Below are 230,686 nucleotides of genomic sequence, written 5' to 3'. Positions count from 1 at the left end.
AATTTTATTTAGCCAGATATTGCTATTTTTTCCGCTACTAGTTAATACTAGACTTCGTTTAGTTGAATCCCAAGTATCATCAATTCGTGCGATATTAATTTTTAAATAATCAGCTGGTAAATTATCCATCACAAACTCCGGCCATTCAATCACAATTACTCCATTTTGTTCAAAATAATCATTCAAATCAATACTCGAGAGATCACCATCTTTTAAGCGATACATATCCATATGAAACAATGGTAATTTTCCTTCCTTATATTCACGAACTATTGTATAAGTAGGACTTTTTACGGGTCTTTTAATGCCTAGAGCTTTGGCAATTCCTTTAGTTAAAGTGGTTTTACCAGCCCCTAGATCACCAGTTAGTAGCAATATATTTCCTGCTACTGCATGCGTTCCTAAAATCTGCCCGAGCTCTTGCATTTCATGATCAGAAGTAATTAATAATTTCATTTTTTAGCCTCAATTGCTTGTACAGCTGTTAAAATTCCTGCTAAATAAACGTCATTTGCCGAGCAACCACGTGACAAATCATTGATTGGAGCTGCTAGTCCTTGCAAAACTGGACCAACTGCCGTAAAATTACCCAACCTTTGTGCAATTTTGTAACCAATATTTCCTGATTGTAACTCAGGAAATACAAAAACATTAGCTTTACCAGCAACTTCAGAATTAGGAGCTTTTTTGGCAGCAACATTAGCTACAAAAGCCGCATCAAATTGTAACTCACCATCAATTTTTACTTCTGGATGATTTTCATGCACGAGTTTAGTTGCTTGAATCACTTTGTCTATCATAGGTCCCTTAGCAGATCCTTTGGTAGAAAAACTTAGCATAGCAACTTTAGGATCTAATCCAATCATTTTAGCTGTTAAGTATGATTGATATGCGATTTCAGCTAGAGTTTGTGCATCTGGATCAATATTAATAGCACAATCAGAAAATATATATTTCTCCGTTTCTCTTTCCATAATCATTGCACCCGACACACGAGACATACCTGGTAAAGTTTTAATAATTTGCAATGCTGGTCTAACTGTATCGGCAGTAGAATGAGCTGCTCCCGATACCATTCCAGCAGCTTTATGTAAATATACCAACATCGTTCCAAAATAAGAACCATGTTTGAGCATTTCTGCAGCTTCTTGTGCAGTATTCTTGCCATTACGACGTTTGACCAAGGCATCAATCATCTCATCGATTTGATTATAAGTTAAAGGATTAATAATTCGAATATCCGTCAAATTTAAATTGTTTTGCTGAGCCAATTTAGTTATTTCGTCAACATCCCCTAATAAAATAGGATTAACCATTCTTTCTGATTTAAGTCGACAAACTGCCTCCAAAACTCTTAAATCATTACCTTCTGGAAAAACAATACTTTGTTCACAAGATAATGCCTTTTGTTTTAAGATATCAAATACTTTCATCTGATTTAATTTTCCTCCCTCATCATAACTATGCTATATATCATATCATATTATAATTAAACAACATCATTAGGTGCAACCGATTCTGGTAATTGCCAATCTATAGGGCTTTCCCCTAATTTTTTTAATAATTCATTACATTTAGAAAAAGGATGCGAGCCAAAAAATCCATAACTAGCAGATAGTGGACTAGGGTGTGCTGATTTTAAAATGAAATTTTTATTGACATCAATCAGTGGTATTTTATTTTGAGCAAATTTACCCCATAAAATAAATACAACTCCTCCTCGATCACTTAAAGACTTAATCGCTTGATCAGTAACAAATTCCCAGCCTTTTCCTTGATGTCCATTCGCCTTACCATATGGGACCGTCAGGACTGCGTTTAACAATAACACCCCTTGATCGGCCCACTTTTTTAAGTAGCCATGATTAACTATCTTAGCTCCAACATCATTATGCAATTCTTTATAGATATTACGTAACGAAGGGGGTAATGCAACTCCTGGATTAACACTAAAACTCATACCCGTTGCCTGTTGAGGATTATGATATGGATCCTGTCCCAAAATCACCACCTTAGTTTTATAAAAAGGTGTCAGCTTAAATGCTGTATAAATGTGATACATATCTGGATAAATTACCTTAGTACTATATTCATGCTTGATAAATTCATGTAATTGGCGATACTTATCACTCTCAAATATAGGATCTAATATTTGATCCCAATCATTCCCAATAAATTTTTTCATCTTAATAATTAAAATCAATCTTTCTATTCTAAAAAATAACCTAATTTCATGATATCATAATGATTGAGAAATATATGGAGGAATATTATGATTAAATTGATTGCTAGCGACATGGATGGTACCTTACTTAATGAAAAAATGCAAATTTCTGCTGAAAATATCAAAGCTATAAAATATGCTCAAAAAAAGGGCGTTGAATTTTTAATTGCAACTGGTCGGAGCAAATTGGAATCTGCTAAATTATTAGCCAATGCAGGAATCAAAGTTGGCTATATTAATTTAAATGGGGCTATGCTTTACAACACTGAAGGACATTTAGTTTTTGAACAAGATATTCCTACAGAAAAAAGCAAAGAAATCATAAAGATTTTAAATGAAAGTGGCTATTATTTTGAAATTGTATCTGCTGACAATGTTTATTCAAATTCAAAATTGGAACGTATTACTAATGTTTCTAATCTTTTAGTAGACTTAAACCAAAATCTAGATTTCAAACATGCTGTTCCCCTCTCCAGCGGCTCAGAACAAATTATGGGCATATCATTCGTTGATAATTATTCAAACTTGCTTAATTTACCTAATTTCAAAGTCATGAAATTTTTAGCATTTAAACCAGATGGTGCAACCTTTGATCAAGTAAGTAAAAAATTATTGCAACTAGGAGATCTGGTTATTACTTCCAGTTCCAATACTAATATTGAAATCAATCATAAAAATGCACAAAAAGGAATTGCATTAATGCACTATGCAAAAATGAAAGGGATATCAACAAACCAAGTTATGGCTATTGGAGATAATCTGAATGATAAGTCTATGATTGAACGAGCAGGCGTTAGCGTAGCTATGGGCAATGCAGTTGATGAAATAAAAGCACTTGCTAAACATATCACACTAAAAAACACCGAAGATGGAGTGGCTCATGCAATCTATGAATTTCTAGGTGATAATTAATGTTATATCAAATACATTTGGTTAATAATATTTTTCAAAATCAATTCGAAGTAACTAATCAATATCATGAAATTTCTTACTTTATTTGTGGTTGTTTAAATACTCTCAGCCAAATGATAATACTTAAAACAAAAAATAATGAGGAGATAGGTCGTTTATACCATGATAAAAAATGCCCCAATTCAAAATATTACATTAAAATCAAAGACAATGCCCCTATTAATATAACTACTGTTAATCTAGGATACAAAGAGGTCTTATTTGCTGCTCATTTATGTTATTGGGCATATGGTAATGTTAAAAATCAACAATTTTATTGCTACAAAGGTATAAAAAAAATAGCAACAATTTTTATTGCTATTAAGTCTAATGATATAACTATTAGTTGCGATATTAAAGATAACATAGATCCTACGTACATTTTGCTAACAGCTATCTTGATTACAAAATTACACGTATCTACCCTGCATTTACCAAACTTAAAAATATTAACAAATCCACAACTGCAAGCATAATCAAAGTTATTTTTTTGGTTGTAATGACTTTAACCACAGCGGTTTAACATCTACCACACTAGACATAAATTCAAAATAGTCCGCTATATTTTGAATATCATCAATAAAGTTATCAACACCTCTTAAACAACCATGATCCAGCCATTTATATATTGAATCATATAATTGCTTGACACTCTTCCTCAAAGAATGCTCAGATATCTCACACTTATCTCCTAGTTCTTTTTTCATTATATTATACAAATATTCTTCCAAAGTTAAGCATAAGCATTTTTTCTTACACAATCTAATAACATTGGCGAAGAATATTTTTTCATCTTTAACAAAACGTAGTCCCAAAGCTATCTTTTTATCTAAATCAAGATGTTGCTTATCTGCATAGAAGCTTTTAATTTTGGCTTGTACACAAATGGCAGCAAAATTACTTAACGTTTTATACTTATTATAAAATGTTTGTCTAGAAATATTACTACGCTGACATAAATGCTTTATGGAGCAATTATAATTTGCCCTACTGGATAATTCCTTATAAAAGATTTCGACTTGTTTAATAAAACAGGTTTCTATAAAAATCTACCTCCCAAATTAATATTACCAACGCTATTATAGTAGCAATATAAGCAAACTATATCAATATCTTATTGACACTAATTTAGTTTTGTCAAAAAAAGAGTATTTATTTATTAAATTTGTCAAAAAATAAAAAAGGGATGCATAACATCCCTTTTTATAATAATTATTGTTTCCAAGCACTATCAATCTTATGTTGACCCTTTTTAATATTTTCGGACCAATCTTTGTGCTTTTTAGCTTGGGCAAACACAGCCTGTAATTCAGTGTTTACAGCAGCATATGCAGCGTTACTATTCTTAACAACAGGAACACTATATAAGTTGGCCATTGCCTTAGTCAAAATTGGTGGCATCTTGGTCTTCTTTGATTCCTTATATGCTTCTGAAGAAATCACTGTATTTGTTACAGGAATATATCCAGTCTTATCAGCCCATGCAAGTTGATTTTCTTTTGTTAACAAGAACTTAATAAACATAAATGCAGCAGCCTTTTGATCGGCACTTGCACTATCAAACATGTAAATATCTGTACCTTGTGCGATATTGTATTCTGATGGACGAGGTGCAACACCGTATTCAAACTTTTTGCCTACACCCATTTTAACGAAACATTCACCTGCAGAAGAACCTACATACATCGCAAGTTTTTGGTTAGAGAAATCTCCTGAGAGATAGCCAGCTGAACCTGCAGTTTGGAAGTAACCATCCTTAATACCATTAGCGTAGAAATCAATAATGCTCTTGGAATCAGAACTAGTAAAGTCAATCTTATTATTGAAATCATGACCTTTTTCTTTCATACCTAAAGCATAATAGTTAGAAAGTGAGTCAAAACCTGCACCTACAACCTTGTGATCACTCTTCTTGTAAATAACTTTAGCTGCTTTTTTCAATTCAGCCATATTCTTAGGAACTTTTACGCCATATTTCTTTAATAAATCTTTGTTGTAAAGTAATACTTCAATTGACTTATTAAATGGTATACCATATTGTACTCCCTTAATTTGAGCACCTTTTAACAAGTCAGCTCTAATGTCACTCTTAGTAACAGATCCCCATCCAATCTTTGAATTGGTAATATATGGTTTCATATCAACTAATTTCTTAGCTTGTGCTGCTACTAACAACCAACCTGGATATGCCTGACTAATTGTTGGTAAATTTTTAGGTGATTGTAGAGTTGAATTAATCTTAGCTTGTAAATCAGAATACTTTCCTTGATTTTCAAGCTTAATATGAATCTTAGGATTCTTAGCTTCAAACTCCTTAGCCATGCTCTTTAAAGCCTTTTCTTGGCCACCAACCATACCATGCCAGAAAACAACAGTAGTCTTTTTACTAATCTTAGTTGGTATCTTAGCACTAGAATTGCTCCTCTTATTTGAACATGCTGTCAATGATACTACAGCTAAAGCAGTTACTGCCAAAGTAGCTAACTTTTTGGTAAATTTCATATGTCCTCCCAATAAACAAAACGAAAACAACAACAATTTTACTCAAATGTAAATACTTGATTACGTTCGGGTAAAAGACGACTTCCACATGGATTCTCCAAAAGTTCTGGATGCATTGAATGAACGGGTACCAAAACATTTGGTTCAAACCCACGTATTATTTTTTCTAATGCTGATGCACTGGCATGACCAGAACAGCGCAGCATCACAACTTCTACCTGATGTTGTTCTAATGTATCAACAAATGGCTGATAAGCAGGATCAAAGCTACCTAATGGTTCTGCATTACTATGGATATACAAACTACCACTCTTTAACTTATCAAAATCAGCTACAGCTTGCCATAAGAATTCACTTTCATCAGCTAATAAAGTATTATAATTAACTTCTAAATCTGAACGCAAAATTGGAATTATCTCTTCACCAGGCAAGTAATAGTATGCTACATCAACACCAATTGACAATTTCAAAAATTCGGCTCTTTTGGCAGAAAGGACAACTTTTCTAGGCGAATCTTTAATAATTCGAAGAATTCTTTCTACATTAGAAATATAAGTATTAAAGGTGATTTGTCGCTTTGGATTATCTATCTGATATTGAACAATCCTATCAATCAATTCATCTTCATTTTTAGGTCCAGTAAATTCTTCGCTATGGTTCTCATTAGGCCAAGACAAGGCAGTAGATTCAATAATCAACATATCACAGCCGTGTCCTTTATGCATAAAAGCTTCTACCCATTCTGGGTGATAACCATGCAATCTAATATCACCAGTATAAGCAATTTTTTTATCAGGAGTTTTAATAATTAGCCCTGTTGCACCATACGCATCATGATCACTAGGAACAATTTCTAATGTAATATCACCTACTTTAATTGGCACATTCAAATCAGCAGCTATTATCGGGCGAGTGTAATTTTTAGGTTTTCCAGCTGCAGGTAATAAATAATTGCCATCTTTATTTAAAACTGGCAACATACTAGCAGTAATTGGACCTGTATATAATTTAACAGACTCATCTAATAAATTAAGGGCTTTACTATGATCTAAATGTACATGTGATATATAGGCTGCACTAGCTTTCCAATGACTATCGGACAATTTCTTGCCTGTTAAATGATAATCGTAAAAATCAGGCACATCACCGATTAATTGATTATCGATTAAGGTTTGAAAACTTTCATCCGCCAATTCTAAGTCTGGTTTAAACACTTCTCCTAAGTCAAATAAAACATGAGAATCATTATAAGCCACTTCAATCATTGGTCCACCAATAGTGGTTAAGCCATTGTAAAATGTAACTTTTGTTTTATGCTTTAAATTCATGATTTACAACTCCACGTATAATTTGCTTTCTAAATACAAAGTAAACAATTAAGATTGGTAACACGATTAAAGTCGCAGCTGCTAATTGCAATTGCGTTTGTGAACCAGCTTCTGTAGCAAATGCTGCTAATCCATTATTTAACAAACGCATATCTGACTCGTTAGTAACTAATAATGGCCACAAGAAAGCATTCCAACCTGAGATAAAACTCAATAATGCAACAGTAATTAAGCCACTTTTAGACATTGGCACTAAAATTCGCCAAATATACTCCCAATCACTAGCTCCATCAATCATTGCAGCTTTATACACGGTTGGCGTAATTGATTTGAAATAACTTTGCAAATAGTACATATAAAATATAGATGTTAAAAAAGGTATAACTAAACCTATGTATGTATTAATCAATCCCATACTCATAATAGTAGTATAGTTAGTAAAAATAATTGCCTCACCTGGTACCATTAATAATGATATCAATATAATTTTAATTAAACCTTTCCCTTTAAATTTTAGGTTTGCCATCGCAAATGCTCCCAAAATCGAAGTGAATAAACTTACAACTGTAGTCGTAGTTGCAGTCACGAAGGTATTAAAAAAGTATCTCGCAAAAGGAGCTTGATTAAATACTGCTAGGTAATTACTAATCTTAAAACTACCCGGTACAAAAGTAGGCGGTATACGTGTAGTTTCTTCATATGTCATCAGTCCACCAAAAATCATATAAATGAAGGGGAAGACTGTAATAATAGCAAAAAATGTTACAAAAATATAAATAAATACTGTTTTAATTTTTTTCATGCTAACTGTTCACTCTCTTCATTAACTTACGTTGCAGACATGTTATAAATAAAATAAACAAGAATAAACATACAGTCGCTGCCATCGCAACTCCTGGTGTATTAGCAACTTGAAATTTATTATAAATATAGAAAACGGACGTAATCGCCGAATTACCTTGTCCAGCTGAACCATTAAATAAGGCAAACACTTGTGTATAAACTTTAAAGGCACCTATTAAGTTAACTGTTAACAAAAATGCTAAAGTTGGAAATAGTTGTGGAATGGTAATACGCCAAAACTTTTCACTTTCATTAGCACCATACATATCAGCTAAGACATAATAATTAGGGTCAATATTACGCAAAGCACCTATTAATATAACAATATTAAATGCTAGCGAAGACCATATACCAAAAATAATTAATGAAATAAGGCTCATGCTTGGATCATCTAACCAATCTGGTGCTGGTAAATGTAACATTTTTAAAACAAAATCCAACAACCCATATTTACCATTAAAGATGTATCTAAAAACAATACCAGTAGCAATTGTACTAGTAACATAAGGCATAAAAAACATTGCTTCAAAAAAGCTCTGATGTTTTATTTTAGAAAATACAAACCAAGCTAACGCTAATGCAATCGCTAATGCAATCGGCACAGTCATAAATGCATAGATAGCAGTATTGATCAATGAATTCCAAAAGTCGGTATCAGCAAATATATATTTATAGTTTTCTATCCCATTGAAATTTAAACAAATTAACGGGCCACCCTGAAAACTGATAATAAATGCTCTAATAATTGGCCAAATACTAAAGATTGTTACAGATATAATCGCTGGTAGCAAAAATAACCAAGCCTTTTTTTGATTATTTTCCATTAATATATTCGCTCCCCATTATTATCAAATATAAACGCACGATCGAGGTTTAATCCAAAACAGATTTCATCACCAGGCTCCACATTTGCTTCAACTTTAACCAAAGACCGTTGTCCTAAGCCATTAATTGTAAATTTGAGGATGCGTTCTCGCCCTATCAATTCAATATCATCAATTTTGCAAGTGAAAAATCCATCTGCTTGATTGTCAACCGGAAAAACATTTTCAGGTCTCAAGCTCAAAGTATAAACGCCATCAGTAATATTTTTCTTAAATCTATCAGAATCAAAAGCAGAAAGTGGTATCTCAAAACCATCTCCTATAACTTTTCCATCCGATACTTCTACATTAAAATTATCAACAACAGGATTACCAATAAAATTAGCAACAAACTGATTAGCAGGATTTAAATATATCTCATAACTTGCAGCATCCTGCTGAATAACTCCCTCATTAAATAAAATAATCTTATCGCCAATGGACAATGCTTCTTCTTGATCATGAGTAACAAATAAAGTAGTGATTCCAACTTTCTTTACAAGTGCACGAATTTCTTCTCTAATTTTCAATCTTAAGCGTGCATCCAAATTACTCAAAGGTTCATCCATCAACAAGATCTTAGGCTGTTGAACTAAAGCTCTAGCTATAGAAACACGTTGTTGTTGCCCACCTGATAATTTACCTGGCTTTTGATTAGCATATTCTTCAATATGAGTTAATCGCATAAAACGTTCAGCAATCTGTTTAGCTTCTTCTTTGCTCTTCTTATTCTTACCTACAGTCATAGGAAACATAACATTTTGTAAAACTGTCATATGTGGATATAAGGCATAATTTTGAAACACGTAGCCTATATTTCTATCTTTAGGTGCTACATTCAAAACTGACTTACCATCTACTAGAATATCACCACCAGTAGGATTCAATAAGCCGGCAACCATATTCAAAGTTGTCGTTTTACCACAACCACTAGGTCCTAATAAGCAAACTAACTCGCCTTTTTTAACCGTGAAACTTATATCTGATATTGCTTGATATCCGTTTTCGTATACCATTTTCAGGTTTTTTATCTGTATAAAATTATCTTCGTTCATTGTTCTCTCGCTGTATATTAAATTATCTTCTAAAGGAATTGTAAGATATTTTAGCAAAAAAAACAATTTAATTTGTAATAAAAATCTTTTAATAATCCACTATTTTAAATTTTGATATAATATGTTACAATCCGATTCATAGTAAGAAAGAGGGTATTTTATATGAACATATTAGTTATTGGTGGAGCTGGATACATAGGTTCACATGCTGTTCGTAAATTACTTGATTCAGATTATCATGTAGTCGTTCTCGATAATCTAATTACAGGTCATCGCAAGGCAATTGATCCCCGAGCTAAGTTTTATCAAGTTGATTTATTAAATACTTTTTTAGTTTCAAAGATTTTAAGAAATGAAAAAATTGACGCTGTTATGCATTTTGCAGCTTATTCATTAGTATCAGAGTCAGTTCAAAAGCCACTATTATATTATCAAAATAATATTACTGGTATGATTTCGCTACTAAATGCTATGAATGATGCTAAAGTTAAATATCTTATCTTTTCATCGTCAGCTGCAACTTATGGAATACCTGAAAAACTACCAATTACTGAAGAGGCACCATTAAAACCGATTAATCCTTATGGTGAAACCAAAATGATGATGGAAAAGATGATGTTATGGGCAGATAAAGCTAATAATATTAAATCCATCGCTTTGCGTTATTTTAATGTTGCTGGAGCTGCCAATGATGGCACGATCGGTGAAGACCATAGAACAGAATCTCATCTCATTCCAAATATTTTAAAATGTGCTGATAGTCATGACAAAATATTTACAATTTATGGTAATGATTACCAAACTCTCGATGGTACCAATGTCCGTGATTATGTTGAGATTGAAGATTTAATCGATGCACATATTCTAGCTTTACAACATCTGATAAAAACTAATCTATCAGATGTATTTAATTTAGGAACAGCACATGGATATTCAAATTTGGAAATTCTGGAATGTGCAAAACGGATTACTGCGACAGATATTCCCTACAAATTTGGACCACGTAGAGGCGGCGACCCTGATTCGCTAGTAGCTGATTCTACTAAAGCTAGAACCATTTTAGGCTGGCAACCTAAACATGAAAATATCGATAATATTATTGCTTCTGCATGGAAATGGCATCAAAAACATCCTAATGGATTTGAAGACTAAAAAAGGAACAATCACATCAATGTGATTGTTCCTTTTATTTACGAAAAAATATCTCTTATTTATTAATCTTAGCTAAACGAACTACATCCCTAGCAATAACTAATTCTTCATTTGTAGGAATAATAAGTATCTTGGCTTTTGAATCGACAGCCGATATAACTTTTTCACCATTGACTGAATTTGCTTTTTCATCAATCTTCAATCCTAAAACTGACAATTTGTCAACAATAGCTTGGCGATATAATGATTCATTTTCACCTATTCCAGCAGTAAACACTAAAGCGTCTAAACCGCCCATATCCACGTAATAAGAACCAATATATTTAATAATTCGATTAACGAAAATATCTTTAGCCAACTTTGCTTTGACATCACCTGCAGCAGCTCTTTTTCGAATATCTCGCATATCTGGAGAATAATCAGATATACCTAAAATACCTGATTTATTATTTAATATATTAATCATCTTATTAAAATCACTAATATTTTCTTTTTTCATCACATATTGTAAAACTGAAGGATCAATATCTCCACTACGTGTTGACATCGTAATTCCTGCTACAGGGCTAAAGCCCATAGACGTATCATATGATTTACCATCTTTAATTGCAGTTATGGAAGCACCATTGCCTAAATGGCAAACAATCATCTTTAACGTATTAAGCGGCTTATTTAAAAGTTCAGCTGCTCGATGTGAGACATATCGGACTGATGTTCCATGAGCTCCATATTTTCTAGCACGGTATTTTTCATAATACTTATAAGGCAATGAATATAAATAGTGTACTGGATCCAATGTATGATGAAATGAAGTATCAAATACAGCTACTTGTGGTACTCCTGGTAATAATTGCATAAAGTCCCTAATGCCATCAGCTTCATAAGGATTATGTAAAGGTGCGTAGTCAGATAAATCATAAATTTGTTGCAACTTTTCTTTATCAATCAAAGCACTTTCAGAAAAGATTTCTCCACCTGCCACTACTCGGTGACCTATACCCGCAATTTCTTTTAAATCATTAATAACATTATACTTAGGCAACCACGTTAATAATAATTGAATCGCAGTTTTATGATCAGGAATCTTAATTTCAGATTCATACTTACTACCATCGGCTAATTTCAACGAAAAGGTAGAACCAGCTAATCCTATCCTTTGTGCTTGACCTTGAGCAACAACTTCTTCAGATGGATAATTAAACAACTTGTATTTAAATGACGAACTACCAGAATTAATTGCAAGTATTTTTTTCATATTATATCTCTATCTCTCCTCATAATTTCACACATTATATTATCAAGTAAAAAGTTAATGTTTTTCTTAAGCATTGGTTAAGTTTTTTATATAAATTAAGATACCAACAAAAAAGCCACCAATTGCCTTACACAATGGTAGCTCCTTTATATTTACTGAAAAAAATTAACCGACATAGATTTTTTTCATTAACTGTTCAATTTGCTTAATTAAAGGTGCGGATGGATTGGTAACTATATTTTGATCACCGTAAGCTTCAACAGCTAATTGTTCAACTTTATTATTAAAGTCGGCCTCTGAAACGCCATTGTCTTTTAAATTAAGCGTCATATTAATTGATTTTGCCAATTCAACAAATTTATTAATTAAACCATCAACTAATTCTTGATCATTTTTTCCTTGAATACCTAAGCTACGTGCAATTTCAGCATAATCTTTATCAGCTCTAAAGACTGAATAATGTGGTCTAATAGGTAATTTACGTGGACGTTGTGCATTAAATTTGATTACATATGGCATCGTAATCGCATCACTCAATCCTGAAGGAATATTAAAAGTAGATCCTAAAGTATGAGCAATTGCATGTCCTACTCCTAAGAAGGCATTGGCATAAGCCATACCAGCTAAGGTAGATGCATTATGCATTTTACTACGTGCTGCTTGATCACCTTTATATGATTTTTCTAAATTAGCAAAAATTAACTTAATTGCTTCCATAGACCAACCACGTGTAAAGTCAGTAGCCATCGTTGATACATAACTCTCCATTGCATGTGCTAATGCTTCCATACCTGAATTAGCAACTAATTTTGCAGGAAGGGTTTCGACAAAATTGTCATCAACAATTGCAACATCAGGATTTAATGAATAATCACATAAAGTATGTTTAATACCAGTTTGTGTATCTTTAATAATAGCAAATGGTGATACTTCTGAACCAGTACCTGAAGTGGTTGGTATACATACTAATTGCACCATATTTGTTTTAGGAAAGCGAACAACTCTCTTACGAATATCAATAAATTTTTGATATGAGTCTTCTAAAGTCATGTCAGGATTTTCGTAAAATAATCGCATAATCTTAGCAGCATCCATAACAGATCCGCCACCCAAGGCTACAATAGCGTCAGGCTTAAAAATATTCATTCGATGAACACCATCTAAAATAACATCAGTTGTTGGATGTTCTTTAACAGCCTGGAAAACTTCATAACTTTTTTTACCTAATCTTTGACTGATAATATCAGTTATTTGGTTTGCGTATTTTCCTGCCACCGTTTCATCTGTTACGATAAAAAATTTTTCTACATCGGGCATATGTTTTAAATAATTAGCAGCATTATGTTCAAAATAAGTCTTCTTTGGAACCTTTATCCACTGCATATTGTCTCTTCTCATCGCAACAGTCTTAATATTCAATAAATCTGCGGCAGAAATATTATGTGACATAGAATTTGCACCATATGAGCCAGTACCTAAAGTCATGGACGGCAACATGTTATTGTACAAATCACCAATACCACCTAAAGCAGCTGGTGTATTGACTAAAATACGACATGCAGACATTGCTAAAGCAAACTTCTTAATTAATTCCTTATCTTCAGTATGAATACCAACAGTATGACCACGTCCGCCATAACTCAATAGATCTTTACAAATCTTAAATGCTTCATCTGCTCCTGATACCTTATACATAGTAAATACAGGGGATAATTTTTCAGCAGACAATGGATATTCTTTACCTACGCCACTATATTCAGCAATGATTACCTTGGTATCTTCAGGAACATCGACACCACAAAGTTTACCTATTTCGTAGGCTGACTTACCAGCAATAGGTCCAGCTACTGTTCCACGACGAGGATCAATAAAAGTAGTTTCAAACTTTTTAATTTCTTCCTTGTTTAAGAAGTAACAATTCCATGCTTCAAATTCTTTTTTGACTTTATCATAAATGTCTTTATCAATAACTACAGAATTTTCTGAAGCACACACCATCCCATTATCAAACGTCTTGGACAAAATAATGTCATAAGCAGCACGTTGATAATTAGCTGTCTTTTCAATATATGCAGGGCCATTACCAGGGCCTACACCTAATGCCGGCTTACCAGAAGAATATGCAGCCTTTACCATGCCAGGACCACCAGTAGCTAAAATAGTTTGAATATTAGGATGTGTCATTAAAGCATTAGTAGCTTCAATACTTGGATATTCGATCCATTGAATACAGTTATCAGGAGCTCCTGCCTTAATTGCTGCTTCACGAATTAATTCTGCAGTTTTGACGCAGCATTTTTGAGCTTGCGGATGAAAACCAAAAATAATTGTATTACGTGTTTTTAACGCAATCATCGACTTAAAAATAACAGTAGATGTTGGATTAGTTACAGGCGTTACACCAGCAATAACACCAACTGGTTCAGCTATTTTAATTAATTGTCTTTCAGGATCCTCAGAAATGATACCTACTGTCTTTTCATGACGCAAGCTATTCCAGATATTTTCACTGGCAAACATATTTTTAATTGTTTTATCTTCAACAATACCGCGTCCTGTTTCTTCAACAGCCATCTTAGCCAATAAATAACTATTTTGTTCTCCGACTTTAGCTATCGCTTCACAAATTTTATCTACTTGTTCTTGTGAAAAATTAGCCATCTTATCTAATGCAACATGAGCTTGTACTACGTAGCTATCAATCATAGCTTGTACATCTATTTGTTCCTTTTTAGTTGTTGATGCAATTTCTTTAGCCATATAAAAATCCCTTCATTTGCTACACTGTATAATTTATTCAACTAAATTGAGTATACTACCAATGTAGCTAAGATACAATAACATTGTTAATTAATTAACAATGTATATTTGACTTGAACAGTGCAATTACTACTATAATTGCTTTTTTTAGCGTATATATTGTTTTTGTTTTCACAATCTTTTATTAGTTAAGATGGTTGCTAGAAATCATATATTATTTATATTACAATAATTAGGCGAGCAGATTTATATCCACTAACATATGCTCCATAAAGGAAATTATTTACATTATATGGTAAAATTTTCTAATACATGAAAGGAGTTAGTGAATGAAGCAGAAAAAATCTCATTCTTCAAAAGACATATCAATGAAAAGAAGCCTTACTAACACGCATATTCAGTTAATAGCTCTAGGTGGGACAATTGGCACTGGCCTTTTCTTAGGTGTTGGTAATAGTATTGAATTGGCAGGACCAGCAGTAATTTTAATTTATACACTAGTTGGATTCTTTCTTTTCCTCTTGATGCGAGCGTTAGGGGAATTAATTCTTTCAGATTTGAGTAAAAATACATATATTGATTTTATTACCCAATATTTAGGCAAAGTTATCGGAACAGTTACTGGCTATCTATACTGGTTTAGTTGGCTATCGTTAGGTATGGCAGAACTAACTGCATTAGGACTATATTTTAGATATTGGTGGCACGATTTGCCACTATGGCTACCTGGATCAATCACGTTAATAATTTTGTTAATGATTAATTTAATTTCAGCTAAAGTTTTCGGTAATATGGAATTTAGTTTTGCAATTATTAAAATATTGACTATTGTTGCCTTTGTTTTATTAGTTTTTTACCTATTAATCACTAATGGATCAACAAAATTGTATGGGGCAATCAGCTTTAGTAACCTCTTCAAAGATGGTGGATTTTTTGCTAAAGGTGCTAATGGTTTCTTTAGTGGCTTTCAGATGGTTATCTTTAGTTTCATCGGTGTAGAATTAATTGGATTGACTGCAGCGGAAGCACAAGATCCTAAAAAAACAATCGTCAAAGCTATTAATGAATTACCAGTTAGAATTATTTTATTTTATGTTCTCGCTATTTTAGCTATTTTATTGGTCATACCATGGAAACAAGTTGCTATTAATGATTCACCATTTGTCCAAGCATTAGGTGCAACTGGTATTAAAAATGCTGCTTGTATCATCAACTTTGTAGTAATCAGTGCTGCTATTTCTTCTACGAATACATTTATTTATAGTGGCGGACGTTTACTATTTTCTCTAAATTACCATGGACAGAGTAATTTTGCTAAATGTATGGGGCAATTAAATAAACGACAATTACCGGAAAATGCATTGCTCTTTTCAACCTTGTTAATAGGGATTGCACCAATAATGAACTTATTTTTAGAAAATGCATTTCACTTCATAGCGGCTACTTCAACGAGTATGTTTTTAATAATCTGGTCCATCATGATCTGGGCACATATCCGTTATAGAAAGCAAACCCCTGAACAGCAATTACATAATTTCAGAATACCGCTATATCCATATACAGACTACCTTGTATTAGGATTTTTCATTACTATGATTGGACTATTACTATGGGTACCAAAAGATCGTATTCCGATGATTAGTGCCTTAGTTATCTTCAGCATTTTGATATTGTCCATCAAATTTATTAAGAAAATTAAATAATATCATAAAAAAATATAGCCTTAAAATGTGATATCGCATTCTAAGGCTTTTTCAATAGGCTGAAATAAAATTTATATATAAACATTTAGCGTAAGTATAGCTTCATATTTAGCGGTGTACTAGCCCAAAAATATTATCCATAAAGAATACTGCACGAGATAATATTCATCAGCTACAATTTAATCAGCTATTTTAACTATCATAAATTTATGCTATTAAAAAGTTATATATCATTACAGAACAAAAAAAGAGGAGATATCTCTCCTCTTTTCGTTAGCTCCGGCTGTCAGGCTCGAACTGACGACAACCTGATTAACAGTCAGGTGCTCTACCAACTGAGCTAAGCCGGAATGACCGCACGGCAACGTCCTACCCTCGCAGGCAGTTTCCCACCAACTACTCTCGGCGTTAAGAACCTTAACTTCTGTGTTCGACATGGGAACAGGTGTTTCCTTCTTGCTTTCGCCACCGTACTCTTCCTTGAGCTTTTACACTCAAAACTGAATATAATCTCTGCTTCTTCCGAGCTCTCTTTGGTCAAGTTCTCGACTTATTAGTACCGGTCCGCTCCAAGCATCACTGCTCTTCCACTCCCGGCCTATCTACCTCATCGTCTCTAAGGTGTCTTACTGCTTTCGCTTCGGAAATCTCATCTTGAGGGGGGCTTCGCACTTAGATGCTTTCAGCGCTTATCCCTTCCATACATAGCTACCCAGCGGTGCCTTTGGCAAGACAACTGGTACACCAGCGGTATGTCCATCCCGGTCCTCTCGTACTAAGGACAGCTCCTCTCAAATTTCCTACGCCCACGACGGATAGGGACCGAACTGTCTCACGACGTTCTGAACCCAGCTCGCGTGCCGCTTTAATGGGCGAACAGCCCAACCCTTGGGACCGACTTCAGCCCCAGGATGCGACGAGCCGACATCGAGGTGCCAAACCTCCCCGTCGATGTGAACTCTTGGGGGAGATAAGCCTGTTATCCCCAGGGTAGCTTTTATCCGTTGAGTGATGGCCTTTCCATGCAGTACCACCAGATCACTAAGCCCTACTTTCGTACCTGCTCGAGTTGTCTCTCTCGCAGTCAAGCTCCCTTCTACCTTTACACTCTGCGAATGATTTCCAACCATTCTGAGGGAACCTTTGGGCGCCTCCGTTACTCTTTAGGAGGCGACCGCCCCAGTCAAACTGCCCACCTGACACTGTCCTCTCACACGCTTAGTGTGACGAGTTAGAGGATCCATCAAACAAGGGTAGTATCCCAACATTGCCTCTGATAAAACTGGCGTCCTATCTTCTCTGGCTCCTACCTATCCTGTACATGTTTAACAAATACTCAATATCAAGCTACAGTAAAGCTCCATGGGGTCTTTCCGTCCTGTCGCGGGTAACCCGCATCTTCACGGGTATTATAATTTCACCGAGTCTCTCGTTGAGACAGTGCCCAAATCATTACACCTTTCGTGCAGGTCGGAACTTACCCGACAAGGAATTTCGCTACCTTAGGACCGTTATAGTTACGGCCGCCGTTTACTGGGGCTTCAATTCTAACCTTCGCTTTCGCTAAGCTATCCTCTTAACCTTCCAGCACCGGGCAGGTGTCAGTACCTATACGTCATCTTACGATTTTGCAGATACCTGTGTTTTTGATAAACAGTTGTTTGGGCCTCTTCACTGCGGCTGATTTCTCTTCAGCACCCCTTCTCCCTAAGTTACGGGGTTATTTTGCCGAGTTCCTTAACGAGAGTTCTCTCGCTCACCTGAGGATTCTCTCCTCGACTACCTGTGTCGGTTTGCGGTACGGGTACTCACTCTCTGGCTAGAAGCTTTTCTTGGCAGTGTGACTTCATGACCTTCGCTACTTTGATTTCACTCCGCATCACGTCTCAAAATTGGCTACAAGCATTTGACTCGTATCCTCCCTTAACGCTTACACATGATTCCATCTCCATGCGTCATTAGCCTCCTGCGTCCCTCCTTCGCTCTTATCGATTGCGAATAGTACAGGAATATCTACCTGTTGTCCATCGGCTACGCCTCTCGGCCTTACCTTAGGTCCCGACTTACCCTGGGCGGACGAGCCTGCCCCAGGAAACCTTAGTCTTTCGGCGGACAGGATTCTCACCTGTCTTTCGCTACTTATACCGGCATTCTCACTTCTAAACGCTCCAACAGTCCTCTCGATCTGCCTTCTCCGCCTTTAGAACGCTCTCCTACCACGCAGCTAACTGCATCCACGGTTTCGGTACTATGCTTAGCCCCGATAAATTTTCGGCGCAGCGTCACTCGACTAGTGAGCTATTACGCACTCTTTAAATGGTGGCTGCTTCTGAGCCAACATCCTAGTTGTCTGTGCAACTCCACATCCTTTTCCACTTAGCATAGATTTTGGGACCTTAACCGGTGATCTGGGCTGTTTCCCTTTCGACTACGGATCTTATCACTCGCAGTCTGACTCCCGTGCATTGATATCTGGCATTCGGAGTTTATCTGGATTCAGTAACCCCTGACGGGCCCCTAGTCCAAACAGTGCTCTACCTCCATTATCATTCACACGAGGCTAGCCCTAAAGCTATTTCGGAGAGAACCAGCTATCTCCAAGTTCGTTTGGAATTTCACCGCTACCCACAACTCATCCCCGCAATTTTCAACTTGCGTGGGTTCGGTCCTCCAGCGTGTTTTACCACGCCTTCAACCTGGTCATGGGTAGGTCACTTGGTTTCGGGTCTGCGTCATGATACTATCTCGCCCTCTTCAGACTCGCTTTCGCTTCGGCTCCGTCTTTTCTGACTTAACCTTGCACCACAACGCAACTCGCCGGTTCATTCTACAAAAGGCACGCCATCACACTTTAACGTGCTCTGACTACTTGTAGGCACACGGTTTCAGGTTCTCTTTCACTCCCCTCCCGGGGTTCTTTTCACCTTTCCCTCACGGTACTGGTTCACTATCGGTCACTGGTTAGTATTTAGCCTTGCGAGATGGTCCTCGCGGATTCAATCGGGATTCCTCGTGTCCCGACCTACTCAGGATCCTGCTCACCTACTTTCCGGATTTCGCTTACGGGGCTCTCACCCTCTTTGGCTTATCTTCCCAGATAATTCTGCTATCCTTCCATTCGGCTTTTTACAGTCCTTCTACCCCTAATGGCAAGCCATTAGGTTTGGGCTCTTTCCTGTTCGCTCGCCGCTACTTGGGAAATCGATCTTTCTTTCTCTTCCTGCAGCTACTTAGATGTTTCAGTTCACTGCGTCTTCCTCCTTAATGCTATCTATTCACATTCAAGGTGACACCTCGCGGTGCCGGGTTCCCCCATTCGGATATCTCCGGATCTCTGCGTACTTACCGCTCCCCGAAGCATTTCGTCGTTTGTCACGTCCTTCATCGGCTTCCAGTGCCTAGGCATTCACCGTGCGCCCTTCTCTACTTGACCTATTCAAGTTGAGCTTCTCTCTTCTCGGTCGCTCTTTTTTCAATCTGTTCTTTGATTGTCTCGGTTTTTGCTTTGATTATATTCAGTTTTCAATGTCCTAACTCTTGAGTGCTTATTGCCCTCAAAACTAAACAAAGTTTCTTTGTGTGCTTTCCGCTTGGCTTCTCATATCCTTCTCTTAGCATCTCTGCTCTCCAGATACTTTCGCCTTCCTTAGAAAGGAGGTGATCCAGCCGCAGGTTCTCCTACGGCTACCTTGTTACGACTTCACCCTAATCATCTGTCCCGCCTTAGACGGCTGACTCCTTTCGGTTATCCCGCCGGCTTCGGGCGTTACAGACTCTCATGGTGTGACGGGCGGTGTGTACAAGGCCCGGGAACGTATTCACCGCAACGTGCTGATTTGCGATTACTAGCGATTCCAGCTTCATGCAGGCGAGTTGCAGCCTGCAATCCGAACTGAGAACGGCTTTCAGAGATCCGCTTGCCTTCACAGGGTCGCTTCTCGTTGTACCGTCCATTGTAGCACGTGTGTAGCCCAGGTCATAAGGGGCATGATGACTTGACGTCATCCCCACCTTCCTCCGGTTTGTCACCGGCAGTCTCATTAGAGTGCCCAACTTAATGCTGGCAACTAATGACAAGGGTTGCGCTCGTTGCGGGACTTAACCCAACATCTCACGACACGAGCTGACGACAGCCATGCACCACCTGTCTCATAGTCCCCGAAGGGAACATCTAATCTCTTAGACTGGCTATGGATGTCAAGACCTGGTAAGGTTCTTCGCGTTGCTTCGAATTAAACCACATGCTCCACCGCTTGTGCGGGCCCCCGTCAATTCCTTTGAGTTTCAACCTTGCGGTCGTACTCCCCAGGCGGAGTGCTTAATGCGTTAGCTGCAGCACTGAGAGGCGGAAACCTCCCAACACTTAGCACTCATCGTTTACGGCATGGACTACCAGGGTATCTAATCCTGTTCGCTACCCATGCTTTCGAGCCTCAGCGTCAGTAACAGACCAGAGAGCCGCCTTCGCCACCGGTGTTCTTCCATATATCTACGCATTTCACCGCTACACATGGAGTTCCACTCTCCTCTTCTGTACTCAAGCTCGACAGTTTCTGATGCAATTCTCCGGTTGAGCCGAAGGCTTTCACATCAGACTTATCGAGCCGCCTGCACTCGCTTTACGCCCAATAAATCCGGACAACGCTTGCCACCTACGTATTACCGCGGCTGCTGGCACGTAGTTAGCCGTGACTTTCTAATTGATTACCGTCAAACAAAGGTCAGTTACTACCCCTGTCCTTCTTCACCAACAACAGAGCTTTACGAGCCGAAACCCTTCTTCACTCACGCGGCGTTGCTCCATCAGACTTGCGTCCATTGTGGAAGATTCCCTACTGCTGCCTCCCGTAGGAGTTTGGGCCGTGTCTCAGTCCCAATGTGGCCGATCAGTCTCTCAACTCGGCTATGCATCATCGCCTTGGTAGGCCGTTACCCTACCAACTAGCTAATGCACCGCAGGTCCATCCAAGAGTGATAGCAGAACCATCTTTTAAACAGTTGATAGGCATCATCTGTTATTATCCGGTATTAGCATCTGTTTCCAGGTGTTATCCCGATCTCTTGGGCAGGTTACCCACGTGTTACTCACCCGTCCGCCGCTAGCCTGTATCTTGTTTCACAGAGTGCAAGCACTCCGATCTTCAAGGCAGACTCGCTCGACTTGCATGTATTAGGCACGCCGCCAGCGTTCGTCCTGAGCCAGGATCAAACTCTCAATTTATTTTTAAATTGAACTGTTCTAGCTCATTTTCGATTTGTTTGATTTGTTATCTCAAATTTATTGCTTGCGAAATTGACTTCGCTTTTGTTTGGGGTCTTACCCCCGCACACAATTAGCGAAACTTTGTTCAGTTTTCAAGGTACTACGCACATCTAGTGCTTGTTTAGTTTATCATACTTAGTTCTGTTTGTAAAGAACTTTTTTCTCATAAACCTGCCGCTCACGTCTTATCCGTGACGACATTTAAAAATTATACATGATTGAAAAGTGTTTTTCAACTACTTTTTTCAATTTTTATGTCATCTGAAATGTAATTATTCAGACAACTTCTTTATGTTACTCTTTTAATTATGAATTAGCAAGCTTTTTTTGAAAAAAATTATTAGCAAAATACACTAATATCATGTTAAAGTTGATATTATAGTAATAACAAAGAAAGGAAAATGATAATGGAATACTATGATTTAGCGATTGTTGGTGCTGGACCTGTAGGACTTTTTGCTACCAAATTTGCTAATTTACACGGATTGAAAACGATAACTTTTGAAGCACTGGCTGATTGTGGAGGTCAAATCAACAGACTTTTTCCTAATAAAAAAATCAAAGATATTCCTGGTTATAATTCTATAATCGGCCATCAATTAGTAGATAAATTAAAAGAAGGCATCAATTCAAAAATAATCACCAATTATAAGGTTCAAGAAATAATCCAAAAAGACAGTAAAATTATTATCGATAACAATTATCAAGTAAAAACGCTATTGATTACTTCAGGAATGGGGGCTTTTACTCCAAAAAAATTGCCGCTACCTATTGATAGCTCTTGCGAAAAACATATACATTACTTTGTTAAAAACGCTGATCATTTTCAAGACAAGAATGTAGCTATTTTCGGTGGAGGTGACTCCGCACTGGATTGGGCAATGCAAATGGCTGATAAATGCAAAATTGTCATCATTCATCGGCGTGATCAATTTCGTGGTATGGAATCAACCTTAAAATTCTTACATCAACACAATAATGTACGTTTTTTGACACCTTATCTGCCTCAAAAAATAATATGGCAAAATAATCAACTGAATATTTTACTTAAAAAATTGGGTACCGAGGAAATGGAAGAAATCAAATGTGATGAAGCAGTGATAGCATTTGGTTTCAAATCTGACAATCTCTTATTAAAAAAATGGGGATTAAATCTCGAAGCAGGACATGTAAAAGTCAATAGTCAAATGCAAAGCAATATCGAAAATATATATGCTGCTGGTGATGCCTGTATTTACGATGGTAGAGTACCTATGATGGCATTGGGGTTTGGTGAAGCACAAATTGCTATCATGAGCATAATGAATCATCTATTTCCTGAAAAAAAATTAACTATCCATTTATCAAGTCATTAATAAATGATTTAGAAGAAAGGAAACAAAATGAATTTACTAGATTTTATTTTAAATATAGACAAACATTTAATAACTATTGTTAATAGTTGCGGAGATTGGACATACTTAATCTTATTTTTAATCGTATTCGTGGAAACCGGATTAGTAGTTTTCCCTTTTTTACCAGGAGACTCATTAATTTTTGCAACTATTGCTATGGCCGCTTCTCCTAAATATCATCTAGACCTTATCATATGCTATATTATCTTTATCATAGCAGCAATTTGTGGTGATAGTATCAACTACGAATTAGGTAAATGGTCGGAACTACAGAGTAACAAATTTAAGTGGTTCAATAAATTAATTAATCCACAGAAGAAAAAAGCAGCTGAGGATTTTTTTGAAAAACATGGCGGTATTACCATTGTAATTGGGCGTTTTATTCCAATTATCAGAACATTCGTTCCCTTTGTATCAGGAGCCAGCAAAATGCACTATCGAACTTTCGTTATATACAACATTGTTGGAGCCTTTTTGTGGGTATCATTATTTTCAATCTGTGGCTTTTTATTCGGTAATATTCCTGCTGTACAGCATCATTTTTCCTTGCTGATCATTGCTATCATTGCTATTTCTATTTTGCCTATCATCATATTATCTATCAAAAATAAATTAACTAAAAATTCTAAATAAAAAATTTCAAATCACAAAAAAGCACTTATTTCGATATGTATTCTATAACACGCATACATATTAAAATTAGTGCTTTTATTTTTCATGATAGCAATACTCGATAAAAATAGAGAGTACTTGGCAAAAATTATTTTACCCCATAAAATTTTTTCTCTTCTTCTGTCAAAGGGGCTTGACTATGTTCCTTCAAACTATCATTAATTTTTTCAACTGTAACTTGATCGTTAAAATATTTGGCAGCTACTATAGTAAAATTGATAATTGCTTTGCGATCATCATCACAACTAGCCAACCCCATAAGTTCTCTTCCCATTATATATGTTACCTTTCTTCTTTTAATTATAAAAAATAACTTTATTATCCACAGCATGTACGGAAAGTACAATATTAAGAAAAAAGCAAGCCAAAACTAAAAATAACATGCTTACTCCTAAGTTACACATATTATGATATATTGCCTAAATTTTGTAAATAAAAATTTGGAAGTGTTTTTAAATCGTCACCCGCATGTGCGGGAAATACGAAGACAGCTTATTTATTCTATACTACCTACCCTTCTTAATTAACAATCTCACAAAATATAATTCATAGATAAGCAAAAACGTAGCAGAACATGCAGCAAAGAATTCTTCAGTCAATATCAAAATAATTGGATCAGTATCAGGATTAAATAGCCAATTGTTATTGGTAAAAATTGCTCTATGAAATAGAATAAATAAATTAGTAAAATTGCCCATCGAAAACGGTACTACTATCAATGGTAAAAGTAATAAGCAAATAGTATAGCTATGTGGTAATGATACTATTTTTTTCTTTTTCCAAATTTCAAAATACAAAAAAATGAACAGCCAGATGCAGCCCAACATCAAAGCTATACTAAAAAGATTTTTACAATCTTTAAAATGGATCAATCCATTTAATGATGATTGTAAATCAGACATCTGTAATTTATCAGACACTGGATTAATCAGATATGACATCAATTGACTGTAATTCTTTAAAGCACCAAAGAGGCTTAAATGGATTAATTTATTCGTTCTTTGAGCAATCATCATTACTAGCAAAATAGGCCAGCTCAGCAATATCGTCCCCCACAGGCTAAGTAAAATTGCAGCTCCAAAGTTATAAATTACAATACTAAGTTTATTTTTCATTATAGCTGCCACTCATCTAAGTTATTTAAAACATATGTAGGTTGTATCTTTTCTTCTGCTAATTGCTTTTTGGTAGTTACACCAGTTAGTGTTAATAGCGAATCCATCCGACAATTGATGCCAGCCATAATATCAGTTTCATAATTGTCACCGACAATCAAGCTCTCTTCGATGTTCTTTTTTATTTTTTTCAAAGCATAATTAACAATTACAGCTGAAGGTTTGCCAATGAAAAAGGGCTTTTGATCACTAGCTACTGCAATCATTGCACATTGAGAACCATTACCAGGTAATAACTTATCACCTGAAGGCAGAACATGATCAGAATTAGTACCAATAAATTCTGCTCCTTTTCTAATGGCATTAGTAGCTATACAAATTTTTTTATAAGTTAAATCAGTATCCATACCAACAATGACATATTTTGGATTGTTATTATCTAAAACAATGCGGTCCTCAGCTAGCAAGCCTTTCCACAAACCAATTTGACCAATAATATAAACAGGAATTGCGTCCGTTCCTGGATTGTGCTCTAGTAAATATGATACTGTTGCCATAATCGGCGTATAAACATGATCTACATCAGTTATAACTCCGTGACTAGCTAGCTTAGCTACAATCATTTCTGGCGTTCTAGTAGTATTATTAGTTAAAAATAAATATGGTATTTTTTTCTCATTAAGGCGGTTAACAAAATCCACCCCACTTTGAATTGTTTTTTCTCCACGATAGATTGTTCCATCTAAATCTATTAAGTAGCAACCGTACTGTTTATTCACAATTAGCCCTTCCTTTTTCTAATAACAAATTTCTTTTGGCGATTATGCTTATAACTGATTTTGACACTATAGTTTTTATGTGACTTAAACTTAATTTTTTTGACTTTTTTCTCTTTAAAGTAATTATTTTGATTACCAAAATATTTATAATAGTGCTTATATTTACGACCCAGTACAATTTCCTTGATAGTATTATCACCCATTAATTGAATAATAAAATATGGGCTGTTGGGATTACAATATTCTTCGAGATAATCTACTATGGTAGATGCTCTTTTATCAATAGACACTCTTTCATCATCACTATAAAAGCCTTTTAGTCTTAAATGTTCGCTGGAAATATCACCAACGATAAAGTCATATTGATCTAAAAAAGGATCATATTTTTTTTGCATTAAATCGAGATCTAAGGCATTTTTTTCATTAGCAATAATCTGATAAGTTCGTCCATTAATCAATAATTGTTTATCTTTAAAACGTACATCTGCTTTTGCATGATAAGTTTTTGCAGGTACATTATTACAACTATTTGTATAGTCCATCATCATCTAACCTACTTTGTTTGCTTTTAAAATTGCTAAATATGCATCTTTTATTTTACCATCTGGCTTTTCCCATTCAATCCACTTCGGATTACGCCAATCTGATTCCAGTAGTAAAGTTTGTAAATCATATGTTTCATTGATATATTTTTCGTAAATTTGTAACTGTTTAGTTCTTGCAATATTTAATTTTAAAATTCTAACTTCTTTTATCTTACCATTATCAGCAGCCATTTCTGCAATACCATTTTGATTGATATTGGAAATTTCATAATATTTGCTACCATCATTTCTAGTAACTTCTTCAATTAAATTCAATTGTTGGTATTTAGCTGACATATCATTTTCCTTGCCTTTATTTTTTTATCCATAATACTTATAATATACTAAACTTAGAGTAAATATTGTAAATTAATCTCATAGAAAGAACCGGAGGTATCTAGTTAATGAGCAAATGCAAACATCTATATTTTACCATTGTCTTTTTGGGTATCTTTTTGCTCGAATCCGGGTTTTTAGTCATAGGCCACCGCGGAAACCCTAACAAATTTCCCGAAGAAACCATCCAAAGCGACAATTCTGCCTTTAATGACGGGGCTGATTTTGTCGAATTAGATTTGCATCTATCAAAAGATAATATTTTAGTTATCTCGCATGATAGAAATTTGTCACGGATAACTGGTTCCTCGGTTATTGTATCACAAAATAATTTTTCTTATTTGCACACCTTAAAATGCAAAAATGGCGAGCCTATAATGTCACTCAACGAATTGTTTGAATATTATCAGCATAAACCTCGTACCAAATTTTTGATTGAAACTAAAAAAACTAGTCATAATACGCCTAAGAACATGGAACAAATTTTAGCTAATGTTATTAAAAAATATCATATGGAAAATAGAGTTATGTTCCATTCATTTTCTGCTCCAAGTCTAGAAACTCTAAGCAAATTGTTACCAAAAATTCCACGTATTTTTATTGTCGGTTCACTTAAAAGAATTAATTTTGAAGTGCTCAGCTATGTCAATGGGATAAATATCTCTGCTGATTTAATTACACAAAATCCTGATTTAATTCAACAATTGCACAAGCTCCATAAAAAAGTCTATGTTTGGGCCGAAATGGATGAATCTCCTAAACTTTGGAATTGGTTAATTAATAACGATATTGACGCTGTAGTAACTAATTTCCCAGCAACGGCTTATCGCTATAATATGGCTAAAAAAAAGACTCATAAATTTAGTATTAACAAAGATGCCATTTTTTATAGTCGGGCTTCAGAAAGAGTTTTTGAAAATCCATATTTTAAGACTAAAACTAATAAAAAAATACATTTTTCACAAAATATTCACGTCAGCAATGCCGTTGAAACCAGTTCGGGAACTTATTATCAAATCGGAGCAAAACAATTTATTGATGCCGACTTTGTTAATTTTAATTTACCAGTAAATTGTATATATCCTTATTGGAATTTGCCAATAATTACCAAATACAATCAAATGACTACTACATATGTACATCCCAAATACACAGCCAATGTGGTAAAATTTTTAAAACCAAATACCAAATATAAAATTTATGGTATCAGCCAAAATCAAAAGTGGCTATTAACCACCTCAGGCTGGGTACCTGCTAAAGAAATCCTCTATTATGGTATTTTTCCTAATACTGCAGAATTTAATTATTACCGAAAACTACCACACAATTATCAACAAATCAATCTTGCTTTAGTTCCTGATGTAGCGTTCAATAGGCAATATGTGGTAAACTTTTGGAAACAATGTAAAATATTAAATAATATTAAAGATTTTTAAAGGAGACAGTAATTATGGATTTAGATTATAAAAAACTGGCTTTAGAAAAGAAAGATGCAATTTTAGCTGATTTAAAAGAATTAATAGCAATTGATTCATCCGAAGATTTAACCAATACATCTGAAGAATATCCTGTAGGACCTGGTCCTGTAACTGCATTGAAAAAGTTTTTATCATTTGCACAAAGAGATGGCTTTGATACACAAAATTTTGCCAACTATGCAGGTCGTATTAATTATGGAAATGGTGATAGCCGTGTAGGCATCATTGGTCATATGGATGTTGTTCCTGCCGGCGATGGTTGGAAAACTAATCCTTTCGAAATGGTTATCAAAGATGGAAAAATCTTTGGCCGTGGTAGTGCTGATGATAAGGGACCTTCTTTAGCATGTTATTATGGTTTACTAATTTTAAAAGAACATGGATTTGTGCCATCAAAAAAAATTGATTTTGTTTTAGGTACTAATGAAGAAACAAACTGGGTAGGTATTGACTACTATTTAAAGCATGAACCCAAGCCAGATATGGTATTTTCACCTGATGCTGAATTTCCAATTATCAATGGCGAACAAGGAATTGTTACTTTAAAATTAACTTTCAAAGAAGAAAATAGAAAAGGTACCAACTTCTTAATTAGTTTCGAATCAGGTATTGCTGCTAATGTTATTCCTCAAACTGCAAAAGCTACAATTAAAGATAATAGTTCTATTGATTTTGAGACTGAGTATCAGCAATTCTTAACAGAAAACGAATTAACTGGTGAAATTGAACATCAAAATGGTGTGATTAATTTCACATTAACTGGTCACGGAGCTCATGCTTCAGCTCCTGAAACTGGACGTAATGCTGCAACCTACTTAGCTAAATTTTTAGTAAAATATGATTTTGCTGGTAAAGCAGATAACTATTTAAGTTTCTTAGCTTCTGTCGAACATAATGATTTTCATGGAGAAAAATTAGGTATCTATCACCAAGACGATTTGATGGGTGAATTAGCAAGCTCTCCAAGTATTTTCAAATATAATGAAAATGAAGCATACTTATTAAACAATGTTCGATACCCACAAGGTACCAATCCAGAGATAATGGTTAATAATATTAATGAACGTTATGGCAACTTTATCTCTACTACAGTAGAGGGCAAGGCTGAAGAACCACATTATGTTCCAGGAGACGATCCAATTGTTCAAACTTTATTGAAAGTCTATGAAAAGCAAACTGGCTTAAAGGGACATGAAGTTGTAATTGGTGGCGGAACGTACGGCCGTTTATTTGAGCATGGTGTAGCCTTTGGAGCACAACCTGAAGGAGCTCCATTAGTTATGCACCAACCAAATGAATATATGAAAGTTGAAGATTTAATCAACTCAATTGCTATCTACGCTGAAGCTATTTATGAACTATGTAAATAATTAAGTTATCACCCACATATGACTTAATATTGAATATAATCAAGAAACAAAAGGTCTGAGAAATTTCTCAGACCTTTTGTCATTTATTCAAAGTAGTATTATGTTTCAAAATCTGATATGGTAATACGATATTTTTTTCAGCCACATCTTCATTTTTCATCAACTTAGTTAACATTCTCATAGCAACTGCACCTATGTCATATAGTGGCTGCTGAATTGATGTTAACTGAGGCCGAACAATTTTTGCAATATTAGTTGAAGTAGCAGATATAATCTCAAATTGTTCTGGAATAGATACTTGACTATCTAATGCTGCATTAACAATTCCTGCCGCTGTAATATCTTTGGTAGTAACTACTGCATCTATGCCATCACTATGCAACTTAGCAAATAAATTATATCCATCTTCAAAAGTCAAAATATTATCATAAATATATTCCGACTTAATTCCATGATCAGCTAAAAATTGACGATATGATTTAATTCTACATCCTCTATTTATATAAGCTTCTTTATCATCAACTATTAAGGCAATATTTTCTTTGCCATCTTTCCATAATAATTCTAAGGCTTTGCGATCCGCTTCTTTATAATCAATTGCTACACTGCCAAAATGGTCATTATCAATGATTGTACCTGCTAAAACAACTGGAATATTAGCTCGGCTAAAAGCCTCAGTTGCTTTAGGTGACATAGTATTACACATATAAATAACACCATCTACTTGTTTATTTAAGATGCTCTGGATAACATTACCATTATCAATTACATTGTTTTCAATGCTAGTTAAAATAATATTGTATTTATACATTGTCGCAATATCATCAATTCCTTTAGCTAATTCTGCAAAATGAAGATTAGTTAACCCAGGAACAACTACACCAACAGTAGTAGTTTTTTTCGAGGCCAATCCTTGTGCTACAGCATTAGGCTGATAATGTAAACGATCTATTACTGCTAAAACCTTATCTCTGGTTTCTTTACGAACATTAGTATTGCCATTAACAACTCTAGAAACTGTTGCCATCGAAACATTCGCTTCTCTAGCAACATCATATATAGTTACATCTTGTTTCTGCATTTTTAAAACCTCAATTCCTAAATTAAAGTTAGCAAGAAAACAATATATTTGCAAGTGATTATTAATATTTTGCATTAAATCAAGTAAAAATATGCTATACTCACATTATCTATGTTTAAATACAAATTTAAAACTAAGGAGATTTAAAATGAATTTAGATAAATTAAATGAATGGTTAATTAAAAATAATTGTGATGTAGCATACATTTCTGATCCTTTGAGCATTAACTACTTTACTGGATTTAATATGGATCCTAACGAAAGAATATTTGCCTTAGTTGCATTCAAAGACAAGCCTGCTTTCATTTTTGCACCAGAATTAAATGTAGAAGAAGCAAAACACTCAGCTTGGAATGGTGATGTTTATGGCTATCTTGATGAACAAAATCCATGGCAAAAGATTGCCAATTTAGTATCAGAAAGAATTGGACGTCCTCAAAAGATAGCTATTGAAAAGAGTTTTGTATCAATCGCTCGTTTGGAAGCACTCAAGTCTGTATTTACTGATGCAGATTTTAGTACTGATGTGTCAAAATTAATTGGTGAGTTAAGAATTATTAAAACAGAAGAAGAAGTTAAGCAATTGCAAGCTGCAGGAGCTGAAGCTGATTACGCATTCGAAGTTGGATTTAATGCCTTAAGAAATGGTGTCACAGAACGTTATGTTGCAGGTCAAATTGAATATCGCCTTAAATTAGACAAAGGCGTAATGCACACGAGTTTTGAAACTATTTGTCAAGCTGGAACCAATGCAGCAAATCCTCACCTAGGTCCAACTTTGAATACAATCAAACCAAATCAACTAGTTCTCTTTGATTTAGGTACTATGCACAATGGATATGCTTCAGATTCAAGTAGAACTGTCGCATATGGTGAACCTTCTGCCAAAGAAAAAGAAATTTACGAAATTGATCGTGAAGCACAACAAGCAGCAATCGACGCAGCTCGTCCTGGAATGACAGCTGGTGAATTAGATGCTGTTGCTAGAGACATTATTACCAAAGCTGGCTATGGTGAATACTTCATCCACCGTTTAGGTCATGGTATTGGTATGAGTGTACATGAATTACCACAAATAATGTCAGGTAATGACTTTATTTTACAAGAAGGTATGTGTTTCTCTATTGAACCAGGTATCTATATTCCTAACGTTGGTGGTGTACGTATTGAAGACTGCGGTGTTTTGACTAATGAAGGTTTCAAGACATTCACTAAGACCGATAAACAATTAAGATATATTCCAGTTAAAGAATAAGTAATTTTAAACTAAAAAGAACAGTTACAGCAACACTGCAACCGTTCTTTTTTATTTTATTCTTCATTTTTTAAATCTAAAATATCGTCTGATATATGTTGATTATCATCAACTTTTTCAGAAGAAGACTGTGTATTATCAATAATAATATCATCAAAATCTTTTAATTCAGAATCGTCATTAATATTACTAGGAATCTCCGTCATCTGCTCTTTCAAATCTTCAGTACGTTGATCATATTTTTCTTTCAATGTCTTAAACATATCATTATCAGTAATTTTGCCCTTGATATTAGAACTAACATCATCAGGTAAAAAGGCACTAGCCAAAATTCCTAAGCCAAATCCTAAAATACCACCAACTAAAAAACTACCTTTCTTTCCCATTTTACAGCCCCCCTTTAAAAATGTTTCTTATTATTCTTCTCATGCTTTTTTACAATTATATGACTTAAGATTGATGATACAATACCTAAGCCGACTTTTTTAGCACTGAATTTAGAAATATTACTCATCGCTTTTTTGGATGAATTATTAATATCAGATATACTTTCACTAACATCATCAATTGCTTGAACCAATGGATCAAGTCGCTTAACTTTATCATTGATATCTGCCATTAATTCATTGCTTGTTTTTAACAAATCTTCTGTTTGATTTAATAACAGGGATGTTTTACTATTTAAATCTGAAATAGTGGTATTGAGATTGTCACTAACTTGTATTAGACTTTTCATAAGCTTATACAACTTAACTAAGCATGGAATCATAAATACAACCAGAACTATAATCGCTACCGCAATAAGCAAAATAGCAATTTCGCTATAAGACATAACCATAATATATCCTCCGTCTTTCTTTACCGCTTATAAAAAGTCTAGCATTAAATTAATAGTCAATCAATGAATGAAAGTATGGTTTTTGTTATACTACAATTGGAATAATAAATAGGAGCATACTACTATGTACATACTTAACAACTTATTAACACCTTTTAAAATTCAACCAACACAAGCACATTTACTAGATTGGTCCCAACTAGCACACGAAAGTGTGGGCAAATTTCTAACAATTGCTTTTACTTCTCTTATCTACCTTGCTATTTGGACCATAGGTAAAAAATTTATCAATAAATATTTAATTCAAAATCCTCATTTTCAACAAAAAGTTTCTAGCCGAAAAAAAACTTTTTCACAACTACTTGTGAATATTTTCCAATATACGCTATTATTTTTCTACATTTATGGCATCCTCAATATCCTTGGCCTACCTGTAGGTACTTTGATTGCCAGTGCTGGTGTAGTTTCCCTAGCTTTAGGTATGGGAGCTCAGGGCTTTGTCAGTGATTTAGTAAATGGAATCACTATCCTTAGTGAATCACAATATGACGTAGGTGATTTAGTAAAAATAAGCGGTTTTACAGGAACTGTTATTTCACTTGGAATCAGAATTACTAAATTAAGAGCGTCAGACGGAACCATTATCTACATCCCCAACCGCAGTATTTCTATTGTGGAAAATTTAACCCGAGGTGGTATCGGAGTTGATATATCCTTGCATCTGGATGCTAATAATGACTTTGCAATTATAACTAAATCTATTAATGATGCCAATGAGATATTACGTCCAAAATTTTCTCGCAAATTAAAAAAAGATCCTTCGATTTTGGGTATTGTAAGTCAATATAAAAATGGTTTTACATACAATATCCACTTTCAAGTTGTACCAGGATATCAAATAGAAATTAAAAATGCCTATTTTTCAGAATATATTAAGCAATTACAAGCTAACAAGGTCATCTTCAATTAAAAACTTGGCTTTAAGTCTAGCTATATTACTTAGACATTTTTTTCCACCACATTGGCAATTCAGCTAATAATTTGCGTAATGCGATTCCTCGATGGGATATTGTATTTTTTTCCTCAACTGTCATTTCTGCGAAAGTTTTGCCTTTTTCTGCTACATAAAATAGAGGGTCGTAACCAAAATTGCCTTCACCTTTAGGCATCGTTAAAATGCGACCCAAAATTTCGCCTTGACTTACTAAATCACAGTCATATCTGTCAGGCCATGACAACACCATGGTAGTATGAAAAACGGCTGTTCGTTGTTGCTCAGGTACGCCACCTAGTTCAGCCAATAATTTAGCATTATTGCGGGCATCATTGTGATCTTCTCCTGAATACCTAGCTGAATAAACACCAGGAGCTCCATTTAATTTATCAACCATCAACCCTGAATCATCCGCTAAAGTAGGCAATTGACTAAACTGAGCTAACTTATGAGCCTTTAAAGTAGCATTTTGTAAAAAAGTAGTACCTGTTTCTATAACTTCAGGAACATTTTCTAAATCCCGATTAGTTATAACTTTTAGTGGAAAATTAGCTAATTTTAGAGCTTTTTCTACCTCTTTGGCCTTATTTAAATTAGTAGTTGCAAATAATAATGTATCCAAAATTTATACTTCCTTTTTTATTCTACATGCTGTGCTTTTAATGTTGGATCATGCATCCATTTTTTAGCAATTTTCATAAATTTAATTGGATCGCCTGTCGTATAATATTCATGCTTTCCACCTTTTTCTGCTAATAAATTATCTCGTTTAAGGACATTAAAAGTGTATTGTGCGACTTGATCAGCGGGATCAACAATTTTTTTGTCTTTGCCAATAAATTCAGCTATTTCTTTAATTAATAAGGGATAATGTGTACATCCTAAAATCAATGTATCATATTGCACATGCTTTAATGGTGCTAGACACTGGGCAACAACGGTCTTTTTTATTTTGTCAGAAGGATTAGCCTCTACTAGTGGTGCTAATTTAGGTTCACCTAATTCGGTAACTTGTATTTGTGAATTTCTAAAAGCTATTTCTTTAACATAAGAATGGCTATTTACAGTAGCATTAGTAGCAATAACAGCTACTTGATTGGTTTGCGTAATTTTGGACGCAGCTAAAGCACCAGATTGAATCACACCAATAATTTGCATTGGAATCTCCTGCTGAATAACCGACATAGCTGCCGCTGTGGCCGTATTACAACCAAAAATAATTACTTTGACATTTTTGGTTAGTAAAAATTTTACACTAGCCCTTGTTAAATTAATAATATCTTCTACTGTGCGATCACCATATGGCATATGAGCTTGATCGCCAATAAAAATAGTAGATTCATTAGGTAATCTTTGAATAACTTTTTTTAAAACGGTTAGACCACCTAATCCTGAATCCAATATTCCAATAGGACGATTATCCATTAAATAATTTTCCTCCAATTTTTTAAAAATTACTTTTTACATTCTACCCCTTTTTAGTTTACAATAATTTAAGATAAAAAAGGAAATGAAAAAATATGCAAGATAATTCAGAACAACTTTATTTTATAAATAGTTTATATAGAGATTGTATTCTAAGTGAAATTTTAGGCAAAGATGCCAGCGATATCCTTTATTGGGCAGGTAAACGAGTATCTCGTCGATATGACCTTTCTGATATCGATGATCTACCAGAATTTTTTAGAATAGCTCAATTTGGTCAATTAAAATTAATCAGTAATCGTAGAAAAACAGTAGTTTTTGAGTTATCTGGTCAAAATGTGACTGATCGAATAGAAAGTAGCATCACTGAATTTACCATTGAAAGTGGCATTATCGCTGAATGCATTGCTCGAGAAAATAAAACTAACGCAGAAGCAGTCGCCAATATTGATGCAAAAAGAAAAGTAGTGGAAATCGTTGTTCAATACGACTAATTCAAAATTATTCCACACTATAATTATTAGCTTAGGCTTGTTCATATAAAAATAAGAGGCAACCTCTAGATTTTAGAAGTAACCTCTTATTTTTTTGCTCAGAGCATCAAATTTTATATTGGTACTTTAATCAATATATTCTTCAATAGCAGCTTTTAACTTTTCTTTCGGGGTAAAGCCTGTAAAGCGGTTAACTAATTTTCCATCTTTTTTAATTAAAATAGTTGGAATAGCCATTATTCCTAATGCTTTAGGTGTATCAGGATTTTGATCAATATCAACTTTAGCAAATTTAACATCTTGCATTTCTTCCGACAATTCATCAATTACAGGCGATTGCATCCTACATGGTCCACACCAAGGAGCCCAAAAATCAATTACAACTAAACCTTCACTAGTTTCTACTTCATACGTCTTATCCGTTAGTTCTTCAAACATCGCTTTTCCTCTTTCTCTATCAAGCTTTGATCTATGATTTAATTAGCTAGTTTTCAATATATACAATCATGTATCTTTTTGCAAATATTTAATTTATTATTTCAAATGAACAATCGTAGCACCAGTTCCACCTTCATTAGCGGGAGCATAGGCAAATGACTGCACATGTTTACTTTGACGAAGATACTTTCCTACACCTAATCTAATAGCACCAGTTCCTACTCCATGAATTATTGTCACTACTGTCAACCCATTTAAGAGAGCTGTATCAATATATCTATCCAATTCAACCATTGCATCTTCGTATCTTTTGCCTCGCAAATCCAACTCTGCTTTGGCTTGAGTAGTTCTGATACCTCGACCAGATCTAACTACCATTTCTTTGGTTTTTGCCTTTTTGCTAACTATTTTATCTAAATCAGTTCCACTTACTTTTACTTTGATAATTCCAATTTGTACTTCAAATTGATTATCGGAGATTTTTTTGGTTACTACACCTGTTTGACCATAAGAACTAACCTTAACTGCATCGCCAGGTTGGATATCATGTTTTTTCTTAGCCTTTTTTAAAATCTTGTTATGAGCTAGTTGCTGAGTTTCATTTTCAATCGCATTAAAGGCATTTTTAGCTTCAATAACCTTATTTATTTTAAATTGACCATTATCATGTTGTTGCTGCTTCAACTGTTTAATTATTTTTTCAGCCTCATTGCGTTTATCACTAACAATTTTATCGACTTTTGCCATCGTTAATTGCATTTGATGATCAACTTGCTGATTATACCAGTCTAACCCAGCCTGTAATTTATTTTTCAAAGCTATACATAATTTTAATTTTTTATGCACCTGATTAGTTAGTTCTTCTGCGTCTTTAGTTTGCTGAGTAAGCCTTAAAATCATCTTATTAATATCGTTATTTTGCTCTGACATTAATGAACGTCCAGCTATAATGACTGTATTATCCATCCCTAACTGTTCAGCAATAGCAAATGCATTACTTTGCCCAGGTATACCTATTCTTAATTTATAAGTTGGATGCATCTTTTTAACATCAAACTCCATTGAAGCATTACTAGTTCTAAGGCGATTATAGCCATATAATTTCAATTCAGGGTAATGGGTAGTAATCATTATTTTAGGCAATCTAGCTTGCATATAATCCAAAATTGCAATAGCTAAGCACGCACCTTCTTCTGGATCAGTTCCAGCTCCCAGCTCATCAAGTAAAACTAAATCATCTTGATTAACATTAGCCATAATTTTGATAATTTGATCCATGTGTGATGAAAAAGTACTCAACGATTGATCGATTGATTGTTCATCACCAATATCGGCATAAATCTCACGGAATATTCCAACTTTGCTACCTTCATGAGCTGTAATATATAAACCTGACTGAGCCATTAATTGTAAAATTCCAACTGTTTTTAATATGATTGTCTTACCACCAGTATTAGGCCCAGTAATAAGCATCGTATCAAAATTTTTTCCTAATTCAATATCGTTAGTCACCACTTTGTTAGGATCTAGCAATGGATGACGAGCACCATGTAAATCCACTTCATTATTTTCAGTAAAAATTGGTTCAGTAGCTTTTAACTTCTTAGCTAATAAACTTTTAGCACTCAAAAAATCAAGCGAAATTAACGTACGAGCATCTGCTGCAATTTCATCAATATATTCTTGAGCCATAAGCGACAATTGCTTCAAAATTTTATGTATTTCACGTTTTTCTTCATAAACAAGCTGTTGTTGGCGATTATTAATTGATAAAACTGCTTCAGGCTCAACAAACATCGTTTGCCCACTAGCACTTTGGTCATGAACAACACCACCAAATTTATTTTTATAAGTTTGCTTTACTGGAATAACATAACGTCCATCTCGAATCGTAATAATCGATTCCGTAAGATATTCAGATGAATTCTTAAGATATGCTTCCATTTTGGTTTTTATATCGAGCTCATTAGCCTTTAAATTGTGTCTGATGCGATTTAATTCGGCAGATGCTGTATCTAAAACAGTTCCATCACTCTCCAATGAGCGATTTAAAGCATTAAATAAATCATCTAATGGCAATAATGAATCGATTAAATCATCGATAGCATGCAAATCGAGTTCACGATCTTGTATTGCTGACAAAAAAAATTTACAATCTCGCACTATAGATAAAATCAATAAAATATTACCTAATTCTTGTGCATTTAAATCTGCATTAATATGTAAGCGTTTAATGCTAGCATTAACATCAACAAAATCCGTCAAAGGTAAGGGACCCTTAACTCGCTGTATATTTACTAAGGCTGTAGTTTGAGCCATATTATTAAGTACAGTTTTGTAATCTGAAACTGGTAATAATTCTTGAGCTAATTTTTTAGCAGGTTCAGTTACAGCTAAATCACTCAGCATTTGAGTAATTCGTTTAAATTCCAATTTTTCAATAATTTTTGAGTTCATAAATAATTAATTCTCCATAAAAATAATCCCTAAATAGGGACTATCTTAAAATGAAAGCCATGCTATCACCAATGAAAAAAGACCAGCATTACTGATCCTTTTCCAGTTTATTCACCACTTAATCGTTCATCTGAAAGAAAGGTGTTTAAAACTCCTTGTACCATATCCCATTCTTCATCGCTAGTAATTTCATGCAAGTTAGAACCAAGAACAGCACCGTCCTCATCAGCATCATATGAAAATGCCTGAACTTCTACTTCTTCATCTTCACCTACAGCAGCAGGATAAAGTAATACATATGATTTATTATAATCATCAGAAGTAAATGTAAATAAAATCTCGAATAATTCTTCATTACCCTTATCATCAATTAATGTTATTTGATTTTCAGTATTTTTGTTACTAATCTTTTCGCCCATGGTTATCTAGTTATCCTTTCGCTTAGCTTCAAGAAAATTCTGTAAAATTAAAACTGCTGCCATCTGATCAATAATCTTTTTACGAGCAACACGATCACTAATTCCAGCTTCTTCAACTAAAATCCTTTTAGCCTGAATGGTAGTAAGTCGCTCATCACTATAATAAACGGGTATTTTAAATTTGGCTTTTAAACGTTCTCCATAGTCAAGGCACCTTTGAGCTGACTCACCACAAGTTCCATCCATATTCTTAGGTAAGCCCACCACAAAACCTGATACTTCGTACTCACGCACTAATTGCTTGACACGTCTCATACCAAAATTATATTTACTCTCATCAATCGGTATTGTTTCAACCTCTTGTGCAGTAATTCCCAAAGCATCGCTAACTGCAACACCTACAGTTTTACTACCTACATCCAATCCTAATAGCCGCATTATTTATCCTTGCCTAAATATGACTTGACTAATTCTTCAATTATCTCATCACGTTCATGTTTTAAAATAAGATTACGTGCATCATTATGTCGAGGAATATATGCCGGATCGCCTGAAAGAAGATAACCAACTATTTGATTAATCGGACTATATCCCTTTTCCTCTAAAGCAACATAAACATCTTGTAATGTATCATAAACATTTTTTCCTTTATTTTGATTAAAGTCAAAATGCATAGTTTTATCTAGCGAACTCATATTAATTCCTCCCATCAATTTAATTTTACTTAAAAATAACCTATAACTCAATCATATTATCAAAAATATTAACACAAAATTAAAGTTCATTCAAAACAGTTTCTAATGCTTTGGCTAATCCAGCTGGGTTCTTTCCACCTGCTTGTGCCATATTAGGGCGACCACCACCGCCACCACCAAAAATAGGTGCAGCAATTTTAATCAAATCTCCAGCCTTATGTCCGGCTTTAATAGCTTTATCATTTAAACTAATTAGCATGTTAGCTTTGCCGGCAACAGTAGTACCTAAAATTAAGACATCTGATAGATTTTGATTTTTCCAATTATCAGACAATTCACGTAAATCATTCATACCATCTACATCAACAATTTTGGCAATAACTTTTAAGCCATTAATATCTTTAATATCATCAGTTAAATCACTAGCTTTTGCTTGATTAATTTGTGATTTTAATTGTTCTACAGTCTTTTGTTCTTCACGTAAAGCATCTTCTAAAGCAACAACTTTATTTTGAATATCATCAACTTTTGTAGCCTTAACTTCATCTTGAATTTCTTTTAGAATCTCATCGTGCTTAACTGCATATTCATATGCCTGTTGACCAGTTACAGCCACAATTCTACGCATTCCAGCACCAATAGCTGATTCAGAAACAATCTTTAACATACCTATTTGATCTGTATTCTCACAGTGTGTACCACCACAAAATTCAATAGAAAAATCGTTAATTTGAACCACACGAACTTTTTCGTGATATTTTTCGCCAAATAATGCTAAAGCACCCATCTTAAGTCCTGTTTCTTGATCAGTAATGGTTGTTTTTACAGGAATTTCAGCCCAAATTTTTTCATTAACTAATCTTTCTACAGTAGCAATTTCTCGCTTAGTCATTGGCTCTAAACTAGTAAAGTCAAATCTCAAATAATCAGGCTCGACCAATGATCCAGCTTGATGAGTATGCGTACCTAAAACTTGACGTAAAGCAGCATGTAACAAATGAGTAGCAGTATGATTATGTTTTAAGCCACGGCGGCGTTGTTCATCAACTTTTAGAACGTATTCTTCACCCTTTTGCATTGGCAAAACCAACTCAACAAAGTGCAAATTCTGATCATTAGGTGCATGTTGTACATCAATCACATGAGCTACTAATTCTCCAGCTTGGTTAAAAATTTCTCCATGGTCTGCTACTTGACCACCACGTTCAGCATAAAATGGTGTCTTATCAAAAATTAATGTTGCTTGTTCACCATTAACTTGATCAACTAATTTATCGTCAACTACAATATCAAGTAATTTTGCATGATCTTCTTGTAATTGGTGATACTCAAAGACACTTTCATCCTTAATGTTCATCAAAGTTATATCTTGTGAACCCATTGATTGTAAATTACCACGTGCTTTTCTTGCACGTTCTTTTTGAGCCTTCATTTCAGCATCAAATTCTTCTTTATCAACAGCTAGGCCAGCATCTTGAGCAGCTTCAAAAGTTAATTCATATGGAAAACCATATGTATCAAACAATTTGAAAGCATCTTTACCTGATAATTTTGTAGCTTTAGCACTTTTAGCGTCAGAAATTAAACTATCTAATAAATTTAATCCTGATGATAAGGTCTCTTGGAAACGGTCTTCCTCATTCTTAATAACTTTTTCAACAAAAGCTTGCTGATCAACTACTTCAGGGTAATGAGACTTCATAATCTCACCAACAACACCTACTAATTTATACAGGAAAGCACCTTTTATTCCTAAACGCTTACCATTTAAGTCAGCACGTCTAATCAAACGACGCAAAACATAACCACGACCTGAATTAGATGGCAATGCACCATCAGCAATAGCAAAAGAAACAGCACGAACATGATCAGCAATAATCTTAAATGCCACATCATCTTCAGCAACCTTATTATATTGTTTACCATCACTTAATTTTTCAGTTTGCTTAATAATTGGCATGAACAAGTCAGTTTCAAAGTTAGTTGGAGCATCCTGAATAACCGAAACCACACGTTCCAAACCCATACCAGTATCGATATTTTTATGCGGTTGATCAACATATTTACCATTTGCTAAATGATTATATTGTGAAAATACGATATTCCAAATCTCCAAATAACGAGCATTTTCACCACCAGGGAAATTCTCAGGATCATCTTCAGCTACATCGTTATTTTCTTGACCACGATCATAGAATATTTCTGAGTCAGGACCACATGGACCTTCACCGATATCCCAAAAGTTATCTTCCAATTGAACAATATGGCTTTCAGGCAATCCTACGACTTCATGCCATAATCTATAAGCATCAGTATCTTTAGGATAAACAGTTACATATAATTTGTCAGGATCTAAGCCTAACCATTTATCACTAGTTAAAAATTCCCATGCCCATGGAATAACTTCTTCTTTGAAATAATCACCAACTGAGAAATTACCAAGCATTTCAAAAAAAGTTTGGTGTCTAGCAGTTTTTCCGACATTTTCAATATCATTAGTTCTGATTGATTTTTGTGATGAAGTAATACGATGATTTTTTGGAACTACAGAACCATCAAAATATTTCTTCATAGTTGCTACACCAGAGTTAATCCATAATAATGTAGGATCATCTTGTGGTATTAATGATGCACTTTTAAGCACCATATGACCATGCTCTTTAAAAAAGTCTAAGAACATTTGACGAACTTGTGAACTGGTCAATTTTTTCATACTTTTTCCTCCAAAAAAAATACTATTGCAGATATGAGGACGCTCAGTGCGCGGTACCACCTCGATTGCAACAGTATTTGTTACCACTTTATTTGCTTATAAAAAATAATACTAGGGAGCATTAATAGCCAAATATTAGATCTTTCTCACCATTTGATCTTCTCTGTGAAATATCAAACTAAAAACATATCCTAAACCTACTATATCTTACTACAATTTTTTTACTTTTCCAAGTCTTCACGTAATCTATCTCGCTCGCGTTTACGCTGACGTTTTTGCTTTCTGGCTTTGATTCGTTCTTCGATTTTTTTCTTTTGCTGTCTATCAGCTTGAATTGCTACTTTTATTTTTTTCTTATAACCTGGTTTTTTCTTGACTTTGGCTTTTTTAACCATACCAACTAGTCGATTATCTAATTTTTGTGCTCTAGTCCGGCGATTATCTCTTCGATGATAATGAGTTCTTTCAACTAATTCATTATTCTTGAGATCCTTAAATTCAAAATGAATACCTAATTTTTCCAATTGTGCTATCTGCTGCATTTCTTCCTCGTGGATAAGTGTAATTGCATGCCCATATAGGTTATTACGTCCTGTACGCCCAATACGATGAATTACAAACTCCAAATCAGTCGGTATTTCATAATTAATGACTAAACTAATTCCTGGTATATCTATCCCACGGGCTGCCAAATCACTAGCGATCACATATTGATATTGACCTTCTCTAACCTGCCTGATAGTTCTTTTACGTTCACGTTCAGTTATCCCACCATGAATTTTGGCCACTTTCAATCCCTTTTGATCTAAATATGTTGCTAATTCATCAACTGTTTTTTTAGTATTAGCAAAAACAAAAGCAAGGTAAGGTTGTCCCATAGTTAAAAGCGTATAAAGAATATCTTTTTTATTCTTAGAACCTACATCAATTAAATCATTAGCAACAGTTGGGGAAATAACACTTGGATTATCGATGACTACGAATTCTGGATGCTCCATATATTTATTTAAAAATTGCTCTAATTTAACAGGAATCGTTGCAGAAAAAGCACCTATCGTGACATTAGTTCCCAATCGCACCATAATGTCATCCATTTGATTTAAAAAGCCCATATCCAAAGTCATATCAGCTTCATCAATAATAAAAGTACTTACCTGATCCAATTTGATGATTTTTTTGATAGCAAAATCATGCAATCTTCCTGGCGTAGCAATAATCAATTGAGGAGCATTATTTGATGCTTTTTCTAATTGACGAGTACGATCATTACCTCCGCCTAAATATTCAATTGATATATTTAATTCTGCAGCATCCCTCAATTGACGAGCAACTTTATAAAGTTGACTAGCTAATTCTCGACTAGGAGCAGTAATGACCGCTTGAGTACATAAAAGTTCAGGATCTAAATCATTAATAATTGGAATTAAATATGCATGTGTTTTGCCAGACCCTGTCACCGCCTGCACTACGACATTTTGATGAGCCAACAATAATGGCAATACCTGTTGTTGCACAGGTGTTGGCTTTAAAAAATTAATTTTTTCCAAGCCTTTTTTGATATTTGGTTTTAACTGATCAGTTTGAAAAATATTATTCATTTGCATTTTCATTATATTTCTTTGTTACTTCAACAACTTCCGCAAAAATTTGCTCAACTTCTTTCATATCAACTGCATTAGCTCCACTAGCAAGTGCATGTCCACCACCATTGTGTTGTTCTGCTAATTGATTAATAATTGGACCTTTAGAACGATAATGAACACGATACGTTCCATCAGATTTTTCGACAAAAATATTCCAAGCAATAATCCCCTTAATACGACCAGGGGTACCAATAGTAGCTGAAGCTTGATCTTCATTAATCCCCAACTTATGCAATTGTTGTTGAGTAACTACAGCATAAGCAGCTCCACAAGGATCGACATGCAATAAATCTATTACTGAATTTTGCAATTTTGCTTGTTCTAATGTAACTGTTGAAATATTCATAGCAATTTCGGTAATGTCAATTCCTGTAGCAGCTAATTCATAAGCGGCTTTTAATGTTGCAGGAGTAGTTTCTGCATACATAAAACGACCAGTATCTCCTACCATACCAGCGTAAATTGGATAGGCAACTTCCTTAGTTAAAGGTAATTTTTCTGCTTTAATAAAATCAAAGATGATTTCAGCAGCCGCAGGCTTTTCTGGTTCTACATAACGTAAATCACCATAAGGATCAACATCAGGGTGATGATCCATTTTGATTAAAAAGTCGCCCATCCTAAAACGATCATCTGAGATCCTCGGAGTATTAGCCGTATCGACAGTAATAACTAATGCACCTTGATAATCTTCATCTTTAACCTCATCCATTTTATTAATCCAGGCCAAATCACCTTCTGGCCCACCAGCACAGAGAATCTTTTTTTCAGGAAAAGCCAACTTAAGACTACGTGCTAATCCAGCTTGTGATCCTAAAGCATCTGGATCTGGATGCTGATGCCGATGAATTATTATAGTTGAATAATCATTTATTGTTTTGAAAATTTCATCAAATGTATTCATAAAAAAACTCCTTCATTAATATCTTATATTGTACATTAATCTCTTATACATTGGTGTTAAAACAAATCTAAACTCAATGTTTCATAACTTTTCTGTTCAAAATCTGTAGCCGATAAGCCTAATAAGTGCACACCACCACTAACACAATCAATTTCATCTTCTAAAGAAGATTTAGCGTGTTGATAAATGGTCATCGCATCATTAGTTGCTACAGCTAACGCTGAGCGTCTGGTTATCGTTATAAAATCAGCAGTACGTAATTTAATAACGACTGTCCTAGTCTGTAAATTAAAAGTACGTAATTTTTGAGCTAATTCACAGCTATAATTACGTAGCCATGTAAGTAACTTGTCATAATCATATATATTAACATCAAATGTATGTTCTAACCCCAATGATTTTCGGGGTCTTTTGCTAATAACTGGTCGCAAATCAATTCCTTTTGCTTGCTGAGCAATGATGTACCCAGCTTTATTAAAACGATCCAGCAAGAACTTAATATTTTGTTTCTGCAAATCAGCTCCAGTATAAATCTGTAATTCATGCAATTGCTCTTGCATCTTAACACCGATCCCCGGGAACTTCTCAATTTTTTGACTAGCAATAAATTCTAGAGCATCATCTGGTAAAATGACTGTTCTGCCAAAGGGTTTAGCATATTCTGAACCCATTTTAGCTAAATATTTATTATATGAAACGCCAAAAGAAGAAGTCAGACCCGTTTCCCGATATATATTTTTTTGCAAATTAGTCGCCAACTCCAATGCAGAAAAATTCCCCATTTTATTGGTAGTTACATCCATATAAGCCTCATCTAGTGCTACCGACTCTATAGCATCTGTAATTTCATACATCAATTGATGAATTTTATCAGATACACGTCGATATTTTTCAAAATTAGGCTTAATAAAAACTAATTTTTCAGCTGGAACTAATCTTAATGCTTGCATCGTTGTCATAGCAGAATGAACTCCATATTTGCGAGCTAGATAATTAGCTGTTGCAACCACTCCATGTCCATTACTTTGTCGAGGATCTTGTCCAATAATCACAGCTTTATTTGCTATAGTTGGGTCATCATGGATTTCTACTGAAGCATAAAAGGCATCCATATCTAAATGAATTATTTTACGACTAAAATTATTGCAAGGTAATAACTCGTCCATTTAACGATATATCCAATATGAATCTGCATTTTCAAAAATATTATCCGCTGCATTTGGACCAAAGGCATTAGGTAAATATTGATCTGGTTTAATTGCCATTGAATTTTGTTTACGCCAAGCTGACTCAATTGCATCAATATACCGCCAATATTGGGCTAATTCCATCCAATGAGTAAAATTAGTTCGATCAGCCATAAATACATCATTCAAAAGTCTTTCATAGCCATCAGGAACTTGATGCATTTCTTCAGCATTAAATGCATATGATAAATCTTCAATACGTAATCCTGTACCCACAATTTCCTTGCCATTTAAGCGTAAAACAATTTTGCTTACTGGATCAATCTCAATAGTTATTACATTTTCATTGGCTTTTTCATATAAATCACTGCCTGCTTTTAACACAATATCTATCCGTGATTTCTTTTCTAGCATCTTTTTACCTGTTCTAAAGTAAATAGGAACGCCAGCCAATGGTCCAGTGGTAAATTTAACTTTACCAGCAACATAGGTTTCAGTGCATGAATCGGGAGCAACTTGATCAACATTAATATAAGCAGGTTCATGTTCAGAAGCTAAATATTGACCTCTAACTACACTTTTACTTACTTCATCGTAAGAAGGAATTTGCAAACCTTGCAACAATCTTTGTTTAGCTTCATGGATAGCGTCTGAAGTTAAATTTTTAGGTGCTGGCATAGCTAAGAGCGTAATAATTTGGAAAATATGATTTTGTACCATATCCCGTAACGCACCAGAATTATCATAATATCCGCCACGCGTACCTACACCAATTTTTTCTGCTAAGGTAACTTGAATATTTTTAATATATTCAGCATTCCAGATATTTTTTAATAATGGATTAGCAAAACGTAAAGGGAGAATATTCTGAATCATTTCTTTACCCAAATAATGATCAATCCGATAAACGGATTTTTCGTCAAAACTTGCTCCAATTTCTTGGTTCAACTTTTCAGCAGTCTCATAATCACGTCCAAAAGGCTTTTCGACAATAAGACGATTAAAGCCAGTACCCAGCAATTTTTGATCATTAATATGCGTAGCAATTGTACCAAAAAAGCTGGGAGCCATTGCCATATAAAAAATTCTATTGCCATGACAGTCATATTTTTCATCTAGCTTCTGAGCTAATTGCTTCAAGGCAATATAATGATCAACATGTGTTACATCATGTGATTGATAATAAAAATGAGTAGCGAATCGATCTAAATCAGCTGCATCGACTTGTTCACATGTTTCATTAACTGCATTTTTTACTTGACCACGCAAAAAATCATGCGACCATGGCCTACGAGCTGTAGCAATAACTGCAAAATTATCTGCAATTAGACCTTTACGATATAAATTAAACAAGGCAGGATAAAGCTTACGATGAGCCAAATCACCTGAACCACCAAAAATTATCATTACATTAGGGATATTTTTCATCCACGTAGCTCCCTTTCATCAACTTCAATCTCTATTTTATAATATATTCAAAGCAAACCAAAATAAAAAACGCCGTCCTGGCGTTTTTTTAGTAAAAACAGATGTTATTTTTCTTCATCCTTAGTTTCTACATTTTCATTTGTAGTGACTGGCTTATTAGCTTCTACATCATCTGGCAAAATTTGACGAATAGCACTACGACTAAAAGTCAAAAAGATTCCGTCAGCATCAACTACAATTGTGTCATCACCATTAATAGTATCAATCTTACAATGCATCCCATCAAGCAATATAACTTTATCGCCTTTTTTTAATTCAGAAAGCATCTTCATTCGCACTTGTTGTTGTTTTTTTTGTGGACGAATCATAGCAAAATACATAAATCCGAACATAATAACAACCATAAAGATAGTAACCAACATACTATTGCTTGAATTAGCAGCTAAAAAGAATGTATTCAAAGTATTCACCTCATAAACTCAATTTATTTATACACTTAATTATACAGAAAATATGTTAATTCATCTAGTATCTAACGATATTCCTAATTGCACATATGCTTTAGCATTCGCTACACGACCACGGGGAGTTCTAGAAATAAAGCCTTTTTGTAACAAATAAGGTTCATAAACTTCACTAATAGTCTCTACGTCTTCACCTATATTAGCAGCCAAAGTTTTGATTCCAACAGGTCCTCCATGATAACAATTAATCATTATCTTTAAAATTTTTCGATCTATTTGATCTAATCCTTCATCATCAACTTCAAGTTTAGCTAAGGCATGCTTAGTCGTTAATAAAGATATTGATGTCTCACCATTAACTTCAGCAAAATCACGAATTCTTTTTAATAATCTATTGGCAACACGAGGTGTACCTCTAGATCGCCGTGCTAATTCATGAGCAGCTTCAATATTAATTCCTGTCTCTAATACTCGACTAGAACGTTCTATAATTTGTTGTAATTCATCTTCAGAATAATATTGCATATGTTCAACAATACCAAAACGATCCCGCAACGGAGCAGACAACTGCCCTGCTCGTGTAGTAGCACCAATTAAGGTAAATGGCGATAATGGAACATGAACGGCATGAGCAGCAGAACCTTCTCCAACCATAATATCAACATAAAAATCTTCCATAGCCGAGTATAAGATTTCTTCCACAGTTTTGGCTAAGCGATGAATTTCGTCAATAAATAACACATCGCCTGGCTTTAATTCAGATAATAAGGCCACCAAATCGCCAGCTTTATCAATTGCTGGTCCTGAGGTACTTTTTAAAGTGACCCCCAATTCGTTAGCAATTACAAAGGCCATAGTGGTTTTTCCTAATCCTGGTGGTCCATATAAGAGCACATGATCTAATGATTCGTCTCTTTGTTTAGCAGCTTTAATATAAATTGCCATTTCCGATTTTACTTTTTCTTGACCAATATATTGACTTAAATTGCTAGGTCTTAATGATAATTCAGTTGCTTGCTCCATAGGCGTAGATTCACTGCTAAACAAGTTATCTTTCGTCAAATTGATATCCTCCTCACTATTGCTTTAAAAGTAATTTCAGTGCTTCTTTAATATAAAGATCAGCACTCTGATTTGGAAGTTTTTCCAATTTAGGTTTTATTTTTTCGACTTCTTTATTGCTATATCCTAATGCTGATAAAGCTAGAATTGCATCTTTTAACGCTGGGTTATCCTGATCTAATATTAATTCTAGCTGTGGTTGATCACTAACATCTAATTTACCTTTTAAATCGAGAATAATTTGTGATGCAACTTTTTTACCAACGCCAGGAAATTTAGTCAAATATTTAATTTCACCTTGCTCAATTGCTGCCATCAAAGACTGACTATTTTCAGCAGCCATAATAGCTAAAGCTGATTTAGGTCCAATCCCTGAAACAGAAATCAACTTCAAAAATAACTGCTTATCTTCATTGGTAGCAAAGCCATACAGAGTAATAGCATTTTCACGTACTACCTGTTCTACAAAAATACAATATTGTTTATTTTCAATAAATTGGTATGGATTAGGAGTATATAATTTATATCCTACACCTACAACATCTAAAACTATATAAGCTGGATTGATAATAGTCACTTTACCTTGTAAATATTCAAACATAGATTTTTTCCTTACATTGAGTTATTTTTGAAATAATTTCCGTAAATCATTTTCACTGATTTTAGCAATAATAATTTTACCAAATGGATCATGATAAGGATTAGAACTATTGGATAAACTAGTTAACATTTCTACCATTTCTAGCGAATTAAGCGACTTACGTCTAATATGTTTAGTAGCTACAATTTTTTTAGCAAGTTCTATTCTGATTTTATCAAGTGGTGCATTAATATGAGCCAAAATCAAATCTATCACTGCTTTTATTTGTATTTGATCACAATTTTCTAACCAAAGAGGATATTCCTGCAATACAAAACTTCGGCCACCAAATTCTTCTAAATTAAGTCCTAACTTTTTAAAATCAGCTAATTTATCTTGCACTTTCAAAAAATCAATCATTGAAAAGTCCAAAATAATATTATCTAATAAAGTTTGCTCATAATTATTTTCGGCTTGCATTTGCAATAGCAACTTATCAAAAGCAAGACGATTATCGGCCGCCACTTGATCAACAATATATAAATCATTATCGGCTGTTGCTAATAAATATTCATGCATCTGCCCTAAACATTGCAGCTGTGGCAATCTATTGACTAAAATCTGCTCACTACTTGTTGTAACTTCACTAGACAATTGCGAGGCACTAAATGGTGACAAGGCTGTTTGGGCTTGCACATTTTCATCCCATGTTGTTGTTACTAAATAATGTTCATCTTGTCGGGGATGTTTCAGGCTAACAAAAGTTGTGTCATCTTCTTTAATTTTTGAACTATCATCTGTTAAATCATTTGGTATCGAAAATTCGACTGGAATTCGGCTTGTATCTACAACTGCCTCATTTAAATTGAATTCTAACTGATCTAACTTAGTTTGCTTACTTTCAGTTGCATTATCCAAACTAGCTATTTCATGTTCAGTTGCACCTAACACCTGATCAATTGTTCTGACAATTAAGCGAGCTAATTCTGATTCTTTAGATAAGCGAACTTCTTGCTTAGTAGGATGTACATTAACATCAACTAATAATGGATCCAAATCTATTTTAACAATTGCAAATGGATAACGTCCTTTTATAAGTCTAGTACCATATCCATCAACAATTGCTTGTACCAAACGATAATTTTTAACATAACGAGTATTCAATAACAATGTAATAAAATTGCGAGTGGAACGAGTCTCATCTGCACGTGATATTAAACCAGCAATTTTGAAATCTGGACTTTGAGCATAGATAGCAAGCATCTGTTCGGCAACCTTAATTCCATATATATTAGCAGCAGTTTGTCGCAAGTCATCATGTCCTGTAGTTTTCAATAATTGCTTCTGTCGATTAGTTAATTCAAAAGACACTTGGGGATATCCTAATGCCAATCGATTGACAATATCAACAATTTTCATAATTTCTGTCCGTTCAGATTTTAAATATTTTAATCTTGCTGGTGTATTATAAAATAAATCCTTCACCACAATTTTGGTACCTTGAGGACTAGCTATTGCTTCTTGCTTAACCTTATTACTATCTTCAAAAATTGCATGAATTCCATTAACGTCGCCTGTATTAGTTACAATATCGACTTTAGCAACTGCTGCAATCGAAGCCAAGGCCTCGCCTCTAAATCCTAAAGTTGCTATGTTAAACAAATCATGATTAGTATTGATTTTACTAGTTGCATGACGCATAAATGCTAAATCAATCTCATCAGCTGCAATACCACTACCATTATCTTGTACTACTATTTGCTTTAATCCAGCATCAATAAAGTCAATCTTAATTCTAGTACTACCAGCATCCAATGCATTTTCACACAATTCTTTAATCACACTTGCTGGACGTTCAATAACCTCTCCAGCAGCGATTTGATTAGTTAATTTGGAAGATAGTTTATGTATTTTGGTCATAATTATTATTCCTTATTTTTCAACTCATCCTGCCAATTAGCTACTAATTGCATAACTTGTAACGGTGTTATTTCATTTAAATAAAGATTCTTTATTTGTGTTAAAACATCTTGTTCTTCATCCGACATTTTGTGCTGATCAGAGCTGCCAAATAAATCTAATTGTTCATCACTAAAAGCTGCCTGATTGTCAGAATGTTTTTCTAACTGTTTTAACATATGCGTAGCTTCTCTTAAAACTTTAGTTGGCAACCCTGCTAATTGAGCAACATGAATTCCATATGATTGGTCTGCTGCACCAGGTAAAATTTTGTGTAAAAAAATTAAATGTCCATTCTCCTGTGTTGCACCAACATGTATATTTTTTAAATGTGCCAATTCTTGATCCAAATCAGTTAATTCATGGTAATGCGTAGCAAATAATGTTTTGGCTCCCACTTTATCGTGTAAATACTTAATAATAGCACCAGCTAGTGCCATTCCATCATACGTAGCAGTCCCTCGACCTATCTCATCAAACAAAATCAATGATCTCTTAGTAGCATTATTTAAAGCAATATTAGCTTCACTCATTTCCACCATAAAGGTACTTTTGCCAGAAATCAAGTCATCCCCAGCACCAATTCTCGTAAAAATCTTATCAAAAATAGGTAAAACAGCACTATCTGCAGGAATAAAGCAACCAATTTGAGCCATAATGATAATCAAAGCCAACTGCCGCATATATGTAGATTTACCAGACATATTCGGACCAGTAATCAAAAAAATGTTAGTTTGCTCATCCATTTTTACATCATTAGGAATATATTCTTCATCAGACATGACTTTTTCTACTACCGGATGACGTCCATTAACTATATTAATTGCTGATGAATCTTGACTAAATTGCGGGCAAACATAATTATTCTGCTCACTAAGTAAACTAAAAGTAGACAAAACATCTAATGAAGACAATTGCTTAGCTAATTTTTGCAAAGCTGGAATATACTTTTTAATATCTTCTCGCAAATTAGTAAACAATTCATATTCCAAATCAGTTGAATAATCCTGGGCTTCTAAAATTAATGCCTCATGTTCCTTTAGTTCGACTGTAATATATCGTTCTGCATTAGTTAATGTTTGCTTTCTCATATAACGATCTAATGGAACTTTATTTTTATAAGAATTGGTGACTTCAATATAATATCCAAAAACTTTATTATAACCAACTCGTAAATTGCTGATTCCAGTTTTTTCTCGCTCACTATTAGCCATATCTGCTAGCCATTTTTTACCATTAATCATCGCATCTCGATAACGATCTAATTGACTAGAAACACCCGATTTAATAATGCCACCTTCCTTAGTTGATAAAGGAGGATTTTCTACAATGGTTTTGACAATTAAATCATGAATACCCTTCAGCGGATCTATTTTTTGAGCAAAATTATTTAAAACTTCATTTTTACTATTGGCTAGAATATTGATAATTTCCGGAACAACAGCTAGTGAATCAGCCAATTGCAAAAGTTCTCGTGCATTAGCGGATCCCAAAGCAACTCTTCCTGTCAATCGTTCCAAATCATAAACACCTTGTAGCTGCTTAATTATTTTTTCACGACTAAAATAATCATCAAAAAGTGCTGTGACAACTAATTGTCGTGACTTGATTTCTGATAAAGAAATTAAAGGGCGTTCAATCCATGATTTAAGTAATCGACCACCCATTGCCGTAGATGTCTTATCTAATAGCCAAAATAACGATCCCATTTTCTTGCCAGTTTTGGCAGATTTAATCAACTCCAAATTAGTTTGCACAATATGAGACATTTGCAAATATTGATTAGGCTCATAACTTTGTGTTACTTGCAAATGTGCTAAACTTCTTTTTTGTGTAGCTAACAAATATGCCAATAATTGCTTGGTTGCCGCAATTTCCAACTGATTATGCAATTGCTGAGTTACATAAGATACTTCGGCATGTTCTTTGGAAAGCTTAACTGGCTGAGATAAAGTAATTCCAGCTTTTTTGAGAAAAATTTGTTTATCAGAAGTTAATGTTTCGCCATAAACTAATTCTCTGGTTTGTAAAGACAACAACTCGTTAACAATCATTTCCCAACTAGTTAAATGAGTTGCATAAGATTCACCAGTAGATAAGTCGCAATAAGTTAATCCCCAACCCTGACTGTTTGAGCAAAGCGATGTTAAATAATTACTTTCTTTAGCCTGATCAGGATTATCATTAATTACCGTACCTGGAGTTACTAGCTGAATAATACCTCGTTTAACCATTCCTTGGGCTTTTTTAGGATCTTCTAGTTGCTCACAAATAGCTACCTTATATCCTTTATCAACTAAAGTATTAATATAACTATCAACTGCTAGATGTGGTACACCGGCCATGGGGATCGGTTTAGCTGATTTATTGGATCTATGTGTTAGCGTTAATTCAAGTAACTTAGCTCCTTTTATTGCATCGTCTTCGAACAATTCATAAAAATCGCCAACACGATAAAATAAAAAAGCATCTGGATATTGTTGCTTTATTTTATAATATTGTTCCATCATCGGTGTTATCTTCTCAGCCATCTAATTACTTCCTTTATCACTATCATAACTGCTAAATATTATACACTAAAGCAAAAAGAGTGATTCTGAATTAATATCAAAATCACTCTTATTTTTACTTCAATAATAATTTAATCGGGGGGTTAACTTATTAATTGATTAATTACATTCCCATTCCGGGAACACCTGGATTTGTAGGGCAAGGGCATTGTGCTTTGCTTTCTTCAGGCTCATCAGCAACTACAGCTTCTGTTGTTAATAATAATGCAGCAATAGAAGCAGCATTTTGCAATGCAGAACGAGTAACCTTAGTTGGGTCAATAATTCCAGCAGTAACCATATTCTCCCACTTATCTGTAGCTGCATTGTAACCAATTTCAAGATCTGCATGAAGCAAGTGATCTAAAATAACTGAACCATCTTTACCAGCATTTTCTGCAATTTGGCGAACTGGTGCCGATAATGCTGCTAAAACAATCTTAACACCGGTCTTAGCATCATCAGTATCAGCTTTTACATTGTTATCAATTGCTTTCATAACGTCAACTAAAGCAGTACCACCACCAGCAACATAACCTTCCTCAACAGCAGCACGAGTTGAGTTCAAAGCATCTTCAATACGATATTTCTTTTCTTTTAATTCTGTTTCTGTAGCAGCACCAACTTTAATGACAGCAACACCACCAGAAAGCTTAGCTAGACGTTCTTGTAATTTTTCACGATCAAAGTCAGAACTAGTATCAGCAATTTGTTTCTTAATTTGTTCAGTACGTTCACTGATTGCATCTTTAGAACCCGCACCTTCTACAATTGTAGTGGAGTCTTTAGTAATTGTAATTCTGCCAGCAGTACCTAATTGCTCAATCTTGGTATCCTTTAGTTCTAACCCTAAATCAGATGAAATTACAGTACCACCTGTTAAAATAGCAATATCTTCAAGCATTGCTTTTCGACGATCACCAAAACCTGGAGCTTTAACAGCTACAACATTGAATGTGCCACGAATCTTGTTCAAAACAAGAGTTGGTAAAGCTTCACCATCAACATCATCAGCAATGATTAATAAAGACTTACCTTGCTGTACAATTTCTTGTAATAATGGCAAAATATCTTGAATATTGGAAATCTTCTTATCAGTAATTAAGATATATGGATTTTCTAAATCTGCTTCCATCTTGTCATTATCAGTAACCATGTATTGAGATAAGTAACCACGGTCAAATTGCATACCTTCTACAACTGATAATTCGGTATCGATACCTTTAGATTCTTCAATTGTAATTACACCATCGTGTCCTACTCGTTCCATTGCATCAGCAATCAATTCACCGACTTCGGTTGATGCTGAAGAAACAGAAGCTACTTGTGCTATTTCAGCTTTAGAACTTACTTCATGACTAATTTTATGCAATTCTGCTACTGCAGCCTTAGTAGCTATTTCAATACCACGACGAATACCAACTGGGTTAGCTCCAGCAGTAACATTCTTCATACCTTCACGAACAATTGCTTGTGCTAAAACAGTTGCAGTAGTCGTTCCGTCACCAGCAATATCATTGGTCTTTTGTGCCACTTCAGCTACTAATTTAGCACCTAAATTTTCGAAATGATCTTTCAATTCAATATTTTTAGCGATAGTCACACCATCATTAGTAATATCAGGAGCACCATAGCTTTTCTCTAAAACTACATTTCTACCTTTAGGTCCCAATGTTGTTTTAACAGTATTAGCTAATTTATCTACACCCCTCAACAAGGAGCTTCTTGCATCTTCAGAGAACTTTATATCTTTTGCCATTTAATCTAACCACCTTTTTACTAAATTATTTTATATATGCTAAAATATCTTTTTCATGCAAAACAAGATATTCTTGACCTTCGTATTTTAAATTAGTGCCTGAATATTTATCAAAAAATACTTCTGTACCTTTGGCTACAGTCATCGGTATTAAATTGCCATTTGCATCACGAGCTCCTTGGCCAACAGCAACAACTTCACCTGTTTGAGGCTTTTCCTTTGCGTTAGAAGCTAAGACAATGCCTCCAACATTTTTTTCTTCTTCATCCTTAACTTTAACGATCACGCGATCACCCATTGGTTGTAACACGTTATATACCTCCCATAATGATTTTTAGCACTCTTAAATATTAAGTGCTAACTTACATCTATGATGATACATTGATTTTGAAATTTATGCAAGTTTTTAACACAAAAAAATGAGATTATTACATCTCATTTTCGTGAATTCAAAAAATAATTCAAAGTTTGCAACTCTGTAGCCAAATCAACATTCTGCACACGAACACCGTGAGGCACGATTAATCTAATCGGAGTAAAATTCATAATGCCTTTAATACCTGCTGTTATCATTTCATCAGCCGTTTTTTGAGCTACATCTTGTGGCACACATAAAATAGCGATATTAATCTGTTGATCTTGCAATTGTTGATGCATTTCATTAATATCGTAAACTGGAACACCACAAAGGATGCGACCCGTAATTTTCTTATTGATATCAAAAGCCGCAGAAATCCTAATATTATTTGTTCTTTTAAAATTATAATTTAATAAAGCGTGTCCCATATGACCTACACCAACTAAGGCTACATTAGTTAGAATATCTTGATTCAAAATCTTTTTCAAAAAAGATAACAATCCTTTTACTTCATAGCCATAGCCAGGTTTACCTAAAGCACCAAAATATGAAAAATCTCTTCTAATAGAGACACTATCAACTTGTACTGCTTCGGCTAATTCCGCCGATGATACACGTTTTTTACCTGCATCATCCAAAAAAATCAAATAACGGTAATATAAAGGTAGCCTTTTAGCTGTAGCTCCAGGAATATTACTTTCATCCATTAAAAAAATGCCTCTTTCTTTTAAAATTCGCAGCTAAACGAGCAAATTTTAATATAACTACAACTATCATAATTATAATTGCTAGATAAAATCAAGCAATATTACATATTAATTTATTTTGATATCATAGATTTTATAATTATAGATAATAATTAGCTATGTTACAATAACCTAAGGTGAAAAGATATGATAATAGCACAAGCAAAAAATTTAGAACAACATTTTGGGATAAATCAAATCTTTAACGATGTTGATTTTTCTATCTCAGACAATGCCAGAATTGGATTAGTTGGCCCTAATGGTGCTGGGAAAACTACACTATTAAAGATCATGACAGGACAACAAGAACCATCTGGCGGCAATTTTACAATCAACAAAGATATAATAGTAGGATACATTGCTCAGGAAAATGGATTGAATGAAAACAATAGCATTTGGGAAGAAATGTTAACTGTTTTTGCATCCTTAGTTGACAAAAGTCATAAAATTGAGCAATTGCAAATTGATATTTCAAATGACCCCGAAAATCAAGATTTACTAAAACAATATGATCAATTATCCTATTCCTTTGAACAAGCAGGTGGTTTTACTTATCCTGCAGAAATAAAATCTGTTTTAAATGGCTTTAAATTTTTCCAGGATAGCTGGCATAAAAAAATCAGCACTTTATCTGGTGGTGAAAAAACAAGACTAGCTTTCGTTAAGTTACTACTCAAAAAGCCACCCCTCCTCTTGTTGGATGAACCAACTAACCACTTGGACCTTGACACACTAGAATGGTTAGAAGGCTTTTTAAAAAATTACAAAGGAGCAATTTTAACAGTATCTCACGACCAATATTTTTTAGACAATCTAACAAATGAGATCTTTGAATTGAATTTTGGTAAATTAACGACATTTAAAGGAAATTATACTCAATATGTTCAAGAACGTGAACTAATCAATCGTCAGCAAGAAGCAGCTTTTGAAAAGCAACAAGAACAAATTAAACGTGATGAAGAATTTATCCAAAAGAATATTGTTAGAGCAAGTACTACTAAGCGAGCTCAAAGTCGCCAAAAGCGTTTAGACAAAATCGAAAGGATTACACTACCACAACACAAGCAAAAAGTTCGTATTAACTTTAATGCCGAACGTCAATCAGGTAAAGAAGTATTGATTCTAAAAGATGTCACAATTGGTTATCCTGATAAAATAATGGTTAAAAATATCAATTTTCAAGTAAATAAAGGTGACCGGATAGCAATTATCGGGCCAAATGGAATTGGTAAATCGACCTTATTGAAAACCTTAATGCATAAATTAGAACCAAAAGCAGGTACCATCAAGTATGGTGCTGGCTTAGACATTGGTTACTATGATCAGGAATTACAATCGCTTGATTTTAAACAGACTGTGTTAGATACCATCTGGAATAGGCACAAAACAATGCCTGAAAGTGAAGTTCGATCAATCCTTGCAAGTTTCTTATTCAATGCAAAAGACATTGAAAAAACTGTTGCTCAATTATCTGGTGGTCAGCGTGCTCGTTTAACGCTAACAGTTTTATCCATGGAAAAAGATAACTTCCTTTTGATGGACGAACCAACCAACCACTTAGATATTGAAGCAAAGGAAGTATTAGAACAAGCTCTTGATCATTACGATGGAACTTTACTTTTTGTTTCCCACGACCGTTACTTTATCAACGAATTAGCTAACAAAATTATTGTTATTAACAATGGTACAGCTAAGTTATACAACGGTAACTACCACTATTATTTAGATGAATTAACTAAGCAAAATGCAATAGAAGCATCCAAGCAAGAAGAAATTATTGCTAATGAAGATAACAGTGGCAAGCTATCATATGCTGAACAAAAAGAACGCAACTCTCAAAAAAGAAAACTTGAGAGGGATGTGCAAAATGCCGAAAAGAAAATTGCTGAATTAGAAGAAAAGGAAAAAGATATTCAATTAAAAATGGCAGATCCTATTATTTCAGCTTCTTTTGAAAAATTAGGGCCATTGCAAGAAGAGTTATCACAAATTCAAAGTGAATTAGAAAAAGCCAATGAGACATGGGAAGAAGCTATGTTGAATTTGGATGAATTCGAATAGAAAAAGAAGGTTTAAATCGTAATGATTCAGACCTTCTTTTTATCTGGCAATATTTTTACAAATCATGTTTTATAGCTTTTGCTAAAAATAAATAACTAAAATATGTATTTCCATACTTCCATGTTGGATATATATCATCAGAAATCGTATTTCGTAGTGGATTTATGATTCCCACAGACCCATCAAAATCAGTATTCAATATTAAAAACTGGATAAATTGTGTTAATAATTTAGATATTCCATATTTTTCCAATAAAACATAAGCTACAATCGTTGCCAATTTTATTTCATAACGTTTTCCTAAAAAAAGCAAATATCCTTCTAATACAAACTGGTTGATACCTTCTACATTATCTTTAAGAGCAACTATATAACTAACTTTATCTTCATCTGATAAACTATTATCAATAATAATATCTTCTAACTTTCGGTGATTTAACTTATATCTTAAATTATCTTGAAATTCACTAAAGCTTGGCTTATTCAAAATATTTAGTATTTGTAAATCGTCCTTATCAAGTACATTTTCATGTTTATTAAGCCAATTTTCTATATGTACTAATTCCACAGTTACATCTTTATTTTTGTTCATTTAATAACCAAACTCCTAAAATTTGTTCTATATTACAATCTTCTACATTAATGTTTTGTTTTAACTTACACTTTAAAGATAAGGACAAATATAACACATTGGACCAATCTGATATACAGTAATAGTAATACAATAAAATTTTTTTATCACTATCACTGAGACTTAAATTATGAATATTCAAATTACCTTCATACAATAAAGGTCCAAAATTTATCAACGATATATCTTTTTGGGGAATAGTTATTCTATTTTCATCATTTGTACTTATACAATTTTCCTTAACTTTTTCAAAAAAATCATCTGATAATTCAAATTCAGATATAAAATTCTGCTTTTTTAATGCCTGTACCTCATTATAAAAAATCTGACTAAAATCTTGATCATTAAAAAAAGTAATTAAAAAATTAGCCCACATAATAAATTTGTCTAATTTAAACGGATTAGTATTTATTACAGCCCTGATATTATCCTGCCCTCCGACTATTGAATAAATGATATTAAATATCAATTTTTCAATACTAGAATTTGCGACCTTACTTACAAAATAAAAATCAATCATATTAGTAATAGAATTGAGTAAATCTTCATCTATTTCAGATTCATTTAACTTCTTAATTATTATATGTTCATACCTATTCATATAAATACAACGCTCCTAAAGACACCATTGTAGTATGATAATTTAATCTAAATATTCGTTCTCTAGTATCTCTTTTCGATAAACTAACTCCTGGCCCCAACATAAGACCATCTTGTCTTTGATGTTTTTTCAAAACAGCAACTGCTTCATCGAGTATAAATTTTATATTTTCTTTTGATAGATCATAGTGTAAAAACTTTATACAAATTAGCAATTCCGATAATATATCCATATTGTCTTCTAATATATACAATTGAATTAATCGAAGTAAAAGATATAAATTATCTAAAGTAGAGATTTCAGGCGTAGCTTTTCTGCCCATATCTGTCATATAAAAAATAGTATGAGTAATAGAGTACACATCTATATCCGCATAATAAAAATTATTACCATTCTTGCCTAACGTAGTTAATGGATAAATGGCGTTTAATGAATCAAATTTATTCTTTAACCCTGCTTTTTTAAAGGAATATGCTAAATCTAATCTTCTAAATGCAGTTTTTTTAATTGATAAGCCATGACTATATTCAATTAATTGTTCAATTTTTTCAATATTATAAACCTGTTGGTTTTGATTAAGTAAAAATTCAATTATCGTAGGTAACACCGATATCATGTCTGGATCTCTAACAGCATAATTATAAAAAGATATATTATTTATTAGATTAATAATAAAATTATTAATAATATGTTGCTCGCTACTAGAAAATAGTTTTTGTGGATAAAACATATTTTGTACAAATAAAAGTTCCATAAAAGCTTTGATCTTATACTTATTATCAGCTATTTTGCTCTCATTTCTGGGGTCAAAATATTCTAGATTATCAAATAACCATTTTGCACTTTTTTTATATAACTTTATACTTTCCATTTTTTCTTTCCCGTAGTATTATACAAAGTATGAAAACATTCATATTGATGGTATTTTATTTTTTATTATAACACGGAGGATTATTATGAATGATATTTTAAAGAACAACATTAATGTTTTATCATGTCTTGATGATTCTAAATACATATTCATCTGGGAAAACTTCATTTTTACACAACCTATAGATCCTATAGATAATGGGCATAGCCTAAAAAAGAAAAAGTTTTCTTTTAAACAGATTATTTAACATTTTTTATTATTAATGAATTTGAATAGAAAAAGAAGGTTTAAATCGTAATGATTAAGACCTTCTTTTTATCTGGCAATATTTTTACAAATCATGTTTTATAGCTTTTGAGCTACATAAATTATGCCAAAGGTTTTGTTGTCAAAGTATCGTTAGAGATAGCTATCAAAATGGCATCGACTGTATCTAAAGCTGTTATCAAACTAATATTTTGTGAAATAGCCATTTGTCTTAACTTAAAGCCGAAGGATTCTGGTTCACTATCCCGTGACATGTTATTGATTACTAAGTTAAACTTCTTCTCCTTTAACATTTGCATCAAGGTTGCTTCAGATTCGACTAAATTGAAACGTACACCCATGTCTTGCAATATCTCAGCTACTTCTGGTAAGACAAACACTCTGGCTCCAGTTTGATTAAATTTCTTAGCAATCGCTACTATCCGATCTTTTTCTTTTAAATCAGTAGCTAGCAAAATGCTCATATTAGCAGTCAAATTAATTTTTGCACCAGCAAATGCTTTATATAATGCTTTAGCATAAGTATAATCGCTACCCATAACTTCACCAGTAGATTTCATTTCTGGTCCTAAGTATGGGTCAACACCCGGTAGTTTGTTGAAAGAGAAGACTGGTGCTTTAACATTAATCATTTGACTAGCAGGAGCTAAGCCTGGCTTGTATCCTTGTTCTGCTAAACTTTTGCCCATAATAATCTTAGTAGCTACTTGCACCATTTCAATACCAGTGATCTTACTTAAAAATGGTACTGTCCTGCTAGCACGAGGATTAACTTCAATGACATAAACATCATTATCTCTGACAATAAATTGAATATTCATAATTCCTTGACATTTTAAGGCGATGGCTAATTTGCGAGTAACTTCGCAAATCTTTTGTTGAATATCATCTGAAAAACTTTGTGGTGGGTAAACAGCCATTGAGTCTCCAGAATGTACGCCAGCATGCTCTACATGCTCCATAATACCCGGAATCAAAATATCAACGCCATCACTAATGGCATCCACATCACATTCTTTACCATCCAGATAATCATCTATTAAAATTGGATGATCATTAGTAATGTAGGCATTATTATCCAAGTATTCTTCTAATTCTGCTTCATTATAGACAATTTCCATGGCTTTACCACCTAAAACATAAGATGGTCGTACTAATACTGGATAACCAATCTTAATTGCAGCATCAATTACTCCTTGTCTGGTGGTTGCAGTCAAACCTTGGGGTTGTTTTAAGCCTAAGTTCTTAATAACTTGATCAAATTCTTCTCTATCTTCTGCCCGGTCGATATCTTCAACATCAGTTCCTAAAATTTTGACACCATGTTCTTTCAAACCAGCTGCTAAATTGATAGCAGTTTGAGCACCAAATTGAATGATTACGCCTTCTGGTTTTTCAATATCTACAATATTTAATACATCTTCTAAAGTAATTGGTTCAAAATATAACTTGTCTGAAATTGAGAAGTCGGTTGAAACCGTTTCAGGATTAGAATTAATTACTATTGCCTTATATCCTAGTTTTTGTAACGCTTTAACACAATGAACAGTAGCGTAGTCAAATTCGACACCCTGACCTATTCTAATTGGACCAGACCCCAAAACAATTACTGATTTACTATCAAAGTCAGTGCTCTCATTTTCTTCATCATAAGTACTATAAAAATATGGTGTTTGCGACTCAAATTCAGCAGCACATGTATCCACCATTTTATAAACAGGGATGATATGATTTTGTTTTCTAAATTGGCGAACTTCATTTTCAGTTATATTCCACAAATGAGCAATCGTCAGGTCACTAAAACCATACTTTTTAGCTTCACGCAAAGTAGCAATATCCTGAGGATGGTCTTGAATTGTTTTTTCCATTTCCACCAGATGAGCCACAATATCCAAAAAGTAATAATTAATTTTGGTTAATTCGTGAATATCTTTCATGCTATAGTTACGACGAATAGCTTCTGCTAGATAGAATAAACGATCATCTTGTGCATAAGCCAATTTCTTTTCTAGCAAATTATCATCTGCATTATGAGCCTCTGGCGAAAACAAATCTAATTCGTCAATATCTAAAGAACGAATTGCTTTATGCAAAGCCTCTTCTGCAGTTCTACCTATGGCCATCACTTCACCAGTAGCTTTCATTTGCGTACCTAATTTACGATCTGCTTGGGCAAACTTGTCAAAAGGCCAGCGAGGTATCTTGCAAACGACATAATCTAGTGCTGGTTCAAATTCTGCATAAGTCGTACCAGTAACAGGATTGATAATTTCATCTAAAGTCATCCCTACAGCAATTTTGGCAGCCATTTTAGCAATTGGATAGCCAGTAGCTTTGGAGGCAAGAGCTGATGAACGTGAGACACGCGGATTAACTTCAATCACATCATAATCAAAGCTATTTGGATTCAAAGCTAATTGCACATTACATCCACCTTCTATCTTTAAAGCTCGAATTAAATTCAATGAGCAATCACGTAACATCTGATATTCTTTATCAGATAAAGTTTGTGAAGGCGAAAATACAATCGAATCACCTGTATGAATACCTACAGGATCAAAATTTTCCATGCAACAAACAATCATACAATTATCTGTACAATCACGCATAACTTCAAATTCAATTTCTTTGTAACCAGCGATTGATTTTTCAATTAAACATTCAGTTACTGGTGATAAATCTAATCCTCTAGCCACAACTGTTGCTAATTCTTTACGATTGTTGCAAATACCACCACCAGTACCACCCATTGTAAAAGCAGGACGAACAATAATTGGATATCCAATTTTTTCAGCAAAAGCCAAAGCATCTTCAGCATTATGTACAGTTAATGATGGCGGCACTGGTTCTCCTAATTGCTTACATAATTTCTTAAATTCTTCACGGTCTTCAGCTTGTTCAATAGATTTTAATTTTGTGCCTAAAAGTTCAATATTTAATTTATCCAAAATTCCAGTTTTAGATAACGCTAACGCCATATTCAAACCATTTTGACCACCTAAAGTTGGCAAAATAGCATCAGGATATTCTTGATAAATGATTCTAGTTAATGCTTCTACAGTTAATGGTTCCAAATAGACCTTATCCGCTATTTCTGTATCAGTCATAATCGTTGCTGGATTGGAATTAACTAAAATAACTTCATAACCTTCTTCTCGCAGTGCTAAACATGCCTGAGTTCCTGAATAATCAAATTCTGCAGCCTGACCAATAATAATTGGACCAGATCCGATTACCATTATCTTGTGAATATCTTTTCTTTTAGGCATTATTTCTTTCCTTTCTTTGATCAATTAATTGAATAAAATCATCAAATAGACTAACTGCATCATGTGGACCAGGTGTTGCATCTGGATGAAATTGTACAGAAAAGGCATCATATTTTTTATGTCTTAATCCTTCAACTGTACCGTCATTAATTTCAACATGAGTAACAAACAAATTTTCTTTATCCACTGACTCAGGATCTACTGCATAACCATGATTTTGCGAAGTAAAAGCAATATTGCCTGTGGCAATTTCTTTAACTGGATGGTTAAATCCACGATGTCCGAATTTCATTTTATATGTTTTAGCACCATTAGCTAAAGCAAAAATCTGATGTCCCATACAAATTCCCATCAATGGATAGTGTTTTTCAATTTCTCTAACCATCTTAGCTGCATCTGTCATCTCTTCTGGATCACCAGGGCCATTAGATAATAAAACACCGTCCGGATTAAGGTTCATAATTTCTGCTGCACTAACGTTATAAGGTTTAACAATACAGTTGCATCCCCTTTTAGTTAGTTCTTTCAAAATACTATGCTTAATACCAAAATCAACAACAACGATATTTCGTTTGGAACCAGGAATTGGGTAAGAATTTTTAGTAGAAACTTGGCTAATAATGTTAGCAGTAACATTGCTATTCTTTAATTTTTCCACAACTTCATCTAAATGATCGATGCTATCACAGATTGCTCCCCTTAAAGTACCATGCATTCTAATCTTCTTAACTAATTGCCTAGTGTCAATACCGCTAATAGCAGGTACATTAATATGTTTTAAGAAATTAGGTAACGTATCTTGCATGCGCCAATTATCTGGCTTTCTTGCTAGCTGATGACAAATAACGCCCTTAATTTGCGGTGCTAAAGATTCATAATCTGATAAAGTAATACCATAATTGCCAATTAATGGATTAGTAAAAACTAATATTTGATTAGCATAAGATTGATCGCTGATTGCTTCTTGATAACCAGTCATACCAGTAGTAAAAACAACCTCACCAATTGTTTCAATGTTTGCACCAAAGCCTTCTCCTGCATAAAATGTTCCATCTTCTAAGATTAAATAACGCATCAAGCTACCTCTTTTCTTTGATACACAATATTTCCATCAACAATTGTATAAGCAGTAGTGCCATATACTATATTGCCTGTAAATGGTGTATTTTTACCTTTAGATTGATATTCTGATATTTGCAATTGGTGGGGCTGATTTAAATCAAATATTGCAATATCAGCCGGTTCTCCTACTACTAAACGTCCACAGTGTTTTAAATTAAATAAATCAGCTGGTCTAACTGTCAACCAGGTCAATAATTGTTCCAAGCGAACGATTCCTGTTTTAACTAATTTGGTATAAAGCATACTAAAACATGTTTCACTACCTGTGATACCAAAAGCTGCATTTAACATACTGCCCTCTTTTTCATAAGCTGCGTGAGGTGCATGGTCAGTTGCAATAAAATCAACTGTGCCATCTAATAATCCTTCAATTAATGCCATTTGATCATCCTTAGAACGTAGAGGTGGATTCATTTTGTAATATGGATCATCCGTTAAAATATCATCTTGCGATAAAAGAATATGATGTGGTGCAGCCTCACAAGTTACATTAATTCCTCTTTTCTTTGCTATGCGAATTAAATCTAAACTTGTTTTTGTAGACACATGACACACATGATAATGAACACCTGTTTTGGCAGCTAAGAGTAAGTCACGAGCTATTTGCGTCGTTTCAGCCAATTCACTGATTGCTGGCAAATTAAATTTCTCTGCTTTATCCCCTTCATTAATGACGCCTTTATTAAATAAGCTATCATCTTGTGCGTGGGCAGCAACGATTAAGTTATTCACTGCAGCTTTTTGCATAGCTTTATACATTGTTTCAGCACTTTGAACACCAAAGCCATCATTACTTAAAGCAAATGCTCCAGCTTCTTTTAATGCTTGATAGTCTAAAATTTCATCACTATTTTCATCTTTGGTTAAAGGTGCATACTGTAGAATATGAACTATACCTTTTTTCTGATTTTCCACAACCATCTTGCTTAACAATGCTGCAGTATTAGGAACTGGCTTGACATTAGGCATCGCTCCTACAGTTGTAAAACCACCGTGAGCTGCAGCTTTAGAACCAGTAGTAATAGTTTCTTTATAAGTTAAACCGGGGTCTCGATAATGAACATGTAAATCAACTAATCCTGGTGTAACCAATAAACCGGTAGCATCAATTTCATGATCAGCAGTTAAGTTATGCCCAATTGCAGCAATTTTTCCTTCTGATATTAAAATATCTGTTAGAGATAAAATATCATTATAGAATACTAAACCTCCCTTGATTAACCAGGACATTATGCTAATCCTCCTAATTTACGACCATACATTACAGCTTCAATCATTGCCATCCGCATAAATACACCATTTTGCATTTGTCTAAAGAAATAACATTTCGTCGCTTCAACCAAACTGCCTGCTAATTCCACATCATGATTAATGGGGCCGGGATGCATAATCATCGCATTTTCTTTCAAGCACTCATATCTTTTTTGATCAATACCATATTTTTGATGATAATCTGTAGCACTAAAATTTTTATCTTCTTCCATATGTCGTTCATGTTGAACACGTAGTAACATAACAACATCCATTTTTTCAAGCAAACTATCTAAAGGTAGATACTTACCATATTGATCAAATTGATGATCATACCAGCAACTTGGACCAGAAAAGTAAATTTCCGCTCCCAATTTTTTCAAAATTTCCATATCACTACGTGCAACACGAGAATTAACAATATCACCTACAATGACTACTTTTAAATTATCAAAGTGCCTAAAATGTTCATAAATAGTCATCATATCTAACATACATTGTGAGGGATGTTGACCACTGCCATCACCCGCATTAATAATGCCCATATCCAAATGCTGATGCTCGGATAAATTAATTAATGAATCATAATATCGATTTTTAGAATGACGAATCACTTCTAAATCAATCCCAATAGCATTCATAATTAGTGAAGTATCATATAAAGTTTCGCCTTTTTTTACTGAACTATGTGCTGGATCAAATGGAATAACTGTTAAGCCTAATTTTCTTTCTGCCATTTCAAAACTAGTATGTGTTCTAGATGAATTTTCAAAAAACATATTAGTAACATAGACAGGTTTTGTTAATGGAGTCGGTTTTGCTCCATTTTTAAATTCTTCGGCACGCTTAATTAAATTAAAAACCTGTTCAGTTGTTAAATCTTCTACAGTAGTAAAATGTGATAATTTGACTGGTTGCATGAAAATAATCTCCTTTAACAAAACAAAAACCTGAAGCCATCGCTCCAGGTTCAGTAAAAAGTTCTAAGATCACCTTATGAAAAAGGTGGTCAACCTTTTCGACCCTCACCGGAGCCAATTAAATGGTTGATACTTATATTATGATTCTAATTTTTCTAATTCTATACTATCTTTGTTATCGATTTCTTCAACATTAACCGAAACTTTTTCATTTAATGCAGTAGGAATATTTTTACCAACATAGTCTGCACGAATAGGTAATTCTCGATGTCCTCGATCCACTAATACCGCTAATGAGATACTATTTGGACGTCCCATATGAATCAATGCATCCATCGCAGCTCTAATAGTTCTACCAGTATATAAAACATCATCAATTAAAATGACATTTTTTTTATTAACATCTGTATTACATTCTGTTGAATTAACTACAGCTTCATTAGATAGTGAAACATCTTGACGATCATCTCGGTATAAAGTAATATCAAGCACACCAACAGGAATTTTGACACCTTCTAATTCTTCTATTCGCTTGGCAATTCGCTTAGCTAAATAAACACCACGGGTCTTAATCCCAAATAACACTAAATTTTCAGTTCCCTTATTTTTTTCAATAATTTCATATGAAATTCGCGTCAAAGCTCGCTTAATTGCAATCTTATCGAATAATTCCTTAATCATCTAATATCCCCTTACAATCTATAATGTACCTAATATATTATAAAATTAAAATTTATATTGTCCAATCAATTCATTTATATCGTCTACTTTAAGCTCATTTAACAAAGTTTCCAAATCAGCCACTAAATGAGGAATAGCTAATCCATCTTTAAAATGTGCTGTTCCCACTGCAACAGCACTGGCACCAGCTAACATAAACTCAACGATATCTTCTGCAGTTTCGATCCCGCCCATACCAATGATTGGTAATTTAACTGCTTGATGCACTTGAGCTACCATTCTCACAGCCACTGGTTTAATTGCCGATCCAGACCAGCCACCAAAGCCATTACCTAAAGTTGCCTTATGAGTTTTAATATCAATACCCAATCCTAATAAAGTATTAATCATCGAAAGACCATCGGCTCCTCCACGTTCAGCAGCTTGAGCTATTTCAACAATATTGGTAACATTTGGCGTTAACTTAATATAAACTGGAATATTAACTACTTTTTTTATTTCTGAAGTTAGTTTTTCAACAACAACAGGATCAGTTCCCAAATGCATGCCTCCAGCAGCAACATTTGGACAAGAAACATTAATTTCCAATGCATTTAGCAAACCAGAATCACTTAATTTTTTAGAAATAGTTATATAATCACTAATCTGTGATCCACCTACACTAGCAATCAATGGCAATTGTGGATATTGTTCTTTAAAAGGAGCAATTTTATCACTAATAACTTTATCGACACCTGGATTGGTTAATCCTACTGAATTAAGAACTCCATTTTTCATGACCGCAATTTGCGGCTGTGGATTACCAATTCTAGCATGCAAAGTTGTGGTTTTAAAAACCATAGCTCCCATTTCATTTAAATCATACTTTTTTGCTTGAGGTACATCCCCAAAACCAAAAGTTCCACTAGCTGGCATAATTGGATTTTTCAAATTCAAACCTGGTAATTTAACATTTAGCTTACTCATATCTCTTACGCCTTCTTTACTTTCTTCAAACCTAACTCTTTTAAACCTGGCAAGCTAATCATAATGATAAAGCTTAAAAGATATAATGCTGATAAAAAGCCCATCACAACCATTAAATTATAATAGTCCATTAAAATTCCAATCACCACTGATGAAAAGCCACCAATTGCACGACCAACATTAACAATAATATTATTAGCGGTAGAACGAATTTCTGTTGGATACAAGCAACTAATTACGGCTCCATATCCACCAAACATACCATTAGAAAAGAATCCCACTATCGCTCCAATAATAATCAAGGCAAACATATTATGTGCCAGAATAAGCATATAGACCATCACACCTGAACCTAATAAGAAGATCGTAAATGCACGACGTGGTCCAAAATAATCAAAGATAGTACCAAAAGTCATCATTCCAATACTCATCCCAATGATCGTTGAAACCATCCACAAGCTAGAACCTGATACACTCAAATGCATTTGTTTCTGCACAATTGTCGGCAACCAATTCATTAATCCAAAATATCCTGAAATTTGCACAATCATCATGATAGTAAGACCAATCGATTGCCACATTAACCTTGGTGTCGAAAACATTTTCTTGATTACTTCAAAAAAGAAAGAACCCTTAGCATGCTTTTTGGCTTCGATGAATTGCTTGCTTTCATGTAAATGTTTTCTAATAAAATAAGTTAAAACTACAGGAAGTACACCGACTAAAAATAATTTGTGCCAGCCCAAAGTTGGAATAATCACTGCTGCCACTACTGCTGCCATCACTGCCCCAATTTGACCACCAATAGCAGCAATAGAAGTCATTTTTCCAATACGATCATGACTAAAGTTTTCTGCAATTAAGGCAATACCTACACCATATTCCCCGCCAGCTCCAATCCCAGCTAAAAATCTCAGCATATAAATGTGATTAATATCATTAGTAAAAGCCATTAGTCCAGTAGCAATAGCAAAAATAACTACTGTATGACTAAATGTCTTAACACGCCCGATCTTATCACCTAAAATTCCAAAAATGATACCACCTAATAGCATACCCAAAGTAGTAATCGATGAAATTAACCCAGCAGCTCCACCAGAAAGATGTAAATCTTTAATCATAGAACTCATTGCAAATGATAAAAAAAGTACATCCATGTTTTCCAATGCAAAACCTGAAGCTGTTGATGATATTACAAGCTTCTGATCCCTACTTAGTTCCTGGGTGTACTTCGATATATTATTCATATTTAACCTCCAAAAATGAATGCTCACAGTCATCCTTTTATTTTCGAGTTTATTGTTACATTTTTTTAGCAAAAAAACAAGTATTTTTTTATTTGCTTTTTTAGCTAGATCATGTTAAACTCACATCGATGACTTTAAACGGTACAGAGAGACCGCAAGTTTCCTCATTGATGTAAACTAAATCTGGAGTCTATATCTGGTTGCTCTCTGCACGGATATAGACCCTTTTTGTTTAAGGAGATAATTATGAATAAACCTGTAATTGTAGCTCTAGATGTAGAAGATAAGACCAGTTTGGACCGACTATTGAATAAACTAGGTGATCCAAAAGATATTACCGTAAAAATTGGCATGGAGCTTTTTTATCAATTCGGTACAGAACCAGTAAAAGAATTAGTGGCTAAAGGATACAGTATTTTTTTAGATTTAAAATTACACGACATTCCTAACACTGTATACAATGGTATGAAGCAAATTGCCAAATTAGGAATTCAATACACAACTATCCATGCATTAGGTGGTAGTGAAATGATTAAAAAAGCCCATGAAGGATTAATTGCAGGTACTCCTACAGGAAAAAGTCTTCCTAAATTACTAGCAGTTACAGAACTAACTTCTATTTCTGATGATTCTTTAGCTAATGAACAAAATTGCAAGTTAACAATGAAAGATCAAGTCATTAGCTTAGCAAAAATGGCTAAAAAATATGGAGCTGACGGTGTAATTTGCTCCCCTTTAGAAGTAGAAAAACTAAGAACTGAAGTAGGCGAAGACTTTTTATATGTCACACCAGGTATAAGACCAGCAACAGATCAAAAATTTGATCAATCTCGCATTGCTACACCAGCTCAAGCTAAAGCATTTGGTTCAAGTGCAATTGTAGTCGGTCGACCAATTACTCTAGCTAAAGATCCCAAAGCAGCATATCAAAAAATTGTAAAGGAGTTCAATTAATATGTATACTAAAGAAATTATTCAAAGTTTAATTCAAAATAAAATTGTTACTATTTCACCTGATAAGCCTTTCACTTATGCTAGTGGGATGCTTTCTCCAATCTATACGGATTTTCGTTTAACTATTTCCTATCCAAAATTATGGAATATGATTTGTGATGATTTAGCAACATTAATTAAAGAAAAATATCCTCAAGTTACAGTAATTGGTGGTGTAGCTACAGCGGGTATTCCTCATGCTGCTATTGTTGCCCAAAAATTAGGTTTACCAATGATTTATGTAAGACCAAAGCCAAAAGATCACGGAAAAGGGCGTCAAATTGAAGGTTTATTTACAGCTCAAGATAAAATTGTTTTAATTGATGATTTAATTACAACTGGTGGTTCAGTAATTAATGCAGTCAAAGCAGCTCAAAAGAGTGGAGCTGACGTTATTGGTGTCAGTTCAATTTTTACATACTATCTACCAGACGCAAAAGATAATTTTGCTAAAATAAATATTCCATTTGCCCCACTACTGTCTTATCCAGAATTATTAAAACAAGAAAAAGAAACAGGTCATGTCACCGATAAAGAATATATGCTATTAAAAAACTGGCACGATGATCCATGGGCTTGGGGTAAACAATTCAATTAAAAACATATATTTCACCAGTTGCATAATTGCGTATGTTTTTTTATCTAATATTTGGTATAAAATTAACATAGTAACTATTTTTAGGAGGCAATTATGAAAAAAATTTATCTTGTTCGCCATGGTCAAACTTTTATTAACCGATATGATAAAATGCAAGGTTGGTGTGACACACCTCTAACTAATCAAGGAATTAAAGAAGCTGAAAATACTGGTGTAGTTTTAAAAGATATCCCCTTTGATATAGCATTCTCCAGCGACTTAAAACGTGCTTGTGACACTTGTGATTATATCATCAGCGAAAATTGTAATCGTCATGAATTACAACATATCTCATCTCCATTCTTTAGAGAACAGTTTTATGGCTATTTCGAAGGAATGAATTCTGATGAAGCCTACCGAATGATTGGTGGTCCACATGGTTACCCAACTCGCGAAAAACTATTATCCGCAATAGATTTAGATACTGTCAAGGATTATATGAAAGAAGCTGATCCATATCACGATGCAGAAAGTGCTAGTGAATATTGGCAACGTCTAAATCAAGGATTCTCTTTGTTAAATCAACTAGACGATGTTAAAAACATATTATTAGTTACTCACGGCTTCACCATTAGAAGTATCGTCAATCGATTTGCAAAAGGAAAATACAATTTGCTACATGGACCTCAAAACGGTTCAATCACTATTATGAAAATTAATGACAAAGAGATAAAAATTACTGATTATAACAAATTAGAATTATAATTGCTAACTATAACACATAAAGCAGGTGATGATTTGATAAATACTATTCCATCAAAAAGAAAGGTTTTCCTAGCCGGCGTCAATCTCAATAATAGCAACTTTAATTATTATATGGATGAATTAGCAAAATTAGCTGAAGCCAACCAAATGGAAGTAGTAGGTAGATCTTGGCAAAATTTAGAAACAATTGTTACTGGTACCTACTTTGGTCTAGGAAAAATTAATGAAATTAAACATCTAGCCAAGGAATTGCATGCTACCGTCATTATAATTAATGACGAATTAACACCAACACAAATACGCAATTTAGAAAAAATGACAAAATTATCTATTCTGGATCGGACGGAGTTGATTCTGGAAATATTTTCTAATCGTGTACGAACCAAACAAGCAAAATTACAGGTACAACTAGCAAGGTTGCAATATGAGCTACCTCGATTACATCCATCAGAAAATCGGCTAGATCAGCAGCGAGGTTCTGGAGGTGGCTTTAACAATCGTGGAGCAGGTGAAACTAAGCTAGAATTAAATAGAAGAACCATCCAACAACAAATAAGCAATATCAAAAAAGATTTGAAAAAGATTAATCAACAAGAAAAAATTAAAGCTACTCAGCGAAACAATTCTTTCTTACCACAAGTTGCCTTAGTAGGATATACAAACTCTGGTAAATCTACTACTTTGAATAACCTTTTAAATGAATATTCTAAGAGTGCTGATAAAAAACAAGTTTTTACTAAAGACATGCTTTTTGCTACTCTAGACACACATGTTAGAAGAATCGATCTCGATAACAAACTAAGTTTTATTATATCGGATACTGTTGGTTTTGTTTCTAATCTACCCCATAATTTAATTGAATCATTCAAAGCTACTTTACAAGAAGTAAGAGATGCAGATTTAATTATTAATGTGGTTGATGCTAGTGATCCTAATATCTTGCAAATGATCCAAACCACTACCAAGGTATTAGATGAATTGCAAATTGGTGATGTACCTATTATTACAGCATTTAATAAAGTAGATAAAACTGACCGGTCATATCCTCAAATAGAAGGTAATGGCAACATTCTATATAGTGCTAAAGATCCCGAATCAATTAGATTGTTAGCTAAATTAATTCAAAAGAAAATTTTCTCCAATTTACAAGTTGTAGAATTATTCTTACCGCTCCAAATGGGAGATAAGCTTAACTATTTACATACACACGGGCAAGTAATTGAAGAAAAATATCAAGATAATGGTATTTATATCAAAACAAAAATCTGTAAAAAGATTGCTGACAAATTTGCTAAATATAACTATAAAAGTAAATAATTACATAAAAAATGCTACCCTATAAAAATTAGGATAGCATTTTTTTATACGCTTTAATCATTGGTACAGCTTTTTATTAAATTTATTTAGATTCATCAATAGAATCAATCATTATTTTTAACCTACCAAATCTATATAATTCATCCTTCTGAATTTTATAGATATTAAAATAAAAAGCAAACACAAAATTATAAGACAACCATTTAATAAATAACTAGTATTAATTAATGTGGCAATTTGACGTTTTGTAACACCAAAAAACACGTAAGGCAAAGTATTGATATATATTAAATGCTTTGTTTCGCAAGCATCAGACACTCCCAGAAGAAAATGATTAACTACTTTTTGATTTAATTTCCAAAATATAGAAATTTGACTAATGATGATAATTAGACTACTTATAATAATGCAACCTTCTCCTATCTTAGGACATTGTACATTTTTGAATAATACACACATCGCCATAATCAAAAGATAGAAAGCTATTAAAGATACCAATTTTTCAGGAATATACATACTGATATAAAACTTTTGATTAGATGCCGTAGCTTGGGCATATTGGTAAGTACAGCCATAAATAATAGTACCCAATATGTAAAAGAAGATGTCAATAAACTCTAGTCCTTCTTTGGAATATGGAAAAATTTGCCAAAGCGAATCATGACCCAGATAATAATTTTTAATGATTTGATAAACTGTAACAAATACTATGATGGCTACAGTAGCGACATACCATAGTCCATTATACATTGATATGTTAGCTTTTTCTTTCTTTACCACATTTTCATAAATCAAAATGCCCAATTCAACTACAATTGGAAATAAAAACATCAAACTGATTTTTTTTAATCTAATTAGTAAATATCTGCTCATTGTCCTATCCTTCTAATATATGCATCTTCAAGAGTTTTATCAACTGCTAATATTTCAGCCCTTGAATTATGTGAGAGTATATGTCCATCTTTAATAAAAATCACGTCCTCAAGCATATCACCTAAATCTCGTATTAAATGAGTAACCATTAAAACAGTACTATTCTTTCTACGATAATTTTGAATTATATCCATAAAATATCGTCTTTTAATGGGATCAGTTGCTGACAAAGGTTCATCTAATACATAAAAGTCGGTATTTCTTGAAAAAACCAGTGCCAAATGCACTTGCTCATGCATTCCCTTAGAGCAATCATGAAGCTTTAACTGTGGAGATATAGAAAACTTTTGTAAAATTTTATACATTCTTTGTTCATCAAAATCTGAATATACAGACTTAAATAAGTCAATAGACTCTTTAATAGTCATACTTTCATATAAGAAATATCTATCAGGCATATATGAAAAGCTACCCTCAATTTCACGTTGGCCTTTGAATTTATTTATATTTTTTAAAATAAGATTTACTAATGTTGTCTTACCAGAACCATTATCTCCTAAAATTCCAACTATCTTACCATCATTGCGTAACGTAAGAGAGATATTATCTAAGGCTACTTTTCTCCCATATTTTACAGTTATATTTTTTAATAACATATATACCTCCTTTTAAAACGACTATCAGTCAATAGAAAAATAATATAAAAAGGCTAATATCAACTGATCCTAGCCTTTTAAATTTCATTAAAAATATCCATATCATCAAATAACTACAGTATGCCTAATTTTTTAAAAATATCATCAACATGCTTTAAATGATAATGATAATCAAAAGCATCATCAATATCTGATTTAGAAAGATATTTAGTTATTTCACTTTCATCAACTAATTGTCTAAATTGAATTTGCTCATTCCATGATCTAGCTGTTAACTTTTGAACCATATCATATGCCTTTTCACGTGATAGTCCTGCTTCATCAATCAGCTTTAATAGTAGTCGCTGAGAATAGATTAATCCATATGTTCTATCCATATTTTTCAACATGGTTTCGGGGAAAACATCCAAATTCTCCAAAATTTTATCAAATCTATTCAACATATAATCAATTGCAATAGTTGTATCAGGTAAAATTATTCTTTCAGCTGAAGAATGTGAAATATCACGTTCATGCCATAAAGAAACATTTTCGTATGCTGTTAGCATGTGTCCTCTAATTACACGTGCCATACCACATAAATTTTCTGATCCAATCGGATTACGCTTATGAGGCATTGCTGAGGAACCCTTTTGTCCTGCTCTAAAATGCTCTTCTACTTCATGTATTTCAGATCTCTGTAAAGATCTAATTTCCGTAGCCCAATTTTCAATACTAGTAGCAATTAAAGCCAACATTGCCAAATATTCTGCATGTAAGTCTCGTGGTAAAACTTGACTAGTAATCGGTTGTTGGTTAAGACTTAATTGATGTAAAACACTTGTTTCTACCTCGGGTGGCACATTAGCAAAAGTACCAACTGCTCCAGAAATTTTACCTGATTCTACTCCAGCTGCTGCATGTTCAAAACGATCAATATCACGTATAATTTCTGCATACCAGCGTCCTAATTTTAAGCCAAAAGTGGTTGGCTCTGCATGGACACCATGAGTTCTTCCCATCATGACAGTATCTTTATATTTAAGTGCTTTTTTGGCAATTGTATTTTTAAGATGAGCTAAATCAGAACGCAAAATATCATTTGCTTCTTTAAGTAACACGCCTTGTGCTGTATCTACAACATCTGTGGAAGTAAGTCCAAAATGCACCCATTTTCTCTCTTCGCCTAAGCTTTCTGAAACAGCTCTAGTAAAGGCAACTACATCATGATGCGTAATTGCCTCAATTTCAGCTACACGTTCAGCGGTAAAACTAGCTTTTTTAGCAATCTTTTGTGCATCTGCAACTGGAACCTCGCCTAGTTCACTCCATGCATTAGTTGCAGCAATTTCAACTTTTAGCCAAGCAGCATAACGATTTTCATCTGTCCAAATTTTGCCCATTTCTGGGCGAGTGTATCTATCCAGCATTATTTACATTTCCCATGGATTCTTTAAAACAATAGTTTGTTCACGATCAGGACCTACAGAAACAGTCACTAAAGGTACACCAACTAATTCACTGACGCGTGACAAGAAATGACGAGCATTTTCTGGCAAATCTTCTAATTTAGTTACCTTAGTAATATCTTCATTCCAACCAGGTAATTCTTCATAAATTGGTTTACATCTTTCGAGTTCTTTCAAACTAGCAGGATAATAATCTATTTTTTGACCATCTAATTCATAAGCTACTGCTATTTTTACAGTCTTTAAACCAGAAAAGACATCCAATAAGTTTAAACTTAATGCATCAATACCTGCTACACGTTTAGAATGACGCAACGCAACAGAATCGAACCAACCTACACGACGAGGACGTCCAGTAACTGTACCATATTCATGACCAGTTTCACGAATATAATTACCAGTCTCATCTAACAATTCTGTAGGGAAAGGACCTGCACCAACACGAGTAGTGTATGCCTTACAAATACCAATAACAGTATCAACTTTAGAAGGTCCAATACCAATACCAGTAGCTATTCCACCTGTAACTGTACTTGATGATGTAACAAATGGATATGTTCCTTGATCAATATCAAGCATAACACCTTGTGCACCTTCAAATAGCACTTTATCATCATTGTCGATAGCATCATTAACAATAACAGAAGTATCAGTCACATACTTTTTAAGTTCTTGTCCAAATTTCCAATATTTTTCAAAAATATCTTCAAATTTTAGAGCTTCTTTACCATATACATTGACAAATAATGCATTTTTTTCATTCAAATTAAAGCGTAATTTTTCTTCGAATGTATCCTTTTCGAGTAAGTCACACATTCTAATTCCAATTCTGGAAGCTTTGTCCATATATGTAGGTCCAATACCATTTTTAGTAGTACCAACTTTGTTAGCTCCTTTAGCTTCTTCTTGGTAAACATCTTGTAAAATATCATATGGCATAACAATATGTGCACGATTGGAAATTGCTAATTTATCCGTGTTGATACCATTATCTTCAAGATATTTTATTTCATCCAATAAAACTTCTGGATTAATTACTACTCCATTACCAATAACCGTTTCTTTTTTTGCTTCAAAAATACCAGAAGGTATTAAACGCATCTTAAAAGTTTTACCGCCAAAAGCAATGGTGTGTCCTGCATTGTTACCACCGTTAGAACGAACTGTCATATCAGCTGATTGACTTAAATAGTCAGTCATCTTACCTTTACCTTCGTCTCCCCATTGACTGCCTACAACTGCAACTACTGTCATTTAATTTCACCTCATAAAATATATTAAATCACAAACCAGAATCAAGTGTAACAGTATATATACCATTAGTCAATCTACTTTGCCGAACGTTTATTAATATATTTTTCAATATTGTTCATATAATTGTTGACTTTTTGAGTAAATATACGTATATTAGCTCTTGTGATAAAAAATATAGCGAGGTAATCAGATTGAGTAATTATTTTAGTATGGAAGCTTTTGATTATGATGATATCCAATTAGTTCCTAATAAATGTATCATCAAAAGTAGAAAAGAGGCAGATACCTCTATAAAATTCGGAAAGCGAACTTTTAAACTACCAGTGGTACCAGCCAATATGGAGAGTGTTATTAATGAACCTTTAGCTGTGTGGCTTGCTGAAAATGACTATTACTATGTAATGCATCGTTTCCAACCAGAAAAAAGAGCTGATTTTATCAAAATGATGCATGATAAGGGTCTCTTTGCTTCAATTTCTGTTGGTATTAAAGATGAAGAATATAAATTTATTGATCAACTAGCTAATGAAAAATTAGTTCCAGAATATATCACAATAGACGTAGCACACGGACACTCTGACTATGTGATCAAGATGATTAAATATATCAAAGAAAAATTACCTGAATCTTTCCTAACTGCAGGTAATATTGCTACTCCTGAAGCAGTTCGAGAATTAGAAAATGCAGGTGCTGATGCAACTAAAGTTGGTATTGGACCAGGTCGTGCATGCATTACGAAATTAAAAACCGGCTTTGGCACAGGAGGATGGCAATTAGCAGCCTTAAGAATGTGTTCAAAAGCTGCCAGAAAGCCATTAATTGCTGACGGTGGAATTAGACACAATGGTGATATTGCTAAGTCAGTTCGTTTTGGAGCATCAATGGTAATGATTGGTTCCTTATTTGCAGGTCATCTCGAATCACCTGGTAATATTATTACTATTGATAATAAAACATATAAACAATATTGGGGTTCAGCATCTGCAGTACAAAAAGGTGCCTATAACAATGTTGAAGGAAAACAATTACTTGTTCCATATCGTGGTTCAATTAAAGACACTCTTAAAGAAATGCAAGAAGATTTGCAATCTGCTATTTCCTACGCTGGAGGTAAGGATCTCCATTCCATCCGTGTAGTTGATTATGTAATTGTGAAGTCATCAATTATGAATGGTGACAAATAAAAAAGAGATCACAACTCAATAAAAGATTTACAATCTTGTAAAAATTCGGCATCGTCGTAACCATCGGCTATGCCGTTTTTACGTTACTTAAAATTATATACTTCCTAAATGATTTTCCATCACAGATTTGTTTTATAATATCCTCGTTAATAATTGCTTCGTATGTATCTTTGAAAAGCTGCCTCTATGACTGGATGGTAGAAAAATTTATCAATTTATGCTATATTTTTGCTATATTTTGGAAATCTATAAAGGAAATGCAATGATATTTTCAGAAGAAATAAAGCAAATAAGAACACACTGTTTTTTTTATACAGGAAGATTTTCAAAGAACATTATATCGATTATAGCAATATAGAAGATAAATATCTGAATGATAAAGTTGGAGGAAGAAGAATGGTTGATACAAAGGATGAAGATATAGATGACGAGATGGTCTGGGATATCAATCGTGAAAAGGCAATGATGGCTCCGCAAAGAATCAAGCTTGTAACAAAATATATCCTTGAACATTTTGACCAGAAGACCTATCGTGGTGATAAGGCTTATATCTATAACACCCTTACAAACATTTCGCAAGTTGCTTCCGGCAAGAATGGTGCGGTAGAAGAAATCAAGCAGAAACAACGAGTAAGTGGATTTAACTCTATCTTTGCCGTTGCCTCTGTTCCGATGGCAAAATTGTATTATCAGGAATTCAAGAAACAGATGGAGACTGACCCTACCAAAAAACTCCGTATTGCTACTATCTATAGCTATGGTGCAAACGAAGCTGAATATGATGAAGGCTCAAGCGGTATTCTTGATGAGGAAAATTCAGAAGATACATCTGCACTTGACCAGTCTTCAAGGGATTTCCTTGAGGCTGCTATCAAAGATTACAATGAAATGTTCCATACTAACTACTCTACAGATAGCGACAAATTCCAGAACTATTATAAAGACGTTTCCCTTCGTATGAAGAACAAGGAACTTGATTTACTAATAGTTGTAAATATGTTCCTTACAGGCTTTGATGCTACCACGCTAAACACACTGTGGGTAGATAAAAATCTTAAGATGCACGGACTCATTCAAGCATTTTCAAGAACAAACCGAATCCTTAACTCGATTAAGACATTTGGTAACATTGTCTGCTTTAGAAATCTTCAGAAACGTGTTGATACTGCTATTTCACTTTTTGGTGATAAAAATGCAGGTGGTATTGTCCTGATGAAGGGCTTTAAAGATTACTACTATGGCTATGAAGGTATTGATGGAAAGCAGATGCCTGGTTATGCAGATATGATGGAAGAACTCGAAGAAAAGTTTCCACTGTCAGAACCACAGATTGTTGGAGAACAGAATCAGAAAGACTTTATTTCTCTGTTTGGTGCAATTCTTAGGATGCGTAATCTGTTATCTTCATTTGATGAATTTGTAGGAAAAGAACTTATTACAGAGTATGATATGCGAGATTATCTTAGCAGATACCAAGATCTTCATGACGAATGGAAACGCAAACGTGAGCAAGGTGAAAGCACAGACATCATCGATGATATCGTCTTTGAGGTAGAACTCATCAAGCAGATAGAAATCAATATTGACTATATCCTTATGCTCGTTAAGAAATATCACGATACACATTGCGAGGATAATGAAATGCTTATTACCATCACTAAGGCTATTGATGCCAGTCCAGAGCTTCGTAGTAAGAAAGAACTCATTGAAAACTTTATTGCAGGAATAAATGATGTCGAAGATGTTATGAAAGAATGGCATGATTATGTAGCTGAAAAGCGTGAAGAGGAACTTGTTCAGATTATCAAAGAAGAAAAGCTGAAAGAACCTGAAACAAGAAAATTCCTTGAGAATGCATTCCGTGACGGTGAAATTAAGACTGCCGGAACGGATATTGATAAGCTTATGCCTCCTGTATCTCGTTTCGGTGGCAGAAACAGAGCCGTTAAGAAACAAGGTGTCATCGACAAACTGAAATTATTCTTTGAGAAGTTCTTCGGGGTTGGAGGTTCATTCACTACTGAAAAGCCAAAGTTTTTTAATTATGCCAATGCGATGGCTCAACAGTCTGTTCTTATGGTTGCAGAAGATTCAGCAACTCATGTGACAAAGAAAGATGCTGAGTAAATGATAAGAAAACGACCATATAGGAGCATTTATACTCTTGTATGGTCGTTATTTCTTACGTTCCCGCTTAAAGGCTTTCAGCCAGTTTTCTTTTACCCCCCTTACTGAAAACTCCTTTTTATGCAGTTTTTGTTTTTACTATCCTTTACATTAAAAAAGGGCGAAGTTTTTTCTTCGCCCTTTTCCTTCAGACTTTCTACATAACTAAAGCCTGATATGCTCACTATTCTCATTTATTTATATAACCTGTAAATGTTTCATTGATAAATCTAAACATCTCCAGAATGAGTAATTTCCCCACTAGAAATATAATCAAACGGTAAATCTTTATGTTCACTAATATTATCTAACGTAAAATTGCCCGATGCTTCAACAATCGCCCGTCCATCAATCCATTTTAAAGCTTCTGCCATAGCCTCATGCGACATATTATCCAACATAATAATATCTGCTTGGCCATGTATAGCTTCTTTAACCATTTCAAGAGTCTCTACCTCTACTTCATATTTTTTATTTTATAGTAAGTCATCGACGAAATTAAGTAACAATCTAAAAAAGTAGAAACATTCAGCAAAATTTTCTGAAAACAGGAAAGTCAGATAGGCTAGTCTTTTTGAGTGATTTCAATTTTCTTATTTGACCGTTTTGCGGGCTCAATTATTTTTAACTGGTGGTTCATTCGCTCTGTTTACAACAAAAAGCCAAGCCCCGCTGAATATACTCAGCGGGGCTTTGGTTTTCATTTTGTCATTAAACAAGATCTGATAAATCTATTCATCTTCCTTCTTGCGTTTTTTGCCAGCGAGTAAGGTGATGAGTCCACCAAGCGTGAGAATCCATCCTCCCCATGTCTGGCTCGAATGACTCCCAGTATTTGGTAGGACTTTCTTCCTTGAAGCAGCTTTTACCCTCTGGTTAGCTTCTAATTGAGATAGATTGTCAGTGGTTTGTTTTTGTTGACTTGTTTGGTGAATACCGAGTGGGTCTTCTCCATTTGGTACTGTATAGTCAGGATTTTCCGTTTGATAATTAAACATTGGTTTTTCATTGACTAATGGATCACCATGTCGATAGATAACACCAACAACTTTAACCGTCTTGCTCGTCGGTTTCTTGTTCGTTTCCGTTTGCGTCACTGTGATCTCTTGATCTTTCGTTAGGCTCACGCCTGTTGGGACGCCGACCTTAAACTTGCCATGTTCATCGACTTGGCCAGTGGCCGTCTTACCGCCTGGGAAGGCTACGCTGATCTTTGCACCTTTCTCTCCTGTACCAGTAATTTCCTTACTTTGCGTATGTGGAGCGACTGGCGTTGGTTCCGCACTTTGCCCTTTTTCTTGAACCAGTTCATTCCCTGGAATCGTTGCTTGACTGCCATCTGGGAAGACCACTGTGGTTTCACCGTTGTCTCCTACGGTTACGGTTGGTTTCTGATTGTCTTTCTTGTTGAGTTCTTCAACTTTATCTTTGACACTCTTCTGCTCTGATGGGCTCAACTTTTTATCGTTGTCTACCCATACCTTTTCGGTTGGCTTCTTCAACCCATCCGCTTGACTTGGCACAACTTTAACCGTCTTGCTCGTCGGTTTCTTGTTCGTTTCCGTTTGCGTCACTGTGATCTCTTGATCTTTCGTTAGGCTCACGCCTGTTGGGACGCCGACCTTAAACTTGCCATGTTCATCGACTTGGCCAGTGGCCGTCTTACCGCCTGGGAAGGCTACGCTGATCTTTGCACCTTTCTCTCCTGTACCAGTAATTTCCTTACTTTGCGTATGTGGAGCGACTGGCGTTGGTTCCGCACTTTGCCCTTTTTCTTGAACCAGTTCATTCCCTGGAATCGTTGCTTGACTGCCATCTGGGAAGACCACTGTGGTTTCACCGTTGTCTCCTACGGTTACGGTTGGTTTCTGATTGTCTTTCTTGTTGAGTTCTTCAACTTTATCTTTGACACTCTTCTGCTCTGATGGGCTCAACTTTTTATCGTTGTCTACCCATACCTTTTCGGTTGGCTTCTTCAACCCATCCGCTTGACTTGGCACAACTTTAACCGTCTTGCTCGTCGGTTTCTTGTTCGTTTCCGTTTGCGTCACTGTGATCTCTTGATCTTTCGTTAGGCTCACGCCTGTTGGGACGCCGACCTTAAACTTGCCATGTTCATCGACTTGGCCAGTGGCCGTCTTACCGCCTGGGAAGGCTACGCTGATCTTTGCACCTTTCTCTCCTGTACCAGTAATTTCCTTACTTTGCGTATGTGGAGCGACTGGCGTTGGTTCCGCACTTTGCCCTTTTTCTTGAACCAGTTCATTCCCTGGAATCGTTGCTTGACTGCCATCTGGGAAGACCACTGTGGTTTCACCGTTGTCTCCTACGGTTACGGTTGGTTTCTGATTGTCTTTCTTGTTGAGTTCTTCAACTTTATCTTTGACACTCTTCTGCTCTGATGGGCTCAACTTTTTATCGTTGTCTACCCATACCTTTTCGGTTGGCTTCTTCAACCCATCCGCTTGACTTGGCACAACTTTAACCGTCTTGCTCGTCGGTTTCTTGTTCGTTTCCGTTTGCGTCACTGTGATCTCTTGATCTTTCGTTAGGCTCACGCCTGTTGGGACGCCGACCTTAAACTTGCCATGTTCATCGACTTGGCCAGTGGCCGTCTTACCGCCTGGGAAGGCTACGCTGATCTTTGCACCTTTCTCTCCTGTACCAGTAATTTCCTTACTTTGCGTATGTGGAGCGACTGGCGTTGGTTCCGCACTTTGCCCTTTTTCTTGAACCAGTTCATTCCCTGGAATCGTTGCTTGACTGCCATCTGGGAAGACCACTGTGGTTTCACCGTTGTCTCCTACGGTTACGGTTGGTTTCTGATTGTCTTTCTTGTTGAGTTCTTCAACTTTATCTTTGACACTCTTCTGCTCTGATGGGCTCAACTTTTTATCGTTGTCTACCCATACCTTTTCGGTTGGCTTCTTCAACCCATCCGCTTGACTTGGCACAACTTTAACCGTCTTGCTCGTCGGTTTCTTGTTCGTTTCCGTTTGCGTCACTGTGATCTCTTGATCTTTCGTTAGGCTCACGCCTGTTGGGACGCCGACCTTAAACTTGCCATGTTCATCGACTTGGCCAGTGGCCGTCTTACCGCCTGGGAAGGCTACGCTGATCTTTGCACCTTTCTCTCCTGTACCAGTAATTTCCTTACTTTGCGTATGTGGAGCGACTGGCGTTGGTTCCGCACTTTGCCCTTTTTCTTGAACCAGTTCATTCCCTGGAATCGTTGCTTGACTGCCATCTGGGAAGACCACTGTGGTTTCACCGTTGTCTCCTACGGTTACGGTTGGTTTCTGATTGTCTTTCTTGTTGAGTTCTTCAACTTTATCTTTGACACTCTTCTGCTCTGATGGGCTCAACTTTTTATCGTTGTCTACCCATACCTTTTCGGTTGGCTTCTTCAACCCATCCGCTTGACTTGGCACAACTTTAACCGTCTTGCTCGTCGGTTTCTTGTTCGTTTCCGTTTGCGTCACTGTGATCTCTTGATCTTTCGTTAGGCTCACGCCTGTTGGGACGCCGACCTTAAACTTGCCATGTTCATCGACTTGGCCAGTGGCCGTCTTACCGCCTGGGAAGGCTACGCTGATCTTTGCACCTTTCTCTCCTGTACCAGTAATTTCCTTACTTTGCGTATGTGGAGCGACTGGCGTTGGTTCCGCACTTTGCCCTTTTTCTTGAACCAGTTCATTCCCTGGAATCGTTGCTTGACTGCCATCTGGGAAGACCACTGTGGTTTCACCGTTGTCTCCTACGGTTACGGTTGGTTTCTGATTGTCTTTCTTGTTGAGTTCTTCAACTTTATCTTTGACACTCTTCTGCTCTGATGGGCTCAACTTTTTATCGTTGTCTACCCATACCTTTTCGGTTGGCTTCTTCAACCCATCCGCTTGACTTGGCACAACTTTAACCGTCTTGCTCGTCGGTTTCTTGTTCGTTTCCGTTTGCGTCACTGTGATCTCTTGATCTTTCGTTAGGCTCACGCCTGTTGGGACGCCGACCTTAAACTTGCCATGTTCATCGACTTGGCCAGTGGCCGTCTTACCGCCTGGGAAGGCTACGCTGATCTTTGCACCTTTCTCTCCTGTACCAGTAATTTCCTTACTTTGCGTATGTGGAGCGACTGGCGTTGGTTCCGCACTTTGCCCTTTTTCTTGAACCAGTTCATTCCCTGGAATCGTTGCTTGACTGCCATCTGGGAAGACCACTGTGGTTTCACCGTTGTCTCCTACGGTTACGGTTGGTTTCTGATTGTCTTTCTTGTTGAGTTCTTCAACTTTATCTTTGACACTCTTCTGCTCTGATGGGCTCAACTTTTTATCGTTGTCTACCCATACCTTTTCGGTTGGCTTCTTCAACCCATCCGCTTGACTTGGCACAACTTTAACCGTCTTGCTCGTCGGTTTCTTGTTCGTTTCCGTTTGCGTCACTGTGATCTCTTGATCTTTCGTTAGGCTCACGCCTGTTGGGACGCCGACCTTAAACTTGCCATGTTCATCGACTTGGCCAGTGGCCGTCTTACCGCCTGGGAAGGCTACGCTGATCTTTGCACCTTTCTCTCCTGTACCAGTAATTTCCTTACTTTGCGTATGTGGAGCGACTGGCGTTGGTTCCGCACTTTGCCCTTTTTCTTGAACCAGTTCATTCCCTGGAATCGTTGCTTGACTGCCATCTGGGAAGACCACTGTGGTTTCACCGTTGTCTCCTACGGTTACGGTTGGTTTCTGATTGTCTTTCTTGTTGAGTTCTTCAACTTTATCTTTGACACTCTTCTGCTCTGATGGGCTCAACTTTTTATCGTTGTCTACCCATACCTTTTCGGTTGGCTTCTTCAACCCATCCGCTTGACTTGGCACAACTTTAACCGTCTTGCTCGTCGGTTTCTTGTTCGTTTCCGTTTGCGTCACTGTGATCTCTTGATCTTTCGTTAGGCTCACGCCTGTTGGGACGCCGACCTTAAACTTGCCATGTTCATCGACTTGGCCAGTGGCCGTCTTACCGCCTGGGAAGGCTACGCTGATCTTTGCACCTTTCTCTCCTGTACCAGTAATTTCCTTACTTTGCGTATGTGGAGCGACTGGCGTTGGTTCCGCACTTTGCCCTTTTTCTTGAACCAGTTCATTCCCTGGAATCGTTGCTTGACTGCCATCTGGGAAGACCACTGTGGTTTCACCGTTGTCTCCTACGGTTACGGTTGGTTTCTGATTGTCTTTCTTGTTGAGTTCTTCAACTTTATCTTTGACACTCTTCTGCTCTGATGGGCTCAACTTTTTATCGTTGTCTACCCATACCTTTTCGGTTGGCTTCTTCAACCCATCCGCTTGACTTGGCACAACTTTAACCGTCTTGCTCGTCGGTTTCTTGTTCGTTTCCGTTTGCGTCACTGTGATCTCTTGATCTTTCGTTAGGCTCACGCCTGTTGGGACGCCGACCTTAAACTTGCCATGTTCATCGACTTGGCCAGTGGCCGTCTTACCGCCTGGGAAGGCTACGCTGATCTTTGCACCTTTCTCTCCTGTACCAGTAATTTCCTTACTTTGCGTATGTGGAGCGACTGGCGTTGGTTCCGCACTTTGCCCTTTTTCTTGAACCAGTTCATTCCCTGGAATCGTTGCTTGACTGCCATCTGGGAAGACCACTGTGGTTTCACCGTTGTCTCCTACGGTTACGGTTGGTTTCTGATTGTCTTTCTTGTTGAGTTCTTCAACTTTATCTTTGACACTCTTCTGCTCTGATGGGCTCAACTTTTTATCGTTGTCTACCCATACCTTTTCGGTTGGCTTCTTCAACCCATCCGCTTGACTTGGCACAACTTTAACCGTCTTGCTCGTCGGTTTCTTGTTCGTTTCCGTTTGCGTCACTGTGATCTCTTGATCTTTCGTTAGGCTCACGCCTGTTGGGACGCCGACCTTAAACTTGCCATGTTCATCGACTTGGCCAGTGGCCGTCTTACCGCCTGGGAAGGCTACGCTGATCTTTGCACCTTTCTCTCCTGTACCAGTAATTTCCTTACTTTGCGTATGTGGAGCGACTGGCGTTGGTTCCGCACTTTGCCCTTTTTCTTGAACCAGTTCATTCCCTGGAATCGTTGCTTGACTGCCATCTGGGAAGACCACTGTGGTTTCACCGTTGTCTCCTACGGTTACGGTTGGTTTCTGATTGTCTTTCTTGTTGAGTTCTTCAACTTTATCTTTGACACTCTTCTGCTCTGATGGGCTCAACTTTTTATCGTTGTCTACCCATACCTTTTCGGTTGGCTTCTTCAACCCATCCGCTTGACTTGGCACAACTTTAACCGTCTTGCTCGTCGGTTTCTTGTTCGTTTCCGTTTGCGTCACTGTGATCTCTTGATCTTTCGTTAGGCTCACGCCTGTTGGGACGCCGACCTTAAACTTGCCATGTTCATCGACTTGGCCAGTGGCCGTCTTACCGCCTGGGAAGGCTACGCTGATCTTTGCACCTTTCTCTCCTGTACCAGTAATTTCCTTACTTTGCGTATGTGGAGCGACTGGCGTTGGTTCCGCACTCGTTGCACGTTTGATCGTCACAGTCACGTTAACCTTATCTATAGAACGATCATCATATGTGACTGTCACTGGTATTGTCACTGTTTCTTCATCTTTTCCGTTCAACTCGCTTGCTATTGGCGTATAGTGGATTACCCCTGTCGATGCATCTATTGTGACATGGTCATTGGCTTTATCCAATGTATACTGCATACGTCGATCTAAACCTTGAGCTACATCTGTCGTAACTTGTCCATTGTTCTCTTTATAGAAGGTTGGAGAGCCTATTATTATCGTTTCTCCAATTGTTCCTTTTTCTGTTCCATATCTTGGCTCAATTGTTACTGCTGTCTTCAGTGTTGCTTTAGATTCAATCGTTACTTGATTATTTTTATCTGGATCCATTGTTTCCGTAATCACTGTGCCTGCGGCAACACTCCATTGATATGGTCGGTAATTATCTTGTGACTTTACCTGAGGATAATCTGCGGATTCTAGTGCTGTATTGACTTTCACATCATATGTTTTTGCTTGTGCGTCCCCTTGATAGATAGTTCCTTCTCCGGCTTGTAGCGTAACTCTTAGATACCCACTTGGAATAGGTGCATTCTTATCATTCGTTCGATCAATCTTATTTGGTGACGTTACACTTACTTGAGCAATCGTTTTTTCTGTTGTGCCATCATGATAGGTAACTTGTACAGCAATAGCCAGCTTTTGTCCCACTTTAGTTGCACTTTCACTCGCTGGAATTGTTAATCGTCCTTCATTCGTTACTGAATATCCTTTTGTTTTGAGATCTTCTGCAATTGAATAGCTTGTTACAATTCCTGTCTTACTTACAATTGTTTCATTTCCTTTTTTCAATGTTGGCACTTGCGTTGTCAATGACTTCCCTGGTTCCACTTGTTCGGGAGCATAGGTCAGTTCATAAGCATCTTTTTGAGGTTGTGCTTTTATGCTTACTGGTACTTGTACGATATCAGTTGACCCATCTGGATAAGTAACTTTTACATCAACTTGATGATTACCAGCGGAAGTGGTGCTTGGTAGCTTACCAGCAAGACTAACTTGATAGGCTGGCTTTCCTTGAGAATATTGAGGCACTGATACCTTAGCCTTAATTTCCTCTTCCGTTAAAGTTGCACCATAATCTTTTTCGATAGCACCTGCAGCAACTGTAGCTTCATATTTAGTTGTTTGTTGATGCACTACTATCTTAAATTGTTGTTCAACTGAGTTTCCAGCTGCATCAGTTACTTTAAAGGTACGATTACTGTAGCCATCTTTATCTTTAATATTTGGTCCAGTTGCTCCGATCATAGTCAGTTGTTTAGGATTTGCCGTAGTTCCCGTACCAGTTAACGTATCCTTAGTGGTAAATCCTAATGTTACTGCTTTTCCATTATGCACAACATCAATTGATTGGACAATACCCGAATTATCTGTCGCTCTAACTGTTAACGTGAATTTTTCAGTCCCATAAACATGAATTTCCTTAACACCATTTTTGTCCTCAATTTTTGGTTGGTCGCCTTTCCAATCAGAACTAATACTCCACCCAGTGATTACAGGTTTTACAGTGTCTTTTACATTTACTTTTGCATTAGAAATGTCTAAAGTTGATCCATCTTTAAAAGTAACTACTACAATTCCAGTTTTTTCTCCCACTGTTCGCGTATCTGGTACATGGTTAGTTTTCCAACTGTAAGTTACGCCCTTATCTTTCAACATTTCTTTAGTAGTTTGTGATACTGACTGCTCTGCATTAGGTTGCACAGGATGTTCGTTGTTAACTTCAACATCTTGGCTAGTGCCTTGTAATTTTGACTTGAGATCACTATGATCTGTATAATTTTCACTTTGTGATTTAACAACTAAAGTAAATCCTGATTCTGCACCAGAATTAGCATCTTGATAGTCCCAAGTTCTTATTTTTCCTTGATGCGTTGTGTTTTTAACATTTGGTGCTGTACCTGTAAAAGTTAACACATAGGGATGTTCTTTAGAACCTAACGTATTTCGCTTTCCACCTGTATCTTGTTTGTACTTAGCTTGATAAGTTTGTTTATCATTGTTTAGCCAAGATAAATTATCTCCATTATATTCAGCATCATAAACAATTCCTGTGTTATCTGTCACATTAGCCTTAAATTCAAAAGCTTCATTTGCATAAACAGTCACTGTTGTACCATTCACTTGACTACCTTTACCTGCTTCATATTGTACATCTGCAGGAATATCATCTCGTATCTTCATTGACACATCAACAATATCAAACGACTTATCAGAATAGGTTACCTTCACCTTAATCGGAATCGTTTGACCCACTTGTTTGGCTTGCCCTTGTAAAGTCAACTTACCAGTCTTTGAGTCAATTTGAACTCCATCTACAGGATTCATTAAAGTAAACGTTGTACCATTTGGTTTGTCGACTGTTTTTTCAACTGCTTTATATGAAGAATTCGCAACTTCCCCTGCAAACAAACGTCCTTTGCTAATATCTTTGAACTCAATGGAGGACTGACTAGCTGACTTGGTGCCTACTGTAATTGGCAATTGCCCGTAGCTAGCTTTATATTTTTCAGCCCGTTCATGAACAATATACATAAACTTGGTACTGTTATCAATTACTGACTGATTGCCATTTTGATCTTCCGCATTAAATAAACGCGTGAATTTCTTAGCTCCAACTGCTTGATTATTGCCTACTGTATAGCGGTCAGCAAAATCAGTTGGGACTGTTCCTGTAATGTGATAGCTGGCATTTTTGCCATTCAATTGAGATTGAACATTCAATCCCTTGATATCTTCTCCAATCTGTCGTTCAGTCCGATGCATATCTCCATTACTTAGCCACAGTTTTTTCATATTGCTGTCTGCATCTGTGGCATGAATCGTAATATCAACTGGCTCCCCACGATAGAAATGAGTGACTGCAACGCCCTCATAAGTATGCGAGGTAGGAAAAGTAATAGTTGGTGCGACATCATCTTGATAAGTAACGGTAACATCAACCGTATCGCTTGATCCATCTGGATAAGTCACCTTCACTTGCCGTTTACCAGACTGGGTCACAGGCGATTCGTTCATCCATGTATACTGTGTTCCATTTGGCAATGACTTCACATTACTGATGGCACTCTTCGCTTCTGGCAAGGCCTTAGTAGATGCTTTCACAGTGACAGCTTGTTCTTGTGGGTCATACTTAGTAGTCTGCTGATGATTGATCACCCGCAAATTAATAATTGTAGTATGATTGGATCCATCCTTTACTTGAATAGCCCGATTATTCCACTGTGCTCCTTCACTTAATTGTGTGGAATCTGATTGATTATTCGTATTCTTACCTGTTGCACCTGTTAAAGTGAGCACTTTAGGCTGTGCACTTGATCCCACTCCACTAGTCTGTGAAGTCAGAGGGAACGGATAGCTTCCAGGTTTTCCATTTTGAACAAGAGCAATCTCTGCTACTTTACCAGAGTTATCATGTGCTTGAACCTTAATCGTAAAGTCCTCAGTTCCATACACATGGACTTCTTTAACGCCATTTTTATCTTCAATGCGTGGTGCTTGTCCTGGAGCAGTTGAAGACACTGTAATGTCAGCAGTTGGATTAGTTTGGTCAAATACCACTAATTTTCCCGTAATCGTTCGCGTAGAATGATCACTAAAGGTTGCGGTAATCGACACATCTTGTCCCTGTCCACTCGTCACCGTATTATTTGTTAGCTTTCCTTGCGTAAAGGTATAAGTGACCCCACCTGTTGCTTTTTTATACAGAGCTTTTGTAGCAGCTGACACAAAGTTTTCAGGTTTAAGATCAGCAGTAGAGGCATTCACTTCTACCCGTTGGGTGTCCCCACTCACTGCTTGACCATCGAATTGTGCAGCTTGTTCTTTTGTAACAATATTAAGAGGAACCCAGCCCTGCGTATTAGCCCCATCCCAAGTATCTATTCGAGTATTCTTCGTTCCCTTGGTGGTTGGAGTTCCTGTAAATGTAATCGTATACGGATCCTTAGCACTTCCCTTTTTTGCTCGATTATTTTTTTGATACTCACGATCATCAGATTGCACAAAACTGCTATTTCCATTTAATTTAGCATCCGTAATTTTATTAGAATTATCCTTAACTTTAACGTGAACAATCATTGGTTCATTCACATAGGTTGTCAAAGTAGGGGGATTCCCTGGGAAATTTTGTACATTAGTAGCGACTGTCTGAACAGCTGTCCCATGCTCCACCTTGGCTCCTTTTTCCGCAACCACATCGAGTTGAGCGAGTTTTGTATCTTGAACGATCAATTTACCTTGAATAGTAGTAGAAGGACTATGATCTGCAAAAGTAGCCTGGATTTCTACTGTCTGTCCTGTTGTATTGATGGTAGCGTTGGTAGGTGCTTTTCCATTATTCCAAGTGTAGGTGACCCCATTTCCCAAACCAGTCTTCACATTTTGAGGCACAAAGGATTCAGGCGTCAGTTTGCTTAATGCATTAGTGTCATTAACTTCTACGGTTTGCGTTGCTCCTGTTAAAGGACGTGCCTCTACCTTTAACGTTACCTGCTGACTGCCACTGTTTTCTGGATTTGCACCATCCCATGTCTTCACAGTAAATACATGCGTACCAGGCTTCATCGGAGCTGTTCCTGACAAGGTTACCACGTAAGGCACTTTATCTGAACCCTTCGTATTACGTTTTTTATTGGTTGCTTTATTATAGTCGCTTTGAACAGTTCCTTCATTACTATTCAACCAACTAGGGCGGTTTTCTATTCGTACGTCGTGAACAATATGACTATGTTCATCCACTGCACTTGCTTGAAAACTGAAAGCTTGGTTTGCTTGAACAGTAATGACTTGATTTTGAACAGTCACCTTGTTATCGGTTGCCTTCATTGTCACCTTAGCAGGCACATCATCAGTGAGAATTAATTGCACAGAACGAGAGTCTTTATTGCCATCTGGATAGGTAGCATTTACAGAAATAAAATGAGTATCTCCAAGAGATATTAATTGGTCGTTTATAGTGACTTTAACATCTCCATTAAGTCCTGTAATCTTTTGTTCAAGGTCTGCGATAACTTTCTTTTTTGCCGCATCGGTTAATTTCTGGGTATCTTTATTCCATTGGCTAACTCCAGCTGTCACTTGTGTAGGATAAATTGCTTTATCTGTTCTAGCCACGACTGTTGCTTGTTTCACTTCTGAACGGAAAGGTTTTTTATCATCGTTGCCATCTGTCACTTGAGTAGTGATCATTGTACCTTGGTCTAGCGATTCATTAAAAGTTACGGTTAATGTTCCATCCGCATTTTTATCAACAGATTGAATACCCGCATTATTATTAGCTGGATCAATGGTCCACTTTCCATTTTTTAATTTCAGCTGACTTTGTTTAAAGTCTTTTCCAAATAAGGTAATGCCTTCAGCTCCTGTGGCAAAATTGGCCAATTTAATTTTTGTTGCACCAGCTTGCACACTATTTCCTTCTAAAGGTTTCACTTCTGCTGGTTTCATGCGTATGGTTAAATCACGTGTAATTTTAACCACACCGCCGTCTCTATACCAAATGAAAGCATCTCCTGCTTCTGCAGTATCTTGATTCCCTAAGAGCTTATTAGCATCATAAGCTTCTGGAAACGCATTTTTATTACGTTCCACTTTTTTAGTAATAACTTGAACATTTTCAACTTCTTTATCGTAATCTTTACCAAATTTACCTTTTAAATTTTTTATAATCTTAGATTTTATCTCATTAGCTTCTTCTGGTGTTAATAAGTTATCTGTATCATTCTTTTGTACATTAACAGCATCATTGACTGCTGTCTTTTCAGTTTCTGCTAGCGTAGGAGTATAGATTTTAGCTAAATGTTCATTAGAAAGATCTGATTCGACCTTTTGCTTAGTTGATCCATCTTGATCAATATATTCCTGCTTTTCATAAACAACGGTTTTAACAGCATAAGTCGCCCCATCTTCAATCAAAATGTTTTTAAAAACTGCTTCCCCTTTGTCATTTGCCAAAACTTGAAGATCACGTTTCTTAGTTACTTGTTTCTTTATAGTAGTCGGTTTTCCCTGATCATTATAAGTCGTTTCTGTTACGGTTTCTTTATACTCTTCTTGCATCGGCTCAAAACGTCCATTAACATTCTTATAAAGAACCATTGGCACCCCTTTAGTTCCATTACTTGCTACTAAGTTTTTATAAGTTCCTGCTGCATTTGTCAATTTTAAAGGCAACCGTTTGCCTACACGTTCTTCTTGTGATAAACTTGGCGTTTTAGGCTTGATCACAAACATAATGTTATATAATTCTGTCTCTGTTTTGCCATTAACCGTTTGCATCCGTTTAAATTGAAAGTGATTAACACCTGGTGTATTAGCATCTGATAATAAATGTTCATGTCCTTTATTATCATAAACTGTCCATGTTAAATCTCCTTCTCCCCACTTCGCTTTACCAGAAGGGTCTTTCCAAGAATCTGAATGTTCTCCAGCTAGATAGCGATTTAAATCCAGTTTACCAATATCACTATGTGCATCTTGTCCATTTTTTCCGCCATTAAGAACCATGTAGCCACTATCAATTAAGTCTTCACCCTTGGCATCTGAAAACTTACCAAAGTCTCCTGGTTTATATTTACCTTCTCTTTTAGCTTTATCAATATCACCCCAAAAAGAAAAATCAACCTTTTGTCCATTTTCTTTTAGACGATACACATTATCACAGTTTATAGCTTTCCCTTGATTGATATAAAAGCGTCCATTACGTCGCACATGAAGTGGGTACTTCTCAATTACTGAAATATCAGAATCCAAGCGTCCGTACATTTGTAGAGTAAGATTATAGGTGTTGTACTCTTGTGACCTAAATCCTGCCAAATAATACTTTCTTGTATTCTTATCTCTTTCCAGTGGTCCTTTGGTCTCAAATCGAATTGAATAACCGTTTTTACCATTATGTGGTTGAATAAAATATACGGTTTGAGAATTATCTTTGATTTTATTAATTAATTGATCTCGCCTTTTAGCATCTTGATCTAATCGGTCTTTCCACTCAGGATGCATTTTAGGGTCAGTAATTTCATATTGATCAACCCATTTTCCGTTATTAGCAGGATAGACTAAACTAGCAAAATTACCATCATCACCTGGGGTCTTATTCAAGTTATCTGAAAATTCTGCTTGAGTATCTTCAATGCGTTTAATATCATCTCGAAAAATAGTTTTCAGTGCATTTTCCCCATTAGCGGCAAACGTTTTATACTTATCATCATTTTCACGATAAACCACTGTGGCTTTAGTAATTTTTTGATTTTTAGGCACAGTGAAAAAATACTTTGGATGTTGATGTTCATTTCTTCCTAAATTGAAATTAATCTCCCAAAAATAACCTGATCCATCTTCTAAAGGGGTTACTCTCGCCCAAACATCTTTTTCGGCATTTGCAATATTCATACCGTCAAAGTTAGGGTCTTGTCCAAACAAACCATTACGCTTATTTCTAAAGATTTGCGTATATAAGTCGTATCCAGATCCTCCACCGCCCAATTCAGTATAAGAACCTAATAATTTTTCATTATATTCTCTGTTTCCTCGCGTTTGTCCAATAGAGCGTTCTTGTCGCAAATGTTCACTTGCTCGATTCAAGATGTCACTCACATCATATTTGTCACCAGTCTGTGCTGATCGCGATTGAAAGTGCGAGAGAGTAACGAGTTGTTTCGCTAGACTTTGCGTGCGTTTAAGTGATTCAAGTGCTGCATGTCCCACTGTTTGATTCACATTCACATCACTTAAAACAGCCTGTGCCCCTATATAGGCCGCAACAATCTCTTCCACAGCTTTTTTATCTTCTGTTTTCAAACCTTCAATTTGCTGTTTGAGAGATTGTACTGCTTGGGTTAAGTCTTTTCGTTGTGCCTCAGTCATCCTTTTTGAGGTGCTACCTTTTTCATCCTTTTCAGATTGATTAGCCTTCGTTTTATCGGCAAGACTATCTGTTTGCTCCTTTGCTGATTGCGTTTTATCTGAATGCTTTTCCGCAACAGGTGCAGCTTTTTTGACTTGTGCTCCAGATGAAATTTTATCTGTTTGTCCAGTGACCAGTTGTGTATTAGTTGCTTGCTTGCTAACGCTTTGCGTGTTATTCGCTTTGGAATTCACCCCATCATCTGCATGCTCTTGCTTAGAAACAACAAGCTGCTTGTTATTTCTTGACTCTATAGCTGGTTGTTCATCCGCTAACACATATCTAGTTTGTCCGCTCAACAAAAAGGCAGCAGAAATCGCTACTGATACAACACCTACTGTAAACTTTCTAATGCCATAATAAGTGACCTTTTCACGCTGTTCCAGATCACGCATTTTCTTATTGTTTTTTCCAAACATTTATCAAACCTCCTGGGTGATTAATAGGTTTGTCAATGAACAAAAAATGGGCAGAGCAACATATTTATTTTTAGTAACTCTGTCTAATATACACCTTGTTATAAATCATTATTGTTCACGACTTATTTATCTATTATTTATTACATCAGATCTTCTTCTTTTTCACCAGTATTATCTATACTTTATATGCTCTAAATTCTCTCAAAAAAAAAAAAAAAAGGACAAATTTGTTGCTATCCCCTTCGTTTTCTTTTTATATCACTATCCCTGTCTTATTCCAGATTCTCTTAGATTGTCAAAAATGACACATGTTAACATTGACTTCTATTTAATTTATGTAAATAATAGTGAAGTCAAACCCCTTCAACTTTGAAAGGAGCTCTTTTGAATGTTTGAGCTATTGCCGAAATCTATACAAAGAAAATTGAACTTAATTGCCTACTTATTGGATCATCCTACTTCCCCACCTTCTATTCATTTCTTGATGGATTATCTTAATATTACCTATCCCACTTTGAAACATGATATTAGCGAGTTGAATGAACTGTTTGACCAATATTTTAATATCACTATCACTAAGACTCAAATTTCTCTTAAAGCATTTGTCCCACTTAGTATGGCTTTTTTCACCTATATGCTCAAACAAGATTTAACCATCATGTCACTCATTAATGAATGCTTTTTACAGCATATCAATACATTTAAAGCATTGGCTCAAAAAATATACATTAGTCGTTCAGTCATGTACCATGACTTAACACAACTCAAAGATTTTATCACTAACCATTATTCTGCCTTATCTATTACCACGCATCCTGTCCAAATAACTGGTCCTGAACGTATCGTTCGTCAATTTTTTACGGACTATTACTTCCTTGGCTATAACTTATCTAACTGGCCGTTTGATCAAGTTAGTCAATCCGCAATAGAAGATTTAATGCTTTTAATTGCTGAAAAAATCCCACTCATTGCCTTCTTCAGCGATCATCCCATCCTTCCCATTATTCTTGCCATTAATGTGATACGCTATCGTCAGGGGCACTTAGTGGAAGATATTCGCCCAGCTTACGACTATGATGCCTGCCGCCGTTATCTCAGTGATCCAATTAATCACGATCATCTGCATAACTTAGAAGATAGACTGGGCATCACCTTTTCTAACGAAGCTGTTGAACAACTCCTAGTTAATATTATCAGTCATCAGACCAGTTATGATACTCACTACATGTGGCAATGTGCTCAAACCGATCCCACTTTGCATCAGGCACTTATCACCTTAAAATCAGATATGCTTTCCTTAATGCACGCATTTCATATTCAATCAATAGACGAGGAGGCACTTGATCTTTTCTTGCTAACCGCTTATAATCTCTGCACCTTTCACAGTACAGATTCTAACTCTTTTGAAGAAGAAATTTACCAACATGAGCAGGACTGTTTAGCTGTCGGTACTGAACTAGAACGCATTGATCCCCATTTCTTAACCCAAATGCAAAGGATTTTAACTGCATTTCAAGAACAAATGCACATTCCTTGCAACGATACACGTACCTTACAAGCAACTTGGTATTATTGTCACATCTTCCCTCAAACCTTACGTCAACTCAAAACACCTACCCAACCCATTCGTTTAGGACTTTATACCATTAACCAATTGCAACGTAAACATTGGGCATATGAAATTAATCTCTTATTTGACGATAAGATACAGCTAGTATCTATCCATTCGCCTAATAGCCTTTTGCATTTGGAAGCTAACCAAGTGGACGCACTACTGACTGCTTTACCTATAGAATTAAAGCAAATCAAAACCCGCTATATTAGTGGCTATCCTTCTGGTCAAGATGTTGAATGGATCTATCAATTGCTCTTTCCGTCTTCCGATTCATGACCTCTCAAACTGTTCCTTACTAAGAGGGACATTTTTTCCAAAAAGGGCTCCTCTTATTTCTGTATACCAACCTGTCATTTCTCTCTGTTTTGGGTTTACATTGTCCATTATTTTATATTAGCGACGCTTAGTCTTTGACTTTTCATATCACTGTATTCCAACTAAAAAAAGTTGGCCCTTTAAGGGGTGTTCAGTAAGGGATTAAGAGAAAACCACTGAAAGCCCCTCATTAGCTTGTAAAAATTTCTTCATTGGTTGCGAATATCCAGCAAGAATAATAACGATATCATTTCTTAATTCATCTGACAAAGTAATTAATCGATCAATAGCTTCTTGCTTAAAAGAATTTTGTCCGTCAGGAGTTAATGCGTAGGCTTCATCAATAATATGATATAATGAAAGAAAAAGTATAAACCTTTAAAGCATGAAAGATCCCATTCTTCCATGCTTTTCTACATTTTATATAGCAGGTAAAGAGTAATGAGTTTAGATGATATAAAATCATTTTCCAAAGAAAATATGGCCTTTGATCCAACTGGGCATGACTTTCTTCATGCCCAAAGAGTAGCTAAGCTAGCTCAAAAAATATATACAGAAGATTTTAAAAAAGATGCAACTGATATTGGTCTGTATGTTGTGAAAGCAGCTAGCTATTTGCATGACACCATAGACGAAAAAGTCACTACAGATAAAAAGAATAGACTGATAGAAATACGAATTTTACTTAGCCATGAGAATATTACAACTCAGGCTAGAGAAGACATTTTAGATATTATTCAACATATGTCATATGCTGACAACATTGAACACCATTATCAGCTTTCTAACGAAGGTAAATGTGTTCAGGACGCTGATAGACTTGATGCACTAGGTGCAATCGGCATAGCACGTGCATTTGCTTACGGCGGGCACGCTGGACAGGAAATATATGATCCCCAAATATCAGTGAAGGAAATCAAAACACACGATGATTATCGCCATCACAAAAGTACAACCATCAATCACTTTTATGAAAAGCTGCTGAAATTAGCAAGTTTAATGAATACCAGAACGGGAAAGCTTGAAGCCATTCGTCGAACAAAGTATATGCGTGATTTCTTATCTGAATTCCAAATGGAAACAGGTGTAAAAGATGAGACATAATGAGTATCTATTAGATAAATCGTATTTCGAAAAAGTCGCTACACTTTTTAATAAAGGACAGTCTAATCCAAAAAAAATCCTTGTCGTAGAGCACGCCGTGATTAACAGTTTGGATTTTATAGACTATTTATGTGAACACTACGAAGTGTACTTTATACCCAAGCCTAAAAGTATCGATCGTAAAGTCCTTAAACATTTATCAAAGACTTGTACAATATTAGATGTTTCTAGGAAAGAATTAGCAGACGTTGATACACCTAACTGGATAAAGAAAATTGTCGGAAAGGACACGTTTGCAATTATTGATATTGGTGGGTATTTTGTACCCAGATTAAGTGACATTCAGAAACAGTTTAAAGGTCAATTGGTTAAAATAATCGAGGATACGGAAAATGGCTACCAAAAGTATGAAGATAAGCTGTCCAATAATTCAATATCAGTCCCAATACTATCAGTGGCAAGAAGTTCTTTAAAAATTGAGGAAGATTTTTTGGTTGGACATGAGATTGTAGTCAAATCCGAAATCTTTTTAGCAGATTATGGAACGACGCTTTTAGGCAAGAAAGCACTAGTTATTGGCTATGGTAAAGTTGGCTCCAGTATAGCGGATAATTTAAGAAAACGTGGTGCAATAGTCATAGTTGCTGATAAAAGAGCAATACGATTAGCTAATGCATTAGCCCATGGGTACCAAATAACTAATGATATATATACTGAGCTAATTGACGTTGATATTGTGTATATAGCTAATGGGGAGAAGTCTATTGATGCTCTTCAACTAAAAAAATTGGATTTGAAACATACTTTATATAGCTTTTCTGTAACTTCAGCGGACGATACTTTTAAAAATAGTCAAATAATCAACGAATTACCCCACTATGGACACAATGGTGGGTATAGAATTTTAAAAACCAAAAGCAATAAGACTGTTATTCTAGCAAATTCAGGGAACGCAATTAATTTCACATACTCTATATCAACATTAGCTTCCTATGTCCAATTAACACAGGCTGAAATGGCAGTTATACTACAAAAAGACATTTCAGGTGAAGAAAATCAAGGAATTGTTGAATTAAATGAAAACGACAGAGAAAAAATTGCTAAAGAATGGTTGGTAGAGATATTCAAATTTGTTAAAAGTTGAATTAAATGAAAAAAACTTAAAGAATTATACAAATAAGCTCTGGTTGCTACCGACAAAGAGATTCTAAGCTGCTTTTAGTTGCTGCTAAACTTTGATCGTAGTATTAAAAATACCTTATTAAGTGCAACTTTCATTGGAACAGTTGATAACAATATTAAGATGAAATTTGGTTTCCTTGTCAAAGTTTCTGTATAAATAGATTAAGCAAGAAGTTTTAATGGCTGTCTTTTCCCTTGCGAGGTGAGGACCATGGGAACATGTAATAATCTTCAGGAAGGTGTCACAGTAAATGAGTGTCTTCCAAATACTCTAGTTGATATTGCTGTTTAACACGTTTTTAATCGTGCTACTCAGCTATATCGACAAGCACCATAAATAAAAAGCCGCCCTGCGTAACTTTGGCCAGTTCAGGGTAGCTTAATGCTGTCTTATTAACTTCGCCACCGCCTTTGAAGCGACTTGCGTGGGAAGTCCTGTTTTCAACGGGGCTTCCTTTTTTCAGTCTACATTATAGCATGGCTATAACGGACTTGCGACTATTTTAAGTGTAGTTTCTCAAAGGCTAGAGGAACTATTGTTCGTTCTTGAAAATATAGGAGCACGGCTTAAATACCATATACAGTGATATAATATATGTAAAAAATCTATATGTGATGTTCGGGAGGTGTCATTCTTGTTTCAAGAGAAACACAGCAAATTATTGAGTGCAATAATTTCGATTGGTCTTTTAAGCTTTTTAGGAATAGTTGTTGAAACATCGTTAAACATAACCTTCCCACAATTAACAAAGTATTTTTCTATACCCATCAATCAAGTTCAATGGTTGACTACTGGATACATGTTAGTCTCAACTAGTTTAATTCCATTGGGCTCATTCTTTTTAAAACGGTTTCGTGTGGTAACCTTATTTAGAGTTTCGTGCTTAAGCTTTTTAGTAGGTACATTGATTGCCAGCTTTTCCAACAGCTTTAATTTAGTTTTGCTAGGCCGTCTATGTCAGGGCATTGCCGATGGAATCGCATTACCCTTGATGTTTGCTGTCATACTACATAAAGTACCAAAGGAGAAAGTTGGCACTTTTATGGGGATAGGTAGCTTAGTTATTGCCTTGGCACCAGCAGTGGGACCCATATATGGCGGTATAATTCAGGACACATTAAACTGGCATTTTCTATTTATAATTTTAATACCAATGATTATTGTTACTTGGCTGCTTGGTGAGCTTAGTATTGAACAAAGTTCACCGATTCATTACGTTCCCTTTGATGTCCGTGGGGGCATTTGCTTGACCATTTTTTTGTCAACGGCGTTGATGTTTATTGTTAACTTGACTGCTAATAGTAGCTCTTTGAAATTTAATTTGATTTTACTAGGAACCGTTTTCTTTAGCGGCTTGCTTTTCCTTCTTAATGAAAAAAATAAGAGCCACAAATTGTTGGAATTAGCTCTTTTTAAAAACAAACGCTTTTTGCAGTTGTTAAGTGCCTTTTTTCTATTGCAATTCAGTTCTTTGAGTATGTCATACTTAATCCCTAATGTGCTACAAATACTTTTTGACCAGTCACCTGGCTTGGTAGGATTCCTAGTTGCACCTGCTGCTGTGATTGATGCAGTACTATCGGTGGTTGCTGGTATTATTTACGATAAAACTACACCCAGCTTACCCATTATAAGTGGCTGTACAATCATTGGACTGACCTTTTTGGGTGCCAACCTATTTACACCAAGTATTGGCGGGCTGGTTTTAATATATATGCTTTTTATGGTGGGATTGAGCTTTAGCTACAGTAACATCATGACCTATAGTTTGTCTCAATTACCTGCTGGGTTAGTAAATGATGGTAATTCGATTTATATGACGGTTCAAGCTTATTCAGGAGCAGTTGGAATTGCAATATCGTCATCTGTTATTTCTCTATTGCAGAAACAACAAGGGAGTATAATTTCAGGGACAAAATTGGGGTTATCAATCAATTTCTTGATTTTGTTTTTTGTTGCCGTATTCACAATTTCTCTATGCTTGGTAGCTTTACGAAATAAAGTAATTAAAGGAGGTAAAGAGTAATGAGTTTAGATGATATAAAATCATTTTCTAAAGAAAATATGGCCTTTGATCCATCTGGGCATGACTTTCTTCATGCTCAAAGAGTGGCTAAGCTAGCTCAAAAAATATATACAGAAGATTTTAAAAAAGATGAAACTGATATTGGTCTGTATGTTGTGAAAGCAGCTAGCTATTTGCATGACACCATAGATGAAAAAGTCACTACAGATAAAAAGAATAGACTGAGAGAAATACGAATTATACTTAGCCATGAGAATATTACAACTCCTGCTAGAGAAGACATTTTAGATATTATCCAACATATGTCATATGCTGACAACATTGAACACCATTATCAGCTTTCTAACGAAGGTAAATGTGTTCAGGACGCTGATAGACTTGATGCACTAGGTGCTATCGGCATAGCACGTGCATTTGCTTACGGCGGGCACACTGGGCAGGAAATATATGATCCCCAAATATCAGTGAAGGAAATCAAAACACACGATGATTATCGCCATCACAAAAGTACAACCATCAATCACTTTTATGAAAAGCTGCTGAAATTAGCAAGTTCAATGAATACCAGAACGGGAAAACAGGAAGCCATTCGTCGAACAAAGTATATGCGTGATTTCTTATCTGAATTCCAAATGGAAACAGATGTAAAAGATGAGTGCTGAATTTCATCCGTTCTTACACAACAGATTTAAGAAAATGACCACACTGGAGCATCTTATACTCTAGTGTGGTCATTTGTTTTGATTAATACATATATTTTTTTAGAGCCTGTTGCGGTTCAATACCCTGTCTAATTTTTAATGCAACATCAATGGTGACATCTGCAATAATTGATTGTGGATCAATAACATTATATGGATGATCTGATGCTTTTTCTTGTGCTAAAGATAATTCTGTACATCCTAGCAAAATAACATGACAACCATATTTATCATGCATCAATTGCAAGATTTTATAAAAAAGTTGTGCATCAACTATGCCCTTTTCTTTAATATTCTTGTATATCAATTCATTAACTAAAGGTTGAATTTCAGGTCCACCAAATTCAACCTGACGACCTACTTTGCTTAACTCATCAGCATATAAGTGATCATAAATAGATCCTTCAGTTGCAATCAATCCAATCTTTTTTTCGTTAGGATAATTATCAATAAAATTGTGTATTGCAATTCGCATCATATGTAAAAATGGAACATCTGTCAAAGAAGCTAACTCATTATAATAATAATGAGCAGTATTGCATGGCATAACGAAAAAATCTGGTTTTAATTGAGCCTGTGACAAAACATCACTACGCAATGCTGGGAAAAAATCAGGCTGTGTATGATCTTTAATATAAGCAGTACGATCTGGGATTTGTGCATCATTAACCAAAATATAGTTTAAATAATCTTGATCACATTTGATTTTAACCCTACTATTAATCAACCGTACATAACTTTCTGTTGCAATAGTACCCATACCGCCAATTATCGAAAAAAAATGTTCCATATACTTATACCTTTTTCAGTACTTTAATTTTCTAATTTATTAATTACTTCTTGAGCTACCTTAATATCTGTTGGGTAAGGAGTATCTACACCTCTTATTTTTTGATATGGATCAGCACCCTTACCACATATCAATACAACATCATCATCTTTAGCCCCTTTGATAGCTTCAGCAATGGCCTTTTGCCGATCTAATTCAATCATTACTTGACAGCGATCATGATCAATACCGGCTGCAATTTCATCAGCAATAACTTGGGCATCTTCAAAACCTGGATCATCAGTAGTTAAAAATACTTGGTTAGCATACAAACTCAAGCTCTCACTAAAGCCTGCCCTACGAGAAATACCTTTATCACCAGGAGCTCCCACTACAACAATGATCTTAGGACTATCAAACTCTTTTTGCATAAAACTCATCAAAGCAATCATCGATGCCTTATTATGTGCATAATCAACGATAACTGTTCCATGATTGGCAGTCGTTAAGGTTTCCATTCTTCCAGGAATAGTAACATTCTTAATACCATCATAGCAATCTTGATAATTAACTCCAGCTAAACCTGCTCCAATAATTGCAGCAGTAGCATTAATTTCGTTGAAATCGCCTATCATCTTCAAACTATAATTTCCTTCAACAGGTATATTACGTGCAGCATCGGTTTCACTATATAGTTTGAATTTAGTCTCACACATATCGGTTTCCACAGAAGCAAATCTAAAATCAATTGGACGTTTTAAATCTGGATTATCATAATCATTACGTGCAAACAAATAGATACTATCCGGATTAGTCGTAGTTGTTGCAGCAGCATAGATTTCATCGAAATGATCAGTCATTGCATTAATAATACATTTTCTGGAATTAACCATTAATTGCAATTTACAATGTAAATAATCTTCAAAATTAGGATGCTCATTAACTCCGATATGATCTGGCGTAATATTTAAGAAAAAGCCCAAATCATAAGTTAATCCAAAAACTCGATTTTTCTTATAAGCCTGAGATGATACTTCCATAACTAAATGCGTCATACCATTATCTACAGCACGTCGCATATCTCTAAATAAATCTAGAGATTCTGGCGTTGTAAGACTCGATTTAAAACGATCTTCAGGTTTAGGCCCTACTACATCATCAACAGATGAAAACAAAGCTGTTCTACCACCATTTAACTTATCTAAGATTCCTTTTAAGAAATAAGCAGATGTTGTTTTTCCTTTGGTTCCAGTAAAAGCTATTAAGAATAAATCATCTTGTGGGAAACGATAAAAAGCAGCTGATAACAATGACATGGCCTTTGTTACATTGCTTACAATCAAAGCGTGCATCCCTTTTCCTTCAGGATATGGTTGCTCTGCTACATAACAAATTGCACCATTTTCTTTAGCATAAGATAAATAGGTAGGACGAAATCCTTTTCCCTTACAGAAAAATAACGTATTTGTTTTAATATCACGTGAATCATATGATATATAATCCATCTTTGTTGAAACAACATCTTGCGTTGCACATGATTTTAATAAATGATGTTCTTTCAATATCAATATACACGTATTTAATGAAATGCTTGACTCGCTCATGCTCTCTCTCCCAATTAAATCAATTCAGTGTAAATTATAGCACATCCAAATTATTTTTTTGTATGTTTATAGGTAAGTCGATAATAAAAGAAGTCAATTTCTGATTAGATGTGCAAAAAATAGTTCCATGATGCATCTCGACGATTGTTTTAGTAATAGCTAGTCCTAATCCTGAACCACCAGTTTTTGGTGAACGTGATTCTTCAACGCGATAAAATCGATCAAACAACTTACCCAACGCATCTTGTGGAATAGCTTGTCCATCATTAGAAACGATAATTTGCACCATATCATTACTGATTTTTTTGACAGAAACATAAATATTTTTAGCACCAACACCATATTTAACCGCATTGGAAATTAAATTGTTAAACATTCTGACAATCTTTTTAACATCGACAGCTATCTCTAGATCTTGCGGTTCACAAGAAGTTTTAATATCAATCTGTTTCTTTTCAGCTTCTAAGGCAAAACCTGCAGCAATTTGTTCTATTAGTGATGATATTTTTATTTGCTCGAGTTCTAATTTTTTATCATGTGAAAAATTTAGAGTCGCATATTCAAATAAATCATTAGTCATCGATTTCATTTGCAAAGATTTATCAAAAACAATATTAAGATATTCTTGCCGTTGAGCTGGTAACATACTATTTTGATGCATCTTTAGCAAACTCATATAACCAATGATAGAAGTCAAAGGTGTTCTCAAATCATGTGATAAATTAGCAATTAATTCATCCTTGGACTTTTCAACAGCTTTTTCTTCAGAAATAGCCATACATGTACTATCAACTAAAGCATTAATTGAATCTACTACATCTTGCAATGGTCCCTTAAATTTAAATGGTATTCGATAATTAAAATGTCCATCCGCAATATAATGCAATTCTTTAATGATATGATACATTTGAAATTGATGATACCGACGCATCATTCGCAGATATACGACAAATAATTCTAAAACAAAAATCACATTTATTATTACTTTTTGCCACGCAAAGAAAGGTAGATGATTCCAATTATTTAACGTGTTATTAAATAATAATATGCCATCCACAAATTTTGAACTACCTAAAATCAGTAAATTTAACAACACTAATAGCGACAAATTTAACAAACATAACAATACAAATGTAACAACTGCTTCTAATATTAATCGTATTTTTTCTTTTTTACTTAGAAAAGTTACTTCTTCATCACAACTATTATATTTCAATTTTATATCCTACGCCCCACACTGTCTGAACTACTTCAGAACCTGCAGTAGCTTCTTGAATCTTATCGCGAAGATGTGAAACATGAACCATTACTGTCTTAGTTGAAACTATCGATTCTTGTTTCCAAACTCGTTCAAATATTTCATTAGCGGAAAATACACGCCCTGGATGACTAGCTAACAAATATAAAATGCCAAATTCTAAGACTGTCAAATTAATTTTCACGCCCGTTAAAGTTTTTACAACATGCGAATCTTTATTAATAACTAGTGGACCAACTTCTATTAAATCTGGCATATCACTGACAATATTTTTTTCACTACGTCTAATCAATGAACGAATACGAGCCATAACTTCTAATGGATTAAAAGGTTTAGTCACATAATCATCAGCACCTGTTAGTAATCCCTGAATTTTATCAAGGTCTTTAGTTCGTGCAGAGACAACTAGAATAGGAACTTCAGAATCTTTACGCACTTCTTTAATCAAATCAAGACCCGACATTTCTGGCATCATAATATCCAATATGATACATGTAATACTTGGATCCATTCTAAATTTAGTTAAAGCTTCTCTACCGTCACATGCAACTACAGGATCATAATTTTCATTTTTTAAATATATACTTAAAAGTTCAACAATTTCTTTATCATCATCTACAACTAATACTTTTACCATTTTTTTCCCTTTCAATCTCTCATAAAAATTATTATTTGTACAATTCATCTGAATAAGGTAATTCCAATGATGGATCTGCATTTAAATTTAAGTCACTAAATTGACCAGCAACATACAGATTATAAGCTGCAGCACCAATCATTGCAGCATTATCACCACATAATTTCAAATCAGGCATGATCACTTTCAATTGATGATCTTGATTAATCGCAGCAATTTCTCGGTTTAATCGCTCTCTCAATCCAAGATTAGCTGCTACGCCACCACCCAAAATAAACGTCTTCGGCTTAAATTCTTTAATAGCACGCATAGTTTTGTAAGCTAATACGTCAACGACAGCCGCCTGAAAACTAGCAGCTAAATCATATTTATCCAATTTTTGGTTAATTTGATCTGCATGATGACAAGTATTAATAAAGGCACTCTTTAAGCCAGAAAAAGAAAAGTCATAATCATAATCTTCTAGCATAGCACGAGGGAATTTAAAAGTATCTTGACCTTGATGTGCCCATGTATCAATAGTTTTTCCGGCCGGATAATTAACGCCCAAGACTCTGCCTATTTTATCATATGCTTCACCGGCAGCATCATCTCTAGTATCGCCAATAATTTCAAAATCAATCGGGCTTTTTAGCAAAACAAGTTCAGTATGTCCGCCAGATACCTGTAAAGCTAATGCTGGATATTCAATAGTATCTTTTAATTGAGCAGCCATAATATGTCCCATAATATGATCAACACCAATCAAAGGAATATTAGTCGCCATCGAAGCGGCTTTAGCAGCACTAACTCCAATCAACAACGCACCAACTAATCCAGGACCATATGTGACGGCAATCGCATCAATATCTTTCCATGTACAATTAGCTTGAGCTAAGGCTTCTTTAGTTATCTGCGTAATGACTTCAATATGGTGTCTACTTGCTACTTCAGGAACCACACCTCCGAAACGTTGATGACTTTTGATTTGAGTTGCTATAATTAAACTTTCTATTTCCGTACCATTTTTCACAATGGAAGTCGATGTTTCATCACATGAACTTTCATATGCTAAAATGCGAATATTTTTTTGTGTCACAATCTTTCTTCCTTCTATTTCAAAGTTTCAAAACCATATTTATGGCATCTTCTTGCAATGTTGCATAATAATTTTTACGAATACTATCTGGTATAAAACCCATTTTTCGATATATCCGCTGAGCATGCACATTTTTAACATTAACTTCCAGAGTAATCTTATCAATGTAATTATTTTGAACTAATGTGATAGCTTGCTGAAGCAACAAAGTACCAATTCCTTGAAATTGATATTCTAATTTAACACCAATAAATGCAATATGACCTTCATCAGAACTCATCTTTAAACCTAACACAGCTGCTAATTGTTGTCGACAATAAAGCACCAAATAAATATTTTCTGGGTTAGTTATTTCTGTTGTTAAATACTTAATATTCCAACACAAAGGTCGCGGACACAATTGATATTGCAAGTCCAAAATATTAACTAGATCAGATGAATCAGCTTTACGAAGGTAATATTGCAAACCATTTATTTTTACTTTAATCGGATTAAAAGTCATATCAATGTCTGACTTACAAAAAAGACTTTTAAACTTCCTCAACATATTCACTATCTGATGCAAAGTCCTTTCCGGTCTTACGATGCCAATCCATTTCTGCTTGCGTTCTTCTTAAATATCTAGGTAAAAATAGATCGGGATCTTGGGCAATTTCATCTACAGCTAACTTACCAATATTTGTAGCATGTAAGATATTTTCTTCAGCTGCTGCTTGTCTATATTGGGATGGACTGAAAAAAGCTTCAATTTCAGACTTATAATTGGCTATATCACTTCCAACAAAAACAATTGGATAGTCAAGCTCTAATTGAGCAACTTTATCTAATAATTTAGATAAATTATAATGTCCATCTGCAAGCAATTGCTTTAATTGACCATCTTCTTTTAAATACACACCTGCAAAGAAGTTTAAATTGCGAGCATCTAGCTCACTAATTAAAATTTCCCGATTACTAGTTACTCCCTGAGCTAAAGCCTTTAGTGTCGAAACACCAACCAATGGCTTATTCAAAATAGAAGCAAACATTTTGGCAGTCGTAATTGAAATTCTTAATCCAGTATATGAACCTGGACCTTGTGCGACTGCAAAGCGATCAATTTCTTGCAACGTTAACTGATTTTCCTTAAGTAACTCATCAATTAATGGATCTAATCGCTCAGCATGATTGTGCATCCCTAATTCATTTTTTTCTGCAATAATCTGTTCTCCGTCAGTCAAGGCTACACTCAAGTGGTCTGTGGCGGTAGTAATACTTAAAACTTTCATCAACTATCTCTTCCTATTTATCACTAACCCAACTAATCTTGGCAACAGTTAATATTTGCTCATCACGCTTAATCGTATGATAACTTACACTGTGATCAGCATTCCATGTTAATGTTACAACAGCAGATTGGTCATATAAAATTTCCTTACGAAATTGAATTGAAGCTGCAACCATCGAATGACTATTCAAAAAATCTCGTGGAATAGTATTAACTATCCAATCAAAATAGCGACCATTAGTTAAATGATGATTGACATCCAAATCACTATACATTACACGATAACTTCGCTGAAAATCTTCCTGCCCTGCAAGAACTTTAATGCGGTCAAAATGCGGTAATTTTGCTATTTTTTGAGCATCTGAAATCCCCACTTTTGCTGAATCTAACTCAATCATCCTGCGTGAAAGCAAATCAAATAAAATCCACTGACTATTAATCGTAACTAGCTCATTTTCTTGAAGATCTTTAACTAAAAATTTGATATATGCAAAAAAGCGATTATAATAACACAAATCAATCTTAATCGTAATTTGGTCATCAAATTTTGGCAATTTATTAATATCAAATTGATAATTAACTACAACCCAACCAGCATGTTCAATCTTAATACAAGGATCAAGCAAATGACTCATAGTATCCATCATGTAGCTAATCAAAATGGACATCTTTAGACGACCACTTTCGTCGCAATCGTGGGATTTTATTGTATATTTTTTCTCCAACTTTTCCATAATAATTCCTTATTTTTGATGGTACTTATCATATAATTCATTTTTAGAAATATTATATTTTTTGGCAATATTTTTTATAGCGTCTTTATTGCTCATACCACTTGCAACTGCTTGATTAACTTCAACTAACATCTGATCGATAGATATAGTTTCTTCTTCCTTAGCTGGAGAAAGCAAAATTACAAACTCTCCACGTGGTGCATTTTCAGCAAAATAATTAGTAATCTCACCAATACTACCCCTAATAAATTCTTCATGAATTTTGGTTAATTCTCTAGCACAAACTATCTCACGATTTTCACCAACTACTTTTTGTAAATTAGTTAAAGTTTTTAATAAACGATGTGGTGCTTCATAAAAAATTGACGTACCAGTAAAAGTAGCCATTTTATTAAAAAAAGCAGTTTGTTCGGTAGCTTTCCTTGATAAAAAGCCATAGTAAGTGAATGGTTGGGCATCAAAACCTGAAGCAATTAAAGCCGTAGCAAAAGCCGAAGGCCCTGGAAGCGGAATAACTGCTATATCATTTTTAATGCATTCCTGTACTAAAATAAAGCCAGGATCAGAAATAACAGGCATACCAGCATCGGATATCTCCGCTATCTTCTTTCCTTCTTTCATAAGTGCAATTAATTCTGGAGCTCGTTGCTTGGAATTGTACTTATGAAAAGAGATCATTTTATTATGTACGCCAATTTTTTCCAATAAAATCCCACTAGTACGCGTATCTTCAGCAGCAATATAATCTACTTCCATTAAAATTCTTTTGGCACGCAGAGTTATATCTTCTAAATTTCCGATAGGAGTTGGCACCAAATAAAGGCAACCTTGTGTTTCGTCGTTAAAACTACTTTGTCGTTGCATGCTTACTTCTTTCTATTGCTCAAATTACCATGATTAACAAAATTATCCAAAATATCTAGGCAAAACATACAATCTTCACCTTGATCTCGATGAGAACCGTAATACATATTACAAATATGGTATCCAGAATCATAAATATTACGCAAAGACTTCAATCCTGCTTGCGGCTTTACACTACCATTATTTTCTTTATGATCTAATTTATTAATCTTTTCTCTTAATAATTGATTTTCAACTTTCAGCTCTGTATTTTCTTTTAAAATATCGAGCATTTCAATTTCTAAATTTTCCACCGTATTAGTCATAGCTTTGAGACTATTTTTTAATTGTGTTAATTGTGCAAAAGGATCTAACAAGTTAAACACTCATTTCTAGTTAAAACTTAATACTATATAATTTAAACAATTATAAAAACTAACATTGTTTGTTCGCATTTTATCACATTCCATCAATAATTGAAGTAGTTTTGGTGCAAAAAGATAATCTTTATTTTTTTCAATCTTTTCCATAGCTATCTTAGCTAACTTATAAAACACAAATTTTTGCAGATTAGATTTAGCTGCTAGTTTCGAAATCTTGTAAGCTCTAACAATCGATAACTCATTTTGTTGACATAACTCCTGATATAAATAGGTGATTTCCTGCTCTAAGTTAGAAACATCTCCCATATCTGCGATTTCATCTTCATTTAATCCATAAGTCAAAAGATCTTCGGTAACACTACTTTTTTGCTTAGTTGGTGCAAAATGAATAATCTGTGTTCTAGAACGCACAGTAGGTAATATTGTATTTTCATTATTAGCAATTAAAATGGTCACAACTGGAGCTACTGGCTCTTCTAACAAATTTAATAACGCATTATTAGCAGATAAAGTTAGTGATGATGCATCTTTAACAATGAAAAACCTACGGCTACCTTCGACTGGTTTTTTAGCCAATTCTTCTTTTAAAGGACGAATCTGATCAATAGAAAGACTCTTTTTATTTTCGGCTTCAACTAAAAAAACATCAGGGTGATTGCCATTTAAAATACGTTGACAATTATTGCAATTGGCATCTGGCTTATGTTCACCTGTACAATTTAATAAACAAATCAGCCAATACGCAGTCGCTAGTGCCGTGTACCCAGTAGGGTCAATAAATAAATATGCATGAGCTATTTTATCGTGCAAATATGCATCAAATAAAATCTTAGTTTGTTGCTGATCAACATTGCTTAAATTTACCATTAAAAATCACAGTTCCTTATTTAAACATATGTGGCATATATTCTTCCAATATTTTAACACTTTGAGAGACAACTTCTGCAATTGACAACTCTGCATCAACTCGTTTAATTCGCTCAGGATACGCTGACAAAAGTTGCTTATAGCCAGTATAAACTTTTTGATGAAAAAGGTTATTTTCTTGTTCTAACCGATCTTCATTTTCAGGACGAACTTTTTGAATTCTTTGTAACCCTTTTAAAGGATCAATATCAAAAAAGAGTGTTAAGTCTGGTGTTATATGTCTGGTAGCAAATTCATTAATTTGTTTTATCTCATCAATTCCTAAATCTCGACCTATACCTTGGTAAGCAAGAGAACTATCAATAAAACGATCAGAAAATACTATTTTTCCGGCATTTAATGCAGGAATAATTGTTTCTATGACATGCTGACTACGTGCTGCCGCATACAATAAAGCTTCCGTTTCCGCATTCATTTCTTTATTTTTAGGATCCAAAATGATCTTTCTAATATTTTCTGAAATTTTTGAACCACCCGGCTCTCGAGTAACTAAAATCGGTGCAATCGTTTTGGACGAAAGTTGTTGCACTAATTCATTAATAATCGTTGTTTTACCAGCTCCATCAGGTCCTTCAAAACTAATAAAGTATCCCTTCATTACACACCATCCTTGCCATTTAATATAAAAAGCGAAAAAAGCTCCCATGCGAGCCTTTTTCACTGTGTAATAACACTATTTGAATATTTGGATCGAGCATGTCGATATTTAGCTTCATCATATAAGAAATGATATTTTGCATGTAAAATCAAATCCAATATTCGATTTTCTTCGGATAAATCAACAGTAGTTTGATTTAAGATACGTTGATTACTCAAATATATCTGTAATTCTGAAATTTTATTAATCAAATTAGCATCGCCTAATTCTTTGATTTTTTCCTTATTTTTCACAAACTGATTCTCCCTTGAACAGCACGTTTCAACGTAATACTGTTGGCATATTCAATGTCACTTCCAACAGCTAATCCTGAAGCTAATCTTGACACTTTAATCCCAGACGGCTTAATTAATTTGCCTAAATACATAGCTGTCGATTCACCTTCTGGTGTCGAATTCAGTGCTAAGATTACTTCTCGAATTTCATCTGATTTTTGCAAACGAATAATTAAATTTTTGATATTAATTTCTTCTGGACCAATACCATCCATTGGAGACAAAACGCCATGCAAAACATGATATAAGCCATTATATTCACCCATTTGCTCAAATGCCATTACATCTTTAGCTTGCTCAACTACCATCATTATCGTTTGATCACGATTAGCATTACTACAAATTTCACACGGATCAGTATCGGTAATATTACCGCAAATAGAACAAGAATGGATCTGTTTTTTGGCTTCTATCAGAGCTTGGGAAAAGTCTTCAACATCTTTGTCTTGCATATCAAGCGTATAGAAAGCTAACCGTGTAGCTGTCTTTTCACCAATTCCCGGCAATTTCATAAAATTATCAATTAGTTTAGCAATTGGAAGAGGATACTGCATTACATTAATCCTTTAGTATACTTACCCATTGTTTTTTCAGTAGCTACATCTACTTCACTAATCGCTTTATTAATAGCATCAATAATTAAGTCCTGTAACATATCTGGATCCTCTGGATCAATAGCTTCTGGAGCTATTTTCAAATCTTTGACTTTCTTATCACCAGTTAAGGTTGCTATAACCATATCATCTGCAGATTTACCTACAAATTCAGTTTGATTCAAACTCTCGCGCTCAGCTTCCATCTGCTGTTGCATTTTTTTAGCCTGCTTAATTAAATTTTGCATGTTTCCCATGCCCATTCCACCTAAATTTGGCATTCTTCCCATGATAAAATCTCCTTTTTTGTTTAATCATTATTAATACAATATCTATTATAAATCAGAATCATCTTTAACATTAACAAGATCACCAAATAGTGATTTTGCTTTTTTTATAACTTCTTCATTTGGGTTACTTGCAAGTTCTTTTTGAGCTATTATGAGATGTTCTTTATACTTCTTGACATATTCTTGCCGAATTGTTGTCCAGGAATTTTCAGATACTAGCACAATTTGATATTTATGTTGTGTCAGCTTTTCTAAATTATTTTCCAACTGAGTAATAAAATTCTCATCAGCCATAGCTCTCTCAAACCAAAACTCATATTTGCATTTTAAGACTACTTGCGTTGGACTAGCTGCTACCGGTTCCAAAACCTCAAGTAGAGCTCTTTGACTAACTTCTAGCAATGATGACATATCTTGCTGCCAAACATCCTTGATTGTATTTAAATCTTGTTTAGTAGCTTGCGACAAAACAACATTAACTTTTTTCAAATTAGCTTCAGTTGAAAGTTGCAGTCCTGTTTTCTTTTTCTTCAAAGTCGCAACGCTTGGATTAACAGCTTTTGTAGGTCTAACTTTATCTTTTATCTCAGTCAATATTTCTGATGGTTTAGCTATAGCAGAAGTATTGGCTTTTTTTAGCAATTCAGCAACTTGCAGACTTAATTGTTCTACTTTAGTTTGTAGCTGCTTTATTTCAGCTGCATCATTTTGACTGCCGGTCGCATTTACATCTTGTGTCGAAATTCGCACAACAAAAACTTTTAATGGAATTTGCTGTTGATTCGTATATCGCAAACTATTTAATGCGTCATTAGCCAATTGCAATGTTTGACTCAATACTTGCGTCGATATTAGCCGTAATTGTTCTAAATAATTGGCAGATAAAAAAGTGACTGTAGTATCACCTTTGATTGCTAACATAGCTTTAACAACCAAATTGATAATTTCATCTAAAATATTTTTCGCCGATGCACCATTATTTAGTAATTCTTCAACTTCTTCTAGAGCTTGACTTGTTTTCTTATTTAATAAATCTAAAAATAGGGCTTCAATTTTAACTTGATCTGCATAACCAGTAATTGCCAATGTATCTTTATAATTAATTTTAGCTTGGTCATACGACAGAATCTGGTCTAAAATGCTTAAAGAATCTCGCATCCCACCATCCGCTACCTGAGCAATGACTTGCAATGACTTCTCATCATATGCAATCTTTTCCTGATCAAGAATAAATTTCATCCTATTGACTAATTGATCATTAGAAATTCGCTTAAAATTATATCTCTGCGTACGTGAAATTATTGTTGCTGGAACTTTTTGTAATTCTGTAGTTGCTAAAATAAAAACAACATGCTCGGGTGGTTCTTCCAAAGTTTTAAGTAATGCATTAAACGCACCTATCGACAACATATGCACCTCATCGATAATATAAACTTTATAATAACCTTGCGTTGGTGCATATTTTACTTTGTCACGGATAGCACGGATCTCATCCACACCATTATTTGAAGCAGCATCAATTTCAATAATATCATTCAATATACCTTTATCTGCTGCTAAACAATTAGAACATTGATTGCATGGTTCACCATCTTTAGAGTCCATACAATTAATGGCTTTGGCAAAAATTTTGGCACATGATGTTTTTCCAGTTCCTCTCGGGCCAGAAAATAAAAAAGCATGTGAAATTTTATGACGTTTAATTGAATTTCTTAATGTATCACAAATAGCACTTTGACCAACTACTGCCTCAAAAGTACGTGGTCGCCACCTACGATATAATGCTTGATAAGCCATCATTAACCTCACAAATAAAAAAACTCCTAACTCTTTTTTAAGAGTTAAGAGTTGTTGAATTCTCAAAAAAAGGGCACATGCTCATACAGCCTTAGTGCTGCTATCTCCCGATCCTGACACGATTTGGATGACAAACATTGCCCAAGAGTTATTGTATCTTATTTATTTAATTTTTTCCACTATCAAATGCGATTTTGTTGCCTAATATTTTTAAAAAAATTTTTCAATTGCTGAGCAGCTTGCTCACGATATAACCCGCCAAAAATCTGCGGATGATGATTAAATTTAGTAAATGCAAATAGATCAACTACGCTACCACAAGCACCGGCTTTAGGATCAAAAGCTCCATAATAAACATTTTTTAGCCTAGCATTAATAATCGCACCTGCACACATAGGGCAAGGTTCTAAGGTAACAAACAAACTACAATCTATCAATCGCCAAGAATTGAGATTTTTACATGCTTCTTGAATAGCTATAATTTCCGCATGTCTAGTAGCATCTTCATCTAATTCTCGTCTATTATATCCTCGACCAATCAGATTACCTTCTGCATCAACTATGACTGCACCAATTGGTATTTCTCCTTGTTGTTCAGCTTTATCTGCTTCCAAAAAGGCTAATTTCATGATTTTTTCTTTTTCTTCTTTAGCAAACACACTCTCAACCTACTACATTCACTTTTTTACACTTTTCAAAATATAATAGCCCTTGTCACGTTGTAGAATCTCACAATTGCCATATGTTTGCTCCAGACATTTTTTAGCACTCGGAGCACCCTGCTTTTTCTGAATCACAACTAATAATATGCCGCCAACTTGCAAATATTTTTTAGCATTTTGCAAAATATCATCAACAACTTGTTTACCTGCTCGAATTGGTGGATTAGTCAAAATTAATCCAAATTGTTCCTGATCATCAAGGTTACGATAACAATCAGAACTAAAAATATTCACATTATCTATTTCATTCAATTGAGCATTTCGCTTAGCTAAAGCCAAAGCACGTTCATTGACATCAATCATCGTCACACGACTTTTGGGCCATAATTTGGCTGCAAATAATCCTAAAGGAACATATCCAGTACCAACATCCAATATATTACCCGATATTTCGAGTTGCTTTAACACCTTAAGCAAGACACAGGAACCATAATCAACTCGGGTTTTAGAAAAAACACCAGCATCAGTATAAAATTGTAAAGATAATTCATCTAATTGATAATTAATTAAGTGTTCATCATGTTTTGCATCGGGATTGGTCGCAAAATACATCTGCGTTTCATTTTCCATAATCTTCTCTCCTCTAGCAAAGCAGCTAATATCAAACTAAAAAAGTTATTTTTCTATAATTTTGATAAAACTTCTATCTGGTACTCTAATTAAATAATATTTAATAAACACATGCCCGGCGTGTAAGCCCAATCCATTTTGCCAATTTTTCTTATAAGTTGCTGTATAAATTGCTACGTATGCCTTTTGATAATGATCATCAGCTGCTCGTAGATCTTTTTTATTATATGGAATAATCTGAGCTTCTACTGGAAATGGGTCAACACCTTCTGCAATGGATGCATAATTACTTTTAACTGTAATACGTTGATCCTCACTAAAAAAGCGGTAAGATTGTTTCATTTTGCGATTATGTCGACAAGTAACAGTTACATAATGTGATTTTGTAGCACCAGTGGATAAAACTAGTGGTTGATATTCGAATTTATTAGTTAAGATCTGCTGATTAGAAAAATTAGGATTATCAAAAAAAGTAATTACTGACATATAACTGCAAGCTAGGATAAATATCAAAATTTCAATCACATCAATAATGGTCGTTTTAGCATCAAATTTTCTTCTTTTTTGAATAATCATCTTCAAATGGCGCTGGCGAATATTATGAATTATAAAAAATACATAAATTACCAAAATAGCCCAGACAAAAATACCTAGAAAATTCCAACTAATATGCATACAATTACCTCCTCATTTGTGGTTAACCATGGTTATAATTTCTAACCTCAGTGAGCTTATCTTTAATAATTAAAACTAATTTATCAATCCATTGATCTGGCTCAGCCACAATGTCTGCTACTGGTGCTAAGAGATCAATTCTAAATTTAGAAATATTAATATATTCAGAAATCACCTCTACATATATATTAATATCATATTCGCTATCTTCGTCACGAAAATTCGTTATTTTTTTATAATTAGCAAATGGCAAATTAATAATATTGCTTTCTAACACAAAAGTTGCAGGACGTTGTCCTGTAATTACTAACTCAGTTTGCAGCAATGAATTATTTTTGCTGGCTTGAATTACTTCCTGAATCATTTTTTGTGCAATCGTTTTTAATTTTGCATTAGTAATATCACTATATTTGATACTTTCCAAGTCTTGTAGATAATCTTGCTTTTCAATCTTTTGAATGAGAATTTTAGATTTAATTTTCACAGTTCCTGTTCCTTACATATTTATTGTTATAAATTAAGATAAACAAATCTCGCTTACTTTACAAACTTTTTTTATTTTAAAACAAATTTTTTATAATTTAAAGTAAAAAAAAGAGGATCAGTTATCCTGATCCCCCCGGAAGAAAACAATCTCGTTTCAGAGTCTTTGGTTCACATCCAAAGTTGCTCACTATCAGCACTTCCCGTGCCTGACTATTTAAAGTCTGATAGCTTCCTGTCAAAGAGTGCTTTCGCACTTTCCTCGACCCGTCGCAAAATCCATTATACACTAAAAGCATAATTAATGATAGACTTTGTGGATTTTAAACCAGATTTCACCAACTAATTGAGCTAATAAAAAGCCCATAGCAATAGCAATAGTCACAATAAAAACACGCAATATCAGATTTTGGGCACTAGCTAAATCACCAATCACCATAGCTCTAACCGCTTGGTAAGCAGGCACACCCGGCACTAGTGGAACAATTGCCGGAATATTAAAAACAGTAACTGGACATTTCTTGAGTTTGGCTAAAATAATTCCAACAATTCCAATTAATAATGCACCTAAAAAATTGGACGTCAATCGCCCCCAGCCAGCATGAATACCAAACCAATAAATCATCCACCCTAATGCACCACTGTGGCCACAATAAATCAAAGCACGTTTAGGCACATTCAACGTCAGAGCAAAACCAACAGAAGCAATCCAAGCAAAAGTGAAATTAATTATTATATCTAACCAGTATGGCATATTAAAAACCCCCTAAGAATTTAATAGCTAAGCCAATTCCGCCACCTAAAGCGACAGCTGTTAAAAATGCTTCTATTGCACGTACAGTTCCTGAAACTAAATCTCCTCTAAACAAATCACTTAACGCATTAGTAATTGGAACTCCTGGAACTAGGGCCATTAATGAACCAATTAAAATATTATCCATCGATAAACTAGGAAAAATATGACAAATGCCAATAGTCATTGCCCCCATAATCATCGCAGTAACCAGTTCACCTAAAAAACGAACGCGACTATACTTTTTGATCCACAAATATATTCCATAACAACTGCCACCCACAATTGCTGCCACTGGAAAATCAATCCAATCATAATCGTCCATAAATAATACCATCAAGGTACAACTTAAAATAGTAGCACCAAAAATTTGCATTAAGTTGGAAAATGTTTGTCTATGATCTGCTAAATCACACAATTTATTATGTAATTGATCTAAAGTTATTTTTTTATCTGCAAATGCACGAGATAACTCATTCACCTTATCAACTACTGTCATATCAATATTACGATTTTTAATCAAAGTCATCTGAGTTTTAGAATGTTCCCCTAAGCTCATAAAAAGTCCTGTCGGAGTTGTAAAGCAGCGTGCAGCTGGAATATTTGCATTACGAGAAATTCGTAGCATTGTATCTTCCACACGATACATCTCACTACCACTTTCGATCATTAATCTTCCAGCTTTTAAACAAGTATCGAGCACTTGATCATTATATTGATTTTCAGTCACTATTTGCTTAGTCAATTTTAGATCTACCACCCTTTTTTTCATCATATTCTCTTAATTTACATAGTATAGCAAGCCATTTACGCTTAGCAACAATTAAGCTGAGTTTATTATTATGTATGGGAAAATAATCAGATTTTAGTCCAGTGATTTTCGCCAAGTCATTCGCAGACAAGCAATGCTTAGCTACTAAATACTTAATTTGATTAGAAATATAAGCCAAAATATAAGCACTAATGTAAAAAATTAAGGCAACTAAAGAACTAATCAGCAAAGAATGAGTAGTTGTCATCTGAAAAGTATGTTTGCACACATTGATCACAGCTATAAAGGCAAAAATACCAATGAAAGTTGCATAAATAACTGGAAAAAAACGATGTTTCTGATTTTTATTCGTCATATTTGTAGTCCTCATATTACATTTCTTTTACAATATTACATAAAATGAGCTATTTTGTTACATTTGTTATAATTTGTAAATATCTCATTATCTTTATGAAATATACATACCATATAATACTAGACATATTCAATCAAAATAACAACGTTTTACAAAGATTAATTATTATATGGGAGTGATAAGTTTGAAACATAAATTTATTGCGATTATGACTGCAATTTCATTACTAATATTAAATATTGCTATTCAGCCTGTTTTGGCAACTCAAGTTACTAACAAAATAAATATCTCATCTGCTTTAGTAAGAAACACAATGAAAGTTCAATTAATGGAACAAGACTTCCAATTAAAGCAAAAAAAGCAAGCAGATCAAACTAAATTAAAAGCAATTAAAATTAAACAACAACAATGGAACCAAATGGAGCAAAAGCAAGCTATGCAACGTGCTCAAAAAGCGAAACAAGCTATTGCACAAGCACCAAAACCACAAATAAGGACAGTAAACAAAGGTACCTTTAAAGTCTCATTTTATGACCCAGCTGTCTTAGGATCACGACTTGGTTATCATGGAGTAGCTGCTAATTTAAATATTTTTCCGCGTGGAACTAGACTAAGAATAACATTATCAAATGGTATGGTTTTATATAGAGTAGTTAATGATACTGGAAGTTTTGCTTATAGTAACCCTAGACAACTAGATGTAGCTATGCCAAACAGCCAAATACCAGCAGCTGGTATTTTATATGCTAGTGTAGAAGTAATATATTAAAAAAATCTGACTTGAATTCAAGTCAGATTTTTTATTTGCCTGTCCAAACTTTAGTTTTAGAATGCCTTTCATAAATAATATAATTTTCAAATGGATCTTTCTTTTTCCACTTCAAATGTTTTTGCAATTTATTTTGGCGTGTTTCTTCGTTATGTAATTTTTGCTTCTTCAAATTCAAATTTGACCTCGTAAGATCAGAAACTCGTTGTAATTCACTCGTTGATGCAACTTGCAATGCTGCTCCTCCAATCCATGCATCATGAGCATGAACATAGTCTTGAACAATATGATGCGAACAACTGCGATATTTAAACGCTACTGATAACATATCATTAAAAGTCAGATTTGTTTTTACATATTTAGCAAATACATTTAAAATCTTCCGATAATTGTTAAGTGATTTCAAAGTCATACCCTTATGAATTAATTGCTCGATCACTTGTCTTTGTCTTTTTTGTCGTCCATAATCACCTTGAGGATCTTCTTTTCTCATACGTACATAATCTAAAGCCGCATTACCATTTAAATGTTGCATCCCCTTAACAAATTTAGTGTTATAAGTAAAAGAAAATGGAACTTTAACATCAACACCACCTAAAGCATCAACTAAGTTTTTCAGAGCCTTCATATTAACTTCCATATAATTATTAACAGGTACATTAAGTAATGTAGATACTGTTTTGACTGCTGCTCGATTACCACCAAGTTGATAAGCGGAATTTACACGAAACATATAAAACTTTTTAGAAGGTTGGATATCTGCCAGTAAGTCACGTGGAATCGAGGTCATTGTGGCTACACCTTTTTTAGGATTTAATGTTACCAAAATCATGGTATCAGAATTTCCCTGATCATGGCGACCTTCAATTCCTTGATCAACTCCTAAAATCAGAACCGAAAAAGGCTTTTGTTGTGCAATAAATGATGAATCCGCCATTACATGCCCTTGATTAGCCTGACGAACCGATGAAGCCATAGTAAAATAAATTCTAGTTCCTACAGCAACACACATTCCTAACATAATTGTAATAACTAAACCGATCAGCTTTAAAAATACTAATTTTGCTGGTTGCCTATTAATTTCTTTTGCTAAAACACAATTACGCTGTAATTTATCTTTGTTTGATATTTTCATCATTATTATTTTTTCCTTGCCACTATATCATCAAACTAAATTATTGCTAAATTCAACTTTTTTATCAAGAGAAAATAGATATAATTATTGTTATAATACTATTTTTTATGTAAAAAATACTTAGAAAGAAGGAATTTCAATTGGCTACACCATATAGAAAAGACGTTGAAGTTGATTTGACATGGGATTTAACACGTATATTTAAAAATGATCAAGAATGGGAAAAGGAATTTGCCAAAATACAACAAGAGATTGCAGAATTAACTACACTTAAGGGCAAATTATCCACTTCTGGCACCGATCTATATGAAAACTTTTCTAAAATTCTAAAAGTATCAAGAGAGATTGAAAAAGTCTATGTTTACTCAACACTATCCAGTGATCAAGACACTAATAATAGTCACTACCTCGGCTTTGTAGCTAGAGTGCAAAGCCTCTATAATGATTTTAGTGCCGCAACAGCTTTTGTTGATCCAGAAATTTTGGACATTCCTGAAAAAACGATTGAACAATTTAAAAAGGATGAACCTAGATTAGCCGAGTTTGCTCATAGATTAGATACTTTAAATCAAAAAAGAAAACACACCCTATCATCCGACCAAGAAAAAATCATTGCTGCCGCTTCTGATGCCCTCAATACATCAGAAAATACATATAATATTTTAACTAATTCAGACATGGAATATGGTTATGTTGAAGATGAAGATGGCAATACTGAACAATTATCTGACGGTCTATATTCAAACTTGATTCAATCACAAAATAGAGAAGTACGTAAACAAGCTTTTGATACTATGTTTGCAACTTATGGTCAATTTGAAAATAGCTTAGCATCTACTTTGTCTGGTGTCGTTAAAGCACACAATTATAATGCTAAAATGCACAAGTATCACTCTGCTCGTGAAGCTTCACTGAATGAAAATGGTGTACCTACAGTAGTTTATGATACTTTACTAGCTGAAGTTAACAAACATATTAATCTTTTACATCGTTATGTAGCTTTACGTAAAAAATTGCTCAAGATTAATGATTTACAAATGTATGATATGTATGTTCCATTAACTGGCCAACCATCTGATCATTATGACATTAATAAAGCTAAAGAAATTGCTTTAGAAGCATTAAAACCGTTAGGTGAAGACTATTTAAAAGTTGTCAAGCATATTTTCAATGATCGCGTGATTGATGTTGTCGAAACCAAGAATAAAGCTACAGGAGCCTATTCAGGTGGTTCATATGATACTGATCCATATATTTTGCTAAATTGGGAAGGCAACTTAGATTCATTATATACATTGGTACATGAAACTGGGCACTCAGTTCATAGCTGGTATACTAATCACAGTCAAAAATACATTTATTCTAATTATCCAATCTTCGTAGCAGAAATTGCCTCAACAACTAATGAAAATATTCTAACTGAATATTTCTTAAAAAATATTACAGATCCAAAGACCCGTGCCTTTATCTTAAATTACTACCTCGATTCATTTAAAGGAACTTTATTCCGTCAAACTCAATTTGCTGAATTTGAGCAATTTATCCATGAATCTGATGCCAAAGGTGAGCCTCTAACTGCTGAGATTCTTAACCAATTCTATGGTGATTTAAATCAACGCTATTACGGATCTAGTGTGACACCTGGCGGGCAAATTGCTAAAGAATGGTCTCGTATACCACACTTTTATTACAATTTCTATGTTTACCAATATGCTACAGGTTTTGCTGCAGCAACTGCTTTATCGAATAATGTTGTCCATGGTGACAAAAAACAATTGGAAGATTATTTAAACTTCCTTCGTTCTGGAAGCAGCGACTATCCAACAGAAATTATGAAAAAAGCTGGTGTCGATATGACTAAAGCAGATTATTTGGAAAATGCTTTTGCTACATTTGAAAAACGCCTCAATGAATTTGAAAGTCTAATCGGCAAATTTTAATTAACTAAACTCTCAAGGTTAATCAGTTTTAATTTTGAGAGTTTTTTTATACATGCTCGCCAAAAGAAAACGCTTTATAGTAAAATTAAAGTAACCATTAGATTGAATATTTTTATGAAAGAAGATATTTTTATGAAAAAGATTATTAATGATCCACAAAATTTAGTCGATGAAATGGTACAAGGAATGACTCGTGCATATTCTAGTATTGTTGAACAAATTCCAGCTACCAACGCAATTGTTAGATCAGACAAAGCCTCTATGCAAGAAAAAGTCGGGATTGTCAGCGGTGGTGGTAGCGGACATGAACCAACCCATGCAGGTTTTGTTGGCAAAGGGATGTTAAGTGCTGCCGTGTGCGGACAAGTCTTTACATCACCTACACCAGATCAAATTTACGAAGCTATTAAGGCAGTTAACCATGGCAAAGGCGTATATTTAGTTGTCAAAAACTATTCTGGGGATGTGATGAATTTTGACATGGCCAAAGATTTAGCTGCAATGGATGACATTGAAGTAAAATCTATCGTCGTTGATGATGATATTGCTGTCGAAAATAGTCTCTATACTCAAGGTAGACGTGGAGTTGCTGGTACTTTATTTATGCATAAAGTTCTAGGTGCTGCAGCACAAAATGGTGCAAGCTTAGATGAAATTGATGAATTAGCTCATGCTATTTTACCTAATATTAAAACCATTGCTGTAGCCTTATCAGCTGCCACTAATCCAATGACCGGTCAACCGGGCTTTAAATTGGCTGATGACGAAATGGAATACGGCGTTGGTATTCATAGTGAACCAGGTTATCGTCGTGAAAAAATCAAGAGTTCCAAAGAATTAGTAGAAGAATTAATTACTAAACTAAATGAAGAATTGCACTTCGACTCTCACAACAAATATGCTATGTTAGTAAATGGTATGGGAGCAACTCCTTTAATGGAACAATACGTTTTTACTAATGATGTATTAAACAAATTAGATAGTTTCAATATTACTCCTGTCTTTATGAAAATCGGCAACTATATGACTTCCATTGACATGGCCGGGATTTCCTTAACGATCTTTGAAATTAAAGATGACAAGTGGTTAGAATATTTGAATTATCCTGTTCAAACAATTGCATGGTAGAAAGGATTCATAATGGAATTAGACGTAACACAATTAAAAAAATGGATGGAATTATTTTCCAAAAAAATAACAGCAAATGAAAAATATCTTTGTGAATTGGATGCACCGATTGGAGACAGCGATCACGGTTTTAATATGAAACGCGGAATGGATGCTGTAGTCACCAAACTAAATAGTGCCCCAGATGAGCTAACAATTTGCTTAAAGACAATCGCCATGGCACTAATTTCTACTGTTGGTGGTGCTAGCGGTCCACTTTATGGCACAGCCTTCTTAGAAATGGCTAAAGAAAGCCAAAAAAGTAATAATATAGTTGATTTACTCGAAGCTGCACTAGCAGGCATCAAAAAACGTGGCGGTGCAACTATAGGCGACAAAACAATGGTTGATGTCTGGTCAGTTGTAATCGAAGCTATCAAACAAGATACATTAACCACTGAAAAAATTGAAGCAGCAGTATTAGCTACTAAAGATATGATTGCCAAAAAAGGCCGTGCATCCTACTTAGGAGAACGTTCAATCAATCATATTGATCCAGGTTCTCAATCTAGTGGCTACCTCTTTGAATCTTTATTGGAGGTTATAAATAACAAATGAGTTTAGGTATTACTTTAGTTTCCCATTCTCCTAAAATTGTAGCTGGTTTATCCGACTTGTTAAGTCAAGTTGCCAAAGATGTGTCAATTACAATTGCAGGAGGAACTGAGCAAAATGATATTGGTACTTCCATGGATAAAATTATGACTGCCTTTGAAGAAAATAAAGCAGATGAAATTTTAGCCTTTTATGACTTAGGAAGTGCTAAGATGAACTTAGAAATGGCACAAGAATTTGCGAACAAAAAGATTCATCTTTATGATGTTGCTTTTATTGAAGGTGCATATACTGCAGCTACTTTATTGCAAGCAGGCGTAGATTTGTCAACTATTGAAGCTCAATTAGTGCCTTTGAAAATAAAATAATCATTAATTTATACAATTAAAAAAATCAGGTAATTTTACCTGATTTTTTTTGATTTAATCACGCTTTTTCTTATTATAAATTAGCCAGCCTGCAAATCCAAAACTTAATATTGATATTAATGCACCTAAGCTCCATTGAGCTCAGAGGCTTTGATTGACTTTAAGTTAATTAGTCATTTTTTACTTAAAATTAAGTGATACTGTAAATTGATCATTACTATTAGCAGCAATATGCTGTTCACCTAATTTATCTTTGATATCAATTGTTTTGCCATACTGATCTGGTAACCCTCTAAAAGGCTCCACACATAAAAATGGTGCTTTTTTATTTTCAGGGCTCCAAACTGCCAAATATGGAAAATCTGCGATATCTTCGGTAACTTGATGTGCATCCCTACAACTAATAAGAGATACAGTCTTAATATCACTAATATCATAAATCTTAACACCATTATCAAGCATAGGATAATTTAACTCTAATTTCCCATTCTGTAATTGTGTATCAGCAATTTTTCCATTTCTAAATGGATTAGGTTCTACTAATAATGTTGGCAAAGAATTCAATTTAGGTTCGAATTGCAAACTATAATTGGATAAATCGCTATTCAAATTAAAGCCTGGATGAAATCCGAATGAATAATACATATCTTTAGCATCATTATTATCAATTTCATAATTGATGTGCAAATAAGTATCTTCCAAAGTATATGTTATTGTAACAGTATAAGAATATGGATAAACTAATTTAGTTTCTTCAGTAGCACTATGTTGCAACACCAGTTTATTTTTTTGCTTATCTACAATTTTGAAAACCTGATCTCTTAAAAAACCATGTTGTTTCATATTGTACTCTTTACCATCAATTAAATACTTATTCTCATATGATCTACCGATAAAGGGAAATAAAACTGGTGCATGCCTGCCCCAATATTTAGCATCAGCATACCAAATATATGAGAAATTATCTTTAAGGCTCTTAACTTCTTGAACTTCTGCCCCAAGTAAAGCAACCTTTATTGCTAAAACATCATTTTCAATCGTAACTTGTTCCATAAATTTAAAACCTCTTCTAAAGAAAAAGCAAAAATCTGAATTAATGGGCTATCTTCAGACTTTTGCTTTTAATATAAACTAATATAGGAGGATATCTAAAAAACATTATTTTTAGAAATAGCAAGGGAAATTAAATATGCTAAATTATACTTAGTCCTATAAATATCCTTATAAATAGAATCACTACATTTTCAACGAATTAGTCTTAATGACATCACCGACTACTGCTAATTTATAACCTTGTGCAAGCTTATCTTTTCTACATGCATGCACAACCTGAAACTTACCTTTTTTAACTAATCTAGGATTAGCAGTAACTACATTTTCAGATAAACTAGTGTTAGTTCCACTAATTACTATGACAACTACCTTGTATCCTTCAGACGTAACTTGTAGGGGTGCATAGTGTAAAGTATCATTATATAACTCAATAACTGATCCCTTAGGTACATAAAACATTTTAGCTTCTCGATTAGGATCAATAGTACCATAAGTCTCTAGCGTTTGCCTTTTGCCTAAAACCATAATTACATCATCTAACATAATATTAACTTCAGAACATTGATGGTATTCAAAAGCAGTAAATTCTTCTGAATGACCAAAGGTAAGACCAACATCAATAGGCATATCACCAAAAATATCATATTTTATTTTATTAATTAAATGTTTGCTTTCAAGTTCTTTAATTGGTGAAACATATTTCATGCCATCTTTAGGTTTAGCATATTGACTAATTACATCATCAATCTCACTAACATTGTCAAAAGGATATACAACACCATAATCGCTAAAAGATGAATCGTGAATATCATAAATTTTATAATTGGGATTTATTTGCCGAAATTTATCTATTGTATCCATAATGTCACACTTTTAATCGTGATATACACCTTCAGCCCACTTCTTATTTTCTTCATCAAAGAAGTGTTCATTGCCAGTTTGCTCTGGATTAGGTGTTGCTATATGATCGATTTTTTCAATAAGTTTCTTATTTTCTGGTGTTTCATGATATTTTTCATTCAAAAATGCATCAGCAATATAGAAGATAAAATCTCTACCTAAAACTATGCCACCTATACCTAAAATATTAGCATTTAATTCACGCTTGGCATATTTAGCCTGAGCAACATCACCTACCATAGCTGCTCGAACGCCATCATTTTTATCTGCAGCGGTAGAAATTCCGATACCTGTACCACACATTACAATTGCAACATCAGCACGACCTGTAGCAACTGCTTCGGCTGCTCTTTTTCCATAAATAGGATAATGCGTTCTAGAATTATCATAAGTACCAAAATCAAGAACTTGGTAACCTTCATCTTTTAAATGATCAGATAAAGCCATCTTAATCGGTGTAACAATATGATCATTAGCTAAAGCAACAACAACATGCTTATCAATAGCAGGATCTACATATTCTGGTTGTGGTCTATCATTATCTAACATTCTTAAAAACCTCCTAATTAAATCATCTTTTCAAGCATATCTAATCTAACTTGATGACGTCCACCAGCATATTCAGTATGTAAATAATACTCAATAATGGACTTAGCTAGAGTTTCTCCTACAATGCCACTACCAATTGCTAATGCCTTAGCACCATTATGCATAGCTGTCATATGACCAGTTCTCTCTTCATTGACATCGGCTGTTACCATTCCTTTAACTTTATTCGATGCCATAGCAGAACCAACACCATATTTATCAAACATAATAGCTTTTTTAATATTATTTTCTAAAACTTCGTGTGTAACTTTAAGACTAGATTCAACAAAATCTTCAGCTGGTTCAGGAGTTACATCCACCACTTCATAATCATTGCTTGTCAACCATTCTTTTATAGTCTCTTTTAAAGCAAATCCATCCTTATCACTACCAATAACTACTTTCATTTTTACTCCTCATGAATTATCTATTTCTATAAATTGACCATAGTAATCAACTAATTTTTTAGCAACATCGTGATTAGTTATTAAACGATCTATATCTGATAATTTATAAAAATTATAAAAATCATTTTTATTCAATTTAAACTTATCACATACAACATATTTATGAACTGCACGGTCAAGAACGATTTTTTGCGTTAACCCTTCTTCCATATTTGCTGTCATCAAGGCATCATCTATAATGCCATTAACACCAACAAATGCTCGATCATATCCCATAGATTTCAAATCATGATTAGCTAATGCACCAATACATGCTCCACTAGTTCTTCTATAACTTCCACCTATCAAAATAAGATCATAATTATTAGCATTCTGTCTAGCTGCTTCAAAGACAGGGATTGAATTAGTAACTAATCTTAATTTTTTTTGCTTTAATTCAGCGACCATAAATTCTAAAGTTGTACCTGGGCCAACGTATACAGTTTCTCCATCTTTAATAAGTTTAGCAGCTTTTTTAGCAACTTCTTTTTTTTCAGGAACGTGAATCTCACGTTTCTCATTGAAATTCTTTTCTATAATAAGTGAACTAGAGACAGATTGTGCTCCTCCGTGAACACGTAAAACTTTGCCTCGACGATCCAACTCTCGCAAATCTCTCCTGATAGTCATTTCAGAGACATTCATCATATTAGCTAAATCAGATACCTGTACTATTTCTTCAGTGCTCAGAATATTAACAATTTTACTAAATCGTTCTTGTTTTAACATAGCTACCACCTTGCCAAAAATGTTTCTTTATTATTATCTTTAAAACAATTCTAACATTTTCGAACAACGGTTTTAATAATAAAAGCGATGTTTTTTTTCACCGTTTTTACTACTATAATTATTCTACCGTAAGTTTATTTTTCCACGACTTTGCACCAATCAAAGCGTGATTAAGATTTTCAATATTTTCTTTACCTTGTGTTGCCAACCAATTACGACCAACGCTTTCACCTTCTGCCGCAAAAGGCTTAATAGATGGTTTCCACGTAGCTCTACCACACAATACTCCATTAAATTCCGCACCTGCTTCTTCAGCCATCTTTAATTCAGCAATAAATTCTTCTGAAGTTACACCTGCTGATAAGAATATATATGGTAAATCGGTCAAATCTGACTGTTTTTTAAACATTGCCTTAGCTTCATCAACAGTATATAAAGCCTTGTTATCACCGTTGAATCCAGCTACATAATGAATATTAAACGGAACTTCTACCTTTAAAACTGTTACTTCATATTGTGGCTTAGAAAACTCTTCCATAGTCATAAATACTTTCTTCGGTTTTATTTTGGCATATTCTTCACTCTTAACTGAATCCATTGATCCATCATAAGTTACAACTTCTAAGAAGAAAGCTAAGCCATAAGCCTTGGTTTCTGCCCCAACTCTTTCTACAAATGCTTTTTTCTTATCATTAATTGCATCGGGTTCTTCAGGGTCATAATATAGCATAAACTTAACTGCATCTGCTCCCTCTTCTTTTATTCTACGAACAGATTGGTTAGCAATTAAATCACACATTCTTCCAGGTTCAGTAGTATCATATCCTGTTTTCTCATAAGCTAAAATCAAGCCACAATTTTTATCTCTAACCTTAGTTGCAGGTAATCCATATTCAGGATCAGTTAAAATAGCTGATGCGTAAGGGGTCAACTCTGATGAAATAGCTTTTTTGAAATCAACAATGGTAGTTTCATCTGCAGGTTTATTAGCTGCTTCTGCTAACATTTTCTTTAATGATCCTCTTTGATCAATAGCTACAGCACTAATAACCCCATCTTCATTAGATAATCTTTCCATGTGTTTGGCAACTTCTACTGTAATATTTCTCATTTAAAAACCTCTTTTAATTTAAACTTATCTTTTTAATTACAATTATGATTATTTAGGTAGACCTCGATAATCATAGTATTTTTTACTGTTACGATTATTTTTAAACAATATGAGTATCAGAAATTTTCTTATACCATTCAGCACTCTTTTTTGGATATCTTTTTTGAGTTTTAAAATCAACGTAAAAAAGACCATAACGCTTTTCATAACCATTAGACCATGAAAAGACATCCATCAATGACCAGATAAAATATCCTTTCACATTTGCACCATCAGATATAGCATCTGCTATTACTTCTAAGTGTTTTTTCACATAATCAATACGTGCATCATCATAAACAGTATTATTCTCAAATACGTCCTTATATCCTAGACCATTTTCCGTAATATAAATTTTTTTGTAATTTGGATAATCCTTTTTTACCCTCATAATTTGATCATATAATCCTTTAGGATATATCATCCAATCCCAATCAGTACGTGGCACATCAACATCAAATACACGTTGACCTACACCCTTAATTTGATATTTAGATTCACCTTTATTTCCTGTTGAATTATGTGTAATCTCAGTGTCGCCATCAAAAGCTTTCATCGAATCACTCATATAATAATTTATTCCTAAAAAATCATTTAAATTTTTAGCAGCATTTAACACTTTAAAATCTTCTGGACGTAAATCAAGTTTTCCACCATTTACAGCCAATATATGTTCAACACCTTTTATTGTTTCATCAGAATACTTTCCCAAAAAAGTTGCATCCAAAATAAATTTATTATGAATAATATCATCTAATTCAGCAGCTCGGACATCTTCAGGATTTTCTGGATCATATGGATATTTTGTAGGTAATGCATGAACAACTCCAATTTCACCATTATATCCTCCATCTTTAAACAATTTAACCGCACGTGCATGTGCTACCATCATATTATGATGAGATTGAAAAACTTTGGCTAAATCATATTTAATACCCGGTGGAAATTTTCCTATTAAATATTGACCCTCTCCTATCGGTCCTATTTCATTAAACGTAGTCCAATAATTGATTTCTGGATATTCCTTAAAACAAAATTCAGCATAATCGACAAAATGATCAATATTTTCTCTATTTAAGAAATCACCATTTTCATGTAAAATTTCAGGTGTATCAAAATGATGCAATGTAACAAATGGCTCAACATTTCGCTTATGACATTCTGCAAAAAGTTTATGATAGAACTCAACACCTTTATAATTAACTTTGCCGTATCCTTCTGGAAAAATTCTAGACCATGCTATAGATACACGAATACCATTTATTCCATATTCTTGTGCTAATTTTAAATCTATCGGATATTTATGATAGAAATCACTTGCAGGTTCCGCAGTATACCAATAATTTTCTTTTAAATACTTATCCCATGCTACAGGCCCTTTTCCATCTTCGTGAGTAGCTCCTTCTGCTTGATAAGCTGCTGTAGCACCACCAAAGATAAAATCTTTAGGTAATATTTTTTCCATTTTAAAACCCTTCTTTTACTATTTATAAAAACAGGAGAGGCATATGCAAAACCTTTCCCATTTAGACACTAGTTTTTAATTTGTTCTTCAACAAATTTAAGTGCACCTAATCCATCTCTAGTCAGTTTTATATACTGAACACCTTCAGTTTTAGCTAATTTTATGCCTAATCTATCGGTTTCAGCTTTCATATCAACATAATTAGAAGCTACTTGAGGTGCTAAAATAACAAGCTGATATTGTGGTAAAATTTCGCGATGCGATCCATAGCTACCAGCAGCTGCTGTAATAGGGACATTATAATCTTTAGCTGCTTTATTCAAAGCATTGGCTAACAAACCACTTGTTCCGCCGCCTGCACAAAGTACAAGAACATTTGTTTGTTTTACAACATTACCAGCTTTAGATATATTATTTCTTTCTAAAATTGCATCTGCTTTAGATGTATCAAAATTAGCAGCAACTTTATCCTTTAAATTATTAGAACAATTACCAGATATCTCGTGTTCTAGAATCTGATTATCGTAAACCTTGAAAAATGGATAATAAATAATAACATCTACCACAATTAAAGTAATAGCCAAAACAACTGACCATAATCCAAAACCAGTGCCCATAATAATTCCAATAGGGCCAGGGGTAGTCCATGGCAAATTAACACTAAAACTGTTCATACCAAGTACATCTACAAAGAATTTAAAAATCCATACATTAGCTATAGGAGCAAAAACAAATGGTATAAAGAAAATCGGATTTAATACTAATGGTGCTCCAAACAAAATTGGTTCATTAACCCCAAAGAAAGTAGGAACTACTGAAGCACGACCAATGGCACGATTTTGTTTAGACTTAGCCAACCACATAAACATGAATGGCACAACAAGTGTTGCTCCTGTGCCTCCCATGGTAACTATAAACATTTGAGTACCTGAAGTTAAAATCTTATCAGCATGTTGACCTGCTTGTAACAATTTGAAATTAGTTTCAATATTAGCGTAAGTAATAGCAGCTATCGCTGGTTCTACAATAGAGGGACCATGAATACCAATAAACCAAAATAGAGCATATGCACCAAATATAATGGTAATACCTACATACCCATCTGCTGCTTTAAAAAGTGGAGCAATAACTTTTCCAATAGCCGGAGCTACTCCAGTACCTAGACTTCTACGCACTAATAAATCTAATGCATATAAAACTAATATTGAAAGTGCAAATGGTATTACGTCTTTAAATACCTGTGATATGTTAGGCGGAACTTCTTCAGGCATTCGAATAGTAACATTCTTTTTTATACAAATTTTATATATATTTACTACAATGAAAGCTGCAATAAAAGCAGATAGTAGGCCTTTTGTTCCTAAGAAATCACTTGAAAAGCCTCCTTGAATACTATCAGATGCAAGAATAAGAAATCCTGTAATAGAAGCTAACATAGTAGATATAAAATTAACTTGATTTGTCTTATCCATATCCCTATTAATAGAATCAGTTAATGATTTTGCTGTAGTACCAGCAACAAGAAATGCTACGATTCCCATAGTGTAATTATATGGTTTCATTAATAGTTCAACGACATCTTTACCCCACCTTATACCAAAAATATTTGGAACAAATGCAATTAGTAAAAATATGCTGGAAAACAAAATCACAGGCATACTTGCAATAAAACCGTCCCTAATTGCCCTAAGATAAATATTTCTAGAAACTTTTTCAAAAAAAGGTTTTCCTTTTTCTATTTTTGAAATTAATACATTCATATAACTATCCTTTCTTATAAAGTGCAATAATATGTTTCATCAAATCACGTAACAAAATAGCTGTCATCAAGTGATCTTGACCATGCATTAATGTAACACTAAATTCAATATTCTTACCTGCAGCTTCTTTGGAAAGAAGATCAGTTTGAACACTGTGTGCCTTATTAAGACACTCATCACCAGATGCAATTAACTGCTCCGCTTTATCATATTCACCATTCTTAGCAGCATCTAAAGCCTCTAAAAATTTAGAGCGAGCATCACCAGCATAAGCTACAATTTCAAAACCTAAAAGTGTAAGTTGTTCTTTATCCAAATCTCTTACCTCCTAAAAATATAGTAATTACCTTTTTTAACGCTTAACTATATGCAATTTTTACGTCAAATAAATTACTTGCATTATAGACTGCTTTCAATATTCATAATCGCAAAGCTCAAGATAGCGCTTTCATCTAATTCACAATATAATAATATCACTTTTTCGAACAAAATCAAACACTAAAGATAAAAAAACATGTTCGATTAATGATAAAATAAACACATTCGAACAGCGATTAATTTATTCTACTTAGTTTACATATTAAGGACAATAAAATAAGCATAACTGAAACACGTAATCAGTTATGCTTACTTTTGTATAATTACATAATAACAATTTATTTTTTGGAATATACAATCATTAAATAATACTACTAACAATAGAATAATTATTGTATAACGTAAAAAACTATATTATCTTCGTACGTCATTATTAGTAGTAATTCCTGGTATAAAACTAACCGGCAAATTGATTCTCCTGATCTCAAAATTATCAGAATATCTTATTTCTTCATCTAATTGCTTAACAGCATACTCTGCTATCATATCTACTGGTTGACGAATAGATGAAATATTTAATGAATCTTCCTCTGTAATTTTCCAACCATCAAATCCAATAATTTGAATATCTTCTGGTACTCTTATACCCTTCATCCTCAATTCATTGAGCAATACAATAGCTATTTCATCAGTATGCGTAAAAACACCAATATCACCCAAATTATTTTCAGACAATAATTTTTTTACTATTTTATCTATATCCTTACGAAACTGACTAATTTTTCGACTTGAAGCAACTGTTAATACATCCGCCATTAATCCATTATTATGACAATAATCCATAAAGCCGGACCTTCTTGCAATCATTGAAACAGAATCTTGATTAGTAGTACCAATAAAATAATATCTTTTCACATTTCTTAATTGCAATTCTTTTGCCGCTAAACTACCACCAGAATAATTATCAGACGTAACCAATGGAAAGATCCCTGTTGATTCTTTTTCTATAGACACAAATGGTATATCAGAACGAATATGAGTTGTTAAATTTGAATATGAAACAGAAATAATACCAGCAGCTCTCTGTTCTTCAGCCATTTTAACATAATCTTTTTCTAACTTATAATCATTCTCGGATATACATAAAATCATCTTATATCCTAAACTATTTAGTTTTTTTTGAATCCAAAAAGTTAATTCTGAAAAATACGGGCTCCAAACTGTAGGAACTACAAAAATAACAAAAGGTGAGCAATTGTTTTTTAATAACCTAGCTGTATTATTTACAACATAATTTAATTTTTTTATCGCCTGTTCTATACTTTTAGCAACTACAGGTCGTACTTTTTTACCATTAATATAATTTGAAACAGTACCTACTGAAACCCCGGCTTCACGGGCGACGTCCTTCATATTAGTCAAGACTAACTACTACCCCTTCATATGGTTTAAGATAAATCGTTCTATCATTAATATTTATATCTTTTTCATAATTACTTAAAATCACTTTAGAAATATTTCCAACATTTTTTGGAACTTCAAATTTTTTATTATAAGCACATAGTGAACATACAATTAATTTTTTATGACCAGAAAGCTCCCTAATAAAAGCATATATTTCAGAATCATTGATATATAACGGTCTGAACTCTCCATCGATCATTATACTATCTTCTTTTCTAAGTTGTAATAATTTTTGATAAAAGCGATATATAGAATCACTAGACTGTAAATCTTTTTTAACATTTATAGATTTATAATTTGAATTAACATCAAACCACGGTTTAACATCCGAGAACCCTGAATTTCGATCAAAATTCCACTGCATAGGTGTACGTGCATTATCACGAGTTTTCCTATTGACCATTTCTAAAGCTTTTTCTGGCGATATATGTTTATCTATGAAAAAATTGTAATTATAATGAGCTTCTATATCTTTAAGCTCATTAATATTAGTAATATGTAAATTAGTCATACCTATCTCTTCGCCTTCAAAAATGAATGGCGTACCTTTTTGAAGAATGTACATCATTGCTAGTACTTTGGCAGACTTAATTCTATATTTATCATCATTTCCAAATCTAGAAACTATGCGTGGCTGATCATGATTACCTAGATAATTAGTATTCCATGATAATTTTTCTTGCCATTTATTCATTGCACAACGCAAATCATTCAGTTTATACATGACATCAGAATATCTACCAAATTTACCATAATCTACATGCATATGCTCAAATTGAAATACCATATCTAACTCATTGCGATATGAATCAACATACTTTTTTGCTTCTTCAGGTGTTGTATGTGGTGTTTCACCAATTGTGATTATATTATATTTACTTAAAACCTCACTATTCATTTCTTGCAAATATTCATGAATATGTGGTCCATTAGATATATTATAATAATAAGCTCCATATCTCTGATGATTTTCCAAAGGAACATTATCAAATTTTTCTGGTTTTGAAATAAGGCTAATCGAGTCCATTCTAAAACCATCTACCCCTTTGTCCAACCAAAACCTCATCATATGATATATAGATTGTCTGACTTTGACATTATTCCAATTCAAATCGGGTTGTTGTTCTGAAAACAAATGCAAATAATATTGTTTACGTTCAGCTACATATGTCCAAGCAGATCCTCCAAATGCTGAACCCAAATTCGATGGTTCGGTTCCATCAGGTTTCGGATCTCTCCAAATATAATAATCACTATACTGATTATTTTTACTTTTTTTTGACTCTAAAAACCATTTATGTTTATCCGAGGTATGATTTACTACTAAATCAAGTATTATTTTAAGATTTTTTTTATGAGCAGATATCAACAATTTTTCAAAATCACTCATTGTACCATAAATGGGATTTATACTTTCATAATCTTCTATATCATATCCATTATCTACAAGTGGTGACTTGAAAATTGGAGTAATCCATATACTATTTGCACCTAATTCTTTTATATAGTCTAATTTACTCTCAAGTCCGTTTATATCACCAATTCCATCATTATTTGAATCTTTAAAACTTTGGATATATACCTCATAAACTATAGTTTTCTTTTTCCAATCTTTTAAACTCATTCATCCTCCTCACTAACTAATGTACTCATCTCATTTTCATATTTAATTTGTTTTTGAGCATCTAAAACAAGTTCTTTTATCTTTTCAGGACTTATATAACTATCTAACGGCTCCATAGTTATAGCCAATGCTAATGATAAATTCATACCTGTAAGTAATATAGTATGTGGTCTATTCATATACAGGAAAAACTTTTGATTTACAGATCCGCCTAAAATATCAGTCAATACTACAATTTCATCATCAGAATCTATGTTTTCAAACATACTTTTTATTGTTTCATCTATAGGTACATTATCAACATATGCAGTAAGCACTGTTATTTTCAACTTATCTCCAGCGAAAAATTCAAGTGTATCCTTCATTCCCTGAGCTAAGTTAGAATGTGAAGCAATAATAATGTGTCTATTTATTTTCATGTAATGATACTCCTTTATTTGACTACTCCCAGTATGCCAGTAAACGATCCTAACAAACAAACTAATATTATTAAACCTATAATTTTAGTTGGGGTTATATTCTTCTTTCCTAATAACCAGTACACAAATATAGTAACAGCAACTGGTAACAAAGCTGGCATTATTTTATCCAAAATTCCATTTTGTAATGATAAAATCACTTTACCAGTCTTAAATTTAAGAGGTATAAACACTTTTACTACAGTAGGAATAAGACATCCTATAACCATTAATCCCATAATTGAAATAGCATCCGTAAAAATGTTTATCTTCTTTCCTAATGACGTAACCAATTTAGTTCCTGAATTATATCCAGTTTTAAATAACCACACTTTTAAGAAATAAAAAATTGCCTGCAATATCATCCATATTACGGCACCAGTTGCATTTCCCTGTACAGCCATATAACCAGCAATTGAACCCATTATCGTAGGTATCAAAATCCAGAATATAGAATCACCTACACCAGAAAAAGGACCCATCAAGGATGTTTTTAAAGATTGTACTGCATTCTTAGCTTTTATACCTTCATTTTCTTCCATAGCTAATGTTGCACCTAAAATTACGTTAGCCATTAATGGATTAGCATTAAAATATTTGTAATGATTATCCATAGCTTCAATATATTCTTTATCATCCTTATAAATTTTTCTGAGAGCTTTTCTCATCGAAAATGCAACTGATGGTGCTTGCTGAGTTTCAAAATTGTAACCTAGACCAGCAGAAAAAATCCACCGACGAAACATTTTATTAAGATCTTTTTTTGTTAATTTACAATTTTCATCTGTAATATGACTATTTTCGTTACTCATCAAAATCGTCTCCCTCACATTCACCACTTTGTACTACAGTACCATTAGCAAGATTTGCATTATCAATTTTTTTAGAATTTATACGATAAGTTTCATAAGTAGCAGCTAATCCTATTAATGCAATAGCTAAAACAGGTAATTTCAAATACCCAGCTAGAACAAAACCTATAATTAAAAATGAAAAATATTTCTTGACGGGCATATATCTAAGTAACATACCTATACCCACTACAGGTAGCATTCCTCCAGCTATTGTCAACCCATTGGTAAACCATCCAGGTATAACTTTCAAAATAAATTTTACTATTGGCGTACCAAAGAAAACTACTAATGATATCGGAATCACATATTTAAGCATCCATACAGCAATAGTTAAATAAAATATAGCATCTATTTTTGCATACTTTTTTTCATGTAGCATCTTTTGAGACCAATGTGCAAAGAAATTATTAATTATTTTAATTAATACATCTAATTGCAATGTAAATATTCCAACTGGCAACCCAACTGCTACTGCTGTTCCTATAGAAGCACCTGTCCTAATTGCAATAAATACTGCGACAATTGTAGCTACACCATATTCAGGTATAGACGAACCACCAATTGCTGCTACACCTAATGACATTAATTGTAATGTTCCTCCAATAGCTAATCCTATACTAATATTTCCCATTATCAGCCCAATTATCATACCGATTATAACAGGCCAATTACCAGTTATCTGATTACCTGTACCGTTATCCCACGCCATATAAGCTGCAACAATAATGACTAAAATATTTTGTAAAATAATAGACATTTTCATTCCTCCTTATTTTTCAAAACAGCTTCAAGTTCAATTTCATTTTCATCATCAGGTGTATATTCAAAGAAAACTCTGATGTTTTTTGATGCAATTTTTTTGAGATCTGAAACCTCTTGATCATTCATAGCTACATGGTTTGTATATGGTTTCCTGCCCTTTTCTTCAAATAAAGCACCTACATTGACACTTTTAATTTCTATTCCTGCATTAACCAAATCTAAAATTATTCTAGGTTCTTTTACAATAAGAAATACAGAATGAGTATCATATTTTCCCGCTTTAAAATTTTTAATAGCATCGTCTATACTTATAATAGACATACCTGTACCAGCTGGTTTTCCCATTCTCATACTTGCTTTAACAAGCTCATTATTACTTATTTCGTCATCTACTACCATAAAGCGTTTAGGATGTAAAACTTTGTTCCATTGATTTACAGTAATACCATGAATCAAACGCTGATCTATTCGTGCTAAAACAATAGGCATAATATTATATCTCCTTACTTAAAACGATTTAAGTGTAAAAATTGTTTTATATAACTTAATAATTACTTGGCTTTTTTATATAAATTGAAACGTTTCATTTACATTGCATATTATATCATTATTTCACCACTATGCAAACGCTATCTTTTTAATTTTTTGAATTCTAATTCTCAAACGGTAATTTTTTTTACACTCAGTTGTTTATGTTCATAAAAATACCCTCCTTACTGGTTTGTCCAGTAAAGAGGGTACATATCATAATTCGGAGGATTTTTTGTTGTAAGGTTTATGCGAACTACATATCTGTATTATCTGTCCACAATTCGCATTGAGTCATTACTGTTTGGACAGCATCTTCCATGCCCTTAGGAGGATATCGATGCTGTTTAAGAAGCTTTTTAATCATCATACGCATTTTAGCACGTTCAGAATCACGCTTTTGCCAATCAATCGTACGATTCTTACGAAGAGCTTCCGTAAGTTCTTTAGTGATGGCAATCAGCTCATCATTTTCATAGAAATCCTTAATAGCTTGTGGTTTAGTTAATGCATCATAAAATGCCAGCTCATCTTCTGAAAGCCCAAGTTGATCACCAGCTTTATGAGCATCTCGAATTTGCTTCGCCATCTTAAGTAGCTCTTCAATAACTTCTTCATTGGTCAACATACCATTTAAGTATTTATTCATTACACCTTGAATAATTTCACTAAATTTTTCAGATTTAACGACATTTGTGCGTCTGTATATATGAACCTGTTCAGCTATCAATTTCTTTAGCAGTTCAACAGCAAGATTCTTTTACTTCATCTTGGAAATTTCTTCCAAAAATTTAGAATCAAAAAGAGAAAATTCCGTTTTGACATCTGAGAATAAATCAATAACGCCATCGCTCTTTATGCTTGCCTTCAATAACTCATTAATCCGAGCATTCATTTCCGGCAAAGATATTTTGTTACCTTCACCTTGATTTATAAGACGCATGACAAGAACACGAACAGATTCAAAGAATGCAGCCTCAACTCGTAAATCACGTTCAACTAGTGAAGAACAAAGAGATAGTGCCTGAGAAAGCAGCAGAGATTCTTTAAGAAAATCTTCTCGCTTTTTATTTTTATCAGTACCAACAATGAAGTTAACGCCTCCAGTAATTGCTTTTGAACGCTCTAAATCATAACCTTTGATAAATCTTGAATAATCATAACCGTGGAATAAATCACGACAAATAGAAAGTTTTTCAAGAAATTTAGGATAAGCAATTTTAGCGATATCTGTATCACCATAGTTATTTTTATCACGTGACGTATAATCGTTCATTGCTTGCTTCAATGCAGAGGCAATGCCAACATAATCAACGATTAAGCCTCCTTCTTTATTCTTGAAAACACGGTTTACACGAGCAATAGCTTGCATTAGATTGTATCCTTGCATTGGCTTATAAACGTACATAGTGGCAAGGGAAGGTACATCAAAGCCAGTCAGCCACATGTCAACAACGATGGCAATTTTCATCTCACTATTGTTATCTTTAAATTCTCTTGCCAACTCATCACGATGATGTTTATTTCCAATAATAGATCGCCATTCTTCGGGATCTTTGTTACTATCAGTCATAACAACCTTAACTTTTTTAGTCCAGCTTGGACTATGCTCAAGCATTCGCTTGTAAATTTTCATAGCAATCTCACGAGAATATGCAACAATCATTGCTTTTCCAGTTAATAGGTTTTCTCGATAATTCTCATAATGGTTAATAATATCTCTAACAAGGGTATCTATGGTTGTATCATTGCCAAGAATAGCTTCCATTTGTCCAAGGTCACGTTTACTTTTTTCAATCACTTCAGGATCGGCATTATTGGCCATTATGTCATATTCATTATCAATCAAATGTAAAGTTGCCTCATCAAACTTAAGCTTAATGACTCGACTTTCATAATAAACAGGTCTCGTTGCACCATCTTCAACAGCTTGTGTCATATCATAAATGTCGATGTAGTCACCAAAAACCTCACGAGTATTTCTATCTTTTTTTGCAATGGGCGTACCAGTAAAACCTATATAAGTAGCATTAGGAAGGCTGTCACGAATAACACGTGCTGTGCCAATTTTTATCTCACCAGTTTTGGCATTAACTCTTTCCTTTAAGCCATATTGACTACGATGTGCTTCATCTGCCATGACAATGATATTTCGCCGCTTGGATAACGGCTCGGAAGATTCTTCAAACTTTTGCATCGTCGTAAAGATAATGCCATTGGCTTTCCTACCATTGAGCCAATCTTTTAATCCAATATCATTTTTACCAGAAGTTTCAACTAATTTTCTGCAGGTTGCATGAACAGGAATTTGACGTAAAAAATCCTTACATTTGGCAAACTGACTATAAAGTTGATCATCAAGATCGTTACGATCCGTAATAACAACAATAGTTGGACTATCGAGAGCTTCTTGTAAAAGATGTGCATAGAAAACCATAGACAGCGATTTACCACTACCTTGTGTATGCCAGAAAACACCGCCTTTACCATCTGTAACTGTTGCACGCTTAGTTGATTCAATAGCTTTATTAACAGCAAAATATTGGTGGTAGGCAGCTAGAATCTTAATTTTATTAAGCCCGTCATTAGAGAAACAAATAAAATTTTTAATGATATCTAGCAGCCGTACTTTATCAAACATCCCTTCAAAAAAGGTATCAAACTGAGCGTACTGTGTATTTTCATAGCTTCCATCTTTAGTTTTCCACTCCATAAATCGATCTTCACCAGAAGTAATAGTTCCTGCCTTGCTGATTAATTGATCACTAATAACGCATATACAATTATAAATAAACATGGATGGAATTTCTTGCATATAATTTCTAATTTGCAAGTATCCTTCAGAAGCATCTGTTTCCTCACGAGCAGGAGATTTTAATTCAATAAGAACAAGAGGCAATCCATTTAAAAAAAGGATAACATCAGGACGTTTATTGCTATTTTCAATAAAAGTCCATTGATTTGCTACTACAAAGCGATTGTTATCAGGCTTTTTGTAATCAAGTAGATAAACAAGACCAGAACATTCTTCATCATTAACGAAATACTTAACTTCAATTCCATTTTGAAGATAATTCATGAATAGTTCGTTCTTTTGGACAAGTTCAGCATTTTCAAAGTTTTTTAGCTTATAAAGAGCGTCTTGAATAGCAGCTTCAGGCATAGATGGATTAAGTCTATATAATGCAGCTATTAATTCTTCATCGTACAATGGGCTATAAAAATCTCTTTCAATTTTTGGACCGTATACATGACGATAGCCCATATTTCGAAAGAGTTCTACTATTGAATTCTCATAATTCGCTTCCTTATATAATCCTGACATAGCACTTTCTCCCTTATTTTTTTCTACCATTATACCCTGTTTGATAGACCTATAGTCATTAATGTAGCGTTGTTATATGATAAACAAGAATTTAGTGGCTTAAAGGTCGATATCTGAAACGTCTAGTTCGCCAGACATGAGGCGAGGAAGTAAAGAGTCTCGTACCGCCTGCAAACAGCAAATTTCATCATAATTATTGCGAATTGTAGCGTCCATAGGGGCAACTATCAGTTCAAATTTCTCAATTTGCTCATCGTCGGGAATAAGAATTGGCATATCATTCAGCGAATTGCGATTGATAGAACCGAAAACTGTACCTTCGCCATTGAATACATTAAACTGCTTTTTGAGCGAGAACATCGTGTAAAGCACAAAAGACTGATGGTTAGTTTTAGAGTGAATAGCGGCAAGCCCGCGACCAATACAACAGTCGTTATGAGAAACATTAAGATCGCCAACCGGTGCTCGAACACTCATTAAGATGTCATTTGCATAAGCCATTCGCTTTGGCTCGGTGGTATAAAGACGGATAGTTGGAAATCTGAAACCAAATTCAGCACGACCTTGAAAGAAGATTGTGCCTATTCCGTCCTCATTATAGCTACTGCCACTTGGAGATTGCCCCATAGTAATATTAGCGATGTCGCTTAGAGAGCCTTCAATCCAATCAGGGTCAGGATTGTCGATAAACATTTGTTGATAAATTGCCTGAGCTTGTTGCTCTAAATTCTTGTTTATCTCCATATTCTGTGCCATTTTTTTATCCAAGCTAAAAAGAACATCTGCAATCTTTTTTTGCGTGGCAATGTCGGGAATTTCTATTTCCAAATTCTCAATATCTGACGGTTTGATTGATGGATATGCAGATGTACTCTGTTCTGCAATTGCATTAAGCGATTCCACTATAGTAGATTGTGTAAGCAGATAATAAAGGAAATCTGCATCTAAAACTTGGGAATCTGTGTCAATAACTGCAAATCCTGTCGATACAAGAAAGTTTTCTGGCTGTGATTTAATGATTCCAAAATGGTGTTGATTCGGACGTACTGTAGAATATATAATGCTGTCTTTTTTTACTTTTCTTCTTGCTCTGCTTGGGAGTTTTTCGTTCACTACATCTATATATTGAATTGAATCAATTTTATTATCAGTAATGTTACCTGTATCCAGATAATTGACAAAATTCCACTTTTCTTTGGGAGAATAAGAATACATATTTGTTTTGCAAGCATCACCTAATCTGATTTTTTTCCATGTCTCCATAATTTCACCATCCTAACCTATATATTTCCTATGTGCCAATTTTACATTGCTTTGTTTTACCATTGCGTATTGCAGTGTAGTATCAATACGCTTATGACCAAGCAGCTGTTGCAGTTGTTCGATTGGCATACCTTTGTCAATAGCCATCGTAGCAAGTGTACGACGGAATTTATGCGGATGAATTTTCTCTATATTCAGTTTATTTCCAAGTTCTCGGAGTCTACATTCAACGCCGCCGATTTTCAGCCTCTCGTGCGGAGATCGGAGTGATACAAACAGTGCTGGGTTATCATCAGTACGTTCCCTTAAGTAGGTAAGTAAGTGAATCTTAGTTCGTGCGTCAAAGTACACCATTCGTTCCTTACTGCCTTTGCCGAACACCACACATTCTCGCTCCTCAAAGTTGATGTCATCCCTATTAAGGAGAACCAACTCACCAACACGCATTCCCGTTGAGGCAAGCATATCTATTAGTGCTAAATCTCTTGCTTCTTCGCAATTATCACGCATTTTTTCCAAGGATTCATCGGTATATGTTTCTTTTATAGTCAAAGCCGCTTTAACCTTATGGATACGACGTGCCGGACTCTTTAGAATATAATTCTCATCCTCCAACCAAGAGAAGAAGCTCGATAAAATTCTTCTAATATTGTCCACAGTGACCTTGCTTGAGTTTTTCTCCTGCTGATATTCTGTGAGATATGTACGTAGGTCATCTGTTTCCATTTCTCGGACATTCTTTTTGATTTTTGTTGTCATCACTTCAATTGTTGCCCGATAATAAGTCAACGACTTTTCGGAGCATCCCTCGATCCGCTTTGCCGAGAGAAAATTATTCAGAAACTGTTCATTTGTTAGTCCCGCATTAGTTTCTTCCTCCGTATCGCTTATTTGTTTGTGGAACAATGTATGTTCCAGCACTTCTTGCAGTTTTTCTAATTGCATATTGTTTAGGTAGCCAAGCATACCTTGCATAACTTCATTGATTACTTTCTGTTTCATAGTCTATTTTCCCTTTCTATTGTAGAGAAAGACTACGGAGTGGCAATCCCTATTTTTAAACTCTTGCCACTCACAAGAGTTATAGTTGTATACTAAACAAGAATTTAGAGCAGCAGGCACAGGCTATCTTCAAGGCATGGTTTATTGACTTTGAACCATTTGATGAAAAAATTCCAGCCAACTGGGTAGTTTCCAAACTCGGAGATATTGCATCCATCAAAACTAATAGCTTTTCTCCTGTCAAAAATCCTGACGCACAGCTGGAGCATTACAGTATTCCAGCATATGACGAACAAAAATATCCTGTTTTTGAATCAGCTGAAGGTGTTAAAAGCAATAAATACATATTAAGCAAAAATTCAGTTATGATTTCCAAACTGAATCCTGACACAAAAAGAGCATGGCGTCCTATGTGTCTGTCAGATCTTGCAGTTAGTTCAACTGAATTTATTATCTTTGAAGCTTTTAATCCGGCATACAAAGATTTTGTATTTTCTATTATTGATAGTGCTGCTTTCTCCGATTGGATGTGCACCCATACTACTGGATCTACGAACAGTCGACAACGAACCACTCCAAGTGCAACGCTGGAATTTCAAATAGCACTACCTGATGAGAAAACAATTACAGATTTTTGTGCTATTGTAACGCCGATGTACGATACCATTTCTGCAAACATCTGTGAAAATCAAAAGCTTGCACAACTCAGAGATTCTATCCTACCAAAGTTGATGTCTGGCGAATTGGATGTTTCCAACATTGACCTTTAAGCCACTAAATTCTTGTTTATCTTATTGTTTAGTTCAATTTTGTCGTCTATAATTTCCAAGATACCCGCAATTTTACCCTGATATCTATATGAAAGCTTTGGCACTTCATATGCCATAATAGCTTTTTTATCACCACGTGGCATTTTTGTTCCCTTTGATGTAGCCATTGAATAATTAAAAAATGAATCATTCGCCAGTACATAGTGCAAAAATCTACTGTTTATTCCTTTTTTAGCTCTAAATACAAGAACATCATTTGAACATCCACCGTTGAATGTTGCAAACCATATTTTTTTGAAATAAGGTCGAATATTTGAAACCAGTACATCATTCTTCATAAAAGCCTGTGTATTCTCCTGCACAGGTAGGGATGTCGCTTGCTTTATACCACCTTTATTTGGCAACATATTCTTTGTCGAAATATAAGTATTCTCATCAAGAGCCGATATCTTTATTTTTTCTTTTGCATACTCGCAGATGTCTGAAAGTTTATATTTCATACCCTAGTGCTCCTATTTTCTTCTTAATTTCATCTTCCAATTTGTGAGATTTCTTGAACATTTCTGATAACTCTGAAGTAAGGCGTGTCATTTTTTCATCAAAAGGTTCACCATCATCTTCTTGATCTTCAATTCCTACATAACGTCCTGGAGTTAAAATGTAATCTTGTTTAGCAATATCTTCTGTAGTTGCAACATAACAAAAGCCCTTTACATTTTCAAGAGTACCATTTTGAAATTTTTCAAATGTAGTAGCTAATTTTTGAATATCTTCTTCACTAAAATCACGATGGCTTTGATCCACCATGTGCCCCATGTGACGAGCGTCAATGAATAGTGTTTTACCTTTTTGCTTTTTGCCTTTGGTTATGAACCAAAGGGTAACAGATAATGTTACGCTATAGAAGAGGTTTGATGGCATGGAAATAATGCCTTCAATCAGATCATCTTCTATAATTTTTTGACGAATTTCGCCTTCACCACATTGCTGTGAGGAAAGAGCAATATTCGCTAAAACCAGACCAATTTTTCCATTTGGTGCAAGGTGATGAATCATATGCTGAATCCAAGCGTAGTTGGCATTACCTGCAGGAGGTGTGCCATACTTCCAGCGAACATCATCTAATAATTTCTCTTGATTCCATGGACTGTAGTTGTAAGGTGGATTTGCTAATATAAAATCTGCCTTAAGAGTAGGATGCAAATCATTTGTAAAAGTATCTGCTTGATATGGTCCTAAATCTGCATCAATGCCACGGATGGCCATATTCATCTTAGCCATTTTCCAAGTATCTGCATTAGCTTCCTGTCCATAAATAGAAATTGAACCACGATTTCCAGAATGAGCTCTAATGAACTTTGCACTTTGTACGAACATACCTCCAGAACCACAACAGCAGTCGTATACGCGACAGTTATCAAATGGCTTCAAGATAGAAACCAGTGTATTTACAATACTTGATGGTGTATAGAATTCACCGCCACTTTTACCTTCTTTTTCAGCAAACTTAGCTATGCAGTATTCATAAGTGCGACCTAGCAAGTCCTCGCTTTGCTTCTTATCACTCATATCAATTCTATTAGTGAAAATATCTACTACATCTCCTAATACTTGTTTATCAAGATCAGGGCTAGCATAATTTTTGGGTAGGACATCCTTTAATGTTTTATTTTCTGCTTCTATGGCTCTCATAGCATTATCGATAATAGATCCTATTTCTGGAGTATGAGCAGCTTTTGCAATGGTATCCCAACGAGCTTCTTTTGGAACGAAAAAGATATTTTCCATAGTATAAGCATCACGATCGTCTTCAAATCCATCTCCCTCAGCAACTAGTTCTTGATATCGCTTATCAAAAGCAGAAGAAACATAGCGAAGAAAAATGAGCCCAATGATTACTTTACGATATTCTGCAGCAGGGATATGCCCCCATAAAACGCAAGCTGCATCCCATAAATGTTTTTCAAATCCTATATTGGCATTTGTTTTATTTGTCATTTGCATTAACCTCCCAATATTTATATCAAATAGCAAATAATTTATAGTGTTATTTTCTACCACCATCTCAAAAAATCCTTATTTATGCTACATTACCCTACAGTAAATATATTAACGTACAATCATTAATTCTTTCGTAGCTATTATATCGATATTTAACGCTATTAACAACACACAAAAAGCCCCTAAGCTCCATTGAGCTCAGCGGCTTTGATTGACTTCAAGTTAATTAGTCATTTTTTACTTCTTCTTTGTGTTTAGGTCTTAAAGTAGTACCCCAAATTGTAACTTGACGTAAGTGTGCAAGTGGTAAGTCTTGTTCATCATAAATAGTTCTCCACCATTCCCATGCCAAGCCTGTGCATTCTTGAATCTTAACGTTCAAGTGACGAACATTTCCTTTTAAGTTGATTTCGGTACTGAAGCCTGATGTACGACCACGACCATTGTCAGCCCATGTATGGTGTGTTAAAACTTCACGACCATTGCTATCGTAACTTACTTCATCCCAATCAACGAAGAATCTTGCAACATAAGCACCCTTATGGTTCAATATCAATTTACCATTTGAATATTCAGTTACTTTAGTAGCAATATAATCAGCGGTATTGTTGATTACTGCAACTTGGTTGTCCTTTAAGAATGATGTGCCATATGATACAGCAACACCTGGGTTAGAACTATCAAATTTGCTACCTTTTTGAATTAATTCTTTCAAAGTGTTAATATCACCACGAACAACTTCTGTTGCATCCCCAGAGTTACCGCCTAAAATAACAGCTACAACACTAGTATTCTTTAAAATATGATCATATTCACTATTAGGAGCAATCTTTACGCCCTTAATGGCAGCATCAAAAGCTGCTTGAACTTTATCACTCTTGCTTGTTGTTTCCAACTTAATGTACATAGAACGTCCATAAGATACACTAGAAACATAAACTAAAGGTGTCTTAGAATTAATGCCACGTCTTTGAAGATCCTTAGCTGTTACATGTGCATCAAATACATCACCTGGATTTTCAGGTGCATCAACACTGGCAGTGTAGTAAATTTGCTTAAAGTTAACAATTGATGCTTGTTTCTCACCATTATGAATAGCGTCAAAATCAATCTTCAATGGAACACTAATTTTAGCAAAGTCAGCACCAAATTTAACTTTTAATTGGTCCATACTTTGAGCACTAGTTGTATCATATTCAATTCTGGCAGGAATGGCGTGATTTACTGAATCTTTGGCAATCCACTTTTCAACTAAATCATTAACAGCACTATTTACAGAGCTAGTTGTTGGATGAGCAACTAATTTGGCATTAGTGTTGTCAGTCATACCTGGAAGGTCAACGCTTACAGTTATAGGAGCACGTCTTAATGAAACAAGTGTAGGATTGTTTTCAATCAAATTATTGTCTGCCTTGAAAAGAGCACCTGCAAAAACACGACTATCATTAGCAGTAGTTACTGAAATACTTGATGTACTGTTAGAAATGGTCTTCTTTTGTTTTTCAACAACCACAAATCGACCGTTGTTATCAGTAGTGGTTTCATGTGCAAAATGATTTGTTAACATGTCACCTTGTCTTGTCAAAACAGCTTGTGAATCATAATCAAGTCCCAATAAATAATCATTAACTGACATTGGTTCTTCAGTATTATGTTTTGCTACAATAGCTGTTTTTGGCTCAGTATTAGTAGCAGCTTGTGCAGGCTTAGTAGCCGTAACTAATGATAATTCTAACAATGCAAGTGAACTAGCATAAATAATTTTTCTTAATCCTTTTTTATTCATTTTAATATACCCTTTCAAAAATAAATGTAAACGTTTACCTAGCTAATTAGTGTACAATATCACACGTAGCATAACAAGAGTTTTTTTGAATGTAATATTTTTGTAATATCTTTGGATATTAAAATGTATGAGCATAATATTTAAAAAATTAAGATTTTTTTGCTAAAATGTATTGTAGTAGTTTAATTGAGGAGGAATACAATGGCTGAACAAAAAACAGTATATTTTGGTGCAGGTTGGTTTTCTGATGTGCAAAATAGAGCATATAAGGATGCTATGGATGCTCTTGCTGCGAATCCAACCATCAATTTAAAAGATAGTTATATACCTTTAAATAATCAATACAAGGGTATTAGAGTTGATGAACATCCTGAATATTTACATGATAAGGAATGGGCTCAAGCTACTTACAATGGTGATTTGATTGGCATCAGATCTAGTGATATTATGCTGGGAGTATATGTTCCAGATGAAGAAGATGTTGGCTTAGGCATGGAACTAGGTTATGCCCAAGGTCAAGGTAAATACATCTTGCTAGTAATACCAGATGAATTTTATGGTAACCCTATCAACTTGATGAGCTGGGGCGTTGCTGATAATATTATTCCGATGAGCAAATTAAAGGACTTCAACTTTAATCAACCCCGTTTTGGTTTCTACGATGGAGCTGTATATTAAGATAAGGTCCAAACTTTATAACCCCCGAGATTTTTCTTGATTTTGAGGGGTTTTATTATGTCAAAATTTTCTAAATAGCATTAAAAAACCATATTTCGATATTTTACCGAAATATGGTTTTAAAAAGCTTAATTAATATTCAATTTTTTTAAAGTTTCAGCTACAAGTTTGGCATTGTCTTCAAATGTTTCAGAAACATAACAAGCTTCATTAGCTAATTCTTTAACATCTTCTAAGCTGATCTTTTTCATCAAACTACGGATACGCAAAATTGATGTCGCACTCATAGAATATTCATCAAGTCCCATTGATAACAAGATAGGGAACATGACACTATCACCTGCGGCTTCACCACACATACCACACCAAATACCATTTTGATGTGCACCATCTATAGTATTCTTAATTAGACGCAATACTGATGGATTATATGGTTGATATAGGTATGAAACTCCATCATTACCACGATCAGCAGCCATTGTATATTGAATTAGATCGTTAGTTCCAATTGAGAAGAAATCTACTTCTTTAGCAAATTGATCAGCTAAAATTGCTGCTGCAGGAACTTCAATCATCATACCTACTTGAAGATCCTCGCCTATCTTAACATTTTTAGCCTCTAACTCTGCTCTAACTTCAGCTAAAATTGCCTTAGCTTTACGCAATTCAGTTAAGGTACCAATCATTGGGAACATAATTCCCAACTTACCATAGGCAGACGCACGCAATAATGCACGTAACTGAGTCTTAAAAATATCCTTATTGTGCATTGATAAACGAATCGCACGCAATCCTAAAAACGGATTCATTTCTTCAGGCAAATCCCAGTAATCAAGGTGCTTATCGCCACCTATATCACAAGTTCTAATAATAACTTGTTTGCCCTTCATACCTTCAATAACAGCCTTATATGCTTCAAATTGAGCATCTTCTGTTGGAAAATCAGATGAATCCATGTATAAAAATTCTGTTCTATATAAGCCAACAGCTTCCGCACCATTTTCCAAAACACCTTTCATATCATCAGGCGTTCCGATATTAGCTGCAATAGTGAAGTGTTTACCATCTGCAGTTTGTGATGGCTGATCCTTTAATTTCTTCCATTCTGCTTTTTGTTCAGCAAATTTACGTCCCTTTTCGTCAAATGAACTGATCTCTGCGGCAGATGGTTCGATAAGAACGTTACCATCCAGTCCGTCAGCAATTACCATTTGTCCATTATTAACATCTTGTGTAATTGTATTAGTACCAACTACAGCTGGAATTTCTAGTGAACGAGCCATAATAGCTGAGTGAGCTGTACGACCTCCGATATCTGTGATAAAGCCCTTAACATATTTCTTGTTCAATTGAGCAGTATCACTAGGAGTTAAATCGTGAGCAATAACAACAACTTCGTGATCAATAGTTGCTGGATCAGGCAAAGTTACACCCAACAAATGAGCCATAATTCTCTTAGAAACATCTCGCACGTCTGCAGCACGTTCTTGCATATATGCATTATCAGTCATTGATTCAAAGATGCTAATAAAATTATTTGATATTGCATCTAAAGCAGCTTCAGCGTTAATACTATTGTTCTTGATTTCATTTTCAATAGCTCCGGAAAATTCCGGATCACTCAAAAATAAAAGGTGAGCGTCGAAAACTTGTGCTTCTTCCTCACCTAAATTTTTCTTAGCTTGATCTCGAACAGCTTCAAGTTCCTTGGTAGACTCATCAATAGCCTCCTTGAATCTTGATACTTCTGCTTCAAGATCAGTTACTTTTGACTTAGAAAATGAAAGGTCAGGTTCTACCAAAAGGTAGGCTGGTGCAATTGCAATGCCTTCACTAGCTGCAATTCCCTTTAATTTTTCAGTCATTATTCAGCTAAGCCTTCCTTTTTCATTGTATCTGCAATTGCATCAATTGCTTCTTTTTCGTCATAGCCTTCAGCAGAAATTGAAATCTCTGAGCCTTGACCAACACCAAGTGACATAACACCCATAATTGATTTCAAGTTTACTGATTTACCACTGTATTCCAAGTTAATATCAGAGCTGAACTTTGAAGCAGCTTGCACTAATAATGTTGCTGGACGGGCATGGATACCTGTTTCAGCAATAACTTTAAACTCGCGTTTTTCCATTTTAGTATCTCCTTTAAATCCTTAATAGGGATCACACCCTGTACGAATACTAGATTATCATTTTTCAAGCTAGAAAACAACAACAATGTAATTGTTTTCAATATTTATTTATCGCTATCTATTCATTTTATTTTGCTAGTCGATATATAATACTACCTCCCACTTGAGCAACTCCTTGAATTTCACTGCGACGTTGAAAATTACGCAAAACACGTTGAAATTCAAAAGCTGTTTGCGGTTCTACCTTATATTCTGCTAATTCACCATTTACTATCTTTTCTAAAATTTCTTGATAATCCATATTTATCACTCCCACTACTAACTACATATTCTATCATTTTTATCTTAGTATGCGAAATTAGCACTTGACATGTTAGAGTGCTAAAGACTAGAATATGAATTATAAAATATCGAAAGTGAGGTTTTTTATATGCTCTGTCAAAATTGTCATCAACGGCCTGCTTCAATTCATCTATACTTGAACAATAATGGAGAAAACCGTGAAATAGCGTTATGTGAAGATTGTTATCAATTATTAAAAAATGAAAATGGATCTGCTAATATGAATAACTTCTTTAGCAGTTTTAACGACTTATTAGGTTCTTTAGGAGGTAGCACTCAAGATTTTGATCAACCAAGAGATAATTCTCCAAAGAAAAATAAAGCTAACAATGGATCAGACTCCCTACTTAATCAATATGGTATTGATTTAACAGCTTTAGCTAAACAAGGAAAAATCGATCCAGTAGTTGGTCGAGATAAAGAGATAGCTAGAGTAATCGAAATTCTTAACCGTCGTACTAAAAATAATCCGGTATTGATTGGTGAAGCTGGTGTAGGTAAAACAGCAGTAGTCGAGGGACTTGCCCAACAAATTATCGATGGATCTGTACCAGCTAAATTACAAAACAAAAAAATAATTTCATTAAATATGGTTTCTTTAGTGCAAGGAACTAGCTTACGTGGTCAATTCGAGCAACGGATGCAACAACTAATTAAGGAACTAGAAAGTGATCCTAATATCATCTTATTTATCGATGAAATTCATGAATTGGTAAATGCTGGTAACGCTGAAGGTGGAATGGATGCAGGCAATATCATCAAACCTGCCCTAGCTCGTGGCGATTTCCAATTAGTTGGTGCTACTACTATCAAAGAATATCGTCAAATTGAAAAAGATTCAGCTTTGGCTAGAAGATTTCAACCTGTTGAAGTTAAAGAACCAAGTATTGAAGAAACTATTAAAATATTACAAGGTATCAAGAAGAAATATGAAGATTATCATCATGTAACCTACACTGATCAAGCAATAGTTAGTGCAGTTACCCTATCTTCAAGATATATTCAAGATCGCTTTTTACCAGATAAGGCTATCGACTTACTTGATGAAGCTGGATCTCGTATGAATTTAACCATTCCTTATGTTGATGATGCTAAATTAAAAGAACGTGTCGAAGCTGCACAAGAATTAAAACAAACAGCATTAAAGAATGAAGACTACGAAAAAGCTGCTTATTACCGTGATCAAATTGAAAAATATGAGAAATTAAAAGATCAAAAAGTTGATCCTGATAAGACACCTGTTATTTCTGAAAAGGTTATGGAGAAAATCATAGAAGAAAAGACAAATATTCCAGTTGGTGATTTGCAAAAGCAAGAACAAATGCAATTAAAGAATTTGGCTGATGATCTCAAAAAGCATATTATTGGTCAAGATAAAGCAGTTGACGTCATCTCTAAAGCAATTAGACGTAACCGTGTCGGCTTTAACAAGTCAGGTAGACCGATTGGTTCATTCCTATTTGTTGGACCTACAGGCGTTGGAAAAACAGAATTAGCTAAGCAATTAGCTAAGCAAATGTTTGGTACCGAAAAATCCATGATTCGCTTTGATATGAGTGAATATATGGAACAATATTCAGTTTCTAAATTAATCGGCTCTGCACCAGGATATGTTGGTTATGAAGAAGCTGGACAATTAACTGAAAAAGTCCGTCATAACCCTTATAGTTTAATCTTATTTGATGAAATTGAAAAAGCACATCCCGACGTGTTACATCTATTTCTTCAAATCCTTGACGATGGTCATTTAACAGACTCACAAGGTAGAACTGTTTCATTTAAAGACACTATTATCATTATGACATCTAATGCTGGACAAGGAATTAAGTCTGCTAGTGTAGGCTTTTCTGCAGAAAATAACCATAATGAGCAGTTCAAAAAAGTTCTGGGTCAATATTTCAAACCAGAATTTTTAAACAGACTAGATGACATTGTTGAGTTTGAGCCATTAAGCAAGGAAAGTTTAATCCAAATCGTAGATCTAATGTTAGACAAGACTAATGAAATGATCAAAGATCAAGACTTACATATCAATGTCACACCAGAAGCCAAAGATTTACTAGTTGAAAAAGGATATGATCCTGATATGGGAGCACGTCCATTGCGTCGCGTGATTCAAGCTATGATTGAAGACAAAGTCGCAGATTATAAGCTTGACCATCCGACAGCAAAGAATTTAACTGCAAAAAGATATGAAAACGATATCATAATTGTTGAAGATAATCAGTAAATAAGCGTATACTAAAAGGAGAAATATTTTCAACTTTTAGAAGGTGTGTAAGAAATGCATTTAATTGATGTTACAAATACTTATCGTGATTTGATTGAAAGACAGTTATCAGCTACCAGCAGTCAGTACATTAAAGTATATTCACTGGGAAATATAACTGTAGTCTATACTGAAACAAGTACCAAAATCGAAATTGTACTCGAAAATCATAGGCGTGGTATTCATGAGGATGAAATTCAATTTGTCATTAAACGTTTAATTCATGAAGATAAAATTTATAACATTTCAATGGATCAGAGTCGTAAAATCATTTCAATTACCTGTGATAAGTAAAACGAATGTCTTATTTTAACTATTTGAACCATACTTCGAGATTTACCGAAGTATGGTTTTTTGTGTCCTTTTATTCATGGCTACTTAGTTCTTAAATTTAAGCATAATAAAAACCTCCAAACTCTTTAGCAAATTTGGAGGTTATTATCAAAAGACACTACTATTTTATGATTCAGTAATTATCAGTTCTTATCTTGATCCCATATTTTCTTAATAGCTGGAATATCACCTATTTTATCAATATTTTCTTTATCCATAACTATCATATTATTGTTGCCAGCTGATAATTTTGTAAAAGCTACTATACTCTGATTTCTGAAATATCCTTCAGATGCTTTGGATAAAGTCTCTTGTAATTTATTTATACGATATGCTTCCGCATCAGCTTCTGTCTTAATTGCCTCAGCTTTTGCTTTTGCAGTTGCTATTAAGGCATCATTATTTGCCTTAGTCGTCAAGCGAATATTTTCGGCTTCACCTTCTGCTTTAGCAATTGTTGCCGTCTTTTCACGGTCAGCTGTTAATTGTTTATCCATTGCAGCCTGAATCTGTTTACTAGGTAATAGTTCATCCACATTAATTCTAATAACGCTAATACCATATATATCTGTTAAATCACCTATAGCCTTAGATAATTCATTATTAATAGCACTTGTGGATCCTAAAGCATCATTTAAATCCATACGTCCAATAATATCACGCAAATGTCCACGCACTAATTGAACCATAGAAGTTTCTGAATCTGTATTATTGTAAAAATATTTAAAACTATTAGTAACCTGATAGTTCAATGTCAAGCTGGTCGATATTTCGGCATTATCCTTAGTGATAATTGAATATCTACTAATTTCTAAAGGTTGTAAGGCCATTGAAACTTTCTTAACTCGCTGAAAAAAAGGTATTTTAAATGTTAGTCCAGCTTTAACAGTTTTAGTATATTTACCAAGCGTCTCAATTAATCCTTCATAATTTTGAGGTACTATAGTTGTACAACCACTAGTTAATATGACAAGCAAGACGATAAAAATTATAATTTTCAAATCAAGTATCATTTTAAATTCCATAATTATTCACCTCTTAATAAAAAATATTATAGGAGATATTATACATAATAAAAACAAAAAAAGCATCTGATTTAACAACCAAATGCTTTTAAAGTTTATTTATTAAAATAATAAATATTCAGCATGTACCTCCTAAATTTATAGAGGAATTAATTATTTAAAATGAATTTCTCAAAATTAAACATTTTCATGACAACGCAAAAAACTATAATATCTAATAATATTAAAACTATAATTAAAATTACTGTCTCAAAAACACCTAAGATTAACACCCCGGTAGCTTGAGAAATGAGCATACCAAATATCGGAGCTACAATTATCATGGATACTCCTTGAGCTGACTTGCTATTCTTCAAATATTGCGAACTACCAATAACTAACAATATTGATAATAAGACAAGCAGTGGAGAAATCAAAATTGTAACTAATAACCATGTCATATTAGGTAGGATTATATGTTTGAAATATCTCCAACCTACAGTATTAACAACCAATATATAGACTAAAACAGAAACGGTAGAAATAGTAACTGCAGGTGCTGCACAACCTAATGCTTTTCCTAAAACAAGGACTTTAGTATTGATGGGAGTATATAACAAACCTTCCAAAGTTTTATGCTCTTTTTCACCAATAAAACTACTGCTAGATAATACTGTAGAAATAATAATGGGTAGTAACATAAATAAAGGTAAAAAAAAGTAAGTAAAAATAACATAAAAAGGTACCGTTCCCCTGGTAAGATAATCTGGGTATTTTATCATCTTAAACTGTTCAATGAACGTATTTAAGCCAACTATGCTAGCTGATACTTCCTTACGAGTACCTAATATAAATAATAAGATTGGTAACACAATACTAAAAATAATTGGAATAATAAGCAATGAGAACATTAATCCTCTATCATTGACTAATTCTCGATATTCCTTATTTATCATAACCTTAAGTTGATGTCTATCCATTGCTATGTCCTCCGATAATTCTAAAGTATATTTCTTTTACTGTTTCTATAACTTTGGAAACTTCATAAATATCATTTCCCTTTAAAACCAAAGTTTTGACAATATCAGCTACTTTATTATCATCATCAACCGATATAATAAATTCATTTTGCATACAATCCGATAGTTCACCATATGAAATCAACTCTTTGATATCTTTAGGATTAAATTTACCCTTAAAATGGACTTTATGTATTTTACACCGCAACCTATCAACTTTATCACTAATAAGTAAATTTCCTGAGGATATGATGCCTATACTATCTACAACACCATCCATACCATACAAATAATGCGTAGACATGATAATAGTAACACCAGCTTTTTTCAGTTTTTTAATGAACTGATAAAACTCATCAATGGCAGCAGGATCTAATCCTGTTGTAGGTTCATCCAAAATTAAAACCTCCGGACTATGAAACATAGCTCGAGCTAACATCACTTTCTGTCTATTTCCTTTACTTAGACTGCCTACGGGCATATCAATATAGTTTTCTAAGTGAAACATTTTCTTCAAATCATCTATGCGTTTTTTTATATTTTTTGAATTTAACCCATATATTTCTCCCCATAATATTAAATTTTCTTTAGCAGTTAGATTTTCATATAAATTACCATCATTTTGAACACCAACACGTAATAATAAATCAGGTCTAGATTTATCTGTTAATTTTTCACCAAAAAGCCTAATAGTTCCAGCGTCGGGCTTTAACAAACCTAAAATTATACGAATTAAAGTCGTTTTTCCTGCTCCATTAGGCCCTAACAATGCAAATACTTGTCCTTTATCAATACGTAAGGAGACATTATTAATGACTTTTTTTGAACCAATTACTTTATTAATTCCACTTATCTCAATTATCATTTTTAACTCCTCTTATACCATACGATGAACCACACCAAAAATATAAAGATAGCTATATAACTAATTAAATTTACTCGTTTTGATTTATCACTAGTAGATCTTACTTTCTTGTAGCTAATAACATTATACCTGCCTTCTTTATCTTTGCGAATACAATTGCAAGCCATAATATCTACCATATTTTTTACAATAATAATTAGCAAGAGAACAAATCTATAGTAATAGGGCTCAAAAAAAGCATCTGATTTAACAACCAAATGCTTTTAAAGTTTATTTATTAAAATAATAAATATTCAGCAGGAACCCACTGCTTTTGTGTACCTAATCTATAACATAAACGTCCATTAATTATTTTTTTAGCTACAAGTTTATAACTATTGCCTTGAATTAAAAATTGACCTGTATAGTTACCATTATCATCCAACATCGCAACTTGATAATCAGGATGACCATTGACATGAACTTTAACAACTCCTGTAACAGGTGTCTCTTTAATAGCTTTATTATCAACTACCTTAACAGATTCAGCAGCAACCCATTGTTTTTGAGTACCTACTCTGTAGAATAATTTACCATTGATAACTTTAGCACCCCATATCTTCCAATATGTGCCCTTATTAAGCAGGATATTTGTATTATGTCCATCTTTATCAAATAAGTCTACGTTTTGGTTAATATATAATACACCAATTACTGGCTTTTCTGTTTTAGTAAAAATAATACCGTCGCTCTTAGCTGTATCTATCAAAATGTATTGATTTGTTCCAACTCTGTAGAACTTCATCCCACCAATTTCTGTGATACGATCGATTTTCCAACGACTGCCAGCAGGCAAAACCTTATCTGTTGCACTACCATTGCTATCAAAAATGGTACTGTCTTTTTGGATATTAACAACACCAACAATTGTATTTTCTTGATCATTAGAATCTTTTAAGATCTCTTGAGATATTTCTGGCTCAGTTACAGTTTCAACTGATTCTTGTGGCGTATTAGATTCAACATCAGATTCTGCTTCAAGATCAGCCTTTATTTGGTTCACAACATCATTATCTAATTTATAAGGAGCAGTACCGCCTTCATTAGCATAGTTTTTAATTGCTTCAGCAATTATATCACGTAGATCTTTCTTATTGCCTTGTTGATATTGTTTGATTGCCTGAATAGTAGCTTCATCTAGCTTATATGAAACTAATTGATCTACATTAACATTAGCTATGGCATCAGCTATCATATCAACAAGTAATTTTTTATTGCCTTGCTTAAACTCGACAACAGCCTTCATGACATCATCACTTAATTTATATGATGTCAATTTTTCTATATCTGCATGAGCTATGGCATCTAAAACCTTTTTACTTAAATCAATTTCTGGTTCTTTTTTATCTTTAATATAATTTTCTATTTCTGTCATAATATCTTTTTTCAACTGTTGAAATGCAATCTTATCTGCCTCCGTCTTAGCTATTTTATCATTTAATTGATCAACTAATACGGATAATTTTTGAGATTTGGCTTTTTCGTTAGCAATTTCATCTTTTAATTGTTGTAATTCAGTCTGAGCTGACTCCATTTTAGCTATTTTATCATTTAATTGATCAACTAACATGGTCAATTTTTGAGATTTGGCTTTTTCGTTAGCAATTTCATCTTTTAATTGTTGTAACGCAGTCTGAGCCGCCTCCATTTTAGCTATTTTATCATTTAATTGATCAACTAATACAGATAATTTTTGAGATTTGGCTTCTTCTTTAGCGATTTCATCTTTCAACTGTTGAAATGCAATCTTATCTGCATCTAAATGTGCAATTAGATCATTTATTTTATCTTTGTCACTTATCTTCTTGATAACTAATGTACTTAATCCAGGCAAAATAGTAGTTTTGGCACCGACAGTATGGTCATCACTACTTAATAAAATCTTGCCACCTGTTAAATCAACACTAGTAAATTGGTTAGCTTTTTCATTAACGTTGAATATAACATACATTGTACTATCAGCTGATTTAATTTCAAAGGCAAATACACCATTTTCACCTTTAACTATAGGTGTGATATTTTTCTTTATCTCATCATATGTACTCATTCTGAATGCAGGACAAGTCTTTCTTAATTGCACAAGTTTTTGGAAATATGACACTAAATCTTTATTTTGTTCTACTCGTTTCCAATCTATTTCATTAACTGTAATATCAGCATTATAAGAATTAGCATTTCCATTCTTGGTACGTAATGCTTCTTGACCTGAATGGAATAATGGCACACCTTGTGACAACATGATCATAGAATCAGCTAATTTAGCACGTTTAACAAACTCTGCAGCATTAGCATTAGGCAAATGAGCTTTTAATGCATCATATAAAGTTAAATTATCATGACACGTTGAATAATTAATAACCTGCCCTGGATTAAGGTAATTGTGTTTATTAAATCCTTGACTACCCATAAATCCTTTAACAAAAGCAGCTTCATCTTCTTGATAATGACTGACGCCATTTTTATCTTTATCAGTCAGGTTACCTTGTGCTAACCCAGATCTTGCATTACCAAAGGATCCACTCTCACCAATTACAGCGTTTCTCAAATTGTCGCCAAAAAAGCCAACATTTGGTATCAAATTAGCATGAACATAACTAGCTTCTTTAGGCCGTTCATTTGGCTTTATTTCCCAACCTTCACCATAAATTAAAGTTCCAGGATTGATTTTGTTAATTTCCTTGTAAACTTCCGCCATCGTATCAGTATCAAGGACGCCCATTGTATCAAATCTAAAACCGTCTATATGATAATTCTTAGCCCAATATTTAACGGAATCAACGATATATTTTCTAACCATTCTTCTTTGGCTAGCTACAGCATTACCCATACCAATGTCGTCAACCATGTTACCATTATCATCATATTTGAAATAATATCCAGGAACGACTTTATCAAATGCTTGTTTATCTAATCCATAAACATGATTATAAACGACATCCATAACTACACGTAAACCTTGTTTGTGCAGAGCATTTATCATTTCTTTCATCTCTAAAATACGTGCAGCAGGATCTGCAGGCTTAGAAGAATAACTACCTTCAGGAACATTGTAATTAACTGGATCATAGCCCCAATTGTAGGCATTAGATGGATGAGCTTCATCAATGGAGCCAAAATCATACATAGGTAAAAATTGGACGTGAGTAACTCCTAATTTCTTCAAATAATCTAACCCAGTTGGATAACCAGTATCAGTTTTGGTCCCTTCTTGAGTCAATCCTAAAAATTGACCAGGATGTTTAACATTAGCATTTTTATCAGCTGTTAAATCTCTGACACCAGCTTCATATATAATAGCGTCAGTTGGTTTAGTGAAGGCCGGCATTTTAATAAAATCAGCTGGTTTGATATTATCAACATCTTCAATTACACTACGAACTCCATTAATGGTAGTAGCAGTAGAATAAGGATCATCTGTCGTCGTTACATGTCCATCAGCAAATTCTAATCTGTAATCATATGCCCAACCTTTGTAGTCCTGATCAGTCAATGTAGTACTCCAAACACCCTTATCACCACATGTTAAGTCAATAGTTTTATCAGGTTGTGAACTGTTGTCTAAGTTTTTATACAAACGTAAGGTTACTTTAGTTGCAATTGGTGACCATAATTTAATAGTAGTTTTTTCTTTGCTATAAGTTGAACCTAAATCATCATTTGCATAAAAGTACTTATCATCAAAATCTTTAGAGCGAACATATGATCTAACATCAATAGCCTTAGGATTGCCACAGAAAGCTATACGGCTATTAACACCTAATTCTAAACTATCCTTCAAAGTAACCTTGAAAGTATCACTTAGATTATCTGTACCATTAATAGCTTCGACTTTAGTAATTTCATTATTCTGAGCTTTTAATAATTGCTTTACTAAATCTGGACTTAATTGCACATTAGTCTTAATTTTGACGACATGATCACTATCCATGTTAGCCATAGATAAAATGAAATCCTTACGAGCACTACATTCAGTATAGTGCGGTAAATTATCCACATCATTTAAGTAAACATCCGTAATTTGACCTTTTGGTGATGGTGTAACTTTGTATACTTGATTGCCATTAGAAATATTTATTTGATGTAAATCTTGACCGGTAATGGTAATTTCACCGACTTTATCACCATTAGTTTCAGATTTATCTAACTTAATTGTCTGCTTAGAAGCTTGCTTGTCATCAGCCCAGACTGACATCGTTTGCGGTGCTTCATCCCCAAAATAATGCAACTTAAGTTTAACATCTTTAAAGCTTGGCGTTACTACTTGAGCTTCATCTTTACCAGTTGCATACCAAACCTCAACTTTACCACTATTGTCTGTATTAACTATACGGTCTGCTTTAGTTTTTCCATCTTTGGACCAGTCTGTTTGACCCTTGATTAAAAATCCTACTTTATCAGAATGATCAATATTAAATTCAGCATAATGACCATAGTCATCTTCTTTGTCAAATGAATATTGTTTACCACCTTTACCAAAAGGCCAGCACCATAAAGCCCACTTAGAAGCATCACCATTGTAATGAACAATAACTTTAGTACTTGCAACTATTTGCTCTTTAGAAAAGTCTACTTGCTCTTTTTTAGCAGCTATTTTTTTCAACTTTTCAATCAGTTTAGTATCTTGTTGATCTTTTTTCTTATGATCAATTACTTTTTTAGCAGCACTAGCTGTATAATAAACATTTTTATCACCAGCTACCAAATAAATATCGGTTTTATCTCCTGGCAACGGTGTAAATTCATGCTGTTGGTTATCATTAATAATAACTTTGGTAAATTCTTTATTATCAGTAGCTTTTAGCTCAATTTCACCTTGTTTCATAGTTTTAGTAGCATCTTCTTTTAATGAAAGATCAGCTTGCTTAGCATCAATATCTGTTTTAACTTTAACAGAAGCTGGAGCATCACTACCCAGATAGTTAATTTCAATGTTGGCTTTTTTAAATTTTGGCGTTACTGTTTGAGCTTGATCACTACCTTCTTTGTACCAAACTTCGGCTTTACCACTCACGTCAGTAGTAATTTGTCGATCATTGTTTGAACCATCTTTATGCCACTCATTATCTTTGATCAGCACACCAATTTTTGAATGTTCACCAGGCATATCGATAATTTTATAATTACCATATTCATCTTGGCCATCCCACGGATATTCTTTGCCATCTACTTTATCGGTACCATTATTAACCCATGTATATAATTTCCATTTATTGCCATCGCCTTGATAATGGACAATTACCTTGGTTGTTTTTTGGTTAATATCAACAGATCTATCGGTAGGTGTCTTTATAAGGCTAACATTATTGTTATTTTTAATATTATTATTTACGGCATCAGCATTTACTGTACTTACACTAACTACTAATCCCAAAATTGTACTTGTACATAAAAATGTTATCTTTTTCTTATTGATTTTAAAATTCATAGACTATTTGCCTTTCTAAAAGAAACTTATATTAGCAATTGTAGTGTAAGCGTATACATTTGTCAAAACACGAAATGCAAAAAAAATTCGGTTATCAATCTAACCGAATCTGTTAATATTATTATTTATTTTGTTCCAACAATGCTTCATATGCAACTTCATATTTGGTAATATCGCCAGCACCCATGAAAACTAGAACAGCATCTTTAAACTTAGTTAAATCAGCTATATTGTCCAAAGATATTACCTCTGAATTAGGAATTCTTTTCGTTAAATCTTGACTTGAAATATTACCATGATTTTCTCGAGCAGAACCAAAAATTGGTGTCACATATGCATAATCAGCAGTTTTTAAAATCTCAACAAATTGATCAGCAAATTCTGCAGTTCGTGAATATGTATGTGGCTGAAAAATCGCAACTAATATTTTGTTAGGATATTTTTGTCTAGCAGCTTGCAAAGTAGCTTTCATTTCTGTTGGATGGTGTGCATAATCATCAATAATATTAATCTTGCCATATGATTTTTCACTAAAGCGACGTTTAGCTCCCTTATAAGTTAACAATGCTGCTCGCACTAAATCTAATGATTCTTTTTCAATATATGCTACCGCAATTACAGCAGTAGTATTTAAAATATTATGATCACCGAACAAATGTATTTCAAATTGTCCTAAGTCAATATCGTGATACTTAACTTTGAAAGTAGAACCTGTAATATTTTTTTGAATATCATAAGCTTGAAAATCATCAGTATTATTAAAACCATAAGTATATTTAGGAATAGATACTTGGATATTATTCAATCGGGTGTCATCGCCCCAGACAAATAATCCTTTTTTGGTTTGCTCTGCAGCAGTTTGGAAAGCAGATGCATAATCATCACGATCTTTAAAATAATCAGGATGGTCAAAATCAACATTGGTCATAATTTGATAATCAGGATGATATGCTAAAAAATGGCGGCGATATTCATCAGCTTCATAAACAAAAAAGCGTGAATCTTTAATTGCTTTTCCAGTACCATCACCAATCAAAAATGAAGTTGGTGCTAATTGTCCTAAAACATGTGCTAACAACCCCGTAGTTGAAGTTTTACCATGTGAACCAGATACACCAATACTTGTATGCTGTGCAATAATTTCCTGAACAGTATCAGGATAAGATTGCCAGGCAATTTTTTTATCAATGCATGCTTTGACTTCAACATTTTCTTCCTTAAAAGCATTTCCTTTAATAATTACTTGCCCTTGATCTTTAATATTATTAGCATCAAACGGTGTTATTTTAATTCCTTTAGCAAGTAAAGGATCTTGCGTAAAAGTATGCTTTTCAATATCTGATCCAGCAACATGATACCCCATATCATGCAAAATCAATGCTAAAGATGCCATTCCGGTACCCTTTATTCCAATAAACCAATATTCTTTTGTCTTATCTAACATAGCTAACCCCGATTTTTTATCTTTTTAGCAAAAATTACAATGTGATTTGTCCACATGCCAATAATTCATCACATTTTGTAGGTTCAAATTCGTCTCCAACTTTGAATGTATCAGGTACAACCAAAATTCCACGTTTTTGTGGAGCATGTGGCAAGCCCAATTCACGAGCCGAACAAATCATTCCACTTGATTTTACACCACGTAATTCACCAGGCCAAATTTGTTGACCATTTTGCATCAAAGTTCCAGGTAAAGCAACAACTACTTTTTGTCCTTGTTGAATATTAGGTGCACCACAAACGATTTGATATTCATCATCCCCTACATTAATTGTAGTTACATGTAAATGATCAGAATCTGGATGTGGTTCACAAGTTTTTACAAATCCATAAACTAAAGTAGGCTTTCCTAATTCTAATTTGTGGTCAAATCCCGCTTTAGTTAGCTGATCATTCAAAATATCAAGTAATTTTTGGTCAGGTTTTACTTGACCATTTGGTAATTTATCATAATCTAAAAAGTCACTAACTTTAAAGAAATTATATCCAACGATTTTACCTTTTTCATCCTTAACCTGGACTATATTATTCTTTTCTTCATATGTACTGCGACCCTCACCTTGGTCTAAAATCAAAATGATTGTATCTGGATAACTTTTTTTATTAGTGGAAATTATCATGATTTTCATTTGTCCTTTCTTACATTAACCTAAAGATTTTAAAAAGCTAACTACTTCTTCTTTGGTCTTTCTATCCTTACTTACCAGTCTACCAATTTCTTGGCCATCTTGGTAGACAACGAAACTTGGAATCCCCAAAATATTCATTTTTTTTGCTAAATCAGTAGCTCCATCAATATCTATATAACAAAACTGATATTCTGTAAACTCTGATACAATCTCTGGTAAAAACATATCCAAAAAGCGACAATCTGGACACCACGAAGCTGAAAATAGCAAGACAACTTTACCTTTAGCTATTTCTCGTTGAAAATCACTTGTCGAAAACTCTGCAAACTTTTTCATCTTTTTTATTCCTTACTTTTTCAAAATGTGCATGAACACAATATATCCTATTACCTCGTTCAGCAAACTTATGCTCATACTCTGTCTCAATATTTTGTTTATAAATTTCAGAATTACTTTGATGTAAATCTAAACTTACAAAATCAAACAACATACCATAATTATTCATACTTTGTAGACTATATTCAAATAGACCTTGATTATCTGTTTTAAACTCAATATGTCCATTATCTTTTAATACTTGTTTATACTTATCTAAAAAAGATTTATAGGTTAATCGCCTCTTTTCGTGTCTAGTTTTAGGCCACGGATCTGAAAAATTCAAAAAGATAATATCAGCACTTTTAGGTGGCAAATATAAGGCTATATTAGCAGCGTCGGCACACATTATTTGTAAGTTATCTATCTGATCAGCTAACTTCTTACGCAAAATCATCCCTGCAGCTGTAGTTTGCAATTCAACACCGATAAAATTCATTTCAGGATGTTGCTTAGCCCAATTAATAATAAATTGCCCCTTACCAGAACCAATTTCGATAGCTAGTGGCTTAGAAAAGTCAGCAAATCGTTCTTGCCAAGGTATTTTTATTTCAGGATCAGGTTCATTTAAAAGTGCCTCGGGATGTTCAAGCACTAATTTTTGAGCCCATGGTTTATTTCTTAATCTCATACTAAATCCGCCTAACGTTTAAATTTATTAATAGTTTGTCCAATCTTAACTGGTAAATATACATATAACAAGATGAGCGTCAATACAAACAACCCTAAGATATATAACAATGACTGTAGATTACCAGCTGAAGCTATAACTAACCCTATACTTATTAGCAGCCACTGCAACAGAATAAATTTTTGTAATACTTTTGCTAAATCAACAACACGGCTACTTCTACTAATTGGCTGTACATGATACATCATATTTCGCTCATAAATATTGGCCACAGGTAATAATTGATATATTGTCAAAAAAATAACAATAGCTGCTAAAAATGTATTTAACTTATAATCTTGAATAATAAAAATAAGTAATAAAGCAAAGACTATCATTCTGAGTAGCAAATTACTATATTCAGGATCTCGCAATAAGATCCGCTGAAAAAGAAACATATTGGCTGATTGTTTTTTTCTAGATATTAAGAAATCTAAATATTTGCGACGTGATATTGTAATTTTCTTATCCTGCACGTCAGTAAACATACTATAAAAATTATCAATTCTATCTTTACGTTGGGCTTCTTTGCTAATAGCTTTATTCCAATTAAATCCTTGCAAGGGCTGTCTAATAATATATACCATTGCCACTACAATTATTGCTAATAATACAAGCGGTTGATATATACCTAATAAAATCAAAAAATATCCAATGACTGTAAAAGCTATTGTGTTATAGTGCAACTTGTCATTAAAATACAAACTATGTTCTTGCAATAAATGTTGCACATGCTTTAAAAGTAACATATCGACAAGCAATATTAGATAATTAATTGGATGAATAGCCATTCGTAAAAAAGCAAAGGGAAAAGCAATGCCGCCAACTAATAACAAAATAATCGTCGGCAATACCATACTATATTTAAGCATTGGTTTCAGATAAAATTCGAGCTGATCATCCAGCGACAGCAAAAATTGCTTATCTGCATATTCAAATAAGGTAACCAAGCTACCAAAACCAAATGAGATTGAAAAAACTAAAGCAAGTAGTGGCGAATAATACCATAAATTCCTTGGCCATGTTTGAATACTTTTAGCATACCAAAACATCAAAGCCCCAAAAATCAAAAGTAAGGCTAATACAAAAAAATCATTAAAAACTAGTGCTAAATAGTGAATTTGCTTACGAGCGTTACTATTTAATCTTTTATTAGCTATTTTTTGCATTGCGATGCTCCTGATTTAATACTTTATACAAACGGTCAAATGAATCTGTATCTTTCAAGCCATAAAACTTTCTAATTTCTGTTAGATTACCTTCTTTTTCAATCGTTCCATTATTCAAAACAGCAAATTTATCAACAATTTCTTGAGCTTCAGCTAAGACATGCGTTGTCATTAAAACCATTTTTCCATCATTAGAAGCTGCTTTAACTAAGTCAATAAAATTAGCTACTGCCAATGGATCTAACCCTGTAAATGGTTCATCAATCACTAATAAACTACTTTGAGCTAAAAAGCCAGCCACAATCATTACTTTTTGTTTCATACCTTTGGAAAAATTAATTGGCAACCAATCTAATTTATTTTCCAATCTAAATAATTTGCATAAATGTAATGCACGTTCATATGCACTATCATGATCTAATCCATATGCTAAAATTACCAATTCTATATGCTCTTTTAGCGTTAATTCTGGATATAATATTGGTGTTTCAGGTATGTAGGCTACATTTTTTTTGAATGCTGCTGGATTTTGGACTAAGTCAATTCCATTTAATGTAATTTCACCACGTTGCATTCTTAATAAACCCAATAAATGCTTAATAGTAGTAGATTTTCCTGCACCATTTAAGCCAATTAAGCCGACAACTTGCCCACTTTCAATTTTTAAATTGATATCTTTAATAACAGTAATACCGGTATAGCCACCAGTTAATTTTTTTATTGTTAAAGTCATAAAATAACCGCCTCATACTGAAAAAACTTACTTATTATGATAGCATGAACCATAGTAAAACAAAATTTTTAAAATGAGAAGGGAAAAAATATGTCAAATTTGGTTCAAGATTGCATTTTTTGTAAAATAATTAGAAACGAAATACCAGCTTATACTGTCTTTGAAAATGATGACGTTAAAGCCTTTTTAGATATTTCACAAGTCACTAAGGGACACGTCTTAATTATACCAAAAAAACATTTAATTAACTTTTTTGATTATAGTCAAGAAGATGCAGCAAAATATTTGCAATACATTCCAAAAATTGCTCAAGCAATTAAAGCATCAGATAAAAATATCAAAGGTCTTAACGTTTTTGTTAACAATGGGGAAATTGCTGGTCAGGTAGTTATGCACTCACATATTCATTTAGTGCCTAGATATGATGAAAATGATGGCGTTAACGTGCCACATATTAATCATGCAGCTGAATATACTCCTGAAGCTTATCAAGAAGTAGCTAATACTATCAAGCAACATTTATCTTAAGGAATTTATATATGAAAAAATCAACTATCGGCTTAATTATTGGTCTCAGTGCTGGTATCTGCTGGGGTTTAAAAAAGAGACGCCCTAACAAGCAAGACGAAGCATATTTTAAGCAATGGTCTACTAGTTTAATAAGTAATTGTACTAATACTAAAAATGGTATCTCTAAACTAAAAAAGCAATGTGATGCTTTAATTTCAGAACAAATGCCTATAGCTAACCAAACAATTCAAGAATTAAAGGACAGCTTTGGCAAATATTCCATTGCAATTAAACCTAAGATTGCTAAAATGGAAAATAGTATTAAGCAATTAAATAAATAATTATAAAAAATTAACTGGATAAAATTATGTTTATATCCTTTTTTGTGTTATATTTTTAACTGTAACTATATAAGATTTGGAGATATGTATATGCAATTTAAAAAATCGTTGAAAACATTATTATTGATAGCAGCTTTTTCTGGTGTGGCTCTAACGGCTACTGGATGCTCCAAGACGGTCGCTAACTACAAAGGCGGAAAAATAACTCAAGAAGATTTTTATAACAAAGTAAAAAAATCACCTGCAGGACAAGCTATATTAGCTAATATGATTATTAACAGAACTTTACAACAACAATATGGTAGTCAAGTTTCCAAGAAAAAAGTAAATACAGCTTATGACAATGCTAGAAAACAATATGGTGCACGTTTTGAAATGGTTTTACAACAAAATGGTATGACACCTGAAGCATATAAAGAAAGTATTCAAACAAACTTACTTTTGCAAGCTGCTTTAAAAGATATTAAACCTATTACCAAAGCTCAAGAAAAGAAAGCTTGGAAAGAATACCAACCTAAAGTTCGAGTACAACATATTTTAGTAGAAAAAGAAGATACAGCTAAGAAAGTTATCGAAGAACTTGGCAAAGGAGCTAGTTTTAAAGATTTAGCTAAGAAATATTCAACAGATACTGGTACAAGCAAGAATGCTGGTAAAATTGAGCCCTTTGATTCCTCAGATACGACTTTAGATGCTGACTTCAAAGAAGCAGCCTTCAAATTGAAAACTGGCGAATACACTAAAAAACCTGTTAAAACTCAATTTGGTTATCACATTATTAAAATGATTAAACACCCATCTAAGGGATCATTCCAAAGCCATAAATCGGAAATAATCGCACGTATTTACCAAAAGATGGCTCAAGATCAAAATGTAATTAAGTCTGTTTTAGGCGTTGTCTTAAAGAGAGCTAATGTTAATATCAAAGATAACGATTTAAAGAATGTATTAACTCAATATATGGATGCAGATTTAAAGAAATAAAAGATAATAATTAGACTAATTAACGTAGTAGTTCAGACGAACACTGCGTTTTTTTGTGATCTATACTAAAAATACCGACCTGCTTGACTAGCTTTTAAGACTAGTCATGGCATATCGGTATATTTTTTATTCTAAATTATTGATTTTATTTAAATCAGAACTATCAATAGGACGATAGAATCTGCGATTATCTTGGGATGAAATCAGCTCAGTAAAGGTACCTGGTTCAGTACGCTGTAAAGATCTAGTAATAGCATATACTGTAGCATCCATATCATCAATTTTATGTAACAATTCCGCCTCTAAAATTGCCGGGCGACGGGCAGCACCATACTCAGGCAATCCATGATGTGATAACACCATATGTCTTAAAAGTACTAAATTCTCATCATATTCTTTAATTTTCAATTCTTTTGCTGCTAAAATTATTTGCTCATCAATAATGACTAAATGTCCAAGTAAATTTCCCTCTACTGTATATTTAGTAGCCACAGGTCCGCTCAGTTCTATGACCTTACCTAGATCATGCAAAATACAGCCTGCATACAATAAAGAATGGTTAACTTGTGGATAGATTTTAGAAATGGCAACTGCTAGTTTTAACATCGTCACAGTATGTAACAATAATCCACCTTTGCAGGCATGATGATTGGACTTACCAGCAGGAAAATCAATAAATTTTTGGTACCATTTATCTAGCAAAAAACTAACTATCGACTTCCAAATTGGATTCTTTATTTCAAGAATACCATCTTTTAATTCACTAACTAGTTCATTAACATCTATGTATGATTTTTCAGTAAAATCCGTTATATTAGTCACTTCACTAGAGCCAACAGTTTGCATAGATAAGATTTTTATTTGATAATGATTCTGAAATTTTTCCTTAATCCCATTTAATTGCACAAAAGTACCTGTTACATACTTTGCTACATCATCATCTGCAACATTCCATAAATTACCACGGATATATGAATCACCATCTGAAAAAATCAAAACCAGATATGGTTCATTTTTCTTATTTTTGCGTAAAATGGCATCTTTTATTAGGACTATTATGTCCATGGACTCACCATCATTATATGTAACTAGCTTTTTTTTCATCTTAATTCCTAATCTCTAATTTAGTAATATTATCAGTTAACATTTTAGCCAACTGAAGATTCTGAGTAAATACTATCACTTGCGTTTTAGCACTCAAATTTTGTACTAATTTGACTATATTATCAATTCTTTGCAAATCAAAGTTAACAAAGGCATCATCAATTAAAATTGGCAATTCAATTTCATCAGCAATTTGCTCCACAAAAGCTAATTTTAAAGCAAAATATAATTGTTCAGCTGTACCACGTGACAGATATTCTACTGCTACACGAGTTCCATCAGCCTTAACTACTTGTAATTGATCATTAATAGCAACTTTTATATATCTACCATTAGTTAATAAAGCAAAATATTGGTTAGTACTAGATAACATCTTAGGAAAACGATCATTAGATGCTAAATCTAAACCACGCTGAATCCAATCTGCAGCTAATAAATCAGCTAAATATTCCTTCGTATAATCCAATAAATTGGCATTGGCAGTAGCTAATTCTTGTTGAGTTCTTTTTAAACTATCTGAATTGGTTAATTCTTTTAATTTTAACTTTAATTGAGCTAAAGCATCATACTTTATACGTAACTTAGCCTGAATCTGTTCTAATTCACTAACTAAACTTTGTTCTGTAGTATGCAGGCTATTGATATCTAATTTACTTAATATTTCTACTCTATCCTTTAAATTAGCAGATAGAGCCATCATTTGTGATTTGATTTGTTGATTTTGATGATATAAGTTACCTTTTGCTTTGAATTCTTCTATATCTTTGACCTTATTTTGGCTTAATTTCTTTTGTAAAGTCAATTTTACATCTGCTAATTTAGCCTTGATAGCACTTATTTTTTCATTCAATAATTTTTGCGTTGTTACTTTTTGTTGAACTTGCTGATAATGTTCATCTAGTTTTTCTAAATCAGATGTTAAATTATTAGTTGGCGATACAAATTGACTGATTTTTTGTTTGAAATCTGCTACCTGTTCTAATATCTTAGCTTGATTTTTTCTTTTTTCTGTCAAAATATTACGTTTATTTTCAATTTGCATTATTTGTGACATCACTAATTCCAGATCAAACTTTTGTGGATCAAAGCCATACTCTTTTTCAAAAGATTTAATTTGATTAGTCCTTATATGATCTGTTTTGATTTTGTCTAAATAGTATATGATTAATCCGCTTAAAATTAATAGGTAAAATAGTGGTTTTAAGAAAGCACCAACTAATCCGAATATAATTAAACCAAAAGATATGTTTTTAATGATTGATTTTGGTGCTTGCATCTTTAGACATTGCTCATATTTACTTCGCATAACCAACTTATCTTCTGGGGATAAACTTTCCAGCTTAAAATACAGGGGCTGATAGGTCTGAATCTGCTCTAATTCTTGGCATAGTTGCTTTATCTCATTTTGAAGTCGATCGGCTTCATTAACAATTTGATAGATTTCTACTTTTTTAGCTAAGATCTTAGCTTGTTCATCAAGATTATCGGCACTAACAGCTATAATTTCACTTTCATACTTTTTAATATCAGTTGTTAACTGTTCAATTGTTAATTCTAATGCTTGAACTTGTGTATAATCTTCTTGATTAAAATCTATAAGTTGATACTGCTCTTTTAGTTGCTGATATTGTGCATAATTATTTAATTCCTGCTTGGTAATAGCTAAATTTTGCTGATTCTGTTGTAATTTTTTAACCTGTGAATTTAGCAACTCAATTTCATTTTGCACATCATTTTTTTGCTTTTCTAAAGAACTATATTGATCAAATTCTACTTGTTGCTTACTTAAAGTTTCAGCTTTTTCTTTGATTTGTGCCAATATTTGATTAATTTCTGGTTTTCTGCCGTTAGTTTTAAAAAGTTTTTCAGATGATTGTACGAACTTATCCCGTAACAAAAGCAATTTGCTACTTTGAGCTGCACCCAAATAATAGATATGTTCTAACAAATCCCCCTGATTAAGTGATATAACATTAGCCAATAAATCTTGATTAAAGATGAAACTATCAGTATAAAAATCACCATCTATATTTTTGATATTATTCCAAAAGATATTTTCTGGAATTTTTTCATTATCTAAGCTAACTGCTAAATTACCCTTTTTACTATCACTAGTAGTATATGTTCTTTCTAAAGTTATAATTTGATTATTTTCGTTTTTAAAAGTTAAGGAGCCACCAACTTGGTTAACCTTTTTTAATGGCATATAATTTTCAAAAAAAGTTGATTTTTGAGATTTCAAATGAAAGCCAAACATAATTTGCTTGATAAATGCAGCAATTGTACTCTTTCCTGCCTCATTTGGTCCATAAAAAACATGCAATTGCGATGAAATCTTCCATTCAGAATCACTAAGACCACCAAAATTTTTGACATCAATCTTAATTAATTTCATCATTGTTTCCTCGCAACTTTTGTTCTAATCTAACTCTAGCTAATTCATAAATATCTGACAAATACTCTTCTTTTTGCAAATTATTTGTAACAATATTACTTTTTTTCATCAATGAACTTGCCAATTCACAAGTATGATTGGCTGTTAATATTTCTTCAGCCGCCTTAGCAAACAAAGCTCTATCTGTTGCATTTAAAGCAATAAAATCTCGATGCTTATAATAGACCTTCACTAAAAGCGAATGATATTGTAAATTATTGGATAATTCTTCATACATACTTTTATCATTCAACATGTCTAATTGAGCATCAGATAATAATTCAGCTCCGATAATATTTAATGTAAATAATGTCGGACGCAAATTATTATCAGCTAACAAATTTTGAATTTTGGTGCATAGCTTGGTAGTACTTTTAAATGGCTCATCTAATGTTAAATCAACCGTCTGCCACACAATTGGAGAAACATCTATAAATTGCAATTGTGTATTTTGCGACTGCTCATCAACTTGGCCAAAATAAAATCCCTTCGCATCTTTCTCATTCACATGACACCCCTGCAAATTACCACTATAAACAATCCAAGGCTCTTGAGACAAAACCTGTCTTAAATGAATATGGCCTAAAGCAAAATAGTCATAATTAAGATCTTTCACTTCGTTTAGTGTAAAGGGAGCGTAATTATTTTGGTCAACTGAAGATTGCTTCATACCAGCATGTGCTAATCCAATTGTGTATATTGACGTACTTTTAGGCGGATATTTGGCAATTATATCTTCAGTTATATGGTTATGTTGATAAGAAAAACCCACTACTCGATATTTATACTGTGATTTTGTCATGAAATCAACTTGTTCAATTTGTTCGTTGGAACCAATTATTTTAAAATAAGGGGACTCATTTAGCAATAAATCATCAATCTGACTATAATCATGATTACCCAAAACCATCACCACTTGAATCTGACGATCAACCAAGCGTTTTATTTGATTGGCAAAAAAGATTTTACTTTGCGGTGTTGGATGAGTAGAATCAAACGTATCACCTGCTAATAAAACCAAATCGACATCATGATCGATAGCAAAATTAACAGCTTTTTCAAAAGATAATTGAATAGCATTTTTTATTTGGCCAAATAATTCGGACGGTAAAAAAGATAGTCCTAAAAATGGACTATCTAAATGTACATCTGCAATGTGCAAAAATTTCATATCTATCCTCTATTTCAATGCGTCATATAAATTAGAAATGGGGTCTGTCAATGATTTTTGAATATCATTTAATAGTTGATATACAGCTGTTTCATGTACCATCATATTTTTAATCAATTCATCTTGACCAATTTGTGCTTCCACTTCTTTATATTCTTTTTGTAACTCTGCAGACATTTCAGAATTACCCTTCTCTTGCTCTGCGATGAATTTATTTCTAATTTCTTCCATATGGTGATATAATTTTAAACTATTTTCATTAGCTTTAACTGCATTAATGGCATCCCTTAATGCTACAAACTCTTCAGTTTTTTCAAAATTAGCTGTCAATTCGTTAACACTATCATAAATATTAATCATTTAATTATGTTCTCCTAACTTAATGTTTAAATAATCCTTTTAAACCATTATACCATTCAGTAACTTTCTTCCCTAATCCATCTATGCCTTTTTTAATTTTATCTTGAAATGAATCAGAACTCTTCAAATCATTATCATCCGTATGGGACGCATATTCATTTTGCTGAGCACTTTTCACCTTAAATTTAGTTAATGGTGAATTTGGCAAAAGACTTTCCATTTGTGATTTATAAAGTCTAGTAATTCCATTTTCAGAAATACCATGCATATAATGCTCTTTATCTGTTTTATCAAATCCTACCCACGTTGCAACTACTATATCTGGAGTATAGCCGACAATCCACTGATCTTTTGTTCCAAAACCATAAGAATTCGGAACTTCCGTTGACCCAGTTTTTCCAGCAACTTCATAGCCTGCAGGTTGTGCCGAAACAGCTGTACCATTGGAGAATACTCCTAATAACATCATAGTCATTTCTTCAGCTACTCTATGTGAAATAATCCTATGGTATCTATCATTAGATTTTTGAGAAATAACTTTACCATTAGCATCAGTGATTTTTCGAATTAAATAAGTCTGATCTGGCAAATTACCATCGTTAGCAAAGGCACTATAAGCTGTTGCCATTTGCAATGGTGATACACCTGCAGACATACCACCTAAAGCTAATGCCAAATTTTTATCATCAGAAGGTACTTTTATGCCAAAATTCTGCATAGACTGCACGCCACGATTAATACCAATCTTGTCTAACAGCCAAACAGCAGGTACATTCTTACTATCTGCAACCGCTTGATACATAGGTATCGTATCACTATATTGATTATCAACATTATGCGGTTCATATCCATTTTTGCCAAATTTTTGTAGTTTATTAGACAAGGACGTATCATAGTGATATCCATTTTGCAAAGCTGGAGCATAAACAGCCAAAGGTTTCAGCGACGATCCTGGTTGTCTTTTCATCTGCATAGCTCGATTATAGCCCCTAAAGACATGTCTACCTCTACCTCCAACTACGGCTCTGATAGCACCAGTTTTAGGATCCACTGCCACACTAGCTCCTTGTGCCATCACACCATCTGCTGCTGTAGCAGGGAAATTACCATCTATCTCAAAACTATCTTGAATTGCCTTTTGATAACTTTGATCTAACGTTGTATAAATCTTTAATCCCTTATTCATAACATCTTCTTCTTTAAGGCCATAACGATGAATTGCCTCATCTACAACAGCATCAAAGAAATATGGGTATCGATAGCCACTTTTTTGACGGAAAGTATTTTTTAAACTTAATACTGAACGCTGAGCATTATCTGCTTCACTTTTCGTAATTTTTTTATTCTGCAACATCAAATTAACAACAGTATTACGACGATTTAGTGCATTTTGCATATGATCTATTGGATTATAGTAACTTGGACTTTTTAACATCCCTGCCAAAGTTGCAGCTTCACTGATATTCAACTCTGAAGCATTTTTACCAAAATATCGTTTTGATGCATCTTGCACACCCCAAACACCATTTCCAAAATAGGCATTATTCAAATACATAGTCAAAATATCACGTTTTGAATAAACATGATTTATTTCAATCGCAAAAAATAACTCTTCGATTTTTCTACTAATAGTCTGTTTCTGCGTTAATAAAGCATTCTTAGCTAATTGCTGTGTTAAAGTTGATCCACCACCAACAATGCCACGGTGTAACATACTCATAAGCAAAGCACGTACCATTCCCTTGATACTGAAACCAGGATTTTTATAAAAAGTTCGATCTTCAGTCGAAATAACAGCATTTTGGATATTAGGAGAAATATCTGATAATTCAACAAAACTACCTTTTTGTGCATACAAAGAACCAGCTTGATGATTATCTGCATCATAGATAGTTGTAGTTGTCGATAAAGAGGCCTTTAAGGTCGCTATATTAGATGTTTTAACCTTAATTGTGTAATAGGTACTAACTACTAAAATCACAGTTAAGCAAGCTAAAATGAGCCATCTGATTAATTGAAAACGATGTGTTATTCTTTTCAGAAAATAAAATAACATACCTAGCAGTTTTAATATTTCTTCTTTTATTTTTGTAATCATATACTTTATAACCTCATTGGTTTAATTATACTCTATGCTTATGCTATTATAATATAATTAATGAATACAATAGAAAAAACAAGCGATCATGAATCAATATATATATTATCTTACAATATCTCAAAATGAAAATAACCAAAATATCGATCAGATAATGCGTAATTTATTAATTCCTCGTAAATGGCGACACTTTTTACGCATTGAAAAGAATATCTTGGTTAATGATAAATATCTACCCTTAAATTTTAAAGTTCACACCAACGACTTAATAACGATCAAATTAAATCATGTCGAAAGCCTGCAGCAACAATATCCTGCAAGTGGAAATATGCCCAATATCATTTACGAGAATGATGATGTCTTAGTTATTAATAAACCTGCTGGCCAAAAAACACATCCTAATTTATATGAAACAGACACTGCTTTAAATGATTGTGCAAGTTATTTAGGCTATAGTCCTTATATCGTTCATCGCCTAGATATGTTGACTAATGGTTTATTACTAGTTGCTAAAAATCCTGCAGTAGTTCCCATTCTCAACAAACAATTAATTGATAAAACCTTATCTCGCTCATATTTTGCTTGGATCGAAGCTACAAATGACATATCGGATAATGGTACTATCAATTTACCGATTGGCGATGATCCGCTTGATATGCGTAAAAGGATGGTTAGAGCCGATGGCTTAAAGGCAATTACTCATTATCAAGTTGTTAAAAAAATTGGCAGTAAAATCCTAGTTAAACTGCAGCTAGAAACTGGACGAACACATCAAATAAGAGTTCATCTTGCTGCTATTGGTCATCCAATCATTGGCGATCCTTTATATAATTCAAACTATCAAGCTGGTGAAAAACTACAACTTACTGCTTATAAACTTGTTTTCCAAAAGCCTTTTTCTTTTGACAAAGAAGAAGTTCTTTTAGATAAAAAAATTTAAAATATCAAAAAACCATACTCCGATACAATATCGAAATATGGTTTTTATTTAGAAAAATCAGAAATATAAGCTCTTAAACTTAATTTTATTCTTCGTTTAATGAAGCTTCGTCAAATTTAACAACTGAATCTTTGCCATCGATAGGACGAGTTCCCATCCATGAAATCATTTCTTTCATTGATTCAGTAATAGCATCAGTACCAGCTCTCAAAAGCTTACGTGGGTCATAACCTTTGTTTGCTTTATCTAAGTCTTTTTCTGCTTCGATGTACTTACGAGTTGCTTCTTGGAATGCTAATTGGAATTCAGTGTTAATGTTGATCTTAGCAATACCAAGTGAAATAGCCTTCTTAATTTGGTCTTGAGGAATACCTGATCCACCGTGCAATACCAATGGAACATCAACTGCATCAGCAATTTCCTTTAAACGATCAAAGTTTAAGCCCTTCCAGTCTGCTGGGTAAACACCGTGGATGTTACCAATACCACAAGCAAGTTTGTCAACACCTGCAGCAACGAATCTCTTAGCGTCTTCTACAGAAGCTAATTCACCGCCATCAGCACCTTGGTTTTCACCAATCTTACCAATTTCAGCTTCAACTGAAATTCCTCTTTCATGTGCTAATTTAACGATTTCTTTGGTCTTTTCTAAGTTTTCTTCTACTGGTAATTTGTGACCATCAAACATAACTGATGAATAGCCCAGTGCAATACATTCCTTAGCAGATTCGTAGTCACCATGGTCCAAGTTCAAAATAACTGGAACGTCAACATCCATGTTGTCCATTTCGTTAAGAACTAAATCTCTAACAGTCTTGTAACCACCCATGTACTTTGCAGCACCTGTAGAAACTTGAATCAATAATGGAGTTCTAGTTTCCTTTGCACCTTTAATAAGTGCACGTGTCCATTCAAGATTGTTAGTGTTGTAAGCACCAACTGCGTAGTGGTTCTTACGAGCTGCTTTAAAAATGTCATTACCATTTACTAAATAAGCCATCAAAAATACCTCCTAAATATTTAACCATTAATATTATACCGCATTAAATCAAAAGTTAACACAATATCTGAATTTTTACTGTTATCTAATACAAATTACATTTCCTTTGGAGCATCTACACCCAACAAACGTAAAGATTCTGTTAATACGATTGAAGTTGCTTGAACTAAAGCTAATCTAGCATTTAATTCATCATCTTGATTCAAAATTCTAACATTGGCATAATACTTATTAAATTTTTTACTTAAATTCAATGAGTATTTAGCAATAACTGAGGGTTCGAATTTTTCAAATGCTTTTTGAATGATAGCTGGGAAATCTGCAATATCTTTAGCTACAGCAAAAGCCCAGTCGTCAGATAATGCCAATTTTGTATCATCAATTGCAACATTAGCTTTACGCAAAATACTTTGAGCACGAGCATTAGTATATTGAACATAAGGACCAGTATCACCTTCAAAACGTACAACTTCGTTAAGATTAAAGTCGAAATTATCTAATCGTTCATTTTTCAAGTCATGAAAAATAACTGCACCAACACCTACTTGATGTGCAACTTGTTCTTTATTAGCTAAATTAGGGTTCTTGGCCTCAATTTGTTCAAGTGCCAATTTGACAGCATCTTTTAATACATTATCTAAGAAAACAACATTACCCTTACGAGTTGACAATTTTTTACCATTTTGAGTTATTAAGCCAAATGGAATATGATTAATATCTTTTTGCCAATCATAGCCCATCTTGCCTAAAACTTGCTTCAATTGCTTGAAGTGACCACTTTGTTCATTACCAGCAACATAAAGGGACATCGCAAAATCATATTCTTTTTTACGATATAAGGCTGCAGCCAAATCCCTAGTAATATACAAACTTGTACCGTCAGATTTTAAAATCAAAGCTGGATTTTCATCGTCATCTAAGTCTACCACTTGGGCACCTCTAGATTCATGCAATAAATTCTTAGCTCTTAATTCATCTACCACTGGTTGCATTTTATCATTAAAGAAAGCTTCACCATTATATGAATCAAAGGTAACACCTAATTCTTTATAAATACGGTTAAACTCTTGCAGTGATACTTCACGGAACCATTGCCACAATTCAACCGCTTCAGCATCCCCTTCTTCTAATTTCTTAAACCAAGCACGACCTTCATCTTCCAGCTTAGGATCTTTTTCAGCTTCCTCATGAAACTTAACATAATAGTGGAACAAATTAGTAATCGGATCTTTTTTGACAGCTTCTTCATTACCCCATAATTTATAAGCTGTTATCAATTTACCAAATTGTGTTCCATAATCTCCTAAATAGTTAATTTTGATAGGCGTAAAACCTATTTTTTGTAAAATCTTAGCAATAGAATTACCAATAACTGTAGATCTCAAATGTCCCATAGACATTGGTTTAGCAATATTAGGTGAAGACATATCAATTGGTACATTACCTTGATTGTTATCCTGATCACCATATTTATCTTGATCAGCTAAAACTTTTTTCAAAGTAACACTAACCAATTTAGCATGATCAATCGCAAAATTAATATAAGGTCCTACTGCTACAATTTCAGCAAAATTATCATTAACTAACTTAGCAGTTAATTCGCTAGCTATTACAGCTGGATTTTTATGTTCAATTTTAGCTAATGCAAATGTAGGAAAGGCATAATCTCCTAATTTTACATTTTTTGGTCTTTCAATTAGAGCTTCTATTTTTTCTTTTGGCAAAGAAACAACTTTCGCAATTGTTTCTACAACTTCTTGTTTAAAGTCCATCTTTTTTCCTTCCTAAACAAAAAATCCCTTTCCATAAAAATATAGAAAGAGACGAGATATTCCCGCGGTACCACTCATTTTGACACTAAGTATCCACTTTTACATATTTTATTAATTTAAGTTAAACACGCCTTCATAAAATTAAGTATCTGCCTCACACCACCACAGACTCGCTAAAAAGCAAAAATTTTATTACTACTTTTAACCTCTTCAAATGAAATTATAACAAGGATCTTTAACCTATGGCAAGATATACGGATATTATTTTAATTCTTGAGATGTAGTAGCATCAAAAGCTAACGCATTTTCATTATTCAAAGCGGGGATATTAGGAAAGATTAATTTTCCAATATTTGTTCCCACCTTAATCGGCATTGGCATTTTATTCATTGATAACTCGGCGTCTAACTTTTGACCTTTACTAATCCAAATACCAGTATCTTGATACAAACAAGCTCGAACTTCATTGATTGTCCTGTTTTTCACTTTAATCAGAGTTTTACCAGGAAATTGCGTCCAGCGTTTGTAGATATGCAAACTATAATTATTATAAAAGTATGCATACAACTTTTTGGTTTCAACAAATCGAGCGGGATCACTACCATTTAAGTGTCTAGCACCAATAATAACTGTTACGATTCTGCGACCATTTTTGACTAAAGTGCTAGCTAAACATGCACCAGCAGCATCAGTGGTACCAGTCTTTAAGCCATCAACTGGATATGCTTCATTATATTGACTCAATCCTTTTAACATTAAATTCCAATTAACCATTTTAAAAGTCTTACGGCCATCTAGAAAATCCAATTTAGCAATTCTGGTTGTCTCTAACACCTGTGGGAACTCTAATAACAAATGTTTGATCAAAATTCCCATATCACTAGCTGACAGCTCATTTTCAGCATCAGCATTTTTGTTTGAATCAGCATCCCTACCTAAGGTAAAATTAGGCAACCCACTAGGCGTGACAATTTGTGCTTGGCTAATGTGCCAATCTAGCAATTGTTTTCGCATCATGCCAACAAATTTTTTAGATGAACCTGCAACAGCAGAAGCCAAAACCATAGCTGCACCATTAGCAGACTGAATTAATGTAGCTTGATATAATTGCCTAATTGTATATTGATGACCTAATTGTAAAGGGACATTGGAATATTCTGGATTTTTACTCACCGCAATAGCTTCTCTACTAGGCATCACCTTAGTTTGCCACGAAAGTTTACCAGCCTTGATTGCTTTTAAAGTTAAATAAATAGTAAGCAACTTAGACATTGACGCCACTGGCAACTTTTGTTTAATATTTTTTGCGTACATAATCTGCCCGCTTTTAAGATCATATATAATAGCTGCTTTAGCATTCAAAGCTAAGTTATCTTGAGCATAATTATCACATATCTCCGTCTTAGTTTGGGTTGGCACTTCTATATAAGTTCTGCGATATCTGAATACCTTCCAACCAAATATAATTAAGCAAACAAAAGCTACAAGAAATATTATTATCTGATAATTTTTAAATGAGTTATTATTTTTCAATTTCATATTTATCACCATCAGGCTTGTAAGTAAATTTCAATTTTTTACCATTAAGTTCAACAATTATTTTTTGATAATGTCGATCATATCCTGAATGAATCAAAGTTACCTCAGCAGCATTTTCATCTGCGTAAACATGATACACATTATATTTGCCTAATTGATAGTCAAAATCCAAGCCATTATCTTGATAGTGGTCATATTCAGCATGTGTACCATACAATTTAAATGTTATTTGATCATATTTTTGACAATCAACGTAATTTTCATAATGATCAACTGGCAATAATGTATTATCCTTGACAAATATTGGTAAAACCTCTAGTGGTGCATCTTTAATTATATATTGATTACCAGCATACACATCACCAGTCCAATAATCATGCCACTTACCTTGTGGCAAATACACCATTTTAGCTGTAACACCTGCTTGTAATACTGGCGATACAAGAATTTGGTCACCAACCATGAATTGATCATTCATATTGGAAACTTTTTGATCAGCAGGATAATTAAGTATCAATGGTCGCATAATCGGTAACCCAGTTTTAGATTCCTGATAAAACAAATCATACAAATAAGAAATAAATTTATATCTCAACTTAAGATATTTACGGTAAATAGATAAAGTTGGTGTGGGATAAGTCCACGGTTCTTGACTCCTAGTACCCATTGCTGCATGATTTCTCAACAATGGACTAAAAATTGCACCTTCAATCCAACGCACTAACAATTCTGCAGTACAATCAGCACCAAATCCTCCGATATCAGTACCCGCAAATGAAAAACCACTAAGCCCTAAATTACACAATTGCGGCACCATCATCTGCAAATGTGGCCATAAACTTTGATTATCACCGGTCCATACCGTAGCATATTTTTGTGTTCCCGCATAAGCAGCACGCGTAATTACATATGGTCGTTTATTAGTTAATTTTTTTAATCCTTCATAAGTAGCCTTATCCATATAATGTCCATAAACATTATGCATTTGGGCGTGTGTGGTCGGCATCTCCTCATGATGAAATACAATATTATCAGGTATTTCACCTCTAAAACTTGCTGGTTCATTCATATCATCCCAAATACCAGAAACACCTAAATTGACCAAAAACTTAATATTTTTTGACCACCAAGAGCGTACTTCTTCACGACCAAAATCAGGAAAAACACTATCTCCTGGCCAGACTTCATTAACATAAATGGTGCCATCAGGATTTTTAACAAAATATCCTTTTTCTAAGCCTTCTTGATATATGCCATAATTTTTATCTAGTTTTACACCGGGGTCAATAATAGTTACCACATGTAATCCCATTTGGTTCAACTTTTTAACAAAATCATGCGGGTCTGTATAACTATCATTACGCCACGTAAATACTCTAAAGCCATCCATATAATCAATATCTAAATGAATAACATCACACGGTAAATTATGTTTACGCAACAATCCAGCTATCCGTTCTACTTCTGCCTGAGTAGCACTATAGCCCCAACGAGATTGTTGATAACCTAAAGTCCATTTTTGAGGTAATGGTGTTCTACCAGTTAAATACGTATAATTAGATACAATATTTTTAATAGTGTCACCAACTATTAAATAAACATCTAATTCAGCTTTTTCAGAAGAATAATAGTAATAATCATTACTTTCTTTGCCAAGATCCCAATGTGCTTTAAATGTATTATCTACAAAAATACCATATGGATGGGAGTTTTTAACACCAATTAAAAATGGAATAGATTTATACAACTTAGTAAAACTTTCCACCTGTGGTTTAGGATTATCAGTATTCCAATCATCGTACTCATACCCACGCTTATTAAGAAATCCAGTTTTATCACCCAAGCCATAAAATTGTTCGTCTTCAGCCAGTTCATTAACAAACATAATCGATCCAGCAGAAGAGTCCGCAGATATCAAATGACCCTCAGCTTCAGCTAATTTCCTTTGTTCTGGTGTTAATCCTCTATCCAATGGTTTTAATTCACCATGATAATTCTTAATTAAAGGATTTCCATCATAGTCATACAAATCAAAACGCAAATCAGGTTTTACTAACAATTTTAATCTATTTGTTTTAATTTCTAGCTGATCGTCTTTTTCAAAAACTTTATAATCTACATCTATTTTTTTATTTCCCTCAATAGCAGCAGATTTTTTATCATCAGAATCTGTATAAATTCTAACTATATCAGCCGTAATAATATCTACTTTCAGTTTTTGCTGATTATTTGTAATTATTAAATGTTGCTTATTATCTAAAAAATCCATCTACTACCTCTCAACATCATTATTGTTATATTCGTATTTTTTTAGTAATTGGGGCAATAATGCACTAATTGCAGTAGGTCGAACAATATAATTTTTTCTATAAATAATATCTCCTGCTAAAGAATGCAAGTAAACAGCACTTGCTACAGCATTTAATTCTCCGCCAAACTGTCCACATATACCGCCAATAATACCTGACAAAGTATCCCCACAACCACCAGTAGCCATACCTGGATTGCCTAAAGGATTTTCCAATATATTACCAAATTGATCATATATTTTAGTTTTATTAGACTTTAATACCAAAATACAATTTTTTTGTGGAAATAGACCATTTAAAGCTGTCTGATTAGCACTATCATTTTGATATTGCACTCTAATGTTACTCAACCGCTGCCATTCTATCTGATGCGGTGTAATAATTATTTTCTTAGCCTGATGTGCAATTACGCTAGTATCTGTAGCAATTATATCCAATGCACTTGCATCCAGAACCACTATTTGATTGTTAGTAACAGTTGCCTTAACAAGTTGCAAGATTTTTTGGGCACCTGCATCTATTCCCATCCCCATACCACAAACTATGACATCCATTTGTGGTATTAATTTACTTAAATTCTGCTCATCACGCCAATCTACATACATAATTTCAGGATCACGAGCATGCAAAGAAGCTACATTAATCGAATGTGTTGCTGCACAAATTAAGCCGGCACCTGCACCTAATGCACCTTCAGCAGACATAATTAAGGCACCACCGAAGTTAATATTACCGCCTATTAACAAAATCTTACCGTAATCGCCCTTATGCGTATTAGATTTTCGAGGCGTAATGGTTTCATAAAGTATATTTTCTTCAATTTTTTTCATCATAATTATTACAAACGCTTACATCTTGACTTATACTATTTTTTTGTTATTATAACACATAGGCAAAAGCTTTAATATAGCAAGCCTCAATGGCGGAATTGGCAGACGCACAGCGTTCAGGTCGCTGTTCACGTTAGTGAGTGCAGGTTCGACTCCTGTTTGAGGCATAGTACTTTGTTGATATATCAAAGTTTATATCTAATTTATTGGCAAGCAATTAGCAAAACAAAATATTCTTTACGAAAAAATAAAAGAACTATATACTGAATATAAAGAATTGTTCAGATATAGTTCTGTTATAGCTGTTAGTTTGATCGCTAACAGCTTTTTTAATATGTTAACTTAATTCTGTCTATGACTTTCTCTCCAACTAACAGCTTAGAACTTTTCACGACCTACAGATTCACCCCAGTTTATCTCTTTGGGTTCTCCTGAATGTTCTTGATTCCATTCAGCCCAATACTTTTTATAATCAAATCCTTTAAAAAGTTCTTTTAAATTTTTGGGCTTTTTCTTCTTTCTTAAAATTATTTCTTTATCATTGTTAACACTTATATCAAAAACAGTTGGTGAATTACCAATACCAGCTTGAGTTAATACTGACTTAGGCAATCGCACCGCCATTGAGTTCCCCCATTGTTTTAAATTCACAGTACGCATAATCTCTAACCCCTTTTTTAAGAAACACTTATACCTCAACATATAGCATCAATATGTTATTTTTAGTAACTACTTTTGTAGATACAATGTAAACACGTTTTTTATATGCAAAAAAACTAGAGAAATACTCTGATATGTACCCAGAATACTGGACACATATCATTAGGTGGTGGTTAGTTTCTCAAATGCTTTTTTCTGTATTCTTCAATTTTTTTCAATCTTTCTTTTACAACTCTACGATCTTCTTCGGTTTCTGGTTGAAGCATTTCAGAATTGTACCTTGCTTGAATTATAGCACCAACCTCTTTGGCTGTGAGTTTATTAACATCTTCTGCCATCTCTATCTCTTCCTTCTTACAATATACAAACCATTATCTTCTAATTTTTCTAACTCTAGACCTGTATTAAACAAGAATTCTCTTTGCTTTTTGAACTTTCTTCGGCTTAATACTTCAACTATTTGAATCTAAAATATTTAAAAATTCGTTTTGCACCTTAATTGTTGCAATTGGTCCCTTAAGATTTCCATCCATGCTAATAGAAATAGTAACCTCTCCTGTTTGGTGTGGATAATTACCTACAGTTTTAGGAGCATTTTTATAAATTGCTAAGCCACAATTTTCAACTGCTTTAACAACATTTTCTTGAATTTCTTTGCTATTCATACTGTTTTAACTCCTTGATTACTCTGAACATTCCAAATTTTGTGCAAAATAAAACCGCCTTACTTTAGGTTGGCGGTTTAATAAAATTTTCTTAATATTTTTCGAGATAGGTTATTCTGTATCCATTCTAACTCAGCACCGCTTTTTAAGATAATTGCCGGCAAACCAACAAAACAGATTTCATTATCATCACTGTAGATTGCTTCATAAGCTTCTTTATTTTGATAAATTCCTAAATATTCTGCTGTCTCGTAACCATGCTGTTTCGCAAATTCTTTGACTTTATCCATGTTATTCACCGGCTTTCTTCAAGATTTGATTAACAACTTCTATATTAAACTCATAATTTTGAACTTCTAATAGCCTTGGTGCTATCGTATATTTAATACCTCGGCTTGTAGTTGTCATCTTAACATCTTCTAGATACTCTTTGACTTTGTTAGTTGTTTGGCCTATTTGAGGGTCATATAACGTGACAACACCGTTTTTTTTGAAAACATGAATAATGTGGCCGCTGTTTCCCCTCCCTTTCCATCCAAAATGCATAGTGTACCTAGTATTTTCTTTCAAAGTCGCTTCTAAGTATTTCATATAACGGCTTGGCGTGTTGATGTTACTAAAATATCCCGGTGCTATATATTCAGGATACTTGCCTGTATTAGGATCAATCCAAGCTTTATTGGTAGCTCGTGAAAGCATTTGAGAAATGGAACCAGAAAAGTTGCCTTTAGCTTCAACATCATAGCCCCTTCTTCTTGCTTCATACGCTACTACGCAAGTTTGACAATTGATTCTATACATATAATCATCACGAAACTTAGGATTTGGGCGATTACTATCTGCTTCTTCAAATGTCATCAAGTTGCCACGCTTGGCACCAGCTAATTCTTTCGGAAACATAGCATTTTCAGTTTTTGCTTCGCTAATTAGCTTTCTTTCTTCTATTTTATCATCTTCGCCAACTTTTTCCCATCGTTTCGACCATGAATTCTGCTTCTTGCCGTTACCTGGAAAATATTCTAGCGTACATGTGCAATGTGCATGACGGCTGAAGATGCCCTTGTTTATGTTGTCCTTGTTATAGGGAAATGTTCCCACACGTTCTGTGCAAAATTCGCAATCTGCACCAGAAGTCGATCTCTTTTTACTTGATCCTCTGCCTAACTTACGCACAATCTTCGGAGATAACCCTAACTTGTAATGTAATTCGACATTTTTCTTCATCGTGTCAGCTACTACCGAACGTGCAAAGCTAGTCATCGCTTGTTCAACTTTTGGAGCAACCTCTGAATATCGTTCAGCATTACAAGCAACTTCGACAAGATTTTTAGCCTTGACTTCATCCATATTTGCCTGATCAACTTAGCCAACTCACCAACTAAAATTGAGCGATTACTTGTAGCTACTGCGTCTGCAAATAGTGCTTTTGGTTTCATTTCAGCGATTTGAATATCTTTTTGCTTTAGCTGGTCGGCGGATTGTTGAAGTAAGTCGGCTAAGGTTGCCTCGATCTATCATGTGCGATGTCGTATGCCTTTTTGTCAGTCATATAAACGCCTTTGTAAACAATAGCTGGCAATACTTCATACATTACCCAATCAGCAAATTTCTCAGCTTCAGGTTTGCGTGATTGAAAAATCAGCTTGTATAGATTAGGTTCACTTATAAAATTCATTTTCTGAATTCCACCTTGCGTAAGGGTGTCGGTGTTTCGCCTTTCCCTTTGTTTATAATTTTTGTGCGTTTTTTTTAGTACTTTTGCCTAAAATTATATATAGTTCATTGGTATTTTGTATAATGAACACATATCTTTTAGTAATTTCATCGGTATTTTTGAACTGTCAATTTAATATTTAGAAATTGTTTGAAAGTTTACTTTTAAATATTTGACTGCTTCCCTTTGCGTCAGTCCTTTATTAACTCTTGCAGCCTTAAGTGTAATTTGCATTTTTGCCCTCTACTTTCTTAATTTTTTTACAATAGTTTTAAGAGATCTAGAAGTAAATTTATTATACCTAGTCCTAGCAATACCCATAACACTATTTCTAATCGCTTTTTATTTTTATTCATGGTATACCTTTGAGTGAGTTTTTAAGCTCAATAATTAAGGGGGTTATTTCCCATCAATTATTTCTATTAGTTTGATGACTAATTCAATAAGCTTTTCTAGCAAACCGAGGATTGCGGTTGCAAGAGCTAGCTTACGAGTTGGTCATCTTTTTTAGTATTCTTTTTTCTCACTCATTAACCTCCTTTCAACTAAAATTTGTATATCAAATAGATCTTCTAAATATTGAATACCTTTGTCTGTAATCCTATAAGTAGTATTTTTAACGTGTTTTGCAAATCCTTTATGTTCTAAGAATTCCCAAGCAAGATATGGATTATCAGCATATACCATTTTAGGATATTAAGCATCTTCTTTTTTAACTGCATATACTTATTCTTCCAAATAAGCATATTTTAATCCATATTACTCGATTTCGTGATAATACAAATCTTCCACGCCATCCATACTTCGGTGAAATTCAAATAAATCCATTTTGTTCCTCTTTTTTTGTTAGATTAATTTCAACAATACATAAATCAGTAAAGCTATTAGAGCTACTGATGGAATAATTCCAGCCTTAAATTCGCCTTCCATATGACGACCATCTTTCTTTTCTTTACTTGTTAGAGTCCATACACCTAACCATTTTTTCTTATTCATGTCTTACCTTCATCTATATTGAAAAGATCGCTCTGAAATGGTAAACTCAATTTTAGCTAAAGTCCCCCTTTTCAGGAGGGTAGACAGGCTTTCGCCTGTCAAACCTTTAGCGGTTAATTTTTATTTCAAATTCTATTGACATAGTTAACATCTTGAATTTGAACTTTAAGGAGAAGTCTTTCCAGGGCTTCTTCTTTTTTTGCATAAGATGTTCTAGAGATACCCAGCTTTTTTGCCATTTGTGCTTGAGATATTTTCTTAAAAACACGTTCGGCTTTGATTCTTCTTAGATTGATTTGCATTTTTTCACCTCCTCCTGATGTTCTCTTTTGGCTACACTTATATTAAAACTCCATTGTTCCACTTTGTCAACATTTTTGTATAAAAGGTTCTAAAAAAGTAAAAATTGTTCTTTTTAAGCAACTCCAAGCGGTATAATAAGTATATAAAAAGAAAGAGGCAAGATATCATGCGTAACAACGAAGAAATAATGCAACTATTAGAAAGACTAAAAGCTGATAAGAAAATGTCATTAAGAGAAATATCTCGCAAAACTGATATAGCTGTTTCATCTATTTCACGTTATTTCAATAGAACAAGAGATTTTCCTCTTGATAAATTGGATAGATTTGCTAAGGCGTTTAATGTTTCCCCTGAATACATTTTAAACGTAAGTAAACCGTGTGATATAACCACGATTTACAACCAACTGCACGAAAAAAGACAAGCTAAAGTGTATAACTATGCAAGAGAACAACTAGACGAACAATTGAATGAAAAACGCTCTATATATGTTGTTGGTACTTCCGCCGCTGGTGAACCTATTGAATATAGTGATTTTGACTCTGAAATGATACAAACAGATGTTCCTGCTAAGGCTGACAAAGCTATTCACATTAAAGGTGATTCCATGGAACCTAAGATTGCCAGCAACTCTATTATCTTTTACCATGAACAGCCTACTCTGGAAATTGGTGAGATTGGCATTTTTGAAATTAACGGCTCTGCTGTCACCTGCAAAAAGTATTATGTAGACTATGAAAGCAAAAAGATTGTTTTAAAATCCATCAATCCTAAATATGAACCAATGTATTTTGCAAGAGATCAAGTGCGTATTTTAGGAAAAGTAGTATTTTAATACTGTATCTGCAATGACATTAAACTAACTCAAGATTAAACCCAGTAGGTTACTAGAGGGAAGGAAAAAAAATATGCCTAGAAATAAATTATCCCCATTTGAACAAAATGCCAGAAAAGAAATTTCATCTAATTTAAAAAAATTTATGCATGGAATGACTCAAGCTGATTTAGCAGAAAAGTCTGATATTCCCTTAACCACCTTATCTGGATATCTACGTGAAAAATCTACTCCTAACTCTGGAAATCTAGAAAAGCTGGCTATTGCATTGAATGTAAAAAAAAGTGATATAGATCCTAGATATACATTTACAGATATTATGGATTTTGTTGAAAAAGCACCTTTAGGAGAATACATATCACCAGTTTCAAACGTAGAATATCTCTATAATACTGATACTGTCGTAAAACAAATTCCATTATTAGGTGATATTGCTTGCGGTGATCCTATTACTGCTGACGAAAATATAGAAGACTACATCCCTGAAACTTATACAAGGGGTAATGTTCCTTCTGGTACATTATTTGCCCTTAAGACAAAAGGACACTCAATGGAACCTACAATTCCTGATGGTTCTATTGTCATCATCCGACAACAGCCAAATGTTGAGGATGGAGAAATTGCTGCAGTATTGGTTGATGATGATGCTAGAGCCACTCTAAAACGTATTAAACACTCTAATGATGCAGTAATATTACAACCTGATAATCGAGAATATGATCCTATAGTTCTTACACCAAATTTTCCAGGAAGAATTTTAGGCAAAGCAATCGAAGTTAAAACTAAACTTTAATTTTTGAAAAGTATAATCATATTATGAACTGAGGACTATATAATGAATAACATTCTTGGCTCTGTAATTAAAGAAATCAGAAAAGACAAAAAAATTACACAATCTGAATTGGCAAGATTAACAGGGTTTAAACAAAATACTATTTCAAATCACGAAAATGGCAAACGTTCATTAGATGAATGTGATATATATACTTACGCTAAAGCGTTGAATGTATCTCCGCAAACTTTTTTTGATAAATATACAAATCAAGACAAGGACATTTTAAGTATTTACAACCAACTGCATGATGAAAGACAAGCTAAAGTGTATAACTATGCAAGAGAACAATTAGACGAACAGTTGAATGAAAAACGCTAATATTAAATAAAAAGGAGGGAAATATTATGGTAAAACATGCACCTCAATATTATGAAAACTTGAACTATTTTAATACTCAACTCAATCATTTAATGAGTGTACACGGTACTAAGCAAGTTGATTTAGTCAATGCGTTAGATATTCCTAAAACAACAATTAATGGATATGTTAAAGGAACATCTTTGCCTAATATGGGGAACTTGCAAAAATTGGCTGATTATTTTAATACTCTCAAGTCCGATTTAGATTTAAGATTTAAGAAAGACGCTGACAAACATTTACCTGTTTATAATCAATTAACTGATATTAGAAAACATAAGATGATTAAAATGAGTAACTTAGATAACAAGGAAACAATGGCACAAAATATAAAATACTATTTGAAACAAAAAGGCGTATCTAGACATAAACTATGTGATGATTTGAACATTAAATACACAACTTTTTGCACTTGGTTACAAGCAGACGCCTATCCTCGCATAGATAAAATAGAAATGATGGCTAATTATTTTAATATTTCAAAGGCTAATTTAGTCGAAGATAAAGACGCAATAAAAAATGATATAACCACAATTTACAATCAACTGCATGAGAAAAGACAAGCTAAAGTGTACAACTACGCTAGAGAACAATTAAAGGAAGTGGTTGATATGTTTAGCACTAACTTAAAATATCTTCGTAAGAAATATAATATGGAACAGTTAGAATTAGCCTATAAGTTAGGGCGTAAAAGTGGGTCTACCATAAGTGAGTGGGAAAAAGGGAGTTATACACCTAAAATAAAGGTTTTAGCACAAATAGCTGATATCTTTCATGTTGATTTAGATGATTTAATGAACAAGGATTTAACAAACTCTCAAACTAAAGTAGATAAAGATTCATTAGTTGAGCAAATAGCTGAAACAAGTTCTCTTTTACATATATCAAGACAAGCTAAAGTGTATAACTATGCAAGAGAACAACTAGACGAACAATTAAATGAAAAACGCTCTATATATGTTGTTGATACTTCCGCCGCTGATAAACCTATTGAATATGGTGATTTTGACTCTGAAATGATACAAACAGATGTTCCTGCTAAGGCTGACAAAGCTATTCACATTAAAGGTGATTCCATGGAACCTAAGATTGCCAGTAACTCTATTATCTTTTACCATGAACAGCCTACTCTGGAAATTGGCGAAATTGGCATTTTTGAAATTAACGGTTCCGCCGTCACCTGCAAAAAATATTATGTAGATTATGAAAGCAAAAAGATTATTTTAAAATCAATTAATCCTAAATATGAACCAATGTATTTTGCAAGAGATCAAGTGCGTATTTTAGGAAAAGTAGTATTTTAATCATGGCATCTTATATTAAAAACAACAATTCTTGGGGGGTGTACGTGTTAACTTGGTTTAAAATATAAGCAAAGGTTTAAAACTAAGCGTGAGGCTTCTATTTGGGCTAATAAATTCTTAGCTGATGCAAATGCAGATGTTGTTGCTGCAAACAAAGCACCAGCCTTTTATGAATACTTTTTAAGGTGGGCTAAAATATACCGTTACCCTCATATTACTGATATAACAATTAATCGCTATGCTGTTACGGCTTCTCATATAAAAAACTAATACTTTGATATACAGATTTAACTTATGTTTATTTTTAAAAGCAATTGAAAAGAGTTAAAAGACATTTACTGTTTTTTAACTCTTTTTATCATATATTTATATGTTATCTATGGACTATATTTTTTTACCACAAGAATGATATCCATCCAACAATCCTAATTTATTAAAGACAGCCTGCTTATAAGCAATTTCTGCGTTCCACTCTGTTACTTCCAAAATCATAGCAGCTCTATGCAAATCATTAGTAGTAATTAATACGCCGTGACTATCTAGCAAAAGAAAATTATCAATTTGATTTGGTCTATTTAATAATTCTTCTCTAACTGTATCAGCCAATTCTTTAGTACAAGCTGGGCTATAATGTAAGCACTTAAGTTTTCCTAAAGGAACTTGCACATTAGTAATTTCAGTAACATTAGGCTCATCTAATCCACAAGTTGCCCAAAACATAGATTTTGGTGCATGTGAATGATATACAACAGTTATATTAGGATTAGCTTTATATGCTTCCTCATGCAAATTAATCTCTCTAGTTAATCTACCTACACCGTCTATTTTTTCTCCACTATCTAAGTCAACAACCAATATTTGGCTAGCTTCTAAATCACCAAACCATGCCTCTGACATCATAGTTGGGGTCATAATGATGTATGGATGATTAGCTTTAATACAAATATTGTCGTATATATAATCTTCCTTTGGAATTATTTTTTCAGAAATATTGCCCCCAGCAACATTAGTACGATTTCTATCGAAAAATAATTTTGCAATACGTGCTAAGTCTCTTCTTTCATCTTCAAATATAAATTTTTCAGTCATAATAGTATCCTTCTTAAAATTTATTGCTTTTATTAATCAGTCTTTTAATATCTACATATACTTTGATATATTTACTGTAGTTTGTGCTGATGCGAAACATCCAATTTATCATACATAAATTTATTTCCTTTAAATCTGATCAATGCTGATAAAAATATAACCAAAATAGATAAATATAAAACATGATTAAGTATGGCAATAATAAAAATAATGATATTCAACAGTAATAAAAAATTCCAAAATATCTTTTTTGTTTTCATTTTTCAATACCACTAATTAATGTCTTAATGCACTAAAATCCTTACCATCTATATCATGTAAACCTACAGATTTGTAATCTTCATTACTTCTCCTAAGGTTAGGTATCACATGTTTCTTATTACTCAAATCTTTACCATCTAATTCATGTAAATCAATGGATTTGTAGTCATCACTAATAACACTTTCAGAAGAAATTGCATTAGTCGTGTCACTTACCTCTTCAGTATCTAAGTTCATATGATATCTTTGACTAGGAAGTGGTGCCTTAGATACATATCTATACATCCAAATAAATAACAAAGTCCAAACAATAGCACCAATTATAGCCCACCATTTGCACGAAAATGCTTGCCCAAATAGCATTCTAAAATCAGGACCTTCGAATGAAGACCATGATATTTGAGTTCCTGCAGGTACTTTAACTGCATGTGTTGTTTGTGCCATTTTGGTGATCATTGGTGCGAAATAAGTTCCTCCGTATAGGAAGATAGGAGTAGTAATAATGCCAAGCACTATCATTCTCAATAAATTTGCACCTGTTAATATTAATGCAGCTACACCAAAGGATAGATTTATAATTCCAGCAAAAGGTAAAACATTATTTTTAGGCAATATCATAGCAAAAATAAGTTCAATAGGTACTAGAATAATTAATGTTACCCAAAATTCACTTCTTCCAGCTAATACCGGCCAGTCAACTCCTATGTAAACTTCTCTGTCTTTAAAGTGATTTTTCATAAATTTTCCCATAGAAGCTGCAATAGGATTCAATGCTTCCATAAAAAGTTTAGATATCATTGGGAAGAGTGACATAGCTGCAGCTGCTTCAATTCCCAAAGTTAATGACTTAGATAATCCATATCCGGCTCCAAATCCAAGTAATAATCCAATAATGAAACCCATAGTATCATTTCTACCCCATATACCAAGTTTCTTTTGGATATGTTCTGCATCAAATGGTTTATTGAAAATTGGGAAAAAGTCTAGAATTCTATTCAAAGGCATTAAAATGACAGCAAATAATGTAATGAAATGTGGCACAGTAATTGCTTCCATTCCCGTCAAATCTTGAATATGTCTTTGGAAAACATCCCCAGCTTTTAATTCAAAAATAATCTGTAAGCCAGCTACTAAAAAGCCAAATAACATGCTATTAGTCATATAATAAACTAAAACATACGTAAAGATCTTATTCCAAACATTCCACATATCAACATTCAATGTTTTAGTCCAATTCAATGCCAACATAATAAAATTAATAACTAACAGCAATGGGAAAAACAAGAATGCTACCTTAGCTGTCCATGTAATAGCAGCTACACCTGTCCAGCCTAAATCTGTAGCTGTTAAAGATACACTCAAAGCTTTTGACATTGCTTTACCAGCAGGTGTAATGATACTTGTCATATAATTAACAACAAGTGTCATGCCAGTAAATGCTACACCTAATGTCAAAGCAGCTACAAATGATTTTTTAAATTTTAATCCTGCAGCTAGTCCAATAATAAACATGATGAACGGTACAAATACATTGGAACCCAAGTTCAGTACCCATTGCACTACACTTTGTAAAACTTGCATTTTTCTCACCCTTTGTTATTAAATTAATCTCTTTAATCCCCAAATAATCTTTTTATAAGAATCTTCATCATTGTTACCAGTAAGGATATTAACACCATTAACATCGATTATGCCATTCTTACTGCATATATCCATTATCTCTTGCGTTGGTTTAGCTATCCAAACATAAATATCATACTGAGGTAAGATATCTGCTAACTGTTTAAAATCCGTAGCATTAACTTTAACACCTGTTATATTATGTTCTTCCAAAAAGCTCTTTATAATTCCAACAACATTTTCACTAGTAGCAACTCCACTACCACATGCAACAACAATACTTGCCATATCAATCATCTTCCATTCTAATTAAATTTTTCTTGCATAAATTCGAACATATCATCTACATTATTAATGCAAATTAATCGATCAACAAACGATTTATCTCTTAATAACTGCATAAATTTTTGTAACAATATAACTTGATGTGAGGAATCAGTAATGCCTAAAAAGAAAAAATATTCACATTGCATATCCTCATTGCTACCCATTTGTAACATATGAATAGGCTTATCATTTTTTACTACAGCAATGAATGCACGATTAACATTTACGGAATCAACATGTGGTAATGATATAGGTAGATATTTAGTCATTAACCCTGTTGGAAATTCTGCTTCACGTTCATTAAGAGCATCTACATATGTATCTTTAACATATCCGATACGCTTTAATTTCTCGCCAACTTGTTCAAATAATTCATGTCTATCAGCGACTTTTAAGTTCAAAAAAATGCAATCTTTTTGAATCATATTTTTATAGTCTATTGTTGTCATACTGATCTTCCCTTTCTTTGCAAACGCTTTCTTTATTCACTTTTAGTTTATCTACTTTTAAAGCTTGCTTATATATCAATTTATGTAATTTGAAAATATTTCATTTTTAGTGGTATTATAATGGATATTTGACCACTTTTTTGAATATGGAGATTATACACTATGAAATCTAGTCAGAGAATCAATAAGTTGATTGAAATTTTAAAAGACCATCCAACTATACACATTACTACTCTTCAAAAAAACACCAATACTCCTATCTCAACGTTAAGACGTGACCTTATGATCCTTGAGCAACAACATTTAATTAAGCGTGAAGCTGGAAAAATTATATTGTTAAAGCAAGAAAACATTGAATATGCATGGTTATATCGAGAAAACAAAAATACCCTTTTGAAGGATAAGCTATGTAAAACGGCTTCTAATTTAATCCAAAACAATAATGCGATTTTTATCGATTCATCTACTACATGCACTAAATTGGCAACCTATTTAAACAATTTTAGCAATTTGAAAATTATTACCAATAATTTGATTGTCGCCAGCCAATTACAAAACCACATGAATTTTTCGGTTTTTATTAGTGGAGGCTTAATAAAACCTTATTCACAATCCGTATTAGATAATGAAGCTATACGATTTATTCATCAATTTAAAACTAAGTATGCATTTGTTTCATGCAGTACTATAGATTTATCTGGTTTATATATGGCAGATTTATTACAAGCACAAGTAAAACGTGAAGCCATCAAACAATCAGAAAAGACGGTAGCACTAATTGATTCATCTAAATTCAAAAATAATCAAGATTTTATAAAACTATGTGATTTAAGCGATATTGATATACTAATTACCGATAAAAAAATCACAGATACTAAATTTATCAATTTTTGTAAAGTACATAATATACAAATAATTAACTCATAAAACCTAAATAAAAAGTCTATCTCATGCATATGAAGTAATCAAAAAAAGTTAGATTTTTAGTCCTACTTTTTTGTGACACTACAGCATCAGGTAGACTTTTTTTATATCTTTTATTTTCTAGAAATCAAAATACAATATATCTTCTTATTCAACATCTATTGCTGGTTCATAAAAACCTGCAAATGTATATGTACCTTTATCATAAAGAAACTTAACAAAACTACAACAACTAAAATGCGGAATATTAGAATTATATAGTTTAGAAAACATAGCAATAATATCACCATGTGCTACAATCAAAATATTTTGTCCATCCTCAGTCTCTTCCTGAACTCGTTTGAGACCATTAACCATTCTTTCTACAACATGATCATCACGTTCCATAGAAGGGGCATCTAATTTATCACCATTCCAAGGCAAAGTATACTCGTCAGCACCTTCAAATATACCATAATCTTTTTCACAAAAATCCTTTAATCTAGTGTATGGCATTTTGTGGTCCGTAATTAATTCTAATGTATCACTAGCACGTTCCTGCGTAGAACAGTAAGCAGCATCAAAATTTATTTTTTGCTTTCTAAAATAATCTCCAGCAGCCTTAGCCTGTCTAATACCTAAGGCGGTTAATCTCGAATCACATGAACCTTGTGTTTTGTGATGAAAGTTAAAAAATGTCTGTCCATGACGTACTATATACAATGTTTTTACCATAACTTACTCCATATATTCTAAACTTAACAGATGTGTAATTTTTTTGCCAATCGTTCAACTTTATTTCCTATAACTTTTTGGGCTAGCTTTAATTTAAATGTGATATAAAAATAAAACAGCCCGCCTATAATACTTCCACCAGCAGCTAATATCAATGCATTAATTCGATGTTCAGGATTTAATAATTTGCCTGCTATCACAACAAATATCAAAGAAAGCATAAACATCATTAACGATATTATTAGTATGGCAAGAAATATTTTTTTGGTTCGTTTGTAATTATACTTATATTTTATACGCAAGTGCATCAAAGCAAAAGATATCGTGAAAATGAGTCCGATAATTGTGGAAATCAAAGGACCATATACTTGGAAAAGTTTGATTGCCGGCCATTGAAAGATACTCTTGATAATTATTCCAATAAGTAAATATTTAATAGCTAAACCATTTTCAGATAGTCCTTGCAAAATCGCCATTAAAATAGTAAATGCACCTAAAAACATTGCTGCTATGCCAGATAAAAATAAAATATTGGCACCTAAAGGATCAGCTCCATAAAAGATTGTATAAACTGGCACTGAAACAGCTGCCATTCCTAATGAGGCAGGTATCATGAAAAATAAAAATAATTCTAAAGTATTTTCTATTTGTCTGGAAATATCTTTATAATCTTTTTTGGCGTGAGCACCAGAGAGTAATGGTATCGCCGTCATCGCCATTGCTGTCGCTAAAGATACGATAACCATAATCAACTTGTTAGCATTTAAGCCAAATAAAGCATACCAGCTTTCAATCTGATCATAGGAAACATGCACCAAGTTATTCATAATCGGATGAAAAGTATATTGATCCATTAACTGAAAAAATGTAATACCAGAATCAATAATGATAAAAGGTACCGATTGGCCGATAATTTCCTTAAAAAGACTTTGCGTAGAAACTTCAATTTCATTATTAGAAGATAAGATTAATTTATCATCATTACTCTTTCTTTTAAGTAAAAACAAAACTAAGAGAGCAATGCCAAAAAATGCACCGACAGCTGCTGCTAAATTAGATTGAATAACAGCTGTTAAATAACTTCCATGTTGAACTTGCATAATCAGATATGCAGTAAATAACATCCATGCAACACGAGCAATTTGTTCTACAAGTTGGGAAAGTGCGGATGGCATCATATCATTGTAGCCTTGAAAATATCCTCGCATAATACTCAAAATTGGAATAATCAATACGGCTAAAGCTAAACTATGTAATACTGGAATCTGTCTTGAATCATTACCTGCTAAAATTGGTGAAGCTATAGTCATAACAAATGCAGATACAACTCCAAAGATCATCATCAAAAATAAGCCATGCTTGAATAGTTTGCGTCCAATACCATATTCATTTATGGCATTATATTTAGCAACTTGTTTTGCTACTGCACCTGGTATACCAGCGGTAGAGATTATCAAAAATAAGCTATATATATTATAACTTTTAGCTGTTAACGCATTGGCTACATTACCATGTGCTCCCATCCATGCATACCATGGAATAATATAAATCGCACCTAATACACGTGAAAAAATTGAACCTAGCGTCATCCAAGCGGAACCTTTTAGCAAAGAAATGCGTGAATTTTCTGTTTGTTGATTGTTATTATTCATTTAAATTTCCTAAGTAAAATATTATTTAGCTACAATATTGATAATTTTATTGGGAACAATGATAATTTTTCGTATTTCTTTATCTGCTAAAAACTTTTGAACATGTTGATCAGCTAAAGCCTGCTTTTCTAATTCTTCTTTTGCAGTATCCACTTTTACCTTAATTTTTCCACGCAATTTTCCATTAATTTGAATCATCACTTCAACTACTGATTCAATCAATTTACTTTCATCATAACTAGGCCATTTAACGTATGATATTGATTCATCATGACCTAATATTTGCCAAATTTCTTCCATCATGTGTGGTGCAACTGGGGCTAACAATTGAACAAAACCTTCAGCATAAGCACGCGGAATAGAGGTTGCCTTTTGAGCCTCATTGACAAACACCATCATTTGCGAAATTGCAGTATTAAAGTGTAGTGCTTCAAAATCTTCTGTAACTTTCTTGACAGTTTGATTGTAAACTTTATCTAGTTGACCGTCATTTTCTTCTACAATTTTGTCACTTACTACAGCCTTAACATCCAAATCATTAACCATTAAACGCCATACACGATCAAGGAATTTTTTAATCGATGCTGGACCATTATCATCCCAATCAATCGATGCATCAAGTGGTCCCATGAACATTTCGTAAGTTCTTAAACTATCTGCTCCATATTCTTCAACAATATCATCAGGATTTACTACATTGCCTCTAGACTTAGACATTTTTTCATGATCCTTAAGAATCAAGCCTTGATTATATAATTTTTGGAATGGCTCCTTAGTAGGCACAACTCCTAAATCATAGAGCACTTTATGCCAAAATCTAGCATACAATAAATGTCTTACAGCATGTTCAGCTCCACCTACATACATATTAACTGGAAGCCATTTCTTGAATAACTCATATTCACCTAATTTTTCAGTATTATTAGGATCAATATAACGTAAGTAATACCAAGAAGAACCAGCCCAATTAGGCATAGTATTAGTTTCACGTTTACCTTTACGTCCATTTTCATCAACAACATTGATCCAATCTGTCAAATTAGCTAATGGACTTTCAGGTGTGCCTGAAGGCTTAATATTGGTTGCATGTGGCAAGATTAATGGTAATTGGTCTTCCGGAACTAATGTAGTTTCACCATCTTCCCAATGAATTATAGGTATAGGTTCTCCCCAATAACGTTGTCTTGAAAAATCCCAATCACGTAATTTATAATTGACTGTTCTTTTACCAAGCTTATGTTCCTCTAACCATTCAATTATTTTATTTTTGGCTTCCTCATTGTGTAAACCATTAATAAAACCAGAAGCTACATGCTCACCATCGCCAACAAAGGCTGCTTGATGGACATCGCCGCCCTTAATAACTTCTTTAATTGGTAAAGAGAATTTGCTGGCAAAAGCGTAATCACGATCATCATGTGCAGGTACTGCCATCACTGCACCAGTACCATAGCTTGCTAAAACGTAATCAGATATCCAAATAGGTACTCTGTCACCATTAATTGGATTAATAGCATATGCTCCAGTGAAAACACCTGTTTTATCTTTATTTAGATCAGTTCTTTCCAAATCAGATTTTGATTCTATTTTTTTGATATAAGCTTCTACATCCGCTTGATGTTCTTCTGTAGTTATTTTTTTAACTAATTCATTTTCTGGTGCCAAAACAGTATAACTAACACCAAACAATGTATCTGGTCTAGTAGTAAAAACATCAAAAGTCAAATTAGTATTTTCAACTTGAAAAGTAATTTGGGCACCATATGATCTACCAATCCAATTGCGTTGCATTTCTTTGATTGGTTCAGGCCAATCTAAATCATCTAAATCTTCCAATAATCTATCTGCATAAGCTGTCATTTTTAACATCCACTGACGCATATTGCGACGATAAACAGGAAAACCTCCACGCTCTGTTTTACCATCAATTACTTCTTCATTTGCTACAACTGTACCCAGATCTGGTGACCAATTAACAGGAACTTCAGCCTCATAAGCTAATCCCATTTTATACATTTGTTCAAATACCCACTGTGTCCATTTATAATAAGCAGGATCACTAGTATTTACCTCACGATCCCAATCGTAAGAAAATCCAAGTTGGGTTAGTTGATTTTTAAAATTAGCTATATTTTCCTTAGTAACATCCATAGGATCTCTACCAGTTTTTATTGCATATTGCTCAGTTGGTAACCCGAAAGCATCCCAACCCATTGGATGTAAAACATTATATCCTTGTGCCCTTTTCATACGAGCTAAAATATCGGTAGCAGTATATCCTTCTGGATGCCCTACATGAAGACCCTTATCGGATGGAAATGGAAACATATCTAAAGCATAGTAATTTTTCTTATTTGGATCTGTTCCTGTCTTGAATGTTTTATGTTCTGACCAATATTGATGCCATTTTCTTTCAACAACTTTGTGATTATACATTTTTTCCTCCTAAAATAAAAAACGTCCTATGAAAGTAAATCATAGGACGAAATTGAATCGCGGTACCACCTAAGTTCCATGCATAACATGACCCTTGTCGCACGTTATCGCTGTGCCAACGTAGAGTTTGCTACGGAGTAAGTTCAATGAATTACATTAGGATATCACACCAATAATCCCTCTCTGAAAATGCAGGTTCATTTACTAATCTCAACTCTTTTTTTATCTATAATGATTATAATTTACCACAAAAAAGAAATTTTACAAGGTAATTTATACCATCATATTACTTTTTAATTCTCTTTTCTTTATACAAATGATTCAGTAAAAAAGAAACGACAATTAAAACTAATGCTACCCAATAACCAGATTTTAATGCATTAATAAGCACCATTCTTAATTGTGGAACAAATTTTGGATCTAACTGAGATAATTTAGCAGAAGCAACAATTTTATTCATCATATTTTGTGTTAACTGCGGATGTTTTTGTAATCCTGCCATAATTGAAGTATTAAATACAACACCAAAGAGTGAAACCATCATTGTTTGACCCAAAAATTTCAACAATGTATTAAATGCTGTTGCAACCCCTATATCTTTTGGAGAAACAATCAATTGTGATTTCATTAATGCCACTGTGATAATGATTCCAAAACCGATGCCATTAACAGCTGCCAAAACGCAAAATACCCAAAGCGGTGTATATATTGGTACTAATAAAAGACATATATCTGCCAATAATAATACTGCTAAAAAGACATCAAATAGCTTTTTGGTACCATAACGAAACATTAATGTTCCTGAAATGAAGGAACCAACAATCCATAATAAAGAACTTGGTGTGACTGCAAAACCAGCCATTGATGAACTAACACCATTAATTCCCTGCATCCAAGTCGGAATATAAAATTCAAAGCCAATAACAACTCCTGAAATTAATAGAGTAATTAAACTATGACAGATAAATTCCTTATTTTTGATAATAGACAAAGGGATAATTGGATCTTTAGCCTTTTTTTCTACACTAAAGAATAATACAAAGCTAAATATGCTAATAACTAATAAAGCGATAGTCAACAACAAAGTTCCGGGCTGATCCAGAAATTGCAAAAATAACATCAACGATAATAAAAATACGATTAAAATTGCTGATCCTGCATAATCTAGCGATACTATTTTATTGACCTTTTTCTCAATAAAATATACCTGTACCATAATCAATGCTGCAATACCTATCGGAACATTAATATAAAATATCCAATGCCACGATAAATGTTGTACAATAAATCCACCCAATAAAGGTGCTAATATAGCTGCTACACCCCAAAAGCCGCAATTTAATCCTAATATTTTAGATCTCTTATCAATTGGATATAAATCAGCTAACATCGTAATTGCAACAGGTTGAATAGCACCAGATCCTAAGCCTTGAATTGTTCTAAAGATAATTAATTGAAACATATTTTGTGCTAAGCCACATAACGACGAACCTATCACAAAAATTAATATTCCAAATAAGAACACGGGCTTTCGACCGAAACTATCTGCTAATTTTCCATAAATTGGTGTAGTTACTGCTGTCATTAATAAAAATATTGATACAACCCAACTCATAATTTCCAAACCATTAAGATCTGAAACAATAGTTGGCATTGCTGTTGAAACAATGGTTCCTTCTATGGCAGTCATAAAAGTGGTAAGAAAAATAGCACAGGTGATGATTTTTATATTTGTATGACGGACTTTATTCATGATTTTTCACATAATCTAATAATTCACTGACCTTATCGGTATGCTCCCAAGGTAAATCAATATCAGTTCTACCAAAATGCCCATAAGCTGCAGTTTGCTTATATATAGGACGATTTAAATCTAACATTTTTATAATCCCAGCTGGACGCAAATCAAATATCTCACGCACAGCTTGTACTAATAGTGATTCATCAACTACACCTGTACCCGCAGTATCAATCATGATTGATACTGGATGTGCTACACCGATTGCATAGGCTAACTGAATCTCGCAACGATAAGCTAACCCTGCTGCAACAATATTTTTAGCTACATAACGTGCTGCATAACTTGCACTACGATCAACTTTAGTTAAATCTTTACCTGAAAAGGCACCTCCACCATGTCTTGCATAGCCACCGTAAGTATCTACAATAATTTTTCGACCAGTTAATCCTGAGTCACCTTTAGGTCCACCAATAACAAATCTCCCGGAAGGATTAATTAGATATTTTGTATTTTCATCAAGATAGCGTTCTGGTATAACCTTTTTAATCACATCATTAATTATACTATTTTGAATTTCATCATTTGATACTACATCATCTGTTTGTGTTGAAACAACAATAGTATCAATACGTTTAGGCTTATTATCCTTATCATATTCAACAGTTACTTGAGCTTTTGCATCAGGTCTTAACCAAGGTAAAGTACCATTTTTTCGTAAATCAGCAGTTTTTCTCATAATCTTATGTGCTAAGGATATAGGTAAAGGCATAAGTTCAGGTGTTTCCTTAATGGCAAATCCAAACATTAAGCCTTGATCTCCAGCACCAATTTGATTAAGACGATCATCGCCTTTATTACCACTTCTAACCTCTAAGGAGTTATCTACTCCTCCAGCGATATCAGATGATTGTTCATCAATATCAACCAAAATTGCACAATTAGAAGCATCGAAGCCTAATTCTGGTCGGTTATAACCTATTTCATTAATTGTCTTTCTGACTATAGATTGAATATCAACATATGCTAATGTAGATATTTCTCCTACAACTAAAACCAATCCTGTAGTTACCGTAGTTTCACAAGCAACACGACCATTAGGATCTTTAGCTAAAATTGCATCCAAAATTGCATCTGAAATTTGATCAGCAATTTTATCTGGATGACCCTCAGAAACTGATTCTGACGTAAATAAATGTTTCTCTTGCTTCATAATAGAAGTCCCCCTTTAAAAAATCGGTTACAAGGCATCTTCGAATTTCGAATCCTCTCGGGACCTTAACCGTAATACAATAATAAATATTAAAAAAGACTACCATTTGGTAGTCTCCTATGGAGGATACAGGGCTCGAACCTGTGACCTCCTGCTTGTAAGGCAGATGCTCTCCCAGCTGAGCTAATCCTCCAAAATGACCCGTACGAGATTCGAACTCATGATACCGCCGTGAAAGGGCGATGTCTTAACCACTTGACCAACGGGTCATATAAATTATCCCTAACATAGCTTCGATGATAACATTGCCCACAAAGCTATGCAAGCGATATTTATAACTAGTTAAAAACTTAAAAAGTCCCTAACTACGGAGTGTGAGAGATTCGAACTCTCGATACAGGTAATGCCCGTATACATGATTTCCAATCATGCTCCTTCGGCCTCTCGGACAACACTCCACTATTAATGTTAAATTAATAGTCTTTCAATAAATCCAAACGGATTATACTGAAAAATTAAAAGAGCACGGCAACGTCCTACCCTCGCAGGCAGTTTCCCACCAACTACTCTCGGCGTTAAGAACCTTAACTTCTGTGTTCGACATGGGAACAGGTGTTTCCTTCTTGCTTTCGCCACCGTACTCTTCCTTGAGCTTTTACACTCAAAACTGAATATAATCTCTGCTTCTTCCGAGCTCTCTTTGGTCAAGTTCTCGACTTATTAGTACCGGTCCGCTCCAAGCATCACTGCTCTTCCACTCCCGGCCTATCTACCTCATCGTCTCTAAGGTGTCTTACTGCTTTCGCTTCGGAAATCTCATCTTGAGGGGGGCTTCGCACTTAGATGCTTTCAGCGCTTATCCCTTCCATACATAGCTACCCAGCGGTGCCTTTGGCAAGACAACTGGTACACCAGCGGTATGTCCATCCCGGTCCTCTCGTACTAAGGACAGCTCCTCTCAAATTTCCTACGCCCACGACGGATAGGGACCGAACTGTCTCACGACGTTCTGAACCCAGCTCGCGTGCCGCTTTAATGGGCGAACAGCCCAACCCTTGGGACCGACTTCAGCCCCAGGATGCGACGAGCCGACATCGAGGTGCCAAACCTCCCCGTCGATGTGAACTCTTGGGGGAGATAAGCCTGTTATCCCCAGGGTAGCTTTTATCCGTTGAGTGATGGCCTTTCCATGCAGTACCACCAGATCACTAAGCCCTACTTTCGTACCTGCTCGAGTTGTCTCTCTCGCAGTCAAGCTCCCTTCTACCTTTACACTCTGCGAATGATTTCCAACCATTCTGAGGGAACCTTTGGGCGCCTCCGTTACTCTTTAGGAGGCGACCGCCCCAGTCAAACTGCCCACCTGACACTGTCCTCTCACACGCTTAGTGTGACGAGTTAGAGGATCCATCAAACAAGGGTAGTATCCCAACATTGCCTCTGATAAAACTGGCGTCCTATCTTCTCTGGCTCCTACCTATCCTGTACATGTTTAACAAATACTCAATATCAAGCTACAGTAAAGCTCCATGGGGTCTTTCCGTCCTGTCGCGGGTAACCCGCATCTTCACGGGTATTATAATTTCACCGAGTCTCTCGTTGAGACAGTGCCCAAATCATTACACCTTTCGTGCAGGTCGGAACTTACCCGACAAGGAATTTCGCTACCTTAGGACCGTTATAGTTACGGCCGCCGTTTACTGGGGCTTCAATTCTAACCTTCGCTTTCGCTAAGCTATCCTCTTAACCTTCCAGCACCGGGCAGGTGTCAGTACCTATACGTCATCTTACGATTTTGCAGATACCTGTGTTTTTGATAAACAGTTGTTTGGGCCTCTTCACTGCGGCTGATTTCTCTTCAGCACCCCTTCTCCCTAAGTTACGGGGTTATTTTGCCGAGTTCCTTAACGAGAGTTCTCTCGCTCACCTGAGGATTCTCTCCTCGACTACCTGTGTCGGTTTGCGGTACGGGTACTCGCTCTCTGGCTAGAAGCTTTTCTTGGCAGTGTGACTTCATGACCTTCGCTACTTTGATTTCACTCCGCATCACGTCTCAAAATTGGCTACAAGCATTTGACTCGTATCCTCCCTTAACGCTTACACATGATTCCATCTCCATGCGTCATTAGCCTCCTGCGTCCCTCCTTCGCTCTTATCGATTACGAATAGTACAGGAATATCTACCTGTTGTCCATCGGCTACGCCTCTCGGCCTTACCTTAGGTCCCGACTTACCCTGGGCGGACGAGCCTGCCCCAGGAAACCTTAGTCTTTCGGCGGACAGGATTCTCACCTGTCTTTCGCTACTTATACCGGCATTCTCACTTCTAAACGCTCCAACAGTCCTCTCGATCTGCCTTCTCCGCCTTTAGAACGCTCTCCTACCACGCAGCTAACTGCATCCACGGTTTCGGTACTATGCTTAGCCCCGGTAAATTTTCGGCGCAGCGTCACTCGACTAGTGAGCTATTACGCACTCTTTAAATGGTGGCTGCTTCTGAGCCAACATCCTAGTTGTCTGTGCAACTCCACATCCTTTTCCACTTAGCATAGATTTTGGGACCTTAACCGGTGATCTGGGCTGTTTCCCTTTCGACTACGGATCTTATCACTCGCAGTCTGACTCCCGTGCATTGATATCTGGCATTCGGAGTTTATCTGGATTCAGTAACCCCTGACGGGCCCCTAGTCCAAACAGTGCTCTACCTCCATTATCATTCACACGAGGCTAGCCCTAAAGCTATTTCGGAGAGAACCAGCTATCTCCAAGTTCGTTTGGAATTTCACCGCTACCCACAACTCATCCCCGCAATTTTCAACTTGCGTGGGTTCGGTCCTCCAGCGTGTTTTACCACGCCTTCAACCTGGTCATGGGTAGGTCACTTGGTTTCGGGTCTGCGTCATGATACTATCTCGCCCTCTTCAGACTCGCTTTCGCTTCGGCTCCGTCTTTTCTGACTTAACCTTGCACCACAACGCAACTCGCCGGTTCATTCTACAAAAGGCACGCCATCACACTTTAACGTGCTCTGACTACTTGTAGGCACACGGTTTCAGGTTCTCTTTCACTCCCCTCCCGGGGTTCTTTTCACCTTTCCCTCACGGTACTGGTTCACTATCGGTCACTGGTTAGTATTTAGCCTTGCGAGATGGTCCTCGCGGATTCAATCGGGATTCCTCGTGTCCCGACCTACTCAGGATCCTGCTCACCTCGTTTCCGGATTTCGCTTACGGGGCTCTCACCCTCTTTGGCTTATCTTCCCAGATAATTCTGCTATCCTTCCATTCGGCTTTTTACAGTCCTTCTACCCCTAATGGCAAGCCATTAGGTTTGGGCTCTTTCCTGTTCGCTCGCCGCTACTTGGGAAATCGATCTTTCTTTCTCTTCCTGCAGCTACTTAGATGTTTCAGTTCACTGCGTCTTCCTCCTTAATGCTATCTATTCACATTCAAGGTGACACCTCGCGGTGCCGGGTTCCCCCATTCGGATATCTCCGGATCTCTGCGTACTTACCGCTCCCCGAAGCATTTCGTCGTTTGTCACGTCCTTCATCGGCTTCCAGTGCCTAGGCATTCACCGTGCGCCCTTCTCTACTTGACCTATTCAAGTTGAGCTTCTCTCTTCTCGGTCGCTCTTTTTTCAATCTGTTCTTTGATTGTCTCGGTTTTTGCTTTGATTATATTCAGTTTTCAATGTCCTAACTCTTGAGTGCTTATTGCCCTCAAAACTAAACAAAGTTTCTTTGTGTGCTTTCCGCTTGGCTTCTCATATCCTTCTCTTAGCATCTCTGCTCTCCAGATACTTTCGCCTTCCTTAGAAAGGAGGTGATCCAGCCGCAGGTTCTCCTACGGCTACCTTGTTACGACTTCACCCTAATCATCTGTCCCGCCTTAGACGGCTGACTCCTTTCGGTTATCCCGCCGGCTTCGGGCGTTACAGACTCTCATGGTGTGACGGGCGGTGTGTACAAGGCCCGGGAACGTATTCACCGCAACGTGCTGATTTGCGATTACTAGCGATTCCAGCTTCATGCAGGCGAGTTGCAGCCTGCAATCCGAACTGAGAACGGCTTTCAGAGATCCGCTTGCCTTCACAGGGTCGCTTCTCGTTGTACCGTCCATTGTAGCACGTGTGTAGCCCAGGTCATAAGGGGCATGATGACTTGACGTCATCCCCACCTTCCTCCGGTTTGTCACCGGCAGTCTCATTAGAGTGCCCAACTTAATGCTGGCAACTAATGACAAGGGTTGCGCTCGTTGCGGGACTTAACCCAACATCTCACGACACGAGCTGACGACAGCCATGCACCACCTGTCTCATAGTCCCCGAAGGGAACATCTAATCTCTTAGACTGGCTATGGATGTCAAGACCTGGTAAGGTTCTTCGCGTTGCTTCGAATTAAACCACATGCTCCACCGCTTGTGCGGGCCCCCGTCAATTCCTTTGAGTTTCAACCTTGCGGTCGTACTCCCCAGGCGGAGTGCTTAATGCGTTAGCTGCAGCACTGAGAGGCGGAAACCTCCCAACACTTAGCACTCATCGTTTACGGCATGGACTACCAGGGTATCTAATCCTGTTCGCTACCCATGCTTTCGAGCCTCAGCGTCAGTAACAGACCAGAGAGCCGCCTTCGCCACCGGTGTTCTTCCATATATCTACGCATTTCACCGCTACACATGGAGTTCCACTCTCCTCTTCTGTACTCAAGCTCGACAGTTTCTGATGCAATTCTCCGGTTGAGCCGAAGGCTTTCACATCAGACTTATCGAGCCGCCTGCACTCGCTTTACGCCCAATAAATCCGGACAACGCTTGCCACCTACGTATTACCGCGGCTGCTGGCACGTAGTTAGCCGTGACTTTCTAATTGATTACCGTCAAACAAAGGTCAGTTACTACCCCTGTCCTTCTTCACCAACAACAGAGCTTTACGAGCCGAAACCCTTCTTCACTCACGCGGCGTTGCTCCATCAGACTTGCGTCCATTGTGGAAGATTCCCTACTGCTGCCTCCCGTAGGAGTTTGGGCCGTGTCTCAGTCCCAATGTGGCCGATCAGTCTCTCAACTCGGCTATGCATCATCGCCTTGGTAGGCCGTTACCCTACCAACTAGCTAATGCACCGCAGGTCCATCCAAGAGTGATAGCAGAACCATCTTTTAAACAGTTGATAGGCATCATCTGTTGTTATCCGGTATTAGCATCTGTTTCCAGGTGTTATCCCGATCTCTTGGGCAGGTTACCCACGTGTTACTCACCCGTCCGCCGCTAGCCTGTATCTTGTTTCACAGAGTGCAAGCACTCCGATCTTCAAGGCAGACTCGCTCGACTTGCATGTATTAGGCACGCCGCCAGCGTTCGTCCTGAGCCAGGATCAAACTCTCAATTTATTTTTAAATTGAACTGTTCTAGCTCATTTTCGATTTGTTTGATTTGTTATCTCAAATTTATTGCTTGCGAAATTGACTTCGCTTTTGTTTGGGGTCTTACCCCCGCACACAATTAGCGAAACTTTGTTCAGTTTTCAAGGTACTACGCACATCTAGTGCTTGTTTAGTTTATCATACTTAATTCTGTTTGTAAAGAATTTTTTCTCATAAACCTGCCGCTCACGTCTTATCCGTGACGACATTTAAAAATTATACATGATTGAAAAGTATTTTTCAACTACTTTTTTCAATTTTTATAGCATCTGAAATCTAATCATTCAGACAACTTCTTTATGTTACTCTTTTAATTATGAATTAGCAAGCTTTTTTTGAAAAAACATCAAAAAAAATCCTAATGTTAGCTATAGATATAACTAACATTAGGATAAACTCACTTATCAAGTTCTGGAGCATCCGTTTTAAACATGCTCTGGGTGGTTTTTTTGTTATTTAAATACCACAAAGAATTTTTTCTCTTTTTTTCTCGCTTTTTTAATTCTTTCATGGTGTCAGATTTCTTATATGAATATTTTTTACGCTTAACTGTTGTAAACCAGTCAGGTTTATAAAAACGTAACAGATTTCCAGTTATTATTCGATCTGATAAGGATAATTCACTAGTCACAATATTATTAATCAAACTAATTTTTCTTTTTTGTTCAACAGTCAAATGCTTGATTCTCTTACCCGATTTAGTATAGTAATAACTTCCTTCTACTTTGGAATACTCTGGTGTAACAAAATCTCCATTACGCTGTGCTACTATTTGCGGATTATCAGGCGATAACAAACTATGACCAAATTGAATTAAATCATTGTCCTTAATTCCTAACAGATTAAATAAGGTTGGACGAGCATCTATTTCTCCACCATAAGTACGCTTAATGCCACCTTTGAGACCATTCATATGAAACATCAACGGTACACGCTGGAATTGTAGATTATCAAAATTATTAAAACTACTCTTGCCAAGTAATTGTGCTGAAGCTCGATGATGATTACCTGAAATACCATAATGATCTCCATATAGCATCAGTAAAGTATTTTTATCTAATTTTGTTTTCTTTAAATAAGCAAGCAATTCACCGATAGCTTGATCTAAATAATGTGCAGTTTGCACATAACCATCAACAGTTTTATCACCTGTATCTGTTTTATCAATTGATTGATTTTTTTTGTCAATTTCATAAGGATAATGATTAGTTACAGTTATCAATTTCAAATAAAATGGTTGCGTCAAATGTTCAATATATTTAACGGATTGTGACAAAAAGATTTTATCTTTTAATCCATACCCAACATAATAATGTTTCTTATTTTTATAAAAAGATAATGGGAAAAAATAGTCGTAGCCAAATGATTTGTAAGCATTGTCACGATTCCAAAAAGAACCTGCTCCTCCATGCATTACTGCTGATGTATAGTTATCCTTTTGTCTTAAAATTGCAGGAGCACTTTCAAAAGTATTAGTCGTACCATAACTTGACATTGCAGAACCAGCTTGTAACCCATAAATTGAATTTTCTAACATCATTTCCGCATCAGATGTTTTACCTTGTCCAACCTGATTAAAGAAATTTTTAAAACTCAAAGTATTTTTAGAATGATACAATTTATTCAAATTAGGAGTAACTTCCTTACCATCAACTTTATAGTCAATCAAAAATTGCTGGAAGCTTTCCAAATGGATAACCAGTACATTTTTTCCCTTAGCTACACCAAAATATTCATTATTTGGCTCAATATAATGCCTCTGTACATATTTTTGCACAGATTTCAGATCATTATGATTAGCCTTAGCCATAACTGTGCTAGTATGAACCGTCTTAATACCATCATATACAGTAAAAGCATTAAGTCCCAAATATTTAACAATATAATTATTATCAAAAGTACGCGTCAAAAGACCTGATCTATCTTTTTGTGCCATAGTAAGATTTAAACCTGCTAATGCAATTGCTAAAAGTTCGACAAGAGCAGAAATCTTAAATTTTAGATTGCGAACATCAATTTTTATTATTTTGAATATAAGTAAGATAGCAATTATTGCTACATCCAAAAAAACGAAAAAATCACTAAAATGCAAGATGCCTGCAATACTTTTGCCTAAATTATCGGAGCTTGAACCTGACGTTTTTATGATAGAAGCAGATAAAAAGTCAGAAAATTCACGATAATATAAAATATTTGCAAATAGCCACATTGATAATATAGTGTCAACCAACAAGGCTAACCAATACGCTTTTCTACCTTTGAAAAATAAGCATATTCCCAGCAAAATAATACCTGCAGGTATGGGATTAAATAACAACAAAAAATTCTGTGTAGATCCAACAACACCTAGGTTGAATTTAGTCAAATAAACTATATAATTTTTTAACCAAAAAAAGGTTAATAAAATAATAAAATAACCGATTTTTGTTTTGGTTAACCAATTAAACAAAGCTTTTAATCGAGCCATCAAATTCCTCCTGTTTACCTTTTAATGATACTACTTATTACTACGTATAGAATAAATTTCAATAATGTTTTTTAGGTTTTATTGTCCAAAATATTAAGCCTAAAATAATCTCTAGAAAATATGTCGCAAAACGCCATAAAAACAAGGCGAGAACCAATAATGATTTGGAATCAATGAATGTGGAAAATAATTTCTGAAAACCAAATTCAGCTCCGCCCTCAGCTCCCGGAATAGGTACAATCGACATAAATAATGTATTCATAACATTAATTTTAGTAACTGCCAACCAAGAGCAATTCAAATTCAATGCTAGCAAAATAAAAAAAGGTACTGAATAAAAGCACAATAATTGTAAAAGAGTTAAGCAGAAGCAACAAAATAACTTCATTTTATTAGAACGTAATTTTTCTCCCTCTACATAAAAGTTATCTATCTGATTTAACACATTATTTTGCCAATTGCTCAATTTCTTGCTTTTAATCAAATAAAACAAAAAGTTACCAATTTTTTTAGTCAATTTAACAGTAAAATTATGTGCAAATAAAATAAATAGCAAAAATATTATTGAACTTATATGTAATATAAAACCGATAAAAATGAAAACAGCTATCCCATCAAATTTAGCTAATATTGACTGAAAACACGTTACAAACGCAAAAATATAAATACCAAAAACAGATATTTGATAAATAATAAATTTCATCAATAAAACTGATGTAGCTTTTCCTACCGATATACCCATTTGTTTTAAAGCCACAATTTGTGCAGGTTGTCCCCCTGTAGACATGGGCGTTATAGCATTAAATAAAGATTGCACTAGAGATACTCTAACAAAAGACCAAAAAGGGGGGATTAAAGAATTTTGTTCGTAATTAAGTATTACTAAAATAAATGACTCACACAAAAAGCTAAAAGCTAAAGTCACAAATATTAATACACAATAAAAAACATTTATGAGATTAGCATCTTTAATTAACGTGGCAATATTAATCGTACTTAATTCTTTACATATAACTATGCAGCTAATCAATAGTACAAATAAAATACCAATAATATGTCTTTTATTCATTATTTTATCTGTCCCATTTTTTTACCCAAATTATATTGCTCTAAATAAAATTCACGCCAGACCTTAGTTAAATTGGCCTCAGAATATTCATCACTGGCTTTTAAAGATAACGTATGATACCTTTTTAATTTTTCAGGATCACTTAAAACTGACTGTATTATTTGATTAAAATCATCAAAATTATTACCAGACATATAATATCCATCGATAATAGCTTTATACAAGTCTAAATTTCTTAATAAAACAGGCGTACCACATGAAAAAGCTTCTAACACAGACATCGGAAATAACTCATCATATGATGGCAATAAGAATAAATTAGCAATATTCAAATAGTTAACTAATTCTTGACGAGTAATAATCCCTGTAAATAATAAATTTTTTGGCGGATTAGCAACTAATTTCTTTAATCGATCATATCCTTCAGTAATTTTTCCAAATGAAAAACCACCAGCCCATATAAATTGTATATCTGGATTAGCTTGTGCTAACTTAGCGAAATCATCGACACCTTTTCTAACTTGAACTTGGCCATCACCAAAAATAACAAATTTATCATCTGGTATACCAACTTTTTCCCTAAATTGCTTTTTTTGAGCATCAGTTTGTTCATAAAAAACACTTTTCGAAACAAAATTAGGTATATATTTTATTTTGGATCGATCAATTCCATAATTTGCTAATTTATCAATAAAGATAGGATTAACAACTACAATTTGATCCATTCTTTTATAAAAATCTATCACATACTTGTATAGTACAGTTTTGGCACCACTAGGCAATTTGATAGATCCTTCTAATGTTTCAGGTAAAAAATGAACATAGCCAATCTTTCGTCCTCGATTTTTGGAAAAACTATTTATAAAATAAGTCGGATTAATAGTATGGTAATGTGTAATATCACTTTGTGAATATTGATTAATGGTTACTTGAAATTCATTAGACAAATTTTTCCTTAATAGACCAATTAATTCATTATAAGCAGAACCTACACCTTGTCCTTGTACAGTATCTGCTTTTGAAAACATATTAATTTTTATCATTTTATTTTATCCTTTTGTATTGCATAATAACATCATCATAAAATTCTGCTACATTTTTTGCAAAAGTTTCAGCTGAAATCTCTGATAATTTTTTTTGAAAAATACTATCATCTGCTTTATTCGGTGTACGTAATATATATGATCTAATTAAATCATACATTTCTTGCTTAGTATCAAATACAGAACCCAATGAAGATGAATCAAAAATATTTCTTGTATAGTCTGTGTTATAAACAACACAAGGTGTGCCTACAGATAAAGATTCGATATATGTCAAACCTTGTGTTTCTGTATCACTTGCTGATACAAACAAATCTGCCATTCGATAAAAATTAGCTACATTACTATGATCAACGTTACCAGAAAATATTACATATTTTTCTAGATTCAACCTTAATACTTGATCTTTTAATGGCCCTACGTCTGGTCCATCGCCAGCAATAACTAATTTCAAATTTGGAAATTCATCCACTAAAATAGCTAAACAATCTAAAATTCTATTTATTTTCTTCTCAGCAGCTATTCTAGACAAAGTTAAAATTACATAGTCACTACTTGATAATCCAAGTTGTTTTCTCACATCACAAACTGGAGCCGCATTGATTCCACTTATATCAACACCTGTAGGAATTACTCTAATCGGTGTCTTAACACCATAACGTAATAAAGTGTCCTCTACTCGTCTACTTGGTGCAATAACGCCGTTCATATGATATAAATAAGCCTTTGTAAATTGCTTAACATGATATGGTTTTAGCAAATGACCATTTAGCACATAATGCAAATAATCTTCATACATGGTATGGTACGTATGAACAGACGGTATTTTTAAAGAATATGCAACGTACTTACCAATGAGTCCCATTGAAAATTCTGTTTGCGTATGTACAATATCAAGCTTAACCTCATTTGCAATTTTAGCAACTTGGAATAAACCTCGAAAAGCTACTCTCCTATCTGTAAAAGATACAAATGGTACACTGGCAACACGAAAAATATTTGGTTCAACAATATTTTTATCTACATGCGGATCAGTCGTAGTAAAAATAAAGACAGAATGCCCTTGTTGTTCTAACGCTTCTTTTAAAGTTTTAATAGAAGTGGCAACACCTGATATTTGCGGAAAATATGTATCTGAAAAAAGTCCTATATTCATTAAAATACCTCCATATAGGGATATTATAAAATTTACAAGCATTTCATGCAATTTGAATAAAAAAAAGACGTGAGAATCCTCACGTCATATTCAGCCAGAATGTCTGAAAAAATAGCGGTGATCGGGGTCGAACCGATACGTCCCAAGGGACACCAGATTTTGAGTCTGACGCGTCTGCCAATTCCGCCACACCGCCATAAAATAAATATTTAATCAGGACTTCAGGCGAAGGCGGTGATCGGATTTGAACCGATGATTAAGGTTTTGCAGACCTCTGCCTTACCACTTGGCTACACCGCCATCATCTACTGATTGTTAACAAATTGGGATAGCTGGATTCGAACCAGCGCATGATGAAGTCAAAGTCCATTGCCTTACCACTTGGCTATATCCCAATGTTAGGGCGGAATGTGGGGCTCGAACCCACGCATGCCGGATCCACAAACCGGAGTGTTAACCGCTTCACCAATTCCGCCGTAATTTTATAAACAGGGATAGTAGGAATTGAACCCACACTAGCGGTTTTGGAGACCGATGTACTACCTTTATACTATATCCCTATTATGGAGGAGAGTGGATTCGAACCACTGAACTCAGAGAGAACGGTTTTACAGACCGGCGCGTTTAGCCACTTCGCTACTCCTCCGAAATAATGGCGCGGGACGGAATCGAACCGCCGACACAAGGAGCTTCAATCCTTTGCTCTACCAACTGAGCTACCGAGCCATTCTACGGTCCCTACCGGATTCGGACCGGTGATCTCCTCCGTGACAGGGAGGCGTGATAACCCCTACACCAAGGGACCAATTGCGGGAACAGGATTTGAACCTATGACCTTCGGGTTATGAGCCCGACGAGCTACCAGACTGCTCCATCCCGCGATAACTATTAAGGAGGATGTGGGATTCGGACCCACGCACGGGCAGAACCCGTCTGACGGTTTTCAAGACCGTTCCCTTCAGCCGGACTTGGGTAATCCTCCATTAATGCCTTAAGGCAATGACCCGTACGAGATTTGAACTCATGTTACCGCCGTGAAAGGGCGGTGTCTTAACCACTTGACCAACGGGTCTTTTACAACTTAAGTACTAAATAATTTTACCAGCAATTGAAAACATTGTCAACACCTTTTTTATCAGTACCAGTTGCTTACTAACACATGACGCATCAGCAATAACTATATTACTATATATTTCTATTACAAGCAAGCCTTTTTCTGAAAAAAAATATTTTTTTATTTTGAATAATATAAGGCTGCACAATCTTATCAGCATCAATCTTTTCAACAGCAGTATTTGCAGTTTCTTGCTCTTGAGTTTCTGCAGCGTTACTCTCTTCATTAACTGAAACCTGCTTGCCATTTTCTTTTTCTTCTAAAGCTTGTTGCACATCTTTTGGCATTTTGTAAATGTCCTTTCTATAACACACATTTTAAAGTTTCGGGAAACTGACACATGGTGTTCTTTACTGCCTGCACACACGGGAAAAGGCAAAATAAAAAGCCGTTTACACGACTTCGCACGATTAACTCACGATTATTTTTATTTATTTTGGCTATTTATAGCCATTTGAGTTGATTAGTAAGTTTTATTTCACACGATTAACTCACGATTATTTTAATATTATGTTTTTGTGGTTCCTTTACCACATTTTTTACATCTATACAGTGTTCCATGAAAAGGTATATCCTTAACTGCAACTTCCCATTCGTGTACACAGCAGAATGTTTGAATAAACCATATTTTAATTCTATATAATGTATACATGTCCCTAACTCCTTGATTTTTTGAAAAATAAAAGACCATTGATTTATATCAACAGTCTTTCAATGTTTAATTTTGTTTATCTTGTTGTTTTGCTAGTCTTTCTCTTTCTTCAAATAATTTTTTTTGAATACGTAAAAATTTTTCCATTTCTCTTTTATTTTTTTCGAGCCTTTTCTTGGATTTGATTCGCCCGAATATCTGATCTGGTGATGCATCTTCATGCCATCTTTTAGCAGAAAACGGCTTTTGTTTCTGTTCTTCCATTTTATTATTCCTCCAGCATAACTACAGTCATAATTCCATTTTGTTCATAGGTTTTAACTATCCTAAATTTGGTATTCCTAGGGAAAATAACTTCTTGTTCATTATAGTTGTATTTTGACACATCCCTAGCCGACTTGCAATGTTTAATAATCATATGAACTTGCTCTGTTCCTTCACCATAGTGATCTTTAGAAGCTGAAAGATACGCTTTATCTACAAAAACAACGTTAAAGAAGCTACTGCAAATAAAACAAATATCAATTATCAAAAACAATTAAAAGCGATTTTAATACTTTATCGTAAAACCTAAAACAGTACAAATGCTATTGGGTCACTCTGATATAAGAATTACTTTAGATATTTACACACACATCACAAAAAAGAACCAGGATGATGCAATTGACGCACTTAAAAAATTAGATCTGTAAATAAAAAAGCACTTTGTTAGCCAAAAAGTGCTTTTTTATACTATAAATGTTGATATACTACAATTATTTGCTTTAACTACGGAGATTGAGAGATTCGAACCCTCGCGCCAGCCTTAGCCAACCTACACCCTTAGCAGGGGCGCCTCTTCAGCCTCTTGAGTAAATCTCCAATGGGCCTAAATGGACTTGAACCATCGACCTCACGCTTATCAGGCGTGCGCTCTAACCAGCTGAGCTATAGGCCCATTTTAAGCGGGTAACGAGAATCGGACTCGCGACTAAAGCTTGGAAGGCTTTCATTTTACCACTAAACTATACCCGCTTTTTCCTATAAATGGCGCGGGACGGAATCGAACCGCCGACACAAGGAGCTTCAATCCTTTGCTCTACCAACTGAGCTACCGAGCCATTCTACGGTCCCTACCGGATTCGGACCGGTGATCTCCTCCGTGACAGGGAGGCGTGATAACCCCTACACCAAGGGACCAATTGCGGGAACAGGATTTGAACCTATGACCTTCGGGTTATGAGCCCGACGAGCTACCAGACTGCTCCATCCCGCGATATTTACCTTTTTATAAAAAAAACAAAGATCTCTATGGACCTTGTAGGACTCGAACCTACGACCCGACGGTTATGAGCCGTCTGCTCTAACCAACTGAGCTAAAGGTCCAACTTACCTTTTATAGCGGCGGGGGGGATCGAACCCTCGACCTCCCGGGTATGAACCGGACGCTCTAGCCAGCTGAGCTACACCGCCATTCATTTCCTTGTAACCTTGTTACAATCGGGAAAACAGGATTCGAACCTGCGACCCCCTGGTCCCAAACCAGGTGCTCTACCAAGCTGAGCCATTTCCCGTTATGGTGCACCCTGAAGGATTTGAACCTTCAACCTTCTGATTCGTAGTCAGACACTCTATCCAGTTGCGCTAAGGGTGCATCATTATATGCCGAGGACCGGAATCGAACCGGTACGGTTGTCACCAACCGCAGGATTTTAAGTCCTGTGCGTCTGCCAGTTCCGCCACCCCGGCATTATAATGATAAGCGGAAGACGGGATTCGAACCCGCGACCCCCACCATGGCAAGGTGATGTTCTACCACTGAACTACTTCCGCATTATGCCGATTAAAGGATTCGAACCTTCGACCCCCTGTTTACAAGACAGGTGCTCTAGCCAACTGAGCTAAATCGGCTTCCTATTCTTTTTTTCTGTTTACTCACAGAATACGGGTGATGAGACTTGAACTCATACGTCCGGAGACACTAGAACCTAAATCTAGCGCGTCTGCCAATTCCGCCACACCCGCAAAACTTGGGTCTAATGAGTCGTGGCAGGCTCGAACTGCCGACCCTCTGATTAAAAGTCAGATGCTCTACCAACTGAGCTAACGACTCGATGGAGGATACAGGGCTCGAACCTGTGACCTCCTGCTTGTAAGGCAGATGCTCTCCCAGCTGAGCTAATCCTCCATTGCACGGCAACGTCCTACCCTCGCAGGCAGTTTCCCACCAACTACTCTCGGCGTTAAGAACCTTAACTTCTGTGTTCGACATGGGAACAGGTGTTTCCTTCTTGCTTTCGCCACCGTACTCTTCCTTGAGCTTTTACACTCAAAACTGAATATAATCTCTGCTTCTTCCGAGCTCTCTTTGGTCAAGTTCTCGACTTATTAGTACCGGTCCGCTCCAAGCATCACTGCTCTTCCACTCCCGGCCTATCTACCTCATCGTCTCTAAGGTGTCTTACTGCTTTCGCTTCGGAAATCTCATCTTGAGGGGGGCTTCGCACTTAGATGCTTTCAGCGCTTATCCCTTCCATACATAGCTACCCAGCGGTGCCTTTGGCAAGACAACTGGTACACCAGCGGTATGTCCATCCCGGTCCTCTCGTACTAAGGACAGCTCCTCTCAAATTTCCTACGCCCACGACGGATAGGGACCGAACTGTCTCACGACGTTCTGAACCCAGCTCGCGTGCCGCTTTAATGGGCGAACAGCCCAACCCTTGGGACCGACTTCAGCCCCAGGATGCGACGAGCCGACATCGAGGTGCCAAACCTCCCCGTCGATGTGAACTCTTGGGGGAGATAAGCCTGTTATCCCCAGGGTAGCTTTTATCCGTTGAGTGATGGCCTTTCCATGCAGTACCACCAGATCACTAAGCCCTACTTTCGTACCTGCTCGAGTTGTCTCTCTCGCAGTCAAGCTCCCTTCTACCTTTACACTCTGCGAATGATTTCCAACCATTCTGAGGGAACCTTTGGGCGCCTCCGTTACTCTTTAGGAGGCGACCGCCCCAGTCAAACTGCCCACCTGACACTGTCCTCTCACACGCTTAGTGTGACGAGTTAGAGGATCCATCAAACAAGGGTAGTATCCCAACATTGCCTCTGATAAAACTGGCGTCCTATCTTCTCTGGCTCCTACCTATCCTGTACATGTTTAACAAATACTCAATATCAAGCTACAGTAAAGCTCCATGGGGTCTTTCCGTCCTGTCGCGGGTAACCCGCATCTTCACGGGTATTATAATTTCACCGAGTCTCTCGTTGAGACAGTGCCCAAATCATTACACCTTTCGTGCAGGTCGGAACTTACCCGACAAGGAATTTCGCTACCTTAGGACCGTTATAGTTACGGCCGCCGTTTACTGGGGCTTCAATTCTAACCTTCGCTTTCGCTAAGCTATCCTCTTAACCTTCCAGCACCGGGCAGGTGTCAGTACCTATACGTCATCTTACGATTTTGCAGATACCTGTGTTTTTGATAAACAGTTGTTTGGGCCTCTTCACTGCGGCTGATTTCTCTTCAGCACCCCTTCTCCCTAAGTTACGGGGTTATTTTGCCGAGTTCCTTAACGAGAGTTCTCTCGCTCACCTGAGGATTCTCTCCTCGACTACCTGTGTCGGTTTGCGGTACGGGTACTCGCTCTCTGGCTAGAAGCTTTTCTTGGCAGTGTGACTTCATGACCTTTGCTACTTTGATTTCACTCCGCATCACGTCTCAAAATTGGCTACAAGCATTTGACTCGTATCCTCCCTTAACGCTTACACATGATTCCATCTCCATGCGTCATTAGCCTCCTGCGTCCCTCCTTCGCTCTTATCGATTACGAATAGTACAGGAATATCTACCTGTTGTCCATCGGCTACGCCTCTCGGCCTTACCTTAGGTCCCGACTTACCCTGGGCGGACGAGCCTGCCCCAGGAAACCTTAGTCTTTCGGCGGACAGGATTCTCACCTGTCTTTCGCTACTTATACCGGCATTCTCACTTCTAAACGCTCCAACAGTCCTCTCGATCTGCCTTCTCCGCCTTTAGAACGCTCTCCTACCACGCAGCTAACTGCATCCACGGTTTCGGTACTATGCTTAGCCCCGGTAAATTTTCGGCGCAGCGTCACTCGACTAGTGAGCTATTACGCACTCTTTAAATGGTGGCTGCTTCTGAGCCAACATCCTAGTTGTCTGTGCAACTCCACATCCTTTTCCACTTAGCATAGATTTTGGGACCTTAACCGGTGATCTGGGCTGTTTCCCTTTCGACTACGGATCTTATCACTCGCAGTCTGACTCCCGTGCATTGATATCTGGCATTCGGAGTTTATCTGGATTCAGTAACCCCTGACGGGCCCCTAGTCCAAACAGTGCTCTACCTCCATTATCATTCACACGAGGCTAGCCCTAAAGCTATTTCGGAGAGAACCAGCTATCTCCAAGTTCGTTTGGAATTTCACCGCTACCCACAACTCATCCCCGCAATTTTCAACTTGCGTGGGTTCGGTCCTCCAGCGTGTTTTACCACGCCTTCAACCTGGTCATGGGTAGGTCACTTGGTTTCGGGTCTGCGTCATGATACTATCTCGCCCTCTTCAGACTCGCTTTCGCTTCGGCTCCGTCTTTTCTGACTTAACCTTGCACCACAACGCAACTCGCCGGTTCATTCTACAAAAGGCACGCCATCACACTTTAACGTGCTCTGACTACTTGTAGGCACACGGTTTCAGGTTCTCTTTCACTCCCCTCCCGGGGTTCTTTTCACCTTTCCCTCACGGTACTGGTTCACTATCGGTCACTGGTTAGTATTTAGCCTTGCGAGATGGTCCTCGCGGATTCAATCGGGATTCCTCGTGTCCCGACCTACTCAGGATCCTGCTCACCTACTTTCCGGATTTCGCTTACGGGGCTCTCACCCTCTTTGGCTTATCTTCCCAGATAATTCTGCTATCCTTCCATTCGGCTTTTTACAGTCCTTCTACCCCTAATGGCAAGCCATTAGGTTTGGGCTCTTTCCTGTTCGCTCGCCGCTACTTGGGAAATCGATCTTTCTTTCTCTTCCTGCAGCTACTTAGATGTTTCAGTTCACTGCGTCTTCCTCCTTAATGCTATCTATTCACATTCAAGGTGACACCTCGCGGTGCCGGGTTCCCCCATTCGGATATCTCCGGATCTCTGCGTACTTACCGCTCCCCGAAGCATTTCGTCGTTTGTCACGTCCTTCATCGGCTTCCAGTGCCTAGGCATTCACCGTGCGCCCTTCTCTACTTGACCTATTCAAGTTGAGCTTCTCTCTTCTCGGTCGCTCTTTTTTCAATCTGTTCTTTGATTGTCTCGGTTTTTGCTTTGATTATATTCAGTTTTCAATGTCCTAACTCTCGAGGATTTCTCCTCTATGGAGGTTAACGGGATCGAACCGATGACCTCCTGCGTGCAAAGCAGGCGCTCTCCCATCTGAGCTAAACCCCCATATATCCTTTTTGTGCACTATGCACAATGGGCCTAAATGGACTTGAACCATCGACCTCACGCTTATCAGGCGTGCGCTCTAACCAGCTGAGCTATAGGCCCGATATGCTGTCTGGTTGTTTATCCAAGTTCTAGAGGCGTAATACCCTCAAAACTAAACAAAGTTTCTTTGTGTGCTTTCCGCTTGGCTTCTCATATCCTTCTCTTAGCATCTCTGCTCTCCAGATACTTTCGCCTTCCTTAGAAAGGAGGTGATCCAGCCGCAGGTTCTCCTACGGCTACCTTGTTACGACTTCACCCTAATCATCTGTCCCGCCTTAGACGGCTGACTCCTTTCGGTTATCCCGCCGGCTTCGGGCGTTACAGACTCTCATGGTGTGACGGGCGGTGTGTACAAGGCCCGGGAACGTATTCACCGCAACGTGCTGATTTGCGATTACTAGCGATTCCAGCTTCATGCAGGCGAGTTGCAGCCTGCAATCCGAACTGAGAACGGCTTTCAGAGATCCGCTTGCCTTCACAGGGTCGCTTCTCGTTGTACCGTCCATTGTAGCACGTGTGTAGCCCAGGTCATAAGGGGCATGATGACTTGACGTCATCCCCACCTTCCTCCGGTTTGTCACCGGCAGTCTCATTAGAGTGCCCAACTTAATGCTGGCAACTAATGACAAGGGTTGCGCTCGTTGCGGGACTTAACCCAACATCTCACGACACGAGCTGACGACAGCCATGCACCACCTGTCTCATAGTCCCCGAAGGGAACATCTAATCTCTTAGACTGGCTATGGATGTCAAGACCTGGTAAGGTTCTTCGCGTTGCTTCGAATTAAACCACATGCTCCACCGCTTGTGCGGGCCCCCGTCAATTCCTTTGAGTTTCAACCTTGCGGTCGTACTCCCCAGGCGGAGTGCTTAATGCGTTAGCTGCAGCACTGAGAGGCGGAAACCTCCCAACACTTAGCACTCATCGTTTACGGCATGGACTACCAGGGTATCTAATCCTGTTCGCTACCCATGCTTTCGAGCCTCAGCGTCAGTAACAGACCAGAGAGCCGCCTTCGCCACCGGTGTTCTTCCATATATCTACGCATTTCACCGCTACACATGGAGTTCCACTCTCCTCTTCTGTACTCAAGCTCGACAGTTTCTGATGCAATTCTCCGGTTGAGCCGAAGGCTTTCACATCAGACTTATCGAGCCGCCTGCACTCGCTTTACGCCCAATAAATCCGGACAACGCTTGCCACCTACGTATTACCGCGGCTGCTGGCACGTAGTTAGCCGTGACTTTCTAATTGATTACCGTCAAACAAAGGTCAGTTACTACCCCTGTCCTTCTTCACCAACAACAGAGCTTTACGAGCCGAAACCCTTCTTCACTCACGCGGCGTTGCTCCATCAGACTTGCGTCCATTGTGGAAGATTCCCTACTGCTGCCTCCCGTAGGAGTTTGGGCCGTGTCTCAGTCCCAATGTGGCCGATCAGTCTCTCAACTCGGCTATGCATCATCGCCTTGGTAGGCCGTTACCCTACCAACTAGCTAATGCACCGCAGGTCCATCCAAGAGTGATAGCAGAACCATCTTTTAAACAGTTGATAGGCATCATCTGTTGTTATCCGGTATTAGCATCTGTTTCCAGGTGTTATCCCGATCTCTTGGGCAGGTTACCCACGTGTTACTCACCCGTCCGCCGCTAGCCTGTATCTTGTTTCACAGAGTGCAAGCACTCCGATCTTCAAGGCAGACTCGCTCGACTTGCATGTATTAGGCACGCCGCCAGCGTTCGTCCTGAGCCAGGATCAAACTCTCAATTTATTTTTAAATTGAACTGTTCTAGCTCATTTTCGATTTGTTTGATTTGTTATCTCAAATTTATTGCTTGCGAAATTGACTTCGCTTTTGTTTGGGGTCTTACCCCCGCACACAATTAGCGAAACTTTGTTCAGTTTTCAAGGTACTACGCACATCTAGTGCTTGTTTAGTTTATCATACTTAGTTCTGTTTGTAAAGAACTTTTTTCTCATAAACCTGCCGCTCACGTCTTATCCGTGACGACATTTAAAAATTATACATGATTGAAAAGTGTTTTTCAACTACTTTTTTTAATCTTTTTGACGTATAAATTAGCACTCTTTCGCACTAACAGCTATTACTTTACTATCATAAAGCTTAATGGTCAATACTTTTTGAGCTATTTTTTTATTTTATTTTTTTATACGAATTTAACATCTATCATATTAATAAAACGTTTGGATTTATGGCTAAAATCATCTAATAATATACATATTATTAGATGATATTTCGTAAACTCAATTTAGCTCCATTTTCCTTCAAGATAGTCTTTAGTATCCTTATTCTTTGCCTGAGTGAAAATATCACGACTAACACCATATTCAATTAAGTGTCCAGACATAAAAAATGCTAAATTGTCACTAACCCTTTTAGCTTGCTCTATATTGTGGGTAACAAGTATAATTGTGTGTTGTTTTTTCAAAAACAAAATTGTTTCTTCTACCTTAGCTGCTGAAATAGGATCTAATGCACTCGTAGGTTCATCCATTAATAAAATTTCTGGATTAGTAGCTAATGCTCGAGCAATACATATTCTTTGCTGTTGCCCACCAGATAAACTACAAGCATTGCAGGATAACTTATCTTTTACCTCATCCCATATAGCAGCTTCTTTTAATGCATTTTCTACTATTTCATCTAAGATCTTCTTCTTATTTATGCCTTGTATCTTTAAACCAAAAGCAACATTATCATATATTGAAAAGCTAAAAGCATTTGGTTGTTGAAAGACCATACCTATTTTTTGTCTTAAAAATGCCAAGTCAATATTATTGGCATATATTTCGTATTGCTTAAATTTAATATTTCCTGTTACTTTACTATTTGGTATTAAATCATTCATTCTATTAAAGCATCTTAAAAATGAAGATTTGCCACAACCCGATGCACCAATCAATGCAGTAACAGCATTGGCTTCTATATCCATAGAAATTTTATGTAATACTTCAAACTCATCATATTTTAGCGATAAATCTTTGATACTAATAATTTTCATAAACAACCCTCTTAACCGAATTTTCCACTTACATAATTTTTGGTAATAGAGATTTGAGGTCGAAGAAAGATATCATCAACCGAACCATACTCGATTAGTGATCCCATATTAAAAAAAGCAATATAATCACTAACTCTGCGAGCTTGTTGCATATTATGAGTCACCATAATAATTGAATATTTTTCTTTCAATTTTTTGATAGTTTCTTCTAATTTAGCTGTAGCAATTGGATCTAATGCACTCGTAGGTTCATCTAATAGTAATAATTTGGGCTTTAATGCTATAGCTCTTGATATACATAACCTTTGCTGCTGACCGCCGGAAAGTTCCAACGCACATTTGGCTAAATTGTTTTTAACTTCATCCCATAACGAAGTTTGTTTTAAAGATTTTTCTACTGTTTCATATACTTCATCTTTATCTGACATACCATGATATCGCAAGGCATAAGCAATATTTTCGTAAATAGACTTAGCAAATACATTTGGTTGTTGAAAGACCATGCCTACATTTTTACGTAATTCATATACATTAATCTTCGGATTATTTATTTCCAGGTCAGCAAAATAGATTTTCCCAGATACAGTTGTGATATTATCATCAATTCGATTAATACTTCTCAAAAAGGTCGTTTTGCCTGAACCTGAACATCCAATTAATGATGTTATTTTATTTTGGTAAATATCAATTGATATATCTTTTAAAACCTTAGTTTTTCCATAGCTAACAGATAACTCGCTGGTCTGCAAAATATAAGACGTATCTAAATTATTACTCATTATTTTTTCTTTCCATAAATAAATTTTTGGTGTAAATAATTACCTAAAAAATGTGCAACTAGATCAAATAGTAAAATCACACCAACTAAAATCA

191 protein-coding genes, 34 tRNA genes, 9 rRNA genes, 1 other RNA gene, 4 pseudogenes and 1 riboswitch (2 of these 240 running past the window's edge) are annotated in these 230,686 nt (G+C 34.7%); of the genes and pseudogenes, 45 read left to right on the top strand and 194 right to left on the bottom strand.

The annotated features are described in order from the left end of the window. The 3 genes in view from tsaE to G6Z82_RS02020 are tightly spaced (at most 56 nt apart) and all read right to left on the bottom strand, a layout consistent with a single transcriptional unit that may run on beyond the window. Nucleotides 1-456: the 5' portion of a tRNA (adenosine(37)-N6)-threonylcarbamoyltransferase complex ATPase subunit type 1 TsaE gene (tsaE, locus tag G6Z82_RS02030; protein WP_006736505.1), read on the bottom strand. 21 nt of this gene lie to the left of the window's left edge; only the first 456 of its 477 coding nucleotides appear in the window; it begins with the start codon at nucleotides 454-456; its stop codon lies beyond the left edge, outside the window. Further along, the gene (gene pta / locus G6Z82_RS02025; protein WP_164785745.1) at nucleotides 453-1,433 is read right to left on the bottom strand and encodes a phosphate acetyltransferase; all 981 of its coding nucleotides are present in this window, start codon (nucleotides 1,431-1,433) and stop codon (nucleotides 453-455) included. Before pta ends, tsaE begins: the two co-directional genes overlap by 4 nt. Nucleotides 1,434-1,489: 56 nt before the next feature. Further along, nucleotides 1,490-2,185 (bottom strand): uracil-DNA glycosylase, encoded by a 696-nt coding sequence (locus G6Z82_RS02020; protein ID WP_006730657.1) that lies wholly within the window; start codon nucleotides 2,183-2,185, stop codon nucleotides 1,490-1,492. An 87-nt stretch (nucleotides 2,186-2,272) separates the two neighbouring features. Here G6Z82_RS02020 and G6Z82_RS02015 point away from each other — a divergent pair, with 87 nt between their 5' ends. Together G6Z82_RS02015 and G6Z82_RS02010 are read left to right on the top strand one after the other, a co-directional pair. Then, the gene (locus G6Z82_RS02015) at nucleotides 2,273-3,136 is read left to right on the top strand and encodes a Cof-type HAD-IIB family hydrolase (RefSeq protein ID WP_006729016.1); all 864 of its coding nucleotides are present in this window, start codon (nucleotides 2,273-2,275) and stop codon (nucleotides 3,134-3,136) included. Continuing rightward, the gene (locus tag G6Z82_RS02010) at nucleotides 3,136-3,651 is read left to right on the top strand and encodes a hypothetical protein (RefSeq protein WP_006729015.1); all 516 of its coding nucleotides are present in this window, start codon (nucleotides 3,136-3,138) and stop codon (nucleotides 3,649-3,651) included. Before G6Z82_RS02015 ends, G6Z82_RS02010 begins: the two co-directional genes overlap by 1 nt. 6 nt (nucleotides 3,652-3,657) lie before the next feature. Here G6Z82_RS02010 and G6Z82_RS02005 read toward each other — a convergent pair whose 3' ends face one another. The 6 genes from G6Z82_RS02005 to G6Z82_RS01980 all read right to left on the bottom strand — a co-directional run bounded on the left by G6Z82_RS02005 (nucleotide 3,658) and on the right by G6Z82_RS01980 (nucleotide 9,766). Further along, on the bottom strand, nucleotides 3,658-3,882 hold the full coding sequence (locus tag G6Z82_RS02005) for a hypothetical protein (protein ID WP_006729014.1): 225 nt from the start codon (nucleotides 3,880-3,882) through the stop codon (nucleotides 3,658-3,660). A 505-nt stretch (nucleotides 3,883-4,387) separates the two neighbouring features. Then, nucleotides 4,388-5,677: an extracellular solute-binding protein gene (locus G6Z82_RS02000; RefSeq protein ID WP_164785744.1), complete on the bottom strand. Its 1,290-nt coding sequence runs from the start codon at nucleotides 5,675-5,677 to the stop codon at nucleotides 4,388-4,390. Nucleotides 5,678-5,715: 38 nt separating this feature from the next. Continuing rightward, complete coding sequence (locus G6Z82_RS01995) at nucleotides 5,716-7,005, bottom strand: MBL fold metallo-hydrolase (protein ID WP_006729012.1); 1,290 nt, start codon at nucleotides 7,003-7,005, stop codon at nucleotides 5,716-5,718. Further along, a complete protein-coding gene (locus G6Z82_RS01990) occupies nucleotides 6,989-7,807 on the bottom strand; it encodes a carbohydrate ABC transporter permease (protein WP_006732689.1) in 819 nt (272 codons plus the stop codon). The genes G6Z82_RS01995 and G6Z82_RS01990 overlap by 17 nt, the downstream gene beginning before the upstream one ends. A gap of 1 nt (nucleotide 7,808) precedes the next feature. Next, nucleotides 7,809-8,672 carry a carbohydrate ABC transporter permease gene (locus G6Z82_RS01985; RefSeq protein WP_006732691.1) on the bottom strand — a complete coding sequence of 288 codons (864 nt, stop codon included), beginning with the start codon at nucleotides 8,670-8,672 and terminating at the stop codon, nucleotides 7,809-7,811. Next, nucleotides 8,672-9,766, bottom strand: a complete 1,095-nt coding sequence (locus tag G6Z82_RS01980; protein WP_164785743.1) for an ABC transporter ATP-binding protein — start codon at nucleotides 9,764-9,766, stop codon at nucleotides 8,672-8,674. The genes G6Z82_RS01985 and G6Z82_RS01980 overlap by 1 nt, the downstream gene beginning before the upstream one ends. Nucleotides 9,767-9,928: 162 nt before the next feature. Here G6Z82_RS01980 and galE point away from each other — a divergent pair, with 162 nt between their 5' ends. Next, on the top strand, nucleotides 9,929-10,918 hold the full coding sequence (galE, locus tag G6Z82_RS01975; RefSeq protein WP_164785742.1) for a UDP-glucose 4-epimerase GalE: 990 nt from the start codon (nucleotides 9,929-9,931) through the stop codon (nucleotides 10,916-10,918). 55 nt (nucleotides 10,919-10,973) lie between these two features. Here the strand turns inward: galE and G6Z82_RS01970 are convergent, their stop codons facing one another. Then, entirely contained in the window at nucleotides 10,974-12,173 is a 1,200-nt protein-coding gene (locus tag G6Z82_RS01970) for an acetate/propionate family kinase (RefSeq protein WP_006735481.1), read from the bottom strand. Between the two features lie 165 nt (nucleotides 12,174-12,338). After that, on the bottom strand, nucleotides 12,339-14,933 hold the full coding sequence (adhE, locus tag G6Z82_RS01965; RefSeq protein ID WP_164785741.1) for a bifunctional acetaldehyde-CoA/alcohol dehydrogenase: 2,595 nt from the start codon (nucleotides 14,931-14,933) through the stop codon (nucleotides 12,339-12,341). Nucleotides 14,934-15,262: 329 nt separating this feature from the next. Between adhE and G6Z82_RS01960 the strand changes: the two genes are divergently transcribed. After that, nucleotides 15,263-16,636 carry an amino acid permease gene (locus G6Z82_RS01960; RefSeq protein WP_164785740.1) on the top strand — a complete coding sequence of 458 codons (1,374 nt, stop codon included), beginning with the start codon at nucleotides 15,263-15,265 and terminating at the stop codon, nucleotides 16,634-16,636. Between the two features lie 277 nt (nucleotides 16,637-16,913). On the opposite strand, the gene G6Z82_RS01955 is transcribed toward G6Z82_RS01960, so the two are convergent. The 4 genes from G6Z82_RS01955 to G6Z82_RS01940 form a co-directional block, all read right to left on the bottom strand. After that, nucleotides 16,914-16,986 (bottom strand) — tRNA-Asn (locus G6Z82_RS01955). 6 nt (nucleotides 16,987-16,992) lie between these two features. Beyond that, a 5S ribosomal RNA gene (gene rrf, locus G6Z82_RS01950) occupies nucleotides 16,993-17,109 on the bottom strand. Between the two features lie 60 nt (nucleotides 17,110-17,169). Then, nucleotides 17,170-20,069 (bottom strand): 23S ribosomal RNA (locus G6Z82_RS01945). Between the two features lie 217 nt (nucleotides 20,070-20,286). Beyond that, a 16S ribosomal RNA gene (locus G6Z82_RS01940) occupies nucleotides 20,287-21,857 on the bottom strand. The 16S, 23S and 5S rRNA genes sit together here with 1 tRNA gene alongside, the layout of an rRNA operon. Nucleotides 21,858-22,306: 449 nt before the next feature. On the opposite strand from G6Z82_RS01940, the gene G6Z82_RS01935 reads away from it, so the two are divergent. Further along, on the top strand, nucleotides 22,307-23,254 hold the full coding sequence (locus G6Z82_RS01935; RefSeq protein WP_164785739.1) for an NAD(P)/FAD-dependent oxidoreductase: 948 nt from the start codon (nucleotides 22,307-22,309) through the stop codon (nucleotides 23,252-23,254). Between the two features lie 27 nt (nucleotides 23,255-23,281). Then, nucleotides 23,282-23,926 (top strand): VTT domain-containing protein, encoded by a 645-nt coding sequence (locus tag G6Z82_RS01930; RefSeq protein WP_006728837.1) that lies wholly within the window; start codon nucleotides 23,282-23,284, stop codon nucleotides 23,924-23,926. A gap of 127 nt (nucleotides 23,927-24,053) precedes the next feature. Here G6Z82_RS01930 and G6Z82_RS01925 read toward each other — a convergent pair whose 3' ends face one another. The 5 genes from G6Z82_RS01925 to G6Z82_RS01905 all read right to left on the bottom strand — a co-directional run bounded on the left by G6Z82_RS01925 (nucleotide 24,054) and on the right by G6Z82_RS01905 (nucleotide 26,740). After that, nucleotides 24,054-24,239 (bottom strand): hypothetical protein, encoded by a 186-nt coding sequence (locus tag G6Z82_RS01925; protein ID WP_009310570.1) that lies wholly within the window; start codon nucleotides 24,237-24,239, stop codon nucleotides 24,054-24,056. A gap of 232 nt (nucleotides 24,240-24,471) precedes the next feature. Next, the gene (locus G6Z82_RS01920; RefSeq protein WP_006730473.1) at nucleotides 24,472-25,080 is read right to left on the bottom strand and encodes a TIGR01906 family membrane protein; all 609 of its coding nucleotides are present in this window, start codon (nucleotides 25,078-25,080) and stop codon (nucleotides 24,472-24,474) included. Continuing rightward, nucleotides 25,080-25,859, bottom strand: a complete 780-nt coding sequence (locus G6Z82_RS01915) for a TIGR01457 family HAD-type hydrolase (protein WP_006728840.1) — start codon at nucleotides 25,857-25,859, stop codon at nucleotides 25,080-25,082. Before G6Z82_RS01915 ends, G6Z82_RS01920 begins: the two co-directional genes overlap by 1 nt. A 2-nt stretch (nucleotides 25,860-25,861) precedes the next feature. Next, nucleotides 25,862-26,407 carry a YutD family protein gene (locus G6Z82_RS01910; protein WP_006736176.1) on the bottom strand — a complete coding sequence of 182 codons (546 nt, stop codon included), beginning with the start codon at nucleotides 26,405-26,407 and terminating at the stop codon, nucleotides 25,862-25,864. After that, the gene (locus G6Z82_RS01905; protein WP_006733180.1) at nucleotides 26,408-26,740 is read right to left on the bottom strand and encodes a hypothetical protein; all 333 of its coding nucleotides are present in this window, start codon (nucleotides 26,738-26,740) and stop codon (nucleotides 26,408-26,410) included. It abuts the gene before it with no gap. Between the two features lie 107 nt (nucleotides 26,741-26,847). Here G6Z82_RS01905 and G6Z82_RS01900 point away from each other — a divergent pair, with 107 nt between their 5' ends. Together G6Z82_RS01900 and pepV are read left to right on the top strand one after the other, a co-directional pair. After that, nucleotides 26,848-28,215, top strand: a complete 1,368-nt coding sequence (locus G6Z82_RS01900) for a glycerophosphodiester phosphodiesterase (RefSeq protein ID WP_006728843.1) — start codon at nucleotides 26,848-26,850, stop codon at nucleotides 28,213-28,215. Between the two features lie 14 nt (nucleotides 28,216-28,229). Further along, the gene (pepV, locus tag G6Z82_RS01895) at nucleotides 28,230-29,627 is read left to right on the top strand and encodes a dipeptidase PepV (protein WP_164785738.1); all 1,398 of its coding nucleotides are present in this window, start codon (nucleotides 28,230-28,232) and stop codon (nucleotides 29,625-29,627) included. A gap of 79 nt (nucleotides 29,628-29,706) precedes the next feature. Here the strand turns inward: pepV and G6Z82_RS01890 are convergent, their stop codons facing one another. Then, nucleotides 29,707-30,708 (bottom strand): substrate-binding domain-containing protein, encoded by a 1,002-nt coding sequence (locus G6Z82_RS01890; RefSeq protein WP_164785737.1) that lies wholly within the window; start codon nucleotides 30,706-30,708, stop codon nucleotides 29,707-29,709. Nucleotides 30,709-30,856: 148 nt separating this feature from the next. Between G6Z82_RS01890 and G6Z82_RS01885 the strand changes: the two genes are divergently transcribed. Further along, nucleotides 30,857-31,963: a M24 family metallopeptidase gene (locus tag G6Z82_RS01885; protein WP_006730458.1), complete on the top strand. Its 1,107-nt coding sequence runs from the start codon at nucleotides 30,857-30,859 to the stop codon at nucleotides 31,961-31,963. Between the two features lie 56 nt (nucleotides 31,964-32,019). On the opposite strand, the gene G6Z82_RS01880 is transcribed toward G6Z82_RS01885, so the two are convergent. Beyond that, nucleotides 32,020-32,349: a hypothetical protein gene (locus tag G6Z82_RS01880; protein ID WP_006728847.1), complete on the bottom strand. Its 330-nt coding sequence runs from the start codon at nucleotides 32,347-32,349 to the stop codon at nucleotides 32,020-32,022. A 14-nt stretch (nucleotides 32,350-32,363) separates the two neighbouring features. Next, nucleotides 32,364-32,801: a DUF948 domain-containing protein gene (locus tag G6Z82_RS01875; protein ID WP_006728848.1), complete on the bottom strand. Its 438-nt coding sequence runs from the start codon at nucleotides 32,799-32,801 to the stop codon at nucleotides 32,364-32,366. A gap of 124 nt (nucleotides 32,802-32,925) precedes the next feature. Between G6Z82_RS01875 and G6Z82_RS01870 the strand changes: the two genes are divergently transcribed. Continuing rightward, nucleotides 32,926-33,771, top strand: coding sequence for a mechanosensitive ion channel family protein (locus G6Z82_RS01870; protein WP_164785736.1), 846 nt, complete (start codon nucleotides 32,926-32,928; stop codon nucleotides 33,769-33,771). Between the two features lie 25 nt (nucleotides 33,772-33,796). Here G6Z82_RS01870 and G6Z82_RS01865 read toward each other — a convergent pair whose 3' ends face one another. Then, nucleotides 33,797-34,417, bottom strand: a complete 621-nt coding sequence (locus G6Z82_RS01865) for an XTP/dITP diphosphatase (protein WP_006728850.1) — start codon at nucleotides 34,415-34,417, stop codon at nucleotides 33,797-33,799. Between the two features lie 17 nt (nucleotides 34,418-34,434). Then, nucleotides 34,435-35,220 carry a glutamate racemase gene (murI, locus tag G6Z82_RS01860; protein WP_164785735.1) on the bottom strand — a complete coding sequence of 262 codons (786 nt, stop codon included), beginning with the start codon at nucleotides 35,218-35,220 and terminating at the stop codon, nucleotides 34,435-34,437. A gap of 95 nt (nucleotides 35,221-35,315) precedes the next feature. Between murI and G6Z82_RS01855 the strand changes: the two genes are divergently transcribed. Continuing rightward, complete coding sequence (locus G6Z82_RS01855; RefSeq protein ID WP_006732105.1) at nucleotides 35,316-35,714, top strand: YslB family protein; 399 nt, start codon at nucleotides 35,316-35,318, stop codon at nucleotides 35,712-35,714. A 126-nt stretch (nucleotides 35,715-35,840) separates the two neighbouring features. Here the strand turns inward: G6Z82_RS01855 and trxA are convergent, their stop codons facing one another. From trxA to G6Z82_RS01765, 18 genes are all read right to left on the bottom strand, one after another. After that, nucleotides 35,841-36,152 carry a thioredoxin gene (gene trxA, locus G6Z82_RS01850; RefSeq protein ID WP_006728853.1) on the bottom strand — a complete coding sequence of 104 codons (312 nt, stop codon included), beginning with the start codon at nucleotides 36,150-36,152 and terminating at the stop codon, nucleotides 35,841-35,843. A gap of 96 nt (nucleotides 36,153-36,248) precedes the next feature. Further along, nucleotides 36,249-38,609, bottom strand: a complete 2,361-nt coding sequence (locus G6Z82_RS01845) for an endonuclease MutS2 (RefSeq protein ID WP_164785734.1) — start codon at nucleotides 38,607-38,609, stop codon at nucleotides 36,249-36,251. Nucleotides 38,610-38,716: 107 nt separating this feature from the next. After that, on the bottom strand, nucleotides 38,717-39,028 hold the full coding sequence (locus G6Z82_RS01840) for a DUF1292 domain-containing protein (RefSeq protein ID WP_006728855.1): 312 nt from the start codon (nucleotides 39,026-39,028) through the stop codon (nucleotides 38,717-38,719). Nucleotides 39,029-39,034: 6 nt separating this feature from the next. After that, nucleotides 39,035-39,466, bottom strand: coding sequence for a Holliday junction resolvase RuvX (gene ruvX, locus G6Z82_RS01835; protein ID WP_006728856.1), 432 nt, complete (start codon nucleotides 39,464-39,466; stop codon nucleotides 39,035-39,037). Beyond that, complete coding sequence (locus G6Z82_RS01830; protein WP_006730455.1) at nucleotides 39,466-39,723, bottom strand: IreB family regulatory phosphoprotein; 258 nt, start codon at nucleotides 39,721-39,723, stop codon at nucleotides 39,466-39,468. The genes ruvX and G6Z82_RS01830 overlap by 1 nt, the downstream gene beginning before the upstream one ends. Before the next feature lie 79 nt (nucleotides 39,724-39,802). Beyond that, nucleotides 39,803-42,436, bottom strand: a complete 2,634-nt coding sequence (gene alaS, locus G6Z82_RS01825) for an alanine--tRNA ligase (RefSeq protein ID WP_006736326.1) — start codon at nucleotides 42,434-42,436, stop codon at nucleotides 39,803-39,805. A 221-nt stretch (nucleotides 42,437-42,657) separates the two neighbouring features. Then, entirely contained in the window at nucleotides 42,658-44,040 is a 1,383-nt protein-coding gene (locus G6Z82_RS01820; RefSeq protein WP_006734881.1) for a DEAD/DEAH box helicase, read from the bottom strand. Next, nucleotides 44,027-44,983: a DHH family phosphoesterase gene (locus tag G6Z82_RS01815; protein ID WP_164785733.1), complete on the bottom strand. Its 957-nt coding sequence runs from the start codon at nucleotides 44,981-44,983 to the stop codon at nucleotides 44,027-44,029. Before G6Z82_RS01815 ends, G6Z82_RS01820 begins: the two co-directional genes overlap by 14 nt. 56 nt (nucleotides 44,984-45,039) lie before the next feature. Beyond that, a complete protein-coding gene (gene dinB / locus G6Z82_RS01810) occupies nucleotides 45,040-46,149 on the bottom strand; it encodes a DNA polymerase IV (protein ID WP_164785732.1) in 1,110 nt (369 codons plus the stop codon). Continuing rightward, on the bottom strand, nucleotides 46,150-47,598 hold the full coding sequence (gene zwf, locus G6Z82_RS01805) for a glucose-6-phosphate dehydrogenase (RefSeq protein WP_006735519.1): 1,449 nt from the start codon (nucleotides 47,596-47,598) through the stop codon (nucleotides 46,150-46,152). Between the two features lie 104 nt (nucleotides 47,599-47,702). Next, nucleotides 47,703-48,059: a preprotein translocase subunit YajC gene (gene yajC, locus G6Z82_RS01800; protein ID WP_006732995.1), complete on the bottom strand. Its 357-nt coding sequence runs from the start codon at nucleotides 48,057-48,059 to the stop codon at nucleotides 47,703-47,705. 60 nt (nucleotides 48,060-48,119) lie between these two features. Next, a complete protein-coding gene (ruvB, locus tag G6Z82_RS01795) occupies nucleotides 48,120-49,085 on the bottom strand; it encodes a Holliday junction branch migration DNA helicase RuvB (RefSeq protein WP_006728864.1) in 966 nt (321 codons plus the stop codon). Nucleotides 49,086-49,140: 55 nt separating this feature from the next. After that, nucleotides 49,141-49,725 carry a Holliday junction branch migration protein RuvA gene (gene ruvA, locus G6Z82_RS01790; RefSeq protein ID WP_006733000.1) on the bottom strand — a complete coding sequence of 195 codons (585 nt, stop codon included), beginning with the start codon at nucleotides 49,723-49,725 and terminating at the stop codon, nucleotides 49,141-49,143. A gap of 21 nt (nucleotides 49,726-49,746) precedes the next feature. Continuing rightward, nucleotides 49,747-51,624: a DNA mismatch repair endonuclease MutL gene (gene mutL / locus G6Z82_RS01785; protein ID WP_164785731.1), complete on the bottom strand. Its 1,878-nt coding sequence runs from the start codon at nucleotides 51,622-51,624 to the stop codon at nucleotides 49,747-49,749. Between the two features lie 5 nt (nucleotides 51,625-51,629). Further along, on the bottom strand, nucleotides 51,630-54,194 hold the full coding sequence (gene mutS / locus G6Z82_RS01780; RefSeq protein ID WP_164785730.1) for a DNA mismatch repair protein MutS: 2,565 nt from the start codon (nucleotides 54,192-54,194) through the stop codon (nucleotides 51,630-51,632). 142 nt (nucleotides 54,195-54,336) lie between these two features. Further along, nucleotides 54,337-55,971 carry a chaperonin GroEL gene (gene groL, locus G6Z82_RS01775; protein WP_006734893.1) on the bottom strand — a complete coding sequence of 545 codons (1,635 nt, stop codon included), beginning with the start codon at nucleotides 55,969-55,971 and terminating at the stop codon, nucleotides 54,337-54,339. Nucleotides 55,972-55,996: 25 nt separating this feature from the next. Further along, entirely contained in the window at nucleotides 55,997-56,281 is a 285-nt protein-coding gene (gene groES, locus G6Z82_RS01770) for a co-chaperone GroES (RefSeq protein ID WP_006730467.1), read from the bottom strand. A 125-nt stretch (nucleotides 56,282-56,406) separates the two neighbouring features. Further along, nucleotides 56,407-57,036 carry a redox-sensing transcriptional repressor Rex gene (locus G6Z82_RS01765; RefSeq protein WP_006728870.1) on the bottom strand — a complete coding sequence of 210 codons (630 nt, stop codon included), beginning with the start codon at nucleotides 57,034-57,036 and terminating at the stop codon, nucleotides 56,407-56,409. Nucleotides 57,037-57,222: 186 nt separating this feature from the next. Between G6Z82_RS01765 and G6Z82_RS01760 the strand changes: the two genes are divergently transcribed. Next, nucleotides 57,223-59,136 carry an ABC-F family ATP-binding cassette domain-containing protein gene (locus G6Z82_RS01760; protein ID WP_006736702.1) on the top strand — a complete coding sequence of 638 codons (1,914 nt, stop codon included), beginning with the start codon at nucleotides 57,223-57,225 and terminating at the stop codon, nucleotides 59,134-59,136. Between the two features lie 55 nt (nucleotides 59,137-59,191). Here G6Z82_RS01760 and G6Z82_RS01755 read toward each other — a convergent pair whose 3' ends face one another. Genes G6Z82_RS01755 through G6Z82_RS01745 form a run of 3 tightly spaced genes read right to left on the bottom strand, consistent with a single transcriptional unit; the run spans nucleotide 59,192 to nucleotide 61,239 of the window. Beyond that, complete coding sequence (locus tag G6Z82_RS01755; RefSeq protein WP_006736703.1) at nucleotides 59,192-59,728, bottom strand: hypothetical protein; 537 nt, start codon at nucleotides 59,726-59,728, stop codon at nucleotides 59,192-59,194. Continuing rightward, a complete protein-coding gene (locus tag G6Z82_RS01750; protein ID WP_006736704.1) occupies nucleotides 59,715-60,368 on the bottom strand; it encodes a hypothetical protein in 654 nt (217 codons plus the stop codon). The genes G6Z82_RS01755 and G6Z82_RS01750 overlap by 14 nt, the downstream gene beginning before the upstream one ends. Beyond that, nucleotides 60,361-61,239 (bottom strand): DUF6895 family protein, encoded by an 879-nt coding sequence (locus G6Z82_RS01745; protein ID WP_006736705.1) that lies wholly within the window; start codon nucleotides 61,237-61,239, stop codon nucleotides 60,361-60,363. Before G6Z82_RS01745 ends, G6Z82_RS01750 begins: the two co-directional genes overlap by 8 nt. 85 nt (nucleotides 61,240-61,324) lie before the next feature. Here G6Z82_RS01745 and G6Z82_RS01740 point away from each other — a divergent pair, with 85 nt between their 5' ends. Further along, nucleotides 61,325-61,486: a hypothetical protein gene (locus G6Z82_RS01740; protein WP_006728875.1), complete on the top strand. Its 162-nt coding sequence runs from the start codon at nucleotides 61,325-61,327 to the stop codon at nucleotides 61,484-61,486. A 121-nt stretch (nucleotides 61,487-61,607) separates the two neighbouring features. On the opposite strand, the gene carB is transcribed toward G6Z82_RS01740, so the two are convergent. The 7 genes from carB to G6Z82_RS01705 all read right to left on the bottom strand — a co-directional run bounded on the left by carB (nucleotide 61,608) and on the right by G6Z82_RS01705 (nucleotide 70,962). Next, nucleotides 61,608-64,775: a carbamoyl-phosphate synthase large subunit gene (gene carB / locus G6Z82_RS01735; RefSeq protein ID WP_164785729.1), complete on the bottom strand. Its 3,168-nt coding sequence runs from the start codon at nucleotides 64,773-64,775 to the stop codon at nucleotides 61,608-61,610. Further along, entirely contained in the window at nucleotides 64,768-65,850 is a 1,083-nt protein-coding gene (carA, locus tag G6Z82_RS01730) for a glutamine-hydrolyzing carbamoyl-phosphate synthase small subunit (RefSeq protein WP_006728877.1), read from the bottom strand. The genes carB and carA overlap by 8 nt, the downstream gene beginning before the upstream one ends. After that, nucleotides 65,850-67,127 (bottom strand): dihydroorotase, encoded by a 1,278-nt coding sequence (locus G6Z82_RS01725; protein ID WP_164785728.1) that lies wholly within the window; start codon nucleotides 67,125-67,127, stop codon nucleotides 65,850-65,852. The genes carA and G6Z82_RS01725 overlap by 1 nt, the downstream gene beginning before the upstream one ends. Next, nucleotides 67,127-68,068, bottom strand: a complete 942-nt coding sequence (locus G6Z82_RS01720; RefSeq protein WP_006733013.1) for an aspartate carbamoyltransferase catalytic subunit — start codon at nucleotides 68,066-68,068, stop codon at nucleotides 67,127-67,129. Before G6Z82_RS01720 ends, G6Z82_RS01725 begins: the two co-directional genes overlap by 1 nt. A 138-nt stretch (nucleotides 68,069-68,206) precedes the next feature. Beyond that, on the bottom strand, nucleotides 68,207-68,749 hold the full coding sequence (gene pyrR, locus G6Z82_RS01715; protein ID WP_006728880.1) for a bifunctional pyr operon transcriptional regulator/uracil phosphoribosyltransferase PyrR: 543 nt from the start codon (nucleotides 68,747-68,749) through the stop codon (nucleotides 68,207-68,209). Nucleotides 68,750-68,794: 45 nt separating this feature from the next. Continuing rightward, complete coding sequence (locus tag G6Z82_RS01710) at nucleotides 68,795-69,715, bottom strand: dihydroorotate dehydrogenase (RefSeq protein ID WP_006730476.1); 921 nt, start codon at nucleotides 69,713-69,715, stop codon at nucleotides 68,795-68,797. Between the two features lie 5 nt (nucleotides 69,716-69,720). Further along, on the bottom strand, nucleotides 69,721-70,962 hold the full coding sequence (locus G6Z82_RS01705; RefSeq protein WP_006730462.1) for an MFS transporter: 1,242 nt from the start codon (nucleotides 70,960-70,962) through the stop codon (nucleotides 69,721-69,723). Nucleotides 70,963-71,208: 246 nt separating this feature from the next. Here G6Z82_RS01705 and pyrF point away from each other — a divergent pair, with 246 nt between their 5' ends. The 4 genes from pyrF (at nucleotide 71,209) to hflX (ending at nucleotide 74,614) form a co-directional block, all read left to right on the top strand. Further along, nucleotides 71,209-71,916, top strand: a complete 708-nt coding sequence (gene pyrF, locus G6Z82_RS01700; RefSeq protein WP_006734265.1) for an orotidine-5'-phosphate decarboxylase — start codon at nucleotides 71,209-71,211, stop codon at nucleotides 71,914-71,916. Nucleotide 71,917: 1 nt separating this feature from the next. Beyond that, on the top strand, nucleotides 71,918-72,553 hold the full coding sequence (gene pyrE / locus G6Z82_RS01695; RefSeq protein ID WP_006734269.1) for an orotate phosphoribosyltransferase: 636 nt from the start codon (nucleotides 71,918-71,920) through the stop codon (nucleotides 72,551-72,553). 93 nt (nucleotides 72,554-72,646) lie between these two features. Continuing rightward, entirely contained in the window at nucleotides 72,647-73,297 is a 651-nt protein-coding gene (locus G6Z82_RS01690) for a histidine phosphatase family protein (protein WP_006735508.1), read from the top strand. 33 nt (nucleotides 73,298-73,330) lie between these two features. Further along, nucleotides 73,331-74,614, top strand: a complete 1,284-nt coding sequence (gene hflX, locus G6Z82_RS01685; protein WP_164785998.1) for a GTPase HflX — start codon at nucleotides 73,331-73,333, stop codon at nucleotides 74,612-74,614. Between the two features lie 117 nt (nucleotides 74,615-74,731). Here the strand turns inward: hflX and G6Z82_RS01680 are convergent, their stop codons facing one another. From G6Z82_RS01680 to G6Z82_RS01665, 4 genes are all read right to left on the bottom strand, one after another. Further along, nucleotides 74,732-75,487 (bottom strand): hypothetical protein, encoded by a 756-nt coding sequence (locus G6Z82_RS01680; RefSeq protein ID WP_006728887.1) that lies wholly within the window; start codon nucleotides 75,485-75,487, stop codon nucleotides 74,732-74,734. Further along, on the bottom strand, nucleotides 75,484-76,143 hold the full coding sequence (locus G6Z82_RS01675; RefSeq protein WP_006728888.1) for an ATP-binding cassette domain-containing protein: 660 nt from the start codon (nucleotides 76,141-76,143) through the stop codon (nucleotides 75,484-75,486). The genes G6Z82_RS01680 and G6Z82_RS01675 overlap by 4 nt, the downstream gene beginning before the upstream one ends. A gap of 113 nt (nucleotides 76,144-76,256) precedes the next feature. After that, complete coding sequence (purB, locus tag G6Z82_RS01670; protein ID WP_164785727.1) at nucleotides 76,257-77,552, bottom strand: adenylosuccinate lyase; 1,296 nt, start codon at nucleotides 77,550-77,552, stop codon at nucleotides 76,257-76,259. Nucleotides 77,553-77,555: 3 nt separating this feature from the next. Further along, nucleotides 77,556-78,845, bottom strand: coding sequence for an adenylosuccinate synthase (locus G6Z82_RS01665; RefSeq protein ID WP_006738008.1), 1,290 nt, complete (start codon nucleotides 78,843-78,845; stop codon nucleotides 77,556-77,558). A gap of 191 nt (nucleotides 78,846-79,036) precedes the next feature. On the opposite strand from G6Z82_RS01665, the gene G6Z82_RS01660 reads away from it, so the two are divergent. Together G6Z82_RS01660 and G6Z82_RS01655 are read left to right on the top strand one after the other, a co-directional pair. Next, nucleotides 79,037-80,029 carry a GMP reductase gene (locus G6Z82_RS01660; RefSeq protein ID WP_006731873.1) on the top strand — a complete coding sequence of 331 codons (993 nt, stop codon included), beginning with the start codon at nucleotides 79,037-79,039 and terminating at the stop codon, nucleotides 80,027-80,029. A gap of 396 nt (nucleotides 80,030-80,425) precedes the next feature. Beyond that, complete coding sequence (locus G6Z82_RS01655) at nucleotides 80,426-82,156, top strand: type I restriction endonuclease subunit R, EcoR124 family (RefSeq protein WP_006738006.1); 1,731 nt, start codon at nucleotides 80,426-80,428, stop codon at nucleotides 82,154-82,156. Between the two features lie 269 nt (nucleotides 82,157-82,425). On the opposite strand, the gene G6Z82_RS01650 is transcribed toward G6Z82_RS01655, so the two are convergent. After that, the gene (locus tag G6Z82_RS01650) at nucleotides 82,426-82,635 is read right to left on the bottom strand and encodes a beta/alpha barrel domain-containing protein (RefSeq protein ID WP_006732563.1); all 210 of its coding nucleotides are present in this window, start codon (nucleotides 82,633-82,635) and stop codon (nucleotides 82,426-82,428) included. A 291-nt stretch (nucleotides 82,636-82,926) separates the two neighbouring features. Beyond that, nucleotides 82,927-97,107, bottom strand: a complete 14,181-nt coding sequence (locus G6Z82_RS06575; protein WP_241243742.1) for a MiiA motif-containing surface protein — start codon at nucleotides 97,105-97,107, stop codon at nucleotides 82,927-82,929. Nucleotides 97,108-97,495: 388 nt separating this feature from the next. Here G6Z82_RS06575 and G6Z82_RS01605 point away from each other — a divergent pair, with 388 nt between their 5' ends. The 5 genes from G6Z82_RS01605 to G6Z82_RS01580 all read left to right on the top strand — a co-directional run bounded on the left by G6Z82_RS01605 (nucleotide 97,496) and on the right by G6Z82_RS01580 (nucleotide 104,012). Continuing rightward, nucleotides 97,496-98,998, top strand: coding sequence for an AcpB/EbpR/MafR family transcriptional regulator (locus tag G6Z82_RS01605; RefSeq protein ID WP_006733550.1), 1,503 nt, complete (start codon nucleotides 97,496-97,498; stop codon nucleotides 98,996-98,998). 480 nt (nucleotides 98,999-99,478) lie between these two features. Continuing rightward, a complete protein-coding gene (locus G6Z82_RS01595; RefSeq protein ID WP_006731743.1) occupies nucleotides 99,479-100,141 on the top strand; it encodes an HD domain-containing protein in 663 nt (220 codons plus the stop codon). Then, nucleotides 100,131-101,285 (top strand): NAD-binding protein, encoded by a 1,155-nt coding sequence (locus tag G6Z82_RS01590; RefSeq protein ID WP_006732526.1) that lies wholly within the window; start codon nucleotides 100,131-100,133, stop codon nucleotides 101,283-101,285. Before G6Z82_RS01595 ends, G6Z82_RS01590 begins: the two co-directional genes overlap by 11 nt. A 673-nt stretch (nucleotides 101,286-101,958) precedes the next feature. Further along, entirely contained in the window at nucleotides 101,959-103,350 is a 1,392-nt protein-coding gene (locus G6Z82_RS01585) for an MFS transporter (protein WP_006728902.1), read from the top strand. Beyond that, the gene (locus tag G6Z82_RS01580) at nucleotides 103,350-104,012 is read left to right on the top strand and encodes an HD domain-containing protein (RefSeq protein WP_010222209.1); all 663 of its coding nucleotides are present in this window, start codon (nucleotides 103,350-103,352) and stop codon (nucleotides 104,010-104,012) included. Before G6Z82_RS01585 ends, G6Z82_RS01580 begins: the two co-directional genes overlap by 1 nt. An 82-nt stretch (nucleotides 104,013-104,094) precedes the next feature. Here G6Z82_RS01580 and G6Z82_RS01575 read toward each other — a convergent pair whose 3' ends face one another. The 24 genes from G6Z82_RS01575 to G6Z82_RS01460 form a co-directional block, all read right to left on the bottom strand. Further along, nucleotides 104,095-104,841, bottom strand: a complete 747-nt coding sequence (locus G6Z82_RS01575) for an aspartate/glutamate racemase family protein (protein WP_006728904.1) — start codon at nucleotides 104,839-104,841, stop codon at nucleotides 104,095-104,097. Between the two features lie 23 nt (nucleotides 104,842-104,864). Next, nucleotides 104,865-106,424, bottom strand: a complete 1,560-nt coding sequence (locus G6Z82_RS01570; protein WP_006731750.1) for a UDP-N-acetylmuramoyl-L-alanyl-D-glutamate--2,6-diaminopimelate ligase — start codon at nucleotides 106,422-106,424, stop codon at nucleotides 104,865-104,867. 34 nt (nucleotides 106,425-106,458) lie between these two features. Continuing rightward, on the bottom strand, nucleotides 106,459-107,640 hold the full coding sequence (locus G6Z82_RS01565) for a sensor histidine kinase (protein ID WP_164785726.1): 1,182 nt from the start codon (nucleotides 107,638-107,640) through the stop codon (nucleotides 106,459-106,461). Beyond that, nucleotides 107,630-108,319, bottom strand: coding sequence for a response regulator transcription factor (locus G6Z82_RS01560; protein ID WP_006732483.1), 690 nt, complete (start codon nucleotides 108,317-108,319; stop codon nucleotides 107,630-107,632). The genes G6Z82_RS01565 and G6Z82_RS01560 overlap by 11 nt, the downstream gene beginning before the upstream one ends. A gap of 31 nt (nucleotides 108,320-108,350) precedes the next feature. Continuing rightward, nucleotides 108,351-109,397 (bottom strand): tRNA (adenosine(37)-N6)-threonylcarbamoyltransferase complex transferase subunit TsaD, encoded by a 1,047-nt coding sequence (gene tsaD, locus G6Z82_RS01555; RefSeq protein ID WP_006735146.1) that lies wholly within the window; start codon nucleotides 109,395-109,397, stop codon nucleotides 108,351-108,353. A gap of 19 nt (nucleotides 109,398-109,416) precedes the next feature. Then, on the bottom strand, nucleotides 109,417-109,899 hold the full coding sequence (gene rimI, locus G6Z82_RS01550) for a ribosomal protein S18-alanine N-acetyltransferase (RefSeq protein ID WP_006730430.1): 483 nt from the start codon (nucleotides 109,897-109,899) through the stop codon (nucleotides 109,417-109,419). A gap of 28 nt (nucleotides 109,900-109,927) precedes the next feature. After that, on the bottom strand, nucleotides 109,928-110,665 hold the full coding sequence (gene tsaB, locus G6Z82_RS01545; RefSeq protein ID WP_006730431.1) for a tRNA (adenosine(37)-N6)-threonylcarbamoyltransferase complex dimerization subunit type 1 TsaB: 738 nt from the start codon (nucleotides 110,663-110,665) through the stop codon (nucleotides 109,928-109,930). 13 nt (nucleotides 110,666-110,678) lie between these two features. Further along, the gene (locus G6Z82_RS01540) at nucleotides 110,679-111,398 is read right to left on the bottom strand and encodes an acyl-[acyl-carrier-protein] thioesterase (RefSeq protein ID WP_006735156.1); all 720 of its coding nucleotides are present in this window, start codon (nucleotides 111,396-111,398) and stop codon (nucleotides 110,679-110,681) included. Between the two features lie 9 nt (nucleotides 111,399-111,407). Further along, nucleotides 111,408-112,262 (bottom strand): 16S rRNA (cytidine(1402)-2'-O)-methyltransferase, encoded by an 855-nt coding sequence (gene rsmI / locus G6Z82_RS01535; RefSeq protein WP_006738310.1) that lies wholly within the window; start codon nucleotides 112,260-112,262, stop codon nucleotides 111,408-111,410. A gap of 2 nt (nucleotides 112,263-112,264) precedes the next feature. Continuing rightward, nucleotides 112,265-112,567 carry a DNA replication initiation control protein YabA gene (yabA, locus tag G6Z82_RS01530; RefSeq protein WP_230453909.1) on the bottom strand — a complete coding sequence of 101 codons (303 nt, stop codon included), beginning with the start codon at nucleotides 112,565-112,567 and terminating at the stop codon, nucleotides 112,265-112,267. Between the two features lie 66 nt (nucleotides 112,568-112,633). Continuing rightward, nucleotides 112,634-113,491, bottom strand: coding sequence for a DNA polymerase III subunit delta (locus tag G6Z82_RS01525; RefSeq protein ID WP_006735166.1), 858 nt, complete (start codon nucleotides 113,489-113,491; stop codon nucleotides 112,634-112,636). 16 nt (nucleotides 113,492-113,507) lie between these two features. Beyond that, nucleotides 113,508-114,149 (bottom strand): dTMP kinase, encoded by a 642-nt coding sequence (gene tmk / locus G6Z82_RS01520; RefSeq protein WP_006733547.1) that lies wholly within the window; start codon nucleotides 114,147-114,149, stop codon nucleotides 113,508-113,510. Between the two features lie 59 nt (nucleotides 114,150-114,208). Further along, nucleotides 114,209-114,442 (bottom strand): DUF2508 family protein, encoded by a 234-nt coding sequence (locus G6Z82_RS01515; protein WP_006728916.1) that lies wholly within the window; start codon nucleotides 114,440-114,442, stop codon nucleotides 114,209-114,211. Then, nucleotides 114,439-115,038 (bottom strand): recombination mediator RecR, encoded by a 600-nt coding sequence (gene recR / locus G6Z82_RS01510; protein ID WP_006730415.1) that lies wholly within the window; start codon nucleotides 115,036-115,038, stop codon nucleotides 114,439-114,441. The genes G6Z82_RS01515 and recR overlap by 4 nt, the downstream gene beginning before the upstream one ends. Then, nucleotides 115,038-115,367, bottom strand: a complete 330-nt coding sequence (locus G6Z82_RS01505; protein WP_006728918.1) for a YbaB/EbfC family nucleoid-associated protein — start codon at nucleotides 115,365-115,367, stop codon at nucleotides 115,038-115,040. The genes recR and G6Z82_RS01505 overlap by 1 nt, the downstream gene beginning before the upstream one ends. A gap of 45 nt (nucleotides 115,368-115,412) precedes the next feature. Continuing rightward, nucleotides 115,413-117,164, bottom strand: a complete 1,752-nt coding sequence (gene dnaX, locus G6Z82_RS01500; RefSeq protein WP_006735165.1) for a DNA polymerase III subunit gamma/tau — start codon at nucleotides 117,162-117,164, stop codon at nucleotides 115,413-115,415. Between the two features lie 54 nt (nucleotides 117,165-117,218). After that, nucleotides 117,219-117,314, bottom strand: an RNA gene (gene ffs / locus G6Z82_RS01495) — signal recognition particle sRNA small type. Nucleotides 117,315-117,346: 32 nt separating this feature from the next. Next, nucleotides 117,347-117,823 carry a tRNA adenosine(34) deaminase TadA gene (tadA, locus tag G6Z82_RS01490; protein WP_006728920.1) on the bottom strand — a complete coding sequence of 159 codons (477 nt, stop codon included), beginning with the start codon at nucleotides 117,821-117,823 and terminating at the stop codon, nucleotides 117,347-117,349. Between the two features lie 18 nt (nucleotides 117,824-117,841). Further along, nucleotides 117,842-118,456, bottom strand: coding sequence for a class I SAM-dependent methyltransferase (locus tag G6Z82_RS01485; RefSeq protein WP_164785725.1), 615 nt, complete (start codon nucleotides 118,454-118,456; stop codon nucleotides 117,842-117,844). Nucleotides 118,457-118,501: 45 nt separating this feature from the next. Beyond that, nucleotides 118,502-119,131, bottom strand: coding sequence for an LVIS_2131 family protein (locus G6Z82_RS01480; RefSeq protein WP_006728922.1), 630 nt, complete (start codon nucleotides 119,129-119,131; stop codon nucleotides 118,502-118,504). A 22-nt stretch (nucleotides 119,132-119,153) separates the two neighbouring features. Continuing rightward, a complete protein-coding gene (locus G6Z82_RS01475; RefSeq protein ID WP_006732493.1) occupies nucleotides 119,154-119,615 on the bottom strand; it encodes a hypothetical protein in 462 nt (153 codons plus the stop codon). 300 nt (nucleotides 119,616-119,915) lie between these two features. Beyond that, nucleotides 119,916-120,368, bottom strand: coding sequence for a threonine/serine exporter family protein (locus G6Z82_RS01470; RefSeq protein ID WP_006733548.1), 453 nt, complete (start codon nucleotides 120,366-120,368; stop codon nucleotides 119,916-119,918). A 1-nt stretch (nucleotide 120,369) separates the two neighbouring features. Then, the gene (locus G6Z82_RS01465; protein ID WP_006731773.1) at nucleotides 120,370-121,152 is read right to left on the bottom strand and encodes a threonine/serine exporter family protein; all 783 of its coding nucleotides are present in this window, start codon (nucleotides 121,150-121,152) and stop codon (nucleotides 120,370-120,372) included. Continuing rightward, on the bottom strand, nucleotides 121,145-121,534 hold the full coding sequence (locus tag G6Z82_RS01460) for a hypothetical protein (protein WP_006730400.1): 390 nt from the start codon (nucleotides 121,532-121,534) through the stop codon (nucleotides 121,145-121,147). Before G6Z82_RS01460 ends, G6Z82_RS01465 begins: the two co-directional genes overlap by 8 nt. A gap of 184 nt (nucleotides 121,535-121,718) precedes the next feature. Between G6Z82_RS01460 and G6Z82_RS01455 the strand changes: the two genes are divergently transcribed. Then, nucleotides 121,719-122,303 (top strand): hydrolase, encoded by a 585-nt coding sequence (locus G6Z82_RS01455; protein ID WP_006732523.1) that lies wholly within the window; start codon nucleotides 121,719-121,721, stop codon nucleotides 122,301-122,303. Between the two features lie 31 nt (nucleotides 122,304-122,334). Here the strand turns inward: G6Z82_RS01455 and G6Z82_RS01450 are convergent, their stop codons facing one another. Beyond that, nucleotides 122,335-123,441 carry an LCP family protein gene (locus G6Z82_RS01450; RefSeq protein ID WP_006732524.1) on the bottom strand — a complete coding sequence of 369 codons (1,107 nt, stop codon included), beginning with the start codon at nucleotides 123,439-123,441 and terminating at the stop codon, nucleotides 122,335-122,337. Nucleotides 123,442-123,578: 137 nt separating this feature from the next. Here G6Z82_RS01450 and pepF point away from each other — a divergent pair, with 137 nt between their 5' ends. The 4 genes from pepF to dhaM all read left to right on the top strand — a co-directional run bounded on the left by pepF (nucleotide 123,579) and on the right by dhaM (nucleotide 127,468). Further along, complete coding sequence (pepF, locus tag G6Z82_RS01445) at nucleotides 123,579-125,378, top strand: oligoendopeptidase F (RefSeq protein ID WP_006735170.1); 1,800 nt, start codon at nucleotides 123,579-123,581, stop codon at nucleotides 125,376-125,378. A 132-nt stretch (nucleotides 125,379-125,510) separates the two neighbouring features. Then, nucleotides 125,511-126,506: a dihydroxyacetone kinase subunit DhaK gene (dhaK, locus tag G6Z82_RS01440; protein ID WP_164785996.1), complete on the top strand. Its 996-nt coding sequence runs from the start codon at nucleotides 125,511-125,513 to the stop codon at nucleotides 126,504-126,506. A gap of 12 nt (nucleotides 126,507-126,518) precedes the next feature. Next, nucleotides 126,519-127,103: a dihydroxyacetone kinase subunit DhaL gene (gene dhaL, locus G6Z82_RS01435; RefSeq protein ID WP_164785724.1), complete on the top strand. Its 585-nt coding sequence runs from the start codon at nucleotides 126,519-126,521 to the stop codon at nucleotides 127,101-127,103. Next, nucleotides 127,100-127,468, top strand: coding sequence for a dihydroxyacetone kinase phosphoryl donor subunit DhaM (gene dhaM, locus G6Z82_RS01430; protein ID WP_006731782.1), 369 nt, complete (start codon nucleotides 127,100-127,102; stop codon nucleotides 127,466-127,468). Before dhaL ends, dhaM begins: the two co-directional genes overlap by 4 nt. 180 nt (nucleotides 127,469-127,648) lie before the next feature. Here dhaM and G6Z82_RS01425 read toward each other — a convergent pair whose 3' ends face one another. The 18 genes and pseudogenes from G6Z82_RS01425 to xerA form a co-directional block, all read right to left on the bottom strand. Beyond that, a complete protein-coding gene (locus G6Z82_RS01425) occupies nucleotides 127,649-128,521 on the bottom strand; it encodes an aldose 1-epimerase family protein (RefSeq protein ID WP_164785723.1) in 873 nt (290 codons plus the stop codon). Between the two features lie 183 nt (nucleotides 128,522-128,704). After that, the gene (locus G6Z82_RS01420; RefSeq protein ID WP_006728935.1) at nucleotides 128,705-129,382 is read right to left on the bottom strand and encodes a DUF4867 family protein; all 678 of its coding nucleotides are present in this window, start codon (nucleotides 129,380-129,382) and stop codon (nucleotides 128,705-128,707) included. Nucleotides 129,383-129,394: 12 nt separating this feature from the next. Then, complete coding sequence (gene lacB / locus G6Z82_RS01415; RefSeq protein ID WP_006728936.1) at nucleotides 129,395-129,970, bottom strand: galactose-6-phosphate isomerase subunit LacB; 576 nt, start codon at nucleotides 129,968-129,970, stop codon at nucleotides 129,395-129,397. A gap of 17 nt (nucleotides 129,971-129,987) precedes the next feature. Beyond that, the gene (lacA, locus tag G6Z82_RS01410) at nucleotides 129,988-130,416 is read right to left on the bottom strand and encodes a galactose-6-phosphate isomerase subunit LacA (RefSeq protein WP_006728937.1); all 429 of its coding nucleotides are present in this window, start codon (nucleotides 130,414-130,416) and stop codon (nucleotides 129,988-129,990) included. 9 nt (nucleotides 130,417-130,425) lie between these two features. Then, a complete protein-coding gene (locus G6Z82_RS01405; protein WP_006730383.1) occupies nucleotides 130,426-131,184 on the bottom strand; it encodes a DeoR/GlpR family DNA-binding transcription regulator in 759 nt (252 codons plus the stop codon). Between the two features lie 118 nt (nucleotides 131,185-131,302). Beyond that, entirely contained in the window at nucleotides 131,303-132,295 is a 993-nt protein-coding gene (locus G6Z82_RS01400) for a tagatose 1,6-diphosphate aldolase (protein ID WP_006728939.1), read from the bottom strand. 100 nt (nucleotides 132,296-132,395) lie between these two features. Beyond that, a complete protein-coding gene (lacG, locus tag G6Z82_RS01395; protein ID WP_164785722.1) occupies nucleotides 132,396-133,799 on the bottom strand; it encodes a 6-phospho-beta-galactosidase in 1,404 nt (467 codons plus the stop codon). 68 nt (nucleotides 133,800-133,867) lie between these two features. After that, nucleotides 133,868-135,559 (bottom strand): lactose-specific PTS transporter subunit EIIC, encoded by a 1,692-nt coding sequence (locus tag G6Z82_RS01390; protein ID WP_164785721.1) that lies wholly within the window; start codon nucleotides 135,557-135,559, stop codon nucleotides 133,868-133,870. 4 nt (nucleotides 135,560-135,563) lie between these two features. Beyond that, nucleotides 135,564-135,875: a PTS lactose/cellobiose transporter subunit IIA gene (locus G6Z82_RS01385; protein WP_006728942.1), complete on the bottom strand. Its 312-nt coding sequence runs from the start codon at nucleotides 135,873-135,875 to the stop codon at nucleotides 135,564-135,566. 416 nt (nucleotides 135,876-136,291) lie between these two features. Continuing rightward, a complete protein-coding gene (locus G6Z82_RS01380; protein ID WP_006735926.1) occupies nucleotides 136,292-137,299 on the bottom strand; it encodes a substrate-binding domain-containing protein in 1,008 nt (335 codons plus the stop codon). Then, the gene (locus G6Z82_RS01375) at nucleotides 137,292-138,965 is read right to left on the bottom strand and encodes an alpha-glucosidase (RefSeq protein ID WP_164785720.1); all 1,674 of its coding nucleotides are present in this window, start codon (nucleotides 138,963-138,965) and stop codon (nucleotides 137,292-137,294) included. Before G6Z82_RS01375 ends, G6Z82_RS01380 begins: the two co-directional genes overlap by 8 nt. Beyond that, entirely contained in the window at nucleotides 138,962-139,384 is a 423-nt protein-coding gene (locus tag G6Z82_RS01370; protein WP_164785719.1) for a PTS sugar transporter subunit IIA, read from the bottom strand. The genes G6Z82_RS01375 and G6Z82_RS01370 overlap by 4 nt, the downstream gene beginning before the upstream one ends. 14 nt (nucleotides 139,385-139,398) lie before the next feature. Then, nucleotides 139,399-140,235 (bottom strand): PTS system mannose/fructose/sorbose family transporter subunit IID, encoded by an 837-nt coding sequence (locus tag G6Z82_RS01365; protein WP_164785718.1) that lies wholly within the window; start codon nucleotides 140,233-140,235, stop codon nucleotides 139,399-139,401. Next, nucleotides 140,228-141,034, bottom strand: a complete 807-nt coding sequence (locus tag G6Z82_RS01360) for a PTS mannose/fructose/sorbose/N-acetylgalactosamine transporter subunit IIC (protein ID WP_006733966.1) — start codon at nucleotides 141,032-141,034, stop codon at nucleotides 140,228-140,230. The genes G6Z82_RS01365 and G6Z82_RS01360 overlap by 8 nt, the downstream gene beginning before the upstream one ends. Nucleotides 141,035-141,036: 2 nt before the next feature. Further along, nucleotides 141,037-141,528 carry a PTS sugar transporter subunit IIB gene (locus G6Z82_RS01355; RefSeq protein ID WP_006728948.1) on the bottom strand — a complete coding sequence of 164 codons (492 nt, stop codon included), beginning with the start codon at nucleotides 141,526-141,528 and terminating at the stop codon, nucleotides 141,037-141,039. Nucleotides 141,529-141,823: 295 nt separating this feature from the next. Then, a pseudogene (locus G6Z82_RS01350) lies at nucleotides 141,824-144,892 on the bottom strand (type I restriction endonuclease subunit R). A 99-nt stretch (nucleotides 144,893-144,991) separates the two neighbouring features. Next, nucleotides 144,992-146,155, bottom strand: coding sequence for a restriction endonuclease subunit S (locus G6Z82_RS06570; RefSeq protein WP_164785717.1), 1,164 nt, complete (start codon nucleotides 146,153-146,155; stop codon nucleotides 144,992-144,994). A 12-nt stretch (nucleotides 146,156-146,167) separates the two neighbouring features. Next, a complete protein-coding gene (xerA, locus tag G6Z82_RS01340) occupies nucleotides 146,168-147,157 on the bottom strand; it encodes a site-specific tyrosine recombinase/integron integrase (protein WP_006738026.1) in 990 nt (329 codons plus the stop codon). A 410-nt stretch (nucleotides 147,158-147,567) separates the two neighbouring features. Here xerA and G6Z82_RS01335 point away from each other — a divergent pair, with 410 nt between their 5' ends. Beyond that, nucleotides 147,568-147,927 carry a restriction endonuclease subunit S gene (locus G6Z82_RS01335; protein WP_164785716.1) on the top strand — a complete coding sequence of 120 codons (360 nt, stop codon included), beginning with the start codon at nucleotides 147,568-147,570 and terminating at the stop codon, nucleotides 147,925-147,927. Here the strand turns inward: G6Z82_RS01335 and G6Z82_RS01330 are convergent. The 3 genes from G6Z82_RS01330 to iny all read right to left on the bottom strand — a co-directional run bounded on the left by G6Z82_RS01330 (nucleotide 147,924) and on the right by iny (nucleotide 151,714). Then, entirely contained in the window at nucleotides 147,924-148,427 is a 504-nt protein-coding gene (locus tag G6Z82_RS01330) for a restriction endonuclease subunit S (protein WP_164785715.1), read from the bottom strand. The genes G6Z82_RS01335 and G6Z82_RS01330 overlap by 4 nt on opposite strands. Further along, complete coding sequence (locus G6Z82_RS01325; protein WP_164785714.1) at nucleotides 148,417-149,925, bottom strand: type I restriction-modification system subunit M; 1,509 nt, start codon at nucleotides 149,923-149,925, stop codon at nucleotides 148,417-148,419. Before G6Z82_RS01325 ends, G6Z82_RS01330 begins: the two co-directional genes overlap by 11 nt. 229 nt (nucleotides 149,926-150,154) lie before the next feature. Then, nucleotides 150,155-151,714, bottom strand: coding sequence for a cholesterol-dependent cytolysin inerolysin (gene iny / locus G6Z82_RS01320; RefSeq protein WP_006736405.1), 1,560 nt, complete (start codon nucleotides 151,712-151,714; stop codon nucleotides 150,155-150,157). 201 nt (nucleotides 151,715-151,915) lie between these two features. Here iny and G6Z82_RS01315 point away from each other — a divergent pair, with 201 nt between their 5' ends. After that, nucleotides 151,916-152,392, top strand: a complete 477-nt coding sequence (locus tag G6Z82_RS01315) for a nucleoside 2-deoxyribosyltransferase (RefSeq protein WP_006730377.1) — start codon at nucleotides 151,916-151,918, stop codon at nucleotides 152,390-152,392. A gap of 128 nt (nucleotides 152,393-152,520) precedes the next feature. Here the strand turns inward: G6Z82_RS01315 and ptsP are convergent, their stop codons facing one another. The 3 genes from ptsP to G6Z82_RS01300 all read right to left on the bottom strand — a co-directional run bounded on the left by ptsP (nucleotide 152,521) and on the right by G6Z82_RS01300 (nucleotide 154,824). Then, entirely contained in the window at nucleotides 152,521-154,257 is a 1,737-nt protein-coding gene (gene ptsP / locus G6Z82_RS01310; protein WP_006728956.1) for a phosphoenolpyruvate--protein phosphotransferase, read from the bottom strand. Further along, complete coding sequence (locus G6Z82_RS01305) at nucleotides 154,257-154,523, bottom strand: phosphocarrier protein HPr (RefSeq protein ID WP_164785713.1); 267 nt, start codon at nucleotides 154,521-154,523, stop codon at nucleotides 154,257-154,259. The genes ptsP and G6Z82_RS01305 overlap by 1 nt, the downstream gene beginning before the upstream one ends. Nucleotides 154,524-154,650: 127 nt before the next feature. Beyond that, complete coding sequence (locus G6Z82_RS01300; protein WP_006730393.1) at nucleotides 154,651-154,824, bottom strand: hypothetical protein; 174 nt, start codon at nucleotides 154,822-154,824, stop codon at nucleotides 154,651-154,653. 129 nt (nucleotides 154,825-154,953) lie between these two features. Between G6Z82_RS01300 and G6Z82_RS01295 the strand changes: the two genes are divergently transcribed. Further along, complete coding sequence (locus G6Z82_RS01295) at nucleotides 154,954-157,095, top strand: ATP-dependent Clp protease ATP-binding subunit (protein WP_164785712.1); 2,142 nt, start codon at nucleotides 154,954-154,956, stop codon at nucleotides 157,093-157,095. 54 nt (nucleotides 157,096-157,149) lie between these two features. Beyond that, complete coding sequence (locus tag G6Z82_RS01290) at nucleotides 157,150-157,428, top strand: DUF1827 family protein (RefSeq protein WP_006728960.1); 279 nt, start codon at nucleotides 157,150-157,152, stop codon at nucleotides 157,426-157,428. A gap of 182 nt (nucleotides 157,429-157,610) precedes the next feature. Here the strand turns inward: G6Z82_RS01290 and G6Z82_RS01285 are convergent, their stop codons facing one another. From G6Z82_RS01285 to G6Z82_RS01240, 10 genes are all read right to left on the bottom strand, one after another. Further along, complete coding sequence (locus tag G6Z82_RS01285) at nucleotides 157,611-158,492, bottom strand: SPFH domain-containing protein (protein ID WP_006728961.1); 882 nt, start codon at nucleotides 158,490-158,492, stop codon at nucleotides 157,611-157,613. 149 nt (nucleotides 158,493-158,641) lie between these two features. Further along, nucleotides 158,642-159,451 carry an ABC transporter permease subunit gene (locus tag G6Z82_RS01280; protein ID WP_006728962.1) on the bottom strand — a complete coding sequence of 270 codons (810 nt, stop codon included), beginning with the start codon at nucleotides 159,449-159,451 and terminating at the stop codon, nucleotides 158,642-158,644. Then, nucleotides 159,444-160,355: an ABC transporter ATP-binding protein gene (locus G6Z82_RS01275; protein ID WP_006735430.1), complete on the bottom strand. Its 912-nt coding sequence runs from the start codon at nucleotides 160,353-160,355 to the stop codon at nucleotides 159,444-159,446. Before G6Z82_RS01275 ends, G6Z82_RS01280 begins: the two co-directional genes overlap by 8 nt. A gap of 277 nt (nucleotides 160,356-160,632) precedes the next feature. Next, nucleotides 160,633-165,819: a type I pullulanase gene (pulA, locus tag G6Z82_RS01270; protein WP_164785711.1), complete on the bottom strand. Its 5,187-nt coding sequence runs from the start codon at nucleotides 165,817-165,819 to the stop codon at nucleotides 160,633-160,635. A 121-nt stretch (nucleotides 165,820-165,940) separates the two neighbouring features. Further along, nucleotides 165,941-167,263, bottom strand: coding sequence for a UDP-N-acetylmuramate--L-alanine ligase (murC, locus tag G6Z82_RS01265; protein WP_164785710.1), 1,323 nt, complete (start codon nucleotides 167,261-167,263; stop codon nucleotides 165,941-165,943). 34 nt (nucleotides 167,264-167,297) lie between these two features. Then, on the bottom strand, nucleotides 167,298-167,942 hold the full coding sequence (gene ytpR / locus G6Z82_RS01260; protein WP_164785994.1) for a YtpR family tRNA-binding protein: 645 nt from the start codon (nucleotides 167,940-167,942) through the stop codon (nucleotides 167,298-167,300). A 24-nt stretch (nucleotides 167,943-167,966) separates the two neighbouring features. Continuing rightward, complete coding sequence (locus tag G6Z82_RS01255; RefSeq protein WP_164785709.1) at nucleotides 167,967-168,287, bottom strand: thioredoxin family protein; 321 nt, start codon at nucleotides 168,285-168,287, stop codon at nucleotides 167,967-167,969. Continuing rightward, nucleotides 168,256-168,957, bottom strand: coding sequence for a tRNA (guanosine(46)-N7)-methyltransferase TrmB (gene trmB, locus G6Z82_RS01250; protein ID WP_164785708.1), 702 nt, complete (start codon nucleotides 168,955-168,957; stop codon nucleotides 168,256-168,258). Before trmB ends, G6Z82_RS01255 begins: the two co-directional genes overlap by 32 nt. A gap of 11 nt (nucleotides 168,958-168,968) precedes the next feature. Next, entirely contained in the window at nucleotides 168,969-170,165 is a 1,197-nt protein-coding gene (locus tag G6Z82_RS01245) for an ABC transporter permease (RefSeq protein WP_164785707.1), read from the bottom strand. Then, entirely contained in the window at nucleotides 170,149-170,898 is a 750-nt protein-coding gene (locus G6Z82_RS01240; RefSeq protein ID WP_006733595.1) for an ABC transporter ATP-binding protein, read from the bottom strand. The genes G6Z82_RS01245 and G6Z82_RS01240 overlap by 17 nt, the downstream gene beginning before the upstream one ends. 90 nt (nucleotides 170,899-170,988) lie before the next feature. Here G6Z82_RS01240 and G6Z82_RS01235 point away from each other — a divergent pair, with 90 nt between their 5' ends. The 3 genes from G6Z82_RS01235 (at nucleotide 170,989) to G6Z82_RS01225 (ending at nucleotide 172,733) form a co-directional block, all read left to right on the top strand. After that, entirely contained in the window at nucleotides 170,989-171,426 is a 438-nt protein-coding gene (locus G6Z82_RS01235; RefSeq protein WP_006728971.1) for an HIT family protein, read from the top strand. 11 nt (nucleotides 171,427-171,437) lie between these two features. Then, nucleotides 171,438-171,749 (top strand): hypothetical protein, encoded by a 312-nt coding sequence (locus G6Z82_RS01230; RefSeq protein WP_006728972.1) that lies wholly within the window; start codon nucleotides 171,438-171,440, stop codon nucleotides 171,747-171,749. Between the two features lie 90 nt (nucleotides 171,750-171,839). Beyond that, nucleotides 171,840-172,733: a peptidylprolyl isomerase PrsA gene (locus G6Z82_RS01225; protein ID WP_006732517.1), complete on the top strand. Its 894-nt coding sequence runs from the start codon at nucleotides 171,840-171,842 to the stop codon at nucleotides 172,731-172,733. A 126-nt stretch (nucleotides 172,734-172,859) separates the two neighbouring features. Here the strand turns inward: G6Z82_RS01225 and G6Z82_RS01220 are convergent, their stop codons facing one another. From G6Z82_RS01220 to G6Z82_RS01200, 5 genes are read right to left on the bottom strand one after another with little or no spacing between them, the layout of a single operon-like run. Further along, entirely contained in the window at nucleotides 172,860-173,837 is a 978-nt protein-coding gene (locus G6Z82_RS01220; RefSeq protein WP_164785706.1) for a 3'-5' exoribonuclease YhaM family protein, read from the bottom strand. Nucleotide 173,838: 1 nt separating this feature from the next. Continuing rightward, entirely contained in the window at nucleotides 173,839-176,232 is a 2,394-nt protein-coding gene (locus G6Z82_RS01215; RefSeq protein ID WP_164785993.1) for an ATP-binding protein, read from the bottom strand. After that, complete coding sequence (locus G6Z82_RS01210; protein WP_164785705.1) at nucleotides 176,219-177,442, bottom strand: metallophosphoesterase family protein; 1,224 nt, start codon at nucleotides 177,440-177,442, stop codon at nucleotides 176,219-176,221. Before G6Z82_RS01210 ends, G6Z82_RS01215 begins: the two co-directional genes overlap by 14 nt. A gap of 9 nt (nucleotides 177,443-177,451) precedes the next feature. Then, nucleotides 177,452-177,802: a YlbF family regulator gene (locus G6Z82_RS01205; protein WP_006728977.1), complete on the bottom strand. Its 351-nt coding sequence runs from the start codon at nucleotides 177,800-177,802 to the stop codon at nucleotides 177,452-177,454. 19 nt (nucleotides 177,803-177,821) lie between these two features. Further along, complete coding sequence (locus tag G6Z82_RS01200; RefSeq protein ID WP_006738013.1) at nucleotides 177,822-179,900, bottom strand: PBP1A family penicillin-binding protein; 2,079 nt, start codon at nucleotides 179,898-179,900, stop codon at nucleotides 177,822-177,824. Between the two features lie 88 nt (nucleotides 179,901-179,988). Between G6Z82_RS01200 and G6Z82_RS01195 the strand changes: the two genes are divergently transcribed. Then, on the top strand, nucleotides 179,989-180,840 hold the full coding sequence (locus tag G6Z82_RS01195; RefSeq protein WP_164785704.1) for an RluA family pseudouridine synthase: 852 nt from the start codon (nucleotides 179,989-179,991) through the stop codon (nucleotides 180,838-180,840). 85 nt (nucleotides 180,841-180,925) lie between these two features. On the opposite strand, the gene fba is transcribed toward G6Z82_RS01195, so the two are convergent. From fba to G6Z82_RS01170, 5 genes are all read right to left on the bottom strand, one after another. After that, nucleotides 180,926-181,840 (bottom strand): class II fructose-1,6-bisphosphate aldolase, encoded by a 915-nt coding sequence (gene fba, locus G6Z82_RS01190; RefSeq protein WP_006728980.1) that lies wholly within the window; start codon nucleotides 181,838-181,840, stop codon nucleotides 180,926-180,928. 95 nt (nucleotides 181,841-181,935) lie between these two features. Beyond that, nucleotides 181,936-183,612, bottom strand: a complete 1,677-nt coding sequence (argS, locus tag G6Z82_RS01185) for an arginine--tRNA ligase (protein WP_164785703.1) — start codon at nucleotides 183,610-183,612, stop codon at nucleotides 181,936-181,938. A gap of 261 nt (nucleotides 183,613-183,873) precedes the next feature. Beyond that, nucleotides 183,874-185,151: a D-alanyl-D-alanine carboxypeptidase family protein gene (locus G6Z82_RS01180; RefSeq protein WP_164785702.1), complete on the bottom strand. Its 1,278-nt coding sequence runs from the start codon at nucleotides 185,149-185,151 to the stop codon at nucleotides 183,874-183,876. After that, complete coding sequence (locus G6Z82_RS01175) at nucleotides 185,135-187,420, bottom strand: glycoside hydrolase family 31 protein (RefSeq protein ID WP_164785701.1); 2,286 nt, start codon at nucleotides 187,418-187,420, stop codon at nucleotides 185,135-185,137. The genes G6Z82_RS01180 and G6Z82_RS01175 overlap by 17 nt, the downstream gene beginning before the upstream one ends. 3 nt (nucleotides 187,421-187,423) lie before the next feature. Further along, nucleotides 187,424-188,293 carry an NAD(P)H-hydrate dehydratase gene (locus tag G6Z82_RS01170; RefSeq protein WP_006732775.1) on the bottom strand — a complete coding sequence of 290 codons (870 nt, stop codon included), beginning with the start codon at nucleotides 188,291-188,293 and terminating at the stop codon, nucleotides 187,424-187,426. 80 nt (nucleotides 188,294-188,373) lie between these two features. On the opposite strand from G6Z82_RS01170, the gene G6Z82_RS01165 reads away from it, so the two are divergent. Beyond that, nucleotides 188,374-188,457 (top strand) — tRNA-Leu (locus tag G6Z82_RS01165). Nucleotides 188,458-188,668: 211 nt separating this feature from the next. Here the strand turns inward: G6Z82_RS01165 and G6Z82_RS01160 are convergent. The 9 genes and pseudogenes from G6Z82_RS01160 to G6Z82_RS01110 form a co-directional block, all read right to left on the bottom strand. Continuing rightward, nucleotides 188,669-188,914 carry an AbrB/MazE/SpoVT family DNA-binding domain-containing protein gene (locus tag G6Z82_RS01160; RefSeq protein ID WP_006733486.1) on the bottom strand — a complete coding sequence of 82 codons (246 nt, stop codon included), beginning with the start codon at nucleotides 188,912-188,914 and terminating at the stop codon, nucleotides 188,669-188,671. A 209-nt stretch (nucleotides 188,915-189,123) separates the two neighbouring features. After that, nucleotides 189,124-189,288 carry a hypothetical protein gene (locus G6Z82_RS01155; RefSeq protein WP_006733487.1) on the bottom strand — a complete coding sequence of 55 codons (165 nt, stop codon included), beginning with the start codon at nucleotides 189,286-189,288 and terminating at the stop codon, nucleotides 189,124-189,126. Nucleotides 189,289-189,402: 114 nt separating this feature from the next. Next, nucleotides 189,403-189,615 carry a hypothetical protein gene (locus G6Z82_RS01150; RefSeq protein WP_006733484.1) on the bottom strand — a complete coding sequence of 71 codons (213 nt, stop codon included), beginning with the start codon at nucleotides 189,613-189,615 and terminating at the stop codon, nucleotides 189,403-189,405. Nucleotides 189,616-189,692: 77 nt separating this feature from the next. Beyond that, entirely contained in the window at nucleotides 189,693-189,905 is a 213-nt protein-coding gene (locus tag G6Z82_RS01145) for a hypothetical protein (RefSeq protein ID WP_006733482.1), read from the bottom strand. Nucleotide 189,906: 1 nt separating this feature from the next. After that, complete coding sequence (locus tag G6Z82_RS01140; RefSeq protein WP_160807958.1) at nucleotides 189,907-190,962, bottom strand: toxin glutamine deamidase domain-containing protein; 1,056 nt, start codon at nucleotides 190,960-190,962, stop codon at nucleotides 189,907-189,909. Between the two features lie 2 nt (nucleotides 190,963-190,964). Beyond that, nucleotides 190,965-191,305: pseudogene (locus G6Z82_RS06565) on the bottom strand (BRO-N domain-containing protein); the annotation flags it as partial. A gap of 531 nt (nucleotides 191,306-191,836) precedes the next feature. Then, complete coding sequence (locus G6Z82_RS01120; protein WP_160807959.1) at nucleotides 191,837-192,016, bottom strand: hypothetical protein; 180 nt, start codon at nucleotides 192,014-192,016, stop codon at nucleotides 191,837-191,839. A 159-nt stretch (nucleotides 192,017-192,175) separates the two neighbouring features. Further along, the gene (locus G6Z82_RS01115) at nucleotides 192,176-192,325 is read right to left on the bottom strand and encodes a hypothetical protein (RefSeq protein ID WP_164785700.1); all 150 of its coding nucleotides are present in this window, start codon (nucleotides 192,323-192,325) and stop codon (nucleotides 192,176-192,178) included. A 125-nt stretch (nucleotides 192,326-192,450) separates the two neighbouring features. Beyond that, on the bottom strand, nucleotides 192,451-192,627 hold the full coding sequence (locus G6Z82_RS01110) for a helix-turn-helix domain-containing protein (RefSeq protein ID WP_006730355.1): 177 nt from the start codon (nucleotides 192,625-192,627) through the stop codon (nucleotides 192,451-192,453). Between the two features lie 167 nt (nucleotides 192,628-192,794). On the opposite strand from G6Z82_RS01110, the gene G6Z82_RS01105 reads away from it, so the two are divergent. From G6Z82_RS01105 to G6Z82_RS06555, 5 genes and pseudogenes are all read left to right on the top strand, one after another. After that, nucleotides 192,795-193,463 carry a LexA family protein gene (locus G6Z82_RS01105; RefSeq protein WP_160807960.1) on the top strand — a complete coding sequence of 223 codons (669 nt, stop codon included), beginning with the start codon at nucleotides 192,795-192,797 and terminating at the stop codon, nucleotides 193,461-193,463. A 73-nt stretch (nucleotides 193,464-193,536) separates the two neighbouring features. Beyond that, nucleotides 193,537-194,256 carry a LexA family protein gene (locus tag G6Z82_RS01100; RefSeq protein WP_006735923.1) on the top strand — a complete coding sequence of 240 codons (720 nt, stop codon included), beginning with the start codon at nucleotides 193,537-193,539 and terminating at the stop codon, nucleotides 194,254-194,256. Between the two features lie 42 nt (nucleotides 194,257-194,298). After that, the gene (locus G6Z82_RS01095; RefSeq protein ID WP_006730350.1) at nucleotides 194,299-194,616 is read left to right on the top strand and encodes a helix-turn-helix domain-containing protein; all 318 of its coding nucleotides are present in this window, start codon (nucleotides 194,299-194,301) and stop codon (nucleotides 194,614-194,616) included. A gap of 26 nt (nucleotides 194,617-194,642) precedes the next feature. After that, nucleotides 194,643-194,786 (top strand): annotated as a pseudogene (locus G6Z82_RS06695) (DNA-binding protein); the annotation flags it as partial. A gap of 480 nt (nucleotides 194,787-195,266) precedes the next feature. Next, nucleotides 195,267-195,959 (top strand): S24 family peptidase, encoded by a 693-nt coding sequence (locus G6Z82_RS06555; RefSeq protein WP_237457657.1) that lies wholly within the window; start codon nucleotides 195,267-195,269, stop codon nucleotides 195,957-195,959. 384 nt (nucleotides 195,960-196,343) lie between these two features. Here the strand turns inward: G6Z82_RS06555 and G6Z82_RS01080 are convergent, their stop codons facing one another. From G6Z82_RS01080 to G6Z82_RS01060, 4 genes are all read right to left on the bottom strand, one after another. Next, nucleotides 196,344-197,048, bottom strand: a complete 705-nt coding sequence (locus G6Z82_RS01080; RefSeq protein WP_006728994.1) for a class II aldolase/adducin family protein — start codon at nucleotides 197,046-197,048, stop codon at nucleotides 196,344-196,346. Nucleotides 197,049-197,324: 276 nt separating this feature from the next. Next, nucleotides 197,325-198,890: a PTS galactitol transporter subunit IIC gene (locus tag G6Z82_RS01070; RefSeq protein WP_006731505.1), complete on the bottom strand. Its 1,566-nt coding sequence runs from the start codon at nucleotides 198,888-198,890 to the stop codon at nucleotides 197,325-197,327. Nucleotides 198,891-198,908: 18 nt separating this feature from the next. Continuing rightward, nucleotides 198,909-199,217 (bottom strand): PTS sugar transporter subunit IIB, encoded by a 309-nt coding sequence (locus G6Z82_RS01065; protein WP_006731507.1) that lies wholly within the window; start codon nucleotides 199,215-199,217, stop codon nucleotides 198,909-198,911. 17 nt (nucleotides 199,218-199,234) lie between these two features. Further along, a complete protein-coding gene (locus G6Z82_RS01060; RefSeq protein WP_006728998.1) occupies nucleotides 199,235-199,705 on the bottom strand; it encodes a PTS sugar transporter subunit IIA in 471 nt (156 codons plus the stop codon). Nucleotides 199,706-199,867: 162 nt separating this feature from the next. Between G6Z82_RS01060 and G6Z82_RS01055 the strand changes: the two genes are divergently transcribed. Continuing rightward, the gene (locus G6Z82_RS01055) at nucleotides 199,868-200,632 is read left to right on the top strand and encodes a DeoR/GlpR family DNA-binding transcription regulator (protein ID WP_006728999.1); all 765 of its coding nucleotides are present in this window, start codon (nucleotides 199,868-199,870) and stop codon (nucleotides 200,630-200,632) included. Between the two features lie 144 nt (nucleotides 200,633-200,776). On the opposite strand, the gene G6Z82_RS01050 is transcribed toward G6Z82_RS01055, so the two are convergent. From G6Z82_RS01050 to G6Z82_RS00910, 29 genes are all read right to left on the bottom strand, one after another. Continuing rightward, entirely contained in the window at nucleotides 200,777-201,343 is a 567-nt protein-coding gene (locus G6Z82_RS01050; protein ID WP_006732759.1) for a histidine phosphatase family protein, read from the bottom strand. A 23-nt stretch (nucleotides 201,344-201,366) separates the two neighbouring features. Further along, a complete protein-coding gene (locus G6Z82_RS01045) occupies nucleotides 201,367-202,995 on the bottom strand; it encodes a putative polysaccharide biosynthesis protein (RefSeq protein WP_006734808.1) in 1,629 nt (542 codons plus the stop codon). A 21-nt stretch (nucleotides 202,996-203,016) separates the two neighbouring features. Beyond that, nucleotides 203,017-205,431, bottom strand: coding sequence for a leucine--tRNA ligase (leuS, locus tag G6Z82_RS01040; RefSeq protein WP_164785699.1), 2,415 nt, complete (start codon nucleotides 205,429-205,431; stop codon nucleotides 203,017-203,019). A 286-nt stretch (nucleotides 205,432-205,717) separates the two neighbouring features. Continuing rightward, nucleotides 205,718-207,184, bottom strand: a complete 1,467-nt coding sequence (locus tag G6Z82_RS01035) for an MDR family MFS transporter (protein ID WP_006729003.1) — start codon at nucleotides 207,182-207,184, stop codon at nucleotides 205,718-205,720. After that, complete coding sequence (metK, locus tag G6Z82_RS01030) at nucleotides 207,177-208,382, bottom strand: methionine adenosyltransferase (RefSeq protein WP_006729004.1); 1,206 nt, start codon at nucleotides 208,380-208,382, stop codon at nucleotides 207,177-207,179. Before metK ends, G6Z82_RS01035 begins: the two co-directional genes overlap by 8 nt. Continuing rightward, nucleotides 208,380-208,456: riboswitch (SMK box riboswitch) on the bottom strand. It overlaps the preceding gene by 3 nt. Nucleotides 208,457-208,502: 46 nt before the next feature. Next, a tRNA-Val gene (locus tag G6Z82_RS01025) sits at nucleotides 208,503-208,575 on the bottom strand. 4 nt (nucleotides 208,576-208,579) lie between these two features. Then, nucleotides 208,580-208,651, bottom strand: a tRNA-Glu gene (locus tag G6Z82_RS01020). 99 nt (nucleotides 208,652-208,750) lie between these two features. Further along, nucleotides 208,751-208,840 (bottom strand) — tRNA-Ser (locus G6Z82_RS01015). 65 nt (nucleotides 208,841-208,905) lie between these two features. After that, nucleotides 208,906-209,022, bottom strand: a 5S ribosomal RNA gene (gene rrf / locus G6Z82_RS01010). Between the two features lie 60 nt (nucleotides 209,023-209,082). Further along, nucleotides 209,083-211,982: ribosomal RNA gene (locus G6Z82_RS01005) — 23S ribosomal RNA — on the bottom strand. Between the two features lie 217 nt (nucleotides 211,983-212,199). Beyond that, nucleotides 212,200-213,770: ribosomal RNA gene (locus tag G6Z82_RS01000) — 16S ribosomal RNA — on the bottom strand. Between the two features lie 430 nt (nucleotides 213,771-214,200). Further along, the gene (locus G6Z82_RS00995; RefSeq protein WP_164785698.1) at nucleotides 214,201-216,270 is read right to left on the bottom strand and encodes an LTA synthase family protein; all 2,070 of its coding nucleotides are present in this window, start codon (nucleotides 216,268-216,270) and stop codon (nucleotides 214,201-214,203) included. Nucleotides 216,271-216,328: 58 nt separating this feature from the next. Next, nucleotides 216,329-217,339, bottom strand: coding sequence for a lysylphosphatidylglycerol synthase transmembrane domain-containing protein (locus G6Z82_RS00990; RefSeq protein WP_006736764.1), 1,011 nt, complete (start codon nucleotides 217,337-217,339; stop codon nucleotides 216,329-216,331). Then, nucleotides 217,339-218,382, bottom strand: coding sequence for a glycosyltransferase family 4 protein (locus tag G6Z82_RS00985; protein ID WP_006729816.1), 1,044 nt, complete (start codon nucleotides 218,380-218,382; stop codon nucleotides 217,339-217,341). The genes G6Z82_RS00990 and G6Z82_RS00985 overlap by 1 nt, the downstream gene beginning before the upstream one ends. 1 nt (nucleotide 218,383) lies before the next feature. After that, complete coding sequence (locus tag G6Z82_RS00980; RefSeq protein WP_006734167.1) at nucleotides 218,384-219,538, bottom strand: glycosyltransferase family 4 protein; 1,155 nt, start codon at nucleotides 219,536-219,538, stop codon at nucleotides 218,384-218,386. Between the two features lie 112 nt (nucleotides 219,539-219,650). Then, nucleotides 219,651-219,734: transfer RNA gene (locus G6Z82_RS00975), tRNA-Leu, on the bottom strand. 33 nt (nucleotides 219,735-219,767) lie between these two features. After that, nucleotides 219,768-219,838: transfer RNA gene (locus tag G6Z82_RS00970), tRNA-Cys, on the bottom strand. A 23-nt stretch (nucleotides 219,839-219,861) separates the two neighbouring features. Beyond that, nucleotides 219,862-219,933, bottom strand: a tRNA-Gln gene (locus G6Z82_RS00965). A 7-nt stretch (nucleotides 219,934-219,940) separates the two neighbouring features. After that, a tRNA-His gene (locus G6Z82_RS00960) sits at nucleotides 219,941-220,013 on the bottom strand. A 14-nt stretch (nucleotides 220,014-220,027) separates the two neighbouring features. Then, nucleotides 220,028-220,098 (bottom strand) — tRNA-Trp (locus G6Z82_RS00955). A gap of 4 nt (nucleotides 220,099-220,102) precedes the next feature. Beyond that, a tRNA-Tyr gene (locus tag G6Z82_RS00950) sits at nucleotides 220,103-220,184 on the bottom strand. Between the two features lie 7 nt (nucleotides 220,185-220,191). Beyond that, nucleotides 220,192-220,264, bottom strand: a tRNA-Phe gene (locus G6Z82_RS00945). Between the two features lie 6 nt (nucleotides 220,265-220,270). Further along, nucleotides 220,271-220,343 (bottom strand) — tRNA-Asp (locus G6Z82_RS00940). Between the two features lie 2 nt (nucleotides 220,344-220,345). Then, a tRNA-Met gene (locus G6Z82_RS00935) sits at nucleotides 220,346-220,419 on the bottom strand. Between the two features lie 10 nt (nucleotides 220,420-220,429). Further along, nucleotides 220,430-220,520, bottom strand: a tRNA-Ser gene (locus G6Z82_RS00930). Between the two features lie 18 nt (nucleotides 220,521-220,538). After that, a tRNA-Glu gene (locus G6Z82_RS00925) sits at nucleotides 220,539-220,610 on the bottom strand. A 113-nt stretch (nucleotides 220,611-220,723) separates the two neighbouring features. After that, nucleotides 220,724-220,939, bottom strand: a complete 216-nt coding sequence (locus tag G6Z82_RS00920) for a hypothetical protein (protein ID WP_241243740.1) — start codon at nucleotides 220,937-220,939, stop codon at nucleotides 220,724-220,726. A gap of 431 nt (nucleotides 220,940-221,370) precedes the next feature. Continuing rightward, the gene (locus G6Z82_RS00915; protein WP_006733838.1) at nucleotides 221,371-221,568 is read right to left on the bottom strand and encodes a hypothetical protein; all 198 of its coding nucleotides are present in this window, start codon (nucleotides 221,566-221,568) and stop codon (nucleotides 221,371-221,373) included. 4 nt (nucleotides 221,569-221,572) lie between these two features. Beyond that, nucleotides 221,573-221,836: a hypothetical protein gene (locus tag G6Z82_RS00910; RefSeq protein WP_206528195.1), complete on the bottom strand. Its 264-nt coding sequence runs from the start codon at nucleotides 221,834-221,836 to the stop codon at nucleotides 221,573-221,575. 31 nt (nucleotides 221,837-221,867) lie between these two features. Between G6Z82_RS00910 and G6Z82_RS06690 the strand changes: the two are divergent. After that, a pseudogene (locus G6Z82_RS06690) lies at nucleotides 221,868-221,996 on the top strand (site-specific integrase); the annotation flags it as partial. Nucleotides 221,997-222,075: 79 nt separating this feature from the next. On the opposite strand, the gene G6Z82_RS00905 reads toward G6Z82_RS06690, so the two are convergent. The 24 genes from G6Z82_RS00905 to pstA form a co-directional block, all read right to left on the bottom strand. Beyond that, a tRNA-Ser gene (locus G6Z82_RS00905) sits at nucleotides 222,076-222,165 on the bottom strand. A 2-nt stretch (nucleotides 222,166-222,167) separates the two neighbouring features. Beyond that, nucleotides 222,168-222,241: transfer RNA gene (locus G6Z82_RS00900), tRNA-Ile, on the bottom strand. 6 nt (nucleotides 222,242-222,247) lie between these two features. Further along, nucleotides 222,248-222,318: transfer RNA gene (locus G6Z82_RS00895), tRNA-Gly, on the bottom strand. 13 nt (nucleotides 222,319-222,331) lie between these two features. Continuing rightward, nucleotides 222,332-222,404, bottom strand: a tRNA-Phe gene (locus tag G6Z82_RS00890). 6 nt (nucleotides 222,405-222,410) lie between these two features. Next, nucleotides 222,411-222,483, bottom strand: a tRNA-Asp gene (locus G6Z82_RS00885). Nucleotides 222,484-222,485: 2 nt separating this feature from the next. Next, nucleotides 222,486-222,559 (bottom strand) — tRNA-Met (locus tag G6Z82_RS00880). 36 nt (nucleotides 222,560-222,595) lie between these two features. Next, nucleotides 222,596-222,669 (bottom strand) — tRNA-Ile (locus G6Z82_RS00875). Between the two features lie 13 nt (nucleotides 222,670-222,682). Next, nucleotides 222,683-222,756 (bottom strand) — tRNA-Met (locus G6Z82_RS00870). Nucleotides 222,757-222,783: 27 nt separating this feature from the next. Next, nucleotides 222,784-222,857, bottom strand: a tRNA-Pro gene (locus G6Z82_RS00865). Between the two features lie 3 nt (nucleotides 222,858-222,860). Further along, nucleotides 222,861-222,937: transfer RNA gene (locus G6Z82_RS00860), tRNA-Arg, on the bottom strand. Nucleotides 222,938-222,946: 9 nt separating this feature from the next. Next, nucleotides 222,947-223,032: transfer RNA gene (locus tag G6Z82_RS00855), tRNA-Leu, on the bottom strand. 12 nt (nucleotides 223,033-223,044) lie between these two features. Next, nucleotides 223,045-223,116, bottom strand: a tRNA-Gly gene (locus G6Z82_RS00850). Nucleotides 223,117-223,120: 4 nt separating this feature from the next. Continuing rightward, nucleotides 223,121-223,194: transfer RNA gene (locus tag G6Z82_RS00845), tRNA-Thr, on the bottom strand. A gap of 32 nt (nucleotides 223,195-223,226) precedes the next feature. Then, nucleotides 223,227-223,308: transfer RNA gene (locus G6Z82_RS00840), tRNA-Leu, on the bottom strand. Nucleotides 223,309-223,323: 15 nt separating this feature from the next. Beyond that, nucleotides 223,324-223,396 (bottom strand) — tRNA-Lys (locus G6Z82_RS00835). Between the two features lie 2 nt (nucleotides 223,397-223,398). Then, a tRNA-Val gene (locus G6Z82_RS00830) sits at nucleotides 223,399-223,471 on the bottom strand. 3 nt (nucleotides 223,472-223,474) lie between these two features. Continuing rightward, a 5S ribosomal RNA gene (rrf, locus tag G6Z82_RS00825) occupies nucleotides 223,475-223,591 on the bottom strand. Between the two features lie 60 nt (nucleotides 223,592-223,651). Continuing rightward, nucleotides 223,652-226,551: ribosomal RNA gene (locus G6Z82_RS00820) — 23S ribosomal RNA — on the bottom strand. A gap of 122 nt (nucleotides 226,552-226,673) precedes the next feature. Beyond that, nucleotides 226,674-226,746, bottom strand: a tRNA-Ala gene (locus G6Z82_RS00815). 28 nt (nucleotides 226,747-226,774) lie between these two features. Then, nucleotides 226,775-226,848, bottom strand: a tRNA-Ile gene (locus G6Z82_RS00810). 142 nt (nucleotides 226,849-226,990) lie between these two features. Continuing rightward, nucleotides 226,991-228,561 (bottom strand): 16S ribosomal RNA (locus tag G6Z82_RS00805). A gap of 499 nt (nucleotides 228,562-229,060) precedes the next feature. Continuing rightward, nucleotides 229,061-229,813, bottom strand: coding sequence for a phosphate ABC transporter ATP-binding protein PstB (gene pstB, locus G6Z82_RS00800; protein WP_006736449.1), 753 nt, complete (start codon nucleotides 229,811-229,813; stop codon nucleotides 229,061-229,063). 11 nt (nucleotides 229,814-229,824) lie between these two features. Continuing rightward, nucleotides 229,825-230,592, bottom strand: a complete 768-nt coding sequence (gene pstB / locus G6Z82_RS00795) for a phosphate ABC transporter ATP-binding protein PstB (protein ID WP_164785697.1) — start codon at nucleotides 230,590-230,592, stop codon at nucleotides 229,825-229,827. Next, a protein-coding gene (gene pstA, locus G6Z82_RS00790) for a phosphate ABC transporter permease PstA (protein WP_164785696.1) crosses the window boundary here: on the bottom strand, nucleotides 230,592-230,686 show its end. 799 nt of this gene lie beyond the right edge of the window; only the last 95 of its 894 coding nucleotides appear in the window; its start codon lies off the right edge, out of view; its stop codon occupies nucleotides 230,592-230,594. The genes pstB (G6Z82_RS00795) and pstA overlap by 1 nt, the downstream gene beginning before the upstream one ends.

Source organism: Lactobacillus iners (assembly GCF_011058775.1).
In the GTDB taxonomy this organism is placed as follows: Bacteria; Bacillota; Bacilli; order Lactobacillales; family Lactobacillaceae; genus Lactobacillus; species Lactobacillus iners.
Note: the sequence above shows the minus strand (reverse complement) of the source record. Positions and strands in the feature narration are given on the sequence as shown.

What these genes read in the sequence shown, in the direction of transcription:
- G6Z82_RS01355 (WP_006728948.1), bottom strand. Translation starts at nt 141,528, where the DNA reads ATGCCTATTGTTTTAGCACGAATAGATCAGCGTTTGATTCATGGTATT.
- G6Z82_RS01595 (WP_006731743.1), top strand. Translation starts at nt 99,479, where the DNA reads ATGAGTTTAGATGATATAAAATCATTTTCCAAAGAAAATATGGCCTTT.
- G6Z82_RS01360 (WP_006733966.1), bottom strand. Translation starts at nt 141,034, where the DNA reads ATGTCTATTATTTTACAAAATATTTTAGTCATTATTGTTGCAGCTTAT.
- rimI (WP_006730430.1), bottom strand. Translation starts at nt 109,899, where the DNA reads ATGACTTTTAATCCGATTAAAGTAAAAATAAATGGTTTGCAATATTAC.
- G6Z82_RS01275 (WP_006735430.1), bottom strand. Translation starts at nt 160,355, where the DNA reads ATGATAATTGAGATAAGTGGAATTAATAAAGTAATTGGTTCAAAAAAA.
- lacB (WP_006728936.1), bottom strand. Translation starts at nt 129,970, where the DNA reads ATGTTAGATAATGATAGACCACAACCAGAATATGTAGATCCTGCTATT.
- G6Z82_RS01245 (WP_164785707.1), bottom strand. Translation starts at nt 170,165, where the DNA reads ATGCAAAAAATAGCTAATAAAAGATTAAATAGTAACGCTCGTAAGCAA.
- G6Z82_RS00985 (WP_006729816.1), bottom strand. Translation starts at nt 218,382, where the DNA reads ATGATAAAAATTAATATGTTTTCAAAAGCAGATACTGTACAAGGACAA.
- G6Z82_RS01170 (WP_006732775.1), bottom strand. Translation starts at nt 188,293, where the DNA reads ATGATGAAAAAAATTGAAGAAAATATACTTTATGAAACCATTACGCCT.
- dinB (WP_164785732.1), bottom strand. Translation starts at nt 46,149, where the DNA reads ATGGACGAGTTATTACCTTGCAATAATTTTAGTCGTAAAATAATTCAT.
- G6Z82_RS01305 (WP_164785713.1), bottom strand. Translation starts at nt 154,523, where the DNA reads ATGGAAAAACGCGAGTTTAAAGTTATTGCTGAAACAGGTATCCATGCC.
- G6Z82_RS01140 (WP_160807958.1), bottom strand. Translation starts at nt 190,962, where the DNA reads ATGGATGAAGTCAAGGCTAAAAATCTTGTCGAAGTTGCTTGTAATGCT.
- G6Z82_RS01920 (WP_006730473.1), bottom strand. Translation starts at nt 25,080, where the DNA reads ATGAAAAATAAACTTAGTATTGTAATTTATAACTTTGGAGCTGCAATT.
- G6Z82_RS01050 (WP_006732759.1), bottom strand. Translation starts at nt 201,343, where the DNA reads ATGGTAAAAACATTGTATATAGTACGTCATGGACAGACATTTTTTAAC.
- trxA (WP_006728853.1), bottom strand. Translation starts at nt 36,152, where the DNA reads ATGTTTGAAGAACTAACGGATAAGACGTATGAAGTAGAAACTAGTGAA.
- G6Z82_RS00980 (WP_006734167.1), bottom strand. Translation starts at nt 219,538, where the DNA reads ATGAATATAGGACTTTTTTCAGATACATATTTTCCGCAAATATCAGGT.
- G6Z82_RS00915 (WP_006733838.1), bottom strand. Translation starts at nt 221,568, where the DNA reads ATGGAAGAACAGAAACAAAAGCCGTTTTCTGCTAAAAGATGGCATGAA.
- carB (WP_164785729.1), bottom strand. Translation starts at nt 64,775, where the DNA reads ATGCCTAAAAGAAAAGATATTCACAAGATAATGGTAATCGGATCTGGT.
- trmB (WP_164785708.1), bottom strand. Translation starts at nt 168,957, where the DNA reads ATGAGATTAAGAAATAAACCATGGGCTCAAAAATTAGTGCTTGAACAT.
- G6Z82_RS01655 (WP_006738006.1), top strand. Translation starts at nt 80,426, where the DNA reads ATGGTTGATACAAAGGATGAAGATATAGATGACGAGATGGTCTGGGAT.
- G6Z82_RS01900 (WP_006728843.1), top strand. Translation starts at nt 26,848, where the DNA reads ATGAGCAAATGCAAACATCTATATTTTACCATTGTCTTTTTGGGTATC.
- G6Z82_RS01880 (WP_006728847.1), bottom strand. Translation starts at nt 32,349, where the DNA reads ATGGGAAAGAAAGGTAGTTTTTTAGTTGGTGGTATTTTAGGATTTGGC.
- G6Z82_RS01875 (WP_006728848.1), bottom strand. Translation starts at nt 32,801, where the DNA reads ATGGTTATGTCTTATAGCGAAATTGCTATTTTGCTTATTGCGGTAGCG.
- G6Z82_RS01870 (WP_164785736.1), top strand. Translation starts at nt 32,926, where the DNA reads ATGTACATACTTAACAACTTATTAACACCTTTTAAAATTCAACCAACA.
- G6Z82_RS01390 (WP_164785721.1), bottom strand. Translation starts at nt 135,559, where the DNA reads ATGAATGTATTAATTTCAAAAATAGAAAAAGGAAAACCTTTTTTTGAA.
- G6Z82_RS00920 (WP_241243740.1), bottom strand. Translation starts at nt 220,939, where the DNA reads ATGCCAAAAGATGTGCAACAAGCTTTAGAAGAAAAAGAAAATGGCAAG.
- pstB (WP_006736449.1), bottom strand. Translation starts at nt 229,813, where the DNA reads ATGAAAATTATTAGTATCAAAGATTTATCGCTAAAATATGATGAGTTT.
- pepV (WP_164785738.1), top strand. Translation starts at nt 28,230, where the DNA reads ATGGATTTAGATTATAAAAAACTGGCTTTAGAAAAGAAAGATGCAATT.
- G6Z82_RS01745 (WP_006736705.1), bottom strand. Translation starts at nt 61,239, where the DNA reads ATGGAAAGTATAAAGTTATATAAAAAAAGTGCAAAATGGTTATTTGAT.
- G6Z82_RS01215 (WP_164785993.1), bottom strand. Translation starts at nt 176,232, where the DNA reads ATGAAATTAATTAAGATTGATGTCAAAAATTTTGGTGGTCTTAGTGAT.
- mutS (WP_164785730.1), bottom strand. Translation starts at nt 54,194, where the DNA reads ATGGCTGAGAAGATAACACCGATGATGGAACAATATTATAAAATAAAG.
- G6Z82_RS01180 (WP_164785702.1), bottom strand. Translation starts at nt 185,151, where the DNA reads ATGAAATTGAAAAATAATAACTCATTTAAAAATTATCAGATAATAATA.
- pyrR (WP_006728880.1), bottom strand. Translation starts at nt 68,749, where the DNA reads ATGATTAAGGAATTATTCGATAAGATTGCAATTAAGCGAGCTTTGACG.
- ytpR (WP_164785994.1), bottom strand. Translation starts at nt 167,942, where the DNA reads ATGATAATTTCCACTAATAAAAAAAGTTATCCAGATACAATCATTTTG.
- G6Z82_RS01990 (WP_006732689.1), bottom strand. Translation starts at nt 7,807, where the DNA reads ATGAAAAAAATTAAAACAGTATTTATTTATATTTTTGTAACATTTTTT.
- fba (WP_006728980.1), bottom strand. Translation starts at nt 181,840, where the DNA reads ATGGCTTATTTAGTAAATGGTAATGACATTTTTAAAGCAGCTCGTAAG.
- G6Z82_RS01425 (WP_164785723.1), bottom strand. Translation starts at nt 128,521, where the DNA reads ATGGAACAAGTTACGATTGAAAATGATGTTTTAGCAATAAAGGTTGCT.
- G6Z82_RS01095 (WP_006730350.1), top strand. Translation starts at nt 194,299, where the DNA reads ATGAATAACATTCTTGGCTCTGTAATTAAAGAAATCAGAAAAGACAAA.
- iny (WP_006736405.1), bottom strand. Translation starts at nt 151,714, where the DNA reads ATGAATAAAAAAGGATTAAGAAAAATTATTTATGCTAGTTCACTTGCA.
- G6Z82_RS01960 (WP_164785740.1), top strand. Translation starts at nt 15,263, where the DNA reads ATGAAGCAGAAAAAATCTCATTCTTCAAAAGACATATCAATGAAAAGA.
- G6Z82_RS01300 (WP_006730393.1), bottom strand. Translation starts at nt 154,824, where the DNA reads ATGGATTATCAAGAAATTTTAGAAAAGATAGTAAATGGTGAATTAGCA.
- G6Z82_RS02000 (WP_164785744.1), bottom strand. Translation starts at nt 5,677, where the DNA reads ATGAAATTTACCAAAAAGTTAGCTACTTTGGCAGTAACTGCTTTAGCT.
- rsmI (WP_006738310.1), bottom strand. Translation starts at nt 112,262, where the DNA reads ATGCAACGACAAAGTAGTTTTAACGACGAAACACAAGGTTGCCTTTAT.
- G6Z82_RS00990 (WP_006736764.1), bottom strand. Translation starts at nt 217,339, where the DNA reads ATGAATAAAAGACATATTATTGGTATTTTATTTGTACTATTGATTAGC.
- lacA (WP_006728937.1), bottom strand. Translation starts at nt 130,416, where the DNA reads ATGAAAGTAGTTATTGGTAGTGATAAGGATGGATTTGCTTTAAAAGAG.
- dhaM (WP_006731782.1), top strand. Translation starts at nt 127,100, where the DNA reads ATGAGTTTAGGTATTACTTTAGTTTCCCATTCTCCTAAAATTGTAGCT.
- G6Z82_RS01890 (WP_164785737.1), bottom strand. Translation starts at nt 30,708, where the DNA reads ATGCAGAAACAAGATGTAACTATATATGATGTTGCTAGAGAAGCGAAT.
- mutL (WP_164785731.1), bottom strand. Translation starts at nt 51,624, where the DNA reads ATGACCAAAATACATAAACTATCTTCCAAATTAACTAATCAAATCGCT.
- ruvX (WP_006728856.1), bottom strand. Translation starts at nt 39,466, where the DNA reads ATGCGGCTATTAGGATTGGATGTAGGTAGTAAAACTGTAGGTGTTGCA.
- lacG (WP_164785722.1), bottom strand. Translation starts at nt 133,799, where the DNA reads ATGGAAAAAATATTACCTAAAGATTTTATCTTTGGTGGTGCTACAGCA.
- G6Z82_RS01060 (WP_006728998.1), bottom strand. Translation starts at nt 199,705, where the DNA reads ATGACAACAATAGACTATAAAAATATGATTCAAAAAGATTGCATTTTT.
- G6Z82_RS01560 (WP_006732483.1), bottom strand. Translation starts at nt 108,319, where the DNA reads ATGGTAAAAGTATTAGTTGTAGATGATGATAAAGAAATTGTTGAACTT.
- G6Z82_RS01855 (WP_006732105.1), top strand. Translation starts at nt 35,316, where the DNA reads ATGCAAGATAATTCAGAACAACTTTATTTTATAAATAGTTTATATAGA.
- G6Z82_RS01225 (WP_006732517.1), top strand. Translation starts at nt 171,840, where the DNA reads ATGCAATTTAAAAAATCGTTGAAAACATTATTATTGATAGCAGCTTTT.
- G6Z82_RS01815 (WP_164785733.1), bottom strand. Translation starts at nt 44,983, where the DNA reads ATGAATACATTTGATGAAATTTTCAAAACAATAAATGATTATTCAACT.
- G6Z82_RS01230 (WP_006728972.1), top strand. Translation starts at nt 171,438, where the DNA reads ATGAAAAAATCAACTATCGGCTTAATTATTGGTCTCAGTGCTGGTATC.
- G6Z82_RS01280 (WP_006728962.1), bottom strand. Translation starts at nt 159,451, where the DNA reads ATGGATAGACATCAACTTAAGGTTATGATAAATAAGGAATATCGAGAA.
- G6Z82_RS01985 (WP_006732691.1), bottom strand. Translation starts at nt 8,672, where the DNA reads ATGGAAAATAATCAAAAAAAGGCTTGGTTATTTTTGCTACCAGCGATT.
- pta (WP_164785745.1), bottom strand. Translation starts at nt 1,433, where the DNA reads ATGAAAGTATTTGATATCTTAAAACAAAAGGCATTATCTTGTGAACAA.
- G6Z82_RS01970 (WP_006735481.1), bottom strand. Translation starts at nt 12,173, where the DNA reads ATGAAAAAAATACTTGCAATTAATTCTGGTAGTTCGTCATTTAAATAC.
- G6Z82_RS00995 (WP_164785698.1), bottom strand. Translation starts at nt 216,270, where the DNA reads ATGGCTCGATTAAAAGCTTTGTTTAATTGGTTAACCAAAACAAAAATC.
- G6Z82_RS01035 (WP_006729003.1), bottom strand. Translation starts at nt 207,184, where the DNA reads ATGAATAAAGTCCGTCATACAAATATAAAAATCATCACCTGTGCTATT.
- G6Z82_RS01925 (WP_009310570.1), bottom strand. Translation starts at nt 24,239, where the DNA reads ATGGGAAGAGAACTTATGGGGTTGGCTAGTTGTGATGATGATCGCAAA.
- tmk (WP_006733547.1), bottom strand. Translation starts at nt 114,149, where the DNA reads ATGAAGGGATACTTTATTAGTTTTGAAGGACCTGATGGAGCTGGTAAA.
- recR (WP_006730415.1), bottom strand. Translation starts at nt 115,038, where the DNA reads ATGCAGTATCCTCTTCCAATTGCTAAACTAATTGATAATTTTATGAAA.
- G6Z82_RS01575 (WP_006728904.1), bottom strand. Translation starts at nt 104,841, where the DNA reads ATGGAACATTTTTTTTCGATAATTGGCGGTATGGGTACTATTGCAACA.
- G6Z82_RS01750 (WP_006736704.1), bottom strand. Translation starts at nt 60,368, where the DNA reads ATGAATAGGTATGAACATATAATAATTAAGAAGTTAAATGAATCTGAA.
- G6Z82_RS01525 (WP_006735166.1), bottom strand. Translation starts at nt 113,491, where the DNA reads ATGGTAAATTTAAGCAATGTTGATCAGCAACAAACTAAGATTTTATTT.
- pyrE (WP_006734269.1), top strand. Translation starts at nt 71,918, where the DNA reads ATGTATACTAAAGAAATTATTCAAAGTTTAATTCAAAATAAAATTGTT.
- alaS (WP_006736326.1), bottom strand. Translation starts at nt 42,436, where the DNA reads ATGAAAAAATTGACCAGTTCACAAGTTCGTCAAATGTTCTTAGACTTT.
- G6Z82_RS01675 (WP_006728888.1), bottom strand. Translation starts at nt 76,143, where the DNA reads ATGTTATTAAAAAATATAACTGTAAAATATGGGAGAAAAGTAGCCTTA.
- metK (WP_006729004.1), bottom strand. Translation starts at nt 208,382, where the DNA reads ATGAAGCAAGAGAAACATTTATTTACGTCAGAATCAGTTTCTGAGGGT.
- G6Z82_RS01720 (WP_006733013.1), bottom strand. Translation starts at nt 68,068, where the DNA reads ATGCAACCAGTCAAATTATCACATTTTACTACTGTAGAAGATTTAACA.
- G6Z82_RS01690 (WP_006735508.1), top strand. Translation starts at nt 72,647, where the DNA reads ATGAAAAAAATTTATCTTGTTCGCCATGGTCAAACTTTTATTAACCGA.
- G6Z82_RS01930 (WP_006728837.1), top strand. Translation starts at nt 23,282, where the DNA reads ATGAATTTACTAGATTTTATTTTAAATATAGACAAACATTTAATAACT.
- pstB (WP_164785697.1), bottom strand. Translation starts at nt 230,592, where the DNA reads ATGAGTAATAATTTAGATACGTCTTATATTTTGCAGACCAGCGAGTTA.
- yabA (WP_230453909.1), bottom strand. Translation starts at nt 112,567, where the DNA reads ATGACTAATACGGTGGAAAATTTAGAAATTGAAATGCTCGATATTTTA.
- G6Z82_RS01375 (WP_164785720.1), bottom strand. Translation starts at nt 138,965, where the DNA reads ATGAGTTTAAAAGATTGGAAAAAGAAAACTATAGTTTATGAGGTATAT.
- ruvA (WP_006733000.1), bottom strand. Translation starts at nt 49,725, where the DNA reads ATGTTTGAATATTTACAAGGTAAAGTGACTATTATCAATCCAGCTTAT.
- G6Z82_RS01070 (WP_006731505.1), bottom strand. Translation starts at nt 198,890, where the DNA reads ATGCAAGTTTTACAAAGTGTAGTGCAATGGGTACTGAACTTGGGTTCC.
- G6Z82_RS06555 (WP_237457657.1), top strand. Translation starts at nt 195,267, where the DNA reads ATGTTTAGCACTAACTTAAAATATCTTCGTAAGAAATATAATATGGAA.
- murI (WP_164785735.1), bottom strand. Translation starts at nt 35,220, where the DNA reads ATGGATAATCGTCCTATTGGAATATTGGATTCAGGATTAGGTGGTCTA.
- G6Z82_RS01650 (WP_006732563.1), bottom strand. Translation starts at nt 82,635, where the DNA reads ATGGTTAAAGAAGCTATACATGGCCAAGCAGATATTATTATGTTGGAT.
- G6Z82_RS01235 (WP_006728971.1), top strand. Translation starts at nt 170,989, where the DNA reads ATGTCAAATTTGGTTCAAGATTGCATTTTTTGTAAAATAATTAGAAAC.
- G6Z82_RS01065 (WP_006731507.1), bottom strand. Translation starts at nt 199,217, where the DNA reads ATGGCAAGTATTGTTGTTGCATGTGGTAGTGGAGTTGCTACTAGTGAA.
- G6Z82_RS01150 (WP_006733484.1), bottom strand. Translation starts at nt 189,615, where the DNA reads ATGAATAGCAAAGAAATTCAAGAAAATGTTGTTAAAGCAGTTGAAAAT.
- G6Z82_RS01285 (WP_006728961.1), bottom strand. Translation starts at nt 158,492, where the DNA reads ATGGAATTTAAAATGATACTTGATTTGAAAATTATAATTTTTATCGTC.
- G6Z82_RS01725 (WP_164785728.1), bottom strand. Translation starts at nt 67,127, where the DNA reads ATGTCCTGGTTAATCAAGGGAGGTTTAGTATTCTATAATGATATTTTA.
- G6Z82_RS01100 (WP_006735923.1), top strand. Translation starts at nt 193,537, where the DNA reads ATGCCTAGAAATAAATTATCCCCATTTGAACAAAATGCCAGAAAAGAA.
- G6Z82_RS01405 (WP_006730383.1), bottom strand. Translation starts at nt 131,184, where the DNA reads ATGTTAAAACAAGAACGATTTAGTAAAATTGTTAATATTCTGAGCACT.
- G6Z82_RS01290 (WP_006728960.1), top strand. Translation starts at nt 157,150, where the DNA reads ATGCATTTAATTGATGTTACAAATACTTATCGTGATTTGATTGAAAGA.
- G6Z82_RS01570 (WP_006731750.1), bottom strand. Translation starts at nt 106,424, where the DNA reads ATGAGCGAGTCAAGCATTTCATTAAATACGTGTATATTGATATTGAAA.
- G6Z82_RS01160 (WP_006733486.1), bottom strand. Translation starts at nt 188,914, where the DNA reads ATGGCGGTGCGATTGCCTAAGTCAGTATTAACTCAAGCTGGTATTGGT.
- G6Z82_RS06575 (WP_241243742.1), bottom strand. Translation starts at nt 97,107, where the DNA reads ATGTTTGGAAAAAACAATAAGAAAATGCGTGATCTGGAACAGCGTGAA.
- G6Z82_RS01905 (WP_006733180.1), bottom strand. Translation starts at nt 26,740, where the DNA reads ATGTCAGCTAAATACCAACAATTGAATTTAATTGAAGAAGTTACTAGA.
- G6Z82_RS01840 (WP_006728855.1), bottom strand. Translation starts at nt 39,028, where the DNA reads ATGGGCGAAAAGATTAGTAACAAAAATACTGAAAATCAAATAACATTA.
- G6Z82_RS01080 (WP_006728994.1), bottom strand. Translation starts at nt 197,048, where the DNA reads ATGACTGAAAAATTTATATTTGAAGATGAAAGAAGAGACTTAGCACGT.
- G6Z82_RS01755 (WP_006736703.1), bottom strand. Translation starts at nt 59,728, where the DNA reads ATGAACAAAAATAAAGATGTAACTGTGGAATTAGTACATATAGAAAAT.
- G6Z82_RS01450 (WP_006732524.1), bottom strand. Translation starts at nt 123,441, where the DNA reads ATGATGAAAATATCAAACAAAGATAAATTACAGCGTAATTGTGTTTTA.
- G6Z82_RS01400 (WP_006728939.1), bottom strand. Translation starts at nt 132,295, where the DNA reads ATGAGAAATATTACAGTAGAAGTTGCCAAACACATGGAAAGATTATCT.
- G6Z82_RS01145 (WP_006733482.1), bottom strand. Translation starts at nt 189,905, where the DNA reads ATGGATAAAGTCAAAGAATTTGCGAAACAGCATGGTTACGAGACAGCA.
- G6Z82_RS01540 (WP_006735156.1), bottom strand. Translation starts at nt 111,398, where the DNA reads ATGGAAAAGTTGGAGAAAAAATATACAATAAAATCCCACGATTGCGAC.
- G6Z82_RS01200 (WP_006738013.1), bottom strand. Translation starts at nt 179,900, where the DNA reads ATGATTACAAAAATAAAAGAAGAAATATTAAAACTGCTAGGTATGTTA.
- G6Z82_RS01845 (WP_164785734.1), bottom strand. Translation starts at nt 38,609, where the DNA reads ATGAACTCAAAAATTATTGAAAAATTGGAATTTAAACGAATTACTCAA.
- G6Z82_RS01830 (WP_006730455.1), bottom strand. Translation starts at nt 39,723, where the DNA reads ATGAGTTCGCTAGATAAAACTATGCATTTTGACTTTAATCAAAATAAA.
- pyrF (WP_006734265.1), top strand. Translation starts at nt 71,209, where the DNA reads ATGAATAAACCTGTAATTGTAGCTCTAGATGTAGAAGATAAGACCAGT.
- G6Z82_RS01470 (WP_006733548.1), bottom strand. Translation starts at nt 120,368, where the DNA reads ATGCCATACTGGTTAGATATAATAATTAATTTCACTTTTGCTTGGATT.
- G6Z82_RS01120 (WP_160807959.1), bottom strand. Translation starts at nt 192,016, where the DNA reads ATGGTATATGCTGATAATCCATATCTTGCTTGGGAATTCTTAGAACAT.
- carA (WP_006728877.1), bottom strand. Translation starts at nt 65,850, where the DNA reads ATGCGTTATTTAATCTTAGAAGATGGAACATTTTATGCAGGAGAAGGC.
- G6Z82_RS01220 (WP_164785706.1), bottom strand. Translation starts at nt 173,837, where the DNA reads ATGAAAAAAAAGCTAGTTACATATAATGATGGTGAGTCCATGGACATA.
- G6Z82_RS01045 (WP_006734808.1), bottom strand. Translation starts at nt 202,995, where the DNA reads ATGAATAATAACAATCAACAAACAGAAAATTCACGCATTTCTTTGCTA.
- G6Z82_RS01590 (WP_006732526.1), top strand. Translation starts at nt 100,131, where the DNA reads ATGAGACATAATGAGTATCTATTAGATAAATCGTATTTCGAAAAAGTC.
- G6Z82_RS01665 (WP_006738008.1), bottom strand. Translation starts at nt 78,845, where the DNA reads ATGACAGTAGTTGCAGTTGTAGGCAGTCAATGGGGAGACGAAGGTAAA.
- G6Z82_RS01765 (WP_006728870.1), bottom strand. Translation starts at nt 57,036, where the DNA reads ATGGATGAAAGTAATATTCCTGGAGCTACAGCTAAAAGGCTACCTTTA.
- pulA (WP_164785711.1), bottom strand. Translation starts at nt 165,819, where the DNA reads ATGAATTTTAAAATCAATAAGAAAAAGATAACATTTTTATGTACAAGT.
- G6Z82_RS01680 (WP_006728887.1), bottom strand. Translation starts at nt 75,487, where the DNA reads ATGAGCAGATATTTACTAATTAGATTAAAAAAAATCAGTTTGATGTTT.
- G6Z82_RS01705 (WP_006730462.1), bottom strand. Translation starts at nt 70,962, where the DNA reads ATGAATAATATATCGAAGTACACCCAGGAACTAAGTAGGGATCAGAAG.
- G6Z82_RS01055 (WP_006728999.1), top strand. Translation starts at nt 199,868, where the DNA reads ATGAAATCTAGTCAGAGAATCAATAAGTTGATTGAAATTTTAAAAGAC.
- G6Z82_RS01240 (WP_006733595.1), bottom strand. Translation starts at nt 170,898, where the DNA reads ATGACTTTAACAATAAAAAAATTAACTGGTGGCTATACCGGTATTACT.
- G6Z82_RS01295 (WP_164785712.1), top strand. Translation starts at nt 154,954, where the DNA reads ATGCTCTGTCAAAATTGTCATCAACGGCCTGCTTCAATTCATCTATAC.
- G6Z82_RS02010 (WP_006729015.1), top strand. Translation starts at nt 3,136, where the DNA reads ATGTTATATCAAATACATTTGGTTAATAATATTTTTCAAAATCAATTC.
- G6Z82_RS01935 (WP_164785739.1), top strand. Translation starts at nt 22,307, where the DNA reads ATGGAATACTATGATTTAGCGATTGTTGGTGCTGGACCTGTAGGACTT.
- murC (WP_164785710.1), bottom strand. Translation starts at nt 167,263, where the DNA reads ATGTTAGATAAGACAAAAGAATATTGGTTTATTGGAATAAAGGGTACC.
- G6Z82_RS01255 (WP_164785709.1), bottom strand. Translation starts at nt 168,287, where the DNA reads ATGAAAAAGTTTGCAGAGTTTTCGACAAGTGATTTTCAACGAGAAATA.
- G6Z82_RS01740 (WP_006728875.1), top strand. Translation starts at nt 61,325, where the DNA reads ATGAATGATATTTTAAAGAACAACATTAATGTTTTATCATGTCTTGAT.
- G6Z82_RS01420 (WP_006728935.1), bottom strand. Translation starts at nt 129,382, where the DNA reads ATGGATACAATAGATAAATTTCGGCAAATAAATCCCAATTATAAAATT.
- G6Z82_RS02005 (WP_006729014.1), bottom strand. Translation starts at nt 3,882, where the DNA reads ATGAAAAAAGAACTAGGAGATAAGTGTGAGATATCTGAGCATTCTTTG.
- G6Z82_RS01210 (WP_164785705.1), bottom strand. Translation starts at nt 177,442, where the DNA reads ATGAAATTTTTGCACATTGCAGATGTACATTTAGATAGTCCATTTTTA.
- G6Z82_RS02020 (WP_006730657.1), bottom strand. Translation starts at nt 2,185, where the DNA reads ATGAAAAAATTTATTGGGAATGATTGGGATCAAATATTAGATCCTATA.
- G6Z82_RS01505 (WP_006728918.1), bottom strand. Translation starts at nt 115,367, where the DNA reads ATGGGAAGAATGCCAAATTTAGGTGGAATGGGCATGGGAAACATGCAA.
- G6Z82_RS01580 (WP_010222209.1), top strand. Translation starts at nt 103,350, where the DNA reads ATGAGTTTAGATGATATAAAATCATTTTCTAAAGAAAATATGGCCTTT.
- G6Z82_RS02015 (WP_006729016.1), top strand. Translation starts at nt 2,273, where the DNA reads ATGATTAAATTGATTGCTAGCGACATGGATGGTACCTTACTTAATGAA.
- ruvB (WP_006728864.1), bottom strand. Translation starts at nt 49,085, where the DNA reads ATGGAGCAAGCAACTGAATTATCATTAAGACCTAGCAATTTAAGTCAA.
- G6Z82_RS06570 (WP_164785717.1), bottom strand. Translation starts at nt 146,155, where the DNA reads ATGGAGACATGGAAAAAAATCAGATTAGGTGATGCTTGCAAAACAAAT.
- G6Z82_RS01195 (WP_164785704.1), top strand. Translation starts at nt 179,989, where the DNA reads ATGAATCAATATATATATTATCTTACAATATCTCAAAATGAAAATAAC.
- purB (WP_164785727.1), bottom strand. Translation starts at nt 77,552, where the DNA reads ATGCTGGATAGATACACTCGCCCAGAAATGGGCAAAATTTGGACAGAT.
- groL (WP_006734893.1), bottom strand. Translation starts at nt 55,971, where the DNA reads ATGGCAAAAGATATAAAGTTCTCTGAAGATGCAAGAAGCTCCTTGTTG.
- G6Z82_RS01110 (WP_006730355.1), bottom strand. Translation starts at nt 192,627, where the DNA reads ATGCAAATCAATCTAAGAAGAATCAAAGCCGAACGTGTTTTTAAGAAA.
- G6Z82_RS01480 (WP_006728922.1), bottom strand. Translation starts at nt 119,131, where the DNA reads ATGCATATTAGTTGGAATTTTCTAGGTATTTTTGTCTGGGCTATTTTG.
- xerA (WP_006738026.1), bottom strand. Translation starts at nt 147,157, where the DNA reads ATGAAACAGAAAGTAATCAATGAAGTTATGCAAGGTATGCTTGGCTAC.
- dhaK (WP_164785996.1), top strand. Translation starts at nt 125,511, where the DNA reads ATGAAAAAGATTATTAATGATCCACAAAATTTAGTCGATGAAATGGTA.
- tsaB (WP_006730431.1), bottom strand. Translation starts at nt 110,665, where the DNA reads ATGAAAGTTTTAAGTATTACTACCGCCACAGACCACTTGAGTGTAGCC.
- leuS (WP_164785699.1), bottom strand. Translation starts at nt 205,431, where the DNA reads ATGTATAATCACAAAGTTGTTGAAAGAAAATGGCATCAATATTGGTCA.
- G6Z82_RS01760 (WP_006736702.1), top strand. Translation starts at nt 57,223, where the DNA reads ATGATAATAGCACAAGCAAAAAATTTAGAACAACATTTTGGGATAAAT.
- G6Z82_RS01205 (WP_006728977.1), bottom strand. Translation starts at nt 177,802, where the DNA reads ATGATTAATATTTATGATAGTGTTAACGAATTGACAGCTAATTTTGAA.
- G6Z82_RS01175 (WP_164785701.1), bottom strand. Translation starts at nt 187,420, where the DNA reads ATGGATTTTTTAGATAATAAGCAACATTTAATAATTACAAATAATCAG.
- G6Z82_RS01325 (WP_164785714.1), bottom strand. Translation starts at nt 149,925, where the DNA reads ATGACAAATAAAACAAATGCCAATATAGGATTTGAAAAACATTTATGG.
- G6Z82_RS01885 (WP_006730458.1), top strand. Translation starts at nt 30,857, where the DNA reads ATGAATTTAGATAAATTAAATGAATGGTTAATTAAAAATAATTGTGAT.
- adhE (WP_164785741.1), bottom strand. Translation starts at nt 14,933, where the DNA reads ATGGCTAAAGAAATTGCATCAACAACTAAAAAGGAACAAATAGATGTA.
- G6Z82_RS01820 (WP_006734881.1), bottom strand. Translation starts at nt 44,040, where the DNA reads ATGCAAATGAATAATATTTTTCAAACTGATCAGTTAAAACCAAATATC.
- dhaL (WP_164785724.1), top strand. Translation starts at nt 126,519, where the DNA reads ATGGAATTAGACGTAACACAATTAAAAAAATGGATGGAATTATTTTCC.
- G6Z82_RS01605 (WP_006733550.1), top strand. Translation starts at nt 97,496, where the DNA reads ATGTTTGAGCTATTGCCGAAATCTATACAAAGAAAATTGAACTTAATT.
- G6Z82_RS01980 (WP_164785743.1), bottom strand. Translation starts at nt 9,766, where the DNA reads ATGAACGAAGATAATTTTATACAGATAAAAAACCTGAAAATGGTATAC.
- G6Z82_RS01155 (WP_006733487.1), bottom strand. Translation starts at nt 189,288, where the DNA reads ATGGCAGAAGATGTTAATAAACTCACAGCCAAAGAGGTTGGTGCTATA.
- ptsP (WP_006728956.1), bottom strand. Translation starts at nt 154,257, where the DNA reads ATGACTGAAAAATTAAAGGGAATTGCAGCTAGTGAAGGCATTGCAATT.
- G6Z82_RS01710 (WP_006730476.1), bottom strand. Translation starts at nt 69,715, where the DNA reads ATGAGTAAGCTAAATGTTAAATTACCAGGTTTGAATTTGAAAAATCCA.
- G6Z82_RS01105 (WP_160807960.1), top strand. Translation starts at nt 192,795, where the DNA reads ATGCGTAACAACGAAGAAATAATGCAACTATTAGAAAGACTAAAAGCT.
- galE (WP_164785742.1), top strand. Translation starts at nt 9,929, where the DNA reads ATGAACATATTAGTTATTGGTGGAGCTGGATACATAGGTTCACATGCT.
- G6Z82_RS01370 (WP_164785719.1), bottom strand. Translation starts at nt 139,384, where the DNA reads ATGAAAATAAATAGACACATTATTATTGCTTCACATTCTAACTTAGCT.
- G6Z82_RS01115 (WP_164785700.1), bottom strand. Translation starts at nt 192,325, where the DNA reads ATGAATAAGAAAAAATGGTTAGGTGTATGGACTCTAACAAGTAAAGAA.
- zwf (WP_006735519.1), bottom strand. Translation starts at nt 47,598, where the DNA reads ATGAAAAATATCCCTAATGTAATGATAATTTTTGGTGGTTCAGGTGAT.
- G6Z82_RS01315 (WP_006730377.1), top strand. Translation starts at nt 151,916, where the DNA reads ATGGCTGAACAAAAAACAGTATATTTTGGTGCAGGTTGGTTTTCTGAT.
- G6Z82_RS01365 (WP_164785718.1), bottom strand. Translation starts at nt 140,235, where the DNA reads ATGAGTAACGAAAATAGTCATATTACAGATGAAAATTGTAAATTAACA.
- G6Z82_RS01335 (WP_164785716.1), top strand. Translation starts at nt 147,568, where the DNA reads ATGTGTCTGTCAGATCTTGCAGTTAGTTCAACTGAATTTATTATCTTT.
- G6Z82_RS01460 (WP_006730400.1), bottom strand. Translation starts at nt 121,534, where the DNA reads ATGACGAATAAAAATCAGAAACATCGTTTTTTTCCAGTTATTTATGCA.
- G6Z82_RS01995 (WP_006729012.1), bottom strand. Translation starts at nt 7,005, where the DNA reads ATGAATTTAAAGCATAAAACAAAAGTTACATTTTACAATGGCTTAACC.
- argS (WP_164785703.1), bottom strand. Translation starts at nt 183,612, where the DNA reads ATGGACTTTAAACAAGAAGTTGTAGAAACAATTGCGAAAGTTGTTTCT.
- G6Z82_RS01485 (WP_164785725.1), bottom strand. Translation starts at nt 118,456, where the DNA reads ATGGAAAATGAAACGCAGATGTATTTTGCGACCAATCCCGATGCAAAA.
- G6Z82_RS01330 (WP_164785715.1), bottom strand. Translation starts at nt 148,427, where the DNA reads ATGAAATATAAACTTTCAGACATCTGCGAGTATGCAAAAGAAAAAATA.
- dnaX (WP_006735165.1), bottom strand. Translation starts at nt 117,164, where the DNA reads ATGGCTTATCAAGCATTATATCGTAGGTGGCGACCACGTACTTTTGAG.
- G6Z82_RS01910 (WP_006736176.1), bottom strand. Translation starts at nt 26,407, where the DNA reads ATGATGATGGACTATACAAATAGTTGTAATAATGTACCTGCAAAAACT.